Annotated in this window: 228 protein-coding genes, 1 tRNA gene and 15 pseudogenes (1 of these 244 only partly in view); 151 read left to right on the forward strand and 93 right to left on the reverse strand. The window is 61.1% G+C overall.

The window, feature by feature from the left end:
- The 3 genes and pseudogenes from B9A95_RS35410 to B9A95_RS33640 form a co-directional block, all read left to right on the forward strand.
- Nucleotides 1-84 (forward strand): annotated as a pseudogene (locus B9A95_RS35410) (IS982 family transposase) (its annotated part extends 12 nt beyond the left edge of the window); the annotation flags it as partial.
- 413 nt (nucleotides 85-497) lie between these two features.
- Entirely contained in the window at nucleotides 498-1,178 is a 681-nt protein-coding gene (locus tag B9A95_RS37095) for a competence protein CoiA (RefSeq protein ID WP_139806776.1), read from the forward strand.
- Nucleotides 1,126-1,269: a hypothetical protein gene (locus tag B9A95_RS33640; RefSeq protein ID WP_170928572.1), complete on the forward strand. Its 144-nt coding sequence runs from the start codon at nucleotides 1,126-1,128 to the stop codon at nucleotides 1,267-1,269. The genes B9A95_RS37095 and B9A95_RS33640 overlap by 53 nt, the downstream gene beginning before the upstream one ends.
- Nucleotides 1,270-2,946: 1,677 nt before the next feature.
- On the opposite strand, the gene B9A95_RS12095 is transcribed toward B9A95_RS33640, so the two are convergent.
- The 3 genes from B9A95_RS12095 to B9A95_RS33645 form a co-directional block, all read right to left on the reverse strand.
- On the reverse strand, nucleotides 2,947-3,126 hold the full coding sequence (locus tag B9A95_RS12095) for a hypothetical protein (protein WP_084047524.1): 180 nt from the start codon (nucleotides 3,124-3,126) through the stop codon (nucleotides 2,947-2,949).
- A 15-nt stretch (nucleotides 3,127-3,141) separates the two neighbouring features.
- Nucleotides 3,142-3,645, reverse strand: a complete 504-nt coding sequence (locus tag B9A95_RS12100) for a hypothetical protein (RefSeq protein WP_084047525.1) — start codon at nucleotides 3,643-3,645, stop codon at nucleotides 3,142-3,144.
- 201 nt (nucleotides 3,646-3,846) lie between these two features.
- Complete coding sequence (locus B9A95_RS33645) at nucleotides 3,847-4,008, reverse strand: hypothetical protein (RefSeq protein ID WP_170928610.1); 162 nt, start codon at nucleotides 4,006-4,008, stop codon at nucleotides 3,847-3,849.
- 601 nt (nucleotides 4,009-4,609) lie between these two features.
- Here B9A95_RS33645 and B9A95_RS12110 point away from each other — a divergent pair.
- Both B9A95_RS12110 and B9A95_RS37100 read left to right on the forward strand, forming a co-directional pair.
- Nucleotides 4,610-5,908 carry an IS701 family transposase gene (locus tag B9A95_RS12110; protein WP_084047527.1) on the forward strand — a complete coding sequence of 433 codons (1,299 nt, stop codon included), beginning with the start codon at nucleotides 4,610-4,612 and terminating at the stop codon, nucleotides 5,906-5,908.
- A 373-nt stretch (nucleotides 5,909-6,281) separates the two neighbouring features.
- The gene (locus B9A95_RS37100; RefSeq protein ID WP_425429942.1) at nucleotides 6,282-6,371 is read left to right on the forward strand and encodes a hypothetical protein; all 90 of its coding nucleotides are present in this window, start codon (nucleotides 6,282-6,284) and stop codon (nucleotides 6,369-6,371) included.
- A 172-nt stretch (nucleotides 6,372-6,543) separates the two neighbouring features.
- Here the strand turns inward: B9A95_RS37100 and B9A95_RS12120 are convergent, their stop codons facing one another.
- From B9A95_RS12120 to B9A95_RS12130, 4 genes and pseudogenes are all read right to left on the reverse strand, one after another.
- A complete protein-coding gene (locus tag B9A95_RS12120; protein WP_170928612.1) occupies nucleotides 6,544-6,909 on the reverse strand; it encodes a response regulator transcription factor in 366 nt (121 codons plus the stop codon).
- 504 nt (nucleotides 6,910-7,413) lie between these two features.
- The gene (locus tag B9A95_RS12125; protein ID WP_245808296.1) at nucleotides 7,414-8,805 is read right to left on the reverse strand and encodes a Mur ligase family protein; all 1,392 of its coding nucleotides are present in this window, start codon (nucleotides 8,803-8,805) and stop codon (nucleotides 7,414-7,416) included.
- A gap of 72 nt (nucleotides 8,806-8,877) precedes the next feature.
- A pseudogene (locus tag B9A95_RS35415) lies at nucleotides 8,878-9,312 on the reverse strand (cyanophycin synthetase family protein); the annotation flags it as partial.
- A gap of 277 nt (nucleotides 9,313-9,589) precedes the next feature.
- Complete coding sequence (locus tag B9A95_RS12130; protein ID WP_084047531.1) at nucleotides 9,590-11,767, reverse strand: family 1 glycosylhydrolase; 2,178 nt, start codon at nucleotides 11,765-11,767, stop codon at nucleotides 9,590-9,592.
- Nucleotides 11,768-12,165: 398 nt separating this feature from the next.
- Here B9A95_RS12130 and B9A95_RS12135 point away from each other — a divergent pair, with 398 nt between their 5' ends.
- Nucleotides 12,166-12,507, forward strand: a complete 342-nt coding sequence (locus tag B9A95_RS12135; protein ID WP_139806733.1) for a hypothetical protein — start codon at nucleotides 12,166-12,168, stop codon at nucleotides 12,505-12,507.
- Nucleotides 12,508-12,511: 4 nt separating this feature from the next.
- On the opposite strand, the gene B9A95_RS12140 is transcribed toward B9A95_RS12135, so the two are convergent.
- The 3 genes from B9A95_RS12140 to B9A95_RS12150 all read right to left on the reverse strand — a co-directional run bounded on the left by B9A95_RS12140 (nucleotide 12,512) and on the right by B9A95_RS12150 (nucleotide 14,589).
- Nucleotides 12,512-13,612 (reverse strand): ATP-binding protein, encoded by a 1,101-nt coding sequence (locus B9A95_RS12140; protein WP_342744588.1) that lies wholly within the window; start codon nucleotides 13,610-13,612, stop codon nucleotides 12,512-12,514.
- Between the two features lie 120 nt (nucleotides 13,613-13,732).
- Complete coding sequence (locus B9A95_RS12145) at nucleotides 13,733-14,284, reverse strand: hypothetical protein (RefSeq protein WP_084047534.1); 552 nt, start codon at nucleotides 14,282-14,284, stop codon at nucleotides 13,733-13,735.
- Nucleotides 14,285-14,397: 113 nt separating this feature from the next.
- Nucleotides 14,398-14,589, reverse strand: coding sequence for a hypothetical protein (locus tag B9A95_RS12150; protein WP_084047535.1), 192 nt, complete (start codon nucleotides 14,587-14,589; stop codon nucleotides 14,398-14,400).
- 1,349 nt (nucleotides 14,590-15,938) lie between these two features.
- On the opposite strand from B9A95_RS12150, the gene B9A95_RS12160 reads away from it, so the two are divergent.
- Nucleotides 15,939-16,397 (forward strand): hypothetical protein, encoded by a 459-nt coding sequence (locus B9A95_RS12160; protein ID WP_084047537.1) that lies wholly within the window; start codon nucleotides 15,939-15,941, stop codon nucleotides 16,395-16,397.
- A gap of 80 nt (nucleotides 16,398-16,477) precedes the next feature.
- Here the strand turns inward: B9A95_RS12160 and B9A95_RS12165 are convergent, their stop codons facing one another.
- Complete coding sequence (locus B9A95_RS12165; protein WP_084047740.1) at nucleotides 16,478-16,708, reverse strand: hypothetical protein; 231 nt, start codon at nucleotides 16,706-16,708, stop codon at nucleotides 16,478-16,480.
- Nucleotides 16,709-16,840: 132 nt separating this feature from the next.
- Between B9A95_RS12165 and B9A95_RS35420 the strand changes: the two genes are divergently transcribed.
- The 4 genes from B9A95_RS35420 to B9A95_RS32175 all read left to right on the forward strand — a co-directional run bounded on the left by B9A95_RS35420 (nucleotide 16,841) and on the right by B9A95_RS32175 (nucleotide 18,429).
- A complete protein-coding gene (locus B9A95_RS35420) occupies nucleotides 16,841-17,077 on the forward strand; it encodes an aldo-keto reductase family protein (RefSeq protein WP_245808269.1) in 237 nt (78 codons plus the stop codon).
- Nucleotides 17,028-17,342 carry an aldo/keto reductase gene (locus tag B9A95_RS35425; RefSeq protein WP_245808270.1) on the forward strand — a complete coding sequence of 105 codons (315 nt, stop codon included), beginning with the start codon at nucleotides 17,028-17,030 and terminating at the stop codon, nucleotides 17,340-17,342. Before B9A95_RS35420 ends, B9A95_RS35425 begins: the two co-directional genes overlap by 50 nt.
- A 221-nt stretch (nucleotides 17,343-17,563) precedes the next feature.
- Nucleotides 17,564-18,061, forward strand: a complete 498-nt coding sequence (locus B9A95_RS12175) for a hypothetical protein (protein ID WP_084047538.1) — start codon at nucleotides 17,564-17,566, stop codon at nucleotides 18,059-18,061.
- A 209-nt stretch (nucleotides 18,062-18,270) separates the two neighbouring features.
- A complete protein-coding gene (locus B9A95_RS32175) occupies nucleotides 18,271-18,429 on the forward strand; it encodes a hypothetical protein (RefSeq protein WP_212648315.1) in 159 nt (52 codons plus the stop codon).
- Nucleotides 18,430-18,795: 366 nt separating this feature from the next.
- Here B9A95_RS32175 and B9A95_RS12180 read toward each other — a convergent pair.
- Nucleotides 18,796-19,270: pseudogene (locus B9A95_RS12180) on the reverse strand (DDE-type integrase/transposase/recombinase).
- Between B9A95_RS12180 and B9A95_RS37105 the strand changes: the two are divergent.
- A complete protein-coding gene (locus B9A95_RS37105; RefSeq protein WP_425429947.1) occupies nucleotides 19,214-19,609 on the forward strand; it encodes a hypothetical protein in 396 nt (131 codons plus the stop codon). The pseudogene B9A95_RS12180 and the gene B9A95_RS37105 sit on opposite strands and share 57 nt — an antisense overlap.
- A 153-nt stretch (nucleotides 19,610-19,762) precedes the next feature.
- Here the strand turns inward: B9A95_RS37105 and B9A95_RS12185 are convergent, their stop codons facing one another.
- The 3 genes from B9A95_RS12185 to ptsP all read right to left on the reverse strand — a co-directional run bounded on the left by B9A95_RS12185 (nucleotide 19,763) and on the right by ptsP (nucleotide 25,129).
- Nucleotides 19,763-21,583, reverse strand: a complete 1,821-nt coding sequence (locus B9A95_RS12185) for a PTS fructose-like transporter subunit IIB (RefSeq protein ID WP_084047539.1) — start codon at nucleotides 21,581-21,583, stop codon at nucleotides 19,763-19,765.
- 82 nt (nucleotides 21,584-21,665) lie between these two features.
- A complete protein-coding gene (gene pfkB, locus B9A95_RS12190; RefSeq protein ID WP_245808271.1) occupies nucleotides 21,666-22,631 on the reverse strand; it encodes a 1-phosphofructokinase in 966 nt (321 codons plus the stop codon).
- Nucleotides 22,628-25,129 (reverse strand): phosphoenolpyruvate--protein phosphotransferase, encoded by a 2,502-nt coding sequence (gene ptsP / locus B9A95_RS12195; protein ID WP_084047540.1) that lies wholly within the window; start codon nucleotides 25,127-25,129, stop codon nucleotides 22,628-22,630. The genes pfkB and ptsP overlap by 4 nt, the downstream gene beginning before the upstream one ends.
- 207 nt (nucleotides 25,130-25,336) lie before the next feature.
- On the opposite strand from ptsP, the gene B9A95_RS12200 reads away from it, so the two are divergent.
- The 4 genes from B9A95_RS12200 (at nucleotide 25,337) to B9A95_RS12215 (ending at nucleotide 28,788) form a co-directional block, all read left to right on the forward strand.
- On the forward strand, nucleotides 25,337-26,104 hold the full coding sequence (locus B9A95_RS12200) for a DeoR/GlpR family DNA-binding transcription regulator (RefSeq protein ID WP_084047541.1): 768 nt from the start codon (nucleotides 25,337-25,339) through the stop codon (nucleotides 26,102-26,104).
- A gap of 17 nt (nucleotides 26,105-26,121) precedes the next feature.
- Nucleotides 26,122-26,271, forward strand: a complete 150-nt coding sequence (locus B9A95_RS35430) for a diguanylate cyclase domain-containing protein (RefSeq protein WP_084047542.1) — start codon at nucleotides 26,122-26,124, stop codon at nucleotides 26,269-26,271.
- 387 nt (nucleotides 26,272-26,658) lie between these two features.
- A complete protein-coding gene (locus B9A95_RS12210) occupies nucleotides 26,659-26,946 on the forward strand; it encodes a hypothetical protein (RefSeq protein WP_084047543.1) in 288 nt (95 codons plus the stop codon).
- A gap of 780 nt (nucleotides 26,947-27,726) precedes the next feature.
- Nucleotides 27,727-28,788 (forward strand): chemotaxis protein CheB, encoded by a 1,062-nt coding sequence (locus B9A95_RS12215; RefSeq protein WP_245808273.1) that lies wholly within the window; start codon nucleotides 27,727-27,729, stop codon nucleotides 28,786-28,788.
- A 12-nt stretch (nucleotides 28,789-28,800) separates the two neighbouring features.
- Here B9A95_RS12215 and B9A95_RS12220 read toward each other — a convergent pair whose 3' ends face one another.
- Nucleotides 28,801-30,099, reverse strand: a complete 1,299-nt coding sequence (locus tag B9A95_RS12220) for a sensor histidine kinase (protein ID WP_084047544.1) — start codon at nucleotides 30,097-30,099, stop codon at nucleotides 28,801-28,803.
- Between the two features lie 263 nt (nucleotides 30,100-30,362).
- Here B9A95_RS12220 and B9A95_RS12225 point away from each other — a divergent pair, with 263 nt between their 5' ends.
- From B9A95_RS12225 to B9A95_RS37115, 3 genes are all read left to right on the forward strand, one after another.
- Nucleotides 30,363-33,320, forward strand: a complete 2,958-nt coding sequence (locus B9A95_RS12225; protein WP_084047545.1) for a CheR family methyltransferase — start codon at nucleotides 30,363-30,365, stop codon at nucleotides 33,318-33,320.
- A 42-nt stretch (nucleotides 33,321-33,362) separates the two neighbouring features.
- On the forward strand, nucleotides 33,363-33,818 hold the full coding sequence (locus tag B9A95_RS37110; RefSeq protein WP_425429936.1) for an IS630 transposase-related protein: 456 nt from the start codon (nucleotides 33,363-33,365) through the stop codon (nucleotides 33,816-33,818).
- Nucleotides 33,819-33,902: 84 nt separating this feature from the next.
- Nucleotides 33,903-34,313 carry a transposase gene (locus B9A95_RS37115; RefSeq protein WP_425429943.1) on the forward strand — a complete coding sequence of 137 codons (411 nt, stop codon included), beginning with the start codon at nucleotides 33,903-33,905 and terminating at the stop codon, nucleotides 34,311-34,313.
- Nucleotides 34,314-34,881: 568 nt separating this feature from the next.
- Here B9A95_RS37115 and B9A95_RS12235 read toward each other — a convergent pair.
- A complete protein-coding gene (locus B9A95_RS12235; RefSeq protein WP_084047546.1) occupies nucleotides 34,882-35,730 on the reverse strand; it encodes an alpha/beta fold hydrolase in 849 nt (282 codons plus the stop codon).
- Nucleotides 35,731-35,759: 29 nt separating this feature from the next.
- On the opposite strand from B9A95_RS12235, the gene B9A95_RS12240 reads away from it, so the two are divergent.
- The 3 genes from B9A95_RS12240 to B9A95_RS37125 all read left to right on the forward strand — a co-directional run bounded on the left by B9A95_RS12240 (nucleotide 35,760) and on the right by B9A95_RS37125 (nucleotide 37,260).
- Complete coding sequence (locus B9A95_RS12240) at nucleotides 35,760-36,404, forward strand: helix-turn-helix domain-containing protein (RefSeq protein WP_084047547.1); 645 nt, start codon at nucleotides 35,760-35,762, stop codon at nucleotides 36,402-36,404.
- Nucleotide 36,405: 1 nt separating this feature from the next.
- Complete coding sequence (locus tag B9A95_RS37120) at nucleotides 36,406-36,879, forward strand: helix-turn-helix domain-containing protein (RefSeq protein WP_084047548.1); 474 nt, start codon at nucleotides 36,406-36,408, stop codon at nucleotides 36,877-36,879.
- 63 nt (nucleotides 36,880-36,942) lie between these two features.
- Entirely contained in the window at nucleotides 36,943-37,260 is a 318-nt protein-coding gene (locus B9A95_RS37125; RefSeq protein ID WP_425429944.1) for a hypothetical protein, read from the forward strand.
- Between the two features lie 139 nt (nucleotides 37,261-37,399).
- Here B9A95_RS37125 and B9A95_RS32185 read toward each other — a convergent pair whose 3' ends face one another.
- Nucleotides 37,400-37,603 (reverse strand): hypothetical protein, encoded by a 204-nt coding sequence (locus tag B9A95_RS32185; protein WP_139806735.1) that lies wholly within the window; start codon nucleotides 37,601-37,603, stop codon nucleotides 37,400-37,402.
- A gap of 650 nt (nucleotides 37,604-38,253) precedes the next feature.
- Nucleotides 38,254-38,400, reverse strand: a complete 147-nt coding sequence (locus B9A95_RS33650; RefSeq protein WP_170928614.1) for a hypothetical protein — start codon at nucleotides 38,398-38,400, stop codon at nucleotides 38,254-38,256.
- 165 nt (nucleotides 38,401-38,565) lie between these two features.
- On the opposite strand from B9A95_RS33650, the gene B9A95_RS12265 reads away from it, so the two are divergent.
- The 3 genes from B9A95_RS12265 (at nucleotide 38,566) to B9A95_RS12275 (ending at nucleotide 39,809) form a co-directional block, all read left to right on the forward strand.
- Nucleotides 38,566-39,021, forward strand: coding sequence for a hypothetical protein (locus B9A95_RS12265; protein ID WP_084047552.1), 456 nt, complete (start codon nucleotides 38,566-38,568; stop codon nucleotides 39,019-39,021).
- Nucleotides 39,022-39,387: 366 nt separating this feature from the next.
- A complete protein-coding gene (locus B9A95_RS33655) occupies nucleotides 39,388-39,561 on the forward strand; it encodes a hypothetical protein (protein WP_170928615.1) in 174 nt (57 codons plus the stop codon).
- Entirely contained in the window at nucleotides 39,558-39,809 is a 252-nt protein-coding gene (locus B9A95_RS12275) for a hypothetical protein (RefSeq protein WP_084047554.1), read from the forward strand. Before B9A95_RS33655 ends, B9A95_RS12275 begins: the two co-directional genes overlap by 4 nt.
- Nucleotides 39,810-39,860: 51 nt before the next feature.
- Here the strand turns inward: B9A95_RS12275 and B9A95_RS12280 are convergent, their stop codons facing one another.
- Nucleotides 39,861-40,772 (reverse strand): LysR family transcriptional regulator, encoded by a 912-nt coding sequence (locus B9A95_RS12280; RefSeq protein ID WP_084047743.1) that lies wholly within the window; start codon nucleotides 40,770-40,772, stop codon nucleotides 39,861-39,863.
- 205 nt (nucleotides 40,773-40,977) lie between these two features.
- Here B9A95_RS12280 and B9A95_RS12285 point away from each other — a divergent pair.
- From B9A95_RS12285 to B9A95_RS12300, 4 genes and pseudogenes are all read left to right on the forward strand, one after another.
- Nucleotides 40,978-41,189, forward strand: a pseudogene (locus tag B9A95_RS12285) (sulfurtransferase); the annotation flags it as partial.
- Nucleotides 41,190-41,458: 269 nt separating this feature from the next.
- The gene (locus B9A95_RS12290) at nucleotides 41,459-42,331 is read left to right on the forward strand and encodes a sulfurtransferase (protein WP_084047555.1); all 873 of its coding nucleotides are present in this window, start codon (nucleotides 41,459-41,461) and stop codon (nucleotides 42,329-42,331) included.
- Nucleotides 42,328-42,687: a hypothetical protein gene (locus B9A95_RS12295; RefSeq protein ID WP_084047556.1), complete on the forward strand. Its 360-nt coding sequence runs from the start codon at nucleotides 42,328-42,330 to the stop codon at nucleotides 42,685-42,687. Before B9A95_RS12290 ends, B9A95_RS12295 begins: the two co-directional genes overlap by 4 nt.
- 258 nt (nucleotides 42,688-42,945) lie before the next feature.
- Nucleotides 42,946-43,656: an IS6 family transposase gene (locus B9A95_RS12300; protein WP_084047557.1), complete on the forward strand. Its 711-nt coding sequence runs from the start codon at nucleotides 42,946-42,948 to the stop codon at nucleotides 43,654-43,656.
- A gap of 104 nt (nucleotides 43,657-43,760) precedes the next feature.
- Here the strand turns inward: B9A95_RS12300 and B9A95_RS12305 are convergent, their stop codons facing one another.
- Both B9A95_RS12305 and B9A95_RS37130 read right to left on the reverse strand, forming a co-directional pair.
- Nucleotides 43,761-44,285, reverse strand: a complete 525-nt coding sequence (locus B9A95_RS12305; protein WP_084047558.1) for a transposase — start codon at nucleotides 44,283-44,285, stop codon at nucleotides 43,761-43,763.
- A gap of 122 nt (nucleotides 44,286-44,407) precedes the next feature.
- Nucleotides 44,408-44,755, reverse strand: a pseudogene (locus B9A95_RS37130) (helix-turn-helix domain-containing protein); the annotation flags it as partial.
- 400 nt (nucleotides 44,756-45,155) lie between these two features.
- Between B9A95_RS37130 and B9A95_RS12315 the strand changes: the two are divergent.
- From B9A95_RS12315 to B9A95_RS33665, 7 genes are all read left to right on the forward strand, one after another.
- The gene (locus B9A95_RS12315; RefSeq protein ID WP_084047560.1) at nucleotides 45,156-45,515 is read left to right on the forward strand and encodes a hypothetical protein; all 360 of its coding nucleotides are present in this window, start codon (nucleotides 45,156-45,158) and stop codon (nucleotides 45,513-45,515) included.
- Nucleotides 45,516-45,726: 211 nt separating this feature from the next.
- Entirely contained in the window at nucleotides 45,727-46,890 is a 1,164-nt protein-coding gene (locus B9A95_RS12320; protein ID WP_170928616.1) for a DUF4388 domain-containing protein, read from the forward strand.
- A 252-nt stretch (nucleotides 46,891-47,142) separates the two neighbouring features.
- Nucleotides 47,143-47,598: a GAF domain-containing protein gene (locus B9A95_RS32195; protein ID WP_139806737.1), complete on the forward strand. Its 456-nt coding sequence runs from the start codon at nucleotides 47,143-47,145 to the stop codon at nucleotides 47,596-47,598.
- A 654-nt stretch (nucleotides 47,599-48,252) separates the two neighbouring features.
- Entirely contained in the window at nucleotides 48,253-48,606 is a 354-nt protein-coding gene (locus B9A95_RS12325) for a hypothetical protein (protein WP_139806738.1), read from the forward strand.
- Nucleotides 48,607-48,792: 186 nt separating this feature from the next.
- Nucleotides 48,793-49,152, forward strand: coding sequence for a hypothetical protein (locus B9A95_RS12330; protein WP_084047560.1), 360 nt, complete (start codon nucleotides 48,793-48,795; stop codon nucleotides 49,150-49,152).
- A gap of 240 nt (nucleotides 49,153-49,392) precedes the next feature.
- Nucleotides 49,393-50,571 carry a DUF4388 domain-containing protein gene (locus B9A95_RS12335; RefSeq protein WP_139806739.1) on the forward strand — a complete coding sequence of 393 codons (1,179 nt, stop codon included), beginning with the start codon at nucleotides 49,393-49,395 and terminating at the stop codon, nucleotides 50,569-50,571.
- A gap of 171 nt (nucleotides 50,572-50,742) precedes the next feature.
- Nucleotides 50,743-51,006, forward strand: a complete 264-nt coding sequence (locus B9A95_RS33665) for a hypothetical protein (protein ID WP_084047563.1) — start codon at nucleotides 50,743-50,745, stop codon at nucleotides 51,004-51,006.
- Between the two features lie 28 nt (nucleotides 51,007-51,034).
- Here B9A95_RS33665 and B9A95_RS32200 read toward each other — a convergent pair whose 3' ends face one another.
- Nucleotides 51,035-51,457, reverse strand: coding sequence for a hypothetical protein (locus B9A95_RS32200; RefSeq protein ID WP_139806740.1), 423 nt, complete (start codon nucleotides 51,455-51,457; stop codon nucleotides 51,035-51,037).
- 665 nt (nucleotides 51,458-52,122) lie between these two features.
- On the opposite strand from B9A95_RS32200, the gene B9A95_RS37135 reads away from it, so the two are divergent.
- Entirely contained in the window at nucleotides 52,123-52,566 is a 444-nt protein-coding gene (locus B9A95_RS37135) for a lasso peptide biosynthesis B2 protein (RefSeq protein WP_084047564.1), read from the forward strand.
- 251 nt (nucleotides 52,567-52,817) lie between these two features.
- On the opposite strand, the gene B9A95_RS12355 is transcribed toward B9A95_RS37135, so the two are convergent.
- Together B9A95_RS12355 and B9A95_RS12360 are read right to left on the reverse strand one after the other, a co-directional pair.
- A complete protein-coding gene (locus B9A95_RS12355) occupies nucleotides 52,818-54,155 on the reverse strand; it encodes a tail fiber domain-containing protein (RefSeq protein ID WP_084047565.1) in 1,338 nt (445 codons plus the stop codon).
- Between the two features lie 23 nt (nucleotides 54,156-54,178).
- Nucleotides 54,179-55,291 (reverse strand): hypothetical protein, encoded by a 1,113-nt coding sequence (locus tag B9A95_RS12360; protein WP_084047566.1) that lies wholly within the window; start codon nucleotides 55,289-55,291, stop codon nucleotides 54,179-54,181.
- A gap of 957 nt (nucleotides 55,292-56,248) precedes the next feature.
- On the opposite strand from B9A95_RS12360, the gene B9A95_RS35435 reads away from it, so the two are divergent.
- Nucleotides 56,249-56,389 (forward strand): hypothetical protein, encoded by a 141-nt coding sequence (locus B9A95_RS35435; protein WP_245808274.1) that lies wholly within the window; start codon nucleotides 56,249-56,251, stop codon nucleotides 56,387-56,389.
- 183 nt (nucleotides 56,390-56,572) lie between these two features.
- On the opposite strand, the pseudogene B9A95_RS37140 reads toward B9A95_RS35435, so the two are convergent.
- A pseudogene (locus tag B9A95_RS37140) lies at nucleotides 56,573-56,806 on the reverse strand (HNH endonuclease); the annotation flags it as partial.
- A gap of 693 nt (nucleotides 56,807-57,499) precedes the next feature.
- On the opposite strand from B9A95_RS37140, the gene B9A95_RS33670 reads away from it, so the two are divergent.
- The 8 genes from B9A95_RS33670 to B9A95_RS36265 all read left to right on the forward strand — a co-directional run bounded on the left by B9A95_RS33670 (nucleotide 57,500) and on the right by B9A95_RS36265 (nucleotide 62,881).
- Nucleotides 57,500-57,658, forward strand: a complete 159-nt coding sequence (locus B9A95_RS33670; RefSeq protein WP_170928617.1) for a hypothetical protein — start codon at nucleotides 57,500-57,502, stop codon at nucleotides 57,656-57,658.
- Nucleotides 57,645-58,235 carry an IS630 family transposase gene (locus B9A95_RS12375; protein WP_139806742.1) on the forward strand — a complete coding sequence of 197 codons (591 nt, stop codon included), beginning with the start codon at nucleotides 57,645-57,647 and terminating at the stop codon, nucleotides 58,233-58,235. The genes B9A95_RS33670 and B9A95_RS12375 overlap by 14 nt, the downstream gene beginning before the upstream one ends.
- A gap of 551 nt (nucleotides 58,236-58,786) precedes the next feature.
- Nucleotides 58,787-59,863, forward strand: coding sequence for a hypothetical protein (locus B9A95_RS12385; protein WP_084047571.1), 1,077 nt, complete (start codon nucleotides 58,787-58,789; stop codon nucleotides 59,861-59,863).
- Between the two features lie 25 nt (nucleotides 59,864-59,888).
- Nucleotides 59,889-61,280, forward strand: a complete 1,392-nt coding sequence (locus B9A95_RS12390) for a tail fiber domain-containing protein (protein WP_084047572.1) — start codon at nucleotides 59,889-59,891, stop codon at nucleotides 61,278-61,280.
- Between the two features lie 58 nt (nucleotides 61,281-61,338).
- Complete coding sequence (locus tag B9A95_RS33675; protein ID WP_170928618.1) at nucleotides 61,339-61,509, forward strand: hypothetical protein; 171 nt, start codon at nucleotides 61,339-61,341, stop codon at nucleotides 61,507-61,509.
- Between the two features lie 17 nt (nucleotides 61,510-61,526).
- Nucleotides 61,527-61,829, forward strand: coding sequence for a class I SAM-dependent methyltransferase (locus tag B9A95_RS33680; protein ID WP_170928619.1), 303 nt, complete (start codon nucleotides 61,527-61,529; stop codon nucleotides 61,827-61,829).
- A 133-nt stretch (nucleotides 61,830-61,962) separates the two neighbouring features.
- Nucleotides 61,963-62,199, forward strand: a complete 237-nt coding sequence (locus B9A95_RS12400) for a hypothetical protein (protein ID WP_084047574.1) — start codon at nucleotides 61,963-61,965, stop codon at nucleotides 62,197-62,199.
- Between the two features lie 559 nt (nucleotides 62,200-62,758).
- Complete coding sequence (locus B9A95_RS36265) at nucleotides 62,759-62,881, forward strand: hypothetical protein (RefSeq protein WP_281255854.1); 123 nt, start codon at nucleotides 62,759-62,761, stop codon at nucleotides 62,879-62,881.
- Between the two features lie 352 nt (nucleotides 62,882-63,233).
- Here the strand turns inward: B9A95_RS36265 and B9A95_RS12410 are convergent, their stop codons facing one another.
- From B9A95_RS12410 to B9A95_RS34595, 3 genes are all read right to left on the reverse strand, one after another.
- Nucleotides 63,234-64,115, reverse strand: a complete 882-nt coding sequence (locus B9A95_RS12410) for a helix-turn-helix domain-containing protein (protein WP_084047576.1) — start codon at nucleotides 64,113-64,115, stop codon at nucleotides 63,234-63,236.
- A 239-nt stretch (nucleotides 64,116-64,354) separates the two neighbouring features.
- Entirely contained in the window at nucleotides 64,355-64,867 is a 513-nt protein-coding gene (locus B9A95_RS12415; RefSeq protein WP_084047577.1) for a DinB family protein, read from the reverse strand.
- 496 nt (nucleotides 64,868-65,363) lie between these two features.
- Nucleotides 65,364-66,375, reverse strand: a protein-coding gene (locus B9A95_RS34595) for an IS630 family transposase (protein ID WP_212648316.1) whose coding sequence is annotated in 2 segments (ribosomal slippage) — nucleotides 65,364-65,903 and nucleotides 65,905-66,375 — 1,011 coding nt in all. Because the reading frame shifts where the segments join, the coding sequence is not laid out codon by codon here.
- Nucleotides 66,376-66,801: 426 nt separating this feature from the next.
- On the opposite strand from B9A95_RS34595, the gene B9A95_RS12420 reads away from it, so the two are divergent.
- Entirely contained in the window at nucleotides 66,802-67,605 is an 804-nt protein-coding gene (locus B9A95_RS12420) for a glycine-rich domain-containing protein (RefSeq protein WP_084047578.1), read from the forward strand.
- A gap of 63 nt (nucleotides 67,606-67,668) precedes the next feature.
- Here B9A95_RS12420 and B9A95_RS12425 read toward each other — a convergent pair whose 3' ends face one another.
- Nucleotides 67,669-68,106, reverse strand: a complete 438-nt coding sequence (locus B9A95_RS12425; protein WP_425429937.1) for a hypothetical protein — start codon at nucleotides 68,104-68,106, stop codon at nucleotides 67,669-67,671.
- A 979-nt stretch (nucleotides 68,107-69,085) separates the two neighbouring features.
- Here B9A95_RS12425 and B9A95_RS12430 point away from each other — a divergent pair.
- Complete coding sequence (locus B9A95_RS12430) at nucleotides 69,086-69,715, forward strand: pyridoxamine 5'-phosphate oxidase family protein (protein ID WP_084047580.1); 630 nt, start codon at nucleotides 69,086-69,088, stop codon at nucleotides 69,713-69,715.
- 65 nt (nucleotides 69,716-69,780) lie between these two features.
- Here B9A95_RS12430 and B9A95_RS12435 read toward each other — a convergent pair whose 3' ends face one another.
- A complete protein-coding gene (locus B9A95_RS12435) occupies nucleotides 69,781-70,191 on the reverse strand; it encodes a hypothetical protein (RefSeq protein ID WP_139806744.1) in 411 nt (136 codons plus the stop codon).
- Between the two features lie 212 nt (nucleotides 70,192-70,403).
- Here B9A95_RS12435 and B9A95_RS33685 point away from each other — a divergent pair, with 212 nt between their 5' ends.
- The 3 genes from B9A95_RS33685 to B9A95_RS12445 all read left to right on the forward strand — a co-directional run bounded on the left by B9A95_RS33685 (nucleotide 70,404) and on the right by B9A95_RS12445 (nucleotide 72,375).
- Complete coding sequence (locus B9A95_RS33685) at nucleotides 70,404-70,559, forward strand: hypothetical protein (RefSeq protein WP_170928620.1); 156 nt, start codon at nucleotides 70,404-70,406, stop codon at nucleotides 70,557-70,559.
- A gap of 140 nt (nucleotides 70,560-70,699) precedes the next feature.
- Nucleotides 70,700-70,912: a hypothetical protein gene (locus tag B9A95_RS12440; protein WP_084047582.1), complete on the forward strand. Its 213-nt coding sequence runs from the start codon at nucleotides 70,700-70,702 to the stop codon at nucleotides 70,910-70,912.
- A gap of 785 nt (nucleotides 70,913-71,697) precedes the next feature.
- Nucleotides 71,698-72,375, forward strand: coding sequence for a class I SAM-dependent methyltransferase (locus B9A95_RS12445; protein WP_084047745.1), 678 nt, complete (start codon nucleotides 71,698-71,700; stop codon nucleotides 72,373-72,375).
- Between the two features lie 682 nt (nucleotides 72,376-73,057).
- On the opposite strand, the gene B9A95_RS12450 is transcribed toward B9A95_RS12445, so the two are convergent.
- The 5 genes from B9A95_RS12450 to B9A95_RS12475 all read right to left on the reverse strand — a co-directional run bounded on the left by B9A95_RS12450 (nucleotide 73,058) and on the right by B9A95_RS12475 (nucleotide 76,380).
- Nucleotides 73,058-73,909 (reverse strand): IS3 family transposase, encoded by an 852-nt coding sequence (locus tag B9A95_RS12450; RefSeq protein WP_084047583.1) that lies wholly within the window; start codon nucleotides 73,907-73,909, stop codon nucleotides 73,058-73,060.
- The gene (locus tag B9A95_RS12455) at nucleotides 73,906-74,205 is read right to left on the reverse strand and encodes a transposase (RefSeq protein ID WP_084045091.1); all 300 of its coding nucleotides are present in this window, start codon (nucleotides 74,203-74,205) and stop codon (nucleotides 73,906-73,908) included. Before B9A95_RS12455 ends, B9A95_RS12450 begins: the two co-directional genes overlap by 4 nt.
- A 255-nt stretch (nucleotides 74,206-74,460) precedes the next feature.
- Complete coding sequence (locus tag B9A95_RS12460) at nucleotides 74,461-74,811, reverse strand: hypothetical protein (RefSeq protein WP_084047584.1); 351 nt, start codon at nucleotides 74,809-74,811, stop codon at nucleotides 74,461-74,463.
- Between the two features lie 684 nt (nucleotides 74,812-75,495).
- Complete coding sequence (locus B9A95_RS12470; protein ID WP_084047586.1) at nucleotides 75,496-75,987, reverse strand: LysR family transcriptional regulator substrate-binding protein; 492 nt, start codon at nucleotides 75,985-75,987, stop codon at nucleotides 75,496-75,498.
- Nucleotides 75,988-76,380: a LysR family transcriptional regulator gene (locus tag B9A95_RS12475; protein ID WP_084047587.1), complete on the reverse strand. Its 393-nt coding sequence runs from the start codon at nucleotides 76,378-76,380 to the stop codon at nucleotides 75,988-75,990. It lies immediately after the preceding gene.
- 117 nt (nucleotides 76,381-76,497) lie between these two features.
- Between B9A95_RS12475 and B9A95_RS12480 the strand changes: the two genes are divergently transcribed.
- Both B9A95_RS12480 and B9A95_RS12485 read left to right on the forward strand, forming a co-directional pair.
- The gene (locus B9A95_RS12480) at nucleotides 76,498-76,698 is read left to right on the forward strand and encodes a tautomerase family protein (RefSeq protein WP_084047588.1); all 201 of its coding nucleotides are present in this window, start codon (nucleotides 76,498-76,500) and stop codon (nucleotides 76,696-76,698) included.
- Nucleotides 76,695-77,093 carry a nuclear transport factor 2 family protein gene (locus B9A95_RS12485; protein ID WP_084047589.1) on the forward strand — a complete coding sequence of 133 codons (399 nt, stop codon included), beginning with the start codon at nucleotides 76,695-76,697 and terminating at the stop codon, nucleotides 77,091-77,093. Before B9A95_RS12480 ends, B9A95_RS12485 begins: the two co-directional genes overlap by 4 nt.
- A gap of 102 nt (nucleotides 77,094-77,195) precedes the next feature.
- On the opposite strand, the gene B9A95_RS12490 is transcribed toward B9A95_RS12485, so the two are convergent.
- Nucleotides 77,196-77,516, reverse strand: a complete 321-nt coding sequence (locus B9A95_RS12490; RefSeq protein ID WP_245808275.1) for a helix-turn-helix domain-containing protein — start codon at nucleotides 77,514-77,516, stop codon at nucleotides 77,196-77,198.
- A 167-nt stretch (nucleotides 77,517-77,683) separates the two neighbouring features.
- On the opposite strand from B9A95_RS12490, the gene B9A95_RS12495 reads away from it, so the two are divergent.
- The 6 genes and pseudogenes from B9A95_RS12495 (at nucleotide 77,684) to B9A95_RS37150 (ending at nucleotide 81,578) form a co-directional block, all read left to right on the forward strand.
- Nucleotides 77,684-77,863: a hypothetical protein gene (locus B9A95_RS12495; RefSeq protein ID WP_139806747.1), complete on the forward strand. Its 180-nt coding sequence runs from the start codon at nucleotides 77,684-77,686 to the stop codon at nucleotides 77,861-77,863.
- 306 nt (nucleotides 77,864-78,169) lie between these two features.
- Nucleotides 78,170-78,640, forward strand: coding sequence for a winged helix-turn-helix domain-containing protein (locus B9A95_RS12500; protein ID WP_170928621.1), 471 nt, complete (start codon nucleotides 78,170-78,172; stop codon nucleotides 78,638-78,640).
- An 11-nt stretch (nucleotides 78,641-78,651) separates the two neighbouring features.
- Entirely contained in the window at nucleotides 78,652-79,161 is a 510-nt protein-coding gene (locus B9A95_RS12505) for an IS630 family transposase (protein WP_084047592.1), read from the forward strand.
- 319 nt (nucleotides 79,162-79,480) lie between these two features.
- Nucleotides 79,481-80,086 (forward strand): zinc-binding dehydrogenase, encoded by a 606-nt coding sequence (locus tag B9A95_RS34600; RefSeq protein ID WP_212648317.1) that lies wholly within the window; start codon nucleotides 79,481-79,483, stop codon nucleotides 80,084-80,086.
- Nucleotides 80,087-80,425: 339 nt separating this feature from the next.
- Nucleotides 80,426-81,304, forward strand: a pseudogene (locus tag B9A95_RS37145) (IS66 family transposase); the annotation flags it as partial.
- Nucleotides 81,305-81,380: 76 nt separating this feature from the next.
- Nucleotides 81,381-81,578, forward strand: a complete 198-nt coding sequence (locus B9A95_RS37150) for an IS66 family transposase (RefSeq protein ID WP_425429945.1) — start codon at nucleotides 81,381-81,383, stop codon at nucleotides 81,576-81,578.
- Nucleotides 81,579-81,769: 191 nt separating this feature from the next.
- On the opposite strand, the gene B9A95_RS12520 is transcribed toward B9A95_RS37150, so the two are convergent.
- The gene (locus tag B9A95_RS12520) at nucleotides 81,770-82,780 is read right to left on the reverse strand and encodes an MBL fold metallo-hydrolase (protein ID WP_084047595.1); all 1,011 of its coding nucleotides are present in this window, start codon (nucleotides 82,778-82,780) and stop codon (nucleotides 81,770-81,772) included.
- Nucleotides 82,781-82,855: 75 nt separating this feature from the next.
- Between B9A95_RS12520 and B9A95_RS34605 the strand changes: the two genes are divergently transcribed.
- On the forward strand, nucleotides 82,856-83,170 hold the full coding sequence (locus B9A95_RS34605; RefSeq protein WP_212648318.1) for a hypothetical protein: 315 nt from the start codon (nucleotides 82,856-82,858) through the stop codon (nucleotides 83,168-83,170).
- Nucleotides 83,171-83,177: 7 nt separating this feature from the next.
- A pseudogene (locus B9A95_RS12525) lies at nucleotides 83,178-83,396 on the forward strand (sigma-70 family RNA polymerase sigma factor); the annotation flags it as partial.
- 235 nt (nucleotides 83,397-83,631) lie between these two features.
- Here B9A95_RS12525 and B9A95_RS32215 read toward each other — a convergent pair.
- The 4 genes from B9A95_RS32215 to B9A95_RS12540 form a co-directional block, all read right to left on the reverse strand.
- Nucleotides 83,632-84,375, reverse strand: coding sequence for a hypothetical protein (locus B9A95_RS32215; protein WP_139806748.1), 744 nt, complete (start codon nucleotides 84,373-84,375; stop codon nucleotides 83,632-83,634).
- A 599-nt stretch (nucleotides 84,376-84,974) separates the two neighbouring features.
- Nucleotides 84,975-85,595 carry a DoxX family protein gene (locus B9A95_RS12530; RefSeq protein ID WP_084047596.1) on the reverse strand — a complete coding sequence of 207 codons (621 nt, stop codon included), beginning with the start codon at nucleotides 85,593-85,595 and terminating at the stop codon, nucleotides 84,975-84,977.
- Between the two features lie 234 nt (nucleotides 85,596-85,829).
- Nucleotides 85,830-86,168: an HU family DNA-binding protein gene (locus B9A95_RS12535; protein WP_084047597.1), complete on the reverse strand. Its 339-nt coding sequence runs from the start codon at nucleotides 86,166-86,168 to the stop codon at nucleotides 85,830-85,832.
- A 113-nt stretch (nucleotides 86,169-86,281) separates the two neighbouring features.
- The gene (locus B9A95_RS12540; protein ID WP_281255855.1) at nucleotides 86,282-86,779 is read right to left on the reverse strand and encodes a type II and III secretion system protein; all 498 of its coding nucleotides are present in this window, start codon (nucleotides 86,777-86,779) and stop codon (nucleotides 86,282-86,284) included.
- A gap of 67 nt (nucleotides 86,780-86,846) precedes the next feature.
- On the opposite strand from B9A95_RS12540, the gene B9A95_RS12545 reads away from it, so the two are divergent.
- Nucleotides 86,847-87,116 (forward strand): transposase, encoded by a 270-nt coding sequence (locus tag B9A95_RS12545; protein ID WP_084047599.1) that lies wholly within the window; start codon nucleotides 86,847-86,849, stop codon nucleotides 87,114-87,116.
- Between the two features lie 20 nt (nucleotides 87,117-87,136).
- On the forward strand, nucleotides 87,137-87,991 hold the full coding sequence (locus B9A95_RS12550) for an IS3 family transposase (protein WP_084047600.1): 855 nt from the start codon (nucleotides 87,137-87,139) through the stop codon (nucleotides 87,989-87,991).
- 479 nt (nucleotides 87,992-88,470) lie between these two features.
- Here B9A95_RS12550 and B9A95_RS12555 read toward each other — a convergent pair whose 3' ends face one another.
- The gene (locus tag B9A95_RS12555) at nucleotides 88,471-90,810 is read right to left on the reverse strand and encodes an ATP-binding protein (RefSeq protein WP_084047601.1); all 2,340 of its coding nucleotides are present in this window, start codon (nucleotides 90,808-90,810) and stop codon (nucleotides 88,471-88,473) included.
- Nucleotides 90,811-91,062: 252 nt separating this feature from the next.
- Here B9A95_RS12555 and B9A95_RS36270 point away from each other — a divergent pair, with 252 nt between their 5' ends.
- The 3 genes from B9A95_RS36270 (at nucleotide 91,063) to B9A95_RS12570 (ending at nucleotide 93,145) form a co-directional block, all read left to right on the forward strand.
- The gene (locus B9A95_RS36270; protein WP_281255856.1) at nucleotides 91,063-91,194 is read left to right on the forward strand and encodes a hypothetical protein; all 132 of its coding nucleotides are present in this window, start codon (nucleotides 91,063-91,065) and stop codon (nucleotides 91,192-91,194) included.
- A 248-nt stretch (nucleotides 91,195-91,442) separates the two neighbouring features.
- Entirely contained in the window at nucleotides 91,443-92,651 is a 1,209-nt protein-coding gene (locus B9A95_RS12565) for a sensor histidine kinase (protein ID WP_084047603.1), read from the forward strand.
- Nucleotides 92,652-92,908: 257 nt separating this feature from the next.
- Nucleotides 92,909-93,145 (forward strand): hypothetical protein, encoded by a 237-nt coding sequence (locus B9A95_RS12570; RefSeq protein ID WP_084047604.1) that lies wholly within the window; start codon nucleotides 92,909-92,911, stop codon nucleotides 93,143-93,145.
- 47 nt (nucleotides 93,146-93,192) lie between these two features.
- On the opposite strand, the gene B9A95_RS12575 is transcribed toward B9A95_RS12570, so the two are convergent.
- Nucleotides 93,193-95,238: an ATP-binding protein gene (locus B9A95_RS12575; protein WP_139806749.1), complete on the reverse strand. Its 2,046-nt coding sequence runs from the start codon at nucleotides 95,236-95,238 to the stop codon at nucleotides 93,193-93,195.
- A gap of 128 nt (nucleotides 95,239-95,366) precedes the next feature.
- Here B9A95_RS12575 and B9A95_RS12580 point away from each other — a divergent pair, with 128 nt between their 5' ends.
- Nucleotides 95,367-97,424 (forward strand): ATP-binding protein, encoded by a 2,058-nt coding sequence (locus B9A95_RS12580; RefSeq protein WP_170928622.1) that lies wholly within the window; start codon nucleotides 95,367-95,369, stop codon nucleotides 97,422-97,424.
- A gap of 673 nt (nucleotides 97,425-98,097) precedes the next feature.
- Here the strand turns inward: B9A95_RS12580 and B9A95_RS12585 are convergent.
- Nucleotides 98,098-98,685 carry a hypothetical protein gene (locus B9A95_RS12585; protein WP_084047607.1) on the reverse strand — a complete coding sequence of 196 codons (588 nt, stop codon included), beginning with the start codon at nucleotides 98,683-98,685 and terminating at the stop codon, nucleotides 98,098-98,100.
- A gap of 1,438 nt (nucleotides 98,686-100,123) precedes the next feature.
- Here B9A95_RS12585 and B9A95_RS12590 point away from each other — a divergent pair.
- From B9A95_RS12590 to B9A95_RS12620, 7 genes and pseudogenes are all read left to right on the forward strand, one after another.
- Complete coding sequence (locus B9A95_RS12590) at nucleotides 100,124-101,254, forward strand: hypothetical protein (RefSeq protein WP_084047608.1); 1,131 nt, start codon at nucleotides 100,124-100,126, stop codon at nucleotides 101,252-101,254.
- A gap of 1,734 nt (nucleotides 101,255-102,988) precedes the next feature.
- Nucleotides 102,989-104,464 carry a hypothetical protein gene (locus B9A95_RS12595; RefSeq protein ID WP_139806750.1) on the forward strand — a complete coding sequence of 492 codons (1,476 nt, stop codon included), beginning with the start codon at nucleotides 102,989-102,991 and terminating at the stop codon, nucleotides 104,462-104,464.
- Nucleotides 104,465-105,330: 866 nt separating this feature from the next.
- Entirely contained in the window at nucleotides 105,331-105,897 is a 567-nt protein-coding gene (locus B9A95_RS12600) for a DUF6683 family protein (protein ID WP_139806751.1), read from the forward strand.
- Between the two features lie 717 nt (nucleotides 105,898-106,614).
- Nucleotides 106,615-107,025 (forward strand): hypothetical protein, encoded by a 411-nt coding sequence (locus tag B9A95_RS12605; RefSeq protein WP_170928623.1) that lies wholly within the window; start codon nucleotides 106,615-106,617, stop codon nucleotides 107,023-107,025.
- Nucleotides 107,026-107,435: 410 nt separating this feature from the next.
- Nucleotides 107,436-108,023 carry a hypothetical protein gene (locus tag B9A95_RS12610; RefSeq protein ID WP_084047612.1) on the forward strand — a complete coding sequence of 196 codons (588 nt, stop codon included), beginning with the start codon at nucleotides 107,436-107,438 and terminating at the stop codon, nucleotides 108,021-108,023.
- 127 nt (nucleotides 108,024-108,150) lie between these two features.
- Nucleotides 108,151-108,925: pseudogene (locus B9A95_RS12615) on the forward strand (transposase).
- 69 nt (nucleotides 108,926-108,994) lie between these two features.
- A complete protein-coding gene (locus tag B9A95_RS12620) occupies nucleotides 108,995-109,804 on the forward strand; it encodes an HAD family hydrolase (RefSeq protein ID WP_084047613.1) in 810 nt (269 codons plus the stop codon).
- A 245-nt stretch (nucleotides 109,805-110,049) separates the two neighbouring features.
- Here the strand turns inward: B9A95_RS12620 and B9A95_RS12625 are convergent, their stop codons facing one another.
- A complete protein-coding gene (locus B9A95_RS12625) occupies nucleotides 110,050-110,493 on the reverse strand; it encodes a DinB family protein (protein ID WP_084047614.1) in 444 nt (147 codons plus the stop codon).
- 100 nt (nucleotides 110,494-110,593) lie between these two features.
- Here B9A95_RS12625 and B9A95_RS12630 point away from each other — a divergent pair, with 100 nt between their 5' ends.
- Nucleotides 110,594-111,496, forward strand: coding sequence for a LysR family transcriptional regulator (locus B9A95_RS12630; RefSeq protein WP_084047615.1), 903 nt, complete (start codon nucleotides 110,594-110,596; stop codon nucleotides 111,494-111,496).
- A 241-nt stretch (nucleotides 111,497-111,737) separates the two neighbouring features.
- Here B9A95_RS12630 and B9A95_RS12635 read toward each other — a convergent pair whose 3' ends face one another.
- A complete protein-coding gene (locus B9A95_RS12635; protein WP_170928624.1) occupies nucleotides 111,738-113,804 on the reverse strand; it encodes a putative bifunctional diguanylate cyclase/phosphodiesterase in 2,067 nt (688 codons plus the stop codon).
- 369 nt (nucleotides 113,805-114,173) lie between these two features.
- Here B9A95_RS12635 and B9A95_RS12640 point away from each other — a divergent pair, with 369 nt between their 5' ends.
- From B9A95_RS12640 to B9A95_RS12665, 6 genes are all read left to right on the forward strand, one after another.
- Complete coding sequence (locus B9A95_RS12640; RefSeq protein WP_139806752.1) at nucleotides 114,174-115,109, forward strand: IS110 family RNA-guided transposase; 936 nt, start codon at nucleotides 114,174-114,176, stop codon at nucleotides 115,107-115,109.
- A gap of 481 nt (nucleotides 115,110-115,590) precedes the next feature.
- On the forward strand, nucleotides 115,591-116,919 hold the full coding sequence (locus B9A95_RS12645; protein WP_084047618.1) for an ABC transporter substrate-binding protein: 1,329 nt from the start codon (nucleotides 115,591-115,593) through the stop codon (nucleotides 116,917-116,919).
- 73 nt (nucleotides 116,920-116,992) lie between these two features.
- Nucleotides 116,993-117,754: a substrate-binding periplasmic protein gene (locus tag B9A95_RS12650; RefSeq protein WP_170928625.1), complete on the forward strand. Its 762-nt coding sequence runs from the start codon at nucleotides 116,993-116,995 to the stop codon at nucleotides 117,752-117,754.
- A 101-nt stretch (nucleotides 117,755-117,855) separates the two neighbouring features.
- Nucleotides 117,856-118,773 (forward strand): carbohydrate ABC transporter permease, encoded by a 918-nt coding sequence (locus tag B9A95_RS12655; protein ID WP_245808278.1) that lies wholly within the window; start codon nucleotides 117,856-117,858, stop codon nucleotides 118,771-118,773.
- The gene (locus B9A95_RS12660; protein WP_245808279.1) at nucleotides 118,770-119,654 is read left to right on the forward strand and encodes a carbohydrate ABC transporter permease; all 885 of its coding nucleotides are present in this window, start codon (nucleotides 118,770-118,772) and stop codon (nucleotides 119,652-119,654) included. Before B9A95_RS12655 ends, B9A95_RS12660 begins: the two co-directional genes overlap by 4 nt.
- 51 nt (nucleotides 119,655-119,705) lie before the next feature.
- On the forward strand, nucleotides 119,706-120,062 hold the full coding sequence (locus B9A95_RS12665) for a hypothetical protein (RefSeq protein ID WP_084047620.1): 357 nt from the start codon (nucleotides 119,706-119,708) through the stop codon (nucleotides 120,060-120,062).
- Nucleotides 120,063-120,141: 79 nt separating this feature from the next.
- Here the strand turns inward: B9A95_RS12665 and B9A95_RS12670 are convergent, their stop codons facing one another.
- On the reverse strand, nucleotides 120,142-121,056 hold the full coding sequence (locus B9A95_RS12670) for a carbohydrate kinase family protein (protein WP_084047621.1): 915 nt from the start codon (nucleotides 121,054-121,056) through the stop codon (nucleotides 120,142-120,144).
- 483 nt (nucleotides 121,057-121,539) lie between these two features.
- On the opposite strand from B9A95_RS12670, the gene B9A95_RS32220 reads away from it, so the two are divergent.
- Nucleotides 121,540-121,962 (forward strand): hypothetical protein, encoded by a 423-nt coding sequence (locus B9A95_RS32220; RefSeq protein ID WP_139806753.1) that lies wholly within the window; start codon nucleotides 121,540-121,542, stop codon nucleotides 121,960-121,962.
- A gap of 106 nt (nucleotides 121,963-122,068) precedes the next feature.
- Here the strand turns inward: B9A95_RS32220 and B9A95_RS12675 are convergent, their stop codons facing one another.
- Complete coding sequence (locus B9A95_RS12675; protein WP_084047622.1) at nucleotides 122,069-123,022, reverse strand: IS110 family RNA-guided transposase; 954 nt, start codon at nucleotides 123,020-123,022, stop codon at nucleotides 122,069-122,071.
- Nucleotides 123,023-123,272: 250 nt separating this feature from the next.
- Here B9A95_RS12675 and tnpC point away from each other — a divergent pair, with 250 nt between their 5' ends.
- Nucleotides 123,273-124,628, forward strand: a complete 1,356-nt coding sequence (gene tnpC, locus B9A95_RS12680) for an IS66 family transposase (RefSeq protein ID WP_084047623.1) — start codon at nucleotides 123,273-123,275, stop codon at nucleotides 124,626-124,628.
- Nucleotides 124,629-124,792: 164 nt separating this feature from the next.
- Nucleotides 124,793-125,143 carry a hypothetical protein gene (locus B9A95_RS32225; protein ID WP_139806754.1) on the forward strand — a complete coding sequence of 117 codons (351 nt, stop codon included), beginning with the start codon at nucleotides 124,793-124,795 and terminating at the stop codon, nucleotides 125,141-125,143.
- A gap of 123 nt (nucleotides 125,144-125,266) precedes the next feature.
- On the opposite strand, the gene B9A95_RS12685 is transcribed toward B9A95_RS32225, so the two are convergent.
- The 7 genes from B9A95_RS12685 to B9A95_RS12715 form a co-directional block, all read right to left on the reverse strand.
- On the reverse strand, nucleotides 125,267-125,653 hold the full coding sequence (locus B9A95_RS12685; protein WP_084047624.1) for a hypothetical protein: 387 nt from the start codon (nucleotides 125,651-125,653) through the stop codon (nucleotides 125,267-125,269).
- A gap of 33 nt (nucleotides 125,654-125,686) precedes the next feature.
- On the reverse strand, nucleotides 125,687-126,469 hold the full coding sequence (locus B9A95_RS12690) for a substrate-binding periplasmic protein (protein ID WP_084047625.1): 783 nt from the start codon (nucleotides 126,467-126,469) through the stop codon (nucleotides 125,687-125,689).
- Between the two features lie 51 nt (nucleotides 126,470-126,520).
- The gene (locus tag B9A95_RS12695) at nucleotides 126,521-127,849 is read right to left on the reverse strand and encodes an ABC transporter substrate-binding protein (RefSeq protein ID WP_084047626.1); all 1,329 of its coding nucleotides are present in this window, start codon (nucleotides 127,847-127,849) and stop codon (nucleotides 126,521-126,523) included.
- Nucleotides 127,850-128,090: 241 nt separating this feature from the next.
- Nucleotides 128,091-129,611 carry a mannitol dehydrogenase family protein gene (locus B9A95_RS12700; RefSeq protein WP_084047627.1) on the reverse strand — a complete coding sequence of 507 codons (1,521 nt, stop codon included), beginning with the start codon at nucleotides 129,609-129,611 and terminating at the stop codon, nucleotides 128,091-128,093.
- A gap of 10 nt (nucleotides 129,612-129,621) precedes the next feature.
- The gene (locus tag B9A95_RS12705; protein WP_084047628.1) at nucleotides 129,622-130,479 is read right to left on the reverse strand and encodes a carbohydrate ABC transporter permease; all 858 of its coding nucleotides are present in this window, start codon (nucleotides 130,477-130,479) and stop codon (nucleotides 129,622-129,624) included.
- Between the two features lies 1 nt (nucleotide 130,480).
- Nucleotides 130,481-131,407, reverse strand: a complete 927-nt coding sequence (locus tag B9A95_RS12710; RefSeq protein WP_084047629.1) for a carbohydrate ABC transporter permease — start codon at nucleotides 131,405-131,407, stop codon at nucleotides 130,481-130,483.
- Nucleotides 131,408-131,560: 153 nt separating this feature from the next.
- On the reverse strand, nucleotides 131,561-132,889 hold the full coding sequence (locus B9A95_RS12715; protein WP_084047630.1) for an ABC transporter substrate-binding protein: 1,329 nt from the start codon (nucleotides 132,887-132,889) through the stop codon (nucleotides 131,561-131,563).
- Between the two features lie 252 nt (nucleotides 132,890-133,141).
- On the opposite strand from B9A95_RS12715, the gene B9A95_RS12720 reads away from it, so the two are divergent.
- The 3 genes from B9A95_RS12720 to B9A95_RS12725 all read left to right on the forward strand — a co-directional run bounded on the left by B9A95_RS12720 (nucleotide 133,142) and on the right by B9A95_RS12725 (nucleotide 136,106).
- Nucleotides 133,142-134,173, forward strand: coding sequence for a LacI family DNA-binding transcriptional regulator (locus B9A95_RS12720; protein ID WP_084047631.1), 1,032 nt, complete (start codon nucleotides 133,142-133,144; stop codon nucleotides 134,171-134,173).
- 20 nt (nucleotides 134,174-134,193) lie between these two features.
- Nucleotides 134,194-134,367, forward strand: coding sequence for a hypothetical protein (locus tag B9A95_RS32230; protein WP_245808280.1), 174 nt, complete (start codon nucleotides 134,194-134,196; stop codon nucleotides 134,365-134,367).
- 545 nt (nucleotides 134,368-134,912) lie between these two features.
- A complete protein-coding gene (locus tag B9A95_RS12725; RefSeq protein ID WP_084047632.1) occupies nucleotides 134,913-136,106 on the forward strand; it encodes a macrolide family glycosyltransferase in 1,194 nt (397 codons plus the stop codon).
- A gap of 55 nt (nucleotides 136,107-136,161) precedes the next feature.
- Here B9A95_RS12725 and B9A95_RS37155 read toward each other — a convergent pair.
- The 3 genes and pseudogenes from B9A95_RS37155 to B9A95_RS12740 form a co-directional block, all read right to left on the reverse strand.
- Nucleotides 136,162-136,278: pseudogene (locus B9A95_RS37155) on the reverse strand (hypothetical protein); the annotation flags it as partial.
- 43 nt (nucleotides 136,279-136,321) lie between these two features.
- Nucleotides 136,322-136,522: a hypothetical protein gene (locus tag B9A95_RS37160; RefSeq protein ID WP_084047634.1), complete on the reverse strand. Its 201-nt coding sequence runs from the start codon at nucleotides 136,520-136,522 to the stop codon at nucleotides 136,322-136,324.
- Nucleotides 136,523-136,834: 312 nt separating this feature from the next.
- Nucleotides 136,835-138,949, reverse strand: coding sequence for an ATP-binding protein (locus B9A95_RS12740; protein WP_170928628.1), 2,115 nt, complete (start codon nucleotides 138,947-138,949; stop codon nucleotides 136,835-136,837).
- Nucleotides 138,950-139,581: 632 nt separating this feature from the next.
- On the opposite strand from B9A95_RS12740, the gene B9A95_RS35445 reads away from it, so the two are divergent.
- Complete coding sequence (locus B9A95_RS35445; protein WP_281255857.1) at nucleotides 139,582-139,830, forward strand: transposase; 249 nt, start codon at nucleotides 139,582-139,584, stop codon at nucleotides 139,828-139,830.
- 387 nt (nucleotides 139,831-140,217) lie between these two features.
- On the opposite strand, the gene B9A95_RS12750 is transcribed toward B9A95_RS35445, so the two are convergent.
- Complete coding sequence (locus tag B9A95_RS12750; protein ID WP_084047636.1) at nucleotides 140,218-140,595, reverse strand: HU family DNA-binding protein; 378 nt, start codon at nucleotides 140,593-140,595, stop codon at nucleotides 140,218-140,220.
- Nucleotides 140,596-141,062: 467 nt separating this feature from the next.
- On the opposite strand from B9A95_RS12750, the gene B9A95_RS12755 reads away from it, so the two are divergent.
- The 4 genes from B9A95_RS12755 to B9A95_RS12770 all read left to right on the forward strand — a co-directional run bounded on the left by B9A95_RS12755 (nucleotide 141,063) and on the right by B9A95_RS12770 (nucleotide 143,346).
- The gene (locus B9A95_RS12755) at nucleotides 141,063-141,764 is read left to right on the forward strand and encodes a hypothetical protein (protein WP_084047637.1); all 702 of its coding nucleotides are present in this window, start codon (nucleotides 141,063-141,065) and stop codon (nucleotides 141,762-141,764) included.
- Nucleotides 141,765-141,766: 2 nt separating this feature from the next.
- Nucleotides 141,767-142,342, forward strand: coding sequence for a GTP-binding protein (locus tag B9A95_RS12760; protein WP_139806755.1), 576 nt, complete (start codon nucleotides 141,767-141,769; stop codon nucleotides 142,340-142,342).
- Nucleotides 142,343-142,344: 2 nt separating this feature from the next.
- Nucleotides 142,345-142,722: a roadblock/LC7 domain-containing protein gene (locus tag B9A95_RS12765; RefSeq protein ID WP_084047748.1), complete on the forward strand. Its 378-nt coding sequence runs from the start codon at nucleotides 142,345-142,347 to the stop codon at nucleotides 142,720-142,722.
- Between the two features lie 150 nt (nucleotides 142,723-142,872).
- The gene (locus B9A95_RS12770; protein ID WP_084047639.1) at nucleotides 142,873-143,346 is read left to right on the forward strand and encodes a hypothetical protein; all 474 of its coding nucleotides are present in this window, start codon (nucleotides 142,873-142,875) and stop codon (nucleotides 143,344-143,346) included.
- 41 nt (nucleotides 143,347-143,387) lie between these two features.
- Here the strand turns inward: B9A95_RS12770 and B9A95_RS12775 are convergent.
- From B9A95_RS12775 to B9A95_RS12790, 3 genes and pseudogenes are all read right to left on the reverse strand, one after another.
- Nucleotides 143,388-144,167 (reverse strand): annotated as a pseudogene (locus tag B9A95_RS12775) (IS630 family transposase); the annotation flags it as partial.
- A gap of 426 nt (nucleotides 144,168-144,593) precedes the next feature.
- Nucleotides 144,594-145,271: an HD domain-containing phosphohydrolase gene (locus B9A95_RS12780; protein ID WP_084047641.1), complete on the reverse strand. Its 678-nt coding sequence runs from the start codon at nucleotides 145,269-145,271 to the stop codon at nucleotides 144,594-144,596.
- Nucleotides 145,272-145,413: 142 nt separating this feature from the next.
- On the reverse strand, nucleotides 145,414-145,866 hold the full coding sequence (locus B9A95_RS12790) for a response regulator (RefSeq protein ID WP_170928629.1): 453 nt from the start codon (nucleotides 145,864-145,866) through the stop codon (nucleotides 145,414-145,416).
- Nucleotides 145,867-146,111: 245 nt separating this feature from the next.
- On the opposite strand from B9A95_RS12790, the gene B9A95_RS12795 reads away from it, so the two are divergent.
- Nucleotides 146,112-149,303, forward strand: coding sequence for a PAS domain S-box protein (locus tag B9A95_RS12795; protein ID WP_084047643.1), 3,192 nt, complete (start codon nucleotides 146,112-146,114; stop codon nucleotides 149,301-149,303).
- A gap of 324 nt (nucleotides 149,304-149,627) precedes the next feature.
- Here B9A95_RS12795 and B9A95_RS33700 read toward each other — a convergent pair whose 3' ends face one another.
- Nucleotides 149,628-149,798, reverse strand: coding sequence for a hypothetical protein (locus B9A95_RS33700; protein ID WP_170928630.1), 171 nt, complete (start codon nucleotides 149,796-149,798; stop codon nucleotides 149,628-149,630).
- 183 nt (nucleotides 149,799-149,981) lie between these two features.
- Here B9A95_RS33700 and B9A95_RS12800 point away from each other — a divergent pair, with 183 nt between their 5' ends.
- Nucleotides 149,982-150,413 carry a hypothetical protein gene (locus tag B9A95_RS12800; protein WP_139806757.1) on the forward strand — a complete coding sequence of 144 codons (432 nt, stop codon included), beginning with the start codon at nucleotides 149,982-149,984 and terminating at the stop codon, nucleotides 150,411-150,413.
- Nucleotides 150,414-150,586: 173 nt separating this feature from the next.
- Here B9A95_RS12800 and B9A95_RS33705 read toward each other — a convergent pair.
- A tRNA-OTHER gene (locus B9A95_RS33705) sits at nucleotides 150,587-150,720 on the reverse strand.
- A gap of 260 nt (nucleotides 150,721-150,980) precedes the next feature.
- Complete coding sequence (locus B9A95_RS12805) at nucleotides 150,981-151,433, reverse strand: SRPBCC domain-containing protein (RefSeq protein WP_084047645.1); 453 nt, start codon at nucleotides 151,431-151,433, stop codon at nucleotides 150,981-150,983.
- Nucleotides 151,434-151,594: 161 nt separating this feature from the next.
- On the opposite strand from B9A95_RS12805, the gene B9A95_RS32240 reads away from it, so the two are divergent.
- Complete coding sequence (locus B9A95_RS32240; RefSeq protein ID WP_139806758.1) at nucleotides 151,595-151,981, forward strand: IS66 family transposase zinc-finger binding domain-containing protein; 387 nt, start codon at nucleotides 151,595-151,597, stop codon at nucleotides 151,979-151,981.
- Between the two features lie 89 nt (nucleotides 151,982-152,070).
- On the opposite strand, the gene B9A95_RS12815 is transcribed toward B9A95_RS32240, so the two are convergent.
- The 6 genes from B9A95_RS12815 to B9A95_RS12840 form a co-directional block, all read right to left on the reverse strand.
- Nucleotides 152,071-152,718: a DNA methyltransferase gene (locus B9A95_RS12815; RefSeq protein WP_084047647.1), complete on the reverse strand. Its 648-nt coding sequence runs from the start codon at nucleotides 152,716-152,718 to the stop codon at nucleotides 152,071-152,073.
- A 35-nt stretch (nucleotides 152,719-152,753) separates the two neighbouring features.
- Nucleotides 152,754-153,128 (reverse strand): type IIL restriction-modification enzyme MmeI, encoded by a 375-nt coding sequence (locus B9A95_RS33710; protein ID WP_170928631.1) that lies wholly within the window; start codon nucleotides 153,126-153,128, stop codon nucleotides 152,754-152,756.
- A 153-nt stretch (nucleotides 153,129-153,281) separates the two neighbouring features.
- The gene (locus tag B9A95_RS33715; protein WP_170928632.1) at nucleotides 153,282-153,512 is read right to left on the reverse strand and encodes a hypothetical protein; all 231 of its coding nucleotides are present in this window, start codon (nucleotides 153,510-153,512) and stop codon (nucleotides 153,282-153,284) included.
- Nucleotides 153,513-153,543: 31 nt separating this feature from the next.
- On the reverse strand, nucleotides 153,544-153,696 hold the full coding sequence (locus B9A95_RS34615) for a hypothetical protein (protein WP_212648319.1): 153 nt from the start codon (nucleotides 153,694-153,696) through the stop codon (nucleotides 153,544-153,546).
- Between the two features lie 245 nt (nucleotides 153,697-153,941).
- The gene (locus B9A95_RS12835; protein ID WP_170928633.1) at nucleotides 153,942-154,901 is read right to left on the reverse strand and encodes a ParB/RepB/Spo0J family partition protein; all 960 of its coding nucleotides are present in this window, start codon (nucleotides 154,899-154,901) and stop codon (nucleotides 153,942-153,944) included.
- Nucleotides 154,891-155,907, reverse strand: coding sequence for an AAA family ATPase (locus tag B9A95_RS12840; protein WP_170928634.1), 1,017 nt, complete (start codon nucleotides 155,905-155,907; stop codon nucleotides 154,891-154,893). The genes B9A95_RS12835 and B9A95_RS12840 overlap by 11 nt, the downstream gene beginning before the upstream one ends.
- 307 nt (nucleotides 155,908-156,214) lie before the next feature.
- On the opposite strand from B9A95_RS12840, the gene B9A95_RS12845 reads away from it, so the two are divergent.
- Together B9A95_RS12845 and B9A95_RS12850 are read left to right on the forward strand one after the other, a co-directional pair.
- Nucleotides 156,215-157,471 carry a hypothetical protein gene (locus B9A95_RS12845; RefSeq protein ID WP_084047652.1) on the forward strand — a complete coding sequence of 419 codons (1,257 nt, stop codon included), beginning with the start codon at nucleotides 156,215-156,217 and terminating at the stop codon, nucleotides 157,469-157,471.
- Between the two features lie 160 nt (nucleotides 157,472-157,631).
- On the forward strand, nucleotides 157,632-157,925 hold the full coding sequence (locus B9A95_RS12850; RefSeq protein ID WP_084047653.1) for a hypothetical protein: 294 nt from the start codon (nucleotides 157,632-157,634) through the stop codon (nucleotides 157,923-157,925).
- On the opposite strand, the gene B9A95_RS12855 is transcribed toward B9A95_RS12850, so the two are convergent.
- Nucleotides 157,904-158,284, reverse strand: coding sequence for a hypothetical protein (locus B9A95_RS12855; protein WP_084047654.1), 381 nt, complete (start codon nucleotides 158,282-158,284; stop codon nucleotides 157,904-157,906). The two genes, B9A95_RS12850 and B9A95_RS12855, sit on opposite strands and share 22 nt — an antisense overlap.
- A 201-nt stretch (nucleotides 158,285-158,485) precedes the next feature.
- Between B9A95_RS12855 and B9A95_RS12860 the strand changes: the two genes are divergently transcribed.
- From B9A95_RS12860 to B9A95_RS12895, 8 genes are all read left to right on the forward strand, one after another.
- Entirely contained in the window at nucleotides 158,486-158,860 is a 375-nt protein-coding gene (locus tag B9A95_RS12860; RefSeq protein WP_084047655.1) for a hypothetical protein, read from the forward strand.
- Nucleotides 158,861-158,973: 113 nt separating this feature from the next.
- Nucleotides 158,974-159,426: a DMP19 family protein gene (locus tag B9A95_RS12865; protein ID WP_170928635.1), complete on the forward strand. Its 453-nt coding sequence runs from the start codon at nucleotides 158,974-158,976 to the stop codon at nucleotides 159,424-159,426.
- Nucleotides 159,427-159,540: 114 nt separating this feature from the next.
- Entirely contained in the window at nucleotides 159,541-159,948 is a 408-nt protein-coding gene (gene tnpA / locus B9A95_RS12870) for an IS200/IS605 family transposase (protein WP_084047657.1), read from the forward strand.
- Entirely contained in the window at nucleotides 159,941-161,200 is a 1,260-nt protein-coding gene (locus tag B9A95_RS12875) for an RNA-guided endonuclease InsQ/TnpB family protein (RefSeq protein WP_084047658.1), read from the forward strand. The genes tnpA and B9A95_RS12875 overlap by 8 nt, the downstream gene beginning before the upstream one ends.
- A 130-nt stretch (nucleotides 161,201-161,330) precedes the next feature.
- Nucleotides 161,331-162,116, forward strand: coding sequence for a hypothetical protein (locus B9A95_RS12880; protein ID WP_084047659.1), 786 nt, complete (start codon nucleotides 161,331-161,333; stop codon nucleotides 162,114-162,116).
- 131 nt (nucleotides 162,117-162,247) lie between these two features.
- Nucleotides 162,248-162,598, forward strand: a complete 351-nt coding sequence (locus B9A95_RS12885; protein WP_084047660.1) for a YojF family protein — start codon at nucleotides 162,248-162,250, stop codon at nucleotides 162,596-162,598.
- 10 nt (nucleotides 162,599-162,608) lie between these two features.
- Nucleotides 162,609-163,334 (forward strand): bacillithiol biosynthesis deacetylase BshB2, encoded by a 726-nt coding sequence (gene bshB2, locus B9A95_RS12890; protein WP_084047661.1) that lies wholly within the window; start codon nucleotides 162,609-162,611, stop codon nucleotides 163,332-163,334.
- A gap of 166 nt (nucleotides 163,335-163,500) precedes the next feature.
- Nucleotides 163,501-163,743 (forward strand): hypothetical protein, encoded by a 243-nt coding sequence (locus B9A95_RS12895; RefSeq protein WP_084047662.1) that lies wholly within the window; start codon nucleotides 163,501-163,503, stop codon nucleotides 163,741-163,743.
- A gap of 296 nt (nucleotides 163,744-164,039) precedes the next feature.
- Here B9A95_RS12895 and B9A95_RS12900 read toward each other — a convergent pair whose 3' ends face one another.
- Nucleotides 164,040-166,139, reverse strand: a complete 2,100-nt coding sequence (locus B9A95_RS12900; RefSeq protein WP_084047663.1) for an RCC1 domain-containing protein — start codon at nucleotides 166,137-166,139, stop codon at nucleotides 164,040-164,042.
- Between the two features lie 145 nt (nucleotides 166,140-166,284).
- Between B9A95_RS12900 and B9A95_RS12905 the strand changes: the two genes are divergently transcribed.
- On the forward strand, nucleotides 166,285-166,584 hold the full coding sequence (locus tag B9A95_RS12905) for a hypothetical protein (protein ID WP_084047664.1): 300 nt from the start codon (nucleotides 166,285-166,287) through the stop codon (nucleotides 166,582-166,584).
- 1,248 nt (nucleotides 166,585-167,832) lie between these two features.
- Nucleotides 167,833-168,165 carry a transposase gene (locus B9A95_RS34620; RefSeq protein ID WP_212648320.1) on the forward strand — a complete coding sequence of 111 codons (333 nt, stop codon included), beginning with the start codon at nucleotides 167,833-167,835 and terminating at the stop codon, nucleotides 168,163-168,165.
- Between the two features lie 103 nt (nucleotides 168,166-168,268).
- Here the strand turns inward: B9A95_RS34620 and B9A95_RS12915 are convergent, their stop codons facing one another.
- The 4 genes from B9A95_RS12915 to B9A95_RS12930 form a co-directional block, all read right to left on the reverse strand.
- The gene (locus B9A95_RS12915) at nucleotides 168,269-169,144 is read right to left on the reverse strand and encodes a tetratricopeptide repeat protein (RefSeq protein WP_170928636.1); all 876 of its coding nucleotides are present in this window, start codon (nucleotides 169,142-169,144) and stop codon (nucleotides 168,269-168,271) included.
- A 203-nt stretch (nucleotides 169,145-169,347) separates the two neighbouring features.
- The gene (locus B9A95_RS12920; RefSeq protein ID WP_139806759.1) at nucleotides 169,348-169,701 is read right to left on the reverse strand and encodes a hypothetical protein; all 354 of its coding nucleotides are present in this window, start codon (nucleotides 169,699-169,701) and stop codon (nucleotides 169,348-169,350) included.
- Between the two features lie 224 nt (nucleotides 169,702-169,925).
- A complete protein-coding gene (locus B9A95_RS12925) occupies nucleotides 169,926-171,827 on the reverse strand; it encodes a WD40 repeat domain-containing protein (RefSeq protein ID WP_084047667.1) in 1,902 nt (633 codons plus the stop codon).
- 2 nt (nucleotides 171,828-171,829) lie between these two features.
- Nucleotides 171,830-173,851 carry a WD40 repeat domain-containing protein gene (locus B9A95_RS12930; RefSeq protein WP_084047668.1) on the reverse strand — a complete coding sequence of 674 codons (2,022 nt, stop codon included), beginning with the start codon at nucleotides 173,849-173,851 and terminating at the stop codon, nucleotides 171,830-171,832.
- Nucleotides 173,852-174,185: 334 nt separating this feature from the next.
- Here B9A95_RS12930 and B9A95_RS12935 point away from each other — a divergent pair, with 334 nt between their 5' ends.
- Entirely contained in the window at nucleotides 174,186-174,896 is a 711-nt protein-coding gene (locus B9A95_RS12935; RefSeq protein ID WP_084047669.1) for an IS630 family transposase, read from the forward strand.
- A 16-nt stretch (nucleotides 174,897-174,912) separates the two neighbouring features.
- On the opposite strand, the pseudogene B9A95_RS33720 reads toward B9A95_RS12935, so the two are convergent.
- Nucleotides 174,913-175,320 (reverse strand): annotated as a pseudogene (locus B9A95_RS33720) (transposase); the annotation flags it as partial.
- An 822-nt stretch (nucleotides 175,321-176,142) separates the two neighbouring features.
- On the opposite strand from B9A95_RS33720, the gene B9A95_RS35450 reads away from it, so the two are divergent.
- The 7 genes from B9A95_RS35450 (at nucleotide 176,143) to B9A95_RS12985 (ending at nucleotide 184,643) form a co-directional block, all read left to right on the forward strand.
- A complete protein-coding gene (locus tag B9A95_RS35450; protein ID WP_245808283.1) occupies nucleotides 176,143-177,273 on the forward strand; it encodes a multicopper oxidase domain-containing protein in 1,131 nt (376 codons plus the stop codon).
- 146 nt (nucleotides 177,274-177,419) lie between these two features.
- On the forward strand, nucleotides 177,420-177,914 hold the full coding sequence (locus B9A95_RS37165; protein WP_425429946.1) for a winged helix-turn-helix domain-containing protein: 495 nt from the start codon (nucleotides 177,420-177,422) through the stop codon (nucleotides 177,912-177,914).
- Between the two features lie 11 nt (nucleotides 177,915-177,925).
- On the forward strand, nucleotides 177,926-178,435 hold the full coding sequence (locus tag B9A95_RS12960; protein WP_084047672.1) for an IS630 family transposase: 510 nt from the start codon (nucleotides 177,926-177,928) through the stop codon (nucleotides 178,433-178,435).
- A gap of 479 nt (nucleotides 178,436-178,914) precedes the next feature.
- Nucleotides 178,915-179,409 carry a PH domain-containing protein gene (locus B9A95_RS12965; protein ID WP_084047673.1) on the forward strand — a complete coding sequence of 165 codons (495 nt, stop codon included), beginning with the start codon at nucleotides 178,915-178,917 and terminating at the stop codon, nucleotides 179,407-179,409.
- Between the two features lie 129 nt (nucleotides 179,410-179,538).
- The gene (locus tag B9A95_RS12970; protein WP_245808284.1) at nucleotides 179,539-181,104 is read left to right on the forward strand and encodes a hypothetical protein; all 1,566 of its coding nucleotides are present in this window, start codon (nucleotides 179,539-179,541) and stop codon (nucleotides 181,102-181,104) included.
- 568 nt (nucleotides 181,105-181,672) lie between these two features.
- The gene (locus B9A95_RS12975; RefSeq protein ID WP_084047674.1) at nucleotides 181,673-182,821 is read left to right on the forward strand and encodes a hypothetical protein; all 1,149 of its coding nucleotides are present in this window, start codon (nucleotides 181,673-181,675) and stop codon (nucleotides 182,819-182,821) included.
- A 1,045-nt stretch (nucleotides 182,822-183,866) separates the two neighbouring features.
- Nucleotides 183,867-184,643, forward strand: a complete 777-nt coding sequence (locus B9A95_RS12985; protein ID WP_212648321.1) for a family 43 glycosylhydrolase — start codon at nucleotides 183,867-183,869, stop codon at nucleotides 184,641-184,643.
- A gap of 245 nt (nucleotides 184,644-184,888) precedes the next feature.
- Here B9A95_RS12985 and B9A95_RS36280 read toward each other — a convergent pair whose 3' ends face one another.
- Entirely contained in the window at nucleotides 184,889-185,128 is a 240-nt protein-coding gene (locus tag B9A95_RS36280; RefSeq protein ID WP_139806763.1) for a cupin domain-containing protein, read from the reverse strand.
- A 1,076-nt stretch (nucleotides 185,129-186,204) separates the two neighbouring features.
- Between B9A95_RS36280 and B9A95_RS37170 the strand changes: the two are divergent.
- From B9A95_RS37170 to B9A95_RS13010, 3 genes and pseudogenes are all read left to right on the forward strand, one after another.
- Nucleotides 186,205-186,339: pseudogene (locus tag B9A95_RS37170) on the forward strand (CBS domain-containing protein); the annotation flags it as partial.
- Between the two features lie 87 nt (nucleotides 186,340-186,426).
- Nucleotides 186,427-186,597: a CBS domain-containing protein gene (locus tag B9A95_RS35460; protein ID WP_245808285.1), complete on the forward strand. Its 171-nt coding sequence runs from the start codon at nucleotides 186,427-186,429 to the stop codon at nucleotides 186,595-186,597.
- A gap of 205 nt (nucleotides 186,598-186,802) precedes the next feature.
- Nucleotides 186,803-188,335 carry a sensor domain-containing diguanylate cyclase gene (locus B9A95_RS13010; protein WP_084047679.1) on the forward strand — a complete coding sequence of 511 codons (1,533 nt, stop codon included), beginning with the start codon at nucleotides 186,803-186,805 and terminating at the stop codon, nucleotides 188,333-188,335.
- Between the two features lie 307 nt (nucleotides 188,336-188,642).
- Here B9A95_RS13010 and B9A95_RS13015 read toward each other — a convergent pair whose 3' ends face one another.
- From B9A95_RS13015 to B9A95_RS13030, 3 genes are all read right to left on the reverse strand, one after another.
- Nucleotides 188,643-188,855: a hypothetical protein gene (locus B9A95_RS13015; RefSeq protein WP_084047680.1), complete on the reverse strand. Its 213-nt coding sequence runs from the start codon at nucleotides 188,853-188,855 to the stop codon at nucleotides 188,643-188,645.
- Nucleotides 188,856-189,057: 202 nt separating this feature from the next.
- A complete protein-coding gene (locus tag B9A95_RS13020; protein ID WP_084047681.1) occupies nucleotides 189,058-189,831 on the reverse strand; it encodes an IS982 family transposase in 774 nt (257 codons plus the stop codon).
- Nucleotides 189,832-190,090: 259 nt separating this feature from the next.
- Nucleotides 190,091-190,315, reverse strand: a complete 225-nt coding sequence (locus B9A95_RS13030) for an antitoxin VbhA family protein (RefSeq protein WP_084047683.1) — start codon at nucleotides 190,313-190,315, stop codon at nucleotides 190,091-190,093.
- Between the two features lie 236 nt (nucleotides 190,316-190,551).
- On the opposite strand from B9A95_RS13030, the gene B9A95_RS33725 reads away from it, so the two are divergent.
- Nucleotides 190,552-190,935 carry a hypothetical protein gene (locus tag B9A95_RS33725; protein WP_170928574.1) on the forward strand — a complete coding sequence of 128 codons (384 nt, stop codon included), beginning with the start codon at nucleotides 190,552-190,554 and terminating at the stop codon, nucleotides 190,933-190,935.
- Here B9A95_RS33725 and B9A95_RS13035 read toward each other — a convergent pair.
- Nucleotides 190,935-191,218, reverse strand: a pseudogene (locus B9A95_RS13035) (IS701 family transposase); the annotation flags it as partial. The gene B9A95_RS33725 and the pseudogene B9A95_RS13035 sit on opposite strands and share 1 nt — an antisense overlap.
- 203 nt (nucleotides 191,219-191,421) lie before the next feature.
- On the opposite strand from B9A95_RS13035, the gene B9A95_RS13040 reads away from it, so the two are divergent.
- The 11 genes from B9A95_RS13040 (at nucleotide 191,422) to B9A95_RS13080 (ending at nucleotide 198,573) form a co-directional block, all read left to right on the forward strand.
- Nucleotides 191,422-192,291, forward strand: a complete 870-nt coding sequence (locus tag B9A95_RS13040) for an alpha/beta fold hydrolase (protein WP_084047684.1) — start codon at nucleotides 191,422-191,424, stop codon at nucleotides 192,289-192,291.
- A 158-nt stretch (nucleotides 192,292-192,449) separates the two neighbouring features.
- Nucleotides 192,450-193,160 (forward strand): IS6 family transposase, encoded by a 711-nt coding sequence (locus tag B9A95_RS13045; protein ID WP_084047685.1) that lies wholly within the window; start codon nucleotides 192,450-192,452, stop codon nucleotides 193,158-193,160.
- A gap of 122 nt (nucleotides 193,161-193,282) precedes the next feature.
- Entirely contained in the window at nucleotides 193,283-193,405 is a 123-nt protein-coding gene (locus B9A95_RS36285) for a hypothetical protein (protein ID WP_281255858.1), read from the forward strand.
- A gap of 898 nt (nucleotides 193,406-194,303) precedes the next feature.
- Entirely contained in the window at nucleotides 194,304-194,426 is a 123-nt protein-coding gene (locus tag B9A95_RS36290; protein ID WP_281255859.1) for a hypothetical protein, read from the forward strand.
- A gap of 73 nt (nucleotides 194,427-194,499) precedes the next feature.
- A complete protein-coding gene (locus B9A95_RS33730; protein ID WP_170928638.1) occupies nucleotides 194,500-194,649 on the forward strand; it encodes a hypothetical protein in 150 nt (49 codons plus the stop codon).
- A gap of 69 nt (nucleotides 194,650-194,718) precedes the next feature.
- The gene (locus B9A95_RS13055) at nucleotides 194,719-195,138 is read left to right on the forward strand and encodes a hypothetical protein (protein ID WP_084047687.1); all 420 of its coding nucleotides are present in this window, start codon (nucleotides 194,719-194,721) and stop codon (nucleotides 195,136-195,138) included.
- 16 nt (nucleotides 195,139-195,154) lie between these two features.
- Nucleotides 195,155-195,661 carry a hypothetical protein gene (locus tag B9A95_RS13060; RefSeq protein ID WP_084047688.1) on the forward strand — a complete coding sequence of 169 codons (507 nt, stop codon included), beginning with the start codon at nucleotides 195,155-195,157 and terminating at the stop codon, nucleotides 195,659-195,661.
- Nucleotides 195,642-196,238: a hypothetical protein gene (locus B9A95_RS13065; RefSeq protein ID WP_139806765.1), complete on the forward strand. Its 597-nt coding sequence runs from the start codon at nucleotides 195,642-195,644 to the stop codon at nucleotides 196,236-196,238. The genes B9A95_RS13060 and B9A95_RS13065 overlap by 20 nt, the downstream gene beginning before the upstream one ends.
- Entirely contained in the window at nucleotides 196,225-197,190 is a 966-nt protein-coding gene (locus tag B9A95_RS13070) for a M15 family metallopeptidase (RefSeq protein WP_084047690.1), read from the forward strand. The genes B9A95_RS13065 and B9A95_RS13070 overlap by 14 nt, the downstream gene beginning before the upstream one ends.
- 211 nt (nucleotides 197,191-197,401) lie before the next feature.
- Nucleotides 197,402-197,959 carry a hypothetical protein gene (locus B9A95_RS13075; RefSeq protein WP_084047751.1) on the forward strand — a complete coding sequence of 186 codons (558 nt, stop codon included), beginning with the start codon at nucleotides 197,402-197,404 and terminating at the stop codon, nucleotides 197,957-197,959.
- Between the two features lie 218 nt (nucleotides 197,960-198,177).
- Nucleotides 198,178-198,573 carry a response regulator gene (locus B9A95_RS13080; protein WP_084047691.1) on the forward strand — a complete coding sequence of 132 codons (396 nt, stop codon included), beginning with the start codon at nucleotides 198,178-198,180 and terminating at the stop codon, nucleotides 198,571-198,573.
- A 264-nt stretch (nucleotides 198,574-198,837) separates the two neighbouring features.
- Here B9A95_RS13080 and B9A95_RS34625 read toward each other — a convergent pair whose 3' ends face one another.
- Nucleotides 198,838-199,140, reverse strand: a complete 303-nt coding sequence (locus B9A95_RS34625) for a hypothetical protein (RefSeq protein WP_084047692.1) — start codon at nucleotides 199,138-199,140, stop codon at nucleotides 198,838-198,840.
- A gap of 348 nt (nucleotides 199,141-199,488) precedes the next feature.
- On the opposite strand from B9A95_RS34625, the gene B9A95_RS34630 reads away from it, so the two are divergent.
- The 3 genes from B9A95_RS34630 (at nucleotide 199,489) to B9A95_RS13100 (ending at nucleotide 200,846) form a co-directional block, all read left to right on the forward strand.
- Nucleotides 199,489-199,914 carry a hypothetical protein gene (locus B9A95_RS34630; RefSeq protein ID WP_212648322.1) on the forward strand — a complete coding sequence of 142 codons (426 nt, stop codon included), beginning with the start codon at nucleotides 199,489-199,491 and terminating at the stop codon, nucleotides 199,912-199,914.
- A gap of 86 nt (nucleotides 199,915-200,000) precedes the next feature.
- Nucleotides 200,001-200,267 carry a hypothetical protein gene (locus B9A95_RS13095; protein WP_139806767.1) on the forward strand — a complete coding sequence of 89 codons (267 nt, stop codon included), beginning with the start codon at nucleotides 200,001-200,003 and terminating at the stop codon, nucleotides 200,265-200,267.
- Between the two features lie 174 nt (nucleotides 200,268-200,441).
- A complete protein-coding gene (locus tag B9A95_RS13100) occupies nucleotides 200,442-200,846 on the forward strand; it encodes a hypothetical protein (RefSeq protein ID WP_084047695.1) in 405 nt (134 codons plus the stop codon).
- A gap of 68 nt (nucleotides 200,847-200,914) precedes the next feature.
- Here the strand turns inward: B9A95_RS13100 and B9A95_RS13105 are convergent, their stop codons facing one another.
- Nucleotides 200,915-201,427, reverse strand: a complete 513-nt coding sequence (locus tag B9A95_RS13105; protein WP_084047696.1) for an XRE family transcriptional regulator — start codon at nucleotides 201,425-201,427, stop codon at nucleotides 200,915-200,917.
- 322 nt (nucleotides 201,428-201,749) lie between these two features.
- Between B9A95_RS13105 and B9A95_RS13110 the strand changes: the two genes are divergently transcribed.
- From B9A95_RS13110 to B9A95_RS13140, 7 genes are all read left to right on the forward strand, one after another.
- The gene (locus B9A95_RS13110; protein ID WP_084047697.1) at nucleotides 201,750-202,817 is read left to right on the forward strand and encodes an endo-1,4-beta-xylanase; all 1,068 of its coding nucleotides are present in this window, start codon (nucleotides 201,750-201,752) and stop codon (nucleotides 202,815-202,817) included.
- Nucleotides 202,818-203,172: 355 nt separating this feature from the next.
- Nucleotides 203,173-203,307 carry a hypothetical protein gene (locus B9A95_RS36295; RefSeq protein ID WP_281255860.1) on the forward strand — a complete coding sequence of 45 codons (135 nt, stop codon included), beginning with the start codon at nucleotides 203,173-203,175 and terminating at the stop codon, nucleotides 203,305-203,307.
- Between the two features lie 60 nt (nucleotides 203,308-203,367).
- Complete coding sequence (locus B9A95_RS13120; RefSeq protein WP_084047699.1) at nucleotides 203,368-203,658, forward strand: hypothetical protein; 291 nt, start codon at nucleotides 203,368-203,370, stop codon at nucleotides 203,656-203,658.
- Nucleotides 203,659-203,731: 73 nt separating this feature from the next.
- Nucleotides 203,732-203,986 carry a hypothetical protein gene (locus B9A95_RS13125; protein WP_084047700.1) on the forward strand — a complete coding sequence of 85 codons (255 nt, stop codon included), beginning with the start codon at nucleotides 203,732-203,734 and terminating at the stop codon, nucleotides 203,984-203,986.
- A gap of 10 nt (nucleotides 203,987-203,996) precedes the next feature.
- A complete protein-coding gene (locus B9A95_RS13130; RefSeq protein ID WP_084047701.1) occupies nucleotides 203,997-204,209 on the forward strand; it encodes a hypothetical protein in 213 nt (70 codons plus the stop codon).
- Between the two features lie 447 nt (nucleotides 204,210-204,656).
- A complete protein-coding gene (locus B9A95_RS33735; RefSeq protein WP_170928639.1) occupies nucleotides 204,657-204,794 on the forward strand; it encodes a hypothetical protein in 138 nt (45 codons plus the stop codon).
- A gap of 69 nt (nucleotides 204,795-204,863) precedes the next feature.
- A complete protein-coding gene (locus B9A95_RS13140) occupies nucleotides 204,864-205,196 on the forward strand; it encodes an HU family DNA-binding protein (RefSeq protein ID WP_084047703.1) in 333 nt (110 codons plus the stop codon).
- Nucleotides 205,197-205,435: 239 nt separating this feature from the next.
- On the opposite strand, the gene B9A95_RS32260 is transcribed toward B9A95_RS13140, so the two are convergent.
- The gene (locus tag B9A95_RS32260) at nucleotides 205,436-205,756 is read right to left on the reverse strand and encodes a hypothetical protein (protein WP_139806768.1); all 321 of its coding nucleotides are present in this window, start codon (nucleotides 205,754-205,756) and stop codon (nucleotides 205,436-205,438) included.
- 262 nt (nucleotides 205,757-206,018) lie between these two features.
- Between B9A95_RS32260 and B9A95_RS35465 the strand changes: the two genes are divergently transcribed.
- The 3 genes from B9A95_RS35465 to B9A95_RS13155 all read left to right on the forward strand — a co-directional run bounded on the left by B9A95_RS35465 (nucleotide 206,019) and on the right by B9A95_RS13155 (nucleotide 207,597).
- On the forward strand, nucleotides 206,019-206,399 hold the full coding sequence (locus B9A95_RS35465; RefSeq protein ID WP_245808286.1) for a hypothetical protein: 381 nt from the start codon (nucleotides 206,019-206,021) through the stop codon (nucleotides 206,397-206,399).
- 155 nt (nucleotides 206,400-206,554) lie between these two features.
- The gene (locus B9A95_RS13150; protein WP_139806769.1) at nucleotides 206,555-207,100 is read left to right on the forward strand and encodes a hypothetical protein; all 546 of its coding nucleotides are present in this window, start codon (nucleotides 206,555-206,557) and stop codon (nucleotides 207,098-207,100) included.
- 143 nt (nucleotides 207,101-207,243) lie between these two features.
- Nucleotides 207,244-207,597 (forward strand): Imm8 family immunity protein, encoded by a 354-nt coding sequence (locus B9A95_RS13155; RefSeq protein ID WP_170928640.1) that lies wholly within the window; start codon nucleotides 207,244-207,246, stop codon nucleotides 207,595-207,597.
- A gap of 275 nt (nucleotides 207,598-207,872) precedes the next feature.
- Here B9A95_RS13155 and B9A95_RS13160 read toward each other — a convergent pair whose 3' ends face one another.
- The 3 genes from B9A95_RS13160 to B9A95_RS13170 are packed head-to-tail and all read right to left on the reverse strand — an operon-like array spanning nucleotide 207,873 to nucleotide 208,881.
- Complete coding sequence (locus B9A95_RS13160) at nucleotides 207,873-208,268, reverse strand: hypothetical protein (protein ID WP_084047706.1); 396 nt, start codon at nucleotides 208,266-208,268, stop codon at nucleotides 207,873-207,875.
- Nucleotides 208,265-208,456 (reverse strand): hypothetical protein, encoded by a 192-nt coding sequence (locus B9A95_RS13165; RefSeq protein WP_084047707.1) that lies wholly within the window; start codon nucleotides 208,454-208,456, stop codon nucleotides 208,265-208,267. The genes B9A95_RS13160 and B9A95_RS13165 overlap by 4 nt, the downstream gene beginning before the upstream one ends.
- Complete coding sequence (locus B9A95_RS13170; protein WP_084047708.1) at nucleotides 208,453-208,881, reverse strand: hypothetical protein; 429 nt, start codon at nucleotides 208,879-208,881, stop codon at nucleotides 208,453-208,455. Before B9A95_RS13170 ends, B9A95_RS13165 begins: the two co-directional genes overlap by 4 nt.
- A 38-nt stretch (nucleotides 208,882-208,919) precedes the next feature.
- On the opposite strand from B9A95_RS13170, the gene B9A95_RS13175 reads away from it, so the two are divergent.
- From B9A95_RS13175 to B9A95_RS13185, 3 genes are all read left to right on the forward strand, one after another.
- On the forward strand, nucleotides 208,920-209,189 hold the full coding sequence (locus B9A95_RS13175; protein ID WP_084047709.1) for a helix-turn-helix transcriptional regulator: 270 nt from the start codon (nucleotides 208,920-208,922) through the stop codon (nucleotides 209,187-209,189).
- 71 nt (nucleotides 209,190-209,260) lie between these two features.
- A complete protein-coding gene (locus tag B9A95_RS13180; protein ID WP_245808287.1) occupies nucleotides 209,261-209,674 on the forward strand; it encodes a hypothetical protein in 414 nt (137 codons plus the stop codon).
- 84 nt (nucleotides 209,675-209,758) lie between these two features.
- The gene (locus B9A95_RS13185; RefSeq protein ID WP_084047711.1) at nucleotides 209,759-210,469 is read left to right on the forward strand and encodes an IS6 family transposase; all 711 of its coding nucleotides are present in this window, start codon (nucleotides 209,759-209,761) and stop codon (nucleotides 210,467-210,469) included.
- Nucleotides 210,470-210,472: 3 nt separating this feature from the next.
- On the opposite strand, the gene B9A95_RS13190 is transcribed toward B9A95_RS13185, so the two are convergent.
- The gene (locus B9A95_RS13190; RefSeq protein WP_084047712.1) at nucleotides 210,473-211,069 is read right to left on the reverse strand and encodes an AcrVA2 family anti-CRISPR protein; all 597 of its coding nucleotides are present in this window, start codon (nucleotides 211,067-211,069) and stop codon (nucleotides 210,473-210,475) included.
- 202 nt (nucleotides 211,070-211,271) lie between these two features.
- On the opposite strand from B9A95_RS13190, the gene B9A95_RS13195 reads away from it, so the two are divergent.
- Complete coding sequence (locus B9A95_RS13195) at nucleotides 211,272-212,312, forward strand: HD domain-containing phosphohydrolase (RefSeq protein ID WP_245808288.1); 1,041 nt, start codon at nucleotides 211,272-211,274, stop codon at nucleotides 212,310-212,312.
- Nucleotides 212,313-212,484: 172 nt separating this feature from the next.
- On the opposite strand, the gene B9A95_RS13200 is transcribed toward B9A95_RS13195, so the two are convergent.
- On the reverse strand, nucleotides 212,485-212,988 hold the full coding sequence (locus tag B9A95_RS13200) for a hypothetical protein (protein ID WP_084047714.1): 504 nt from the start codon (nucleotides 212,986-212,988) through the stop codon (nucleotides 212,485-212,487).
- Between B9A95_RS13200 and B9A95_RS32265 the strand changes: the two are divergent.
- The 4 genes and pseudogenes from B9A95_RS32265 to B9A95_RS13215 all read left to right on the forward strand — a co-directional run.
- Nucleotides 212,961-213,149, forward strand: a pseudogene (locus B9A95_RS32265) (IS4 family transposase); the annotation flags it as partial. The gene B9A95_RS13200 and the pseudogene B9A95_RS32265 overlap by 28 nt on opposite strands.
- A gap of 28 nt (nucleotides 213,150-213,177) precedes the next feature.
- Nucleotides 213,178-213,363, forward strand: a complete 186-nt coding sequence (locus B9A95_RS32270) for a hypothetical protein (protein ID WP_139806770.1) — start codon at nucleotides 213,178-213,180, stop codon at nucleotides 213,361-213,363.
- Nucleotides 213,364-213,872: 509 nt separating this feature from the next.
- Entirely contained in the window at nucleotides 213,873-214,169 is a 297-nt protein-coding gene (locus B9A95_RS35470; protein WP_245808289.1) for a response regulator, read from the forward strand.
- Between the two features lie 222 nt (nucleotides 214,170-214,391).
- A complete protein-coding gene (locus B9A95_RS13215; protein ID WP_084047716.1) occupies nucleotides 214,392-217,622 on the forward strand; it encodes a diguanylate cyclase in 3,231 nt (1,076 codons plus the stop codon).
- A 67-nt stretch (nucleotides 217,623-217,689) separates the two neighbouring features.
- Here the strand turns inward: B9A95_RS13215 and B9A95_RS13220 are convergent.
- Nucleotides 217,690-218,041 (reverse strand): CBS domain-containing protein (locus B9A95_RS13220; protein WP_139806771.1); only part of this gene is annotated, 352 nt, incomplete at its 5' end.

Here is a 218,041-nt window from a genome sequence, read left to right on the forward strand (position 1 = left end):
ATGGAGTTCGACAGGCCGAAAGTCATTGGAGACAGGGGGTACTGCGCGCTGGGGTTGATCTTTCCACCCCAGAAAAACACCCGGTGAGTTGTCGCTGAGTCAGTCACCGTGAATAGGGGTTGCAGTAGGGCGGGGTTTAGGGTAAAGGGGTGAGGTCGCGGAATTTGAGGTTGTAGGTCAGGACGAGAAGAGCGACCTTGAGCCGGAGTCCATCATCTCGCCCTTATGTTGCTGTCCTGGGCACCTGTTTCAGTGAACGCAGCGGTAATCCTTCATAAGCACGAACGCAGTCCTTGTCCGCATGGTCCAGTCCCACCGAAATCGTCCGATCCGCCAGCAACCAGCTCACTCGGGATTGAGGACCTTCTCGCCTCTTCTGCGGTTGTTGGTGGGTTGACGCCTTGCCGTTGCGCGCCCGGTACGGGGAGCAGGAATTCGTGAGCACTGTGTTGAGTGCTGAGGCTTTCGCGGCCCTTCGGCAAGTGGAGGAGCTGCGCATGACGTGTTGTGAGGAGCGTGCGGTTCCAAAGCGCAGTTCCCGAGGTCTTCCATTTTTCGCGCATGCTCGGCGTCACGCGTGTCCTGTGGCTCCGGAGACGGAGTTTCACCTCCATGCCAAACGGCTGATTGCCGGGGCAGTGCAGAGTGCAGGATGGGAGGTGGACGTGGAGGTGCCGGGCTTGACGCCTGCAGGAGACGGTTGGCGGGCGGACGTTCTAGCGTCGTGTGGTGGGCAGCGGGTGGCGTTTGAGGTGCAGCGCAGTGGGCAGACCCTGGAGGCGATTCACGCGCGGCAGGAGCGGTACGCGCAGTCGGGGATTCGAGGAATGTGGTTTTTGCGAGGGCACGCGGCGACGTTGCGTGAGCCGCAGCCGTGGCTGTATCAGACGCCGATGTTCACGGTGCAAGAGGATTTCTTGCTACCGACGTTTGGGATGAGGAGCGCCAGAACCCGTGGATGTCCTGCGGCCGTGCCCGGAGGCGGCATTGACGTGGATGAAAGCATTGTTGGCGGCGCGTCCCGGGGTGCGAGCGGAGCTGGCCCTCGTGGGCCCGTGCGATTGTTTGCTGGCGCGTCCTGTGAAGTGGCGTCGGTTCAACGCGGGGATTGTTCCGGAAGTGCTCATGCGTCTGCCAGCTGGCCAGGAAGGGAAGCTGCACACGGTGCTGTTGAGTGACGTTGTGTCTGCTGTGGCGCTGACCAACGTGGAGGTGCCTGTGGCGCTCAATCGTCCAGGACAGTGGATGATTCCGTCCGTGTGGAGGTAGGCCTGCTGTGCCTACCAGAGGTTTGGATCATCGATCATGGCGCGCAGTCGCGCTTGATTGGCCTCGTCTTCCGGCTGGAAAGAACCGGTGGGGGGCGAGTCCCATAGGCGGGCAATCATGCTGGCCGCTTCAGCCGTGACGGGACCCGGCTCGACTTGTAGCGTTCCTGCGCCCCCGCGAGGACCTGAGTGATCCAGGAGAGGCCACCAAGGCGGCCTTCGTCCTGCTGCGTGGGGAGTCCGTATGGCGTAAGGCTCTCGGGTCCACCGGGGATGGCCAGGCTGCTGCTCTGCATGACCTGCCAAGCGTCCGTGGGGCTGGCATTCGACCTATACAGGGATGACGGGCAGGGGGTGCACATCCAGGAGGTGTTTTCGCCATGCTGATGGTCTACGTTGATGACTCAGGCGGTCCACGTCCCACCTGGGCGGCGGTCGCCGATCACCCAGACCACTCGGAGCCTCTGCGTTTCGGGGGTTTCTCCCTCCGCCAGGAAGCGAGTATGCGGCCTTGCTGTGCGCTCAGGCCACCATCCGAGTCCTGCACCCGGGAAAAGCCTGGTACCACTGCGACGTGCACATCCTGCACGCTTCCGGCGTTCAGTTCATTTCGCGGGACGATTCGTTGCACCGTCGGGCGCATCGGCTGGCCCGTCAACTCCGGACGGTTGCCCCTGAACACCTCGGGCAGTTCGTTCAGGTCACGCCGCCCGGTCAGATCAGGACGGCACGGCGCGCTGGTCAGGTTGAGCGGGTGACGCTCAGGCGTCGTGGTGACAAGGGCGTTCCCGCAGAGTACTTGTGCTGGTCGGACGGGCGATTGCTGAAGATTCCTCCGAGCGAAACGGGTGTGGAGCGGGCGTGGCGGCGCGTGGTACGGCACACGCGCCTGTGGCCGGAAGTGAAACGAGAGCGTGCCCGGAAGGAAGCGCACGCGGCGCTGTATCCCGGGGAGAGGGCGTGCAGACCTCGTGCTGGTGTTACGCCGCTTTCTCGCGTTGCCGAACGTGTTCTCCAGGCCCTGACGCTTGAGCCGAGGCCGTTCTCGATCCTGGTCGTTCTTGTGAGGTGCAGCCAGACTGCCGCCCGGAACGCCGCCGCCCAGTTCACCCAGCAAGGCCTCGCTGAGCTGGTCGTGATCGGCGGCATACAGCACATCCAACGGCCCTCGCCCAGGCCGTCCGCGTCACCTCACGCTGAGGAACAGTGAACGCGAGAAGGACCTGGAAGGCCTGACGCGAGGGGATACGCTTGGGGAGTGATGAATTGGATACAGCTGATGACTGACCTCCATCTCTCCATTGATACGGTTTCCGGATAATCCATTACGGCCCCTCCACTTCGCTCCGGTGCTTCCACTCTTATCCGTCGCCGTTTTTCCTTCTCCTTCCAGTCGGGTTAACCAGTTATTTCATAACTGCTTAACCAGAATCCTTATGACTGCCCCGCGGAACGCAGGGAGATCGACCTGACAGAGGAGACGCTGATACGGATTCCGTCTGTCTCGTTAACAAATCGGAAGAGCGGCGGTTTGCCAACTCCACGCCCAGAACCCGTTTCTCTCCTTCTCGCTCTGCTTCGCAGCTTTACACGTCCGCTCAGATTGAATCCCTTCGTGAACGATTCAATCTGAGTCCGTATGAGTCCCAGCCGGCATCCCGTGGTCATGTGGAGGTGTCTACGCTTCCCGTTGTTCGGTCGCGTCCTTTTCCTCGCTGCTTAACTGATCCCCAACAGCAGCGGCCCCACCGCTCGCACCGCTCTCATCTGTCGCTTGGATGTCCCTGGCCTCTCCGGCATCACCGTCTTGCACAGCGCTGTTCGTCGTTGTTTCCGTCTCATCCCTTTGGTCCGTCATTTCTTCTCCTTAATCTCAGGCGCTCTGCAGCGTCATCAGGGGCGACCGTCCGGCAGAGTGCAGCAGATGATCCATGTACCGCTGGGAAAAACCCTGCACAAGCATCTCGGCCACTTGCGCGGTATCCGGTCCCAAAGGATGACAGAAGGGCTCAGGGACGTTGAACCCATTCACGTGGACGCCTTGCACGATGAGTTTGCCAGCGTAGGTCACGGTCAACGGGAGCTGTACCTTGAACTCTGGGCTCTTCAAGCCGTCGAGCGGCAGACGCATCGAGATCAGCAGCACCGCAGCGCCCGCCACTTCCTGTGTGGACAGGGGACTGTCAAGCAATTGGAAGTCGACGTCCTGATACCCGCGGTGTTCCAGGGCCACTTGAATCTGAGCTTGCAGCAGGGTCAGGTACGTTTGAGCCTGGCTCTGCGCCTCCTGCTGGATGTAGAGAAGCTGAGCGAAATCGAGGGCGCAGGGTGAGGGGGCGAGCCCCCTGCGTGTATCAAATGAATTGGAGGTTGGCATGGTCATCTCAGCATGCCGAGGCAGGCAGGGCATTTGTGGCTGAGGAGACGAACGTGAGTTGACTGGTTTGAGAGGATCTTCCTTACTTGCCTTAACCCAGCTTCACGCAGTTGCTGTTTCTTTTATCGGTCGTCTGCTTGTGGCCTGGGATGGTCGTGATCCGCGCATCTGCCAGCCTTAGCGGCACGCACGAGCAAGCGGTTAATCAAGCACGACCTCGCGAGGTGGACCGTCACCCTCAAAGTCAAGTTCAGCGGCTTCGAAGTCGTCACACTCCCCGCCCCCGTGCAAGCGGCCGAGCAACTCGAATGGGTCGCTCGGTACCTGCTCACCCCTGAACTGCTGCAGGACCGAGCCGGGCATCAGTGTCGGCAGCCTCGTGAACCAAAACGGCCGGGATGTGGTTCCCACGCCCTTCGCACTGATGGAAGACGAGTCGGGCTTGACAGATCACCACCTCCTCTGGAGGGTGCGCGGGCGTCTCTCCCGATGCGAATCACCCCGCGGGGATCAAGAGGACGCGCAGGCAGGAGACCTCACGGAGGCGTGGCTGAGGGAGAATTGGGGGCAGTACCGTCTGTAAGATGGACTGGCTGTCAGGGGACTCGGTGAGCCGTTCGTTCCCACCGACCCGCAGTGGATTAACCATCTCTGGAGCCCCTTTGATGCTCACCGATCCAGAGGCCCGCCGGGAGCGCGCCTCGAAGGCTTTTGTCACAGACCACGCTGCTCCCTCCCTGGTCACTGTGCAGCAAAGAAGCACCTTGCCCGTAGGCAAGGTGCTTCTTATTCCTAGCGTTGACGATCTATTTACTCGTTGGAGCCGCCACCCTCATTGCCACCACCGTTGGAGGCCTCGCCACCCTTGCGGCCAATCTCGGCCATATGCTCGCGCTCTAGCTGTACTTCGGGGAAATTCAGGAGGAACTAGGGAGGCCAGCATCGGTGATGCTGGCCTCCTGCTATGCCACGTTCTTTGCCCCCTTGGACCCGACATTTTCCCACCTGGTTCGCACCCTTTCTGACGCACTTTCGCCACCGTGCAGGGCGCACTTGGGCACCGTTGTACGTGCGTGGACTGTGCAGCGGTGCGTCCCGGAAAAGCATGCAACCTCTGGCTGCTGTGGTGGCTCCTGGAAAAGAAGACCACCTCCAGCACTTCATCACCGACAGTCCCTGGCCAACTCGTCCCCTGGAAACGCTGCTGGCCGAGCGGGCCCAGCAAATGCTTGGAGGCAAAGACGCCGTCTTGATCATTGACGATACCTGCCTGACCAAATTTGGGACGAAATCCGTGGGGGTTGCTCGCCAGTATTCGGGACAGGTGGGCAAGATCACGTCCTGTCAGTGTCTGGTCTCCCTGACCTTAGCCCAGCACGAGGTCCCTGTTCCCCTGGCCCTCCGGCTCTTCCTGCCACAGGACTGGACCAGCGATCCGGCGCGTCTCCAGGCTGCTGGTGTTCCAATGGAACACCAGCAGCCACAGACCAAATGGGCGTTGGCACTCCAGGAACTGGACCGGGTACGCGAACACGTCACCTTCGGCATGGTCTTGGCGGACGCTGGGTATGGCGTGACGGCTCAGTTCCGCCATGCCCTCACCACGCGCGGACTGCTGTGGTCGGTGGGTGTGACTCGCACACAGACGGTCTATCCCAAGGACGTTCGCTTAATCCCTATCCCCAAGTTCTTTCGTGGCAGAAGACCCAAGCACCCCACCCCCTCCGAAGACCGGCAATCGGTGGAGGACGTCCTCAAAGGTGCTGCATGGCAGCACCTGGTGTGGCGACACGGGACCAAGGGTCCCCTCTCAGGACGCTTTGCCGCTGTGTACGTGCGTCTCGCCGATGGAGAGGAAAATGCCCAGGGCCAGCACCTTCCCGGGCAGGCGGCCTGGATCATCGGTGAACAGCGACGGGGAGAGGAACGCAAATACTACGTCTGTAATCTCCCCGAGAACACCTCTCTCTCTCGGCTGGTTGAGGTGACCAAGCGCCGCTGGGCTTGCGAGTTGACCCACCGGGAGCTGAAGGACGAAGTCGGTCTGGACCACTTTGAGGGCCGTTCCTGGCAGGGCCTCCATCACCACGCCGTGCTTTGCATGCTGGCCCTGACCTTCCTTCAATGGTTGCGATTGACCCAGCCCGATGACCTCAAAGGTGACACTGTCCCCGCTATTCGAGCGGAGGTGGCAGGGGACCTGCCCCTGCCACCTCCGTGCCAGCAATGCCGCGCCTGCACAGCTTTATTCAGCGGTCCCTGAATTTCCCCGAAGTACAGCTAGAGGGTGAAAAGATGCCCATCCAAAATAGAAGGTCTGGTTCTGTGGCGAGCGAACAAACAGGCTGAAGAAGTACGTGTGGGACGTTTATTGATGACGAGGTAGCCGCATCCCCAGTTCCGAGATTCCAGATCCAGCCTGGCAGCAGAGAGCTGGGAAGGGTGCTCGAAGTTGATCAAAGGTCTCTCCGCTGACCAGCAAGAAAACAGGCTCTGGGTCGGGTGTTTACGCAAATACCAAAATCAGGTCATTCAAGTTGGATCGTGATCTTGGCAGCTTCTAGGGCGCGCAGCTCACGGAAGTGGCTGCTCTACGCAATCAACAGGGTGCTGCGTTTGACCGTACGTATACCGCAATGCAGGTCGCGGCTTATGAGGAGGCGGTCAATCTGTTCACCGCTTACACTCAACGAAGTGAGCAGCAATCAGGTATCGGAAGGCTTTAAATTACTTAAATCTGCGATGAAAAACAATTCACTGGAAGAATGGCGCTTGAGTATGACGGAAGATGTAATTTCAATGTTTTAGTTACGATCTCACAGAAGAAGGAGACTTGTCCTGCTGAGTAGCTACTATTCGTTGCTACTCACAACGTACTTTTTCGGGTGCTCGCGCTACTTAGCTACTTACACCGCAGCCATAATCAGGGTGACACCTTATCCATTGTCTCAATCCAAAAACTTCAAGTTTCAATTGTAACCTTGACATACAATGCCGCAGGCTGACTGTCTCGATGTGAGGACATTCCAGGGCAATAACCTGCTGAATGTCCTTTAGGGAATATAGAGAGCCGGGTCTCTGCATCAGCAGGCTCAGAAGGGCGACTTCTTGCTCAGTGATGTATAACCGCGCTCCATTATGAAGAATCGTGCGCTGTGCACGATCCACGATGACATTTTGTGAACGTATAAATCGCGCTTCTCTGTGGGAGGATGGCACGACGGGCTGCTGAATTTGAGGCACGGGCACCAGTGAAGCGGTCATATCCTCAGCGTGACACCTATGGTCAGGAAGCTGATTCATGCTTTATGAAAGTTCACCAGGTATTTCTTCGGTCAACGATGATTCTGATAAAGACCTCTTCATAAAGAGGACATTTGAGCGAAATGAGACCTTGATCTACCCGAGCTCCTTCAAGTCCTTGAGAATCATTTTTCCTCACTGAGATGATAAAAAATGAAGCTGAAAGTCGTCAGCCACTGAGCCCAACGGGGGAGTCTCATCCGTTTTGTCAGGCGCTCAGCCGTCATGGTTTTGTTCCTCTCCTCAGGTGACGTGCGGTATTCCCTGACGCTGCGCTGAGCCGCGTGAAGTGATGAGGTGAAGCAGTGGCCCGTTGGCTGCGGTACGGCAGTGATGTCCTGTTGGACGCTTGGCGGAACCAACCGCCCAGGTTTCGCCATCCAGGGTGATTCCAGCAACCCAAACGGCTGGACCGTCCTTGCCTGCAGTGAGGGAAATTCACCTTCGTTGTGAGTCGTGTTCGGCTTAATCGTGAGAGGTCGCGTGATACCCGTCACCCTCAGAACGCTCCAGTGGCGTGCGGTGGCCCTGGAAGTTCAGAAGCTGCTGCCAGGTGCCTTCGACGTCCGTCGCCAGGAGGATCACCAGGTCTCCGGGATAAGCTGTGCACAGCGCGTGATGCACCGCTTGGGGTTCGTCGATGATGGTGGTGAGGTTCTGAGGAGGCAGGCCCGCTGAGCGTGCACCCACTTCAACCCAATGTGCGGCTTCAAGCGGTGGACGGCCACGCCGGTCTTGGTCCTCGCGCACCACCAGCTCGTCAAAGGTGACGGCGGCGAGTTCGCCCATACGGCGGATGTCCTCGTCGCGACGGTCCCCAGCGACACCCATCACGCCAATCACGCGGCCTTGTGGTGGACGCAGGTGCGCGACCAGATCGCGCAGGTACTCCATGCCGGACGGGTTGTGGGCGTAGTCCAGCAGGACGCGGAAGGGATGGCCGTCGTACAGGTTGAGCCGTCCGGGGCTCTGTTCGAAGGACGTCGAGAAGCTGCCCAGGGCGGCGCGAATTACCGGGAGTTCAATGTTCTGTGCCACGGCGATCGCAGCTGCGGCCAGCGCGTTTTGCACGTTGACCTGCGCGAAGCCGCCCAGGGTCGCTGGAATATCCCGCGCCCGCATGATGGGGTGCCGCTGCCCGCCCTCGTACAGCACCAGTTCGTCGCCCAGTACGGTCGGTTCACGCACCAGGGCCGTACCGCCGCCCGCGATGTGCTCCTGCAGGTCCTTCGACGCCGCGTTCCCTCCATGCATCGAAAACAGCGTCAGGTGCCCACCCGCCTTGCGGCGCATCCCCAGGGTCAGTTCGTCATCGGCATTCAGCACGCTCGTGCCGGTGTCCGCCACGACCTCCACCACGAGTGACTTCACCCAGGCGAGGTCTTCCACCGTCTCGATGCCCTTGAGTCCCAGGTGATCCGGTTGGATGTTCAGCACGGCCCCCACGTCACAACGGTCGAAGCCCAGCCCTTCCCGCAGGATGCCGCCACGCGCCGTTTCCAGCACTGCGACCTCCACGTTGGGGTCATTCAGGACCACTTTGGCGCTTTTGGGACCGGTGGTGTCGCCGCTGACGATCTGTTCACCGTTGATGTAGATGCCGTTGGAGGTGGTCAGGCCCACGCGCTTGCCCGCATGCCTGAAGATGTGCGCCACCATGCGGGAGGTGGTGCTTTTGCCGTTCGTGCCCGTAATGGAGATGATCGGCAGGGGCCGGGATGCTGCGCTGATGCAGGGCCCGTCTTGCTGCGAAGCGCTCGTATGCAGCGGTGTTGCTGGCTGAGGATTGGACTGACACGCCAGTTGGTGTAGAGCGTGCAATTCCGAGGTGAAGTCGAATGGGGCGTACAGGTCCATGGGACCGTCTCTTCCTGGACGGAGTTGGTGAAGGCCGCTCACGCTGGGCCCTTCTGGAAAGAGCAAGCTATTCACCAGGCGCAGAGCCACTATGCCAGCCAGCAGACCAACACCTTCGTCCCAGAAGGGATACAGCACCGTCCCGGACCGTAACACTCCCCGCATGGAACGAGCCTTGCTGGCGCGAACTGGGGTTCCAGCGAGCGTCTGCAGCTCAAGAGCAAGGTGCGCCATCACGTCCTCAAGAAGCGCACCATCGTGCAGCGCTTCATGACGCCCTGCATCTCCTTTCGCTGCAGGGGGCAACTGTTGAAGCAGGCATTCAATTAAGTTGGGCAACGAGCCGATGGGACGTCCCCTAAATGGCCCCAGGTCTATTTGAATGCGAATGATGGGGTCATGAGTGTAGATGTTTGGTCCGCGGTAAACCCGCTTTTCCAATACTTGGAGTGCGGAGGTGATGGACGGGTTATATAACTCACGCCCTGCAATTTGGTTCCCCGTCATCTGTTCTCCCTTAGCATTTGTCCTGTCAAAGGAGGAGTCCCCAGGTCAGTTTCAAAGTCGCCATGACCCTCAAATCTCCTCACGTTCGAGCAGGTTCTGGGCCTTGCAGCGGCATGGAGTCCTACCCAGGTCGGTGCCCGCCACTTTCAGCAGGGGTCCTTCCTGCACTGGACCCTACCCACGCTCGCACCGATCCGACGGACTGCCCCCTGCTGAGGTGCTCCGCTTACGATGGCTGTGGTAGAACAGCCCAAGGGCAAATGCTCCTCTCGTGGCTTCAGGCCAAGTCCGCGTTTCGACTCGAGAGGTAGCGGTCAAGAGCGTGGTCCAGGCTGGGCAGCAACTGCCCCTGACAGCTTTTCAGGGCAGTGTACCGGGGTCGGGGGGCCACCCAGCCCAAATCACTTCCGGAAGCGACGTGCACAGCTGATTGGGGAAGGCGCAACGCCGCACCGAGGGCATGAACCATCTCCGCCCAGGTGCTCTCGCCGCGGTTGACCAGATGCCAGATGCCGTTTTCGCCGTCAATCAGCAGGTCAAGGCTGGTGTGAATCAAGTCCGGCAGGTACGTGGGGGAGAAACGGTGATGACCGTCCACCAGGATCGGCTCGCCCGTCCGCAGTTTGCTCAGCGCTTTGCCAAGCAGGCCCTGTCCTGTTCCTGAGCCGAACACGCCTGAACTGCGCACGATGAGTGCACCGGGGAAGATGGTGCGGATCTGCCGCTCCATCTCCAGTTTGGTGCGCCCGTACGCATTGATCGGTGCGGCCGGGTCGTGTTCCTGGTAGGGCGTGTCGCCTTCACCGCTGAACACCTGATCTGATGAGAAGGTCAGCAGTTGGAGGCCCTGCTCTGTGCAGAGTTGAGCGAGGAGAGCAGCTCCGGCGGAGTGGGTCTGCCAGAATTGCCCGGACGCGCGTTCGGCTTCGTCAACCTGCCCGTAACCCGTCGTGTTCACGACCGCCCAGGGACGGTGAGCCGTCAGGACGTCACGAAGGCTGTTCTCGGCGAGAAGCACAGAAGAAGAGACGCAGCGGTGCTCCAGGCCCCGCTCCCTGCACAGTCGGGCTGTGGCCTCCCCGAGCCGCCCCTGACCAACGATAACCAGCGGCCGGGCGACCTGGGTACGCGTCGTAGCCTGTTGGGGCGTGCCGACCGGCGGATAGAAGAAGCGGTCAGGCCGTTCCCAGAAACCCGGGGATGCCAATGTGGGGTGGTCAGGAAGTTCTCCCCTGGCCCGGGCCTGCAACACTCTGGCGAGTGCGGTGGGACGCGGCGTGGACGTGCGGACATCGAAGGCCCCCGGCTCATAGTGCCCTTTGAACTCTGTGTGAAGAGTGTTCCAGTCGAAGCTCCCCAGAATGGCCCATGAGGTCAGTGCGCGGAGGTCCACGCCTTCTTCCCGGACCCGCTCGGCTGCCTGCCAGAAGCTCTCAAACCAACGTAGCTGCTCCTCGCGTGTACTGCCCAGATGCACTTCCGTTACGGCCACAGGCAGCCCGTAGCGCTCCCAAGTTTCGTGCAGGAGCGCCTCAATGCCCGCGGTGTTGTGGTACACGCGCACAGCCTCAATGTCCGCGTGTGTGGCGTTGCGGTGATGCTCTTGGTACCGCTCCCGCCGCTCATCCAGGAAGCGCTCGCTCGTCACGTAGTAATCCACACCGATCACGTCAGGTGGGCAAGGATTCACTCGAAACCACAGCAGCTCTTCGCTGGTCGCGCCGGACGAGCGCAGGTAGGTCCACAGGGGATGGGCCTCATCGACCCGGCCGCACAGCAGGTCGTACGCCAGCCAGCGGCGTTCATTCTGGAAGTCCGCCTCGTGCTGCATGGCCGGCGTGGCGTGGGCCTTGCCCAGGTCGTCGGTCTGAATCAGCTCCGCGTCCGGCTGCACCTCCCGGATGGCGCGCATGGCCAGCACCGTCCCGCGGCATTCGTTGAGCAGCATGCGGACGAACCCCTCATCCGAAGTGTGATGCGGGTACCACACGCCATACAACCCACTGAATCGGGCTGTAGTCAATGGCTCATTGACTGGAGTGTAGGCCCGCAGCCAGGGGTAGCGCTGGGCAACACGCCGGGCGTAATCGGCGAGTTTTTCTGGAAACTGCGGATCCAGCAGACTGGTGTACTGGGGACCACTGCCATGGTGAAGCAGAGTGGCGATCGGTTGTAATTCGAGTTGCTGCAGGCGCAACAGACGCTCATCGGTCCACTGCCAATTCAGGAACTCGGGGTGTTCAGGGGCGACTTGCTCCCACAGCACTGGGTAACGAATGCGGCGAGCACCCAGTTGGGCCAGTTGGTCGAGATCTTCCAATCGGCGGTCATGCCCGCATACCTCGAGTTGGTTGAGGTAGTTCTCTCGTACTCGGTTGAAGGTGCATTCCACACCGATCCACAGCTCAAGCGGACGTGAGGCCTTGCTTCCACCTTGGCGAGCGGGGTCGCTCATTGGTTCGCCTCAGCAGAAGCTCGACACCTGTTGTTCCTGAAATGTAGCGGGGACGTCAGATACGAATGCATCCTGGGATTCTGGTGCCTGACCACCTCGCCGAATCTTGGCCCCGATAAAAGGCTTTTGTAGGGTTTCTCGTGCAACTGCCAAATTTGATGAAGGTTTTAAGATGTCCTTCGTCTTGGACCAAGGCAAGATTTGGCTCAGTCGCCAGCCATAGACCTCCTATGAAAGGCACGCAATTGTGTGCAGGATGAAGGTACACCAGGCAACGACCTGATGAACTCGGACTACAACATCAAAGGGAAGCGGAAGGGGTACGCCTTCCGGTCAGACACAGCTCACCACGCTACTCACCGTCTACGTTCACCTGCCCGGAGTGCCACGGGGTGCTGATGCGCCTCAAGGAAGGCAACGTGCTGCGCTTGCGGTGCCACACTGGGCACGCCTATACGGCCATCAGTCTTCCCGGTGAAGGGCGGGCCTCGGTGGAAGCGAGTCTATGGAACGCGGCGCGCACGCTTGACGAGGACGTGATGCTGCTTGAGCACCTCGCCAAGCACCACGAGGAAGCAGGCCAGACCGAATACGCACACGCGTACCAGGAAGAGGCGAAAGAAGCCCGGGAGCGCGAGGCGCGTCCGGCAAGACGTCCTACGAAGGGAGCAGATCGGGCAGGGCAGGACCGCCTGCTCAACCTGACGCACGAGAAGGAGTTCAGGAGCAGGGGAACGTGATCCGTCAGTCCAGCACGGTGGGCTGCTTGGGCCACGCCAGAAAGAGAGTGGCGCCCTGGTCCACCCGGCCGTCTCCCCAGATCCGCCCACCAAAGCGGGTACAGAGCCGCCGAACGACCGCCAGGCCCATCCCCGCGCCCGGAAAGGCAGACTCCGGGTGCAGGCGTTTGAACACCCCGAACAACTTGTCCTTGTTCCGATTGTTGAACCCCACGCCATTGTCCTCAAAACGCAGGACAAAAGCAGAGTCGGTCTCCTCGGCCCGGATATGAATTCGGGCGACCTCACGGGTCGAGGTGAATTTCAGGGCATTCTCCAGCACCTTGAGAAACACCTGCTGCATCGTGTGGCTGTCCGCCAGTACGGTCGGCAACGGACCACAGGCCAGCTGCACGTTCCGGCCTTCCATGTGAGGCTGTAGGTCCTTCTCGACCTCAACAAAGACGCGGTTCAGGTCAAGCGGGGCCAGGCGAACACGCCCATGGCTGGCTCGGCTGTACTCCAGCAGCGCAGTGGTGAGTTCCTCCATCCGCTCGACTGAGCGGGCGATCAGCTCGATGTGCTTCACTGAAGCTTCCTGGTCTTCAGTGACGTCGCGGCGGAGCAGTTCTGCAAAGGAGGCGACGCGCCGGATGGGGGCCATCAGGTCCTCCGCGACGGCCACGGTCACCGTCTGGAGTTCGGCGCTCAGTTCAAGGATTCTGGCGGTCCGCTCCGTCACACGCGCTTCGAGCGTCTCGTTCATGCGCAGCAACTCTTCTTGCGCTGCTTTCTCGGTGGTGATGTCCGTCACGGCAATCAGGCTGCCTTCTGGTGCATACGCCTGACCTTTCAGGCGTACGGGGAAGGTGGTGCCGTCGTTGCGCTGAAGGCGGAGTTCAGCGACAAGACCCTCTTTGCTGGTTTGCAGGCGGGGGAGCAGGAGCGCCAGGGTACTGCGGGACTCGGGAGCAGTGAACTGCACCAGGCGGCGGCCCAGCAGCCGGGAGCTCTCCATTCCCAGCAGCTGGCTGGCCCGGAGGTTGGCCTGCACGATGGTGTTGCCCGCCCCCAGGGTGAAATACCCGACTGGCGCGCAGTCGTACAGTCTGCGCCCTTTCCCGATGAGTCCCTGCCCTGATGATCACGCAGGGGAGGACGTACACGAATCGCCTGCTGAGTAACACCCTTGCTTAAGGGTATTTAGGTAAGGCTGCTCCGGTCGCCGGTCCTTGGAATATGCAGGTCACTTATGTCGGTGGTCAGGTGCACTAAGGAAGCTCCGAATCACTTGATGCCCTACATATTCTGGATATGCGGCGCGTATCGCGTGATGTGCCTTCTCGGCAAACTGTGACACTGCTTCACTCAAGGTCCACCACGATGTCGTCGCAGTACGCACCTCGGGCGTATCGGTCATCGTCACCTGCACCTCGTCTCCGGTTCGTTCGAAGACGAAGCAGAAGGTCATCCAGTCGAGTTCCCAGATAAGGGTTTCATCTCTGGACAGAGCCCTCAAGCGCTCCGGAAGCCATGAGGCCAGAGTTGGGAGAGGGAGAACAAGTCCTGGCGTACCCCATAACCTTCGGATGTGAGCTTGCTCTTTCTTGACTTTCTCCGCGAGTTCAGACGTTGGGGCATAAGGGTCGGGGAGCATGTTGACGCCATTCACCACAAAGACCGTCGGGGCCTCAAAGGAGTAGGAGTACAAGTCGATGGCCAAACAATCTGGGTCATCCTTGCGCGAATCATCTGGGGGCCCAACCTGAGTGGCATCAAAGTCGAGCAGAACAGTCATGAGTCATGGTAGGACGGCCGGTGCAAGAGCGAAGATGATCTGACTGTTGTCGCCTGAGAAATTGAGGCACTTCCAGGCCCGCCCGTAGGTGGACTTTTGGCTGCCGAAAAATATCAGATTCCGGCGATGGTCACGGTCTCCGGCTGAAGATTCGCCGCACGGAACGCCACGTCACTGACGCTGGCGTGAGCCAGAGAAGCCACCTTGAAGGTTGCGAGTTGCTGCGCTTTGGGCTGAGCCGCCCCAGCGGAGCCGAGCAGGAGTGAGGCGAGGAGCAGGGGCAGCGGGACACGGGGTTGACGCATAGACTCTCCTTCAGTGGATGTTCGCGCCGTGCAGAGTAACGCTTTGCCTGGGCTCAGGATGCCGCATATGTGGAGCACGCCAGTGCCAATCAGAGCCCCAGAATGGATCTGCTGGCTTTCCCCGCAGGCCACTTGTCGGCCTGCACCCGGCCACCTTGCCCCTGGCCTCCCCCATTCGCGCCTTCGCCACGTCCTCAGAGGCGTGACTGGGCGGTAGCACCGGCCCCCATGCCGGGCGCCACCCCAAGTGGATGACGGGCCGCCGCCCCCGGCAAGTCAGCGCAGGCGCTGGCCGGAAAGAACAGGCGGCCGTCAGGGCCGCTCTGCCCTCTTCGCCGCGCCCCTTCAGTGGCGAATACAGGCGCTTGCGCCGTGAAGTGGACCGCCTTCCAGTTCCACGCCCTGCCTCTCCCACCTTCCAGACGAGGCCAGGGACTGGAATGGGGTAAGAAATCCAGCGCCATGACGTGAGGAATGGCGCGGCTTTGGATTTCTGGTTTCTCGGCGCAGGTGGCCGAGAAAACCGCATGGAGGGCCGCGCAGGGCGGCGCATTTCCTTTTGTACACAAGTACATGAGTACACAAGTGTTTAAGTAGACAAAAAGCGCCCCAAGTAGCGTAGGGCGTCCAACAGAGAATTGGAGATCAGAGCAGCAGACCGCAAGTCAGCACCACGCCGAGAAAGGCCAGGGCCAAACCAAATACTGCATTGGATGCGGCCCTCCAGATCGCTGCCCGCATAGCCTGTCCGAGCTCAAAAAACACAGCAGCCGTCGCCAACAGCAGCAGGCCGCTGATCGCTGTGCCCGCACTGTTCTGGGCTGCGACGAAAAAGAGGGCTCCCCAGGCCGATCTTGGCGGCTTGCGCGATGAGCTGCGGGCTGGACGGCAGCTGCGCCCACGCCTGCACAGCATCGGCTTACGCCTGGATAGGGTGGATGACAGTATCGCTGTAATTGGGTTGCAGTAGCAGCATAGTCCATTGTCCCCAGAATTTTGAACTTATCACCCATCACAACGGCCTTAACACGCCCCCATCAGCCGTGACGCTCACCGCACAGCGCGCGCCCTTGCTGGTCGTGACCTGGTATTCGACATTGAGCACGACACCGCTCTTAACCGAAGTGCAGCGCCAGTGAACCTGCTTCTGGCACAACGTCAGCCCCTTTCCCACCTCCCGAAAGCCCTTCTTTGCATAGGGAAAGCCCCCTGTTCCTCATCCGGAGTACAGGCACGACCACACCCGCCAAGAGTGTGCCCCCACCATCAAAACACCCACTCAAGACAAACAAAGGAAGACAAAGCTGAAGGGCGACTCCTTTCTGTCGAACATGTAGTACCCTTGCCTCGTGCCATATTCCAAATTAAGTGAACAGATTCGTCAGTTGTCCACCCCGCAGCAGAGCGACGCCTTTGTTAAGCGTTTCCGTGACGCCGTGCGCGAGGGCGAGTTCGACGCCATTGACCTTCCCGAGCGCTTCACGCTCCCGAAGAAATTCAAGCGGCGTGACAGCGACGAGACCTACGAGAAGGACATGAAGGACATGGTGTTTGAGACGTCCTCGAAGTTCGACAAGTGGTTCGAGGGCGTGGACAAGGAACTGGCGTCGGCCCCTACCCGTAGCCGTGGCAAGCCCAAGCTCACGGTGGAGAACCTCGAAGAGGGTGTCATTGACTTCAAGGCCCTCGCGGAAGAAACCCGCCGCAAGCTGCAGAACAGCTACGCGAAGGGCCAGAACCTCGGCAACTCGCGCAAGAGCAAGGCCGCAGCGCCCAAGCCCAAAGCCAAGCGCAACACCAAGAAGTAACCGCCCTCTTCTGACGTGCAAACCCCCCCGCCTGATATGCGGGGGGTTGCGCATGATGCGGGGATAGAGCCGCTTCTGGATCAGCGCTCGACCGGAGGTAAAGAGGCTTCGTTCTTGTCCTCGAGGGGGACGCACTGGTCACGCTCGTACAAGGCACTCAAACTCTCACTGTCGCGGGCCTTGTACAGGAAGAGTGCGGCGGGGAGCTGGTCACGGTGGGGCTTAAGGCCTTCAGCTTTGAGGGTAGCGGCGCTGGCGAGGTGGGGTGGGTGGGTTTGTTCGTATTTCGGAATGTCGCGTTTTTTGCCCATGTGCTGCTCCTGCATCCGTTCCAGCAGATCGGAACGGAGGTGATGAAAGGGTGATCTGGATGCGAGGATAGGCAGAGGACCAGCCACACGGCTCGCCGGTCCGTGATCTCCATGCCAGGCACCAGAAGCGAAATGTACAGCGTGCCTTCGTCCATCACCGTGACAGTGCGCGAGGGCCTGCTGCGGGCCTATGGGGTCAGCGTGGAGACGGTGTCCGAAGCCCTCACGGCCATTCGTCATCCTGGCGTCACCACCGTGCAGATGATCTTCAACGCCTTCCGGCTCAAGCCCGCCGAAGACTTTTTCGCGAGAGGCGGACGTGGGCATTATCGCCCGGGTGCCCCTGGCGAGCGGCCTGCTGACCGGTAAGCTGCGGCGTGAGACTTCCTTCGCTCCAGACGACCACCACGCCTTCAACCGCCACGGCGAGGCGCTCGACCGGGGTGAGACGTTTTCCGGGGTCGAGTACGGCACCGGCCTGGAAGCCGCCCAGCAACTCCAGGAACTGGTGCCTCCTGGCATGACCCTGGCGGGGTTCACCCTACGCTGGATTCTGATGTTCCCGCAGGTTAGCTGCGCCATATCCGGGGCCCGAATCCCGCAGCAGGCCGAGAGCAACGCCGCCGCTGGATGAGGCACGGATCAGGCGGTACAGGACGTCTATGACTGCCTGATCCGTGCCCAGGTGCATCCCCTGTGGTGATGGGCTGAGCAGAGGGCTTGACGGCGTGCAGGCCACCGCACGACCTCGCGGCCGTGTGCCCGACGCGCGCGTGCTCACAACGTACGGCAGTGATGTGGACATTTTGCGCAAATCTGCTGGACCAGCCGTAGTCCTCTTGCGACAATGCGGGCATGACAACGGTTACAGGCCGGGTGGGTGGACGCTCCCAGGGTTACGACGTGAAACTCAGCGGCGACGCAGCCGGATGGAAGGGACGCATCGGCGGCATGCATATTGGCCGTGACCTCACTCTCCGTGTGACCGGAATGCAGGTGACAGGGCGGTTGGGAGGTCGGACCATTGGCTACGACGTCAACGCCACGCTGGGCGATCACACCCTCTCCGGGCGGATCGGCGGTGAAACTCTGGGCATGGACGTTCGCCTCACATCCAGTGGCAGCAGCGTGGCTGGACGTTACGGCGGGCAGCTGAGCGGCTTCGACCTGAAGCTCACCGTGACCGAACGGGAGGTTCAGGGCCGGCTCGGGGGTGAGAAGATCGGCGCGGACGTGCGGCTCACTGGCGACGCCCCGCCTCTCGTGATGGCCCTCATCGCAACCCTGGCGTACGGTGCCCTGCTGGAAGACAGCAGCGGCAGTACGGCTGGGGTCGCGGCCGCAATTGCCTGAGGTCGTCACTTACCAATGGTCCGGACAGTTTCAAGCCGCTTTGAGGCCAAAATTGAGCGGCCTAGAGGGCAGTTTAATTCCTCAACCTCTGCCGCCGGCCCTGAAGGCTGCTGTGCACACGGCCCTGACGGCGTACCAACAGCAGGTCGAGTCTGTCCGGGGTCTCCTAGCCGCCTGCCCATTACCCCTGACGGAACGCCGTAACATTCATGCGTTTGGTTCCGAATGCCCTGCTGGCCAGCGTGGCTGGGTACTTTACAGAGCGGGCCCTTCAGCCGCCACCAGGCCTGCCGACGGTGCGGGCTTTCCAGGCCGCGCAGGGGGAGATCGCGCGGGCATGGCTGGGACGCTTGACCGGCTGGACCTGAAGAATCGTTGTCAGGAATGGTGAGGTGCGGAGTGACACTTGGTCGCCACGCCCTCTTGATCGCGGCATAAATCGGTATGAATCCCAGTGGGACGTTGTGTATGTTGGCCACTTTCCTCGCGACCCGAGGTGTGGAGGACCGGTGCGAACCTACGCCGTGATCAATAGTGGGAGTCCGTTGAGTGGGGAAGTGATAACGAAGATCACAGCGAATTCCGGTGCCTCAAGCTTCGTGCCGAGCCCAGCACCACGGGCTCCATCCATCAGGTTGTCGCCAGTCAACGGACTCCCAATAGATCAGAGGGTTGTGGCAAGTTGTCGACCTCAAAGAAGCAGAGGGGAGCCGAGCACGCAGGCGGCCTGAAGTTCAGGCCGCCTGTTGCACGACCTGCTGCCACGTCTTGAAGGCCTCTTCTTTGTGAGAACGGCGCTGGGAAGCAGGGATGGTGGAACGAGCGGAATGGTGAAGGTTCGAGACTCGGGCGTGCAGGTCGAGGAAGCCCTGCGCTCGTTGTCGTGACCTGAACCCCCACTGCTGACGTTCCTGCCGTCGTGTGGGGCGGTGGGATTGCTCGATCAGATTGTTGCAACGGGCCGTGGAGATCACCTGGACGTGTTCCACGCTGTGGAGCACGGGGAGTTCACGCAGGGCCGCACCAGAGCTCCAGAGCTTGTCGGTGTGAATGATCTCCGGCACGTCGTACTCCCTCAGCAGCCGGGAGAAGAACGATTTGGCGGCTTCCGTGTCTCGGTGTTGCTGCAACAAGACGTCCAACACGGGCTCCGTGTTCGTCGACCGCCCGCCACAGCCAGTGTTTGACACCGCCGACGTCCACGCACATTTCATCAAGGTGCCACCGGGAACCACGTCGTGGTTCCCGGTGACGGAGGCCCTGGGCGAAGAGATGGCTGAAGTTGATGCACCACGTGCGGATGGATTCACGCGTCACGCAGATGCCCCGCTCCAGCAGAAGTTCTTCGACATCGCGGGAGCTCAGGGGAAATCGGTGGTAGAGCCATACGGCGTAGCCGATGACCGCGAGGGGGAACCGGTCGCCGGGGAGCTTCTGACCGCTCAACACCGCGTCACCCTACCCCAACAACTTGCCATAACCCTCCCCAGAAATGCCCTGGGCAAGCTGGACCGCCGTGCCCTGCGTTACGGCGCGCCGGCCAGGTGAAGTAACACGCAGATGCGCTGCCCTCACCCCCTCATAAGGCGTAGACGGTCTATCTCTGACGCCTTCAAATGCCGCAGGGCGTACCAATCAACTCCGGTGTGCCCTGCTCGTGATCACCGCTGCTGTTCACTCCTCTGCTTCGCAGCCCTGCGGTCAGTCGGCCGTGAGTGTGCGCGTGCTGCCCAGTGGCAGGCCGTCCGCACCGAGGGGTTTTTTTAGGACGCCCAGCAGCAGGGTGCTAACCACCGTGCCCGCCGCAATCGCCGCGACGTACATGGGCAGGTTCGTGACGGCGTTCGGGATGAACAGCACGAAGATCCCGCCGTGCGGGGCGCGCAGCAGGCACCCGGCGGCCATGCTGATCGCCCCAGCGACCGCGCTGCCCGCCATCAGGCTGGGAATCACGCGCAGCGGATCGCGCGCGGCGAAGGGAATGGCGCCCTCCGTGATGAACGAGATGCCCAGCACGCCCGCTGCTTTTCCGGCCTCGACCTCGTCCTTCGTGAAGCGGTTCTTGAAAATCAGGGTGGCCAGGAACAGTGCCAGGGGCGGGGTCATCCCGGCGGCCATGGTCGCGGCAATCGGGCCGTACACTTTGGCGCCCAGCAGGCCGGTGCTGAAGGTGTACGCGGCCTTGTTGATCGGGCCTCCCATGTCGAAGGCCATCATGCCGCCCAGTAGCGCGCCCAGCAGCGCCGCGCTGGTGTTGCCCAGGCCCTGTAGCCACGCGGTCAGGCCGGTCAGGGCTGCCGCGACGGGCTTGCCCACCACGAACATCATCAGCAGGCCCACGCCCAGCGTACCCAACAGCGGCAGGATCAGGGTGGGTTTCAGGCCCTCCAGGGTGCGGGGCAGTTTGATGCTGCGGGTCAGCCACAGCACGAGGTACCCGGCCAGGAAGCCCGCGATGATGCCGCCCAGGAAGCCGCTGCCGGTCAGGCCTGCCAGAAAGCCGCCGATCATGCCGGGCGCCAGGCCGGGCCGGTCGGCGATGGAGAACGCGATGTACCCGGCGAGCACCGGCACGAACAGCCCAAACGCGCCGTTCGCGCCGATCTTGAACAGGGTGTTGCCGAGCGTCCCGGCGTACCTATCCTCGTAGATGAAGATGCCCTGATCCCCAAACTGGAACGAGCCGATAGCGAAGGCCAGCGCGATCAGCAGGCCGCCTGCGACTACGAACGGCAGCATGTGCGACACGCCGGTCATCAGGTGCTTGTAGAAGGCAGGAGTGCCCGCGTTCTTGGCGGCCTTCGCAGCGGCGGCGTGCGCCACGTAGTCGGGGCTGCGGGCGTCCGCGCCGCCCGCAGCCGCCACGCCGTGCACGGTCGCCTGCGCCTGTGCCGTCGTGATGACGGCCGTGCCGTCCTTGATGGCGGGCTTCGTGCTGGTCAGGTACACACGCTTGCCGGTGAAGCGAGACAGGTCCACGTTCGTGTCTGCCGCAATGACCACCAGATCCGCGCGGGCGATATCGTCCGGCGTGAGGGCGTTCCCGGCGCCGACGCTACCCTGCGTCTCGATCTTCGCGGTATAACCGAGCTTCCTCGCGCCGCTCTCCAGGCCCTCGGCGGCCATGAAGGTGTGTGCGATCCCGGTGGGGCAGGCCGTGATGCCCACGATGTGCAGTGGGCCGGTGGGCGTGCCGGTGCCAGAGGTGGTGGCCGGGGTGCCGGAGGTCGCCGCGCGGGCCAGCAGCGCGCCCGGATCGCGGATGGCGTCCTGCGTGCCCGCACGCACGACGGTCTTCCCGGCAAAGCGGGCCTCATCGACGGCCACGTCGGTCGCCAGGATCACCAGATCCGCTTGCGCGATCTGCGCGGGCGTCAGGGTACTCTCGGTACCGACGCTGCCCTGCGTTTCCACGTGCAGGCTGTGCCCGGCCTGGGCGGCGGCGCGCCGCAGCGACTCGGCGGCCATGAAGGTGTGTGCGATGCCGGTGGGGCAGGCCGTGACAGCAACAATCTGAGCCATACGTTCTCCTGAAGGGGGCCGGTGAGACTGGCCGGAGGGGGCGGGGAGTGGTGACCGAACGCGCGGCGCCCGGCGGGCGGCCTCAGTGAGTTAGGGCGTCAGCGGATTCGACCTGCACCTGCGCGGCCAGCGCGTCCAGCTCCGCGTGGGGCGGCAGGTGCGCGCCCAGCCGGGTGATGCTGCCCGCGCTGAAGGCCGTGGCGCGCCGCGCGGCGCTCTGCAGACCCAGGCCGTCCAGGTGGGCGCTGATCAGCCCGGCGACCATCGCGTCCCCGGCACCGACAGTGCTCTGCACGGTCACGCGCGGTGGGCGCGCGAACAGCGCCTCATGGGCGGTCACGAGCAGGGCCCCGCGTTCGCCCTGCGACACGGTGACCAGCTCGGCGCCGCGCCGAATCAGGTCCCGCGCGGCAGCCAGCACCTCGGCTTCCGTGGTTAGGGAGCGGCCCAGCGCGGCCTCCAGCTCATGGATGTTCGGTTTGACCAGCTGCGGCAGCACCGCGGCGTGCAGGGCGGCGTGCAGGGCCTGGCCACTGGTGTCCAGCGCCACGAAGCGCCCCTGCCCACGCAAGCGGGCCACCTCCTCGGCGTAGAAGGTGGTGGGCACGCCCGGCGGCAGGCTCCCGCACAGGGCCACCACGTTCACCCCGGGGGGTGGCGCGCGCAGCGTTGCCTGAAGGTCCGCCAGCGCGCGGGCGCTGACCGTCAGGCCCGGCAGGTTCAGGTCCGTGGTGTCGCCACGCGTCCGGTCCACGATCTTCAGGCCCACACGGGCCGCGCCGGGCACCCGCACGAACTCGTCGATGACGCCCTTCTCGCGGAACAGGGTCTCGAAGGGCGCGGCGTTGTCGCGGCCCAGCAGCCCGGTCGCGGCAACGGAGACGCCCCAGTCGGCCAGGAGGGCCGCCACGTTCACGCCCTTGCCGCCCGCGTCCTGCTGCGCCGCCTGCGCGGCGTTCACCTCGCCCCGCTGCCAGCCGCCCGCCTGGACGGTCAGGTCCAGCGCGGGGTTGGGCGTGACGGTCAGGACGCGCGGGGGGACGCTCACGCGCGGACCTCGGTGTCCAGGGCACTTAGGGTGCGGGCCAGGGCGCGCACGGACGCCGCGTCCGGCTGCGTCAGGGCGCGTTGCGCCAGGGCGCGTAGGACCGCAAGGTCGTGCCCGCGCAGCGCGGCCTTCACCGCCGGGATCTGCGGGGCGCTGACCGACAGTTCCTTCACGCCCAACCCGGTCAGGATCAACGCGCCGACCTCGTCCCCAGCGGCCCCACCGCACACGCCCACCCACTTGCCGTGCGCCTCGGCGGCCTGCACGGTCAGCGCCACCAGTTGCAGCACGGCGGGGTGCATCGCGTCGGTCTGGCGGGCCAGCTGCGGGTGCAGGCGGTCCATCGCCAGGGTGTACTGCGTCAGGTCGTTCGTGCCGACGCTGAAGAAGTCCACCTCGGGAGCGAGCTGCCCGGCCAGCAGCGCCGCTGAGGGCACCTCGATCATCACGCCTAAGGGGATGCGCGGCGCGTCCAACTCGGCCCGCACGTCGTCGAGCAGCGCGCGGGCGCGGCGGAAGTCCTCCAGAGTGCTGATCATGGGGAACATGACGTGCACGTTCGGGTGATCCTTCGCGACGCGCACAATAGCGCGCAGTTGCGGCAGGAACAGATCGGGTCGCTCGAAGCACAGGCGGATGCCGCGTAGCCCCAGGAAGGAGTTGTCCTCGCGTTCCAGGCCCAGGTACGGCACGTCCTTGTCCCCACCGATGTCCAGCGTGCGGATGATCAGGGTACGCTTACCCAGGGCCTCGGCCATAGCGCGGTACTCGCGTTCCTGTTCGGCTTCATCCGGGACGCTGTCGCGTTCCAGGAACAGGAACTCGGTGCGCATCAGGCCCACGCCCTCGGCTCCGGCGTCGAGGGCGCCGGGCGCGGCGGCGGCACGGTTGATGTTCGCCGCGACCTCCACGCGCGCGCCGTCACGGGTCGCGCCGGGCCGGTGCCGCTCGGCACGGGCGCGTTCCAGTTCGGCCCGCAGCGTCTCCTGCTGGGCGCGGGCGGCCTGCACGTCCGCCGCCGAGGGGTTCAGGTACAGCACACCCGCCTGCCCGTCCAGGATGGCCGGGGTGCCGTCCGGGATGTCCAGCAGACCATTCCCGGCCGCGACTACGGCGGGCAGGCCCAGCCCGCGCGCGATGATCGCCGTGTGGCTGGTCGGGCCGCCCTGCGCGGTCACGAAGCCCAGCAGGCTGCCCTCGCTGAAACGGGCGGTGTCGCTGGGCGTCAGGTCCGGGGCCAGCAGGATCGCGGGGGCCGCGCCCTCCAAGCGGTCCTCGCCCAGACCCAGCAGGCGGCGCAGCACGCGGCGCTGCACGTCGCCCAGGTCGACGGCGCGCGCGGCGAGGGTCGGATCGTCGAGCTTCTGGAGCTGCGCGATGCGCTCACCGCTGGCCGTCTGGTACGCCCAGGCCGCGCCGTGCCCGTCGAGGACGAGGTTCACGGCGTCCTGCACGGTGCCCTCGTCGGTGAGGAGCTCACGGTGCGCGCGGAAGATCGCGGCCCGGTCGGTGTGTCCCGCCTGGGTCTGCCGCTCAATCAGGCCGTCCAGTTCGGCGGCGGCGGCGTTCAGCGCGTCGTCGAGGGCCTGCGCCTGCGCGCCCGCCTCGCCGGGCTGGTCGGTGACGTGCAGCTCGGCCGGGCGGTACACGTGAGTCTCGCCGATGACGAGGCCGTCGCTGGCCGGGACGCCCTCGATGGTCGCCCCGACCTGCGCGGGCCGCCAGTCGGCCTCGCGGCGCACGGGCGTCGCCAGCGCGCTGAGGCTCAGGTCGTCGCCCAGCCCGGCGCGGACCGCGTCGGTCACGGCGCTCAGCGCAGCCTCACTGTCGGCCCGCACCGTCAGGACACTGCCACGTTTCAGGCCCAGGCTGAGCAGTTCCATCAGGCGCAGCGCGTCCGCACTCTGCCCGGCGTGCTCAACCCGCACGCGCGCGCCCAGTCGGCGCACGAGGTTGGCGAGCATGGTGCCCGGGCGGGCGTGCATGCCCAGCGGGTTGGGCAGCGTGACCGGTGCGCTGAAAGGCAGCCCCACGCTGCTGGCGGGCGCGGTGGTTGCTTCAGGGGTGGCCTCGCCGGTCAGGGCGCGCTGCACCAGCGCCGCATCGGTGGTCGTCGAGAGCTGCTCGACGAGCGCGTCGTCGGCGAGCACGCGGGTCAGGCGGCGCAGGATGTCGAGGTGTTCGTCGCTGGCCGCCGCGATCCCGACGACGAGACGCACGGTCTCGCCGCCCTCGCCCCAGGCGACGCCCTGCGGGAGTTGCAGCACGGCGATGCCGGTCTGGTGGATGAGGTGGCGGGTGTCAAGCGTGCCGTGCGGGATGGCGATGCCGCTGCCCAGGTAGGTGTTCGCCTGACCCTCGCGGGCGAGCATGCCGCCCAGGTAGGCGGGGTCGATGCGGCCCGCGTCGGCCAGGAGCGCAGCGACCTGTTCGATGGCGGCCTGCTTGCTGCTGGCCTGCACGCCAAGGCGGATCAGTGAGCGGGGGAGGTTGATCATGGTTGCTTCTCCTGTGGGGAGAGCGGGACGGCCACCCGCTCGCCTGCTGATTCCTGACGAATCGTGAGCAATTTTGAGCAATTTAGATCATAATTGACAAGAGGCTGACCATCAAGTGTCCACATCACCCTTGCCTGGACACGCCCATCACCACGGCAGAAACCCAACTTCACCCATCACCCACCCCACGCGCTACCATGAGTAAAGATGAATGCCCCCCTTGCGGAGGACCGCATCCAGCGCATCCTTGACCTGCTCTCCCGTCACGGCCGGATGCGCACCACCGCCCTGACCGAAGCGCTCGGCGTCAGCGGCGCCACCACCCGCCGCGACCTCGACCTGCTCGCCAGCCGCGGCCTGATCCGCAAACTCCACGGCGGCGCGGCGCTGGCCAGCCAGGACCAGCAGTACGCTGACCGGCAGCAGCTCCATCAGGATGCCAAGACCCGCCTCGCTCAGACCGCCCTGAGCCTCATCAGGCCCGGGGAGACCCTTTACCTCGACGCGGGTACCACGGCCCTGGCCGTCGCGCAGGCCCTGAAACGCACCCCCCAGCTCACCCGTACCCTGCGCGTCGTCACACACGGCATCGACGTCGCCTACGAACTCAACGGCGAATGCCCCCTGTACGTCATCGGCGGTGAACTCTACAGCAGCACCTACAGCCTGACCGGTCCCGACGCCCTGGACACCATCCGCCGCTACCGCTACGACCTCTTCCTGGTCGGCTGCACCAGCATCGACCCCACGCGGGGCCTGACCAACAGCAACCTCATCGAGGCGCAGCAGAAGACCGTAATCATGACCCAGGCTGGCCGCACCGCCCTGATCGCCGATCACAGCAAATGGGGCCCCACGGGCTTTGCCACCTTCGCCACCCTGAACCAGGTGCAGGACTGGGTCACCGACCACGCCAGTCCCGTCGCCCGCTGCGCCTTCGAGGAAGTTGGCGTGCGCGTCCACGACAACGCCTGACCGCATCCAGGCTCTGGATGCGGTCGGAGCGCCGTGGAACACCAATGGGTGTGCTCGTGGTGGATCTGGATGGCTTCAAGCTGATTAACGATTCTCTGGGTCACGCGGTGGGTCATGCCTTCCTCATTACTGCTCGCGGAGCCGGAAGACGCGCTCTCGCTCGCTGATCGGGAGAGCCGCGTGAAGGGGCCGAGGAAGGTCCGCCGCAAGGCCCGCCCCTGCCAGTGCGTACGCCGGAGCCTGGCGTTGCTGATGTGCCGGGACTGCAGGGGAACAGGACGGAAAGTGCGGCGGTGAGCACACGCCCGAATGATGCAGCCTCCGCACGCCCGTATAGCGGGCACAAGCACGGGCCAGTCAGGCATGCGGATGGCCTGTCCAAACGCGAGTACTTCGCGGGGCTGGCCTTGCAGGGCATCCTGGCGAGCACGGCATACACACAGTCGGAGTCAGGGGACGTCTCGTCTCCACTGCGTCCCGACGATGCTGCTGGCAAAGCGGTGGCCTACGCGGATGCTCTGACGCGGCCCTGAATCGGAGGCCTACCCGCGACCGTGCAGAACGCCTCTCTCCCTACCATCTTGCACGCGATCTGGACGCAAGGGCCGCTGACCACGCAACAGATCAAGGAGCTCACGGCCGAGCTGCAACTGCTGGAGCGGGTGAATGCGGTCCTCACCCTGAACCGTCCCCAGGTGATTGACCAGGACGACTCTGGGGTGGACCCGCTGTACACAGAGCTGCACGCGTGCCGGAAGTGTGGTTGCACCGACGACTGCGCATGCGACGGCGAGTGGGACCGGGTCGAAGTGGGCCTGAGCAGTGCATGCGCAGGACAGTGACGCGCTACGTCATCTCGCACGCCAAGGGGATGGCGGAGGGTGAGCGGCTGTTCGGCCCGAACGGGCGCGACCGGAAGTTCCGCTGCCCAGGCTGTGGCCTATCTCCGTCCGTTCCCATCCGGCGTCCATACCTCGCTCGTTGGCCTCAGCGGGCCTACCTGACGACCTCCATGGGCAACCAGGTGTATGCGCGCACCGGAACGTTGGCCGCCTGGATGACAGTGGAGCAGCCCGCTCGAATTTTCAGGGGCGGACCACCCACCCCAGGTGACGAAGCAGCAGTTGGACACCGGTACCGGGACTGGGCGAACGCACCGCTCCCACCTGAGAGGAGATGTGGCCCGATGGACGCGGCCCGCCCAGGGTCCTCGCAAAGAGGGTCGCCCAGGTAGAAGCGTCCGGTCAGGTCATGCTCTGCCGAGATGAGTGATACGGAATAATAATGATCTTCACTCATATGGTTACGAGAGTCATACTTATTCAAGCCCTCCCATATGTGATCTGTATCCTCATCATACATCTAGCCATATACAGGAATCACTTTGTTTCCGTATGACACCCTGGCAGATACAGAAATACGGCGCTGGCCTCGCCAACAGCGGTAAGGCCGGACCAAGGCGCAAAGCGGGAACCCACTCGAGGTGTCCAGTACTTGGGAAGCGGTGCATACAGGGCAAGAGCGAGTGACGCCCATGTTGTCCCCGCTCACATGTGTCCTCCCTGAATGCTCGTGGGGCAAAAGCGCACCCACTGGACTCTGCCTGCGTTCACGATCCCCGTATGCCACCAACACCCGTCGTCGTGATCGGGGGATCTGCTGGAGCGCTCAACCCGCTACGCGAGATTGCTTCGGGTCTTCCGCATGACTTCCCCGCTGCCGTCCTGGTCGTTATTCACATCCCCCCCGATTACCCCAGCCAACTCCCTGACATCCTCAGCCGCAGTGGCCCGCTCCCAGCCCAGCATGCCCAGCATGGCGAACCCCTGCTGCCCGGCCACATCTACGTCGCGCCGCCGGACCACCACCTGCTCGTCGGGCTGGACCACCTCCGACTGTCCCGGGGACCCAAGGAAAACCGCTCACGACCCAGCATTGATGTGCTCTTCCGCTCCGCTGCCTACGCGCACCGCGCTACCGTCATAGGTGTGCTGCTCAGCGGCATGCTCGACGACGGCACGTCCGGCCTGTGGACCATCAAGCAACTGGGGGGCCGAGCGATTGTGCAGCACCCCGAGGACGCTGAATTCGACTCCATGCCCCTCAACGCACTGCGTACTGTTCGAGTGGACTTCATGGTCCATCCCTCAAGCATTGCCCCGACGTTGCAGCGCCTGCTCAAGGAACCGGTGCCGCCTCAGGAGGAGCCAAGCATGAATGCTGAAGAACGGCAGCGCCTGGAAATGGAAATCGGCATCGCCGGCGAGGACAACGCCTTCGAAGCCGGCCTGCTCACCCACGCCTCACCGTCCACGTTCACCTGTCCGGAGTGCCACGGCGTGCTGATGCGCCTCAAGGAAGGCAACCTGGTGCGCTTCCGATGCCACACCGGGCACGCCTACACCGCCATCACGCTTCTGGGTGAATTGCGGGCCTCGGTGGAAGCGAGTCTGTGGAACGCAGCGCGCACGCTCGACGAGGACGTCATGTTGCTCGAACACCTCGCCCAACACCACGAGGAAGCGGGCCAGGCGGAACAGGCACACGCGTACCGGGAAGAGGCCCGGGAAGCCAGGGCGCGCGGGAGCCGCGTCCGGCAGGACGCCCTACGAACGGGACAGCTTGGACAGGCGCGCCTGTCCAAGCTGACGCACGGCAGAGACCCGGGACGTCAGGGGACGTGATCAGGCGCCGCTTCAGTCGAGCACGGTGGGCTGCTTGGGCCAGGCCACCAGAATGGTGGCGCCCTGGTCTACTCGGCCCTCCGCCCAGATACGGCCACCAAAGCGGGTACAGAGCCGCCGAACGACCGCCAGACCCATGCCCGTACCCGGAAAGGCAGACTCCGGGTGCAGGCGCTTGAACACCTGAAACAGCTTGTCCTTGTAGCGGTTGTTGAACCCCACGCCGTTATCCTCAAAACGCAGGACAAAGGCGAGGTCGGTCTCCTGTGCACTGACGTGAATTCGGGCGAGCTCACGGGTCGAGGTGAACTTCAGGGCGTTGTCCAGCAGCTTGAGAAACACCTCCTGCATCGTGCTGCTGTCTCCCAGCACAGTCGGCAACGGCGTGCAGGTCAGCTGTACGGTTCGGCCTTCCATGTGTGGCCGCAGGTCCTTCTCGACCTCAGCAAAGACGCGGTTCAGGTCGAGCGGCGCCATCCGGACACGCCCGTGGCTGGCCCGGCTGTACTCCAGCAACCCACTGGTGAGTTGCTCCATCCGCTCAGCGGAACGGGCGATCAGTTCGATGTGCTTCAGGGACGCTTCTTTGTCTTCCGTGCCGTTGTGGCGCAGCAGTTCTGCGAAGGAGGCGACGCGCCGAAGCGGTGCCATCAGGTCCTCCGCCACGGCCATGGCCACCGTCCGGAGTTCAGCGCTCAGCTCAAGGATTTTGGTGGTCCGTTCCGCGACGCGCGCCTCCAGCGTCTCGTTCAGCCGCAGCAGGTCCTCTTGCGCGGCCTTTTCGGTGGTGACGTCCGTCACGGCAACCAGACTGCCTTGCGGCGCGTACGCCTGACCCTCCAGGCGCACGGGAAAGGTGGTGCCATCATTGCGTTGGAGGCGCAATTCAGCGACAAGGCCTTGCTCACTGGTCCGCAGGCGGGGCAGCAGCACTGCCAGGGTGGTGCGGGAGTCCGGAGCCGTGAACTGCGTCAGACGGCGGCCCAGCAACCGGGACTTCTCCACGCCCAGGAGGCGGCTGGCCCGAAGGTTCGCTTGAATGATGGTGCCGTCCGCGTCCAGGGTGAAATACCCGACGGGTGCAAAGTCGTACAGCCCGACGTACTTCTCGTGGGCTTCACGCAACTGCACGACCGTCTGACGCAGTTCCTCGTTCTGCAACTCCAGCTCGACCTGATGCACCGACAGCTCGTGCTGGAGTGCTTCTGGCGCCGCGGACAGATGCGAGGCTGGAGAGGATGCATTTTTGAGTGCGTGCTCAGCCCGCTCTCGCAGGAGGGGGAGAGCCTGTTCGTCGTTCTGGTTGGTCATAATACCTTTCAACGAAACAGGTCCAACCACCGTTGGCAGCGCAGATCGTAAGGGGGGAAAGCGGAGCGGGGAAAGGCGGGATAAGGGAGTGTAGCAGATGACGCAAATCTGATGACCTGTGAAAGCGCCAAATGGCCCTCAACTCCCTTTCATGCACTTTAGGGTTTTATTGCAGCCATTACAGTGAATAACTCAGGCGCCTGCGCTTTCCAACAAGGCTTCCTTCACGCACGTTCTCATCCACATCCCAGACAGGAAAGCCTATGCCAGATGAACTGACGCCGCCCGCAACCCCGCCCACCTCCACCCCGCCTGCAGCCATCGTGGGAATTGGGGGCTCCGCAGGCGCGCTTGACGGCTACGAGCGGTTCTTTCTGGGGTTACCGGCCGGGAGTGGCATGGCCTTCGTGGTGGTTTCGCACCTGAGTTCAACTGGTGAAAGCCTGATGCCGGACCTGCTGCGCCGCTGCACCTCCTTGCCTGTGGTGGAGGTCGAGGACGGCATGCCTGCCCTCGCCGATCACGTGTACATCGCTCCCGGAGGGTCCAGCCTCGCCATCGAGAACGCCACTCTCTTCCTGCGTGACCTGGAAGCCGCCCAGGGGCGCACCATCAACGCCTTTTTCACCAGTCTCGCCGCCGACCAGGGGGAGCGGGCCATCGCGGTGATCCTGTCGGGCATGGGAAGCGACGGCACGCGCGGCCTGCGCGCCATCAAGGAGCATTTCGGCCGGGTGTTCGTGCAGGCCCCGGAAACGGCCGATTATCCGGCGATGCCCACAAGCGCTGTCGCCACTGGGCTGGCCGATCACGTCCTGCCGCCCGACGAACTCGCGCCACGCCTTCACCAGCTCATCACGCACGAACGCCTGCTGCAAACTGAACCGCAAGCAGTCTCTGAAGTGGACCTTCAGAAAATCCTGCTCCTGGTCAGACAGCGCACGGGGCATGATTTTAGCCGGTACAAGGCGGCCACCCTGCTGCGCCGCATCGAGCGGCGCAGCAAGAGTCTGCGGCTGGACACCCTGCCGCAGTACCTCGGGTACCTCCAGCAGCATCCGGATGAAGTGGACGCCCTGTTCGACGACCTGACCATCAACGTGACCAACTTCTTCCGGGATCCTGAAGCCTTCGACCGGCTCAAGGTCCACCTGCGAACGACACTCGCCCGTGGGGGCCGGGACAGGGAGGCCATTCGCGCCTGGATTGTAGGATGTGCCAGCGGAGAGGAAGCGTACAGCGTCGCCATGGTGCTGCACGAATTGACGCAGGAACCCGGTTGGGCAGGCCCGGTCACGGCGCACGTGTTCGCGACGGACATCGACCCACGCTCCATCGAGAAGGCCCGGTTGGGCCTGTACCCGCGTGACATTGCGCAGAGTGTCAGCCCAGAGCGGCTCAAGAGGTACTTCACCGCGGTGGAGGGGGACTACCAGGTCAGCAGCCTGATCCGGGACATGATCGTATTTGCCCGGCACAACACTTTTGGTGATCCGCCGTTCACGCGGTTGGACCTGCTGTGCTGCCGCAACATGCTGATCTACCTGAACGCGGACTTGCAAAAGCAGATCCTCTCGGTGTTTCACTACGCCCTGATGCCGGGCGGCCTCCTGTTCCTGGGAGCCAGCGAGACGCTCGGGCTCTCTGACGAGCGGTTCGATTTTCTGGACACGCGCTGGAAGCTGTACCGGCGCATGTCGGGGGCTGCCGGCCCGCTCCCAGTCGAGACGGCCTTTAGCAGTACGCCGCGTGTTCCGCTTCCGGGCCTCCAGCGGCATGACAAGCAGCGGGGACGCGCCATCACCCTGTCACAGCAGATTCAGCGCCTCTTGCTCGCTCAGTACGCTCCCGCGTGCGTTGTGGTGAATGCACAGGGGAGCATCCTGTATGTGAACGGGCGGACGAGCCGTTACCTGGAATTGCCCTCCGGCACGGTCGGCACGACCAACGTCCTCGACATGACCCGTGACGGGCTCCGCTTTGAGCTCTCGTCCACCATGCGCCGCGTTCTGCACGAAGGGCACGCCATCACTTTACGCAACGTGCAGGCGGGCGCAGGGCAGGCACCCTACCTGCTGGACGTGACGGTAGAGCCCATCTCCGCGCCCGACGTCCAGGGAGAGAAACCAGCGCTGCTGATCGTGTTTCAGGAACGTCCCCTGGACGAAACGGCCGAAATGTCTCCCCAGGAGGTGAACCAGGTCCAGGCCCTCACGGGGGAACTGCGTCACCTGCGTGAGACGTTGCAGTCGACGGTAGAGGAGAACGCCGTCTCCACCGAGGAACTGCGGACCACCAACGAGGAGTACCAGACGACCATCGAGGAACTCAAGAGCACCAACGAGGAACTGATGACCTCCAAGGAGGAGTTGCAGTCGGTCAACGAGGAGCTCATCACCACGAGCGCGGAGCATCAGGGCATCATTCACGACCTCGCGCAGGCGAACGACGATATGAAGAACCTGCTGGAAAGTGCGGGGATCGCCACGCTGTACCTCGGCAATGACTTACGCATCCGGCGCTTTACGTCCCAGATCAGCCAGGTTATGAATCTGATCCCGACGGATGTCGGACGGCAGGTCGGGGACATCAGCGTCAAGCTCCAGGACACGAATTTCGAACGTGACGTGCGGCACGTCCTGAACACGCTTATGCCCCTCGAAATGCAGGTGCGCGCCACGGACGATCACTGGTACCTGATGCGCATCAACCCGTACCGCACCTCCGACAATTTCATTGATGGGGTGGTCATCGCCTTTACCAACATTGACGCCGTGAAGTCGCTGGAAGCGAGGCTCGACCACTCCGAGGTGTACTCGGAAGCGCTGCTCAACAGCATCCTCGCGCCCATGGTGGTGTTTGACGATGACCTGCGGGTGGTGACGGCCAACCGGGCGCTGTACAACCTGCTGCGCGTTTCCCCGGAACAGGCCCGGGGGCAGCGGCTGTACGGCCTGGGCAGCCATCAGCTGGACCAGTGGGAGTTGCGCGAGAAGTTAAACAGCATGGTGCTGACGGATACGCCGCTGACCCAGTACATCATTGATCTGGATGTTCCCGGGGTGGGGGTGCAGAAGACGAAGGTGGAGGCGTGGCCGGTTCTGGATTCAGATGGAGGGAAGGCCATGCACCTGATGGTGTTGGAGGACCTCACGGCGGTCTTCCACAAGGTCGCGGACGAGGGAGAAACCTTTACAGGTGACCCGAAGGACCCGGCATAGGCGCAGGGACCGAGGCCCTAGAGCATTTGACATCATAAGAGGATGAAGAAGCGGGTCGGGGCACGCAGATACAGTGTCGATCTTCGAGAACAGATTGTCGCAGCGGCGCTGAAGGAGAAGGACCATCAGCAGGTGGCCAGAACCTTCAGCGTGGATGTACGAACCATTGCGTTGTATCTGAAGAAACACGAGGTAGGCACCTTGACGCACGTCAAGCGCCCGACTGGGCGTCGCCCACGGGTGCACAGCGAGCATGAGCAAGTCCTCCAGCAACTGGAGGAGGACTTGGACGCCACCCTCGAAGAACATGCCCGCAAGTTGGAAGCTGTGACAGGACTGAAGATCAATTATCGAACGGTGGACCGAGTCTTCCGTCGGCATGGCGTCACCTTCAAAAAAAACGCGGGTCGCGTGCGCACAGAAGGAGGAACTGCGTCAGCAGTTCCTGAACGACCTGAAGCCGTACCTGCAGACCCCTGCCCGTCTGGTCTTTCTTGACGAGAGCGGCTTCCATACGGCCATGACCCGAGGCTATGGTCGCGCGCACCACACACGGCGTGCGGTCGCTTCCGTCCCCCGCAACTGGGGACGGAACCAAACCTCGTATGCGCGCTGCAGGGGAGTGGTCCCTTTGCGCCCCTGATCCTGGACGGTGCTGTCAACGGCGTGAGTTTCGAGTGGTACGTCCGAGAAATCCTGTGCCCAGCTTTGACCCCAGGACAGGTCGTCGTACTTGACAATCTCTCGGCACATCACCGTGCACCCATTCGGACGCACATCGAAGCCCGCGGCTGTATGGTCCTGTTCCTGCCTCCTTACAGCCCTGACTTCAACCCGACCCAAGGTCTGTTCTCTAAAGTCAAAGCCCTCGTCCGTGCCCGTGAGTGGCGAGACCGGACCGCTCTGCTTCAGGGCATTTGGGACGCTCTGAACGCCGTTTCGCTACGAGACGTTTTTGGCTGGTTCACGCACGCCTTCCCCGACATCTCCTGATGTCAAATGCTCTAACGTCCTGGGACGTCCCCAGGACGTTTTTGGGTCGCCCTGTCGGGCAGCTTTGCTGAAGCCGGCACCGAAAGCGTTTGACGCGTATCACCAAGTCAAGCGTCCAATTGAACGCTCACGCTGCTAAGCTATATGGCTCAAAAGCAAAGGGAGGTTAATTCAAGAGATTATTGACGCAACCAGATTTTCAGGTACGACGATCAGTACGTTGGTTGCTGCCTACAATGCCAAACGCAAACATGTTTTTCTGGACAAACGTCAGTGAAACAAGTCTAATCCCATTTTCTCAATCCAGCCCATCAAGAGGCATGATCTTGGTCTTTTCAAAGACCACCGGCCTCCAATGCTGCTCTGGTCCTTACCCAGTGGAAATAACAGACGTCATGATCTGAAGGTGTGAGCGCTCAATAGGGCGCTTGGCGATACACAAGCTCAAGCTCTTCGGATGTAAGGAGCGGAGTCAGGGCAGCAGCTTGGCCTCGTATGAGATCCGCTGGAGACGGTGTTCATCCTGGTCTTCGGGAGCATTGTGCTCACGGTGGTGCTGGAACGCGCCTCAGCGTGTGAACCTAGACCGGGAAGGCACTGGCTGTTCGAGGACGGCTGCCGGTCCAGCCTTCAATTGCTGGGCCTGCCTCCTCAAGGGTACGAGCTCCTGCGGCAGGACCTCACCGGCCCACCACCGTTCCAGGACCTGGGCGAGCAGATCCGGACGCCGCGCAAACCAGGCATGGTCCCCGTCCGGAATCCCGTACGCCCCGCTGTCCGCAGCAGTGGCAGCCAGGGCCAGCGCCGATTCCCGTACCACCGACGCTTCCCGCAGGCCTGCCAGCACGAGCAGGGGTCGGCCGAGTTCAGCCAGACCCCTGGGAACTCGGAACTGTGCGCCTTCGGTCAGCACCTGTCGCATGGTGTTCCGGGTCAGGGCGCGGGCATCTCTCACCAACAGGGCCTGCTCTGCTGGCGACAGCTTCAGGGTCCGCCCTTGCAGGACCGCGAGCCGGGGCTGGAGTGGGACCAGCGCCGTCCCCAGCGTGATCAGCGCACGGGTGAAGGGGAGGGGCTGAGCGCAGACGCCGATCAGGGTGACGCTCTGAATGACTTCAGGGTGCGCTGCTGCCAGTTGCGCCGCCACCGCCCCGCCCAGCGAATGCCCGACGATGTGGGCGCGGCCCTCGTGGGCCCGATCACGAATGAATCCTGCAAGGTGCTCGGCTGCGCGAGTGATCTGGAAAGGCCCCAGTGAGGCGTTCTGACCCAGCCCGGGCAGGTCAGGGGCCAGGACATGCCGGCCAGGCAGGTGTGACGTCACTTCCCGCCACGTCCAGCCCGTTACACCTGCTCCATGCAGGAGGAGGGCAGTGGGTGAGGACTGGGGGCCTGTTTCGCGGGTGATGAGGGTCATGGCTCCAGTGTCGCTGTACCCTACCGGAAATGACACAGCCCGATTCCGGAAGCCTGACCGTACAGACGGCGGCAGCAGCAGATGCCCTGCTGGACTTGAGAACGGCCCGCATCCTCGCCGTCTTCTGGCAGGAGGCACGAACGGTGACGGAAGCGGCCCGCCAGCTCGGCCAGGATCCGGAGGAACTGCGTTACCGGGTGCGCCGACTGACGGCCCTGGGTTTGCTCCAGCACACTGAAACGCAGGCGCGCAAGGGCCGCCCCATGAAACGCTACCGGGTGGTGGCGCAAGCCTACTTCGTGCCGTTCGAGGTGACGCGTCACGAAACCTTAGAGGCTTACCTGGCCCAGATAGAAGGGGAGGCAGCCGCGTTCGTGCGGCGCAACCTGACGTGGGCCCTTCAGCGCAATGGGGAAGGCTGGGGCCTGCGCCTTGCCCGTGGAGAGGACGGAGAAATCCATTCCAAGCTCGCCCTGTCGCCCAACGAGGACTGGGGAATGACGGAAAGCGGCCCCGCGCTGCTGTCCTTCGTCTATCCCGCCCTCAAACTTGACTTGCGCGAGGCAAAGGCCTTTCAGCGAGACTTATTGGCCCTGTTCCGTCAATACGCGGGGAAACCAGGTGCGCAGACCTACCTGTGCCAGATGGTCCTATGCCCGGTGAACCTTCCCTAAAATGGCAACGCCTGCCGCTCTCCATGCGTTGGGCCCTCACCCTACTTCACCCCACCCGGCTGCTCAGGGGCAAGCCTTCCTGTCACTGGCCGGGAGTCTCCGCTTCGTGTTCAGCTGGGCACTCGCACGCCGGAAGGCGCACTATGCGGAAACCCAGAAGACGCTTTCCCTCCAAGACCTGCGTGCTGAACGGACGGGCCTGAAGAAGCAGGAAGAGACGGCGCGGCTCAAGGCGTCCGACAGCCCGCTTCTCCAGTCAGCCCTTCAGGACTGTGACCGGGCGGTCAAGAACTTCTTTGAGAAGCGGGGAGGTTCTCCCGGTTCGGGGCAAACACCGGGGTACCCCCGCTTTCCGCATCCCCGTGCGGGTACGGGCCGAAGGGAAGCGCCTGTACGTGCCGAAGTCTGGGTGGGTCAAGTTCCGCAAGCGGGAGGCGGATGGGCACTGGTGCGTCTCGCTGTTCGAGATGCCTGACGCGCCGCTTGCCCCATCCCCGAATCCGATATCGTGGGGATTGACCTCGGCCTGAAGGCGTTCGTGACCATAAGTGACGGGCAGCGCAAGCCTGCAGAGCGGTTCTTCCGCAAAGCTGAACGGAAGCTGCGCGGTGCGGCCAAGACGCTTTCCTGCCGCAAGCGGGGGAGCAGTCGCTCTGCGAAGGGCCGTACGAAGCTCGCCCGCGTTCACCGTCGCGTCGCCCATCAGCAAAACGACTTCGTTCGTCGAACAACTGCCCAGTTGATGGGGGTTCTCCGGGTTCTGCATCGACGGCCTGGGCGTGAAGGGGATGGCGAACACCAAGCTGTCCAAGAGCGTTCTGGATGCGTCCTTTGGGGACTTCCGCCACCAGCTTGAATACAAAGCCGTCTGGCATCGAAAGCACCTCGCCGTGGGAGACCCGGAGGCACAGAACGCTCGTGGAGCGTGTGGAAGACCGGCCAAAGCTGGCGACGGGTGCTGAAGCGGGAATCCCACTCCTTTCGGGGTGGGCGTGTCAATCCTCTGACCGTGCACCGCGCTTGATCTGCTCGGTACTCAGGGCCTGGGTTTTCAGGATGGTGCCGAAGATGGTGCGGCCCCGGAGTTCCAGTTCACGGGCCTTGCGCAGGTAAGCCTCGGCCAGGCGGATCTCCCCGGTCGCCCGGAGCTCCGTGCCCGTGTTCTCCAACAGTATGGTGGCTTCTTCCAGGGGCTGCATGGTCCGCCATAAGGGCCTTTGAAGGCAGGGGAAGTCATCCAGGCCAGCGTCGACGCTGGCCCGTACACTGGAGCCTGGCAGGTCACGGTGACGGACGATGTGACGGACGACGAGACGTTGGTCGTATACCTGGACGTGGCCACTGAGTACCTGCGGGCCCAGGGCCGGTTGCAAGTGCTGGCGGCGGCCCGCCTGGATGTTCGACGAGCCCACCCGGTTCGTTCCTGCACGTGGGTACCGTTGGCTGAAAGAGGGAGGCCACGACGTGTACCAGGCCGCGGCTCGCAAGACAGGACACCTCGAACGGCGAGGCCAGCGCTGCCTCCTCCTGGCGATCGGCACCGGCCGAGGCAAGGGCGAGAAGAACTTACTGATCCAGTTCTGGTGGGTCACTTGCCATGGGTGAGTGGTTTCCCGAGCTCGAGGATATAGAGAGGAACTTCGACCAGGACGGGTTTTCGCTCTCTCATCGTTCAGGTGTCTGAACGCCTACGCCCGTGACAAGTGACCCACCAGGACGGCAAGACCACAGACATGCAGGCGACTCGTGCAGAAAAATTTCCTCAGTCTACTGCGCTTCCCCACGGCAGGCACGCACATTTCTGGCATCCAAGCCACTGAGGTTCAGACGGGCACGGTGTGGACTTTTTTCACCGCGAGGGCCCAGGCTCAGGCACGTCGAGGACGCGGCACAGCTCGCTCAAGAACTGCCCGTCGTTCGCCCGCTCCGCCCCACCCGAGTCGGACCAGCGTTGAAGGAAGAGGTCAAAGTCAATGGGCCAATGTGAGTCTTGCACCTTGAAGCTTCCAGCGTTGTCACATTTGTGGAAATGCAGAGGCACGAACTCCTCACCCTCCGCTGCTGTTCCTTACCTCCCGACAGCACTTCGTGAGACCTCACGAGATGGGAGAGGAACTCATTCAAGGCGGCCTACCCTGGACGGACAAGGAGGGCTGTTCCAATGAAACGAGTCACAGTCACCATCCTGCTCAGTGCCTTGTTCGTCCTGCCTGCCGCTCACGCCCAGTGCGTCTCTCACCCGGCCACCTCGTTCGCAGGGCGGGTGCAGATTCCCTACCCCAAAGGCGGCGGCACGGCGTCCGTGGTACGGGTGTGCGGCCCTGAGGCAGCACGAATCACGCAGGAACTCACGGCACAGGGAAAAAAGCTGAACACGAACGTGCGCTGGGTCGAAGTCTACCGCGTGCGCCGCTGGCAATCGGCCTTCCACGACAGCATCTACCAGCTTCGGACGCAGGGCTTCAAACAGGACACCTACCGGAAGTTTCAACTGCAAGGATGGGACGACGCGGAAACGCTCGTGTACACGAACAGCGCTGGCAAGTACGTGGGCATGATCTCCAGGGGAACCTCCGCAGACGGGTCCTCATCCATCTTCGCGCTGTATGGCAACTGAAGCGCCCTTCGTCCTGGCCCTGGCTCCTGATGGTTGCAAATGCCGTCTTTGAAGGGTTTTTCCTGGAAGACGACCCGTACCCGATGCATGTCATTGACTTCGCGTGCATTCGGCGCTAACTTAGAGAAATCAAGGCGGCCTCAGGGTCGCCTTCTTCTTTGGCTTTCCCTGTGTCCTCTCCTCTGTCGTTTCCTGGTGCTGTCGCGCTTATCACCGCTCCTCATCCTCCAGCCGTGGCGTGCGCCGGAGCGTGGCGCTGCTCATGTGCCGGGATTGCCAGGGCACGGGACGGCGGAAATGAACACCCGACCCAACGACGCCGCCTTCGTACGCCCCGCCAGCGAGATCACACGAGCAGCCGGCGCCGTGCGACCAACGGACGGCCTGTCCAACCGCGAGTACTTCGCAAGCCTGGCGCTGCAAGGCCTCCTAACGGGTGCGGGCGACAACGACTTCTCGTACGACGATGCAGCTGAAGACGCTGTCACATATGCCGACGCGCTAATCGCGGCACTGAACAAGAAGGCGGGCACCTCGTGACCGTGCAGGCCGTCACCCTCGCCACCATCCTGCACGCGATCTGGACCCAGGGGCCGCTGTCCATAGAACAGATAAGGGAGATCACGCCCGAGCTGCAGTTGCTGGAGCGTGTGAACGCGATCCTCACGCTGAATCGTCACCAGGTGAGCGACCGGGACGACAGTGGGGTCGATCCCCTGTACACGGAGTTGCCTGAGCGGGAAATGGCAGCGCTTGTGCTTTTTAATGTGGCTTTTCGATGGCTGTGAAGAGCAGCCGCGGCGGCCTCACAAGAGTAATCAATCACCTGTGAAGAGAGGTTATGGGCGAGCAGAGCGCAGACGGTGCACCTGACGGGACTTCATAATTAGATCCCCCAGGCGCCGCGACGCGGGGCGCGCCAGGACGTCGGTTGGGGTCACCACCACGTACTCCACAGTAACGTTCGGTGCTTCAATCAGCACGGGACTGATGAGGCCTGCCTCCACCTCTGCCGCAGCGACGCTTGGAGGGAGAATCGTCACGCCGATCCCCCGCACCAACGCTTCCCGCACAGCCGTGAGGCTGCCGAGTTCAAACTGCACAACGGGGATGAGAGTGGCCTCTGCCAGCAGTCGCTCCGCGTGCTTGGCAACGGTGGACCCCACCATCGGCCAGAGGAACACATCCTGCCCTACAGCGAGCAGGGGTGTGGAGCCGCGCACTTCTAGGCGGTGGCCAGCAGGTACCAGCAGGCACAAATCCTCGGCACTGAACCGTTGCGCTTCCACTTCGGCGGGCAGAGAACCGACAGGCCGCACAATCAGGGCCGCGTCCAGAGTTCCGGCCGTGAGGGCGTCCAGCAAGTGCGAAGAATGACCGCTGGTAACCCTCACTTCATGTCCAGCGGCATGAGCGCTGGTCACCATGCTGACAGCGGCGGTGCCCAGCATCCAGGAGAGCCCCAACCGTAAGGGCCGCGCTCGACTGCGGCGGGACTCCAAATGCTCTGCCGCGCTAGAAAGGGTCACAGCGATTGTCCGGGCATACGTCAGAAGGTACTCGCCAGCTTCCGTGAGGGTGATTCCGTAAGCGGTGCGGTTATACAGCCGCTCTCCCACGAGGTCCTGAAGGGCCCTGAGTTGCCCACTGACGGCCGGTTGGCTGAGACGGAGGGCTTCTGCTGCACGGCTGATGTTGCCGTACTCCGCCACTACGCTGAACGTCACGAGGTAATCCGGGTTCAGCCGCATGCCCAGAGGATACGGGGCGCACACATGAAGTTATTGGAAAATCTAATAACTCCGCACCTGGCTGCTTTCTTGTTCAGCTCGTAGCCTGCACCTCCGGTAGGGCCAACCAGGACGACCTGGGCGAAAGGACACCATGACGAAGATCGCTCCCCCTGCGCACTGCCTGGGTGGCTGAGCATCTCAACGACCCCACCTCCGCCGCCTGGATAAGCTGCGGGCCCTGTATGCAGCAAAGGGCGTCACGCCGGATAAGAACATCATCGCGTACTGCCGCATTGCGGAGCGCAGCAGCCGCTCGCGTTTTGCTCTCACGCAGTTGCTGGGCTATCCACAGGTGAAGAATTACGATGGCAGTTGGGGACAGAATGGGGCAACGCCGTCGGGCTCCCCATCCAGAAAAGCTACGGGTATGAATAAAGTTTATGTCCCCCTAAAGGCCCATGCTCGTCCGTTTCTGCGGGGGAATGAGCGTTGAACTTGTTCAACGCCGTTGCAACGGACTCAGTCCCGGGAGAATGCATTGCTCCTGGGGTTCTTTTTTACGGTTATCGACCCTGGGGTGGGACAAGACGGATGACCACTGCGTTATCAGCAAGTCCGATAACTTCCCCTCCGTCTGCTTTCTTGAGGGGCGCTGAGCAAGTGGATAGCCTGGACGCGTCAGGATCACCTGATTCGAGGAACACATGACCCAGAATCCACCTACCGCTTACGCCCATCACGTGCTGGTCGATACCGCCTGGCTCGCCGCACACCACGGTGACCCGCTGGTGCGCGTGCTTGAAGCCAGCGAGGACCTCGCTCTGTATGACAGCGGGCACGCCCCGAATGCCTTGAGGCTCGACAGTCGGCGTGATCTGTGGGACCCGGTGATTCGTGACTTTCTGACTCCGGAGGCCTTTGCCGCCTTGATGGCCCGCCTGGGCATTACCCATGAGACTACGGTCGTGCTATACGGCGATAAGAGCAACTGGTGGGCCACGTATGCGTTCTGGTTCTTAAAATACAACGGGCACGCGGATGTGAAGCTCGTGAATGGCGGCCGTCAGAAGCTCGACGCGGATGGATTGGCCTTCACCATCACTGTTCCGGAGGTGACGCCAACCACGTATCCCGTCCGGGCGCGCAATGAACGCCTGCGTATCTACCGGGACGAAGTACGTCAACACATCGCAGCTGTCCACAAAGGTGAAGGCGCTCTGGTGGATGTCCGCAGCCCGGATGAATTCGCGGGGAACGTCACACACATGCCTGAGTACCCTCAAGAAGGTGTGCTGCGTGGGGGGCACATCCCCAGTGCGGTGAATCTACCCTGGGCAATCGCCGTGAAGTACGATGGCACTTTCAAGTCAGCGCAGCAGTTGCAGCGCCTATACGAGACGGCTGGCGTAACACCGGACAAAGCAGTGGTGACCTACTGCCGGATTGCAGAGCGGAGCAGTCATACGTGGTTCGTGTTGACGCAACTGCTGGGTTACCCAAATGTCACCAATTACGACGGGAGCTGGACCGAGTGGGGTAATGCGGTCGGGCTGCCGATTGAGAAGGAGCAACCATGAACGCTGTCAAACTCCTCAGCTTGTCAACAAACCGTCGTCGCTTGCGACCGTTCCTCGATCCTGGTGGATTCTTTCTGTTCTTCGGGATTTCCGGCATAGACCACAACCGCGAGGAGCGGTATCAGAAACGCTTTGAAGAGGAGTACTACCGGAACCGTACCACAGTGAAGTTATCGCAACCACTTGCACTTGGGCAGTACACTTTGGAGGGGCTTCCTGAGACCGCGAACAGCCTGCCTTGGATTGTGCAGAACGGTGGCTTTGTGACGGGCTTTCTTAGCGATGAAGGCTTGAGTGACCTGCGCAAATGGATGGAGCAGAGCGACCGCATAGTGCAGCCCGTAGCCCGCACTTGAGGTCATGATTGGGAACCGTAAAGGGTAACTACTTAAATAAATAAAAATGCCTCCACATCATGTAGGGCGTGCAAGAAGGCGAGAGGATCAAGTCAGACCGCAAATCAACGCCACGGGAAACAACCTCAGGACCATGCCGAAGAGCGCGTTAACCACGGCGACCGTGGCCACCAGAAGCAGCAGACCGCTGAGCAGGGTGCCCACGCTCGACTGAGCCGCGACTGTTCTGGCAACTTAATGCCGGTAGGCTGGTGAGTTGTGACTGACCGGAAGCCCTACCGCCACCGTTTTCCCCTGAACGTCATCGGTTACGCCCTGTGGCTCTACCACCGCTTCCCTCTCAGCCAGCGTGACGTTCAGGAACTGCTCCACGAACTTGGTATTCGGGTCAGCCACGAAACCCTGCGTCAGGGGAACATTAAATTCGCTCCCCTCCTCACGGAGGAACTGCGCCACTGGGAACCCCGGCGGGGTTCCCAGTGGCATCTGGATGAGATGTGCGTCCAGGTTGGTGGGGTGAAGCATTGGTTGTGGCGAGCGGTAGACGAGCACGGCAACGTGCTCGACCTCCTTCTTCAGGAACACCGAGATACGGAGGCGGCCAAGTCCTTTTTTGTCCGCCTGTTGAGGCAACACGACGTGCCGGAGGTCATCCACACTGACAAGCTGTGGAGTTACGGGGCGGCCCTACGAGAACTTCCTGTGCTCCAAGGTGTGGAGCACGTTCAGGTCGTGTCCACCGCCCGCTGTAACAACATTGTGGAACAGTCGCATCGCCCCACCCGGCAGCAGGAACGTGCTCAGCTCGGCTTCAAACGACGACGGCGAACGCAGGAATTCCTCGCCCTGCACGCCCGCGTCTCGAACCTTCACCGCCAGACCCGAACGACCACTCCCACTGCCCTGAGACGAAGCAACCAAACCACAGCACTGCTTCTCTGGCAAGAGGTATTGCAGCAGGCGGTTTGATTCTCAAACCCCCTGCTGAGCGACTCCGGCCCCCTTGAGGTTAAGTTGCCAGAACCCGTCCAGGACAGCTTTGGCGTGGCCCGTGAATATTCCCCGAAGTACAGTTATACGGACTCCGACTCATTCCTTAACAAAGGCCACCAGTGAAAGAGGGTGTGTTGTGAGAGAAGATCGGGCTGCGTCTCCAACCAAGCGCACTGCTGAGCGAGGGTCTCGGTGAAATCTTGTCGGGTGTCAAAGCAGCGATTGGCAACGGTGTGATCGGTCAAAGCCCAGAGCCGCTCGACAGGCTGCAATTCCGGGGAATACGGCGGTAAGGTCACCGTTTCGATCCCCTCTGGCTGTCCCTGCGGTGCAGGGACATGAAAACCTCCTCCATCCTGAACGACCAGGACATGGAGCTTCTCACCCGCTCCTACACGCTGAGCGAAGGCCGCCATCACGGCTTGATCAGCCTCCTTATTCAGAACCGGAACCAGCCAGAATCGGCTTTCCCCGCTCTCCGGGTTGACGAAAGCGTAGATGTAGAGCCACTCGTCGCGCGGGTGGACAGGACGGACCAGTGGCTGCCCGGTTGGTGCCCAGACGGTACGGAGAATGGGTTGCAATCCCAGACGATGTTCGTCCATTGCCCACAAAGAAACGCGTGAGTGGAGAAGCTCCGCACGGCGGAGCTTCTCCACTCACGCTTTGTTCTGAACGCCTCCTTGGCCTCCTCGTCTCCCTTGACGTGTCGGGGGCGTGGTTTCTGGGGCGAGAACCCAGCAGCACGCATGAATTCGTAGGTTCGGCTGAGGTAGACGTCTTTGCCGAATTCTTGCTTGATCCAGGCCTGTACCTGCTTGCCTTCCCACACGATGCCTTGCTCGAAATCCTGGTGGATCCGGGCCGCCAGACGTTGCTGTTCTTCCGGAGTGAAGAGGGTCGGGGCACCGCGGTTCGTCTGTCGCCCGTCTCGTAATGCGGCGAGGCCCAGTTCCCGATACCGCCCGAGGAGGTGGTAGGCCGTGACGCGGCTATAGCGACTCAACGACAGCACCTCCTTGAGGGGGCGCTGCTCTGCGAGCAGCGCGAAGAACTGGGCCCGGCGACGTTCCACCGCGCAGGTACTGGCTTGAAAGATGCCCCAAATTCTTCGGCGGAATGTTGGAGGGGTTGAGTAAAGGCGGACTGTTTGATCCCTCTATTGTAAATGATCTATTCGGAGTCCGTATTAGATGCTGGCCTCTTGTTCGTTTTATCTGGCGTACCAGCAGTCCTGGTGGCATTGAGGACGATCGACGGAGGCGGTGGCCGGAGTAATCCTCCGGTCCAAAGATGCATCTTTTGCATTATATTCCCGTCCCAGACGCATTTTTCAGGTGTAATGCTCAAGTAATGGGGGCCTGTCAATCTCTGTTCAAGCACCACTGCAGTCACCCTGCTCCCTTCAGAAGCAACCAAGCACCCCGTCCCTTTTCGCAGAGGCCAAGCCTGCTGCATTCCTTGAGGAGATCACCATGACGAACGTCAAAGACACGCTGGACGCCGCCCTCCGCACCATTGACGGCGCCATCGCCGCCGCCCTGGTCGACTACAGCAGTGGTATGGCCCTGGGCACGCTGGGGAGCGGTGTCAACCTGGAGATCGCCGCCGCTGGCAACACGGAAGTCGTGCGCGCCAAGATGCGCACGATGGAGATGCTCGGCATTCCGGGGTCCATCGAGGACATCCTCATCACGCTGGACAAGCAGTACCACATCCTGTTCATCCTGCCGAGCCAGAAGCTGTTCATGTACCTGGTGCTGAACAAGGACCAGGCCAACCTGGCAATGGCCCGGTACAAACTCCGTGGCCTCGCTGACAACCTTACCGTCTGAACGACCAGCGAACTGGCTTTACTCCGCCCAGTGGTGGTAAGGGAACCAGGCAGTCTGCTGGTGCACACAGGTCTATCCCTGGTGACATTTGTGCAAGCGAATCATTTCTCCCATCGTCAGGGAAGGGGAAGGCGTGCATCAGCAGGGTGAGAAGAATCAAAGTCAGCGAGCCGGAGAGAGCAAGATGCTTACGGATCCTTCCGCTTCCAACGTGGCACCGATCGTCCTGATCGTGAGCGAGAACGCCGACGCCATCGTGGCAGAACTGCCCCATTACGTCCCTGCAGGAGAGCACTGGCAGCTCGCCCCCACGGCCACTTCTGAGGACGCCCTTCGGTTGACGCTCCCTCAGGCGCCCGATCTCATCGTGCTGCAGGCGGAGGCCCCCATACCGGAGACCCATCCGCTGTTCGAGTACGCCCGGGAGGTGTGGCCGGAAACATTTTTCCTGCTGAGCACCTCCTGCACGCGGGAGGAAGTACAGCCGTTGTTCTCCCGGTATGGGGATATGCCCCTCGCCTCGCCTGACCTCACGCCGCTGTGCGCTGCGATTGCCCACGAGGTGGCCACGCTCAGCCGCGGTTCACTGCGGGGTCTTTCGCTCCCCAGTTTCCTGCAGACGATGGAGTGGGAAGCCAGGAGCCTGGCGATTCGCGTGCAGTCCGAGCAGGACTGGGGGCGGCTGCACCTCAAGCAGGGCCGGCTCGTGAATGCCTATGTTCACCGACAACAACGGTATGGGGAAGCGGCCGTGTTTGAAATTCTGACCTGGCAGGACACAGCGGTGACCATCGAGCGCTCCTACCACAACGAGCATGACGTGATCGGTCAATCTCTCGCGTCCCTGCTGATAAAGGCGAAACAGGCGGAACCGGAAGAGCTCAAGGCGGACGACCTCATCATCGAAGAGGACGCACAGGGCCAGGCACAAGAGGCCATCCCTTCCGCTCCGTCCCCCGTGCCCACAGAACTTTCCACGGAGGCCTCCTCCTCCGTGCCTTCCCAGGAGATCGATATGGCGAACGTCAAAGACACGCTGGATGCGGCCCTTAGGACGATTGATGGTGCCATCGCCGCAGCACTGGTCGATTACGGAAGTGGAATGGCCCTTGGGATGTTGGGCAGTGGCGTCAACCTGGAGGTAGCGGCCGCCGGGAATACGGAAGTGGTCCGCGCGAAAATGCGGACAATGGAAATGCTGGGTATTCAAGGTGGGATCGAGGACATCCTCATTACCCTGGACAAGCAATACCACATCCTGTACATCGTGCCGAACCAGAAACTGTTCATGTACCTGGTGCTCAGCAAGGACCAGTCCAATCTGGCGATGGCGCGATATAAGCTGCGCACCTTGACACAAGACCTGAGTGTTTGACGCTTAGGTGGGAATGGGCTCAGGCGGAAGGAGACACGGCTTCCTTCACCTCATGGATGACCAAAATTGGCCCCAATTGTTGGATCTCCTTCATCGGGAATCCCAAGGGGTTCCCAGCCCTGCATTGCTCTTGGAAATGGGTGCGGTCTCCTGACACATGTGGCCGAGTCTCCACTGCACCTCCTCGAAGACGAGAGGAGTTTAAAGGGAGCGAAGCATTCCTCCTTCGAGCAGTGAGACAGGGGCAATTGAATGAACATTCAACCTAGAGAAGGCAGTGATTCATCCGAATTAATAAGTACTGAAACGATCGCTATTGTCGATGGATTATTTGAGGTGCTGGACGTTGATTTCGGAGGACTTCTCAGGATTGAGCCAGCACACCTCCAGACGCTGTACTCACGCTCGAAGCACGGTGGCCTGGAAGGCTTTCCAGCAAACGATGATATCAACCCTTACTTGCTATGGAATGCGATGCGTCGGGGTAGACCAACGTTTGTTGACGTCTTTATTCATGGGCCTGAGTTATGGCAACCCTTGTCTAAGCTGGGCGTGACCGCTCTGGCGTTTGTGCCCTTCACACTCAGAGCGTCTACAATTTTGGCAGCTATCCTGATCAGCTTTACCCCCGGACGAGTATGGACAGACGTTGAGCGCGAATTCCTTCGTCAAACCTACACCCGTGGTGTACCAACGCATCCCAACTGAATCTACCGAGGCATCCATTAAAAGGATGCGTAGGCTCCATTCTTTCCTTCTCCGCCCTCGCCAGGAAACCGAAAAAGCCGTGCCACATATCTGCTGATCCCTGCACACGTTCATCAAGAGTGTTCTCCGTGTGCGACTCTCTTGACTTCAGCCTCAGGTATCAAAGTGCTTTTCAAGCAGATCACTCCGGCGATGAATGCTTCCATTCCTCTGGAGGATCCCATGACGAACTCAAAGACCAAGCGCGCCCGGAAGCCCAGAACGGCGGCCGCTCCCCCCTCCCCCATTCTGACTCAGGGGAGTGAACCTCCGGTGACGCCCAAGCCGACGCTGCGGCGCGGTGGCTCACCTCAGCAGGAAGAGAGCCCTGCTGTTCTCAAAGGCAAACGGAGCCGGCAACCGAAACAGGCGGCCACCTCGGTTACCCCTGAACTGAGCCCACCGGGTACAAGCGCTCTTCCTACAGAAGCCGGTTCTACAGTGCTGAAACGCAAGCGGAACCGGAAGCCTACACCAGCGGCTACTCCTCTCTCCTCCACGCCTGCCGGGAAGATGGAAGCGACGGTCGCGTCTGAACTGACTCTGAAGAGCACAAGCGCTCTCAGCCCAGCCGTGCGTTCAGTACCTGCACTTCAGGAGAAGGACCGAGCGAACGTGACAGAGGCCCTGGAGACTGCCCTTCGCACCATTGATGGTGCCCTGGCGACTGCGCTGGTGGATTACGGGAGTGGGCGAGCGCTGGGCATGCTAGGCAGCGGAATCAACCTCGAGGCCGCGGCCCTCGGAAACACAGCCGTCGTGCAAGCCAAGATGCGCACAATGGAGTTGATGGGCATTGCAGGGTCCATCGAGGACATCCTTATTACCCTGGAAACCCAATACCACATCTTGTACATCGTCCCCACGCACACCCTGTTTATGTACTTGGTCCTGGACAAGGACCAGGCCAACCTGGCACTGGCCCGCTTCAAATTGCGCAGTCTTACTCACGCACTGATGACCTCCTAGCAGCTCCCTGAATTCTTGCTCCTTTTTATCGCCCCAGACACGCTTTTTCAGGTGTAATGCTCAAGTAATGGGGTTCTGCCAATCTCTGTCCAAGCACAAGCGAAATCAGAGCGCAGTCGAGAAGCAGTTCACCCATACATCCTATTGGCAGAGGCCAAGCCTGCTGCATTCCTTGAGGAGATCACCATGACGAACGTCAAAGACACGCTGGACGCCGCCCTCCGCACCATTGACGGCGCCATCGCCGCCGCCCTGGTCGACTACAGCAGTGGTATGGCCCTGGGCACGCTGGGGAGCGGTGTCAACCTGGAAATCGCCGCCGCCGGCAACACGGAAGTCGTGCGCGCCAAGATGCGCACGATGGAGATGCTCGGCATTCCGGGGTCCATCGAGGACATCCTCATCACGCTGGACAAGCAGTACCACATCCTGTTCATCCTGCCGAGTCAGAAGCTGTTCATGTACCTGGTGCTGAACAAGGACCAGGCCAACCTGGCAATGGCCCGGTATAAACTCCGTGGCCTCGCTGACAACCTTACCGTCTGAACCAACGGTGCGTCGACTTCACTTCAGGTGGTGTTCGCCCCGACCATGCGTGGTGAGTAACGCCCCCATTCGGTCTGCTGGTGAAGAATCTATCCCTGGCGGCGAATTACTATTCTTCCAATAACCAGGGAAGGGGACAACGTGTACCAGCAGAGCGGGGTGAACCAAAATCAACGCGCCAGGGAAAGCGAGATACGTACGGATCCTTCCGCCTTCAGCGTAGTACCGGTGGTCCTGATCGTGGGTCAGCATGCTGATGCCGTTGTGGCGGAACTGCGGCACAGTGCTCCTGGAGGGGAACACTGGCACCTCACTTCCTCTGCCACACCGGAAGATGCCCTTCGACTGACGTTCGCTCCTGCGCCTGATTTGCTTGTGCTGCAGGTGGATGCGTCCATCTCCGAGACCCATCCGCTGTTCGAGTACGCCCGACTGGCCTGGCCAGAGACGTTTTTCCTCCTCAGTACCCCCTGCACCCGGGAGGAAGTGCAGCCCCTGTTCTCCCAGTATGGGGACATGCCCCTGGCCTCGCCCGAGCTGGCCTCGCTGTGTGCTGCGATTGCTCACGAGGTGGCCACGCTCAGTCACGGATCGTTGCGCGGTCTCTCGCTGCCCAGCTTCCTGCAGATGATGGAATGGGAAGCCAAGAGCCTGGCGATTCGTGTGCAGTGCGAGCAGGACTGGGGGCGGTTGCACCTCAAGCAGGGCCGGTTGGTGGACGCGTACGTCCACCAGCAACAACGGTATGGGGAAGCGGCCGCGTTCGAGATTTTGAATTGGCAAGACACTACGGTGACCATCGAGCGTTCCTACCGCAATGAGCATGACGTTATCGGTCAACCCCTCACGTCCCTGCTGATGGAAGCGATGAAGCGCAAAGACGAAGGGGCGCACGCCAAGGTGTTACGCCTGGATGACTTCATTCTTGACAAGGAGTCCAAAGAACCGCCTGTCCTGGAGTGGGACCAGGCACAAGCGGCCTTGCCCCCCACCTTGTTCCCCGCGCCTATTGTATTTCCCTCAGAGGAAAAGTCCTCCGTGACCATACCGCAGTTCAACATAGCGAATGTCAAAGACACGTTGGATACGGCCCTCGAAACCATCGATGGAGCGATCGCCGCTGCTCTGGTAGATTACGGGAGCGGGATGGCCCTCGGTATGGTGGGCAATGGTGTTCATTTGGAGATGGCCGCTGCCGGGAATACGGAGGTCATGCGGGCCTTGGTGGGGACACTGAAGATGCTGGGTATTCAAGGTGGGATTGAGGACATCCTGATAACGCTGGACAAGCAGTATCACATCCTGTACATCGTGCCGAGCCATCCACTGTTCATTTACTTGGTGCTGAGCAAGGACCAGTCCAACCTGGCGATGGCGCGGTATAAACTGCGGACATTAACACAAGACCTCAATATTTAGCGCGCGTTCCGCCTCTGGCACCTTCCCAAGACAATACGAAGGCCTCTTGCCAGGATAATGGAGCAGAGATACTTCGCCTGAAAGCGAAGAGTGTCCAAAGTGTGATTTCATAGTCCGAAAACAGCAGTCGCAGAAATCAAGCGACTCTACGGGAGCATCATTATTCGGCAAATGGACGACCATCCACAGCCGCACCTCGTGTGGCTGGACATCCGCATGTCCGACCTTGACGGCTTCTCCACGGTGAAGCAGCTGCGCGAAGAAGATGCTGTCCAGAATTTCCCGCAAAGATCACTTGCGCGGTCGACCCACAAGCGATTCAGGTGGAGTCAGCGGCTGGAGGACGTTCTTCTCGGCATCGGTGAGATCGTTTGGGGAGGTGAGGCCCGCGTCATGCGCGCACCACCTCCGCCCTATCATCCCTCCTTCCTCTAATCAGGCAAAACCCGCTCCCACACGTTTTTCAGACGCACTTTATCGCAGTTGGAAGACGCCCTGCATCCATGCAGACCGAGGATTTTTCGACCAAGCGTTGATGGCCGATTTCTCTGCCTACGGCTGGCACTGGAACATTCGCGGCAAAGGGCAGGTGTACCTCTTTGATGCTGCTGGGCATTGCCTTGGACGGTTCCGCGAGCAGTGAAGTCAACATGGTCGCTTGGCCGTGCAGCACGACGTCTACATCACAGCGCAGCGTTATGGACCCGTGAGTATCGCCGCGATCTTGCCATTTGGCCGGAAAGACCCCTGGTTCATCGTGAGCGATGAACCGTACAGCACCCAGACGTTTGCGGAACATCACCAACGCACACAGATCGAAGAGGGGTTTTTGGACCTCAAGAGTGCGGTCTTGAACCTGGAAGACACTCATCTGGGTCAAACCCATCAACTGGAGCGGTTGCTGTTTGTGATGGGGCTGGCGTACGTGATGCTGCTGAGTGAGGGGACGGCTGTGGTCGCTGCGAGAGAGCGGAGGACAGTGGATACCCATTGGCAGCGGGGGGTGAGCTATGCACAGCTGGGATGTCGTGCCGTTCGTCGGGCGTTGACGGAAAGAAGCCCTTTCCGACAGAGGCTCCGCCTCTCCCCCAACCCTGATCCTGAGCCTTCACGCCGACGAGGTTCCCCGCTTCGCTGGCACCTCATCCAAGGCTTCTCATGACTTCTGTCAGGCTCTCAGGTCAGGCAGTCAAATCAATCGCCTCAGAAAATGAATGCGGCCCTCGAGGCACAGAGAGACAGTGTCCTTGGCCCCCTTGCCAAGCTTCAACGCAGGACCAGAAGGGAAAGGCGGTTGTGCTACGCTTTTCCTCTCAAAGTGCCCAAGAGGTTCCCTGGAGATCATTATGAAACAGCAGCAAATTGTCAAAGTGGTACCGGCAGAACCCTCTCGCAGATACGAGCGTCCGACCCTGACTCCAATCGGCTCCTGGGGTCCTCAGGTGATTGCCTTATCCCTTCCTGGCGGCGCCTCTGTCCCCCGCCCATCCGGCTCCAGAGAGAGCTACTGATCTTGTAGGCGTGCTCTTCTGGCCTGCTTGGCGCCGACGGATGCGCCGCGCCATCTTGGTGTTGAGCCTGTTGCCGGACGCGGTTGCCGCCTGGCACGCCTTACGGGCTGGTGGCGACCCACGCCAACACCTGACACGCTGGACTGTAGAGCAGACCCCCTCCATGTCCGTTTCGTCGGAATGGCTCACTGACTTGCTCGCTGCTGCCTCATGGTTAACCCGACGGCTGTACCCGCGCTTGAATCAGCGCGGTACATGTCTGCCCCGTGCATACACGAGTTACCGGGCACTACGGCGGCTTGGGTATCCAGCGGTGTTTGTCAGTGGCTTGACCCGTACTGCCCAGGGCGTACAGGGACACGCCTGGATCGAAGGACCGCATGGCCCTTTGCTCGAGTACGGTGAGCTTTACAATCGTGAACGCTTTACACTGCAATTTCAGCATCCCGAAGAAACCGAAATACTGTGTATGCCCCAAGCTTGAATCTGGGGCATGGCTCGTGACGACGCGGAGGGGGAGGCAAGCCCTGACGAACCGAACCTCTCCCTATGCCGCGTATCTGGCCGATCTCACGGGTGCACTTCTCCTCACGATGAACCTTCGGTCTGTGCAGGTGGCCAGACCTTCTCCGCGACAACAGTCCGCTGCGCGGCCATCCCCCAGCTTGAGCTGGGGGATGGCCGCGGTGCACTTACTCGCGCGTATTCCACGTGTCCCCAGCCAGGCTGGGGGGCTCACTCCGCGTTCTGCTCCAGCCGCGCGAGGCGGTCGAGAACGCTCTGCATCTGGGCCTTCAGGGCCGCGTTTTCCGAGGCCAACTTCGCGTTGCCTTGTTTCAGGGCGGTGATCTCGCGGTCGCGCGCTTCGAGTTTCGCGTTGAGGCCCTGAACCGCGGCGAGGGCCACGCCGTCGGCGTCCACCGTGTTGATGGTCTTGTCCGTGGTGTTGAGGCCGAAGGCCGCGCGGAAGTCCTGCGCCATCACGCCCATGTGCCGCGGCGCGCCGGATTCTTCCTTGTAACGCCACGTCGTCACCGGCATCTTCACGACGCTTTCGAGCACCGCGCGTACGTCCACGGGCTTGAAGTCTGTCTTGGCGTTCTTGTCGCTCATGACGTTCCACGACGCGCCGCCCGCGTTGATGCTCACGCCCGCCGTCATGTTGGCGTTCGTGTACAGCCGGTAGCCTCCAGCGTAGCGGGAGTTGAACTGGTTGTTGCCACTCGGGGAGAGCCATCCTGTCGTGGAAGCGTCGGCGAGGACGAACGCCCCGTCATACTCCGTGCCCCCGCAAGAGAGCGGAGAGGTCACGGGCGCGGAGCACGTGGCGGCGCGATACCCCAGGGCAACCGCGTGGTCGCCGGCCGCGAGGACGGTGTAGCCCATCGCAGTCGATCCGTCCCCTGTCGCTTTCGCGTTGTAGCCGATTGCGGTCGCTGCGTTCTTGGCCGCTGTCGCGTTGTAGCCTATCGCGGTCGAATAGGTTGCGGTGGCCTCCGGGGCGTACCCGACGGCGAACGAGCCGAATCCGCTCGCCGTCGAGTTGTACCCGCCCGCCCACGAGTAGAAGCCGACGTTGCTGTCGTCCCACTGCGTTCCACCGGTACCGATGCTGCCCGCACGAAACGCCGCCTTGAACGGATACCACATCATGCGCTCGCCCGCACCCGTTGCGGGAATAATGCCGTAACCGAGCGCTCCGGTGGCAACGAGGCTGCCGCTGCCGCTCACACGAAAACGATCGGCCAGCGGCGAGCCTGCGCGCAAGCGCAGCAACATGTTCCCGTTGGTCGTCTCGCCCGTGGTCGAGCTGATATCGCTGTTCTCAGCACGAAGCTCGCCCGTACGAAAGCGGCCGTTCGGCAAGATGAGGCGCTCGGGGGCGCCGTCGGTCGTGAGGTTGCCCATGTTGTTCACGCCCGTAAGCAAGGCCTGGAAGTTCGAGTTGATGTCGGCCGCCTTGATTGGCGTGCCCGACGAGAACGTGAAGGGCAAGGTGGTTTGGGCGAGGACCAGGCCGCCAAGGCTGAGCAGGGCCAGCGCGACGATCGAGCGGTTGTTGCGGTTGTTCATGCAAGTCTCCTGTGGTGGGGCGCTCAGCGCCAGTAGACGGCGTCCCAATTGGATTCGTCGTATTTCGGAACTGCACACGCGGCGTCGGTCGGCGCGAAGCCTAAGTAGCGCAGCGACGTGCCGCCCGGCCCGGCGGCGGTGCGGACGCTGCACGACCAGCGGGTGCGGTCGGTGCCCACGCTCGTCGCCGGATTGGTGCCGAATACCGCGATCTGCGCGCTTGTGCTCAACTTGTTCGCGCGGGCGATGACGACCTCCGGGGCGGCCTGCTCCTCGGCCGATACCGTGACGCGTGCGTCGCTCTCGTCGGCCACGATGAAGTGCAACGTGAACGACCAAGGGTTGTCCGAGCGCGGCGTTTTCTTGGGAAACTTGAAGGCGAGCGAGAGCATTCCCTTGCAGGTGCTCGCCGTGCAGTCGCCGCTCGTCCCGGCGGAGATCGACCGGCCGCCCGCGAGGTTTCTCGCCACGAAGCCATACTCGAGCACCTCGCCGACTATCGGTGGGTTCAGGGCGGCCGCCTGGGTTTCCACGAGGTCGGCTTCGTCAGGCATGAAGATCTGGAAGTCCGCGTTTTGGTCGCTCACGCTGATGTCAAGCCCGTCATAACGCATGCCGTTCGTCGGAATCATGTTTTGAGCGAGCAGGGGGTCGGTGAGAACGTTGCCCTTGGCGTCGTAGATTGCCGAGAGGGCGGTGCCGCCGAGATCACTGCTGGGGATGTGAACGGCGTACAGGGTGAGGTTGGCGAATGCCTGCCCCGTCTTGTTCGCGATGGAGAAAATGCTCGTGACGTAGCGCATGTTCGCCTTTTCGTCGTCGAGAAAGACGACTCGCCCACGTTCGAACAAATCGGCGGCGTTTGCGATCGGCACGGCGGTGCTCGCCTGAGGTGATACACCCCCGCGCCCAGGGGTCAAGAAACGCGTGGTCGCCGAGAGCGCGCCGCCTTCGCCCGCCCCCTCCACCCGCAACTCAAGCAGGCCCACGATCTTGGCGCCCGGCTGGGAAACCGGTCCCGTCGGTGGCACAGCGGGAGGCTGGCCCTGAGGCGGTGGAGGCGGAGCGGCGCACCCTGCAAGCAGCAAAAGGGTAGCGAGCGCCGCAAATGAACGTCCCTGAAAGCGCTTCAACATCTTTGTTCCACGCCGGGCGAGACGGAAAAGGGCAGGAAGTCTCCCGCACCGAGCAACCGAGCCTCGGGAGGAGTAGGCGCACACTTTCGTGAGAGGCTCTTCATGGGACCTGGGGCGAACTCTTTCATCGAACTCCTCGAACGCAGGGGACTGAGCGGGAATGCAAGGAAATATTAACAAATCTTCAAGTTTCGTTGTGCAGATTGTCGATATACGCGCTGACTCCGCGAGGGGGAACAGAAAGTCACAGAGAAAGCAGGAGAACCGTACCAACGCCCAGGATGTGGTTCACGCTCAGCTCGATACCCGTGGAGGGCCAACGGCATCGCTGTTCCGCGTGGTACTTGTCGGCGCTCAAGATGCCGAGGATCAGGAATAACGCCCCAAGGACACCTCTTGCCCGGCTGGATTCTCGGAAGAACGTGAGTACTACAATTGCAGTTGGCGATTGGGTCCCTCAAACACGGGAATTCTCGGGAGGTGACTGGTGACAGAAAGCCCTTGAACAACAGGTTCCTGGAGCAACTGCAACTGTAGTACTAGGGTCGCCTTCTTCTTTGGCTTTCCCTGTGTCCTCTCCTCTGTCTTCTCCTGGTGCTGTCGCGCTTATCACCGCTCCTCATCCTCCAGCCATGGCGTGCGCCGGAGCGTGGCGCTGCTCGCGTGCTGGGACTGCAGGGGAACCGGGAAGAAGGTACGGCGGTGAGCACGCGCCCGAGTGATGCAGCCTTCGCACGCCCGTATAGCGAGCACAAGCACGGGCCAGTCAGGCATGCGGATGGCCTGTTCAAACGCGAGTACTTCGCGGGGCTGGCCTTGCAGGGCATCCTGGCGAGCACGGCATACACGCAGTCGGAGTCAGGGACGTCTCGTCTCCACTGCGTCCCGACGATGCTGCTGGCAAAGCGGTGGCCTACGCGGATGCTCTGATTGCGGTCCTGAATGGGGGGCGGGCGCGTGACCGTCTCGGACCAGACCCTTGCCACGCTCCTGCACGCGATCTGGATGCAGGGGCCGCTGACGATGGAGCAGATCATGGACCTCACGCCCGAGGTGACGCTGCTGGAGCGGGCGTTTCAATCCTCGGCCGCCCCGTAGGACGGCCGCAACTTCAGCACCATGCCCGTGGAAGCGGAGGCGGTCCTGAGCGACTGGAGCGAACCCAGGGCGGGGGTCACGCAGCACTTGCCCTTCCAGCGCGTAGTGGTGTCGGCCGTTCTCGAACTCCTCACGGATGCGCCGGCTCACCAGCAGCCGCCTCTCGTCTGGATCAATGGTGAGGTACCCCCGGTCATACAGCTTGTGCAGGTCGCTGCGCAGCAGGAGACCGTTGTCCACCGCGTGCGGTTCGCCCTTCGTGTAGGGCTGCACGTGCGCGGCTTCCAGGACGGGGAGCGTCTTCTCCCCCGTAATGCTGCAGCGCCTTCCGTACACTTCCGTGACCAGAGCACGGAAAGCGGCTTGCCTCAGCCGAGGTTGCACGATTCGGGGAGCTCCAAAGCGTGCGCCCGTCATGACCTCTTCCGTCGCCGGACGCCCCTCCTGCAACGCTTGCTCCTGAAGACGAGCTGACACCGCTTCGTAGACCGCTCAGCCCTCCTGATCCTTCTGGCCGTCTTGCTGATCTGGTGGGGTGGACGGCGGTTGCCGGGTGGCCTGAGCGCGTAGATCGCGTAAACAACCGGACCTTTGAGGGGCGTGGGCGGATGCAGCGCCTCCTATGCCACGCGCTGGCTCTCAGTGAGACCGTGGACCAAGGGTTTCGAGAGCCCGCCTTAACCTGAATGGGAGCCACGGTATGGAAGGTGGCGAGGGTCCCGTCCGTATGTTCTGGCCGCCCCCGGACCTTCCTTCGCCCGTGCGGTCGCTTCACGCACAGCGGTAGCCGGATGAGTTGAGGGAGTAGGGTGGGATACGCGAGGGCGAGCGTACAGCGTGGACTTGCGGGAACGGATCGTGCGCGCGGTGCAGCAAGGGACGAGCCAAGCTGCCTGACAATTCAGCGTCAGTCTGGCGTGTGTGGAGCGTTATGTGCGTCTAGCGGTCTGATTCAGAAAAACGTTGACAGTTGGGGAGAATGCCAGGAGGGCACGGGCTGGGCCATTCTCCTCTGCAGAAATGTCAAAGGACCTCTGAATCAGACCACTAGAGAGGGGCAGGGGTTGCAAGCCCGTCCTGAGCGTCCTGCTCCCTGAGGAGCACGAAGATGTGCGGGCACAGGTCCGGGCACACCCGGACCCGGACCTGACGCTGGCTGAACATGCTGCGTTATGGCGCGAGGATCATCAGGCCGCGTCCCCCAGCACGCTGATCCGCCGGTTTCAGGCGCTGGGACTGACGAGAAAAAAAGACGCTGGCCGCCAGTGAACGCGACGGGGCATGGCGGGCGCAGTTTGTCGCTGATCTGGCTGCGGTACCCCCGAGCGACCTGCTGTATTTAGACGAAAGTGGCTTTCAAACCAACATGACCCGCACGTACGCGCGTTGCCCTCGTGGGCAACGGGCCATCGACACCGTGCCTCGCAGCCGCGGCAAGAACCTCACCCTCCTGTGTGCCCTTACTTTGGCTGGACCAACCGCCCCGCTGGCCGTTGAGGGTGGAGTCAACGGCCACGTCTTCGTCGCTTACGTCAAGAGGGTGCTGGTTCCGGTGCTGCACCCTGGACATGTTGTGGTCTTGGACAATCTTGGGGCGCACTTGCGCCCCAAGGTCCGGGAGTTGATTGAGGCCACCGGAGCCCTGCTGGTCTATCTGTCGCCCTACTCCCCAAACCTTAACCCCATCGAGTTCACGTCCTCTAAGCTCAAAGCGGCCCTGAGAGCCCTCGCCACCAGGACCCGTGAGGGCGTGATAGACGCCTTGCGACTCGCTTTGGATGCCGTGACCCCCTCCGACGCACGAGGCTGTTTTCAACACGTCCTCTCCCTTCAACTTATGCGGTGACCGCCGTCAGGGCCGTGTCCATGGCAACGCGGCCCTGACGGCTCAAGCGTTGTGACCAGGCACGGTCGGCAGGAGGAGGACCCAAGTCTTTGGCCGCCGTCAAGGCCTGGGCGCCGGTTCGCCTTTGGTAGAGCGTGGTTCCCGGCGCAAGGGCGTTGAAAACGCGCGTTTCCTCCAACAGGAAAAGCATGGCTACGGCCGGCTGGACCACGGCGCTGAGGCGATACGCTGCCCCTGTCATCCGCCAATCATCCTCCCCCCGGTACGGTGAAGTATAGGCGTCCTGCTTCAGACGGGTGGAGCAGCGGCGACGTCTTTCGGTCATCTAGGGAGAACGCTCATATGTCTCATCTCATGCCCTCACTCACACGCTTTCCTGTCCTGCTCACCCTGCTGAGTTGGGTGCAGACGCGCAGGTGTTCAAGCCTCCTCGCTGCCAGCGTTGTTGGGAGATCCTGAGCATCTCCCAGCACCCGCGGTAAACACCAATGTCCGGTCCGCGCCCGAAGACTTCCTGTTTCCGCTCAAGACAACGTTCTGGAGGTTCACCCATGAAATTCAGACCTGCCTCTCTGCTCCTGACGGCCGCGCTGCTGTCCGGCTGCGGTCAGTTTCAGGCTCCCGCAGAGCCCTCCACGCCAGGGCCACCCGTTCCGGGCAAACCGACCAGTGAGGACATCGTCGGCCTCCTCGAGATCAAAATCGAAGGCATCGGAGAAGGGGCACCGGCCAAAGCCGAGGCGCGCTTCATCTCCCCGACCTCCCTCAAGCTCACCGACCAGTCCAGCACGGCCGTGACGGACACGGGCCTGAACTTCACCCGCACGCGCGTCGCCTTCGTGGATGACGAGACGCAGGGCACGCGCTACGTCACCTCCGTCTTCGACCTGAGCAACACCACCGACCGAGCCTTTGCCAACCTCACCCTCTACGCCGTCAGCATTCCCGGCACCACCCTCGGCGGCACCGCCGTGCGCAACATCTTCGACGCGCTGGGCAACGCCATTACCAGCCCCGAACGGGCGCAGGGAATGCTGCCCACCCACGGCATGCGCTTCGAGGGCCGCGGCATTCAAGTGAGCCCCACCAATGCCGACCTGCAGGTCTTTATGCCCGAGGAGGCGGCCGCCATGAAAACGCAGGCTGCGGCCCTGACGCCCCCACTGAACGGTGACGTCCTAGAGTACGGTTTCGTCGCCCGCAACCTCAGTGGTGGCCGTTCCATCGCTGCGGGCAGCGCCGGTGTGTGCTCGGTGGACGCGTGCAAGGGCACGTTCACCATCGGCTACAAGTTCCTCAAGGAGTCTCCGCGCAACGTCAACCCCTGGGCCTTCACGCTGTACTTCGTGGTGGCCGACGAGACCGATACCCGCGTGACGGTCTCCTCTGAGGACGACCCCGCTGCGGCCATCACGCGTGCCAATGCCTTAAGCCCCACGTCGCAGCTCGCCGTGTTCGGTACCAACACTGCCACGACCGTTGCCAACAGCCGCATCCGCTGGACCTGCACCCTCCGGACGGCTGGTCCCGCGGAGAGCCCCGCCAAGTACCTCGGCTTCGCTTCCGGCTCCACCACCTGCAACGGCGTTTGGACCACCTCCAACTGGAACGACTTCTACTGGCGCTGAGCGCCACCTTTCCCAGGAGATCACCATGAACACGCGCAACCGCATCCTGCTCGCTTCCTCCTTCCTTCTCGTCATGGGCGGCGTGACCGCACAGTCGGCCCTGCCGTTCACCTTCTCCACGGGCACCCCCGCCAAGGCCGACGACGTGAACGCCAACTTCGCCGCGCTCAACGCCAGGAAGCTCGAGATGGGCATGACCATCTCCGGCGATGGACCCGCAGGCAGTCAGGCGAGACTGCGGCTCGGCCTCGACGGCGCCCTCTCGCTCCGTGGCCTAACCAATGAAACGGGCAACCCACTCAACTCACTTTTCAATGTAGACAAGACCGGGGGAGTCCTGGCCACCGGGCAGATCGGCGTTGGCATCATTCCCGCGACTGGAGCGGGGTGGCGCATGATGTGGCATCCCCAGAAGGTGGCGTTTCGCGCGGGGTACGTGGACGGAGCGCAGTGGGACGAGTCCAACGTCGGGTACTACTCCTGGGCGGGGGGAGCTCTCAATACGGCGGCGGGCATCTATTCGTTTGCCATGGGCAACCAGAACACCATCGAGGCCTCGGCGCAGTGCGGAATGGCCATGGGCAGCGGCAACAAAATCTTTGGGACAAGCCCCAACATCGGAACGTGCGGCGTCGCCATGGGGCTGAACAACAAGGTCGCCGATCACGTGGGGGTCACGCTCGGGCAGAACAATACCTCCGACGGCGACCTGGCCGTCGCCATTGGGTACCGCAACGTGGCCGTCGGCGATTACTCGACGGCGATGGGCTACCGCGCAACCACCTGCGAAACCACTCCCACGGCAGGGACTTCGACCGCCCCAGATTCGTGCGCGTCCGGCACGACCGGGAAGAACGGTGCGTTTATCTACGGTGACGCTTCCACAACCGAGTATATGACCGCCAAGGCGAACAACGAGTTCGCGGTGCGCGCCGCCGGGGGCTTCCGGTTCCGCACGAACGCCACGCAGACCACGGGCTGCAATCTGCCCGCAGGCTCCGGGTCCTTCAGCTGCACTTCGGACAAGAACCAGAAGAAGAACTTCCAGGGCGTGGACGTGAGCGCGGTGCTGCGTAAAGTGCTGGAGCTGCCGGTGAAGACCTGGGTGTACAAGGACGAGGCGTCGGGCGCGCGGCACATGGGACCGACAGCGCAGGATTTCTACAAGGCGTTCAAGCTGGGAGACAGCGACAAGAGCATCGGGCACCTCGACCAGGCGGGCGTAGCGTACGCGGCGATTCAGGGCCTGAACGAGAAGGTCGAAGCCAAGGACCGCGAAGTCCAGCAGCTGCGCGAAGAAGCGCAGAACCGCCAGCGTGAAGTGGCGGCCCTCAAATCGGAGAATGCGGCCCTCAAGGGCCAGATGAACAGCATTCTTGAACGTCTGGCCAAACTCGAACACGGCGCCGCCCAGTAAGGTTTACAGATGTGGCGGGTCCCCCCTGGGCACCCGCTCCCTTCCACCGGAGGACCATATGAACGAAGTGCAGACCCCCCAGAGCACCCGGCCAAAGACCGGAGAGCGGCGCCCGTACCAGCGTCCCACCGTGACGCCCGTCGGGATGTGGGGACCGCAGGTGATTGCCTTGTCGCTGCCAGGCGGGGCCCGTTTCCCCGGAATAAGCGACAACGACCCCCAGAATTGACCTTCGCGCCGGGAGACATGGACTGGACCACCGGGCTGTTCGACCTCGAGTACGCCCGCACCGACCTGGAGCACAGAAGTGCACAGGCTCAGGCTGACGTTCAGGTCATGCGCTCCCTGCTCCGCCCCGAACCCCACCACGCGGTCCTGGACCTCGGATGCGGTTTGGGGCGGCACACGTTGGCCCTCGCGCGCGAAGGCTTCACCCAGGTCACCGGTCTGGATTTCGTTCCGGCATACCTGGAACGTTCCCGGGAGCAGGCGCAGCGGGAGCGGATAGGGGTCAAGTTCCTCCTTGGGTCACAGCCAAAGTGCGTCTGAAAAACGTGTGGGAGCGGGTTTTGCCTGATTAGAGGAAGGAGGGATGATAGGGCGGAGGTGGTGCGCGTGAGGCGCTGAGACAGCGCGCATCACGCAGGAACTCACGGCACAGGGAAAAAAGCTGAACACGAACGTGCGCTGGGTCGAAGTCTACCGCGTGCGCCGCTGGCAATCGGCCTTCCACGACAGCATCTATATGCTCCGGACGCAGGGCTTCAAACAGAACACCTACCGGAAGTTTCAACTGCAGGGGTGGGACGACGCAGAGACCCTCGTGTACACGAACAGCGCTGGCAAGTTCGTGGGCATGATCTCCAGGGGAACCTCCGCAGACGGGTCCTCATCCATCTTCGCGCTGTATGGCAACTGAAGCGCCCTTCGTCCTGGCCCTGGCTCCTGATGGTTGCAAATGCCGTCCTTGAAGGGTTTTTCCTGGAAGACGACCCGTACCCGATGCATGTCATTGACTTCGCGTGCATTCGGCGCTAACTTAGAGAAATCAAGGCGGCCTGTGGGTCGCCTTCTTCTTTGGCTTTCCGCGGATCTCTGCGCCCTCTCCCCTGTCCTTTCCTGGTGCCGTGGCGCTCGTCCCTCTTATGCTCCAGCCTACGCACGCTGGAGCGTGGCGCTGCTGAAGGTATGGGACTGCTGGGGAACCGGAAAGAAGGTGCGGCGGTGAGCATGGCCTGGCGTGTGCTCGACATGCACTCGCTCTCCTTCCAAGTCTTACTCGTTCAGGAAATGAACGGTCCTCGGGCGGTGAAAACGATTGTGGTGGGGACCGTGGAGGATGCCCTCCAACGGTACATGCGGGAGACGGTGGACGGAGCGAACGTCCGCGTGGCTCAGGTCCAGGCGGAACTGGAGGGCTTGCGGAGCACGATCCACAGATTGAGGAGGCCCGCTGTGATCTGTAGGACACGCAAGACATGGCCCTGCAGGGAGCAGAACAGACCCAGGCGGAAGTGAGTGCTGCCCGGCGTGAACTGGAGGCCGAGATTGAACGGCTCAAGAAGCTCGTGGAGTCGGAACGCTCGACGACTGTTGAATAAGACCGCCAAACTCGAAATCAGATCCATGATCTACGAAATGACCCCAGCAACCAGCGGGTCGTGATCGCGAGTTTGAACGAGGCGTGCAAGCGCCTGGAGCTGGAGGTGGCGCAGGTCTCCCCCGCAGTGTTTGATGTCCCTTACGAAGCGTACAGCCCAAGCGCGTACCTAACGGATGCAGGGGTGGCCGCACAGGTAAAGAAGCTGCACGTGGTCCGGATACAGGGGCTGACAGTGGAGCTGCTCGAAGGGTGGCGGACGGCGTATCCGACGGCGGCCGCGCAGAAGGCACACGTATTGGGCGAGTCGCATGAGCGGAACGGCGGCAGACTTCCCCCAAGGCTGGCGCACTTCACTCCGGCAGCTGGGGTAGCAGGCTGCGGGGGTCATGTCGCTGCATGGCGTCTGTCTCGCTTCCTTGGTGTCGCGCCTCGCTGATCCGAGCGAAGGCGCCAGGGGTCAGGCCGCCCAGGGCACGGAACTCGCGGGTGAGGTGCGCCTGATCGAAGAAGCCCAGGTCAGAGGCGAGGGCAGCCAGCGGGGTCTGCGGATCATAGATCAAGGCGTTGTGCGCTGTCTCGAAGCGGATGAGGCGTGACAGGGTCTTGGCACCGATGCCCACTTCCTGCACGAACTGGCGTTCCAGCGTACGGAGACTCACGTCCATCTCGCCTGCCAACTCAGCTAACCGCTGGTGACCGCCGCTGTGGTAGAGCTGCACGGCGGCCCGAACACCCAACCCCGGCGTCCACTCGCGGCCCGCCCGTCCCGCTCCCTGCTCCCCAGAGGCGAGTGCCAGCAGCCAGGCGTCGAGGAGGCCCAGCGCCGTCTCGTCGTCTCGTGCAGTCAGCGCCGCTCGGATGGACCGCGATGTGCCCGCTGCACCGCTGCCCGCCGCGCCTGCCAGCAGGTCCAGGGCCGGGTCGGGATAGCTCCAGCCGAAAAGATGCTGGGCCGCCCAGGGGTACAGTTCGGCCCGTAGCGCCCGCACTGGTCCCTCCGAGTAAAGGTGCGCTGGCGACGTAACCAATCCCTCCAGCGTGACCTGCGGAACGGGTGTGAGCAGACCGCCCTCGTCCAGCACCCATGAGCGGCCAGAGTAGAAGGTCAGGTGCGCCAGTTGTTCCGGCAAAAAAGCGTGCCGCTCGGCCTGTGGGTGGTCCTCGTCAAGCAGCCAGTAGACCTGCACCAGCGGCCTTAGGGCGGGCGGGGGGAGGACCAGGCGGCGGGCCATGCGTTCACTTTGCCAGAGGGGAAGCGGGTGTGTCCCAACTGTGCTCCGTCCGGCGGGCCGTACCTCACCTCCTCAGGATGCTGGAGGTGCACCTCAGAACGGCACACCCAGGTCACGGCTTCTTCCTGCTGAGGGCACTTCACCGGCATCGGCATTCCCCACTTCTAAACCAGAAAAATCCTGAAAGCTCATCCTGCCGAAATCATGTTGCTGGCGTCGGCAGGATGAGTGCCCGCGTTTCAAACGTGGATGCGCTGGGGTCTGTACGGAAGCTCAACGCCCCAGAAGTCTGGTGGCGTGATGCCCTGGGCGCGCAGGTACACGTAACCCTGCCCACGGTGATGGGTTTCGTTCTCCAAAACCCCGCGCGCTGCCCTCAGCCCCGTCATCGGTCCCCATGCCAATGTCTTCTTCTCAGCGTACCGGGTGGCCGGAACGGATGGCAGCTCCGAGGCAATCCGGGCGCTCAGATCATCCCAGGCCGTCAGCAACGCTTCCCGGGTGCGGAGGAAGCCGCTCCACCGAGGCTCGCCCCAAGTGTCCGTCACCAGACCGTTGAGGGTATACGCCGTGACGCCGTGAATCTCCCAGACCATGTCTCCGAAGGGGCGCATGGGTGCGGCCGCGGTGAAGGTAAAGAGCTGGTCTTCTGGAAAGGCTTCAATGACCTGACGGGTCAGGCGGCGGTGATTCAGCCACTCGTTGGTGAAGGATTGGGTCGTCTGGGTGATCTGGGATGAGTCGGGGGTCATATCAACACCCTGGTGGGGAATCCCGTCAGGAGGTGACGGCTTTCAATGTTCTGCTCGGCCTTGAAGCGATACGCCTTCTGAAGGACTGCATTCTAAATACCGCCCTTTCCGCCTTTCTTCTTGCTCGGCTTCCAGAAGAGGGTAGTTCCCCAGATGCTTGAGGCAGTGCCAATCAGACACAGCAACCAGCGCTTTGACCATCCAGAAAACGCCTCTTCATTATCTGAAGGAATGGAGAGGAGCGTGCCTAGCCCGAAGTAGCAGGTGCCAACGAATAACCCCACCGCTATCAGGCCGAGAAGTACAGCGAACACCCGTCTGTGATTCACAGCACCCACACCCCTAAAGTACCTCTCCATTCGACCACTACTACTACAGTTGCAGTTGGCGATTGGGTCTCTAAAACACGGGAATTCTCGGGAGGTGACTGGTGACAGAAAGCCCTTGAACAACAGGTTCCTGGAGCAACTGCAACTGTAGTACTATTGATACCGGCTCAGGTTTGAGACGAGCAATAGGCGTGGGTGAGCTTGGCGGGGAGTTGTGAGGCGCGAAGGCGACGCCAGGCGAAGTTCAAGCGATCTTTCAATTCGCCTTGGTCTTTGGGGCAGAAATTGCCGAGCAGGTGCCCTTTGACATAGGCCCAAAGGTGCTCGATCGGGTTGAGCTCCGGGGCATATGGGGGCAGGTACTGGATGGTGAGACGCTGTTGCTGCTCAACGAAGGCCCGGAGGGCCTTCGTATGATGAATGCGAGCGTTGTCCAAGACGACGATCAAGTCGCCTTTGATATGTCGGAGCAGATGTTCAAAGAACGCCAGCACCTGAGGCCCTCGAACGGCTCCTGGTACGGTGTGCTGCAGAAATTGACCACGGGTCGTCACTGCACCCAGGGTAGAGAGCTTGTCCCAACCGGCTTTGGCGTGAATGATGGGGGTCTGGCCACGAGGAGCCCAGGTCCGCGTGACTGTGGGTTTCAGGCTGAAGCCACTCTCGTCAACGAAGACCAGGGTTGCGCCCTGAGCGACTTTTTTTTTCCAACTCGGGTCGGACGGTCTGCACCCAAGTCTGAACGGCTTGTTCGTCACGCTCCATCGCGTGTGGATCGGGCTTCTGAGGACTAAAGCCCAGCTGATGGAGTACCTTCCTCACGTGATCGACGTGGTACCACACCCCAAATTGCACCCCGATCACCTCCCGCACGCGGGAGGTTGTCCAGCGCTCATCCTTATACCCCGCGGCCTTCGAACCCGCCTCGAGTAGGGCTTGGAGCTGCTTGAGTTGTTCAGCAGTGAGGCGACGCCGAGGACCAGTGGCCCGCGTCGCCTCCAGACTGCCTCGTTCTCGGAGTCGCTGTTTCCAGGTCCTGACCGTACTTTCCGCAACACCGACGGTCTCAGCGATGACGCGGTCGGTCACTTCAGGATCCTGGAGAAGTTGCTGCACATACAGCCGTCGTTCTTCGAGTTGCGCGCGGCTCAGCCTTGAGGGTCGCCAGACCTGCACCATGACCTCAGCCTACCACTCGTCTCCGATTCAAGCCGCTATCAATAATAGCTTCCTTACCCAGCACCCTCAAAACCTTGACCCCCTGGAAAGCGACTGCCATACGCTTCGCCACGCTGTACGGCGGCTACTACCTGGCGCTGTGGACCCAGTGGACCAACTGGGTTCCTCAGGCGTTGGGCTTGGATAGCCACAGGCACAGAACCCGCTGGAGTATATGCCGTCCTTAGCATATACGCGCTTCTGGCGGCCAATCAACGCAGCGGCTGGGTCATGCCGCGCGCCGAAAACCGCTGAACTTCTCCCGAGCGCGCGCGAGAACGTCAAACGCTGACCCAAACCTGACACAAGCGAACGACCATGGAAGTGGGCAGGACGCCCCCCTGACAAACGGACAGACGCGGTGAACCAGAACCAACGGAGGCAACGATGACCATCCACACCGGCACCACACCCGACCCCCGAATCAATCAGCACCCCATGCCCGCTGGACTGCGCGAGCGCCTGCAAGCCGAACACGGCTGGAGTGCGGAGTTCACCCAGGGCGCAGAACGCGAGTACCGGCGGTTTCTGTACCTCGCAGCCTACGGGGGGCAAAGCGTTACACCCTCCCAGACGGTAGACGAGGTGTGGCACACGCACCTGATGTTCACGCGCGATTACTGGGGACCGTTTCAAAACGTGCTTCCCGCCCCGCTCCACCACGATCCCGGCACAGGCGCACCGGGAGACGAGCAGAAATTCCAGGACCAGTACCTGCGAACCCTGGACCTGTATGAAACCGTCTTCGGAGAAACTCCCGCGCCGACCTACTGGCCGCGTTTCGGGACATACGAGCAGCCGGACTCCAGAAATGAACCGGTCAAGCGCCGCGCCGCACTGGGCCGCACGCTCCTGCCGCTGCTGCTCATCCTCGGAGGGATCACCCTCTGCATCCTGATGATCCGCGCGCTCGGGGTGACGGGAATGGCAGCGAGCGGATTCCTGGGGATGGGCGCAGCAATCTTCGCCCTCACCAGCCTCGCGCAAAGGTCACAATTGGGGACCACGCCTGGTTCAGGGGCGCGGCGCAGAGACCGTGATGACTCCAGCGGCAGCAGTTGCGGTGGATTTTCGGACAGCAGCGGCAGCGATGGAGGCAGCTGCTCAGGAGGGTCCGACGGTGGCGCAAGCAGTTGCGGCGGGAGCAGTTGCGGTGGAGGCGGTTGCGGTGGCGGGGGATGCGGATCGTAAAACACACGGGTCGGAAGGCACAGAAACCCCCCGCAAGCGATGCGGGGGGTTTCTGCTTGGGACTTACTTCTTGGTCGTGCGCTTGGCCTTGGTCGGTGGTTTTGCAGGTGCGGCCTTGCTCTTGCGGGAGTTGCCCAGATTCTGGCCCTTCTCGTAGCTGTTCTGTAACTTCCGGCGAGTCTCTTCCGCGAGGGCCTTGAAGTCGATCACGCCTTCCTCAAGATTCTCTACCGTGAGCTTCGGCTTCCCGCGACCACGTTGCGGCGCTGCGGCCAGCTCCTGGTCCACGCCCTCGAACCACTTGTCAAACTTGGCGGACGTCTCGAAGACCATGTCCTTCATGTCCTTCTCGTACGTCTCCTCGCTTCCACGACGCTTGAACTTCTTCGGAAGCGTGAACCGCTCCGGAAGGTCAATCGCATCGAACTCCCCTTCACGGACCGCATCGCGGAACCGCTTGACGAAGGCATCACTCTGTTGGGGGGTCGATAGCTTCTGCACTTGCTCACTGAGTCTAGAAAATGGCACGGAGTCAGCGTACTACATGACCCTATGAAATGTCTTCATCTTGAGGACCTTTATAATCTTGATTGCGAGAACGCATCAAAACTGACAGAGGGTGCCCTTCGATTAGGGCACCCTCTTGTCCTTACTTTTTCCGGCTGGAAGGCGGCGTACCAATCCTGTGTTTGGGGCAATTGGATTCCTTTCGGATTCGTTCCCCATTTGTTCGTGCCAGGTTGGCTATCCATCCACTCGAAGGGACCATCAGGTGCTGGCTTGTTATCTGGTTCTTGGTTCGCTTTTGGGGGCGTTGACCAATCAGCGGACGTCTGGTTTATTGATACCGGCTCAAGTTCGGGACGTCCGGTGTGCTCCTTCCCTGTAGGTGCCCTGTCCAGATGGGGCATCTCCTTGAGATCACGTCTCAAACCAAGCCCGGTATCAATAAGAAGCCTCCGCAGGTGCGACAGCGGGTAGAAGGAGCGGCTGGTATAGATGCTTTCCTACCACTACGGTGCCGAGGCTGGGGCAGTTTTCTGCGCTTGCTCACCCTTTTGTCCTCCTGCTTTGCACGCTGACCGGACGCGATGGGAGGTGCTCCGGCAAGGTCCGCCTAGGAACTCGTAGGTTGCAGTACAAGTGCATCTGAGACAGATGTCACGCTGTATAGATACATACCTGGATATCTACCTAAGTACACCGCACCTCACGTTGCGACTTTTCAGGAGGGCACCGAAAAGTCTCCACTCCCGGTGGGCTGCACTTTTTCCGCTTCTCACTCCGCTCGGTTGATCTCAAGATCAACTACGGTGTACTTAGTTATCTATCGCAGTTCTCTACTGGTCAAAGCGAAATGAGGACACTGCAGACATGGCTAGTCTGCCACCAGGCTTTCAGGCGTACAGTCACGATGTCCGTGCCCTTCCTCGGCAGGTGACGTCCACCGGAGGGCCAGGCATAACCTAAGGAGTGCACCGTGGAAAACGAGAACCCTGCCTACAGCATCGATACCGTTGAACAACTCGAGGCGTTGCTGGGGGAGATCGCGGAAGCGTCAAGGAAGAAAGAGGTCGACTTCGTCCATCCGATCTACCAGCGGTGGATTGAAGCCTCCCCTTTTGCCATTCTGGCTACGGTGGGCCCAGAGGGACTGGACGCTTCACCACGGGGTGACCCAGAAGGGTTTGTGGCTGTTGCCGATGAAAAAACGCTTCTGCTACCAGAACGTAGGGGCAATAACCGTGCGGACAGTCTGCGGAACATCCTGTTTGACCCTCACGTCGCGTTGCTCTTTTTAATTCCTGGCACAGGGGAAACTCTGCGCGTCAACGGGCGGGCCAGAATCACCACGGCGCCCGAGATGCTGGAACGCTTTGTCGTGAAAGGAGTACCTCCTCGGTGTGTCGTGGTCATTGAGGTGGATACCGTCTTCTTCCAGTGCGCCAGAGCGATTCACCGCTCTGGCCTCTGGCAACCGCCACGGACCGAGCACCTTGAGAAAGTGCCGAGTGCAGGAGCAATGCTTGCAGCGCTCACGAGCGGCGCTGTGGATGGCGAGGCCTACGATCTGGCCCTGCCAGGACGCCAACGCTCAACCCTGTACTGACCGTTGCTGGTCGTTCACCTGTGAGATGATTTAAAATCAATATCGGCATCTATCTACCTATAGAACTACCGTACGATGTCAACTGGGGAAATATTTTTATAGGTGCAGAGGATCAAGGCAGGTGATCTGCCGAATCGGCACGTCCCTTTATCCGCGCAGTTGAAGGCCAATGTGCGAGGGCGTCCGCCTGGCTCGTTCCCGTACCGCAGCTTCACGTCCATGAGCACGGTACCAGAGGTGGCGTAGAAGATGCCGATTGCAACAAGCAGCGCATACATGGACAGATTGAAAGCCCAGGCCTTGCGGCCAGGGAGCACCAGTGTCGAGATGAGGCAGCTCACCGGCAGCCAATGCGCTTGCATTCCACGGGAGAAGAACAGGCGGGACGTTCCCATGACCATGCAGAGGGTCAGGAGACCGAAGGTGATCCAGGAGGCGTTGAGAAGTCCGAACACAGTCCACCGTCTTTGGGTCATGCCGCGGGTGTAAAGCGGGAGAGAGATGTGAAAGGGAGGGCCAGGGGAAGGATGAACCTTATTGCTGCGCGAACGTTGCGGCAGGCGTAGCCGGCCTCCGCCATCTAGCGGAGTGGGGGATGCGCCACCCGGGTGATGTGGGCAGGAGGGGCGGGAGCGCACCATAGGGACAACCGAGGGGCGAGCGTGCCGACCGGTAAAAGGAGAACACCGTGAACCCCTACGTCCAGAACGACCGTGCCCAACACCTCCAGGCCGAAGCCCAGCGGCGCCGTGAAGCCAAAGCCGCCCGTGCAGAGCGCCAGGAGAGCGACCGCTTCAAGCTGACCTACCTGCTGTCCTTCATGCGTCAGGCCCGCCTCGCGTGAGACGCACTCCCGTCAACAACATCGAAGAACCCAATAGCCCCTCCTGAACTGGAGGGGCAACTCCTTTCAGGAGCGCTTGGTTCTATGCACCGACCCGCGCCGGAATCGTATGTGACTCGGCAGTTCCGTATGCTCGGAGCATGACTGCTTCCCTGGACCAAGCCGTAACGGCTGTGCTGGCTTTGCTGGCCAGCAGGACCCAGATGCGGGCTGGGGCGGGTGGTGTGAACGCGGGCCCTTTTGGCCGGATCATGGTGTCATCCTGGCAGGTGGAGGGACCTCCCCTCCACCTGATCAAGAGGGTCGTGCTTCCGGACAAACCAAAGTTGAAGTTCTTTAACTGGCAGTGCTGAAGTACCTACCGGAGGAGACGGCATTTGTTGCTCAAACTCGCCACTCCTGCGCTGGGCGTGTAGGGGTTGATATGCGGACGCTTGAGCTGACGCTGGGGGACACGAACTGACGCTCGGAAAGCCTGAAAACTTGACCCGACAAGCGCAGCCGGCCGGAGCGGCCGCCCCAAAGGCCAGCGCCATCTCGGACATGCGAACCGTCACCGCTTATGCAAGGGCGCTCCGGGAGCAGGACCTCCGTCTCCGTGCTCTTGCCGCCTGGGTCGGAGCTCATGGCTTCAAAACCTGCAAGGGCGGCTCCTGGAACGCCGTACAAGTCAAACGCGTTCTGGACAGGCAAAATCAACCACCTCAGACCCAGCTGCATGATTTGACAACCCGTGAATACCGCCCTTGATTAGAGAAATCAAGGCGGCCTCCGGGTCGCCTTCTCCTTTTGGCTTCATGCACTGTGCTGGTTCCTAACCTGGTCAGCTCTTGATGCCCGCACGCCAGCGCCCGCAGGGCGCTTTTCTTGCGTGGCGGTAACCCCGGGGGAGAGAATCTGGTATTGAGAGCGGCCAAAAGGCCCACTTGGAGGCGGGCTGGGAGTGCCTCAATAGAGCGTTTGTCAAAAAGAGGACTTCTTCTTGACCGAGCAGCGTGAGCGAGCTTGAAGGAGGATGCAGGAGAAAGGAGCCGTGAGGGGAAGGGCACCCCTCACAGCGTAATTCAGACAAATGCTCTAGACACCTCAATGGATGTGCGAACTGCCTACTTTGCCATAGCACCTAGACTTGTCAGCTATGTCGTCCCGAGAAGCTCAACCACATTCACGCGAATGGTACGCACGATTGGCTAAAGAGCTTGGCGGGTACCGTCATCCCTGGCAGCGCTCGCTCGATGGCCCAGACCCTGAACTCGTTTTCGATGCACTTCTGCTCGAATACCTGACACCTGATACTCGAGTCCTTGAAGCAGGCTGCGGCCATGGGCCAGATGCCACACGCTTCGCCCCTCAATGCGCTCGATGGGTCGGTTACGATCGACAACCCGAGCTGCTCGAACTCGCACAGAGAAATGCTCCACAGGCCGAATTCTATTTGTGGGATGGAAAAGGGCCAGCGCCGAGCGAGATGCAGGGGCCTTTCGACCTCATTGTGTCCAGACGTGGCCCCACCAGTGTCATTCACCACCTCTCAAAGGTTGCTGCCCCATCCGGTCGATTTCTGTACGTCGGGCCACGCCTGGAAGTGCCGAATGTGCCTGCGAGCTTGCATCGTGTTGGATGGACTATTGCTGGTGAATGGCGGGTCTCCATCCAGGCGTATGCACCAACGTTGGAGGACTGGCGGCTCCGCTGCGAATTCATGGGCGAAGAGACCCGACAAGACGATTGGCAGCACCACGCAACAGGTCGGGGGATGCCCTACCGGGAAGAACGGTACGTTGTTCTGGCAAAACTCGGCAACTATGACGAGTAACAATCCCGATTGCACAACTCGAACACGAGAACGCATTTCGCCTCTGGTCTAAATCCCCTTAGAGAAGAAGAGAGTCCGACGCCTTAGCACGACTAAAACATGTTGTTTGGTAGCCACGGCCTACGTCCTTTTAGGGGGCCCCGACCCTCGTTCTTCAGGGTGTTGGGCATGAATCTTATGGACTGCCCCCTGCTGCTACAAAGATCTCTACGAGTCCGGGGTATCGGCAAGGGCCACCACACTCCGGGCAACCCACCGCATCGATCTTGTATCGGACCACAGGCGGCTGGAGACCGTCGAGCCAGTAGTCATCTCTAGAGATGGCGAATGCCGGGAAGATCAACCCGCAATCAAAGCAGCGAAACCGGTCGTTGAAGTACACCCGTTGTGACGTGCTCTCGCCGCTATCGTGAAGCTCCGGGTTTGTGGGCTTGCCTTCTGGCCACCGCAGCAGCACGGGCAAGAGGTCTTGCACCTCCTTGACCTTAGCAATGGCTGGAACTCGCAGAAACGCATGCGTGGTCCGGGTGTCATGGGCACCGAATGCTACGGTGGAATCAAGGAAGTGCTGCACCCACCCCTGGTTCACCGGTATGCCATCGATGGTGGAGCGTGTTGGCAAGGCATGCCATTCCTCAGTCGAGAACTGGAGTGAACCCAATGGAGCGGACCGCAGGGCAAGTCACATCTGGGTAGCAGTGTAGCGGGCAGCGAACTCGGCAGGTGGGACGTATCCCAGGCTGGAGTGTAGTCGGCGGCGATTGTACAGGTCCGCAATAAAGAAATTGATGTGTCGCCGGGCATCGTCCAGATCGACGTACTCTTGCAGATCGACCTCCTCGGTCTTCAGGGTCTTGTAGAAACTCTCCATTTTGGCGTTGTCATAGGGATTGCCTGTCCTGGACATGCTTGGCGTGATTCCTGCGGACCGCAAGCGGTCCACGTACACTCGGCTCGCGTATTGCATGCCCTGGTCCGAGTGGTGCAGCAGACCGGGAGCAGGACAACGCGCCGAAAGCGCGTTGTTGAGCGCTGCCAACGGCAAATCCGCGTCCATGAACTTTGACATGGACCAGCCCACGACCTCACGGGTAAAACCGTCCAGCACGCAGGCCAGGTACACAAAGCCTTGCCGGACTCGCACGTAGGTCAGGTCTGCCTGCCAGACCTGATTGGGCCGTACCGGAACGGCGTCACGCAGCAGGTTGGGAAAGCGCTTCTCGCTGTGGTTGGAATCCGTCGTCGCCCGGTGGCGGCGCTTGGGACGGCACAACAACCGTCGTTCCCGCATGACACGCAACACGCGCTTGTGATTGACCGGGCGGCCCCGTCGGGCCAACTCGCGGGTGACACGCCGATATCCGTACCCGTTGAACTCCATCACCACGGCCTCAATGTCCTGGGACAACGCCTGATCGGTGTCCACCTCCTCCCGGCCCTGCTGTTCGTAGAACCACGAGCGATTGACCCAGTGCAGCTCGCACAGACGACGTACCGACACCTGGGGATACGCGAGTCGCGCATCCTCGATCATTTGATGCCGTTTTTCGAGCGGTACGTCGCCAACGACTTTTTTAGAATCGTGTTCTCCAGCGACAACTGTCCGCAAAATCGTTCCAACTCGGCGATGCGTTGTTCCAACGACTGGTCGGGTTTGGCCTGGTCGGTGAACGCTGCTTCACCTCGCGCCTCGACCTCTTTCCGCCAACGGTGAATCAAGCTGGGCGACAGGGCATGTTCTCGGCAGAGCTGGGCGGTCGTCTTGTGAGCCCCATTGATCTGGTTCACGATGTCAAGCTTGAATTCACGGCTGTGGGTGCGTCCGGGCATCTTGGCTCCTTCGGTGCTGTCAGCCTACGGGCTGACGGGGACGAAGTGCTTGGCCTCTTGGTCCGGTCCTAAGGGGTCAGTCCAAACGTATACACCATGGGGTCATTTTCACCGGGTTGGTCTTGAGCAATAGGTATCGGGAGAGTCCCGACGATCGCCTTGTCTGGCCTAACTGGGCTTATGCCAAAGGAGAAGGCGACCCGGAGGCCGCCTTTGATGTTGAGATCCTTTGGGGGTCATCTCCAGAACTTGAGCTTAGGGTCGGGTTCCAGTGGGGTCCTTGGAAGGGGCGTCGGTGAGGGTGCAAGCCACCTTCATTTTGCCCACGTAGCAGAACTTGGGTGCGGTGAAGAAGGTGGTATCAATCTCAGCGAGCATCTGTGCCTTCGTGCCACTGGGCTTTTGTGTGGGCCCACTGGGCTTTGGTGTGGGCGCGGGTGCAGGCTTCGGCGTAGGTGCAGGCTTCGGCGCAGGCGCTGGTGCGGGCTCGTTGGGGGTCATTTGCGCCTGGGGGACAAGCGCGCTGATTGCAGGAGTTGCTGCGGAAGCGGAGAAGGAGAGGGCGACACTTGCGGCGAGGGTGGCGATCAGCATTTTGGTGTTCATGGTGTTCTCCTGGGGTGGCGCAGTGGGAGGGAGGCTTTCGTTCCGCTTGGGCCGGTGCCCTTTGCTTGAGAGAACAATAGAAAAGCAACCGTGAACGACCGATGAACGAGGGTGAATCTGCAGGTGCTGAACATCCATGGGCCAGCCACCAGGAGAGCTCAGACGGTCGTCTTCTCTTCCCTGACTGGGCTGAGGAGAGGCCATCATCACGCTGAACATCCTCTCGATTTCTGGTGTTGCACCCGTCACCGGTGTTCCGTCAAGGCCCACGCCCTACGAAAGTCCGACGGAGGAGCGCCTGGCCTGGCACCTGAGCAAATTGATCGCCCCTGGAGTTGTTTTCCGGCCGCACGTCGGCATAGATCACCACCTGCCCTCTTAGCCTGAGGGATGCCGCCTGATCCCAGACCGCTGAATGCGAACCAACCAAATCATCCATCCTACGCGCAATCGCGTACATGTGCGCCTCATGCGACCCAAACTCACGCGTTAACCGCTCCAAGGGGATTTGCATTGTGGTCTCCCCCCTCATCGCCCTGATGAAAGACCAAGTCGACACGTTGCGCCAATTGGGCGTTCGTGCCGCGTACGTTTCTAGGACGGTCAACCACAGCCACCTGACACCCCTTGTCAATGGCCTCGTGCGCTCCTCCAAGTGGGACAGGTACTCGCTCTATGCTTGGTTCACGCGGTATTCCCAGTGGTCGGAACTCCTTTAAGGATGGTTTCGCGGAGAGTTTGCACAGGACGCGAAAGGAGTGTGCCGGTGGGATGGGCCAGGCCGATCTCTCGCTGCACGGCAGGCGTGACACGGATGGCCATCAAATCAGATGGGACTTGTGTCAGCAGGAGCTCGGGGACCATGCTGACCCCCAGCCCTTCGCGGATCATGGCGAACAGCGTGGCGAGGTCACGCACTTCGTAGGTCACGTTCATGGTGGCGTTCACTTCCCGAAAGGCTGCGCGGAGCACTGGTTCACAGCCAAATTTCGACAGGATGAAGGGTTCGCCGGACAGTTGGTGAAGGGGCACCTGCTTTCGGACGGCCAGGTCGTGGGTTGAAGGTACGAGCAGTTGGTACTCGTCTGCAAGGATAGGCTGGCAATCGCAGTGATCAGGATAGGGAAACTCTAAGAAGCCCAGGTCAATGGTGCCCTGTTCGAGCCAGTGGGCGATCTAATCGGGAAGTCCCTCAAAGATCAACACTTCCACCCGCGGATACTGTTCTGCCATGGCCCTGATGACGTGGGGCAGCACATGGATTGATGTGCTGGGAAAACTCCCTATGCGGACCTTCCCTGAGAGGGTGTCTGGACCGCGGGCAGCTTCTTCTCGCAGGTGCTCAGCCGTCCGTGCGAGTTTTTGAAAATGAGGGAGCAACCGCTGTCCGTCAGGTGTGAGTTGCACACCGGTACGTCCACGCTGCAGCAAGCGAAGGCTCAGGTTTTTTTCCAATGTGGCGACCGCGTGACTGACGGCAGGCTGCGTCATCTCCATTCGGTCGGCGGCCAGCGTAAAGCTGCCTTCCTGGAGAACAGCCAGCAGCACCTCGACTTGGCGCAACAGCATGCATTCATTTTATGCATACTTCCATCCCATTTATTGATTTGATTTATAAAGCGGTGTGAATTACGTTGTATAGGAGCAGTGAGCACTTGAGGTTCACGCTCCAGGAGGAGGCCCATCTTGCCGTATGTCAAAGTCGAAATCACCCGCGACGGGACCACGCAGGCGCAGAAAGAAGCCCTCATTCAGGCGATCACCGACGCTCTATCAGACATCTTGGGCAAAGACCCCGAAAAAACCTTCGTGACCATCGCAGAAATCAATCTGACCGATTGGGGTATTGGAGGACAATCCATCGCCGCCCGCCGTACCCCTTCATGACGGTACTCACGGCTGAAACGAACATCCGCATCCTCCTGCAGGCGTACTTCGACGGTCTGTACACGAGCGACGCCCAGATGCTAGAGCGCGTCTTCCATCCTCACGCCCTGTATGCCACCGCGGTTGATGGGCAACTCGTGCAGCGGAACATGCAGGATTACCTTGAGGTGATTCGGCAGCGCACGTCTCCCGCCAGCCGCCACGAGCCACGCACCGACCTCATCCTTCAGCTTGAAGTGCTGGGCCCGCACACTGCGTTTGCCAAGGTGCAGTGCTCCATCGCCGAACGGCACTTTACTGACCTGCTCTCTCTCGTTCGTGTCGACGGACACTGGCAGATCATGGCCAAAGTCTTCCACTACGAGCCTCTAGGGGTTGCCTCATGCACATCCTGATCCTCACCGCTCATCCCTCAGAAACCAGTTTCAATTCTGCCTTGGTCCAGGAAGTGCAAGCAGCGCTCCAGAGCGAACGAAGAGGCCTAAATTGACCGAGGATCAACTCCAAGAGCTATACAAACGCTCAACTGCGAACATTGTTGCGTCCAGGAAACAGCAGTGCCAAGATAAAGAGGAAGCTATTCGTGAGGCCATCCGGCGATTGAATAGCACCACGGCGCTCAGCACACCCTGCTCAATTCGACCGGTGAGGTAGGGGATGTGCGAATCGAGCTTGCTTCCCTTCTTGCGACGCGATTTGGGTTGGGGTAGGCCGGGATCTCGCAGGTACTTCTTGACGGTGTTGCGGCTCAGGTCAAGTTGACGGGCGATCCCACTGACGGTCTGACCAGCGGCCTTGAGTTCGATGATGCGTCGCACCTGTGCGCCTCCGAGCATGTAGACCTCCGATTCGCGATGAATCGTAGGCCGGAGAGGTCTCCTTCCTCGGAGTGGTCAAATTTGTCCCGCCCTTCCTGGTCATTTTTATCCATCGTCAGGATCACCTGATGTCCAGCTTGTTCCACCAGTGTGAGTTGTGCCCTGCCATGATCGCTGCATTTCCCTACCTGCTGCAGGGTGTCGGTCAACTCGACCCGCAAGACCGCGGAACCTACCTGGCTGACCTGGCCGACGCTGCTGCTCAGGCGGCTTTGAACGTCGAAGAAGTCTGGTGGAACCAACTCCCACTGGAGGTGCATGCAGGATACGACCGGGCACTCCAATAGGCCCTCAAAATCCCCCAGGAGGCCGTCGTCGCCGGAGCCCAGCAGCGCCCGAAGAGATCAGAGGAAGTCTTCGCCGCCCTGCTCAGCCTTGAAGCATTCGCGCGGAACGAGACTCGCTTGGAAACGCGTGTTTCAGGTATGTGATTAGCGCATCGCGCGGTCGTGGGCATGGCAGACCGAAGCGGTGCAAATGGTCTCCCGTTATACGGATTCCGAATAATCTGTTATACTAATAAGATCAGAACGGTCACTTTCCAACACACTGCCGACGACTTCTGGGGCATCTACCGCCGGAGTACCTGCGCTGTGGAACGACGACGTAGTCACCTCCTCGCGTTCCTAGCAGAAGGGAAAAGCTCTGCCGAAGCACTCAAAGTCACGGGCTACTCTTATCAAGGCGCAGATAAAATCATCGACGCGTACCATCAACATGGTCTAGCGGGACTCAAAGATCGGCGACAGCACAACAGTGGCGCACCGACCCTGCTGAGCGACGCCGAAGTGCTCCTCCTGGCGCGAACGATTCGGGCAGACACCGCCGCTGGCGGTGTCTGGAATGGCGCACGGGTGCAGGGTTGGGTGAAGCAGGAATTGGACAAGGACGTGCATCTGAGCCGCTGTTATGAGTTTTTAGACGCGGTGGGGTATAGCCTCCAGGTCCCTCGGCCTCGACATGTCGAGGCCAACCAGGTCACTCAGGAAGCATTCAAAAAAAAGTCCTCCCAGCCGTGGTCCAAGCAACTCGGGCGCGTACTGAAGAAACTGGAAGAACGGTAGAAGTCTGGTGCATGGATGAACACCGTGTAGGTCTCAAACCCCTGGTGGGGAAGCAGTGGTCTGAGCGAGGCAAAGCCCCGACCGTGCGTGTCCAACACCGGTATGAGTGGCTCTACGTCTGTGCGTTCGTCTGCCCACAGACGGGAGAGAGCCAGTACTGGCTATTGCCTACGGTCAATACGGCGGCCTTCCAGGCGGTGCTGGACCGCTTTGCCCTCGACACACAGGCTGGAAAGACCAGGGAGATCATCTTGGTCCTGGATGGTGCGGGGTGGCATGCCACCCCGCTGTTGAAGTGCCCACCGGGCATTGAACTCGTCTTCTTGCCGCCCTACTCCCCAGAGTTGCAACCCGCCGAACGCCTTTGGGCCCTCACAGATGCACCGCTGAAGAATCGTCACTTCGAAAACCTGGAAGCCCTGACCGCCTTGCTTGCAAAGCAGTGTCGTCGGTTAGAACAGCAGAGGGAGCAAATCCGTTCGCTCACCCTCTTCCACTGGTGGCCTCGTATAACAAATTAATCGGAATCCGTATTACAGGGGTCGGACGAGCAGACTGTGCTGGATGCGCCTCACGATAACGGCCCCCGGAACCTTCGTTTGGGAACCCGTAAACCCCCAAGTCCCGGAGGCGGGAGAAGTGTGGGTTAGGACGCAACTCAGCGCACTCAGTCTGTCGTCTGAGCTCTCCGTGATTGAACAGGGGCCCTTCCCAACGTCCCTGGGGTATCAAACCTTGGGCACTGTAGAAGCGTCCGGGCCGGGAAACACATTACAGTGCGGTCAACGGGTCGTGACCACCTTGGGGCACGCCAGTGCAGGATTACACCATGTCAGCCGAGTGTGGCCTGTTCCCGATGCGGTGCCTGATCGCGTCGCCTTGGCTGTGATTCTCGGCGAAGAGACGCACAAAGGCATTCGCCGGGTTCTCCCTGAGCGGGATGAGCAGGTTCTCGTGATAGGGGCGGGCCTTTTAGGCCTCTTGACCATCTTCAATCTGACGCGCCGAGGCGTCGCCAATGTCACCGTCGTCGAGCCGGACGCCGCACGCCGTACCCTCGCGGAGCAGTTCGGAGCCACCGCGGTTGTCCCTGGGGCCTTGCCGCATGGCACGTTTGACGTCGGGTTTGAATGCAGCGCAGCACCGACAGGCTTCATAGAGATGCTTTCACATCTTCGCCCTCGTGGACGCGCCTGTGTACTCTCGGACGGCAATTGGGGTGCGCTCGTGCTCCCACCAGCGTTCCATCGTCGCGAACTCTCCATCGTCGCTTCGAGCGACGGCGACGATTACGGGGTGTACGCAGCTTGGCTGTGGCGCAATATTGATCCGCTTCTGGGCCAGCTCTTTGAGGTGGCTACGACCCCTGATGCGCTGCCAGCAGCGTACACACATTGGCGGAATGCGGCCCGCCCGGTTTCAGGGGTCGTGCAGTGGTCACTTTAAAGTATGTGATTGGCGTCGTGGCGCGGTTGCGGGGTGACAGACCGAAGCACCGCCCGGTACTCTCAGGACATGGCGGAGGAGGTGACTCGCGAGGTACTGCTCGAGCAGAATGCCCAGCAAGCCGAGCAGATCGCGCTCCTGATCACTCAGATCAAGGTGCTGACCGAGGAGAATGCCCGCCAGAAGAAGCGCATTGAGCAACTGGAACGGCAGGTCAAGCGGTATGTCGCGCCGCACAGCCGCGAGACGCCCAAGGTAGACCCGAAGCCACCCGGACGCCGCGCCGGGCAAGGGCTCTTTAGCTTTAAGCATGCTCCAGCGCTTGACACCGTCACGCGCATGATTGATGTCGAGCCGGCGAACACGTGCGTCTTCTGTCGGACGCCGTTGGACCGAAGGGCGTACAAGACCGACCTGGCGTTCATCACCGAGCTGCCCCAAGTCAAGCCCGAGATCACGCAGTACAACGTGCCCGTCCCCACCTGCCCGAAATGTGGGCGAGATGTTCGCGGCAGACCTCCCGATCTATGCCCCACTCAACGGGGCGCCACCGCCCATCGACTGGGGCCTCGGTTGCTCGCCGCGACACAGTATCTGCACCATGGTGTAGGTCTCCCGGAGCGCAAGGTGCCGGACGTGCTGCACCAACTGTGCGGGGTGAAGATCACGCAGAGCGCCGTGAATCAAGCGACCACCCGCACAACAGCCGCGGGCACTCCCATGGCCGAGGCCTACCAGCAGATCAAAACGGCCGTTCAGGCTGCCCCTGTAGTCCATCAGGATGACACCGGCTGGCGCATCAACGGTACCCAAGCCTGGCTGCAAGTGGCCTGCACCCCGCAGCACGTCTTGTTGCAGATCCGTACGCAGCACACCCACCAGCAGCTCAAAGAGCTGCTGGGCGAGACCTTCGGGGGCACGCTGGTCGCAGATCGGTATAACGTCTACGATCACGCGACGTTCACAGATAGCCAGCACCAGAAGTGCATCCGGCATGTCATTCGCAATGTGCAAGAAGCCGTGGTGCTGCACGAAGGCCGCCGTGGACAGGACATCGTCTACGCTACTCGGTTGCGCCAGGCCTTCCAGGACGCGCACAGCCTGCATCGGCAACTCAGCCGCAAAGAGATCACCCTGGCGCAGTACCGGGGCGCTGGGTACGCCATCCACACCCGCGTCACCGGGCTGCTCGACCGCCGACCCCTTCAGAGCAAAGTCAACGAGCGGCTCCGAAAAAGGGCTGCTCAAGCACCACCAGCGCAGGAACCTCAAGAGGTTCCTGGACGACCCCAGCATCCCACCGACGAACAATGCCGCAGAGCGCGCGCTGCGGTCTGGGGTCATCGCCCGCAAAGTGTCACAGTGCAGCAAAACGCAGGAGGGAGCGGACAGCTACGCCATGATCAAGAGCGTCGTGGAAACCGCCAAACGCCACGCACAGCACCCCATGGACGTCTTGGTCAGTCTTCAAGTTCGCGCTGCACCCCGCTGACCGCCCCACGCGCTAATCACATACTGTTTCAGGAAGCGCAGTTCATCTACAGCGTCGTCGCGGTCCATGCCAGCGGCGCAGCACGGCCCGCTCTCCCTGCGTGGTCACCTGCCACTGCCGGTTCAGGCGGCCGCCCAGATCGGTCTGCACGGTAAGCCCCCAGCCCCGCTGCTGCTGTTCCGGCTTCGGCTTCATGTCTGAAACAGGGCGGCGCCGTCTTCCCGCTGCGTTTCCTTCAGCCCCCCTTGCTGCCCCAGATACTCGGCCAACGCCGCCGTCTGATCCAGCAGCAAGATGGCCTGTGCGGGGCGCAGGTTCGGGTACAGCGCGAGCAACAGGTCGTAAATGGTGACGGGCTGCTGGGCCGCCGCCTGCACGGCCGCCAGCTTGTCCTGATACCGTGCCCGCAACTCGCGGACGCGCCCACGCCAGTCGGCCATGGGGCCGCCGTGACCGCCCAGTGCGACCTCCACGCCTTCGAGCGCCTCGATGCGATTCAACGAATCCAGGTAGTGCTGCAGCCCCGCTCCCCGCTGGGAGCGCTCCGGCATCAGCGGCGGTGAGGAGTGCGGCAGCAGGTGATCGGCGCTGAGCAACAGGTCGTCCATCCGCAGGCACACCTGCGCGCCGTCGTGGCCGGGAGTATGAATGACCTGAAAGACGCCGTCCAGCAGGTCGCCGTCTTGGAGAGGCGTCTGAACCGCCACGCGGCTGGGCAGCATCAGGGTGTGGGCCCGGCGGCGCAGACGCCCGGCGTAACTGCTCTCTGTGGGAATGCCTGCCCAGCGCAGGTGGCCCTCGACCTGATCCTGCCACGCGGCGCCGCGCGACTCGGGCTGCTCCAGGGCCGAGACCGCCCAGGTGTGGGCCGCGACCGGCGCGGGGGTCAGCGCCCGCACGGCTGGCAGCCCGCCCACATGGTCGGGGTGAGGGTGCGTGACCACCAGCCGGCTGAGGGTGTCCCAGGCCCACATCTCGCCGTATTCCGAGTAGATGTGCGCCAGGCCTGCTTGCAGGTCGCCCAGGCTGTCCTCGTGCGCGCTGCCCATGTCCACCAGGGCCACGTAGCTTGGCGCCGTGGGCTCGCCCTGAACCACCAGAAAGCTATTTGCTTGAAAGTGGGGAAACGCCCGCAGGGTCACGGTGTAGACCCGCGTGCCGCCGGCAGTGACGTGGCAGGCCACAGCGGGCAGAACAGTCATGAGCCGCACTGTAAAGCGTCTGGCCGGCTCAACGCCACTGCGCTGCGGAGCGTGGTGTATTGAACTTGCGCCCAGGTGGTCGGACAGCTCTCCTCAGACCTGCACATGGCGTTCCCAGAGTTCAAAGGACCAGCGGGCTCGCGCCCCGAGCTGTCCAAGTTGGAAGTCAATTTATGTGTAAGCGCGCACTGCAAAGATGCGGCAGAACGCCGGCGGCTGTTCAGTGAACCAACTTTAGCTCTGACGTCACTGCATGGGCAGTACCAGCAGGCGCTCACGCACGAGCGCGAGGTCAGTGATGGAGGATCGGCCCCCATCCGTAATCTGGAGGAGGCCGTACGGATGCTCAACATTGCCTTAACACGCTTACCGACGCTCGCTCAAGAGTAAGAAAGCCAGCATCGCCAAGAAGTACAACAACCGCGGCATGGGACTGCTGGACCTGATTCAGGAAGGAAACACGGGCCTCATCCGTGCTGTGGAGAAGTTTGGGTACCGCAAGGGCTTCAAGTTCTCCACCTACGCCACTTGGTGGATTCGGCAGGCCATTACACGGGCGATGGCAGATCAGGCGCGGAACATCCTTATCCCCGTGCATATGGTGGAGACCATGAACAGTCATGCTATTCAAGCGCTCTCCGACCTGCACTCTGGTCTATTGATCCCGGCTCAAGTTCGGGACGCCGGGTGTGCTCATCCCTCTGAGAAGCATTGCCCAGATGGAACATCTCCTTGATACCGCGCCTCACATCAAGGCCGGTATCAATAAATACCCTTAGATCGTGGAACTCGTGCTCTTCAAGGGGATGAACTTCTCCTCTTCAGGGGAGATGTGCTCTCCAAACTTGAGTTCAACTGTTCTGGGGCAGTGCCGCCACAGCTGCTTCAAGGGCAGCCAACCCGGCGCTGGTCGTCTCACGGAGAACCTGACCATCTTTCCACTGGGTTGCGTAGCCTGCCCAAGCCAGGCGGTAGTACCTTTCGAAAAGCTCAGCGACATCCTCTAAACCGCGTGAACGCAGTTCTTCGAGGAGAACACTTCGGGGTTGTTGCCACGCCCACTCGCCGGCGCCCAATGCGCTTAACAACCTCGAGGGAGTTGGAGAGAGCCGGAAGTGGATCGCGCGGAGTGCCGCCCAGCCATACGGGCCAGGCTTGTCGAGGAAGTTGAGCCCTTGGGTTTGCGCTTCAGTGTAGACACGCAGCAACGTTTGCTGATCGACTTTGGGATCGGGCACAGCGCCTGGGTAGGGTTCGCCATGAAGGACCGTGACTGAAGATCGAGCGAAACCTTCCTGTGCCAGCAACTTATTGAGAACCATCACTTGAGGCCGGGGCCAGTGCAGGGGCGCAGGCACCCGGCGGAGGTAGCCTGCTTCGGTACGTTCTACAAAACGGAGTGCCACCTCTGTGGAAGCCCACCTTTGCACGTCAGCTTCATGATGAAACCAGATATGCAAATCCAAGTCGCTCAATTCCGGCACATAGTCGGATGGACTCCGCCAGGCTTTGCTGGCACTCCCTTTGAAATAGAGGCCACGGCAATGTCCAGGTAAAACCATGTCATCGAAAGCTTCTTGCAAGGCTGCCAGCATGGCTTGAACCTCGGCACGCAGACGTTCGGGAGGGGTAGGCCAGAGAGAAGCACACACCGATACAGTCTGTCGCATGGCCTTTGAACTTCGCATGGGCCAGATGATGGATTTCGGAATAGAACCCGCTACAAGGAGCCCGCGAGGGTCTCTGTCCGAACTGGGCTTAGAGAAGACAAAAAAAGGGTATTCTGTCGGGGTAAAATCTATAAACTTCTGTTCTTGCCAAGCCAGGAGGAGTGGGTTTTTGTCCTTAGGAGATCTGTAGGAAATCCAGCCCTACTGACCGCACTCAGTGAGGACAATGAGGAGGTGGGGTCATATTCGAGCGAGCAAGGTCGAACTGCCTTGCTCGCTCTTCGGAGGAGCAAGGGCAGTGACGTGCAGCCATGCCTCAAGCTCTTCCTACCTCTCCTGCTCGCGCTTGCTCAGCGTTACCAGCTCCCCGATCCTGAAGAGGCCGCTTATCTCGCGCTTCAAGACATCTGTACCCACTGCGACTGCTGGGAGAAATCAGGCCTTCCTGCTCATGCCTGGGTCGCAGGGATGGCCATACAGCGGTTCAAGACGTTAAATCCCCCCACTGTTCCCCCACCAAGCCTTTAAGGCTCGCGGTGAAAACGGCGGCGAAAGCGTGCATGCAAAGCCTGCATCTTTTCTGCTGACCGGGCAGCCTTGGGATCGGCGATGAGCGCTCCACCACGGGACGTCGCACCCACCACCAACGCTCCTGCAATCAGCACCAGATTCTTGATGATGTACTGACCCTCCAGATTCGGGACCAGAGGAACGCTCTTGAAAGTCTCGTGGGGGAAGAAGACCAGCGGCAAGAACGTTCCGGCCATCTGTGCGAACAGGAGGAGCAGAGTCAACCGGAGGAACCGGCCGGTGAGGAGTCCCAGGCCAATAAGGCACTCCCAGGAGGCCAGCAGAGGGAGACTCACCTGGGGCGGCACGTGACCGAAGGTCAGGACAGAAATGGTCCGGGTCGCCAGTCCTTCGGCGCTACTTAGGCCTGGGAAGAACTTTTGCACGCCAAACCAGAAGAAAATCAGGCCAAGCGAGAGCCGCAGCAGCGTAATACCATGCCTGGCCCACCAACCCAGGAGACGAGCTTCGTGAAGGTCAAGGATGTTGGCCAGATTGGCTCGTTCAGGGGATAGCGGGAGTGAAGCGGGAACACGCGCCAACGACCGTTCCTCAATTTTTGAGGTATGTCTCATATCAACCTCCGGTAGGGCCGGGGCCGATGTGGCTCACCCCAGTGCTACCTGGCTATATGCCAGAAGCGGGGGTTTGGATCAATCACGACAGGCTGTTTGAATACCTGTCTCTCTGTCCTCATTGGGTACAGGCCAGAGCAGGCTATGGGGCCCAGATCGCTCGGCCATAGGGTGGCACAGAGAGGGAAGGCCCAGAGCGTGCTGCTTGGGCCTCCCCTCGTCTTGTCCTCCAGCTCAGCCGTTGACGCTTCCCTTCAGGGTGCTGGCGACCTTGTAACTGACTTTCTTGCCGGCGGGGATCTGGATCTTCTCGCTGGTGCCCGGCTTGACGCCCGTGCGCGCTGCGGTGGCCTTGACGCTCAGGGTCCCCAGGCCGAGCAGTGTCACGTTCTGACCAGCGCGCAGCCCGCCAATCACGCTTTCCAGCATGGGTTCCACGGCCGCGTCGCTCTGCTTCTTGCTCAGGCCGGTCATTTCGGCCACCGTCTCCACGAGTTGGGCTTTACCGATCTTGCCCCCCGTGCTGGCGTTAGGAGCGGCTGCAACGGCGTTTTTCGGGCTCTTTTTCGTCATGCCTGCGTCCTGCAACGTCCAGCACGCGAAAAACAAGAGCAATTGCAAGAAACTGGGCAATTGGGCGTCAGGACGAGTGGGCGAACCGCTGCTCCTGATCTCGCCTCGAAGTATCAGTGCTGGTTTGGGGTGATTACCAGACGTGGTGTGACGACGATCACCAGATCTGTGTTGTGGATATCACTGCGTGTGGTGGTAAACAGCTTCCCTAAAATCAGGATGTCACCAAGAAACAGCACCTTTTGAGACCCTTCAACTTTTCGGGTTTCCAGAAGTTCATCAATGGCAATTGGTTCCCCGTTGCCCACCCGCACCGTTGTGATGGCCTCCCGCGTACTGAAGTTGGGGACACCCTGACTGGTCGTGCCCGTCGGCACACTCACGCTGATCGTGGGGCTGGTTTCCACTGTTCCATCTGGGGCCACCTTAGTAAGGGTCAGCCTCAAGGTGATCCCGGTCGTGATGGTCTGCACGCTGGTCCCACCACCCGTTTGTCCAGTGATAACTGGCGTGGTCTGCGTGCTGTTGATTCTCGCTTCCAGACCGTCAATGGTGGTTACGCGCGGTTGCGCCAGCACATGGGCCGCTCCACTGGTTGGAGTGCCCCCCAAAAACTGGACGGAGTGAAGTAGAGGTTCAGGCTCGCCGCCAGCCTTAGGCTGGAAAGCGAGGCTCCCTATGAAAACTCAACAGTTCAGCGAAGATCAGATCATCACACTGCTTCAGGACGCCAAAAAGGGCGAAAAGTCGGTCGAAGAGCTGTGCCGCGACCTGGGGTGCAGCACCGCGTCCTATTACGCCTGGAAGAAGAAGTACGGCGACACCACGGCTGACGAAGCCAAACGGCTTCGTCAGCTCGAGAAGGAAAACGCCCGTCTCCTGCGGATTGTGGGGCAGCAGCGCTTGGAGATGGATGCGATGAAGGAGGTGATTCAGAAAAAGCGGTAACGCCTACTGAGAAACGTGCCATGGTGCAGGAACTCGTCACGGCACGCGTCAAGCCCGAACGGGCTTGCTTCCTGGTGGGCCTGCCCAAATCGACCTGGCATTACCAACCGAAACGTCGCCAGGACAGCGAACTTCGACAGCGTCTTCGTGAACTGGCCCTCCTGCATCCACGGCGGGGCTACCGGTTCATTCACGCCCTGCTCGTCCAGGACGGCCACCACCTCAACAGGAAGAAGATCCGGCGACTCTGGCGGGAGGAAGCCCTGAGTGTCAAAACGAAGCCCAGCAGAAAAATCCGCACCGGAGCATCTGTCCCCTTGCAGGCCGAGTTCCATGACCACGTCTGGACGTACGACTTCATCTTCGACCAGACCCTGGGAGGACAAGCGCTGAAGATCCTGAGTCTCACGGACGAATTCACCCGGCAATCTCTGGCTCTGCGGGTGGCAGAGTCCTTCACGTCCGCAGACGTGAAGGACGTCCTACACAAGGTGATCCGGCAACGTGGTGCTCCAGGGTTTATCCGCAGCGACAACGGCCCGGAGTTCATTGCCCGTGATCTGGGGATTTGGCTGGCCGTTCAGGACATCGGCACCCGGTTCATTCAACCGGGAAAACCTTGGCAGAACGGGTATGCCGAGAGCTTTCACTCTCGGCTTCGAGAGGAGTGTCTAAAGAGGGAAGTATTTTACTCAGCTAAGCACGCCCAGGTGCTGCTGGAGAGCTACCGTACGTTCTACAACGCCAGGAGGCCACATTCGTCGCTGGGCTACCGCACACCCGACCAGTTTGCCCAGCAGGCCAGGGACCAGGATGACGTGCTGCTCTGTGGACAGGGCACCGCAGAGCAGCACGTCATCCCGGCCCCTGGGTAAGGTTTGAGGTCCCGTGTTGTACCCTGTTCTTGAGCCGAGTCTCTACTCGGAACCGTCCAAACTTTGGGGCCAGGCCATGGTCTTGAGGGCATTGAGCGAGATGGTCAGGCCAAGGGGGTTGCGGGCCAGAGTAGAGTTCCGAGGCTGGCCAGGCTTGGGGCCGTACCTTCGGTCAACTTGCCTCGCGGCTGTGGTTGATGAGCAGGCGGGTTGCCCCACCGAGCTGTTGGAGGGTCGTTGCTGCACGAGTGAGTCCAGGAGAGTTGTAGACGACATTGATGGCGGTGGTCTGGGAATTGCGGACCGCTACTTCCCACTTGAAGGGATACCTGATACGGACGCCCTCCGCATCACACGCCAAGATAAATTGTTGCCCTTTGAGTACCGGTGTATCTCCAATGACCGGCGTCCGCTCCGCTTTGTGGATGGCGCAGTAAGGGGGGAGTACCGCCACCACCCCTGCAGCCAGGGGGTGACGTTCAGGGCACCTTGGGCAGCGAAAAGCCGAACGTCGCTCCCTCACCCGGCGTCCCCTGTGCCCACACCCGCCCACCGTGCCGCTGCACAATCCGGCGCACGTTGGCGAGGCCCACGCCTGTTCCCTCGAACTCGTCCACCCGGTGCAGGCGTTGAAACACCCCAAACAGCTTGTCCCCGTAGCGTGGGTCGAAGCCCACCCCATTGTCCCGCACCAGCACCCTCCACTCCTCCGGATCTTCTTCCGTCCACACCTCGACTTTCGCCTCGTCTCGGGGAAGGGTGTACTTGAGGGCATTACTCAGCAGATTCGTCACGACCTGCCGCAAGGTGTCGTAATCGCCTGCCACAAGCGGCAGCGGCGACATCACCCACAGGACCGTGCGGTCCTGCATTTCCGGCTCTAATTCCACGCGAACCGCCTCCAACAGCGCTCCCAGGTCTACCGGCCCGAAGCGCAGCGGCACCCTCGCCATGCGGGACAGGTCAAGCATCGCGTCAATGAGGATGTTCATGCGTCTTGCTGCATCATCCACTACAGTTAAGTATCGCGTTGCCTTGACGTCTGCCGTATCTCCCAATGTTTTGCGCAGCAAATCGTTGAAACCGAGGATGTGACGCACCGGCGTACGTAGGTCATGCGACACGCTGTACGCAAAGGCTTCAAGTTCCTCGTTGGCCGCCGTGAGGGCTGCCGTGCGCTCGGTGAGCAAGGTGCGTTCCCGCAAGAGTTCCGCCGCTTTCTCCGTCCGGTCGAGTGCCAAGTCCAGACTTCGCCTCACCGTCTCGATGATGTTGCGGTCTGCCTGCGCCCATCCAGTACGGGAGAACAGGCCCAGGCCGAGAATGCCCCGCACACCCCGAGAGGTCTTGAGCGGCACCATCGCGGTCGCCGTCACGTGCGTCATGTCTCCAGACAGCTGATCGGTCTCAGCGTCGTAGACATGCTGGTAGTACGTCTCACCTGTCTCGAACGGAATGCGGAGGTTGCCGGTGGTGGCATGGGGGAGCCCGGCTTCATGGGCGCGCCGAAGTCCTTCACTGCCGTACTCGCCCAGCATCCGCCGCACCACCCAGCGCTCCCCCTCTCGTTCGTAGTACAGAGCAGCGTTGAGGGAAATAAGGGTATGCAACAACGCCTGCGCGCGCCCGATCAGTTCATATGGGTCGAGGTCACCCGTGAGGTCGTGCGTCCATTCTTCGAAGGCCGCCAGCGTCTGATTGCGGGCGTTCAATTCGCTGTTCTGGGCTTCCAGGTGCCGCGCCGCCTCGGTGCGCTCCAGGGCGAGGGTGAGGCTGCGGCCCAATGCGCGCATCAGGGCCCGGTCACGATCTTGCCACTGCACGCCGACGCGCAAACCTACCGTGAAGAGGCCATGCACCTCATCCATCACGACCAAGGGATAAATACACACCGGGCCAAACACGTCGGTGTTCTCAATCTGGTCGCGTTGGGAGTCCCAGCCATCGATGAATACGGGTTGCTTCGTTTGTAGTGCTTGCGCGAACGAGGGCACGTCCAACGGCAACCCGGCACGGATCATACTGATCTGCTCGGCCGTCATTTCCGTGGTCCAGGCCAGGGCCTTCCACAGACCGTCCTGCACCTCATAGTACGCACTGCTGTACTCGTTGAAGCGCGTATTCATCACCTCGAAGGCCTTGTCACACAGCGCGAGGACGTCGCTCTCGTTGCCCACGCTCTCAGTGAACGCCGCGAATACTTCCTGGGCGTGGGCTTCCTCTTCGATCTGCCGGGTGCGCTCGTGAATGCGGCGCTCCAACGTGTCGTTGAACTTCGCCCGTCCCAGGGCGACGGCACAGTGAGCCACAAGCGTTCGCAGAAAGTAGACCTCTACGTCTGTGAACTTGTGACTCTCCTTGAAGTCGAGGACGAGGACACCGAGCGGATGACCATCCAAAAACATCGGGAGCACAGCGCTCGACACTGTTGCCTTCCCACCTGTGCCCAGCTCGAATTCGGGATAGGCGGTGGTAAGGCCCCCGCCGTGCTCGAAGAAGAGAGGTTCATGGGTCTCTAGCACGGCCGTGGCAGGCGTCCGATTTGAGAGGGGACCGTCTTGCCAGATGCTCTGCGTAATCTCTTCCTGGCCGTGTTGGGTAACGACGTTCAGGCCCTCACCCTGTACGAGTAAAACAGTGCCCACCTGACTGCCCAGGGTTTGTACGGCGGGACGCAAAACGATCTCCAGAATGTCCGCTTGCGTGTGGGTCGTGGCCAGCTGCTCGGTGACGTCCGACAAGGAGGCCATCAACAGGGCAGCACGTTGCAGCAAAGCGGATTCCAGCGGTGTGGTGGGTGGCGCGTTCGTCTCTGACATGGGTTCCTTACTCGGCGCTCAGCGCCATCCGATCTTCTCAGGTCGAAGTCAGGGTAGGAATCAACCCTGACACAACCGAGCACATGAACCGCTCTGGTGACTACACCCTGAACCTTAACCGGGCCCCAAAGCCCCGGAGAACGCTCCTAAACTGCCGCCGCGTTCACCGGTGTCATACCCATTTTGGTTCCAGACCTCCTATGGGATGTGTCCCTGCTCAGCAGCTGGCCCCAGGTTGCTTAGGCGGGCCGCGTGCAACTGATTGACGGCGGCGGGAAGGAAGTGCTCTCGAACGGGCAAACCACGAAGTATGGCGGCGTGGATCTGGGCAAGGACCTGATCGAGCAGCTGCGCCTGGTCTGCCCCGCGCCGGGTGGACGGTAAAGCACCTTGAAGAGCCCCCAGCGCTAAACAGCAGGAATTACTCCCTCTCTGCCACTGGCCGCAGCCAGCGCAGAGGAAACCTTTTTGCGCTGAGACCAAGCCTGTCCTCAGTGAGAATGGATGATATGACCCATGGGGGCTCTCTCCATGAGCTAAGGTGCCCATACATTCGTTCTTCCGCTCCCATCCCCTGGTCCTGAAGTTGCCACTGGATTCCCCCATTCCGCAGGCACTTGAGGAACAGCACCATGACGCATTCAGAACAGGACTACGCCGCACTCCCCGTGGCAGTTCAGCAACGGCTCGATGCCCTTGAAGCCCAGCTCCGTGACCTCCACACCGTCGTACAGCGGAACGCTACCCTGTTCGCTGAAGCGCCCAATCCAGCCTTCCTGCTGAACTCCCAGGGCCGCATCACCGACGCCAACGCTGCCGCGAGTGGCTTACTCGGCCGCGCCCTGGACGTACTGCTCGGCAAACGACTCGATCAATTCATGTCGCCCGTCTCTCAGGGATCGTTCGGCACCCTCCTCAAGCAGGTGTCCAAAACCTCCCTCAAGCAACGCGGTGAAGCCCAACTCCTGCACCTCAATGGAGCGGTCTCCGACATGCTCGTTGACGTGATCCTCGCACAGCACCAGGGCGACTTCTTGCATTACCACGTCGTCGTCACGGACATCACCACCTACAAACAGGTGCATCAAGACCTGCTGGACGTTGAAGTCGCGCAGACGGTCGTGATCGAGAAGCAAGCTGCCACCGTGCGCTCGCTTCATCAGGAGCTGGAGCAGACGGTCACCCTCTTTGTTCAGCAACTCCACCTCCCAACTGCCCGTGCCATGAGCTTCCTGGGGCTGCTCCGCCAAACGCTGGGAGAAGTGCAGGAAGAGGTGAACCACCCCTTGGTGAATACGGAGCGGTCCGTTCAGCAGGTCATGAACCTGATGGCCTCTGTAGAGCGGTACATGCAGGCCAGGCACATGCGGATCCACCTGCAACGGGTGGACCTTCAGCGGGTCTTCCAGGAGGTGCTGAAAAACGCTCAGCCGTACATGGTGGGCCGCGTCGTACAGATCACGCACGACCCGCTTCCCACCGTGCAGGGGGACAGCCAGGCGCTCTATCTCGCGCTGGACGAGTATGTGGCGAATGCGCTGAAGTTCACGCGAGGGCAGGAGAAGGCCCGGATTCACGTCACGGTCCGAGAAGTTGAGGGGGAGTATCACCTCGGCGTGGAGGACAACGGAACGGGCTTCAATATGCGCTCGAAGGGCAAACTGTTCCGGCTGTTCGGAAGGCTGCACTCCTCGAAGTACTACGAGGGGACGGGGATTGGATTGGTGACGGTGAAGCGGGTGTGTGAGCGGTTTGGGGGCCGCGTGTGGGGGGAAGGAAAAGTGGATCAGGGGGCGACGTTCTGGTTCGCCTGGCCCAAGCAGCCCAGTGTGGTGGCCTAGCCTGCTCTTCTGCCGTTGACACGGACAACTTGCGTCAAACGTTGCCCCCTTCCTGCGCTGGCTTGAAGCTGGCAGCGGGGAGGGGCTTTCTGGAGAATCGTTAAACTGGTGCGGATGGCAGCGCGCCCAAAGGGTAAACTTCGCTCCAATGATCATCCGATTGCCGTGATGCCAGACAGTCCCCTTCGCCGGAAAGAATGGCTGGTGCTGCTTGAGGGGGTCCATCGAAATAGGCCTGGGGTCAGGGAAGCTGGCGTTTGACGGAACTGGACGACCTCTGGCAGTACTACAACGGCGAATACCTGGTTGCCTACCGACCGGGCAGGGAAGCGCTGGTGCAGGCCGCCATGGGCAGTGATTTCGACCTGCTGTCCAATTGGCGGCATGCCAAGCAGCATGGCGAAGAAGACGTCAAAGCCCGCCCCCGCAGATCCACGCTCTATCCTCGCGCCCCTACCCGTTTCTGCATGTCCTTATTCTGTCAAATGCTCTAAATCGCCGGGATGCTGGTTCGGTGGACCCAACCTCGTGTGTAGGGTGTTTACCGTGCGGGAAGCTGAGCGTGCGCAATGTCCGCGCGCGCAGCGAGTTCCAGCGCCGCGTGGGCCTGCGAAGCTTCACCGGCGTCCGTCAGGGCGTGTGCAGCGGCGCGGTAGAGGTCAGCCGCTTCCTGAAACCGCAAGGTCGCTTCTGCAGCGTGCGCGGCCCGATGAAGCCACGCGGCTGCCTGCAGGGCGGCGCCGGCGGCACGCCAGTGCCCGGCAATCACGGCGGGCGCGGCGCCATGATCTGTCAGGACGCGGGCGGCGGCGCGGTGCAGGATCTGCCGGACCGGTGCGGGCGTCGTGTTCAGGATATTTTCCTGAATGAGATCGTGGCTGAAGCGTTCCCCAGTCAGTACCTGAGCCAGCTCGAGTTCCTCCCACGCGGCGGCAGTGGCAAACAGGGGTGTATTCAGCAGTTCAGCGACCCGTTCGATGGAGATGTCCGTCCGCAAGACGGCGGCGGCGCGAACCACCTGCACGGCCGCAGGGGAGAGTCGCTGAAGTCGCTGGTGGAGGATGGTGCCGATGGTGTCCGGCATCGGTTGCGTCTGGCCCTCCGTACTGAAATTGCCGGTTTCGTACATGTGCTTGACCGCCTCAAGCACGAACTGGACGTTTCCTCCGGTGCTGTGGGTGATGATACCCGATATCTGCAGCGCCTCGGGGATGGCCAGGGTGGCCAGCAACTGCGTGATTGCCGGCTGTGACAGGGGTTCCACGTCAATTCGGACGGCGCTGCCCGAACTGACGTGCCGTTCCATGGTGCGCTGCGATTCCGGCGGAAATTCGTCGCGCCGGAAGACGATCAGGTGGTGGGGGACATTGCCCTGACCGCCGAGTGTGGCGCTCTGCGACAGAAAGAACACACCCAGGTCCATGGTGGCCGGGTCGTAGTACTGAATGTCGTCAGTGATGGTGGCCGTGAAGCCGGGGCTGGTCAACCGGATCATTTCGAGGTGTGCCTGGAAGAAGGTGAGCCGCTCCTCTTCGTCCAGCAGCGGCAATGGCGCTTCGCCTTGACGAAATTCCGGGAGGATACGCGCGAGCTCGCGCTTCACCCACGCTGGAAGGCGCACGTGGGGGGCAGCGGCCAGCCGCGCCCGGGCGTTGCGGGCCGCGCCCGAGAACGGGACGTCCTGTTCACCCGGACGGCCCTGCAGGTACAGCACAGCGCCCTTGCTGCGGGCGAAATCCTGCGCCAGCCGGGTTTTACCGGCGCCGGGCGCGCCGGACAGGTAGATGGTTTTCCCCGCAACCCAGGCGTCCTCCATCATCTGCCACGCTTCCTCACGGCCCACCAAGTGCGGTGGGCGCAGCACAGCCATCGGGATGCGGGGGTGTTCAGGCGCGCGTGGAAGGCGTCCCGCGTCAATGTCCCGGGCAAACTGCACCAGGTCCGGGTGCGGCGCCACGCCCAGTTCACGGTCCAGCAGCGCTTTGTAGCGGCGGTAGGCTTTGAGGGCCGTCGCCCGGTCGCCATCGAGGGCATGCAGGCGCATCAGCGCCCGGTACCCGTGTTCTGACAGCGGGTCGAGGTCAAGCAGCCGGCGGGCGAGCATCAGTGCGCCGGTCACGTCGCCGCGCGTGACGGCGTCATCAATGGCGTGCCGAATACCCTGCTCGCGCACGATGCTCACGCGCTCCTGGATGGCCATCAGCCACTCCATAAAGTCGGGTGCGTCGTCCAATTCCAGGCCTTCCAGTTGGCCAGTGCTGCCGGTGAGTGCGGACAGGGTGCCGTCCAGCAGGTCCTTCAGGTCGACGCTGATGTTCCCAGCCAGGCGCAGTTGCGGCTGGCGGACGATCAGCACAGCCCCCGACTGCTTTTCAAGTCGCCGGAGGGCATGAACCAGGTTGTTGCCAGCCTGACTGGCCGGCACGTCCGGCCAGAACAGCTGGGCGATCTGGTGACGGGCCGTGGGACCTTCAACAGCGAGATACGCCAGCAGCCCCGCCACGCGGCGGTCGCAGGGCACGAGGGTGCCGTCCATCCGAATCAGGCTGGGGGAGCCCAGGACGTGCAGGCGCCATGTGGGGGACACCTTCCCAGCATAGCAAGAGGGTGTTCCGGTGCCCGCAGCACGTGCTGTACACCAGGGTGTTGCCGTACCACTGGCTCCGGTTTGCGAAGGGCCAGGGGGCCCCGCGGGGGTTTGCTACGCTAAGTTTCATGGAGTCGACCCTGGCCGGCTGGCGGCTGGACCTGCTTGGACCTGGGCGTCTGGTCGCGGCGTCTACCCAGGTGATGCCGGTCGCGGCCAAGGCTCTGGTGGTGCTGGCGTACCTGGCGCTCGAAGGGGCAACTTCGCGCACCCGCCTCGCGGACCTGCTGTGGCCCGAAGTGGCAGAGGTGACGGCCCGAAACAACCTGGTGCAGTTGCTGCGACGCACCCGTCAGCAGCTGGGCGTGGAGCTGGTGCAGGGCAGCGACCCTGTGGCGTTGTCGCCGGCGCTCACGGTGGACACCCGAACGCTGTCCGAGCTGTACCTGCTTGGCGGGTATGACGAAGCGGTAATCCAGGCGGGACCACTGTTACAGTCGCTGGAGGTGCAGCCCGGTTCGGACCTGGCCGGATGGCTGCAGGCGCAGCGCGAACGGCTGGATGAGCAGCGGCTGGCGGTGCTGCGGCGTGAGGCGGTTCGGTTGGAGAACGCTGGCGACTACGCGACCGCCGCCCGGCTCGCGGACCTGCACGTGCACCTGGACCCCGTATCTGAGGAAGCGTACCGCCGCCTGATGCGCCTGCGGTACCTGCAGGGCGACCGGGACGGGGCACTGCAGGCGTTCGCCTCCTGCCAGGCGACGCTGGCGCGGGAGTTGCAGACCGAGCCGCTACCTGAGACGCTGGCGCTAGCGGCGGAAGTGGCCCAGGGCGGGCATGTCCCGCAGGTGCCGCCGCGCGCCGCACAGGGCCGGAGCTTCGCGCGGTCAGCTCGGTTGGTGGGCCGGGAGGAAGTCTGGACGCAACTGGAGGCAGCGTGGCAGGCGGGCAAGCTGATTCTCATCAGCGGTCCGCCTGGAATCGGGAAAAGCCGGCTCGCGCAGGACTTCGCTATGACCAAAGGACGGGTGGTGCGGGTGGAGGCACGGCCGGGTGACGCGGGGACGCCATTCGCGACGAATACCCGTCTGGCACGCGCGCATCTCGCGGCACAGCCGGATGTGCATCTGCCGGACTGGGTGCGCGAGACGCTGGCGCGGTACCTGCCGGAGTTGCGCGGCGCGGTTCCGCCAGCACCGGTGCGCAGTCCGGAAGAGCGGCAGGTGGTTTTCGATGCCCAGTTCGAGCTGGTGCGCTGCACCAGCTCGGAGCTGGCGGCGATTGTGGTCGATGACCTGCAGTACTTCGACCATGCCAGCCTGGCATTGGGCAACGCGCTCATTTCCAGGGCCTTCCCCTTTCACGGGGGGAGTGGGATTCCCCCGCATGTGGCGGTGTACCGTTCCGGCGAACTGGCTGCCGAGCAGGCCGAGGTGCTGGACGGGTTGGTCCGGGCTGGGCTGGCGATGCACGTGGAAGTGGGCCCGCTCACGGTCGAAGCGGTGGAAGCGATGCTGCAGGACATCGGCGTGCCGGGTGCGGCGCGCCTGGCGCCGCGGCTGGCACGCTTCACCGGCGGCAACCCGCAACTCATCCAGGAGACGCTCCAGCACCTGCTGGAACTTGGCGCGGTGCATGACCCCCCGGAGCACCTGCCGCTGCCGCCGGGCGTTCAGGAAGTGCTGCGGCGGCGGCTGGGCCGCCTGTCACCCGGAGCGCTTCAGGTGGTGCGCGCGGCAGCGGTCTTGCAAAGTGACTTCACCACGGAGCTCATTGCGGAAATGCTGGGTGCGCCCCTGTTCGATACCATTCACGCCTGGGAGGAGCTGGAGCGTGCGCAGGTGCTGCAGGGCACGCAGTTCACGCATGACTTGATGCTCGAAGCGGTCCGCGCAAGCATTCCGGAAGGCGTGTACCGCTTGTTGTGCCGCAGCGCCGCGCGCCTGCTGGAACGGCGAGACGGCCGGCCGTCTCGCATCGCCCGGCTCTGGAAGGAAGGGGGTGACTCGCGCGCCGCCATGCACTGGTTCATGCGCGCCGGAGCGGAAGCCGCCGCGAACTTCCTGTTACGTGAAGCGGCTGGATTCTACGCGCAGGCCGCCGAAGCCGCCGAAGCAGGTGGGCGAACACCCCTGGATGCGGCGCCACCGGGTGCCCCCCTGCTCAGCCGGGCGGTGGACAGCTGAACGTAGCGCCCGCGACAGCTGTGTGGGTCCCGGTTTGTCGCTGCAAATCGGTGCGGGACGGGGCGGGATCGCACCGATGCTGTTCTGCAGGCCCCACTTCCTGTACTTCGCAGGAATGAGGGGTTCGGGAATCAACCACTCGGCATCGCTTGTGTCCGTCGAGTACGTTCGCGCACGCATGAACAAGAGTAGGATTTATCAAAACCCCCGCAACCACGCTTTCCAGACACCCGCTTGGGCGGAATCGGAGAGATACTGGTAGTGGTCTGATTCAGAGGTCCTTTGACATTTCTGCAGAGGAGAATGGCCCAGCCCGTGCCCTCCTGGCATTCTCCCCCACTGTCAACGTTTTTCTAAATCAGACCAGTAGGTCTTGAGAGACGCTGTACCCCACCGGGCGACAGCCCCCACGGAGGACAGAGAAGATGCTGTCCAGAATTTCCCGCAAAGACCACTTGCGGGGTTGGTTCAGGAGGGGTCAGCGGATCGAGGACGTTGCACTCAGCATCGGTGAGGTCGTTTGGGGAGGTGACGCCCGAGTCATAGAGAAGCGTGACCGCGCCCCATCAACCTTCAGTTCGGCCCCGCAAGGCGGACAAGGACACCGCCGGAGATCTGGAATTGGTCGCGGATGCCCTGTTGAGGGCATCTGCAGGTCCGGATTAGGCTGAATTCAGGCCATGAACGTCACGTCGGGGGAACGCAGAGACCGGACCCGGGCGGCCCTGATCAGCGTGACGCCCAACAACCCCCAGGCCAGCACGGTGTGCACGTCAAACAAGTAGGGCACGGTCCACCCCAAGGTCCCCTGAAGCACCATGATGGGTATAAACGCCCCCATGAACAGCGGAACGAAGCGGGTCCAGCCGCAGAGTTGACGTGCGAACAGCGCCGCTATTCCCACGAGCAGCGTCAGCAGCATACTCAGAGGCCAGGCGATATCCGTGACCACGTAGAGGGGATGGCCGGTCGGCACACGCAGCAGGTCCATTGGCGTTTGCAAGATCGCCAGGGTCACGGTCACGCTCAGGAGATTGAGCAGCCAGCGTCCGGCCCAGCCTGTGCCAGTGGCGCGCAGGTGACGCAGGCCGAGCACGCCGCACAGCCAGCCGAGCGAGAACAGTCCATAGAGCAGCGCCCCGAGGGGGTCCGTGTGCTCATTGGCGACCTTCTGAAAGCCGTGGCGGGCGGCCTCAAGGCTCATGGCCGGCGCGGTGAGCAGGGTGATCAGGCCGAGGGTCCGCAGGGTTGTTGCAGTCATGGTACTCCTCCTATTGGACGGGCAGGGCGTCCGTCCCTTTGAACTGGAGGCACCGTAATGGGAGTGAAGTGACGGGGTCATGACGCCCCTGCCGGCCGCTCAGGAGCGTCCGAGGTGATGCGGCCACCTGGTTCCCATCTCCTGCAGGACACGACCCGACAACCCGCCTCGTCCAGCGGTAAGGTGAATGGTCACGGTGCGTTCCCTTCCGGTGACGCCAGTGTACCGACCTCGAACACCTCGGGCACCTCACGTTGGATCACCAGGTCCAGGTCGGCTGTACGGCGACCTCAACACTGAAGTTCCGGAGAAGCACCTGCAGAACGGCCAGGTACTGCTTCCAGCACACCGGCGAAGACTTCTGGGCAGCTACCGCCGGAGGAGCCGCGCCGCCGATCGACGGGGAGCGGCGGTTCTTCTTCCCCGCCGACCCTGACGGGACGTGCCCCAGCACCCAGCTGCGCTGATCAGGTACTCCCGGCGGTGGATGGACTGGCCTTCAAAGCTGACGCCATCTCCCCATACCGTCCACCTTATTCCGTGCCTGGCACTGTCAGTCGCCGGCCTGTCCCTCGTGGAGCGCCATGACGGGCAACCAGCACGGGCCAACAGCGAAGGCGCTGCGAGACTGACATCAAGGAGAAAATTGTGCTGCCCACCGCCCTGCGCAGCGTCGTGTCCCGATGTACAGCTGCGTCTGAAGACTCCCTGTTGTCGCCTGCGACGACTGGGGAACGGGCCGGTTCCCGTAACTCCCCCCCTGCCTGCCGCATCACCGGCCTGCCTCGTCCCGCAGGACCAACGTGCTGTTGTTCCACAGCGGTCACAGCCGGACACTTAAGGAACCACAGGAAGTTCCCTAAGATGAAAGGCTATTCGGTGGCCCGTGCCATGAATGTACGCCGCTTTGCTCGCCAAGCAGCCTGGTTGGACGGCGCCGTCTGCGTGTTCAGAAGGTGACCGTCTTTCCCCGCCGGGACCTGCGCCGGGGACCATCCTGGTTGGGGGGGTTATGGCGCGGACATGCACGGCGCTTGGGCCTTCACGTACCGGGAGTTGCGCAGCATCCCAAACCCGAGCGTGTGGTGTCCTGCCGGAGCTGTGCGAGTTTTCGGGGAGAATGCCGGAAGCGCACACATCCGAGTGACCGGGAAAGCCGCCCTGAGGTCCTCCACGCGCCACGACCTTGAAGACACCGTGAGACGGGGTATCCATAACCAGCTCTGGTGCTTCCAGCCTGGTGGGAGACGGCCAGGAGCACACGACGTGGCCAATTGATGACCCGTGCCACACACCTCATCGGCACGCACCGCTGCACTCCTGTGGCAGGGTATGGCGCCTGAACATGCCCAATACCTCCTCTGCCTCCTCGCCTGCCGCCGGTCATTGGTTCGCCACCAGTGCGCAGCTACGTTGCCAGCACCCAAGGAGGGTATGGATGAACACACGAAACATCATTGGTTTGGTCCTGGTAACGGCAGCACTCGTCAGCTGCAGGGGAACCACCCCAGGCTCCACGAACGGTGATCAGGACTTTACCCTGACGGCACAGCCGAGCGAACTGGGCATCGGCGCGTCACACGTCGGCACGACCAGCATTCGAATCACCCGGCCCGGCAATGCCACAGGCGCCGTGAAGCTCACGTTTGAAGGTGCTGTCGCCGGAACCGGGGCAGACCACATCAGCGGCGCCTTCGGTCCTCAGACCGGTGGTACCAGCGTCTTGACCGTAACGGTCGGCGCGCATGTCTCGGCGGGCACCTACCCGGTCACGGTCCGCGGCACGAACGGCGCCCTCACCAAGACCACGGGCATGCAGGTCAAGGTGGAGAAGTGGTTGTTGGTGGACGCTGATCGAAGTGCCAACAACGCCGCGCCGCAGGACAACAGTAAGCCGCTGTCCACGCTTGACACGACCATGCGCGCGGCCCTTGTGGGAAAAGCCTTCGACGTTTTCGTGGTCAAGGCCGGCAGGATCGCCACGGACGTGCCGGCCATCAATGGCCCGAACGCAGACACGCTGTCGAAATATTCTGGCGTGGTGTGGTACACCGGCAACCAGTGGGACCAGCCACCCACGCGGGACGACGTGAACGCCATGACCAGCTATCTGGCCGGAACGGACCACAAGCTCATCGTTCAGTCAGCGGCATTCGTGCAGAACTTGGACGGCACCGGCAACGTCTTTCAGGAAACGGACCAGAATACCGACAAGAACACGGCGCAAAAGGCATTTCTGCGTGACCAGTTCGGCATCGCTGGGTACACCTTTCAGTACCGCCGAGACGGACCCAGCGTGCAGCCCGTGGACGGAACCGTCACGCAGGGCATGGGTGCACTTCAACTGACCAACCCCGCCAGCACCGCTGCTTTCAAGCGTAGAGAGGATGCGGACGGACACCCCCTGCTCACTGTCGAGGTGAACCAGAACGTCCGCGGTGCCGTGGCCCTCGAAAAGACAGGACTGGGCAACAAGGGCAGCTCCGCCGCTGTGTATCTCGGTTTCTCGCCAGACGAAGTCGGTACCGGCGATTCGGCAGGTTTGCTCAGCCGTCTGCTGCGCGAGTGACTGAAAGCGGGTCATGTGACCGCATGGCTGTGTTTTTTCCCGGTGGTGTTGCCTTTACAGGCAGCACGGCAGTCTGAGGGCAGGGGTGGCCTGAAGTTCAGGCCACCCCTGCCAGGGTGGTTGACCAATTCTGGAAGGCTTGCTGCTGATTCTTGCTTCTGGTCATGGCGGCCACGTGCGTGCGGGCATGATGCTGTGGGTTCTCGGGGCGTGTGTGCAGACTCAGAAACGTTTGTGCACGTTCCCTCCACTTGAAGCCCTGCTGTTGTCTCTCCTGACGTCGTGCAAAATGGTGAGATTGCTTGGCAATGTGGTTGCAGCGCGAGGTGGAAGCCCTGTGCGAATGGTCCACATGATTGAGCGCCGGACGTGCTCGATTCGTGGCCCCGCGGCTTCACCGCTGATCGGTATGACGGACCTCTGGGACCGTATATTCACCCAAAAGTCGGATCAGGAAGGTCTTCGTAGCCTCGGCACAGTACTGTTGGAGGAGAAGACCGAGCGTCAAACTGTGCCCGTGAGGTCACCAGCTGCACGAACCCCGTGCTCCATTGGATGCGGCAGACGCTCGCTCAAGTCCTGCAACCTCTACCCGTGGCAACCCTGATTGCCACGGGTAGACAACTGTGCGGCGTGAGAAAGCTGGCAAGAAGGGCTGAGCGTGAAATTCCCGCTGCTCGACAACCTGCCACCTCTTTGGATGCTGCTGATTCTCGACAACCTTGTCGGGGACAAGATGCCGGAACTGCTGTGTTGGTTCACGGAGCAGGGCATCATGCCGCTGTATACCCCTGTGCCGAGGAGTTGGCTCAACATGCGGGCAGGCGTGCTCATGCGCGTCCGTTCTGCCCAAAAAGGCCGGGTCGATTCAGTGCCTCTTGGTTCGTCGTGCGTTGGCAGGTCAATGTCCAAATGGCCCTCTACAAATCATCCAGCGGTTGGAAGCGACGGCAAGGGAATGCACACCCCACTCCCAGCTGGAACAAGCACAGAAGAGAAGATTGGGAGAAGTGCGGTGGTTCGCTCGGCGTCTACACCAGGAACAAGCAGACCTGGAGGCAGCAGTTTCCTCACCCTGACTGAATGGCCCGGTGAAAGGAATCGTCGACAGGATCAAGCTGATCAAGCGGCAGATGTATGCCCGCGCCTCGTTTGAGACGCTACGAACCTGAATTCTGACCGCATCTCCAGCCCTGCAGCAACCTTGACTCAGAACCAAAGAACGGGTGTCACGTCAACCCATGCTGCACCCTTGGTGGGTGAGGTGCTGTGACCAGAGCGTGACATACCCCAGCCTCTGCGGGCTTCCTGGAGGAACCGGGATTCGCTCTGCCCAGCGGGACCCAGACTCACCGGCCAGGAGGCTGGAGCGCTGCGCGTACGTCACTGCACCGCGCAGGTCAGCGTGCTGGGTCTCAGTTCATCACCATCAAGAGGGGAGTTCCTTACGGTTGACGTCCTCGTCAAGCAGCGCGGCGGTAGCGTCGGCCGGATGTGAGTCGCAGCGCAGAGGTCAGGGATGGCGTGAGGCCTGCAACCCAGGTCCTGACACGCCAGCCAGCTCAGGACCAGCGTCCCACTGCCCCCGAACAGCAGATTGGCGGGGTCGGCACCCGGCAGAGCGACGTCGAACAACCCGCGGCCAGACCGCTGGCGCCTGCCTCTGATCAGCCCAGCGGAGTGTCATACGGCGGTCACCGCACTACGCCTACGGTGCTCGCGGAGGAATCCCTTGTGCGACACTTGCCCATGATGGCCGCGCTGATGACTGCCGCTGCCGCTGCTCCCGCCCCGCTTACCCTGTCTGGGACCGTGAATGCGCCTCCAAGCGGCACGGTCAAAGGCACGTACGTGATCGCCTGCTCCCCCAACGCCGACGGCTGCGACGAGAGCCTGACTGCCACCCAGCAGCTGACCAGTTCCGGAAAAAGCGCGCCGTTTACCCTGAAGGTCGAGAACGACGGTCCGTACACCGTACTCGCCTGGCAGGATGTCAATGCGAACGGCGCGCTGGACGCCGGGGACATGTGGACGTTCCTCAAACAGCCGGGCAGCGGCGAAGCCTGGCGCCTGAAGGCGCCGGCCAGTCACCTCGTGCTGAGCCTCGCGCCGCAGGAGAAGTCGGTGGCCACCCTGAGCCTGAGCGGCACCGTGCAGGCCCCGGCTGGCGTGAACCTGAAAGGTGTCATGGTGGTGGCCTGCGCGTATGAAGGCGACAGGTGCGGCGACGCGAGCGTGACCTACACCATCCCGGTGTCCGGTCAGACGGCCACGTTCAAGTTCAACAGCTTGAGTGCGGGCGCCTACCGCCTGATTGCCTGGAAGGATGTCAACGGCAACGGTGACATCGATAACGGCGACTTCATGGCGCGCTTTACCGATGCGTCGGGCGCCCCGGCGTCCCTGCAGGCCACGCGCACGAACATCACCCTCACGGTCACGGAAGTCGGGGCGCCCGCCCCGGTGCCGGCCACCGCCAAGCGCGTCACGCCCACCCCCACCGTCAACAAAGGACAGGTCGGTTACGTGACCGGTCAGGTGTTTGACGCACTCGGCCGGCCGGTGCGCGGCGCGTCCGTCACGGTCAACCCCGCGGTGAGCGGGTACTTCAACCAGGGCCTTGGCGCCGTCCAGACGGATGCCAAAGGCGTCTTTAAAGTCCGTCTGACGTCGGAGGTCTCATGGAAGGCCGAGGTGGCCATCAACGCCACCTGGCTGGGCGTGCCGATGTGCCTGCCGGGCGAGCCGCTGGGCAACGGCGGCTTCTTCTTGGCCGGGGACGGCGCCGTGCGGCACTTCAAGATCGACGTAAACGTCGCAGACCTGCACATCAGCCAGCAGTTCGTGGCCTCTACCAACCCATCCGAGCGGCCGCGGTACATTGGCGATCACCCCGTGAATCAGTTCAAGCTGACGCTCCAGCCACTCGGGCCGGCTATTGACGGAGGACCAGCAGCGACGTACACCACCGTCATTGGGACAGCGGCCAACGGGTATGGCGGCAGCACTGCCCTGACCCTCCTGAAGCTGCCGCTGGCACGCTATGAACTGCAGCTCGCATACGTCGAGAGTAACGGCGCGCTCACGCCTCTGGTGGTGCGCAACACCGCCAGTCCCAACGCCGGCTTTGCGGCCAGCGCCACTGTGGAGTTCGAGAAGATCTACGGATGCTCCGCGCTGAGCAACATCGAATACCAGTTTCCTCGCTAAGAAGCCTTCCATCACCGACGAGGTACCGACCCTGACGCTTGTTCGCGCAGCCCCGCCGAGTCGACGCGGCGTGCCGGTCTTCACGCCCGGTAGACGTCCGGCCCAGCGGCGCGCTGGGGTGCGTCAAGACGCCCCGGCACCTCTCCCCGGCTACCGTGTTTGTCCTGCTGCGCCAGGGCGGCAAATGCTGCGTTCTGCAACGGGTGCGCACCGCCTGGATGGACGGCCACTACAGCCTGCCCGCTGACGCTGTGGAAGCGGGGAGACGCGGTGCGCAGCGGCCGTCTGCGAGGCCGGGAAGGCAGTGGTGGGGCGCTCTTCCGTCCTGAGCAGTTGGGCCTGGTGCACAACCTGGCCTGCTGGGCCCAGGACCAGGAATGGACCGGGAATGTGTTCAACGGGACGGGGACATGCTGAATGTCACCTCGCCCTCCGGCGACCAAGTCGGCTGAGTCCTGGCTCAGCTTCTCTGGGCTGCTTGGGGGCGCTCATCTCTGCCACGGGCGAAGCTCCCAGTTGGCCATAGTCTGCGCGGGTCAAGTCTGGCCGCGCCCATGGGGCCCTCGCGGCAGGGGCAGGGGGGTCTCCCGGAACCCGGGCACCCACTTCAGGGTTCCGGGAGACCCCCGCGCCTGGTGAAGGCCCGTGTCACGACCGAATCACTGTCACCTCCGTACGGTCAGGCTACTGACAACGTTCAGTTGGAGGTCAATATGCCAGGTTTCCCCGCCACTTTGCACCACGTTCAAACCTTCGTTCTTACGGCCGCCCTCAGCCTTCTGAGCCTGGGGACGCCGGTACATGCCCTGGGCCTGCCTGGGAACAGCCCGCTGTCCTCGTTGGCCACGCAGGGTCTATTCAGGGCCATGAGCCAGCAGATCACCAGGCCCGGCGCCGCGGCCACCAGCAAACCGCAGCCTCTGGCGATCAGCGCCTTCAAACCGGCCGAAAACCGGATGCTACCGGCGCGCATGGCAGGCGCCCAGCCCGGTCTGGACGGCGCGCAGAAAAAAGAAATGGAAGCGGTGTACGTCCAGCTTCTCAACAGTTACGACAGCCTGATGGACAACAACGACGAGGCGCGGCTGAAGAACAACGTGGCCGGAGCGGTGATGTACGCCCTGATGATCAGCCATTACGTGCTCAGCGGTGAAGAGCTGAGCGCGCAGCAACAAGACGGACTGCTGGACAGCATCAACCGTGCACTGTTTAGCACTCCAGCGTTCAAGTCCATGACCGACGCCCACAAGCAGGAACTGTACGAAGCGCTGATCCTCAACGCGAACATGGCGTTGGCGCTTCAGGAGGAAGGCCCGCAGGATCAGGACCGTGAAGCGGACGCGCAGGATCTGGCGGGAACGCTGTTCACCCAGCTGATTGGTCGAGATCACAGCAAAGTTCAGTTCACGGCTACAGGTCTTCGCCTGTACTGAAGGCACGGCGGACAGGCGGACCACCGCGTCATTTCGCCGTCACTGCCTTGGGCCTACCTGGCTGGAGAGGTAACGATCCCCTCACCGTGAGCACGCGGTTGTGATTGGTGGCAGCCTCGCCAGTCTGCTCGCCATCCGCGTCCTGTCACTTCCGACGCCCGAGTTAACATTCTGGAACGGGCCCCGCGTCGCTGGGTCATCCCGCCGCAGGGGCCTGACGTACGTACGCCAGCCGTACTGCGACACGGTGGGTTTCAGGTTTGCTCGGAGCTATTTCACGGCATTGATCGGGACTCTGAACGGGCCGGCGCTCTGCGCAGCAACAGGCCCCTGCGTCAAGGCTGCCTCTCCCGCTCTCCCCCACTGGCCAACGACCCCAGTGCCTGGGCGCTGAAACCTGGGCCCAGCGCCGGACGACGCGCGACGTTTACCACGCCTGCGGAACACCTCTGAACGGCCGTGAAACGTGACGGGCAGGCTGCCGCACCTCCAAGGCCAGGCCGCGTGGGCTGGAAGAAGGCGACGCGGCCTGGCCAAGGCGCGGGCCCCCGCCGCCACCTCGAAACCTGATTCAGGTGGTCGGTCAAGCCTGCACTGTAACGCGACGTGCAGCCTGACACCGCCGGACAGCATGCAGGCGACCTGACCGGTCAGGTTGACCCAGCGCGTTCATGTCACGCCCGAGTCACCAGACCCAAGGAGAATGCCCTCATGCAAATGCGCAGCCTTCCCGTCCTTTGTGCTCTGCTTCTCTCCGCCTGCGCCGGCCACCCGGCACCAGCCCTGGACCGCGTGGAGACCTGGCAGGGAACCCTGACTCCCCTGACAGCCGCGACGCCGCAGACCTGGCGCCTGAACCTGCGCGACAACGCGGACGGCTATTCCGGAGAGGCGTACCGGCTGGAGGGCACGAACGCCACACTGGTCGGTCCGGCGCTGGTCTACCCGTACGGCGGAAAGTACTTCATCACTGTGAACCTCCAGCAAGGTCAGCACCGGCTGCTGCTCTCACGAGCAGGCAACATTCTCGCCGGCGCCTGGGAGCAGAAGGGCCGGGACGGCGGCGTGGACCTGGCTGGACACGCGCACTTCGATCTGCTCAACACGCACGAGGAAACGCCACGCTGAAGCGGCTGCACACCCGAATGTCTGGGCTGTCTGGCGCCACACATCCCACTGTGGGTGGGTCGGGGTTAGGGTTCTGCGCGGTCCGCAGCATCCCGTCTGCAGGCATCCGGTCAGCACGCCTCTGGGTCCGGGGGATCCCACCTATTTCACATGGAGCTGCGTATCTACCAACTCCAGAACCATGTGGACCACCTGCACCCCCTGGTAAGGTTCCACTCAAATGGGGGCGGTGGCAACGCCGGGCAACGCGGTTCAGGTCGCACAAGCGGCCCGCATCATCCAGACGCTGGTCAGGACGCACGTTCCCGCTGTCAGCCATTCTCTGGACCTCGCTGACGAATCAGAAAATATTCCTTCCTCAACAGCGGGCCATTGGCCCCGGTTGCCACTCACCTCTCTTGGAGGCCCATATGACGCTTAACCCCGCTCAACTGCCTGTCCCAACCAAATGCGTCACCCCGCACTTCGTGCTGCGCCGTCAACAGTTGACCGATAACCCTGTGGACTACGACGCCGTGATGGCGTCGCGGGAGGAACTCCGGATCTGGAGTGACAGCGCGTGGCCGGAAGACACCTTCACACTGGAAGAGAATGTCGAGGATCTCGCGATGCATATCGGCGAGCACGACCGCGATGAGGCCTACGGGTTCAGCATCTTCAGTGCGGACGAGGCTGAGTTTCTGGGGTCGTTGTATGTCAATCGGGTGGCGCCGTTCATCGACCACTACCGCGCGGATCCGCAGACGGTCGAGCAGTTGAATCAGGTCGACGCACGCGTGGAGTACTGGCTGCGCCGAGGGGTCGACCACGCCTTCGAAGTGGCGTTTCTGGCTGCCATTCGGGCGTGGATGTCGCAGGCGTGGTGGTTCAGTCGGGTGGCGTTCGGTTCACGGCGGGGCATGCATGAGCAGCGTGGCCGGTACGAAGCGGCAGGCCTGACCGAACTGGCGCAGCTGGTCGCGAAAGAAGGCGAGCGGCGGTTCCTCTTCCACACCTGAGCCCACGCAGCCCAACCCCGGCTTAACGCCCGTACCAGGAATGGACGACGTTTCATAAGGAGACGCCGTTTAGGGCTTGAGGCTGGGGTAGCCGAGTAGGACGGAGACGAGGAAAAATGGAGACGGTATGTGCAGATACCGTCTCCATCATAGTTTAGGTCGTCGTGCGGTGATTCGTCAGCTCCACCGTTGGGCGAAGCGGCACTTCAGCGATCTGAAGCGATTTAAGCATCAGAAGCTGACGGATGCCCTGCTCGTGGCCCTCTTGCTCGCTCGCTTCGTGTTCAAGCAGCCGTATCCCTCGATCTGGTGGAACATGTTGAGGGAAGACCGCGTCGGTCTTCCCTCCTACACCCAGGCGTACATGCGAAGCGTGCGTCTGCTGGAACGCCTCGAAGCCTTGGTCAGCCCCGCCAAACGCTGTGCAGAAGTGATCATTGACGCCATGCCGCTCCCGGTGTGTCGCCCGAAACGAGGGAAGCGGTGCAAGTTCCCGGGAGCGAAATGGGGGTTTGGGACCCAGGGCGACGTGTACGGGTACAAGCTGCATGCCTGGGTGACACCCGCAGGGGAGATCGTCCAGTACCTCCTCAAACCCGCCAATCTTCACGACACCACCGTCAGCGATGAGTTGAACCGGAGGTGGCCTGAGTTCGGCGGGCCAAAGATCATTGGGGACAAGGGCTATTGCTGCCTGGGCGACCTGTTCCCACCCAAGAAAAACACCCGCTATGACAACGGGTGGCGGCAAGACCGCCACCCAAAGCTCCGCAAACGCATTGAAACCGTCTTTTCACAATTGGTCGAAGCTCAAATTCGCTCCGTTCAGACCAAAAACACTTCCCTCTCTCCGGCTCCGCGTCGTCCTGCCCGTCCTCGCCCATAACCTCGCTCAGCCCTAAACGGCGTAAGGAGAGCTGTCCGCTAAGGGATGAACCAAAGCCGTGACAGCGCCTACATACAGTCATTTCATGCAACGCCTGTTAGCGCTTGATCTTGACGGAACGCTCCTCCGCTCCGACGGCACACTTGGCGGGCGCACACGAGTGGCTCTCCAAGAAGCGACCCAGCTCGGTTGGGTCGTCTTTCCAGTCACCGCCCGACCTTCACGCAATGCTGTGGCTCTGGCCTTGGAGGAAGATTGGCCGGAGATTGCCTGTAGCAACGGTGCTGTGACGCACCGAAGTGATGGTGAGGTGCTTCAGATCGTTCCATTTCATGTTCCCGAGGTGCGGGCCTTCGTGGAAACAGCTCGCGCGGCACTTCCCGGTATCACTTTTGGTGCGGAGTGGGGGGAATACATGACGGCGGAGCAGGCGTATGACGAACTCCGCGGGGGAGGAAATCCGATTGAAGTAGGCCGGCACCGTCCTGTTAATGACGTGCTGCTTGACTTGAAAGAGGCCAAGCCTCCACTGAAGTTGATGGCCCGCCATCCGCACTTCAATGGTCCAAACCTGGTGACTTTGCTCCAACAGGGGACGACTGAGCTGAGCATCACAGCCTCGACGATGAGTTTCGCGGAGATCACGGCAGCTGGGGTCAACAAGGTGGCGGCGGTGAAAGCTGCGTGTCAGCGTCATCAGATCAGCCAGGCTCAGGTGGTGGCCTTCGGTGATATGCCGATTGACGCGCCGCTGCTGGCCTGGGTGGGCCACGGGGTGGCTGTGGCCAACAGTCGCCCGGACGTTCTCGTGGTGGCGGACGAAGTGACTGCATCGAATGACCAAGAGGGTGTAGCGCTGGTCCTCGAACGGCTACTCTCTTTCTGTCTGCCCTAATTCGTGTTAGAGAAGACAAAAATTAGAGTCTTTACCCGGGCAAAACCCAGTAGAAACAGGCAATTTCAAGCCAACAGCACAAAGATTTTTTAGACTTATAAATATGATACTGTCATGCCATACTTCCCCATGACAACGGCAATGATGCGAATATCCTGGTTGTCACGGTATGTCCTGATGGTGTCGACCATTTTAGGCTGCTGGTCGGGAGCCCTGTTGCTGGTTGCGGCAAAATGACATGACGTTCAAGTCTGATTCAAGGCCCTGATTTGATCGATATGATGCTGCAGATGTTCGTAGTAATCCTCAGCCACGAACTGCAATGTAACACGGGGGCCATCACCAATCACGAGCATGTTTCCCAGGGTTGCTTCGGGAATAAGGTCGAGTACACGCCTGATGTGCAGGTTATACGCGAGCCAGAGGTTGATCAGCTCCAGCCAGCTGACCTGTTGATAAGCTTGACAGCGGTTCCAGTGTTCCTGATCGTAACCGGGAATATGCAGGGGATTCTCCGCCTGAGCGCGAATGAAACGCACATGGTTGTTCACAGCGCTGTCCATCAGGTGCCCGAGAATTTCTTTTGCGCTCCATTTCCCAGCGGCGGGTGAGTGGTTCACAGCAGGTTCGCTGTAGGAGCGCAGTTCAGCAGCGATAACTTCAAGGTCCAGGGGGCTTAGCAGAGGCATGCGTATCAGCGTAGAAACTCAGCTTGATCCGCACAACCGAGCCGACTCATGGTATATGGGTCAGCTATTGAGTAGCTCGATAGCTGATGTAGTCTAAGGAATGCTGGATTTCACGCGAGTGACCATCACGCAACTCCGTACATTTGTGACGGCCAGCGAGGCGGGAACACTTTCTGAGGCCGCCTTGCGCCTGAACGTCACTCAGTCCAGCGTGAGTTTTGCCATCGCCTCGTTGGAAAAGCAGCTGAACGTGAAGCTCCTCCTCCGTAACCGATACGGCGTGGAACCAACCCCTCTCGGCTCCAGGGTCGCCCTGCACGCTCGTGGGATACTCCAGATACTGGAGAACATCCGTCAGGAATGTGCTTTGGACGCCCAGAACCTCACTGGACGGCTGCAAATCGTGAGTGCACGCAGCGCGGCGCTGCGGCTTCTGCCTCCTGTGCTTCGTGAATTCCGCGCCCGTCATCCCGGCGTCCAGGTCAACCTGCTCAGCGAAGAGCACTGCACGACCCTTACCGAAATGTATGTGTTGTCCGGCGAGTGCGATGTGGGCTTCTCCAGCCTACCCGTCGCTCCACCCCTCCAGAGCTCAGTACTCCTCCGGGACGAATACCGCTTGCTGTGGGGTGCCCAGAAGCTCAGCAGGCCTCCCACCTGGGAGGAAATTGCCAGCCAGCCGTTGATGCTCGGCACGTCTGATTGTGCCCGGCGTATCTCAGCTCACTGGATGGCCTGCGGACAATCTCTGGATGCCGTAGAGCGCATCTCGGAAGACGATATATCGATTACCTTCGTTAAAAACGGGCTGGGCGTTTGCGTGCTTCCAGAACTGGCTATCACGAATTTGCCCCCCGAAGTGGTTACGTATTCGCTCCCAGAGCCGCTTTTCCGCACGTTAGGCGTGTTCTACCTGCCGACCTTTGCCGTTTCGCCCATTGGACAGGCATTTCTAGGCCTCCTCAAGGGCACAGACGCTCAGAGAGGCCGGTCGACCTTTTGAATGTTCCACCCAATGGAGAAGCGACGACTCACTCGCTGTACTGGCACACGCTGCTTCCCGCCCTGCTCATCTTTTGCCTCATGGCCAATTTATACGAGGAATCTCTGTTCCGTGGGGATTTTCAAGGATATGTTGGGAAGATTGTGCGGCCGTGGCCTGCCAAGCCATGGCCTCCACGTAGGACGCAGAAGATGCTGTTCAGAATTTCCCGCGGAGTCCACCATGGTCAGTTGAGCACTGTTTAGATTTTAGCTGTGTTGTCAAAAGGACCGGATGTTGTGCTCTCTATGGGCGGCGCAGAATCTTGCAATTGGAAAGCTGGTTGAGCAGCGGTCATAATTTCTGAGGCGAGCAGGACACCAGCGTCTGGTGCAGGTACAGGCCGGGAGAACAAGAAGCCCTGCGCGACTTCGCACCCCAGTTGAAGCAGGAGTTGTGCTTGCTCCTGGGTTTCTACGCCTTCAGCCACCACCGAAAGATGCATGCTGCGGGCCATGCCCACGATGCTGGCAATCAGATCAACACCCTCCCCATCACTTCCCAGCACATTGATAAACGACCGGTCAATTTTGATGGCGTTCGCATGGAAGCGCTGCAGGTACGCGAGGTTCGAGTAGCCCATGCCGAAATCATCAATATGCAGCTGAACTCCAAGCGCCTTGAGCGCACTCATGGTGCGGCGAAGATCGTCGGATTCCGCAGCCAGTACGCCTTCTGTCAGCTCGAGTTTCAAGTGATGTGGGGCCAGACCCGTCTCACTCAGGACGGTCGCGACATGCTCAGCAAGGTCCAGGCTCTGCAGGTGACGTCCTGAGACGTTCACACTCATGGTAAGCGGCGGTTGGCGGGGGTAATCTCGCTGCCACTGCACGGCCTGCAGGCAAGCGGTCCGAAGCACGAAGCGGTCGAGTTCAGCGATCAAGCCACTTTCTTCAGCCACTGGGATGAAAGCGGTGGGTGAGACCGCTCCATGCACCGGGTGTGTCCAGCGGAGCAGCGCTTCGAAGCCGATAAACTTGCCGTCCAGCAGCGACACAACTGGCTGGTAGTGGACGGCAAGTTCCCCTCGGGCCTGGGCACCGCGGAGGTCCAGTTCGATGTTCAGCAGCGTAGCGGCCTGCTCGAGCAGTTGTGGCGTGAAGATTTCGTAGCGGCCGCGGCCCCGCGCTTTGGCGTGGTACATGGCCAAGTCCGCGTCGCGGAGCACTTCAGCTGGAGTGCTGTGCCCGGCATCTGAGGAAATGACCCCGATGCTGACGCCGATGGTCAAGAGGTGGCCAGCGGCATGGAGTGGCTCCTTCAGGGCACTTTCGACCCGTTTCGCGACCAGCACGGCGTCTTGTACGTCAGCCAGGTTCTCGAGCAGGAAGGTAAACTCGTCTCCGCCCATCCGGGCGACGGTGTCCAGGCCACGGATACAAGTCCCTAAGCGGGCGGCAAGCGCGATGAGCAACGCGTCGCCCACGCCGTGTCCCAGGGTGTCGTTGATGACTTTGAAGCGGTCGCAATCGATGAACAACACCGCGAAATGTGCGTCTGGGTAGCGCTGCCGGCGGAGAATGGCCTGGTTGAGCCGGTCAAGGAACAACGCGCGGTTGGGAAGGCCAGTCAGAGGGTCATGAAAAGCGTCATGCATGAGCTGCTGATCGCGTTGCTGCAGGACGCGTTCCAGGGGGCGGAAAATCAGGAGACCCTCGAGCAGCAAGGTCAGCAGGGTAATGGCCAGGACGGCGATCTCCCCCCGGCGTAGGGTCTCGATGCGTTGCTCGGCATCAACCTGGTGGATACGGACTGCCGCGTCAAGCACCGTGAGCAGGTCGCCTGTGCCTTCGTCCAGCACTTCCTGCAGTGCCGGTAGATCTGGGCTGAGCTTGTTGTCGGGGGTGGTGAGGACTGTCTGCACGAGGCGGACATGGGTCTGAACGAGCACGTCCAGCGACTGAGGCAGACCGAAGTAGATCGTTTGCAACGCCGTCAAGGTTTCCCCAGATTCGTGTCCTGCTCGAACCTTGTTCAGCAGACCGCTGTGGGCTGAGAGTAAGGTCGCCAGGTCAGTCCGTAACTCCTTGCGTATGGCCTCTCGTTCAGCGCCGATCGGGGTTGTGGTGAGCCGCAGTGCGAAGAGGGTAGTGCGCTCTGCGAGCATCCGTTGCCGCCCGCTGACATTGATGACCTGGGCCGTGAAGATCTGGTCGTGAATCATGGAGTTGAGCAGCATGAACGCTGCCACACTGAGGCCCGCGACCAGACTCAACGCCAGGACGTAACTCCTTCTGGGGGTCCAACGGGCGGTGATGGGCAGTGGCATGTGAACTCCGTACATAAGGGGAGAAGTTGAGTAGCGCCAACTTAAGCCAGGCTGCATAACACCTGCCTTACAGCAGATGGCGCAGGGGTCTTGGAGTGTCCCCCAAAAGCTGGACGGAGTGAAGTAGTGGTTCAGGCTCACTGCCAGCCTTAGGCTGGAAAGCGAGGCTCCCTATGAAAACTCAAGACCTTGTATGTTCGAGATGGGGCGCAGGACGGTAGACCGATCAAGACCTCGGCCACGAGGCCGTGCAACAGCAAAGCTCGCCGTCCTGCTTCTCCCCAGTTCAGAGCCCGAACGGTTGCTTGAGGATGAGCTCGCATGAGCAAGGAAGGGCGACACTGGGATGCCCCGAGGGAGGGAACCCAAGTGGAGAGCATCTTCGTCGGTATTGATGTTTGCAAAGCTCGCCTTGATGTCGCGATTCGTCCCACTGGAGAAATTTTCGTCGAGGAGAACTCGATTCCAGGTGTGGCACGACTTGCAGATCGCCTGAATGGACTCGACCCGACCTTGGTTGTGCTGGAAGCGACGGGTGGGTTGGAGCGGGAGCTGGTCTTGGCGTTGGTGCAACGGGGTGTTCGGGTCGTCGTGGTCAATGCACGTCAGGTTCGCGACTTCGCCAAAGCAACAGGTCGACTGGCGAAAACAGATCAACTGGATGCCATGCTCTTGGCCTTGTTTGCTGAGATGGTCCGGCCTCCAGTTCGGGAGGTACCTGAGGAGCGCGTTCGTGCACTGGGAGACCTGGTCGACCGTCGACGACAAGTCGTCGACATGCTGGTCATGGAACGCAACCGACTTCACTCGGTACGAGCGGAAGCGGTGCGTGCAGATTTGCACGCACACATCACGTACTTGGAGAAACGGCGGATTGAGCTGGATCAGGAACTGAAGGCGTTGATGGAAACCGATCTGCAGTGGCGTGCTCAGCGGGATCTCCTGATGAGCGTTCCTGGCGTGGGTCCGGTGGTCACCTTGACGTTGCTTGCTCAGTTGCCTGAGCTCGGCCAAGTCTCTGGCAAACAACTGAGCGCCCTTGTCGGATTGGCGCCGTTCAATCGAGACAGCGGGAAATCTCGGGGGCGCCGCACCATCTGGGGAGGACGCGCGGAGGTGAGGACCAAACTGTATATGGCTGCGGTCACTGGGATTCGCGTCAATCCGGTGCTCCGGGAGGTCTTTCAGCGTCTGGTCGCCCAGGGAAAACCTAAAAAAGTGGCGCTCGTCGCGTGTATGCGCAAGTTGCTCGTCATCCTGAATGCCATTGTTCGTTCTCAAGTGCCGTGGCGCCCCCGTGTCTGACCCGGCGTTGTCACACCGTGCCATCCACGGGGCGCCACGGCACCCCTTGACTTCCCACACGGTTGCTGTTGCGCAGTAAGAAGGCAAGGCTCGCGAGAGGTCGTCTGAGTCGAGCAAAAGCCCTTCTTTTTAAACCAAAGCTAAGATTGATCGGTTTTGGTCGTTATAGACGGCACTTTCTCAAACCTGACCCACTACTGCGCAACAGGTCTTCAGCAGTTCAGCGTACCCCTCGTCCGCGTAAGCCAGGACAAGCAGTGGAAGCTTCTTTATCTTCGGATTTCTCGTAGTCTCACGCTTCTTAAAAATCTAAATCACGTATTTTTCACTTCTTCTCGTCCTGGTGCGCATTTTTTTACATGGAGCAGTAAGACTTACGTAATTATTAAGCAACTAGATTAAGGACACTTAAATACAGATTCAGAAGCCTCCCCGCCCTTCGCTTTCGTCCTGCCTCCGGGCCCGCTCAGAAAGGCACACCATGAAACGACTCGCTCTGCTCAGCTTTGCCCTGATCACCAGCGCTCAAGCCGCCACCACCATCACTGTGGCGAGCGTCAACAACCCCGACATGGTGACGATGCAAAAGCTCGTTCCCGAATTCACCAAGAAGTACCCCGACATTAACGTCAAGTTCGTCTTTCTTCCCGAAAACGAACTGCGCCAGAAAGTCACGCTCGACGTCGCCAGCAACGGCGGAGGCTTCGACCTCGCCACCGTCGGCGCATACGAAGTGCCGATCTGGGCGAAGAACGGCTGGCTCGAACCCCTCAACCCCCTGTTTTCCAAGAACCCCGACATCGCCCGCAGCTACGACCTGAACGATGTTCTGCCCAGCATCCGTGACGCCATGACGTACAACAAGAACTTGTACGCCGTGCCCTTCTACGCCGAGAGCAGCATGACCTTCTACAACAAGGACCTGTTCAAGAAGGCGGGCATCACCATGGCCCACAACCCCACCTGGACGCAGATCCAGTCCTACGCTTCCCGCATCCACAACCCGTCAGGCGGCGTGTACGGCATCTGTCTGCGCGGCCTGCCCGGCTGGGGCGAGAACATGGCTCTATTTACCACCATGGCCAACACCTTCGGTGGACGCTGGTACGACACCGACTGGAACGCCCAGCTCAACAGCCCCGCGTGGAAGGACGCCATGACCTTCTACGTCAACCTGATGAAGCGCTACGGCCCTCCCGGCGCAACGGGCAACGGTTTCACGGAAAACCTCACCCTGATGAGTCAGGGCAAGTGCGGCATGTGGGTGGACGCCACCGTGGCCGCCGGCTTCCTCAGCGACCCGAGCAGCAGCAAGATCGTCAAGAGCGTCGGCTTTGCCAATGCCCCCACCGGCCCCGGCACCGACCGCGGCAACCACTGGTTCTGGTCCTGGAACCTGGCGATCCCCAAGAGCACCAAGAAGGAAGACGCCGCGTTCAAGTTCCTCACCTGGGCCACCAGCAAGGACTACATCGCGCTCGTCGCCAAAACCAAGGGCACCTGGGCTGCCGTGCCCCCCGGGACCCGCGTCAGCACCTACCACAACCCCAACTACGTCCGGGCCGCAGGGGCATTCAGCAACATCGTCATGAACAGCATCCGCAGCGCGGACGTGAACAAGCCCACCCTTCAGCCCGTCCCCTACACCGGCGTTCAGTACGTCAGCATCCCGCAGTTCCAGGCCCTGGGCACCCAGGTGGGTCAATTCCTGGCCGGAGCGCTCAGCGGTGACAGCACCGTAGACGAAGCCCTCCGCCAGGCACAACAAGCGGCACAAACCGTCGCTGTCGACGGCGGGTACAAGAAGTAAATCAAGCTCCCAGGGCGTACCCACGTTGGGCACGCCCGCAAAGGAAGGACTTTCGATGCGTATTCCTCGCCAAATGACTGTTGCGGCACTGACGGGCCTGAGTGTCCTCTGCGGCAGTGTTTCCCAGGCAGCGACGTTGAGTAAGCTCCAAAGCGGCGGCACCCTGAAACTCGGCTTCGCCACCAACACCCCCGGTCTGGTCATGCAGGACGGCAGCACCATCACGGGCTTCGCCGTGGAATTCATGGACCTCGTCGCCAAGGAGATGAAGCTCAAAGACGCGACCTGGCGCAAAGACGCCACGTCCGACGCGCTGCTCAAAAACCTCAACGCCAATAACGTCGACATGATCTTCGACGTGAAACTCCCGCAGATTCTCAGTGACGGTGAGCAGATCGCTTCCCTCGTCTGCACCGGCGGTGTGATGTTCGCGCGTCCCGGTGGACCCACCAAGGAAGCAGACCTCAAAGACGCCCGCATTGCGATCTCCACCGATCACCCGTACTTCCACTACGTCCGCAACCTGCCGTTCGAGAAGAAGATCAACGCCGCGCCGAACTCCGACAAGGCCCTCCTCGACTTCCTCGGTGGGTCCGCCGATGTCCTCCTGCTCGACCGCTTCGACGCCCTGAAGATGTACGTCAAGCTCGGCCCCAAGAAGCTGCAGGTCAGCCCGCTGCTGTGGAGCCAGCCCGTGTACGTCGTCGTGAAAAACGGCTCAGACAAGGCGCTCGAAACGGCCGTCAACGCCGCCATCAAGAAGCTCCAGGCCAACGGCACCTACGAGAGGCTGAGCAAGAAGTACTTCACGCAGGACGTTCGCTGCACCTCCTGAGATCTCCATGACGGGCGCGTACCTGCACGCCCATCACGCTGAGCACAGCTGGAAGTGGCCGCCCCGCTTCCAGCTTTTTCATTGAGAAAGGAGGACCTTCCGTGACCACTGTCCCCGTACTCCACTCGCAAACCCAGAAGCAGAAAAAGAAGTTCCGGCTCAGTCCCGTCATGCTGATCTGGCCCGCGATGCTGTACCTGATCGTCACGACGCAGGTGCCGTTTTTCATGACGGTCTACTACAGCTTCTTCCGCTACAACCTCGTTGAACCTGGCAACCGCCCCTTTATTGGCCTGACGAACTACCAGCGGCTCCTGACCGACCCGAACAACCTGCGCGTGCTGCTCAATACCGGCGTGCTTGCGGGCGGCACCCTGCTGTTCACCCTGCTGCTCGGTGCATTCCTCGCGATGCTGCTCAACCGCAACGTTCCTGGACGCGCCTTGCTTCGCACCCTGCTCATCAGTTCCTTCCTGGTGATGCCGGTCGTCACGGCTGTCGTCTGGAAGAACATGCTCCTCAACCCTGTCTTCGGCTTCTTCTCCTGGGTGACCACCCGAATCGGCGGCGCACCTGTGGACTGGCTCGCGCACTACCCCATGGTCAGCCTCATCACCATGATCACCTGGGAATGGACGCCCTTCGCCATGTTGATCTTGCTCACGGGACTCCAGAGCCTCCCAGAAGACCAGCTTGAAGCCGCTCGCCTTGACGGTGCGGGGCGCTTTCAGGAATTTCGCCACATCGTGCTGCCCCACTGGACGCAGGCCATCCAGGTGGTGGTGCTGATGGAAACCATCGCGCTGCTGCAAGTCTACGGCGAGATCTACGGCTCCACGTCAGGTGGTCCTGGCCTGTCCACCACCAACCTACCGTATTTCATCTATCAGAAGGCCTTCGCGGAGTACAACATCGGCCTGGCGAGCGCAGCGGGCGTCATCACGGTGATTCTCACGAACATCCTGGCGTTTTTCCTGCTCAGAACGCTCAGCCGTTCCTACGGAAGGAAAGAAGCGTGATCAGCCTCCCAAGCAAGAAAGGACTGGCTCCCAAGAGCCCTTCCTCCTCGCACACCCGCCGCGTTTCCCCGTTCGCTCTGCTGCGGAGCGCCCTACTGCACCTGCTGACCTACGTTCTGACGGCCATCTTCGCTTTCCCACTGATCTGGATGATCCTGGCGGCCTTCAAGACCGAAGCGCAGGCGTTCGCTACGCCTCCGGTGTTTACCTTCACGCCGATCCTCGACAACTTCCAGCACGCGCTGACCTCGTACTTTCCCAGCCTGAAAAACAGCTTTATCGCAGCGGTCGGCAGCACGCTGCTCTCCTTTGTGCTCGGTCTGCCCGCCGCGTTCTCCCTCGCGGCCTACACCACCCGCCGCTCGCAAAGCGCGCTGATGTGGATGCTGTCGACCAAGATGATGCCCGCCGTCGGAATCATCGTGCCGCTGTTCCTGATCTACCGCAACCTCGGCCTGCTCGACACCCTGCCCGGCCTGGTGCTGATCTACACCACCATGAACCTGCCCCTGGTCGTGTGGATGATGCACTCGTACATGCGCGACATCCCCGCTGAGGTATACGAGGCGGCCCGCATCGACGGCGCGAACGTCTTTCAGGAGTTCTTCGGCATCACCTTGCCGCTCTCCAAGCCGGGGATCGCGGCCACAGCCCTGCTGACGGTCATCTTCGCGTGGAACGAAGTGTTCTTCGCGCTGAACCTCACGAGTTCCGACGCTGCGCCGCTGAGCGTCTTTATCGCTCAGTTCAAGACCAGCGAGGGCCTGTTCTGGGCGCAGATGAGTGCGGGAGCGACCCTCACGGTGCTTCCCGTGCTGCTCTTCGGTTGGATCGCTCAGCGCCAGCTCGTTCGCGGGCTCAGTTACGGCGCGGTCAAGTAACGCACGCCAGCTCGAATGCCAAGCAGGAGGAAAAACCCCAGGCAACGTTCCTTGATTCTGATCTCCGCCCTTCTCGGCACGTCCCTTGCCGCGCCCGCCTCTGTGACCTCCGCGCAGCAGAGCACCATCAGTGCGCAAGCCAAGGCATTTTCCGGGCAGGAGTGCACCGGTGGGTACAGCGTCAAAACCCTGAACGACGGTTCCATGAAAAAGCTCTCCGAGATCAACCTCACCTACAACGGCAGGTCTGAATCCATTCGTGCGAGCGGGGGCAAAGTCACGGTGAAATTCGAGGCCGACAAGGGCCTGCTGCGCATCTATACCGTCACCGGGGGCAAGGGATATTACTACCACGCGCAATTCCTGAAAGAGGACAAGAAGATCCTGATTCACCAGTGCACGGTCTAAAGACCCAGAAGGCTCTGGCATGTTATCTGCGGGAAGCGGGTTCTTACCAAGCGGTCGCAGGGAGGCGTCCCAGTCCTGTTCAGCCTTGAAGGGCGGCGAGGTCCGCCAGCGTCGGGGCGTAGGCTCCGGAACGGGCACAGGCCGCTGCTGCCGCCCGCAGGCCCATCTGGAGGTGGTCAGTCCACAGGTCCTCGGGGCGCGTCGCTGCGCTGACGAGCAGGCCGGCGCACAGGGCGTCGCCCGCGCCCACCGTGTCGGCCACCTGCACCTTCACGGTGGGGAGGTCCACCCGGCCTGCCGGCTGGTAGAGGGTCGCGCCCCTGGCCCCCCGGGTGATCACGATGGGGCAGCGGGCATTCAGGCCGCGCAGGGCGCGCAGGGCGTCTTCCTCGGACTGCTCGGGAAAGAAGAATTCCAGGTCCTCGTCGCTGAATTTCAGTACGTCCGACTGCCGGGCCACCCGCTCGAACACCATCCGGTAGTCGGGGTGACGGTGGGTGATTCGGGCGTTGGGATCGAAGCTGAGCTTGACCCCCACTTCCTTCGCCCGGGCGATCAAGTCCAGCAGGGTGTCGGCCAGGGGCCAACGGGCAAGGCTGATTCCGCCGACATGCAGCCAGCGGGCGGCCTGCAGCCAGCCTTGGGGTAACCGTGCCGGGTCGAAATGGAGGTCGGCACTATTTTCGCCCAAGAACCGGTAGGCAGGGGGATCGATTTGGTAAACAACGGCCAGCAGGGTGGGCTGAGGCAACCGCTGGAGGTAGCGTAAGTCCAGCCCAGCCGCCTCACTTTCCTGCCAGAGGTCGTCCCCGAAGTTGTCGCTCCCCACGGCTCCAGCAAAGGCCGTAGGTACGCCCAGACGGCCACAGGCGCGGGCCACGTTCCAGCCCGCCCCACCCGGATGTGCTTGCCAGACGTTGCCGCCTGCAGTGACAAGATCCGTCAGCGCCTCTCCGGCACTTACGATGAGAGGAAGAGAAGCGGGAGAAGTCATGCGGTGGTCGCCACAAAGAGCCGAAGTTGAGCGAGCGTGATTCGTGGACTCAAAGCGCCTCGTCCTTTCCTGCGGTTGATTCACTCGGTGGATTGCCACGAGGTACCAATCGCAATTCGAGACCAACAGCGTCAAGATAGATATGAAGATGCTGGGGTGGGACACGGCGGCGGCCCTTGATGACCTGAATGATGGTCGGCGGCTTTACACGAAGACGCCTGGCCAGTTCCGACTGCCATCCCCGGGGCTGTTTTGCCGCGGCCTCCAGAATGCACGCTTCAAGTTCAGCATAAGTCAACATACAAGGTGACTACTCAGCAATTGTGTTGGTCGTCAAGCGGTCAAGAGCCGAGAGGGGAGCTGTGGCCGTACCGGCACAAAAGGCGTGCCGGCACAGCACACAGCCCACCCTCTCGGTTGGGAAGGCGGCATATCTTGAAGAGCACTGCTCGATAATTTCTGGGAGATAGAATGGAGTGAGGAATGAAGCTAAGACTATCGGACTTCTTGACAAACGATTGTGGAATCCACAGAACAACAAGTCTTGATGAGATTAAGATTTTGTATCCTGGTAATTACACTGTGTATACACCAGAAGAGTACGGTGTGTACCAAGTGCATGACCTAAACTTATGCTTATTTATCGATTCAAAAGGGCCAACTTGGATTGAATTCAGCGTAACGGTAGATGATGGATTTCAAAAATCTGAAGTTCTGGACCTACAAGGCTTGCTTTCTTCGAATGATGCTGATTTTATAGCTTGGTGCCATGAGATGGGTATTGCGTATGAAAAAAACTTGCTAGAGTCGGATGAATATGGTGATACGTATCTTCTCAAATTTCCTAGTGGAGCAGACGTTCTAATTAGCAGAAACTCGATTCAAAGGATTGCCAAGCTCTACTAATCGCTACTCGATACGTACTTTTAAACACCCAGCGAATCTCATTAAAGTTAGTAGGCGATAGAACGAGATGCGCCTCTATGCTTGAGTATATCTCATCAAAATTCCCCTATGTAGAGGTTGATATAGACTGAATACGCCAAAGAGCCTGATCACGAACCATTGCATTCAAGTAAATGAGCAATTTGCGCATACAAGCGACGAGCGCGACCCTCTTCGGCTTACCGTTCTTCACAAGGCGGTCAAACACGGTCTTTAGAGTGGGGTTCCATCGCACTGCCGTTACCGCAGCCATATATAACACCTGACGAACTTCTGCCCTTCCACCCCAGATTCGACGATGACCTCTCGATTTCCCACTGTCCCAGTTGAGTGGGGCTACACCTGCAAGATTGGCAATCTTTTGTCGGGAAAGAGAGCCCAACTCTGGGAGTTGGGCAAGCAACGTCAATGCCACAACGGGACCAACTCCCGGGGTTGAAGTCAATACCCTGTACGTCGCTTGAAATTTTGGATTGTTCTGTATCGCTTCCTGGAGTGTCTCATTCAGCCGTTCTCGGCGCTCTTCGAGGTACTTGATCACTTCTTGGAGGTCACCCTGCACATACGGATCCTGGCTGCTGTGCAGTCGATTTCGTTCCATTGTCAAGAGTTCGACCACCTGACGACGACGTGCCAATAGCGCTTCCAAAGCTCGCTGTGCCGTATCCCCCGGTACTTGAGCCTGCGGCTGCAACGTTCGTGCAAAGGTGGCGAGGAGAACTGCATCGATCTGGTCCGTTTTCGCGTACTTCCCGAGAGCACGCGAAAAATGACGAACCTGACGTGGATTCAAGATTGCTACAGGGAATCCGGCGTCATGGATGGCCAACATCGCTGCTTGTTCCAAGCCGCCCGTCGCTTCTAAAACAACCAAGTGTGGCTGCGCTTCAGAAAGCCGGATCAGCAGCTCTGCTAGACCACGGGCGTTGTTGTCCACGGTGAAGAGTTCCCCCGTAGGAAGCACAGCCGCATCCAGACGGGCTTTTGAGACATCAATGCCTACAAATGTGTCTACTGGCATCCCCTGCACCTCCGAAGGCGTTCTGTGGGACGGATTCCAGCCACAGCCAAGCTTGCTCATTCGAACTCTCAGGTTCCAGCAATTGTTCGGCTTCGCGGTTGGAATGGGTGTGACCCGGCGATCAAAGCTGAGTAACGGTCTTCTTGACCTGCAGGTCACTAGCGATCTACCGGGTCTCAGTCCCTGGTCCAACATACAAGCAGGCCCTGAGCAACGTGACGGGATGAGGTAAGGTAAGAGCATCTCGGAAGTGACCTGCCCGAATTGCGAATGTCTCCAAGCGCGCATCCGCGAGTTGGAAGCACAGGTCGCGCGGACCAGTGAGACGTCCCATCAACCTCCCAGCCAGGACCAGGCCTGGAAGAAGAAGCCGAAGAGCGAACGCCATAGGGGCGTTCGCTCTTCTGGTGGTCAGATTGGACACCCAGGCACCACCTTGAAGATGAACCCTTCTCCCGATGAGGTCGTCGTGCTCCCCATGACGGGAAGCTGTACGTGTGGACAGCATTGGAATGAAGTCGAAGTGCACGACCTCCTCGCTCGGCAGGTCTTGGACCTGCCGGAAGTCCAGTTGCACGTGACCGAGTACCAGGCCGAAGTGAAGATGTGCCCCCGCTGTCACCAACGACAACAGGCGGCATTCCCAGTGGACGTGCGCGGTCAAGTGCAGTACGGCCCTCGGTTCCAGGGCCTGGCAGTGTATCTCAATGTCGCCCAGTTCCTCCCTTTCAAGCGGGTGGGCGACGTGCTCGAAACGCTGTGCGGTCAGCGCCCCAGTGAAGGAACACTCGCGCTGCACCTCAACCTCGCCACAGAGCGGCTGGCTGGGTTTGAGGTCAGTCTGAAAGAAGCCTTGCTCGAAGAACCCGTCCTGCATGTGGACGAGACGGGCAGCACGGTGAAGGGCAAGCTCGCCTGGGTGCACGTCATCAGCAGCAAACAGCTCACCCTCTACGGACACGACCCGCACCGCGGGTCGGCAGCCATCCAAGCAATGGGGGTCCTGCCCCGGTACCGCGGGGTGTTGATGCATGATGCCTGGCTCACGTACTTCCAACTCGCTGCCCGCCATGCGCTGTGTAACGCGCACCTGCTTCGGGAGTTACGTTTCCTCCACGAACAGCTGCACCAAGATTGGGCGGGGGAACTGCGGGCTGCACTGCAACGCGTTTACCATCAACACAAGGCAGGCACCCTCACTCCAGCGGAGAAAGCCGCGTTCCTGGTTCAGTTCGATGCACTCCTGGAAGCGGGGTTAGTCTCCAACCCCGCAGCAGAGCCGGTTCCGAAGCAACGGGGACGCGCGAAACAGTCGCCTGGACGTAACCTCGCCCTTCGATGTCAGAAGCACCGAGACAAGGTGTTACGTTTCCTCCACGAGGACGACGTTCCGTTCGACAACAATCAAGCCGAGCGAGACATTCGAATGGTCTGCGTGAAGCGCAAGATCTCCGGTGGATTTCGTTCTGCTGCGGGTGGAAAAAATTTCTGTCGCATTCGCAGTTATCTCTCGACACTTCAGAAGCAGGGCCTCTCGACTTACAAAGGCCTGATCAGCATTTTCCGGAATCAAGTCCTTCTTCCTCAGCTCTCGTTCTCACGTTGAATTTTCACCGTCTCGGACCAGTACAAGAAGGTGCCATGGGGTAAATTTTGAATTCTCTCGGATATATTAATGTTTACTGGTTAAGGGAGTTTATACTCGAGTCAATATCAAAGATTGAGGGATGGCTCTATGATCAAGATCCGTACGAATATAATATGTCCGATATGTCATTTATGACAACTTACAAATTCAACAATCGTACTAATGTACTTAATTTTATAGATAGCGGCTTAAAGCCCGCGTTTAATGCCTTAAATAAATTTCAGCAAGGTTTAATTATTGATACCCTCTCTCTCCTTATTTCGCTAAACAATAGTGATCTATGGAAGCATGTCACCTGTTTTAGCGATTCCATTCATGGCGAGTACGCACTTACGGATGACTGTGTAGATCTGTTCTCTGAATTCCTTGATGTGCTTGGAGCAGGGTTCAATGCATCCCTTTCGGTCTATACTAATTTCTCTGACTTCGTTTATGATGAAAAAGATTCTATCGAACTCTACCAATACTTCTAATTGTGGAAATCGCGTAACTGCTTAGCACGAGATCCACTCTTGTGCTAAGCAGTTACCATACAAGAAGCACACTCCTTTCGCAGCGTCTTCCCAACGTTCCTCTTCACCTTCCAAGAGAAGGCTTCAGGTGTTGCATTGGTGAATCTCAATGCTGTTCTGGCTCTTGATTAGCTCTGCCTGGTAAAAGTGCCCTTTCCCCTCAGCAGTTCTGGTATAGGCGCGCAACAACCCCTTATTCGCCTCAAACTCAACCTTCACCCGACCGTGTTCTCGACGAATTGCTTCCGTTTGGCCTGTGTACGTTACGTTGATCTCCGAGAGTTTCTGCACGCTTCCCGGCGTCGTCTTTGTCACGTTATACCCGGGCACGCATGCGTGCCCCGAGAATGCCTTCGCTTCTGCTGAAACGCTGGCCTGCACTTTGGCGCTGATCACTGCGGGTACCGCTTGAGCAAGGCCCCCTACGAATACAACGACGAGTCCCCAACTTTGCGGCTGCAATCGGACCATACGTGTTTCCTCGAGAAGGGAGCAATCAATGACTCAAGACGTGCAACGCACGTCCTGTGTGAAGTACTTTTTGCTCAACCGTTCATACGTACCGTTTGCCTGGAGTCGCTTAATTGCTGCGTTTAGCGCAGCTTCAAATTGCTTATCCGACCCATTTGCGACGACGACGGCCACCGGCTGGCTCCACAGCAGAGGACTGACCTGCAGCTTCTCGGGACCGAGCTTGGCGTACATCTTCAACGCATCGAAGCGGTCAAGGAGCAGCACGTCGGCAGAACCTCCCAGGAAGTCCAGGAGTGCCTGGTTTGAATTGGGAGCAGCGTTGATCTTCTTCTCAAAGGGCAGGTTGCGCACGTAATGGAAGTAAGGATGATCGGTAGAAATGGCAATCCGGGCGTTCTTGAGTCCTGCCTCTGTCTTGGGACCGCCAGGCCGGGAGAACATGACGCCACCGGTGCACGCCAGCGAAGCGGCCTGCTCCCCGTCAGCGAGGACCTGGGGTAAGTTCACATCAATAACCGCGTCGAGGGTTCCAGCGTTGAGGGCAGTGAGGAGGGCGTCCGTCGTGGTGGTCTTACGCCACGCCGTGCTCTTGATCTTCATTTCCTTGACCGCGAGGTTCATGAACTCCACGGCGAAGCCCGCAATTGCTCCGTTTTCCTGAGTGACCAGCCCTGGGGTGTTGGTGGTGTAACCCAGCTTAACGACACCACTTTTCTGGAGCTTGCTGAGGGTTGCAGCGTGCGACGTCCCCGTCGCGGCGAGGGTAAGGACGCTGAGGAGAAGGGAGACGGCAGAGCAGCGGGGAGTTGGCATACGTGTTGATCCTTTCGCTCAGGAGGGGCGGCTTGCGCCCATCACGATCAATTACTTTGTGTAGCCGCCTTCATCTGCGACGCGCTGCGCTGCTGCCTGCGATTGTGCCAGCGCCTGATCGATCGTCGTTTGTCCCTGGAGGACTTTGGCGAGGTACTGCCCAACCTCTGTCCCCAGTGCCTGAAACTGCGGAATGCTGACGTACTGCACGCCGGAGTACGGCACTGGGTCCTTCGTGGCCTGATTGACGTCCGCACGGCGAATGCTATTCATCACGTGATTGCTGAACGCTCCGGCGGCCTGAGCGTAACTGGGATTGCGGTACGTACTGAGGCGCGTCCCGGGCGGCACTGCAGCCCAGGTGCCTTTGGTCTTGGCAACGAGCGCGATGTAGTCCTTGCTCGTCGCCCAGGTCAGGAACTTGAACGCCGCCTCTTCTTTCCTGCTGCTCTTGGGAATGACGAGGTTCCACGACCAGAACCAATTCGCGCCACGGGGAGTTCCGGGGCCAGTGGGTGCGTTGACGAACCCCACACTCTTCACGACTTTACTGCTGGCAGGGTCACTGAGGAATCCGGCCGCCACCGTGGCGTCCACCCACATGCCGCACTTTCCCTGACTCATCAGCGCGAGATTCTCCGCAAAGCCATTGGCCGCCGCTCCAGGAGGGCCGTACTTCTTGAGCAGGTCAACGTAGAGGCTCATCGCGTTCTTCCACGCCGTACTGTTCAGCTGCGCTTTCCAGTGGGTGTCGTACCAGCGTCCGCCGAAAGTATTGACCATCGTCGTGAACAACGCCATGTTTTCCCCCCACCCAGGTAAACCACGCAAGCAGATGCCGTAGATGCCTTTGGACGGGTTGTGAAGTTTGGCCGCGAAGCCCTGAATCTGGTTCCAGGTGGGATCATTGGGCATCGTGAGTCCGGCCTTCTTGAACAGGTCCTTGTTGTAGAAGGTCATGCTGCTTTCGGCATAGAAGGGTACGGCGTACAGGCTGCCATTCACCGTGAGGGCCGTGCGGACGCTGGGGAGAATGTCGTTCAGGTCATAGGCGCGCGCGAGATCAGGATTCTTGTTGAAGAGAGGCGTCAAGGGCTTCAGCCAATTGTTCTTGGCCCAGATCGGCACCTCATACGCGCCCACCGTCGCAAGGTCAAAACCTTCGGCACCGCTGGCGATATCCAACGTGACTTTCTGTCGGAGTTCGTTTTCCGACATCGTCACGAACTTCACTCGAATATCAGGATATTTCCTTGTGAATTCAGGAGCGAGTTTTTGCATCACGACCATGTCCGGGTTGTTAACGGTAGCGATGATGATATTTGTGATGGCCTTGGCGTTGGTCAGTAGCGCGAAACTAAGAAGAGCAAGTGTTTTCATGGTATTACCCTCCTGGTCTTTCTTCCTGATGCCTTGCCGAAGTCTATGTGGGGCAAGGATTAGATGCTGTGAGGCCAGGTAAGCTTATTTCCAGATCTCTTGCCGAGTCCTTACTGACCCTCGTAAGTCGACTATGGCGTCTTATTGGAAGTCAAATGAATACCTTTTCTGCTCAGAATCCTATAGGTGCATGAGGTGTGGAGGCAGGACCTTGAGCAAGTCAAATGAATATCTTTTCTGCTCAGAATCTCAGAGGTGCATGGGACGTGGAGGCAGGACCTTGAGTAAGCTCCTTCACACCAAGCAGTGCCTCCAGCGCTCCCAGCGGTCCCAGGCGATGCAGGTTCATCCGTTGAATCAAGTACTCTGCGCGGAAGCGTACATTCAATCCCAAGTCGCCAAATACCTCTTTGACGTTCAGAAAAGAACCGGGTTGCTCTGCTTCCCGCTGCGCCGCTGTAATCAGGAGGGGGGCACGCACATCAGGAACAGGACGGTCCCCCTGCCCAGCGCCTTCCAAGTAGAGGCTCCACGACGCAATCACAAGTGCCGCGTGCCGAACCTCCCCACCGGAATCAAGTTGCTCCCGCACCACTGGCAGCAGGAACTTGGGAATGCGCTCTGAACTGTCCACAATGAGGCGCAACAGAGTGTCCTGGACCGCGTGGCTCGCGAAGCGCGCAATCAGTTCTTGCTGGTACGCGGCGAGATCAATGCCAGGGACTGGCTGCAGGGTGGGCGTTGCTTCCCGCGCCATGTACCTCAGCAGGAACTCGATAAAGAGCGGATGCCAGCACACTTCATGGACATACTCGTACCCGGCGAGCAGGCCCAGGTAGCTCATGGCCTGGTGTGAGGCGTTGAGCAGCCGCAGCTTCATCAGTTCGTAGGGCTCTACGTCCTCCACCACCTGCACGCCCACCGTCTCCAGCGGGGGCCGCCCCAGCGTGAAGCGGTCTTCCAGTACCCACTGTGTAAAGGTCTCCGCCACGACAGGCCAGCCGTCCTCCACACCGTATGTGGCCGAAAGTTCTTCCCGGACCTGATCGGTCGTTGCGGGCGTGATGCGGTCCACCATCGAGTTGGGAAAGGCCACCTCAGCCGCGATCCACTCGCCCAGTTCCGGGTCCTTCAGTCGAGCGAAGGCGGTCAGGGCATGGCGGGTCACGTGCCCGTTGCCCTGCATGTTGTCGCACGAGAGCACCGTAAAGGGCTCGAGGCCCCGTTCACGTCGGCGGCGCAACCCCTCGGTGATGAAGCCGAAGACTGTTTTCGGCACCGCCCCCGCTGCCAGATCATGCTGGAGATCCGCCCCGGAAGGATCGAACTCTCCCGTTGCATTGTTGACGCTGTAGCCGCCTTCGGTCACCGTCAGGGACACGATGCGGGTGGTGGGCGCAGCCAGCCTCTCGATCACCGCTTCGGGGGCGTCAGGGGCGAACAGGAATTCCACGATGGCTCCGATCACCCGCGCTTCCTCACGCCCGTCGGGCGCTTTGGTCAGCAGGGTGTAGAGGTGATCCTGGGCAGTGAGCACGTCGCGCATGGCCGCGTCTGAAGGCAGCACGCCCACCCCACAGATGCCCCACTCGCGGTGGTCTCCAGTGTTGAGCAGTCTGTCGATGTACATGGCCTCGTGCGAGCGGTGAAAGCCGCCAACACCGAAGTGCACGATCCCGGGCGTGAGTGTTGTCGGATCGTAGAGAGGAACCTGAACTTCAGGCGAGAGGGCAGCGAGAGTGGAGGAACTGAGTTTGACCATGGGAGTGCTCCTACTTCACGGCCCCAAAGCTCAAGCCGCGCACGAGTTGACGCTGGGCGATCCAGCCGAAGACGAGGACGGGCAGGACAACCAGAGTGGCAGCCGCACTGAGTTGGGCCCAGAACAGGCCCTGGCTGGTCTTGAACTGTCCGATAAACACGCTCAGGGGAGCAGCCTGCGAGTTGGTGAGGTTCAGGGCGAAGAACACCTCGTTCCACGCAAAGATCAGGCACAGGAGCGCGGTGGCAAAGACGCCTGGCATGGAGAGCGGTAGCGCGATATTGAAAAATTCGCGCGAGACTGAAGCGCCGTCGACCTTCGCTGCCTCGTAGATGGCGTGAGGAATCTCGGTCATGTAGGAGTGCATCATCCAGACCACCAGCGGCAGGTTCATGGTGGTGTACATCAGGATCAGGCCTGGCAGCGTGTCGAGCAGGTGCAGGTCGCGGTAGATCAGGAACAGCGGCACAATCACGCCCACGGCGGGCATGAACTTGGTGCTGAGCATCCAGCTCAGCACGCCCTGTGCGCGCTGGGTGGGATACACCGCCAGCGCGAAGGCGGCGGGCAGCCCCAGCACGAACGCCAGCAGGGTCGAGCCCAGCGCGGCGGCGAGGCTGTTGCGCAGCGCCGGGAAGTAACCGCCCAGCGCCTTCTCGAAGTTCTCCAACGTCGGTGTGAAGAAGAAGACGGGTGGGGTGGCGAACGCCTGCGCCTCGGTCTTGAAGGCCGCCAGGATCATCCAGATCAGCGGGAACAGGAAGGCGAGCGCGATCAGGTAGGTCAGCAGGGTCAGGACGCCGTTGCGAGCACGCAGGCGGGACGCCTGCGCGCGGGCCTGGTTCCCAGAATTAGAAAGTGTAGTCACGTCATTCTCCCCGACTGGAGCGGCTGCGGCTGATAAAACGCAGCAGGTACACGGCCAGAATATTGGTGAGCACCACCGTGATCACACCCGCGGCGCTCGCCAGGCCGATGTTGTACTCGGCAAAGGCCTTCTGGTAGATGAAGTACGGCAAGTTGGTGGTGGCGATGCCGGGTCCACCCGAGGTGGAACCGTAGATCTCACCGTAGACCTGCAACAGTGCGATGGTCTCCATCAAGACGACCACCTGGATGGCCTGGGACCAGTGGGGCAGCACGATGTGCCGGAACTCCTGCATCACGGAGGCACCATCGAGGCGAGCGGCTTCGAGCTGGTCATCTGGCAGGCTCTGCAGGCCGGTCAGCAGGATCAGCATGGCGAAGGGCATCCACTCCCAGGTGACCATGGCGATCACGCTGCCCATCGGGTGCTGCGCCAGAAAGTCGATGGGTTGCAGGCCCAGCTTCAGCATTCCCCAGGAGAAGAAGCCCGATACCGGGTTGAGCAGCATGTTCTTCCAGACCACCGCCGTGACGATGGGCATGACCAGAAACGAGCTGATCATCAGGGTGCGCAGCAGGGCGCGGCCGGGGAACTCGCGGTTGAGCAGCAACGCCATCGCCCCGCCGATCAGCAGGGTGAGAAGGAGGGTGCCCACCGCCAACCCAAGCGTGTTGAGGACAATGTGGAAGTTCTCGGGGTTGGTGAGGAGGTTGGCGTAGTTCTCCAGTCCGATGAAAGGACGGCTCCCGGGGTCCACCAGGTTGTAGCGGAAAAACGAGTAGTACACCGTCATGAAAAACGGCACCTGCGTGGTCAGGATCAGGTACAGCATCGCGGGCCAGATCAGGGCGGCGGGGCTCAGCCGCAACCCACGCTTCTGCGCGGGGGGCACCTGAGTGGCCGTGAGGGGTGCGGGGGCTATCGTCATCTGTTCACCTCAAACCAAATACGTTGTGAAGAAATCCAACTGAGAGATGGGAAGGGGCATGCCCCTTCCCATCTCCAGATGGACTCGTCGCTGTTCGACTTCCAAAAGCGCTCGTGTCAACAGATCATCGAGTGCCGTGCCCGGAGATGGAGCTTACTTCTGGTAGCCGCCTTCTTTGGCGGTCTTCTGGGCGGCATCCTGGGCTTGCTTCAGCGCCTGGTCGATGGAGGTCTGGCCGCTGAGCGCGCCGGCGAGATACTGGCCGACCTGGGTGCCCAGCGCCTGGAACTGCGGAATGGCGACGTACTGGATGCCGGTGTAGGGCACGGGGTCCTTGGTGGCCTTCGTGACGTCGGCGGTGTTGATCGCGCCGAGGACCAGCGAGCTGAACGCGCCCGCCGCCTTCTTGTAGTTGGCATTGCTGTACGTGCTGGTGCGGGTGCCGGGAGGCACCGAGGCCCAGGTGCCCTTGGTCTTCGCCACCAGGGCGATGTACTCCTGGCTCGTCGCCCACGTCAGGAACTTGAAGGCGGCGTCCTCCTGCTTGGTGCTTTTGGGAATGGCGAGGTTCCAGCTCCAGTACCAGTGGCTGCCGCGCGGTGTGCCAGGACCCACGGGCGCATTCGCAAAGCCCACGCTGTTGACGATCTTGCTGCTGCCCGGGTCACTCAGGAAGCCGGCGGCCACGGTGGCGTCCACCCACATGCCGCACTTGCCCTGGCTCATCAGGGTGAGGTTTTCGGTAAAGCCGTTGGACGTGGCTCCGGGGGGGCCGTACTTCTTGAGAAGATTGACGTAGAAGGTCATGGCGTTTTTCCATGCAGGCGAGTTCAGCTGCGCGTTCCAGTTCTGATCGAACCAGCGCCCCCCGAAGGTGTTCACCATGGTGGTGAAGAGCGCGGCGTTCTCGCCCCAGCCGGGCAGGCCGCGCAGGCAGATGCCGTACACGCCGCCTGAAGGGTTGTGAATTTTGCTGGCAAACGTCTGCATCTGGTTCCAGGTGGGGCTCTTCGGCATCGTCAGGCCCGCCTTCTTGAACAGGTCCTTGTTGTAGAAGGTCATGCTGCTCTCGGCGTAGAAGGGCACGGCGTAGAGGCTGCCATTCACGGTGAGGGCCGTGCGTACGCCCGGAATGATGTCGTTGACGTTGTAGCTCTTGGCGATGGCCGGGTTCTTGGCGAACAGCGGCGTCAGCGGTTCCAGCCAGCCGTTCTTGGCCCAGATCGGCACCTCGTAGGCCCCAACAGTGGCGAGATCGAAGCTGCCCGCGCCGCTCGCCACGTCCAGCGTGATCTTCTGGCGCAGCTCGTTTTCCGGCAGCGTGACCCATTTCACCGTGATATCCGGGTACTTCTTGTTGAACTCGGGGGTCAATTTCTGCATCGTCACCATGTCGGGGTTGTTGACCGTAGCGATGGTGATGGTCGACGCAGCTTGGGCGGTCGTTACGAGGGCAAAGCTGAGCAGGAAAATTCGCTTCATGGTGTTCCTCCAGAGGCGGGCAGACCACGCGTGTGGCTGCCGAAAGGGGGCAGGACGGGCTGGGACGACATACGGGAATGCCGGGTCAGATGGCCGCTGCACCTGACGCTTGAACAAATGGTCTCGTGGCCATCAGTGAACCATAAAGGTGAAGGTATGTCCATAGTCGCTAATAGTAGACTTAGTACAAAGAAATGGTCTCGGGTCCAGAGCTCTAAGGGAACCCCCGGAATTCCGACGTATCTTGGAAGGGTGTCAACTATCCAAGACGTTGCACGCCTCGCGGGCGTTTCCCCGACGACGGCCAAACGTGCCTTGCGCGAACCCGCGAAGCTCAATCCGGAAACCCTGGCCCGGGTTCAAAGGGCAATTGAGCAGCTGCACTATGAGACGGACCAGCGTGCTGGAAGCCTCCGTGGTGGGCAAAGCAGTACCGTTGGGTTAATCGTCGGGAACGTTCTGGAGCCGTTCTTTGCGCATTTTGCCCGTACTTGCGCCCGCGTTCTGGCGGAAGAAGGCTACACCCTCATTATTTCTGAGAATGAATACAGTGCCGCCCGCGAACTGGACGAATTGCGCCGGTTGTACGGGCAGCGGGTTAGCGGCATTATCCTGCGTCCAGGCTACGGCAATGAGAGCCGGGATTATTTGGCCCGATTGGCAAGCCGCGGTGTGAGCATCGTGGAGTACGACTACCTGCCGCCGCACAGTTCCTACCCAGCAGTGATGTTGGACAACGCAGGGGCGATGCGCGAAGCGGTCGTGCATCTGCACGCCTTGGGACACCGGTGTATCGCTGCCCTGGGGACCTACGATCCTGTTGTCCTATCGGAGGAACGGAGCCGAGCCTTTCCTGAAGTGATGAATTCCCTGGGACTGGTTGTGCCTCCCGAGTACCGCCGCGTTACAGCGCTAAACGAGGACACCGCGTATACATTGACCCACGAGTTGCTTGCGCTGCCCAATCCCCCAACGGCGCTGATTGCACTGACGGGGATGCAGGCCATTGGGGCATATCGGGCCATTCGTGAGCGAGGTCTGGGCATTCCTGATGACCTCAGCCTGGTGACGTTCGATAACTACACCTGGACGGCCCTGGTCGATCCGCCCATCACGGTTGTTGAGCAGCCCGTGGAGGCGATGGCGACCGCCACAGCGCAGCGTCTGATCACCCTCCTGGGAGGAACAGGGACGGGCCAGGAAACTGCTCCGCAAGTTCAGGTGTTTCCCGCCCGAATGGTTCTCCGTGGCAGCACCTCACCCCCGCGGGTTCTGGCAACTTAACGCCGGTAGGCTGGTGGGCTGTGATTGACCGGAAGCCCTACCGCTACCGTTTTCCTGCTTATGCCTTGATCCACGACTTGCTCGCGCTGCCCAATCCACCAACAGCCTTGATCGCCTTGACTGAGACGCAGACCATTGGGTCTTACCGTGCTATACGTGAACGTGGGCTGGGAAGTTGGGCCAACACGACCTGAATTTCTTGGTGCTAGGCGTCGCCCTCGGCGGTCAAGGTCCGCCGCAAAGCCCTCTGCCGGAGCGTGGCGCTGCCCCTGTGCCAGGACTGCAGGGCAACCGGAAGGTGCGGCGGTGAATACGTCTACTCTCCACAGCCTGCATATCAACACCCACACGCCGCGTGGGAAGGCCCGCCACCCCCTGCCCTCAGCTCTCCCCTACTCCGGAGCTCAATCTGAAGACCTTCAGACGCGACGGGTGGGGCCGGAAGCTGGTCTGCAGCCAACAACACGCCCTGCTGCTCGCGGGGCTCCACCAGGTCATTGCACGGCGGGGTTCCCGGATGCCGGTGCGGCCGCAGGAGTTGCGTCTCCAGCCACCCCGGATAATCCTGTGCGGGGACCTGACCATGGACATAAGTGGATGGGCGGGCGCGAGACAGAGACTGGCTGGGGTGGCTGCGCCAGCGTCATCCCCTGCTCGGCCCTGACCCACGTCGTTCCCAACCCGCCCCCACCGGCCGCTCTTTCCAGCGACCACTCGGTGATACACGTACAGTACCGGGGTGAGCACCGCCGTCGTCTTTACCCTCTCCGCCCTGGGGCACGTCCACCCCACGCTGCCCATCGTCGCCGAGCTTGTCCAACGCGGGCACCGCGCCGTGTACTACTGCGGAGAGGAGGTCCGTGAAAAGATTGAAGCCACGGGAGCGGAGTTTCGGCCCATTCCCTGGGACTTCAAATCCATTACGCGCGCACAGCAACCCCGACTCAGCGCTTATGCGCTCGAGCAGGCCCGTTGTGCCGAAGCCCTGCTTCCCCAGCTTCTGGCCGAGGTGGAGGCGCTTGCGCCCGCTTGCGTCCTCGTCGACTTCATGTGTTTCTGGGGCCGTATTGTCGCGCGGACGCTCCAGTTGCCCATGGTGAACATCAGCAGCGGCTTTGCCCTCGGTCAGGGTGTGCTGCCCCCCAGACCCGTGCTCATGGCGCTTGACCTCAGTCGTGCTCCCCTGGCGGGTGGGCGGGAGGTGGTGGCGTTGCGCCGCCTCACCCAGCGGCTCTCGAACCGCTACCGCGTGGATCCCATGCGAACCCAGTTCGACCTCCTCTCCATGGACGGCGACGACGTGCTGGTTTGTACGGCCCGGGCCTTCCAACCCCGTGCAGAGCACTTCCCTGACCGTTTCCATTTCATTGGACCGTCCTTCGCACCCCGATCAGGTGAAGGTGAACGCACCTTGCCTCCACTGGACGGGCGACCGCTGGTCTACATTTCACTCGGCACGGTGTTCAACCAGAAGCTCGACTTCTTTCGCCACTGCGTGGAGGCCTTCGCCGACGGCAAGTACCAGGTGATTCTTTCGGTTGGGCAGAGCACAGATCCGGCCGTGCTTGGGCCCTTGCCGCCACACGTCCACGCCGCTTCGTATGTGGCTCAGCTTGAGGTGCTCGCGCGAACGGCTGTTTTCGTCAGTCATGCGGGGATGAATAGCGTTTCCGAGGCGATCTTTCGGGAGGTTCCCGTGGTGGCCGTGCCGCAAGCGGCGGATCAGTTCACGATCGCTCAACGCGTGGCTGAGTTGGGGATCGGTCGGAACCTCCTGCCGTTCCAGCGCAGCGCCAAACAGTTGCGGGCAGCGGTGGATGCCCTGGTTGAGGACGCCGATACGCGGACACGCCTCCACGCACTGCGAGAGGCGTTTGAGCGGGCCGGGGGACCCACCCGTGCTGCAGAGATGATTGAAGCCCGGATGGCCTAGCGTGGTTCACCGTATCTTCGACGAACTGCACATCGTCCGGGTGAATTACGCTCGCAAATGTGCGCCGACCTGGGAGGACGAACTCCTCGGCTGGATATCCCGTCAGATCCTGAATCCGCTCGGAGATGAACGCCGTGGTCCAGTCGGAGTCGCAGGCACAGCGGTAGACCACCCCGGGTACGTTGGCGACCAGGGAGCGGAAGCGCTGTTCGCGTTCATCCGCACCGGCTAGCGCCTGCTTCTGATCGTGAATGTCGGTGCACGTGCCAATCCACTTGACGATCCCTCCCGCCGCGTTCCTGAGCGGGCGGGCGCCAACGGTAGGTGTTGTCAGCAGCACGGCGAAAGCGGTACTCGACCTCGTAGGGCTCACCCGTCTCCACCGCGTGCCTCCAGTGGGTCTGGCACTGCTGCAGGTCCTCGGGATGCTGGACAGGTTCCCCCCCCCCAGCCGTGTGTCTCCTTAAGGGTCATCCCGGTGTACTCGGACCGCTGATGATGGTAATACTCCAACTCACCATCTGGATTGACGCTCCAGATGATCTGGGGCAACACCTCGGCCAGCGCTCCGAACTGCAGTGGCGTGGAAGAACTGGAAACACCGATTTCAGATGGAGACATCCGAGATTTCCTCCTGCGTCAGGATGTGGTGGAAATAAGCAGGTCGTGCGCGAGCCAGTAAAGGGCATGGAAGGTGGTCTACTTCTGGCAGACCACCTTCCCAGGCTTCAAAGGTTGGTCTCAGACCCATCTTCTGAAAGGAGGGTCAGGGCGAAGGTGGTGCCTACCCCTTCTGTACTGGTGGCGGTCAACGTACCGCCGTGCCGCTCCACGATCCGCCGGCAGATCGCCAGCCCAATCCCGGTTCCTTCGTACTGAGCCCGGCCATGCAGGCGCTGGAACGGTTGAAAGATCCTCTCTGCATACCTGGGATCAAATCCAATGCCATTGTCCTGAATAAGCAGGCGCGCGGTCCCAGACTCAGAAGGCGACGCCGAAACGTGGACGCGGGGCGGTACCCCTTCTCGGTGGTACTTCAGGGCGTTGCCCACCAAGTTTTGAAGAAGCTGACGAATTTGGGAAGGGTCTGCTGGAATGGTCGGAAGGGAGGAAAACTCCACCTGTCCGCCTGTGCGAGTCAACCGTTCATCCAGATCCTCAATGACCAGTTCCAGAACTTTTCCAAGTGCGACCGGTTGGAAGTCCCGTTCGCTGGTTGACACGCTCGACAGGGCCAGCAGATCACGAATTAGCTGCTGCATCCGTTCCGCTGCGGCGAGCATGCGTTCCAGCGAGCGGCGCCCCCCTTCGCTCAGCCGCTCCTGATCGGATTCCTGCAAGCGACTCCCGAACGCCAGGATTTTCCGTACAGGTTCCTGAAGGTCGTGAGACGCGACCGAGGCGAACTGCTGAAGGTCATGGTTGCTGCGTTCCAGCTGCCTGGAGAGCTGTTGCAGTTCCAGGTGGGCCAGGTGCTTCTCGGTGCTGTCCTGGAACTGCACAATCAGCGTCTGTGCGGGTTCGCTTGCCCCTTCAATGGGTGAGGCGTGAATCTGCAACCACACGTCAGTGCCATCTGGACGGCTGTAACGCTGTTCCCAGTCCGTCTTGGTCGGGTCACTCGGGAGAGGATGATGGCCTGGCTCAGAAGGCCAGCCTCCTGAACCGAGGAGTTCTTCGAGCGTGAGGCCTGTCAGGTCCTCTTCACGCCGCTCCAGAATCCGGCTGGCTGCGGGATTCACGCGTTCCACCCGGCGGTCCGGCCCAACGACCACTTCGCCCAGGGGAGCGTGCCGCATCGCCTCTTTGAGTTGGGCCTCGCTCTCCTGGAGGGCCTGTGCACTCTGCGTGCGTTCCAGCGCGAGGCTGATGGTTGCCGCGGCGCGGCGGGTCAACTCCAGTTCGTCCGGCTGCCAGGGTTTCCCCGCTGCACGGATGAAGTTGAGGGTGCCGATCACGCGGCCTCCCACCTCGTGAATGGGTTCAACCAGCGCAGAGATCGGCCGGCCAGCAATCCTGACCGCTCCCGGTATGTCACCGTAGTTCCCGGTGGCCTGCACCTCTCCCGTCTCGACCGCGCGCCTCACCATGGTCATTTGCTCAATGGGTGAGCCTTCACCCGAAAGGAGCTGCAGCGCGGTGGGATGGACTTCGCCCCATGAACTCCACAGTTTCCCCCTCCCTTCGTGAATTCGGATAGCCGTGATCTGGTCGGCGTTAAGCACCGGCCCCAGTTGAGTCAGGGCAAGTTCGGCGACATCACGGGGATCACGGGCGGTTTGGAGTGCGTCGCTCAGGCCAGCCAGAAACTCTGACCGCGCAACGGAGGAGGCGAGCGCTGCGTTGGTCTCTTCCAATTGAACCTGATGATCCCTGAGTCGCCGCTCGGCCTGAATGAGAGCGGAAACCCTCGGAATCAGAGGGGGCAGCGCGAGAGCGGTCGCTACGCTGACGATAGCCGTCAGGGCGCGGATGTATCCGTCGAACCAGAACACCGGTGTGAAGCGGACCAGGACGTGCATCAGGTGGGTGAGACCGCACGCAACGATGAAGAGGCCAAAGGCCAGGACCACCCAGTCAAAGGGCAGCGCAGACCGGTTGCGGTAAACGATGTAGGCCAGCACACTGGAAATGGCAGCGTAGGAGATACCAATCAGGAGATCGGACCCGACGTGTAAGACCATCAGCGCAGCAGGCCATCCCGAATCATGCCGATCAATCTCAAATTGATGGGTGCTGAACAAATTGGCGAAGACGCCAGGCCAGAGCAGCGGCAGGCAGAAGCCCACGACCGCGATGCCCAGGGTCCGCAGCAGTGTTGAACGCTGAGAATTCGAAACCATGGAGCCTCCTTGAAACGTTGTCTTGTAGCGGCCGAACCCCATGGGCCAACGGCTCAGCGTACTTGCAACTGGCTGGACCAGGGTTCAGTCTAAGGAGCGCGCTCTTTCAAAACCCGCACAGGGCCGGCATTTCTCAGCGTTTTGTCTCACGACAATCTCCGCTTGACAAATGCCACTGTCTGCTCAAAAGGTTATGGCAACTTAACCTCGACAACTCAGCACCCTTCGATCAGACCTTGGGAGGACGGCTTCTGGCGTGGTTTGAAGTGGGGATTCACGCCAGTGGCGAGCCGCTAAAGTGCATCTGAAAAATGTGTGGGAAGGGGTTTTGCCTGATTAGAGGAAGGAGGGATGATAGGGCAGAGGTGGTGCGCGCATGACTGGGGCGTGACCTCCCAAACGATCTCACCGATGCCGAGTGGAATGTCCTCCAGCCGCTGACCCCACCTGAATCGCTTGTGGGTCGACCGCGCAAGTGGTCTTTGCAAGAAATTCTGGACAGCATCTTCTCCGTCCTCCGCGGAGGCCGTGGCCTGGCGGGGTACGGCCTCACGATCTTCCCCCCTGGCAAACGATCAACCACGCTCACAGGATGTGGAGGCTGCAAGGCGTTCGGCTGGACACTGGAGATCGTGAAGCATCCGTGGTCAGGACAGCAGAGCACCTGGGCACCCAAAGAGGCACCTCCACGTGTCGTGGAGGTGCCTAAGGGTTTTATAGTGTTGAAACGGCGTTGGGTCGTGGAGCGGACCTTTGCCTGGCTGGGAAAATCCAGACGCATGGCCAGGGACGATGAAGCGCTGCCGGAGACAGCGGAGAACCTTGTCTACGAGGTGATGATCCGCTTGATGGTCCGCCGCTTGGCCAAGGGTCCACCCTGACCTTTTTCAGACGCACTTTAGCTGTACTTCGGGGAATATTCACGGGCCATGCCAAAGCTGTCCTGGACGTGACCCAGTCCTGTAGACCTGAGCGCTCAGGGGCAAACGGTGCCGTGTTAAACCCCTGGCTCTGGGCTTCACGAGTGGGGCCGTACCCCCATTCCTCCGCCAGATTGAAGGGCAGCCACTCCTTCCCTTCTCTGGCCCACAGCACGAAGTGGTTTCAACAGTGCACGGGGCCATAAATACCGTGTCAGATAGCAAATGCATACTCCCCTGAATTTCCCCAAAGTACAGTTAGACAAGAGCAGGCTATGAGGCGTGGATCGCTCAGTCGTGGGGTTGCCCAGGGCGCGCTGCCTGGGCCTCCACTTGTCTTGTTGCTGCTCAGCCGTTGATGCTGCCCTTCAGGGTGCTGGCGACCTTGTAACTGACCTTCCTGCCGGCGGGGATCTGGATCTTCTCGCTGGTACCGGGCCGAACGCCCGTGCGCGCGGTCGTGGCCTTGACGCTCAGGGTCCCCAGGCCGGGCAGTGTCGCGTTCTGACCAGCGCGTAGGCCGCCGATCACGCTTTCCAGCATGGCTTCCACGGCCGCGTCGCTCTGCTTCTTGCTCAGGCCGGTCATTTCGGCCACCGTCTCCACGAGTTGGGCTTTACCGATCTTGCCCCCGTGCTGGCAGTAGGAGCGGCTGCGACGGCGTTTTTCGGGCTCTTTTTCGTCATGCCTGCATACGGATACCTCTGCAGACGAGGCCTCCTCCATCTTTGCGCTAGCGTACCCAGTCCCAAATGCCCTCCCGACCTTCCAGGCGCTTGATGGTATAGGGTCTTCTCCCTTATCCGGCGCGTCCTCCATCAAGCAGCCGTACCCCCTTCGGGTGTAGAGCGAGAATTTTCATAAAGCCCCGGTTCGGGGACTGATCTCTGTGACAAAGTTGTCAGACTTTTCGGCTACAAGTCTTAAACGTTTCTAGCTTACTTTGTGTGGAATATGACTATAATATGAACGTGTTTAGGCTTTTACGTATGAACCGCCATCTATTACGTATATAACGTTTCATACTTTCTTAAAAAAGACCTCTGACACACCCTTTCTCGGAGAACTTCAACATTAAACGCTTTACCAGAAAGTAAACAGCCTGTAAGTCGACGGACTGTAAAACCTTTTCCAGCGAAGACGGGAAGAACGGTTCAACACAACGCTGCTCGTCAACCCTGAAAGGACACCTTATGGCGATGTTCGGAGAACTTGAACACCACGCCCTCGCCGACCTGGTGAAAGTTCTCGCGCCCCAAACCGGCACCCTCTTCTTTCACCAGGCCTACCACGGCCGCACCCTCGAACTCACACTCATGCAAGGCCACTTGCGCGCCATGTACCTCGACGGATTTCCCGTTCACACGCAAACACAAGTTCGCGACATCTTGCAGCATCTGCACGTCCATAGACGCGGCGCGTTCGAATTTCAGCGGCGAGGCTTTCCCACTTCCGTCTCTGGTTTTTACGACTTGCCGCTCAGCAACCTGCTCCTTGACCTTGATGACGACAGCATCCCCTCTGACCAATTGCCCCACCCTGATACCCGCTTCCTGACCATCCCCGGCACGCCTTTCGTGCCCCCCTCCTTGGCCAGTGTCTGGACCCTGCTGCAGCCTTTTCTCATTCGGGGTGCCAGCGCAGCGGAGATTACATCGCAACTGGGCCTCACCCAACGCGACGTGCTGGGCATGCTTCACCGCCTGCGGGCCGTGGATCTGATCGCTCCGTACCGCGCCACCACCCTCACCCTTTCCCCTCCTGTTCCCAGCACACTTCATCAGGGAGTTCAAACGTCTCTCCTGGAGGCTGCTCCTGAGCCTTCCAGCTCTGCACCGATCGTCCAACGCCTCCTCGGCGCGCTGCGTCGCCTCACTGGAGCCTCTCGAATATGACCATGCCCGGCGATCCTGCCTTCCACGCTCCACTGAAGCTCGTTGTTTCGGGTCCGGTGGGTGCGGGCAAGACGACCTTCGTCCAGACCCTTTCGCAAACCCCGGTGGTTGCCACTGAAGCAGAGGCGAGCGAGGACATTGGCAAGCGCAACACCACCGTCGCCTTCGACTTCGGCACCTTGAATCTTGGCGGGCACGAACTTCACCTGTACGGCACGCCGGGCCAGGACCGCTTTAGCTTTATGTGGGAAGTGCTGTGCGAGGGCGCTCTTGGCCTGGTGCTGCTCGTGGCTGGAGACCGGCCGCAAGACTTTTTGGCTGCCCGCAATATCCTTGAATTCATCACCAGCCGTATCCCAGTGCCTTTTCTCGTCGGGGTAACCCACCAAGACCAGCCCCGCGTATGGCAACCCGAAGACGTAGCGCTGTACTTCGGCCTTCCCGAGCACCAGGCCGTGGGCATAAACGCTACCGATCTGCAACAGTCTCAGTTGCTCCTGACCCGCCTCCTCGAACTGACCCTCGCCTCTCCCTCTGTGCTCAACCCAGCTGCCGCCTTCGAAAGGAACCCAACATGACCATGACTGCTCCCCTCTCCAAGCAAGACCGCCTGAACGCCTCCCTCACCACCCTGCGCACCTCCATGCCCGAACTGCGTGGTGCCCTTGTCGCAACGGTCGATGGCCTCCCCATCGCCAAATCCATGAGTGACGGCACCGACGCCAACCGTGTGGCCGCCATGGCCGCCACCGCCCTGGGTCTGGGCAAGCGCATCAACGATACGCTCGGCTCGGGCGAACTGACCGACATGAGCGTGTCGGGCATGGGTGGTCAGGTGTACATCTACGCAGCGGGCAACAAGGGCGTGCTGGCCGTCGTGACGCCCCCTGGCATGAACCTGGGCCTCCTGCATATGGAAGCCCGCGACACCGCTCAGGCCGTTGCTTCCATCCTGTAAGTATTTCCCAGTCCCGCTGAGGCCTCGGTGACTTCTGATTTCCATGAGGCGGCGCCGAGCTTACCCAGCCCGCCCACAGCCGACACCCAACAACTGCACGTTCAGACGCTGAGCCAGTTGCTCGCCTCGCTCTACCCCCGGAGGACCCCCATGATCGCCACCCAACCCAACCGTACCCAACTCGGTGATTTCAGCTCTGTCGTCTGCTTTAAAGCCGTCATCGTTGGCGTCGAGGACACCCTCGGCACAGACGGAGCCGCCGTTGTTTTTACCCGCGCCGGGAAAGTGCGCGGGCACAACCTCGCCACGGAACTTGGCGTGGCGGGCAGCAACGTGCCTGTAGAAGAAATTGCGCCGCTGCTGAACGCAGCCATTGGTCAGGATGGCACCCGCTTGGCAGCCGTCATCCGCTCGTACCAGGAGGGCAGCGACATTGTGATCGAGACCCAGGACACCGTGTGCTCCGCGGGTGAGGAGCCCGGCAGTGACCGCAAGTGCACCTTTACCCTGGGGGCCGTCTGGGGCGCGCTGGAAGCGATCACGGGTGAGATGTACCTCGGCGAACAGACCGAGAGCGTGCTGCGCGGTGGCACCAGCGACAAGTTCGTCTTCAGTCCGCTCTAAGAGCGGTGAACACCCTGTTTTCAGTACGTCGCATTTAGAATTCAGATAAATTTTGCTCCGAGAACCTTGAGTCCAGTGACAAGGGCTGCTCGAAGTTCAGAGATCGAGTCAGAGCAGCGGCGTGGCATCAAAATTGCCTTGAGTTGACGCCACACGCCCTCAATGAGGTTGAGAAACGGGGCATAGGGCAGGAGGTACCGCAGGTACAGCCCCTGCTCTTCCCAGCGTGCGATCTTTTCCCTGAGCTTCGCGCCCTTGTGAAAGGGCGCGTTGTCCAGCACGACGACCGTGATCGGATCCGGGATGCACTGGGCGGCCAGGGTACCAAGGTACGCCATGACCTGTTCACCAGTACAGGTGCCTTGCCGTTCTCGGACGTCCAGGTCCTGTTGATTCCCGTGCAGGCTGTACGAACCCATGAGGTTGAGGCGTCCAGCGGATCCCCACCGTGTGGGGATCCTGAACGGCTGGCCAGATCCCCGCCTGGACCAGGTGGCACCCACAGACAACATCAGGGACAACCCCATCCGAGGTACTTCAGCGTGAGTTTGCCGTCCAGCGCCCCCTTTTAAGGTCTCCAAAGAGGCCTGATGCTCGTGTACAACCTCCGGGTCAAGGGTCTTGGCGGGGGCGTACCTCGCGCGTTTCCAGCTGTATCCCATGCGCTTCAGATGATTGGACAGTGCCCTGGGTCCGATCACCACACCGCACTGTTTGCTGAGCTCCGCGCACAACATGGTCGCGTTCCAGAAGCGCTCTTCTCGCAGTTTCTCCACGAGAAACTGCTCGGCTTGTCCCGTGATTCGTGAGGGTGGGCCGGGTGGGGGATCATCGGCTCAACCTGGTACGCCACGCTCGATGAAGCGTGTCAGATCATTGTGGATCGCTTGATGACTACGATCAAGGTGTTTGGCGAGTTGGGGAATGCTCCAGCCCTGTCGGTGAAGTCGCATAGGGACTTGCCGGTAGGCGGGTTTTAGGGTGCGTGTGCCGACTGGTCTCCAACGCACGCAGCACCACGTCATCCTCGTCTGAGATTTCGATACGTCGAGCAGGTCGTGCCATACCTAACTCTACAATCTCAATACGACCTACTTAACATCAATTCAGCAGGACATCTTCTCTTGAGGGTGTCCTGATCTCTCAGGAAGTCCGAACACTTCCAGCATTCACTCAGAGCAAAGAAGCCGACCTAAAGGTCAGCTTCTTTGTCAATTGGAACCCCGCACAGACCATTCCTGACCTCTTCAAGTCACGTCGTTGGAAGCTGCATCTGTAGTATGGATGCCGAGAAAGGTGTCGACGACGTCCGTATCAAATTGCCGTCCACGCTGAACGTACAACGCCTTCAGCGCCGCCTCGCGTGACCAGGCGTGCTTGTAGGGCCGTTCGCTCGTCAGGGCGTCATAGACGTCACACACCGCGAAAATTCGTGCCAGCAAGGGGATATCGGTCCCTGCCAGGCGGTCCGGATATCCGGTGCCGTCCCAGCGCTCGTGGTGGTGCCGAACCACATCCAGGGCTAAGGGCGGGAGCGTTGGAATCCGTGAAGCGATTTCGTGACCGTTGCGCGCGTGGGTTTGCATCAGGGCCCACTCAGCAGCATCCAAGCGGCCTGGCTTGAGGAGGACTGCGTCTGGGATGGTGAGCTTTCCGCGGTCATGCAGACTCGCGCCGTGCTTCAGTGCACTGGGCGTCACGACGCCCAGGCCCAGGGCTTCTCCAAGCTGCAGGCTGTGTTGCATGACCCGGACGGTGTGGCCAGACGTCTCCAGGTCACGGGCTTCCAGGGCGATGCCGAGACCCAGCAGGCTACCCTCCAGCGTCTCCTGGAGATTGAGGAGTTGCCACAGTCGCAGGGGGTCAGTACACGGCCCATAAGCAGGAAGCGTTTTTGAAAGTGTTTCACCATGCTTTGGAGGAATACGGAGGGGACGAGCACCGCGCTTTTACGGTAGCCCACACGGCGGCAAAGCGGGCGGGTGAGAACGAAGCACGCGACGACTCATCCCGCGCGGCGGTGAAGCCTTCACCCCTCCTGAACGACATGGATTCTTTCAGGTCTTGTTATGCGTCCGAATCCTTGCGTGAAGAGGGGAAGCCAGAGGTGCCATTGGAATGAGGTTCACGGGTTTCCCAAAAGCGGTCTATGTAGGTGATGAACGTGAGCAACTCTGAGTACGTTACGGGCTTCACCTGGTAAGACTCCGCCTCTAGAAGGTACGCGCGTCTGATATCCGCGTCGGCATCTGAGGTGGAAAGAACCACAACGGGAATGTCACGGAGACGGTCGTCCGCCTTGAGGGCCTCCAGCACGTCGAACCCTCCCAGGCGCGGAAGATTCAAGTCCAGAAGAATGAGATCTGGTGTAGGTCCAGCGTCGAAGGGTGCCTGACGGCGCATAAAGCGGAGTGCCTCTTCCCCATCGCGTACCACATGCAGGTCCACCTGCAGACCGCTCTCCTGAAAAGCAAAGTGCAGCAACGCCAAATCTGAAGGGCTGTCCTCGACCAGCAGCACCTGCGCTCGTCCAGCCCGGCTCACAAACCCGCCCTTGAAATGTCCACAGTGATGGTAAAGATACCGTGATCACCCTTCAAAACGTCCAGGAGGAGTGAAAAAGCCGGCCCCAGTCGGGTGGATCTGCGATGAAAGCACCCAGGAGCAGGGCGCCCTCACGACACCCTGCAGACCGCAATGCGGTCTGCGTTCCCCCTGGACGCTCGAGGTGAAGGGCAACCATAGAAAGTCCAGTAGCATGTTCTATGCTTTTTAATCCCGCCCAAGTTCGTGGGGCGTCTGTCGATCTGAATCAGTTGCTCAACACGATGCCGTCCATGACTTGGTGTGCCGATGCAGAAGGATTAACTACTTTTGTCAATACCGATATTCTGACATTCACTGGCCGACATGCGCAGGACTTTCTTGACTTGCGATTCACTCAAGCGGTACATCCCTCGGACCGCCTACGGCTGTTGGAGTGCTGGCAGATGGCCTGGCAGGATCAAAACAAATTCAGCTGTGAGTTCCGCTTCGAGCGGTATGACGGCACGTACCACTGGGTTCGCTCGGACGCACGTCCCCTGCTGTCGGATGATGGAACCCTCTTGGGATGGCTTGGGAACTGCACTCTCATTCACGACCTTAAGGTCGCTCAGGAGCGGACAGCCGTCCTACAAGAGTTGGGCTCGCTCTTGCAGACGGTGGGCACGACCAGTGCGGCGCTGAACATCATTCTCAACCGTGGAGTGACCAACGTAGGAGCGTGCGGCGGTGCCATCGGCATCGTTCGTCAAGCCACCAATGAGCTCCTCCTGGTGACGGAGCAAGACTGCCGGGCCGCTACGCTCGGCGTCTGGCGGGAAATCTCCTTGGCGTTGTCCACCCCTGGAACAGATACCGTCCAATCAGGGACGGCCCAATTCTTCCGGTCACGAAACGACCTCCTTAAGCAGTACACTGGCCTTCGTACCACTCTAGAAACGAACGTGCAGGCGTTGGCCGTGCTGCCTTTGCGAACGGACGATCAGACGAAGGGAGTGCTGCTCCTGGCCTTCGATCAACCCCAACGGTTCGATGATCAGGAACGGGCTTTTTTATCTGACCTGGCCCATCTTTGCGCGCAAGTGATGGAACGCACACGGCTCCTTGAAGACCTTCAGCGGAGTGAGCAACGGCACCGGACACTATTTGACGCCCTGCCCAACATTCTCTGGTCCTCAACCCAGGAAGGCCAGGTGCTGCACTTCAATGAGCACTGGCGTGACTTCACAGGTCTTCCCTCGCAACCTGTGGGATTATCCTGGACTGACGCGGTACACCCAGAAGACCGACCGAAAATCCTACAAGCACGCAACGAAGGTCTCCGGAACGGCACGGCGTACGAGGTGGAGTTCCGCTTACGCCGGCATGATGGAGCGTACCATTGGCATTTTTGCCGCGTTACGCCCCTGAGGCCTGAACAGGCCACCGAGGAGTTCCAGTGGTTGGGATACGCCGTTCACGTGCATGACCGGGTCATGGTGGAGCGGACGCTCGAACGGAGTGAGGCGCGTCTACGCTCGCTGGTGACCGCTACCACCCAGATTGTCTGGACCACCACGCCTGAAGGAGAGCTTCAGGTCCCTCAGCCCGACTGGACCTCATTTACGGGACAAGGGCCAACGGAATACGCTGGCTGGGGTTGGAACGAAGCCGTGCATCCTGAAGACCGCGAAGTCACCTACCGGGCGTGGTCGCAGGCGTTGAAGACCCACCAGATGTACGAGGTGGAGCACCGCCTTCGGCGACACGATGGGCAGTACCAATGGTTCCTCGTTCGGGCAGTGCCCGTCTTCGAAGAGACGGGAGAACTCGTGGAATGGATCGGCATTCACTCGAACGTGCATCAGCAAAAACGTATGGAACTGCACCGTGCGCAGTTGGAGCGTCTGGTGCATGAAAGTCATGACCTGATCGGCATGACGACGCTGGCGGGACGGCTCCAGTACCTCAATCCCGCAGGGCAAGCGCTGCTGGGCCTCAATGAGGAAGGCGTACAGGACACCGTTTGGTCGGACGTCCTGCCGCCAGAAGCGCACCAGTTCACGCGAAACGAGCTGGTTCCTCACGTGTTACAAGCGGGCAGCTGGGTGGGCGACATCAACCTGCGGCACATTCCGACGGGTCAGGCATTCCCGGTGAGCACCAACATGTTCACCATCTCTGATCCAAGGACCCTCACTCCAAAGCTCGTCGCCATAACGGCGCGCGACGTCCGTGAACGTCAAGCCGCTGAAGCAGCGCAACGTGAACTCAACGCCCTGCTTCGACAGCGCGTCGAGGAGCGTTCCCGGGAGGTTGAACGGTTGGACCGATTTAACCACCACCTCCTGGACTCCGCAGGAGAAGGGGTGTTCGGACTGGACCTGACAGGACGGATTACATTTGCCAATCGTGCTGCTTTAAAAATGACGGGCTTTGCGCTCGAAGACATGCTGGGGCACTTTCAGCATGACCTGCTGCACCCACCTCGGTCGGACGGAAGCTCTACGTCTGTACCTGTGCCTCTTCTTCGCGAGTCTGACCAAGAGGCCTCAGCGCGCAGTGGAGAGGCACAGTGCCAGAGTCCTGCTGAGGCGACGTTTTTGCGTAAGGATGGTTCTTCTTTCCCTGTTGAGTACACGGCTTCACCCGTCCGGGGGAATCACGGAGATAGAGAGGGTACCGTGGTGACTTTCCGGGACGTCACCCAGCGGCAGAGGTCTCAAGAGGCCCTCTTGCAGGCCAACCGGGAACTGAAGCGCTCTAATCAGGATTTGGAAGAGTTCGCATACGTGACCTCTCATGACCTGCAGGAACCGCTGCGGAGCGTCGCCAGCTTCACCGAGTTGTTGGTCCGCCGGTATGGCCAGGATGATACGCAGGCACAAGTGTACGCAAACATGATTCTCGACGGTGTACACCGTATGAAAGCAATTATTCAGGACTTGCTGACGTATTCCCGGGTCCGTGCCGAGAATCAACAACCGATGCAGGTGGACCTCGAGAAGGTCATGCAGGTGGTCACGCAGAGCATGCATGCGGCTATCGAGCATTCTGCGGCGCGAATTTCTTGGGATCCGCTGCCGACAGTGACGGGGGACTCCAGTCAATTGACCCAGATTTTCCAGAATCTTCTGAGCAATGCCCTGAAGTTTCGTTCAGGAGATCAAGTCCCTGTTGTCCACGTCGGGGTGGAGAAGGGTGCGGAGGCGTGGCTGTTCGAGGTCAGGGACAACGGCATAGGTATCGATGCGGAATACTTCGACCGGATCTTTGATGTCTTTCAACGATTGCATCGGCGTGAGCAGTACGAGGGTACGGGGATGGGCCTGGCCATCGTCAAACGGGTCGTGGACCGCCATCAAGGTCAATTGTGGGTGACGTCTACGGTGGGAGAGGGCACGACGTTTCACTTCACGCTGCCCATCGTGTAGGCACAGCCCACACATGTGCTGGATGGGCCTCCCGGTTCACCCCCGCTGGGGACTGAGAGGAGTTGCGGGCCGGATGGCGCGGCAGGAGGGCGGCGTGAAGGGACTGAGGAAGGTCCGCCGCAAAGCCCTCTGCCGGAGCGTGGCGCTGCCCCTGTGCCAGGACTGCAGGGCAACCGGGACGGAAGGTGCGGTAGCAACCGTGACCGGAACCACGTGAGCCGAGATGCCACCTCCCCGAAGTGCAACCAGCCCTTCACCGAAGCCCAGCTCTCCGACTGGCTCAAGGGCCACCGGAAGAAGCTCCATTGGCTGGTGTGGTCTTGCTCAGCGGAAGGGCGCGAGGATCAGGGCGAGCAGGACGCCACCAACCGCCCAGTGAGCGATGCCCGACAGCACCAGGGCGACGGCGGAGCTCATGGGGTCACGCAGATTCATACTGGACTGGACTGCCATAAGGCCGAAGAAAATCATGACGAGCGAGATTAGGGCGCTCATCACCCAGCAGCGGAATGATGCCGGTCAGGGTGTCCAGGACGGTCAACGGCACAAAAAACAGGGCGAAGGTGAAGGCGACTCCGGGATAGGTACCTGTCCCCTTGAAGAGGCCGTACTACGTCCGTTCCGAAGTGGAACGGGGTACCGTGGGATATGCGCCTTCCTCTGCTCTCGCCTTACCTGATGACCTGGGCCGTCTTCACAGGAGGGGCTCCAGAGCCACAGGCTCAAAGTGGGCTACGAAGCGCCGTCCTCCCTGTCACGCTTGAAGCAGCCAGAAAGGTAACAGGACCCGCAGGCGAGAAGTTGGGCTACGCCCTGTGGCACACCGTGGTGGAGATGGGATACAGGTGTGACAACATGGAAGCGTACAGTACTACCTTCCCCGCCTTGATGCGGGATCAACTGAAGTGGGATCTCAAGAATAACGGCTACACATACATCGTCGTGGAAGAGATGAACCAGCCAAGCGGAAACCAGACGGTCTGGCGTGCCCAGAAGGATGAGGCCACGGCTATTGGGCTTTTGATGGAATTTCCTCACAAGAACGAGCAAAATGCCAAAGGGACGTTGACGTTCTGTGAGGCCACCAAACTCGCTGGTCCCAGGCGCTGATCAGCCGAACTGTTGGAGAGAAGCTTGGGCGGCTTTGTCGAGTTGACCGCTTCCCTCATCATCTGGCGCAAACTCGCCCCCGTTGCTCCCCTCAAAACATCTTCCGGATAGGCTCTTAGCCGCTGATCGTCGGTCTTTCGATGAGCGAAAAGCATGCCCAGCAGAGGCGTGCTTGGAACGTAGGGGATTCGAACCCCTGGGCTTCGCCTTTCGGTTTGCCGGACGACCTCCCCTCCCGAACGCCCTGCTGCGGCAGCCCCCAGAGGATCATCGGGTCGTCCACATTCAACCACTCTGTCAACGTCCCAAGATCAGTGTAGATGGGGGTTTTGGTTCGTAACTTCGTTTAGGGCTTATCGGCCCAAACCGCGATGGAGACGGTATGGCGAGATACCGTCTCGATTTTTTACCAGTTGAGAGCTGCTGGATGGGTCATATGCGGGCCCTAAACGAGGTGGTTTCATCAAGGGGTGCGACCGCGCACAACGTCTCCAATTCAATCAGACTGGCACCGGAAACAGGGGCAAGATCACTGCTCTGCGCTCCCCAGGGCGACACTGCTGGCCTTCAGGAGGACGACAGGTCATCTTTCATTGCCCGCGCCTGGGCTTCGAACCCTGCCTGCACCCAATGCACGGGAACGAATGCGGCTGCCGGGCCGTGAAAGACCTCCTCGGTGGTGTAGGCCGTGTGACCGTTCGGGAGGCGCCTGAGCGTCTGCACCCGCTCTGAGCGCAGGAGGCCCCAGCGGGCCAAAGCACTCTCGTAACGCCAGGCGACCAGCGCCGCGCCATCGGCAGGAGGTTGCACTCGCGTGACCCGTTCGTCGGAATGGATGTACCGACCCTCACGCCAGAGCAGCCTGAAGCGCATCTGCACGCCCTCGGCAGCGCGGCTGGCTCCCGTGACATCCACCACGAAGGGATTCCAGCGCCCATAGGCGCCGAAGTCCACCAGCAGTTCAAAGACCCGTTCCAGAGGGGCCTGAACGGTAATCTCAGCGCGGGCGGCACGGGACATGAGGGCAGTATAGCGGGGGGATCGTAGGCCCTCAGAACTCCCGTGCATCCCCATCAACCCCCAGCCAGGACCTGACTTGGCGGAAGACACCCAAGAGCGAGCGCCATAGGGGCGCTTGCTCTTCTGGTGGTCAAGTCGGGCACCCAGAAACAACCTTGAAGATGAGCCCTTCCCCCGATGAGGTCGTCGTGCTGCCCCTCACGGGAAGCTGTACGTGTGGACAGCATTGGTATGAAGTCGAAGTGCGCGCCCTCCTGGCTCGGCAGGTCCAGGACCTGCCGGAAGTCCAGTTGCACGTGACCGAGTACCAGGCCGAAGTAAAAGTGTGCCCCCGCTGTCATCAACGACCACAGGCCGCGTTCCCACAGGACGTGCGTGGTCAAGTGCATTACGGCCCTCGCTTTCAGGCTTTGGCGGTCTACCAGGGTGTCGCCCAGTTCCTCCCCTTCAAACGCGTGGGCGACGTGCTTGAAACGCTGTGCGGTCAGCGCCCCGGTGAAGGAACACTCGCGCTGCACCTCAACCTCGTCGCTTCCCCGGCATGTTGATGCTGTTTATGCTGATCAGCCCTGCCCGGTACGTACCACCGCTCTTAATAGCCGCACGCGCCTTCTCGAAAAAGGAGCAGACGAGATCACTACTGACCTGAACGCAGCCGCGGTAGGTCCGGCGAAGTTGCGCCGCGTAAGGCCGTCCTGGTGTGCCCCCCCTCCTTCTTCTCACCCAGGAAGGGCGGAGTCCCAATGATGAACTCTGCGTGCGGCCAGGTTGCTTCCGTCCCGTCTGGGTTGAGCAGGGCGTCCCGATGCCCGATGTTGTCCAGGCGTTGCAGCACCGGCGTCTCCCCTTCCCCGCCATGAGCGGCTTTCCACTGGAAGAACGCAATCCAGGCGGACACACTGGCCAACTCGTGCGCAAACACCTCGATCTCGATCCCCCGAAGTTGACGAGGATACACCTGCGGTGGCATGGCGAACGGTCCCGCCCCCAGTGCCCGGACTTCCTGCTCCAAGTCCAGGAGCCGCCCCAGGGCCACGACCAGAAAATCTCCGCTGCCACAAGTGAGGGCCAAGATCGTCATCCCGCCCAGGCGCGTGTGAAAGGCCTGCACCACTTCCAAGCTCGCAGGTTTGCCTCTCCGCTTCTTGCTCAGAGCCTCTGCCTGCGTTTTCACATCCGCCCACTCTCGGCGGAAGGGCTGCAAGATCACAGGGTCTGTCACGCGGAGGATGTCGCGGACCGCCGTGTAGTGCGCGCCACGCCTGCTGCGGGTGGTGGCGTCCAAGCTGTTCTCGAATAGTGTACCGAAGATGGCAGGCTCTACCTGTGCCCAATCCAGCGTGGCGCCGAAAGCAGGGCGTCTGCGTCCTCGCGAGTGATGGAGAGAGCAAAGCCGCTGTCGAACAGTCCACCGTTGAAGTGGCGTACGTCCTCGCCCCAGAACTCGCCGCCCGTCTTCATCGCGGAGAACAGGTCCTGGAAGAAGGTCTGGGAACGCTCCGGGTGCTCGCGGGCGCGCTTGAGGAGCCGGGTCAGCAGACTGCGTGAGAGCAGGTCGGCGTCCTCACTGAACATGGAGAAGACCACGCGCATGAGGAAGTGCGCGGCTTCTGCCTGATCTACACCTTGCGCGGTGAAGGTCTGACCAAGCTGTCGGATGCGTGCCGTGGCATCCCGCGTGACTGGTTCGCGCAACTGATGAGGATCGAGCTTGCCTGGAGCGCGGAGGCCGCCAAGGCCGTCAAGTCACCATTGACGGGCGTGTCCCGCTCGATGTCATGCGGATGGATCGAGGGTTGCTGCCCGTGAAGTTCGTGCGGATCTCGACCGTGCTCAGGTCCGAGACGATCAGGAGGGGTTGCCGAGTTCACGGGCGTACAGGAAAGCCTGCTGCAGGGCCTTGCCAAGGCTCTTGCCCTGGGCCTTTTGCTCCAAGATGAAGTGCTCCCTCTTGAAGACGTCCGCGAAGCCCATCTCACCCGTGCCGGCCTTTTTCACGGGCTTCTCGAAAGCGTAATCGTCGCCGGTAAGGTCACTCCTGGGGTGGGTTCGCCCAGGAGAGGGCAGAGGTCGCGCCAATGCTCCTGGTAGGTGGCGCGCTCGGTGGGGTTCATTGTGGGGCAGTATCACGTGACGAGGGCAGGAAGGCACGCAGATCCCAGCCTGTTCGAAGCGTCCCGCCTGTCCTCACTCCGGGCAGGGTGAACTCGACGTCGAGCCAGTACTCGGCGTCCCCGATGTCCTGCCCTTCCAATTCCAGCACGGTGCGCCATGCCTCCCATGCCTCCGCCCTTGCCTCCTCGTGGCAACCGAGGTCGTCCGCGAGGGGCAATCTATCGTGCCCGTCAGGACACAGCGCCCATCCCTCCATCGTAAGTCCAGTATTCCGTTGACATATAAGATGCTTTTTGAGGAGGGTGAGCGCCTTGCGCCAAGGGGGAGAAGAACCCGTTGGTCCACTCCTCAGGACCTATCTCCGCCTATTGGAATACCGGTATTCCAAAGCTTCTACTTTGAGAGTTCCTCCAATTCGTCGAGCATTGCTGCGATGCGTGCTGCCTGTGTGGGCTCGAATTCCTTCTGCTCGAGTCGGCGGAGAACTTTTTTAAACCGGGCATGATCGACCTGAGGGGGAACCTGCGTTTTGCTTTTTTGTTTCTGGAGCCAGATTTTGAACTCCTCACGGGAACGCCAGCCGTCGGCGAGCTGGACGAATGCGAGCGCTTTGGCTTGCAATGCTGGATCAAGCCTTCCCACAGCCACAGCCAGGGAGTAAGGCATGCCCTGCCTGACTTTCTCTTGTAAAGCGGAGGAGAGCCGGTACACGGAGAGGCGGTTGATCAGGAATGACTCCCACGACATTCCCGTTACCTCTTCGACGATTTTTCCCGCTTTGAGATGTTGAGGGTCTTTCAGGTCCTGGCCTGAGCGTTTGATTCCACGCATCTCTTCCATCAGGCGCCTTACGGTGGAAACGCCTTCGCCTTGAAGGGAGAGCTCCAGGGACAACAAACGGATGACCCCTTCCGTCTGCTCGAACAGGTTGACGTCTGCGCGCTTCAGGTTTTCATCGAGGAGAGCCCGCACCGCTTGAGCGTCGTCATACTCGCGAATAATCGCAGGAATGGCGTCTCGTCCCAACCGTTTAAACGCTTCAAGTCGGCGGTGTCCAAGGACAACCTCATACGTCCCAGTTTGAACAGGCCGTACAGTGATCGGCTGGTAAAGCTCCTGCGAAGCGATGCTCTGCGCGAGTCCTTGAAGTCGCGCCTCGTCCACGTGATACCGGTACTGGAATGGACTCGGACGAACATCGCCGACGGGAATCCAGAAGGCGACGACATCCTCAGGAGTATCGAGAACGGTTGCCGGAACCCGTTCGAGGTGAGACGTCTCGACGGTGATGGGCGTAGATGACTGGCCGACATTAACCCGGCGCTCCGCGAGCTTTCCACGCTTACTGGACACGGGCCTCGACCTCCTGGAGGACGCGGCGGAGTTCCTGCGCGCTGCTGCTGTTGGGTTCAGCGAGGACCAGAGGAACGCCCAGGCGGGGCGCCTGGTTGAAGCGTTCCGCCTCGCTCACGTAGGACTCAAGCAGGAACGGCGCCAGGGAAGTTCTGCCTTTGATGGTCTCACGAATCTCGTTGTGCATGATGGTTCGCGGGTTGCCGTAATTCATGACCAGTCCTGCAACGTGCAGGTAGGGGTTGAACTCCAGATACTGTTCTACAAGGACCATCAGGCGTTCCAGGCCGTCGAGGCCCAGATCAGACTTTGCAAAGGGCGAAACGACGTAATGGGCAGCCATGAGGGCATTGCGGGTGAGCGGCCCGAGATTGGGCGGTGTATCGATCCAAATTTCATCGATCTCTACGCCCAGACCCACCAGTGCTTCCAGGGCCTCACGAAGGGCATACTCGGTGGGTTTGGTGCGGTGAAAGTTGGCGCGTTCAAGATCCGCGAGGTCATTGTGTGCGGGCACAAGCAGCAGTCTGGACAGGGCTTCGTGTTCGTCGGCACCGGGGACACGTTGAAGCAGGTCTGTCCAGAGGGTATGCCATCTGTCTCGGTGCCCTGGAGCAGTTCGGGGGAGACGTAACTCTTCGTTGAGGAGTTGCACGGTCGTCCGGTCTGGGTCCACGGGCATATTCAGAAGGGTGGCCAGATGACCTTGGGGATCAAGGTCGAGGAGCAGAACGCGTTTGCCCTCGCCGGCCCTCAACACGGCGAGGTTCGTGGCGAAGGTCGATTTGCCTGCGCCTCCCTTCGCATTGGCGACAACAAAGACACGGGGACCAGTCAAGGCACCGGTGTACTCCAGCCAGTCCCTGCCGCGCACACGCCACTGATTCCCCACCCGGTACCCGCGGAGTTCACCCACCTCCAGTTTGCGTGTCAGGGTGCGTTCACTGACGTTGAAGCCCCCCGCCAGTTCGCGAAGCGTATAGATCTTTCCGACCTCAATTTCCACCTGTACATGATGACATTTGCGCCACGTAATCACAAAGACCTGTCCGATTTGTCAAACTACCCTTGATGATGTACGCTAGGCTCATCGTGCTCATCTCACGGTGTGGGGGATCGTCACCGGCCCCCCTCCCCCTGGACATGCATGATTTCAACCCACACGACGGGCAAACAAGGTAAACGAAACCGCCCCGGACATCCGGGGCAGAATCGGAAAGCTGGCAGGCTTTGGTTACCGGAAGTTTAGCTCAGGACTTTCAGGGCGTCAATGAACGCCGAGATCGGAACGGCGCCGAGGACGCCATTTCGCCATGAGCGTCAAAACAAGCAGCATCATGCATCCCCCTCGGACCAGGATGAACCTTCTGCGGGAGGACTACCTGGCCATAGCGGACGGCGACTACTGCGCCGCTCGTCTCCTCAACGTGTTTGAACGCTGGCACAACACCAAGCTCGACCACCGCTCTCAGGCCCGGTATGCCAATGCCATCGCACGGTCGGGCGGAGAACACCCCGATCAGGACGAAGGGCTGTGGGTATACATGAGCAACGAGGAGCTGCGCCGCGAGCTCATGAACGAATACAGCGAGAAGCCAGTGACCCGCGCCCTCACCTTGCTGGAGGGCAAAGGATTTCTTCGGCGGCGCAGTAATCCTCTGCGCAAGTGGGACCGGAAGCCGCAGTACCTGTTTGTGGCAGCCGCAGTGCAGAAAGCCATCAACGCCTGGGCCGCGAGCAGGGAAGAGGGTGAAGACGCCGTTGTAGACGACCCCGCCGAAATGACGGACTCCATTCCGCAGATTGACGGAGTCGACTCCGCAGATCTGCGGAGTGCAAGCCGCACTTCTGCGGACTCCATTCCGCAGATTGACGGGGTCGACCCCGCACTTGCGCAAGATCAATTCCGCACTTCTGCGGCATCGACCCCGTCAAAAAGCGCCAGCAATACCACAGGTTTCAAACCACAGGTTTCCTCTACAGGTTTTAAACCACAGGAGGAGCACAGAGGCCTCTCCTCCTCCTTTCAGCAAGAGGAAAAAACTTTGGACGGAACTGACGTCTCGGGTGGTCGCTTCAGCGATAGGGTGTTGAGTCATTCTCCAGTCCCAAACGAGCAGGATGTTCCGCGGGGCGCGCGAGCATTGCTGGAGCGGTACCTCGGTGGCAACCTCAGCCTGGCCAATCTCTTGCTCGAAGTACCGGCGAGTGGCGTGGACCGAAGGCAGTGGCTGAAGATCCCGGAGAGTCGCATCCAGGCGATCGTCGATGAAGCCCACGCCCAGGAGACACTGGTGTTCCGCACGTACCTCATCCGGGCACTGGACGTTGAGATCGGCTCTTCGCTCTCCTTACCCGGCCGCGTCTCACCGCAGGTGGTGGAGAAGGATGATGCCCGTGAGCTGCTCAGGGTCTTGCATGAGGGAGACCTGGTCCGTTCCCGTAAGACAGGCAGCACTTTCCGTGTGGCCTCCGTGACGAGTGACGGCATAGATATTGAAGTCCCTGGGTACAGCCGTCCTGTCTCTGTAAGCGTAAGTCACATCCTTGGGTATGAGCGCGTCGATTAGGGCGACGCTTCCACCCCCTGCACCTGCCCCAGTACCGCCAGCCCCAGCACCCCGAACAGCACCACCACGCGCCACACACGAGCCGCTCGCGTCATATCTATCCCCCTCGGCGACGTTCAATCCGCCGAAAGCACAGGAACGCTCCCAGCCTCCTGGGAAGGTGGCTGAACGTTTCAGGACACGTGAACTGAAAGGGGGCTGTCCGGACGACGTCGAGCTGCTCCGGCAGGACTTGGAGGGAAACGCCCGGCGCGCTGCGGTGGCTGTCTCCTTCGCCGCCTGCCTTCCGGACTCCAAGCACGGCCGCAAAGCCCGCGCTCTGGCCACCGAGCTGCACGGCAAGGCCGTGAGCCTCGTCACCGACCTCGCGGGGTTCGAACTCGCCAGCGCGAGTCTCAGCACCTCTCTGCCCCTACGCGGGCAGTTTTGTGTCTACCGGAGATCGCACGCGTAGAAGTAGGCTTGCCCTGCTTTCCAGTACATCATCATGAAGCGGGCGCCTTTGGGACCTGAGGCAACCGCACGGAATAAATCTTTGTCGTTGAAACTTGACTGATAGTGGGCGGCAGGTTGGGTCTTTGCGACCTCATCGGTTGCCGCTTTGGCTGCTGCGTTCATGGCTCGAATATTGAGCTTGAAGGAGGCAGCTGAACCTTTGCCCTCCGACTTCACCTGGAAGTTCCCCGCACAGTGTCGTCCGGAGAACTTGAGCGCGTGGGCATCAATGCCCTTCTGGGCTGCAGCGTCGGCTGCCTGAGCCTGACAGACCGAGAACAGAAGCGGCACAAGCAGAGTGAAGGTAAATCGCTGCACACTTCAATCCTAAAAGCCTGCCCTGACAGAGACCTTGCAAGACCGTGGGCATCGTCATCGACCTCGCGGGTTCGAACTCGCCAGAGCAAATCTCGGCACTTGACCGCTCTCCGGGAAGCGGTTTTTCCTTCCCACGACCACACACTTTTCGCACGTCTTGCGCATTCCAGCCGGGCCGGGAACAGAGCAAACATGCGGCCTATGAACGACATCCAGACCGAGCGCCATGAAGCCCTTGTCCGCGCCACCCGCCCTGGCATGGTGCAGCCCCAGGCCGCCCGCCTGGCCCCATCCGGCGCCTCCAAGCGGCTGTACCGGGAGGTCAAGGCCGCGTACTCAACCACGCACAGCCTGCTGGCCGAACTCTCCTACGAGACGCACTACACGCCCAAGTTGATCTGCTACGCAGTCGACAACCACTGCCGAGCGGAGGCACTGCTTTCCCAGGGCCGCGCGCTGCCCCGCACGTTCCTCGGCGCCCGGGTCCGCAGCGCCGCCCTGGATAACGAGAGCGTCGCCCCCGAATTGCTGGAAGTCATCGCCCACACCGCCAACCGCGCGCCTGAACTCAACTGATCTTCCCTGCCCCTGGTCGTCCCTACGGAGGCGGTTTTTGTTGTCCCAGCGCTACACAAACCGAACAGAAACGACACACCAGCCCGGCCGCAAACAGAGCAAACATGCGACTCATGAACGAAGCGCACACCGCCCCTACCACTGTTCTCCTCATCGCCGAGCAGCGGTTTGACGTCCTGCTCGGTCAGGTCCTCGCCGGGTACCCGAACCGCCGCGAGTACGTCGCGTGGTTCGACGCAAAGTCGCAGCGCGACCGCCACCTGCTGGCCGTGCAGGGCCTGTACTCGCAGGTGTGCAACGGGGGCTTCGCGCAGTGGATCAACAACGGGTACGCCGAGCAGGATGCCCTCACCCTGCAGCTGGCGCGGATGCTGCCCCTCTACCCCCGCGTGCAGGAGGTCCAGGCCCTCGTGGACCGTGCCCTCGCGGTCAGAGAAGCCGACGACGGCACGCCCTACCTGTCCGACGAGGCTCACGACCAGCTCGATCCCCTGGACGACGCGTTCTTCGCCCTCAGCGACGGGTTCGCGGATGTCTTCCACAGGTACCTCCTCGTCTGGAACTGACCGAAGGGACCGCGCAAGCCCCTTCCTTCAGGTATGGGGTGAGCGGTTCGCCCCCGAAGGGGGCCTGAGTCCCTTGTTGTTGAATTATTTTCCTACCCTCCATATACTTGGTGTGTGAATGAGTTCCGCGTCCTTTACAAGTCCAGCTCCAACGTGGTCTACCGCTGTATCTATCACGTTGTCTGGACGCCCAAGTACCGACGTCCGGTCTTGGTGGAAGGAGTAGATGAACGGCTGAAAACTATTCTGGCCGAACTCGCTGTGGAGTCCGGTTGCGACCTCATGGCGCTGGAAGTCATGCCGGATCACGTTCACCTGCTCGTGCAGGTTGATCCCCAATTCGGGATTCACCGCTTCATAAAGCTCGCCAAGGGCCGGAGTAGTCGCCTGCTTCGTACCGAGTTCGGCTGGCTCAAGTCTCGCCTGCCTACCTTGTGGACGAACAGTTACTTCTGCGCCACCGTGGGCGGCGCTCCCCTGGAGATCGTCAAGCAGTACGTGGAGAGCCAGAAAAATGTCTAAGAAGCCCCGCCGCAACGTGCAGCGCTTTGTCCGCAAGGTTGCTCTGCCGAAGAGCGACCTGCTGGACAAACTGTCTCATGCGGCGGGGCAGCTCTATACACAGACCCTCGTTGCCTACTGGCGAATCCTCCGCAAGACGGGGACGGGTAAGAATGGCCGCACGCCTGTCTTCCTCTCTCCGTATGGGATGGAGAAACTGCTTCCCAGCGATCCCGACAAGTTGCTGCACTCCCATACCTGTGACGCCGTCGTGGGCAACTTCTACGCCTCGATCAAGAGCGCGAACGAGCGCAAAAAGCAGGGCTGCAAGGACGCCAAATACCCCCGGAGACGCAAGTGGTTCTACAAGATCACCTGGAAGTCGTCGGGGATTCGCCTCAAGGACGGCTACCTCACTCTTTCCACCGGGAAGGGCGTAGAGAACCTCGTCGTTCCCTGGGTGCATGATCTCCCCACGATGGTGGAGATCGGCTGGAAAAAGACGGGGGGCTACGAGCTGCGGGCCGTGTACGAGGTCGGCGCGATCCAGGCTTTGGGAGACGGCGTGGCAGCCATTGATCAGGGCGAACTCCGGACCGCCACCGTGTACGACGGCGAGAAAGCCACCATCTACTCGGGGCGGCTCGTCAAGAGCAAGTCTCGCTACCGGGCCAAGGTGATCGCCAAGTTGGATGCCAAGATTGCCAGGACCCGGAAGGGGAATGGCAAGCAGCCGAGCAGTCGTCGTCGGAAGAAGCTCATCCGTGCCAAGCGGCGTGTCACCCGCCAGATCGACCACCAGATTCGGGATATTCAGCACAAGCAAAGCAGTCACCTGGTCTCCACGCTGCACAACCAGGGCGTGCAGACAGTCGTCATCGGCGACATCAGAGACATCCGCAAGTCCATGCAGTACGGGCCCAAAGCCAACCAGCCTCTGCACAACTGGTCGTTCGGCAAGTTTCGCCAGATGATCACGTACAAGGCCGAGCGGTTGGGAATGCAGGTCACGCTGATGGATGAGGCGTACACCTCGCAAACCTGCCCCGCCTGCACGAATCGCAAGAAGCCGAGTGGCCGCTTGTACGCATGCAAATGTGGGTTTGTGTGCGACCGGGACGCCGTGGGGTCGATGAATATCAGGGCAAAGTATCTGGGAACCTTCGGGAGACCAGTAGTTGGGGTCATGAGTCCCCCCGTCAGAGGCGTGCGGTATCGCCCGCAATTCTCGCGTCACTTGGCGCTTAACACGCCAAGAACCCCCTGCCTTTAGGCATGGGGAGACTCAGCGTAATCTCCCCATCCACTACTCCTTTTGGGGCGGTTTTCTCTCTCCCAGCCACACATTTTCCAGACACAATGGACACACCACGCACGCTTGGAACAGAGCAAACATGCGACCCATGAACGAAGCCCTGATGACCGCCCTCGCCTCCGCCCTGGAAGCCCGCGTCGCGGTCGACGCTGGCCGCTTCGACGAGGCCCGCCAGCTGCTCGTGATCATGGACGAGCATCTCGATCAGGGCCAGGGAGGCAACGCTGCCCACAGCGCCCGCCGTAAGAAGATCCTGCGCCTGGAATCCGAAGTGCGCGACCTGCTGCCCGCCGCCGAGACCCCGACTGCCAAGGCTGCGCCAGTCGTCGAAGCGACCCCTACCGATGTTGAGGTGTCCGACGCTCCGGTCGTGACGCCCGTTGCCGCCTCTACGGCCGACGACGTGGCCCCTCCTGTGGCTCAGGCCTCCACGGACCCGAAGGAGGTCACGTCGCCCGCTCTGGAGCCTGTGGCCGCCAAGAAGAAGGGCGTGGCCGCGCCTCAGCATCTGCCTGCGGAGGCCTGGGCCCTCGTCGGGGAGGCCCTGCGCGCCGAAGGAGCCGACGTGGCCACGCTGGACGCCCTGGCGGCCCGCCACCGCTACATGGTGAAGGCTCGCACCGAGCGCAACACTTACGGCATGAAGGTGGCCGAGCGTCTCGCCCTGCAGGCCGAGGTCGAGGCCGCAGCCCTACGCGGCGACGTCGATGCGGCGAACAAAGCCTGGGACCGTCTGTTCGACGTCGTGACCGCCATCCGCGGCGCTGCTCAGAAGCTGCGCCGTGCCGGCACGCCGGATCCGGAAAAGGACCGTGACTACGACGCAGCCCGGGTGGACAGCTTGAAGATCAAGGCCTGGGCGCGGGGCAGGTAGGCCGCATAAGCAAGGGAGAGGTGGAGCTCTCATAGCAGTCGGTCATCCTAAATCTTTTCAGCGACGACACTTTTAAGCAGGTGCTATGGAGCGTCGTACACTGGCGTATTCGCTGGCCATCAGGAGGACGCATGGAAGCCATTGACCGAGACGCTGTACAAGCCGAGTTGTCCCGCCGAACGGGCACTCACTTGTACCTCCATCTGGAAACCAGTACCGGGGCCTATGCGGGATTGCAGGACAAAAAAATGCCTACTGTGGCGGCATTTGTACGCAACGTCCCCGTCTGCTACGAACGGGGGACCCTCACTGGCAACGGACCTTACCGGGTTGGTCTCAAGTTGCCAGACGGCTGGGTGTACGCCGAGGGCCTGACTGACTGGCAGTGTGATGATCAGGACCGCCTTCTACTGGCAGGCCATGACGACGCTGGAGCACTCCTGGTCGGGCTGCAACTGAGTTTCATGCCGTTCCACTCCTAGAGGTCTCGATATGCCGGATCAACCCATCCTGGTGGTCTTCCCTCATCCCGACGACGAGACTTTCGCTCTAGGCGGGCTTCTGGCGCGTCACGCCGCAGAAGGCACGCCTCTCACCTACTTGTGTGCAACACGGGGAGAAGCGGGACGCAACATGGGGCATCCTATTGTTGCCACCCGAGAAACCTTGCCTGAAATCCGGGAAGCTGAACTCCGGGAGGCCTGCTCGATCCTGGGCATCCGAGATGTGCGCCTGCTGGGTTTTCGGGACCGCATGCTCGAATTTGAGGCCCTGGAAGATCTCGCCCGGCCCGTCGCAGAGGCACTCCTTGAGCTGAGACCGTCGCGGGTGTACACGTACTATCCGGAACACGGCTACCACCCTGACCATGACGCCATGTCCCGCGCGGTCGTCTTGGCGATTGGGGGTCTTCCCGCCGATCAACGCCCCCTCCTTCTCGGCACCGTATTTAGCGAAGCTGCCTTGGCTGCGTTGGGTGAACCGGATGAAGTGATTCCCACAGCGGCGTATGGAGAGACTTTACGCGCGGCCCTACGAGCACACCGCACGCAGACTGCCGCAATGATGGCCGAAACCGAGCGACGGATGGCGGAAGATGAGGGGTTCCGAGCTCAGGTAGAGGAGGCGAGGAGCAAGATGGCCGCCAAGTTGTGGGTCTACCCCATGGATACAAACGGCGTGCGACGCCCACCTCAAGAATCACCAGTCTCTGCTTGACCGGAAGTTCTGCGGGCGCTGGAGGATACGTGCCCTGCAGTGGCTCACCGCGCCTTGAGCAGACGAGGAGAGTAGGTGTCGCTGATGGGCTTTCTGCCATCTGGGACACACAATCGGGACACAAACGACACACCACCCGGAGCCGCAACAGAGCCAACATCACGTCATGAACGACGCGCTCACTGCCCCTGCCCTCCGCTCCTTCGACCTCGTCCACTGGGGCGTGGAGAACAGCTTCGTCCGCGTGCAGGTCCGCGGCCCTCACGACCTGACCAACCAGCTGCTCAAAGTTACGGGCGTGACCGGCCGCCTCAGCTGGGACGAGGCGCACGAGCTTGCCTGTGCTGCGTGGGCGAGTGGGCTGCCGCAGGACCTGCGCGGGGTGTCCATGGAGGTCAGCTGGGGCTAAGACATGCCGCCCGCCCCATCTCTACCTACCCTTCAGGGTAGGTTCTTCTCCGTCCTTACAACGGTTTTCTGCACAGAATGGACACACCAGCCGGGGCCGAAGCAGAGCAAACATGGTAAATACTCAGCGCGACATCAAATCTCATCCTTGACAGCGCGGTGAGCGTCGGTGGCGTGGAGAGGACGCTTACCCTGGGCAGCGTCGGGGAAGTGGAAGGTGCCGATTTCAACATTGTGCGGCTGATATTCGGTCATATCGGCTCCTGAGGCGTACCTGTCTCATGGTCAGCATCTGTCTCAGGGCGTGGGTTGGGCCACGCCGGTCAAGCCGCTCACCAGCACGGGCATGGAACTGTTGGTCATGGTGCCGTTGCCGAGTTGCCCTTCAGTGTTGCGGCCCCAGGTCCTCACGGAGCCGTCGGTCTTGACGGCCAGGCTGTAACTGCCGCCGCTTGCCACGCTGACCGCATCCGTCAGTCCACTGACGGTCACGGGCGTGGAGCGGGCGGTCGTGGTGCCGTCGCCGAGTTGCCCAGAGCTGTTCAGGCCCCAGGTCCGCACGGTGCCGTCAGCCTTGAGGGCCAGACTGTGAGAGTACCCACCAGCCACGCTGACCACACCCGCCAGTCCGCTGACGCTCTTGGTCGTGGTGCCGTCGCTGAGTTGCCCAGCGTTGTTGGATCCCCAGGCCCGCACGGTGCCGTCAGGCTTGAGGGCCAGACTGAACTGATTGGCAGCGACCACGCTGACCACATCCGTCAATCCACCAACGGTCACGGGTGTGGAGCGGGTGGTCCGGGTGCCGTCGCCGAGTTCCCCATAGTCGTTGCGGCCCCAGGCCCACACGGTGCCGTCGGCTTTGAGGGCCAGGCTATGAGAGAAGCCGCCGGTCACGCTGACCACGTCCGTCAGCCCGCTAACGGTCACGGGCGTGGAGCTAAACGCCACCGTGCTGTTGCCGAGTTGGCCGTCGGCGTTATCGCCCCAGGCCTGCACGGTACCGTCGACCTTGAGGGCCAGGCTGTGCTGATAGCCACCGGACACGCTGATCACGTCCGTCAGTCCGCTGACGGTCACGGGCGAGGAGCTCCTGATCCGGGTGCCGTCGCCGAGTTGCCCAACGTTGTTGTATCCCCAGGTCCGCACGGAGCCATCGGCTTTGACGGCCAGGCTGTGATTGCTGCCGCTCGCCACGCCAACCACATCTGTCAATCCACTGACCAGCACGGGTGTGGAGCGGACGGTCGTGGTGCCGTCGCCGAGTTGCCCGAAGCCGTTGCCGCCCCACGCCCGCACGGTGCCATCGGCCTTGACGGCCAGACTGTGAGAGAGGCCGCCTGCAATGGCGGTATTGAATGGGTTGATCCCGGTGATGGTCTGGGTCAGCAACGGCGTGACGCTGCCCGGTACCGGGCAGCTGGTCCCGTCGTAGACGCTCAGGGTGTGATCACCCTTGGCCGTGACCTCCACCCGGAAGCGGTGGGGGAACGCCAGGGTGGAGATGTCCTGCAGCGACACGCCGCTGTCGCTACACAGCACGGCCGAAGTTGAGGTCAGGATGTCGTAATACGCTGGTAGGCTGCGCGGCGTGCTGCCGCTCGACATGGGGAATTGGGTGTAGTTGCCGAACGTCTGGGTGTCGCGGTGGTACTGCTGTACGGCCGATCTGAGTTGGGTGGTCTCGACCGCCGCGGCAAACCGCAAGGAGAAGCTGAAGGGGTCGTGGGCGGCGCCCGCCGGGTCTATTGGCAGATCCACCGCGAAGGTCACGTTGGTACTCGCTCCATTCGCCAGGCTCGGCGTTACCTGCCAGCCGTAATTCTGAATTCCCGGCGTGATGACCGTGCTGACGTCCAGGTTCGTCACGAAGGGGCTGCTGTCGGCATCGACCACCGCCTGACCGGTCGAGGGTTTGAGACTCTTGCCCTGGGTGGGCGTCAAGCTTCCGGCTTTGCTGGAAGCGTCGCTGCCGTCGAAGTACTTCAGGTTGGTAAATGGCGTGCTGCTGCCACTGGAGATGACCGGCAGGAACACAAGTTCGTTCAGGGCCTGGCCGCTGTTGTTGGTGACCCGGAACGTCGCCCGGACATGGCGGGTCTGGGCCGCATTGACCACGAAGGTCGAGACGCCGAGCTGGGTAAAGGTCAAGTCACTCGCGCCGCTGGGCCCGTCCACCAGGCGCTGGGCCTGCAACTCGGGCGTGGGGAGACGCTGTGCGGTGACGTTGAAATCCGCTGCTCCAATGCGTTGGAACGACACCTCATAGAGCTTGCCCGTCGTCTGCGGGTCAGCTGAATTGACCGTGGCACCCGGCGAGGTGAGCTGGTTTTGCTGCTGGCCGCAGGCGGCCAGCAGCAGGGTGGGAAGCAGCAACAACAAGCGTGGGGCGAGCAGCATGACGTCTCCTGCAGTCTAGGCGAGGGGTCCAACCCCGGCAGACTGGACCAGGATCTAGAAAGAAGGCGTTCGGCAGGTTACGTCCGAGATGCCCTCACCTTACCTCATCCCACCCGGCTGCTGAGTCGTCACCAAACATGCACCCATGAACGAAGCGAACACCGCCCTCGCCGCCCGCCTGCCCCTCGAAGGGCCGCTCTGGGTTGTCCTGCAGGAGGCCCTCAAGCTGCTGCCCGGCGCACCGGTCCAGATCCAGGTCAATGCCATTGGCTGGGATCTGATGAAGCCTGTCCGCCTCCTCGCTGGCGGCTGGCCCACCGACAGCCTGGAGCTGGGCGGCTTCGCAGACGGGGAGGAGGACGTCCACCCCGGCTTCGTGACCACCGATGGCCTGGGCGAGCAGCTGCGCGAGGAATGTGCTCAGCGGGCCTTCGCCGAGCGCTAGGGGAGATAGCGTATTCAGTACCTGTAAGCAAGATGTTTGCTATGCACGTTCCTTGGTCTGCGACCCCTTATAAGTCGTAGGTGCAGGGCGAGATGGAAGGCAGGAAAGCCGATTGGCTCCCCTGCTTATGGTGACCCCTCAGGAAGATTGCTGTTGTGACCCAGGATGGACCAGGAAGCTTCGAATCACCCGATGTCGTGCATATTCTGGCTGAGCGGCGCACGCCGCCTGATGTGCTTTCTCGGCGAAGCGCGACATGGCTTCACTCAAGGCCCTCCAGGACACCCTGGCCGCGCGGACCGCTGCAACTGTATCGGTGAGTGTGATCTCTACTTCGTCGCCGTCATGCTGGAAGGTCAATCCAAAACCCAGCCAGTCCAGGTTCCAGTGGAGAAATTCCCCGGCGGGAAGTGCCTGAAGCCGTCCTGGAAGCCATGCAGCGAGTGTGGGCAGAGGAAGAACAAGTCCTGGCACACCCCATAACTTCTGGATGTACGTCTGTTCACTGCTCTCCCTGCCCACTAAGTACACCGCACCTCACGTTGCGACTTTTCAGGAGGGCACCGAAAAGTCTCCACTCCCGGTGAGCTGCACATTTTCCGCTTCTCACTCCGCTCGGTTGATCTAAAGATCAACTACGGTGTACTTAAAGTGCGACTGAAAAACGTGCTGGAGCGGGTTTTACCTGATTAGAGGAAGGAGGGATGATAGGGCGGAGGTGGTGCGCGCATGACGCGGGCGTGACCTCCCAAACGACCTCACCGATGCCGGGTGGAATGTCCTCCAGCCGCTGACCCCACCTGAATCGCTTGTGGGTCGACCGCGCAAGTGGTCTTTGCAAGAAATTCTGGAGAGCATCTTCTCCGTCCTCCGCGGAGGTCGTGGCCTGGCGGGCGACGGCCTCACGATCTTTCCCCCTGGCAAACAACCGACCACGCGCACAGGATGTGGAGGCGGCAAGGCGTGTGGGAAGCGTTGCAGACCAAATTGCGTGAAGGTCGTCCGAGTGCGAGAAGGACGCCCTGAGACACCAAGTGCTGGAATGATTGACAGCCAATTGGTCATAACCACCGAGGCGGGGGGGCCATGTGGTGACGACGGCAGTCAGAAGGTCAATGGACGGAAGCGTGATCTGCTCGTGGATACGCCCTGACTCGTCATGGCGATCAAAGTGCATGAAGCGGACATCCTTCCCCCGCGCGGGCGCGGTCCTCCTCCTGCGAGGGGGCACCAAATGTTTTTCCCCGAATGAAGCACCTGTGGGCGGATGCGGGATATACCGGAAAATTGGCAGGAGAACAGGGAACGTTTCTCGGCTGGACGCTGGAGATCGTGAAGCATCCCTGGTCAGGACAGCAGAGCACCTGGGCACCGAAAGACGCACCTCCACGACGTGTGGAGGTGCCTGCGGGATTTGTGGTGCTGAAACGGCGCCGGGTCGTGGAGCGGACCTCTGCCTGGCCCTGGAAATCCAGGCGCATGGCCAGGGACGATGAAGCGCTGCCGGAGACAGCGGAGAACCCTGTCTACGAGGTGAGGATCCGCTTGATGGTCCGCCGTTTGGCCAAAGGTCCACCCTGACCTTTTTCAGACGCACTGAAACTGAAACGAAAGCGCTGGGGGTGAAGTTCCTGGACAGTCGCCTACGCGCGCCAGAGACCGGTTCCCTTGCGCCCCAGCCCGACTACGGCGCGCGGGTAACCATCCGGCGGCGCGCGGCCACCACTTGTGCGCGGACACCAGGCCTCAGGCGCTGCAGGCGGTAGAGGGTCCGCAGCCACACCCATGCCGCCACCATGAGGGCGGCTGGCAGGGCGGGCGGCACGATCAGAAAGCGCAGCGCCGGGGAGTGCTTTCCGAAGGGCCGAGGCAGGTACGTCTCGATCAGGGTTTCCAGTTGCTCCCGCCCCTGGCGGTCGGCCGGGCGGAGGCGTACAGCGGCGAAGGCCGTGGTGAAGGCAGCGTTCGCCTCGCCCTGCATCAGGGAAGCGCGGGCCAGCAGCTGCATTGCGCCGGTGTGCAGGGGTTCGTCCTCCAGCACGCGCGAGGCAAGGTCGTGCGCTTCTTGCGCCTGCTTGCGCCGCAGGGCCACTGTTGCCAGCCCGAGTTGCCCCTCCACATACCTGGGCTGGACGTGCAGCGCCGCCTGAAAGAGGGCTTCGGCCTCTCTCTCCTCGCCGACGAGCAGGAGCATTCGCCCTAGGGTGGCGTGGACGCTCGGGTCGCCTGGCTCCAGGCGCAACGCCTCGCGCAGGGCGGCGATGACAGGAGCGCTCGCCCGCCTCGCGGGAGCAAAGAGCCCGTTGTACCGCCGCCCCCGCACCTGCATGTTCCACAGGGCCACGCCGAGTGCGTAGTGCGACGCGTAGTCCTCCGGCGCGCAGACCACCGCCTTCCGGGCGGCCTCCAGGGCCTGCCCGTACTGATCGAGATCGGTGTGGGCCTGAGACAGGAGCCGCCACAGCAGGGCGTCACCGGGACTCTGCGCCAGAGCCTGATGCAACTCCGCCGCCGCTTCGTGTGGACGGCCGAGCTCCAGCAGGGCGGTGGCGCGCTCCAAAGCCCGTTCCTCGGACGTCACCGGCGGGTGCCTTTCAAGTTCAGGTCGTGGCGCAGCCGCGCCTCACGGCCGGGTGCTCGCACGGGGAGGGTTGCAATCACACTGCCTTGCGCCATGGGTGCCTCAGGGCCGAGTGTAGAGCATGCCGTCCCCAGCGGCTGCCTCCCCCTTGGAGGCGCGCTTTAGAGATGATCGGGAGGCCTTTATTTTGACACCGGAAACGGCGCAGCGGCGAACCGCCCCCAGATCCAGGCGAGGGGCTGAAGCGCGAAGACCACCTCGCTGCGCTGAAGGACGCGCCTCAGGCCCCTGGGGAGATGGACAGTTCCCACCGCGGTCCCATGGGCCTGTATCCGGTTCTGGACGAATCCAACGTGGGTCAAAGCCTCGCTGCCCTCAAACTGATGCGCCTGATGCTCCACGCCCTGGCGGTGTGCCTGCAAAACGCCCACAACAGTCCTGATGCCCAGAGCGCTGCCGACGCCTTGATCGCGGCCCTGGTCCCCGGCGCACAGACGGAAGCGGGTACGGAGCTTGAGCCAGCTGGTGGCGAACAACCTGGCCCTCACACCGCAAGAAGCCTGGGAACGCGCCGTGCGGTCCTCACAGCAGAGCAATGGGTCAGCGGAAGACACCCCACAGCAACTTCGGAATGCAAAAGGACAGCAGCGCCGTGGAGCCCGTGTGACTCCTGCCCGCTGTTACGGCCGCGAAGCAGGTCACGTCCGAGATGCCCTCACCGTACCTCATCCTGCCAGCCCGCTCGGGGGCTGCTGAGGAGTCACCTCTGTTGAAGATCGTAGAACACCACGGCCGAGTCCTGCTGCACGGCCAGGGCCTTTCCCCCGTCCACGAAATCGAGCTTGCGGGCACGGCGAAGGGCAGGTGGGGCCGGCAGTTCAAGTTTGGTGCGCAGGTCGTAAAAGTGCCACTGGTCCTCTACCTGAAGCGCCAGCACCCGCTCGTCAGGACCCAGGCAAAACGCAGAGGGAAACAGCTTGCCCTGGCCCGGCACCTTGAGGCGGGCCAGCAGCGAGGCGTTGGCGGCATGGTAGATCCGAACCTCACGTTCGGGGAAAGTCAGCAGTAGCGTGTGGTCATCGTGACTGACGAGCGTGGGGCCGCTGCCCGCAGGCCGAGCAACCCGCCAGAGGGCTGAACCATCGGCCCCATTTCCCAGCTTTCGCGCCGTGAGCAGATACGGGCTCTCGCACAGGCGCAGGGTATACGCGGGCGACGGCCAGGAGCGGCCCTTCTGCGGGCTCTGGGACCTTTCCGCAGGCTGGCCCTGGACACATTCACTGTTCGGTTCGGTGGTGCGACGCTGTTCGGTCAGGGAGACGTTGAAGGGCTGTGCCGAGGGCCCAGCCTTCAGGGCAGCGGTGAGGGAAATACGCTGGGCGGAGAAGACGGGGGGCGGCGTATTCTGCTGGCCCTGGAGGTCGGGCGGCGTAAGAACAGCACCGAACAGGTCGAGCGTTCCTGCCGCGAGGTTCAGCCGCACATTCTCCACCTGCATGGGGCGACTCAAGTGAAGCTGGACCACTTCCCGCGCGCCGCCGGGATAAAGCCACGCGGTCTGCTCATCCGTGAAGCTGATGAAGCTGCGGTCCGTCTCCGAAAAGAAGACGCTCCCCGCCGAACGCCCCAGACGGAACGACTCACCGCCCGCTGCCTGAATGTTGAGGGCGTTCGGCTCCGCACCCGCGAGGTCCCACTGCGGCGAGAAAGCGAAAAAGCCTTCCTTCACGTCCCGGCTCCGCAGCAGCTGGCCGTCTGGAAGGCGGTAGAGGCGCAGCCAGGTGCTGTCACTCAAGGTCACTGTACGGCTGTCGCTTCCCCAGGTGACCCGCGGGCCACGGAAGCCGGCTTCAAACGGCTGGGGGCGCAGCACCGCCACCTTGGTCCCGCTCTCCATGTCCCAGACGGTCAGGCGGCCCGCCGCGCTCCAGCCCAGGTAACGCCCGTCGGGACTGAAACTGAGCTGGTCCAGCCTATCGAGCGTGCTGGAGGAGGAGAGCCAGTCGGGCAGCACGGTCTGAAAGCGGAAGATGACCTTTCCAGCGGCCTCGCTGTAGACCTGTACGGGCTGATCGCCCACCTCTATCCCATTCTCGCTGCCCTCGTCGGGCCCTTTGAACGCGAGGAGGCCGTGCTCCGGCGCATACGTGTAGGTCGCCAGCAGGCGGCGATCAAAGGGAGGTTCGTCCACGTCCGTCCGCCAGAGGGTATGGGACAGGGTTTCAAGCCGGGCAGCGGGCACTTCCGGCGCGATGATCCGGCGGGGCAGGTCGGGTGCCACCCGCTTTTCCTGTCCCAGCACCTTGCCTGTCTGGGCGTCCAACCGAGTGATGAACAGGTTTACGCTTCCCTCGGCGTAAAGGACGATTTCACCGCCGTGCCACTCGGCCCAGTCAGGCCTGGCCTGCCACTCACGGCCTGCTGGAAGGCCGAACCGCCACAACAGCCGTTTTCCGGTCACGTCCCAGAGGCTGAGGCCGGAGCTGTCGATGCTGAGCAGCTCACGGCCACCGGGTGAGAACGCCAGCGGCCAGGGTTGCTGTCCCAGCGGAAAATTGACCTGAGCGCTGACCCGCGCGTGGGCCAGGTCAGGCGCACCGGCGGCCCGTGACGGAGCGGCGAGGCTCAGGGCGGCCAGCAGCGCGAGGGAAGAGAGGGGCACCCTCATTTCGGGACTCCGTAAACCCGGAGCGCGTTGTCGCGGTCACTGCTAAGGAGCTGGCGGCCATCCGGGGAGAGGGCGAGCGACTGCACCACCGCGCCCCGGGTGTCCGTTTGTCCCAGCAGTCGGCCGTTCTCGGCATTCCAGACCCGCAACGTACCCGCGGTGTCTCCACTGACCAGGGTTCCCGCGTCCAGATAGGTGACCGTGGTGGCGGCCCCTGTGTGCCCGGTCAGGCGGTGAAGTGGCCTGCCCAGAGGCGTCCAGAGACTCACGCTGCCGTCGCCCGACGCGGCGGCCACCTGCTTTCCATCCGGGGAAAAGGCCAGCCAGCGCACGAAGCCCTGATTGACCTGCTGGACCGGGGAGACCTCACCGCTGCGGACACCGTAGAAGTGCAGCGTCCCGTCGCCCCAGCCCGAAACCAGCCGCGCGCCGTCGGGCGAGAAGGCGAGGGACAGCACCCAGCCCCGCCCGCCCCCGAGGGTCCGGGTCAGTTGGCCGCTCGCCACGTCCCACAGGCCGATGGTGCTGGCCTCATACCCCACCGCCAGCTGCTGCCCATCAGGTGAAAAGGCCAGTGAGCGGTTCAGCCCGCGCGGACCGGGTTGCCACTTGCGGCCCCCGGAGTTGCGCTGCTCGGATGTGGGTTCGAGGACCTTCACGGTTTCGCCCGTATGGGCGTCAAGGAGGCGCGTCGTGTTCCAGCCGCCCACCGCGAGCCAGCGTCCGTCGGGACTGAAGGCGAAGTCGAACGCATCCCCTACAGGAACGGACAACCGCTTTGCGTGCGTCTGCGTGTCCAGCAACCAGAGTTGGTCATCTCCGAGGCTCGCGATGGTCTGGCCGTCCGGTGAGGAGCGGGCCAGCCGCGTGAAGTGTTCGGTCAGCGGCACCTGTCCCCGCGGCGTGAAGACGCTGTATCCCGCCTTCCCTCTTCCCAGCCATCGACTCGGGCGGCCCCTGGCGTCGACGCTCACCGGCGCATTCCAGGCGGTCTTCGCCTTCACTGTTTCCACGTCCAGCCCACTGGAGACGTTGGAATGAAGAAAATGCGAGAACATCTGCGTCCAGACCGAACCCCCGTCGGGCATTCCGATGACGTTCTCGCCGTCCACGAGGCCCAGCGTCTGACCGCTGCCCACGTCCACAACATGCACGTAGCTGTCGGTGACGAGCAGAACCTTCGTGCCGTCGGGCGACCACTTCACCTCCCGGACCCGGTCGAACCCCGGATCGAGGTAGGCCAGGAGCGTGCGCGCCTGAGGGTCGAGCAGCGCCAGACCGTCCGAAGTCTGCACCAGCAGGCGCGGGCTGAAGGGACTGCTGACGAACACCGGGTCACCGAATTCTTTTCTCCAGGCCCGCACTGGTCGCCCGTCCCGGCCCCTCAGGTCCCCAGCGGCCAGTGTCCAGAGCGCCTTGCCACTGGTGCTGTCATAGGCCGAGAGGTCCTCACCCAGCACGTACAGCACAGAGTTGTCAGCTGAAAAAGCCGTCCGGCCAAACTCCCAGCGTGTGCCCCCCTGCAGCCAATCCGGCTGCGCCATCCCCTCATGCCAGAACCAGATTTTGCCGTCTTCGCGGTCTGCGAAAGCCACTGCCCGCTGGCCTGTGCCCCAGGTCAGGCCGAGGGGGCCGTCCTGAACCTCGAAGGAGGCGTCCACCCTGCCGCTGTGCAGGTTGAGCAGGGAGAGGTGAGAGCTGCCCGGCTGCCGCGCCGTGTTCTCGGTCACGAGGACCCTCACGCCATCGGGCGAATCGCTGCGCCAGAAATCCTGGCGGACCGGGGCAAAGTCCTTTCCATTCAGTGGCTGAAGGACCCGGCGGGGCTGACCGGTCTCCGCGTCCCATTCGATGAGGGTGTTTCCTCCCTGCGAGAACACACTCTGTCCATCCGGCGTCAGCGTCCCCCAGGCCATTGCTCCGGGATGACCCACGAAGGTCAGGGTGTCTTGCAGGGTCAGGGGCGCGGCACAGGCCAGCGAGGAAAGCAACAGGGGAAACCAGAGCAGTCGTTTCAAGGCTGTTCCTCCAGAGAACACGTGAGAGCGCCTGGAGTCTAGGGGCTGGGTGCGGGCACTACGTCAGACTTTAGGTGGAAAGGGAGAGCCGGTGATCGAACTGCTCGAAAACCTTCCAGACAATGGCATGGACCGGTTGTTCTGGTGGTCTGATTCAGAAAAACGTTGACAGTTTGAAGGGGTAGGAGGAAGCCAGGGCCGGAGGTATCCAATGGCCCGCAGCCCACGTCCACCCCATATCGTTCTGACTCCCGAAGAGCGACAACGTCTGCTCGAACTCGTGCGTAGACGCAAAACACCTCGAAGTCTCGCGGCTCGTGCTTAACTCATCCTTTTGAGTGCAGATCAACCGTATGCGTCGTTGACCAAAGTCGGTCAGCAACTCGGCGTGTGTCGTCATACCGTCCGGACGTGGCGACAACGCTTCGTGCAGGACCGGATTGCGGGCCTGAGTGATGCCCCAAAAAGTGGAACACCTCGGAAAATCCAGGACCAAGACGTGGAGAAGCTGATTCAGTTGACGTTGGACAGTCTGCCAGAAGACGCAACCCACTGGAGTACACGGAGCATGGCTCGGGCGAGTGGAATGAGCCAGAGCGCAGTGCTGCGCATCTGGCGAGCATTTGGGTTGCGTCCTCATCTGTCCGAATCCTTCAAACTCTCGAAGGACCCGTTATTCATTGAGAAGGTACGGGACATCGTAGGTTTGTACTTGAGCCCTCCTACTCGGGTCCTGGTGCTGTGCGTAGACGAGAAGCCGCAAATACAGGCGCTGGAGCGCAACGGCACAATCTTCCCCATGCAACCCGGGGAAGTCGAGAAAAAGGCGCACGACTATGTGCGTCACGGCACCACCACCCTCTTTGCAGCAGTGGACGCGAAGGCCGGAACGGTGATTGGGAAGTGTTACCCCAGGCATCGCACAGAGGAGTTCAAGGCCTTCCTGGAGGAAGTGCACCAGAACATTCCTGAGGACTTGGACGTCCATCTGATCTTGGATAACTACATCACTCACAAGTCGAAAGTAGTCCAGCTCAGTAGCTGACAACTTCACTTTTTTACTATCCCAGCGAGGGAAAAGGTCTTATCAAGACTTCGAGGATTTCGTTGAGTTGGTGTGGGACCCAGCGCAACGTGTTGCGCAGAAGTTCTGATCCGTACCGCACCTGGCTCATGGCCCGGCGGCCATGAGCCAGAATGGGGATGGGTTTGATCTCATGGCGCCAGACCCCCACTCGCAAGCAGTTCAGCCACGCCAGAGTGACCAGCCCGAACAAGCGCTCGAGGCGCTTCTTGTCTTTCACTCCAGTGCGCTCCAGATCGAAGCCCCGCATCTTTTGCGAACTGAAGGTACATTCGATGGTCCAGCGGAGCTTATAGAGCTTCCATGTCTCCCACACGGCGAAATCTGTCGCGATGATGACCAGGTCACCTGTGGGTGACCTGGTGGCCACGACCCGCATATGTTCAAGAGGAGTGCTTCGCTGCTGCTCGGTGAGGTCAAGAACGCATTCCTGCAACGCAGGGGTACGGTCTGCATGGAGGGCCAGGAGCGAGGCATTGAAGGTCAATTCCGGATCACTGCGATTCGCACTCGGCCATCCATATCGGCACAGCACCCTCCTCAGCCATTCTGTGGCCATGAAGAATCGCCTGGTTGGGCCTGCGGCTCCCGCAGCCGCGTCCGGTGTGCCCCAAGAACCGGAAACATCGTCGGAGGGACTGGGGGAAGCCGTATCCCTCCCTCCCCAAGGTGCGGCGAGCACTTCCCCAGCCACGGCCTCGTAATCGCGCCAGCACTTCCCAGCAATATCCGTACGCAGGTCCTTCACCAAGACGGCCGCGTTCGTCGCGTCGCGGAAAGCCTCGCTGATGCGCACGGTTGCAGTCATCACCGGCACGTTCTGCTCTTTCAGACCCCGCCGCGCCTCAATCTTTTTCATGCCGCCTGGGCGGACCATGGTGATCAGGGCCATGTAGCTTCGGGGCGAGACCCCACCGGACCGCAGGATCTCGGCCGTCTGCGCCGCACCATCGAGACCATTGATGTCTGGAGTTGTGGGGAGGAGAGTGAGGTCTGCGGTGCGAGCGAACTCCAGCAGCTCGGTATTGTCAGGACCACCGTGTGTGTCCAGGACAACCACACGCTGCCTGTGCAGCGAGCCACCGGCGAACGGCGTGAATTCACCATCGAGGTTTACAAGATCCAGGCGGAGATTGCGCCTGGGGTGAAGGTGGAGCAGTGGGCCTTCGGTTTCCCAGGTCAGCAGCCCACGGTCCCCGGACCTGCCTTGGTCGTACAGCAGGGTGATCATGTCGTTATTCACTTCAAGAATACGCACGACCAGCCTCACACCCTCTACCTGCACGGCATCGATCGTCTTTCTCAGGAAATGGACGGCCTGACAGAGGTGCTGCCTGGTCAGGAGACTACATACGAGTTCGTGGCCACGGAAGCGGGGACCTTCGGGTACCACTGTCACTTTCAGACGTACTTGCACGCCGACATGGGCATGTACGGCGCAATCGTAGTCGAGCCCAGGAATTCAAAGGAGAAGCTGTGGACGAACGAGCACGCCATGATCCTCGACGAGTGGGACAGCCGCCAGAACCCTACTGCCCCCGTGCATAAGAGCGAGCCCAACTACTTCCTGGTGAATGGCAAGTCGTTCCCTCTGATTCCCGACATCGCCATTCCAGACGGTCAGACGGACCTCATGCGTATTGCCAATTTTGGCGAGGAGGTGCACAGCCTGCATATGCACGGCAACAGTTTCCTGATTCTCGACAAAGACGGCTTCTCGCTGTCTGAGCCCGTACAGCAAGATACGCTCCTGATTGGGCCTGGGGAACGCGTTGACGTTCTGGTCAAGGGACGCGATGGGGACTTTCCCTTCCATGACCACATCGTCAAGGACGTCACCAACAACGACCTCTACCCGGGGGGCATTCACGTCATGATCAAAGGTGGTCCGGCGCTGAGTGCGGCTGGAACGCCTGTACAGAACATTGGTGAGCACGCGCACAGTCACGGAGCAGGAGCTGAAGCAGCGAAGGCGCCTACAGAGAAGTACGCCGACGACAGCCCGGCACATAACCATATCTATGACCACCTTCCTGAGGGCTCACCCATCAAAGTGGTGAACATCGTCAACTTTGGCTTTGATCAAAAGGAACTGCATGTGAAGGCGGGGACCAAGGTCGCATGGGTCAACCGAGATGTGGTTGGACACAGCGTGACAGCTGGCCTACCGGGCGGCGATCCGAAAGCTCGAGCTTTTGACTCCTCGAACGAGGCGAAGGGAACGCCGACCATGATTGCCCAGGGAGAAGCGTGGACCTACACCTTTACGAAGAAGGGTACTTTCGAGTACTACTGCTTGCCCCACACCAATATGGTTGCCAAGATCGTTGTGGAGTGATGGATGATCTCTGGGGGAGTTCCTTTTACCTGTAGGCGCACAGGTGCCCGGACGCGAAGACCAACTGATACGGATTCCGAATAATCTGTTATAATAATGAGATCAGAAAGGTCACTTTCCAGCACACTGCCGACGACTTCTGGAGCATCTACCGCCGGAGTACCTGCGCGGTCGAACGACGACGCAGTCATCTCCTCGCGTTCCTAGCAGAAGGGAAAAGCGCTGCCGAAGCGCTCAAGCTCACGGGCTACTCCTATCAAGGCGCAGACAAAATCATCGACGCGTACCATCAACATGGTCTGGCAGGGCTCAAAGATCGGCGACACCACAACAGTGGCGCGCCGACCCTGCTGAGCGACGCTGAAGTGCTCCTCCTGGCACAGACGATTCGGGCAGACACCGCGGCTGGCGGTGTGTGGAATGGCGCACGGGTGCAGGGTTGGGTGAAGCAGGAATTGGACAAGGACGTGCATCTGAGCCGCTGTTACGAGTTTTTAGACGCGGTGGGATACAGCCTCCAGGTCCCCCGGCCTCGACATGTCGAGGCCGATCAGGCGACTCAGGAAGGATTCAAAAAAAAGTCCTCCCAGCCGTGGTCCAAGCAGCTGGTGCGCGTACTGAAGGCACTGGACGAGCGGTAGAAGTCTGGTGCATGGATGAACACCGTGTAGGGCTCAAGCCCCTGGTGGGGAAGCAGTGGTCTGAGCGAGGCAAAGCCCCGACCGTGCGTGTCCAACACCGGTATGAGTGGCTCTACGTCTGTGCGTTCGTCTGCCCACAGACGGGAGAGAGCCAATACTGGCTGTTGCCTACGGTCAATACGGCGGCCTTCCAGGCGGTGATGGACCGCTTTGCCCACGACACACAGACTGGAAAGACCCGGGAGATCATCTTGGTCCTCGATGGTGCGGGGTGGCATGCCACCCCGCAGGTGAAGTGCCCACCGGGCATTGAACTCGTCTTCTTGCCGCCCTACTCCCCAGAGTTGCAACCCGCCGAACGCCTTTGGGCCCTCACAGATGCACCGCTGAAGAATCGTCACTTCGAAAACCTGGAAGCCCTGACCGCCTTGCTTGCAAAGCAGTGTCGTCGGTTAGAACAGCAGAGGGAGCAAATCCGTTCGCTCACCTTCTTCCATTGGTGGCCTCGTATAACAAACTAATCGGAATTCGTATGAGGAGTTGCGAGAGAAGGGAGCAGGCGACGGGGACACCCGTTGCCTGCTCCCTGTCAGGGCCGTTCAGCAGACTGAAGTGTAGAGCACTGGGTCGAGCCTCATGACGACCGGATCCTGAGACTGAGCCAGGCCGCGGCCTTTGTTCAACAACACCAGGCGTCCACCAGCGTTTGTGAGTTCACGTACGACGTGATGACATGCCCACTGGCAATTACGCGCCGATTCTTCGAGAAAAGCCAAGCATTTCCGCCCGGATCTCTGATCACGCGTGGGTGGAGGTCGCTGGGTCAAGGTGCAATCGATGCTGGAGCCGACAGACGTCATGGCGTGCTTTGAACAGATGCAGTGGGCCACAGCTTGGATGGGTTCGGTTCGCATGTACCACCCTGAGGCGCGATTCCACCTGAGTGGGACCCTGCAGGACTATGCATCGCCTCTGCCTCTGAAGCTGTCACGATGACGGTATGAGCACCATTCCCCTCGCTCCTGCGTCCGCGCCCAGGTACATGTGGGTGGTGCTGGGCCTCTCCGCGATCGCATGTCTCATTCCAATCTTCCTCCCCACAGGCCAGCGCCACGACTTCACGCCCCTCTTCATCCTGCTTCCCCTTGTGCTCCTGCTTGCGGGCATGCTGCTCGCACCCCGCCGCCTCTCCTACCACCTTGAACCGGACGCCCTGGTGATCACGCGCCTCTCCGGGCAAACGCGGCTACCGTACGCCGGCATGACCGCCTGGCAGACTGCCGGGCATCTCGGCCTGAAGATGGGCGGCATGGGCCTACCCGGGTACTACCTGTTTCACGCCGACGGTCTCAAGGGCGTCCTCGCAGCTTCGTCGGCGACGCACGGAGGCGTCATCCTGCAAGAGGGCGGCAAGGCGCACTTCCTCACACCGGCCGATCCAGGAGCGTTCCTGACGGACTTGGTACAGCGCGGCGTACATCTGGGCCGCGTCTAATGAGCGTTGAAATTATCCCGGAAAGGGAAGATCAGCCCATCAGAGGTCTACGTGCTGAGTGCGCCTTCACCGACGCAGCATTCACCCAATGCCCAGCAACATTGAGCAAAGTGGGGAGTACGGTGGGGCATGTCTCTTTCTCGCCGCCTACTGGCCCTGCTGGGCCCCGCACTGCTGTGCCCCGCGCAGGCGCAGAGCTCCTCCGTGCAGCAGCAGGCGCAGACCCTCGCCTCGGGTTACGCCCTCTACCTGACCGCGCAAGGCTTTCGCGACTACTGCGTGCAGAACGACCCGGGTACCGCCACACGCACCCGCCAGGCCTTCACCGCCTGGGCCCAGGCGCAGGGCCTGACCGGGTTCGAGGTCCAGCTGAGCAAACTGCTCGGGGCCAAGCTCCAGGGCGAGCTGCGCACACAGCTTCAAGCCCAGGTGAGTGGCCTGACCGCCACGTTTCAAAAGCTCGGCACCCCCGCGCAGGTCTGCGGCCTGTTCCCGAACCAGCTTCAGAGTGACGCCTTTGACGTCAAAGGCAAGGCACCGGGCCTAGGCGCCATTCTTGCGGGCAAGCCCGAGGCGGGAACGGGCGCAAATACGGCGGCGGGAGCGGCCAAAGGCACTGCAACGTCAGGCTCGGCGAGCACAGCTGCCACCGGCACCGTTTACACTGTCGCGCAGTTGTCGAGCCTCGCTGGTCAGACGCTCGCCGCCCAACCCAAAGGGGCGTCCGCACGGACGAAGGAGGGAGCGGTCCTGAACAAGCTGCGCTCGCTTGGAGCGCGGGTGGCCGTGACGGGGAAAGTGGCCCCCCGCTTCGATTCGCTCGAGCAGGAAGACGAGCGCCGCGAGGTGCGCTGGGACGTGTACTGCTACAACACGCTGGTCGACGGCGCGCTCGACAACCTGCGCGGCAAGACCGTAACCGTGGTGGGCACGGTCAGCGACTTCGACGACTCCACGAACATCACCCTGAGAGACTGTCAGGTGCTGAGCCCGGCTGCCGCCGCTGGTCTGAAAAAATCCACCCTGTCCACTGCCGACGTAGGCTGGCGCTTTAAAAACCAGCCTGCCGAGAAGTTTCTCGTGGCCGCTGGACAGGGCCTGAAGGACAGTCAGATTCAGGGTGTCTACAGTGAACTCTCGTACTCCACCGGCGTGGGCGGCATGATGATCACCACCTACCCCGCCTCGCTGTTTCTGAAAGACGGCACCGTGTATAACGATCCCTACTGGGCCCCGAACAGCTTCAACTATAAGCTCTCGCGTGAGCTGGAGCCGCAGAAGTGGGGCAAGTGGACGAAACAGGGCAAGAACTTCCTGATCAAATGGGGTGACGGCAGCACCGACACCTTCGAGGTGCAAGAAACCCTGAAGCCCGCGCCCGCTGGACTCAAGCTCAGCGGCACCTACTCGTCCATCTCGGGGGGTGGCAACACCGCCCTCGGCGGCGACGTGGTGGTGGCGGTGACCAACGCGTACACCTTCACGCCCCAGGGGACTTTCAAGGGCGGGCGCTCGGCGAGCGGGTCGACCTCCAACGTCACCACACTCAGCCAAAGCAGCACCTCGGGCACCTATAGCATCAGCGGCTACGGCATCACGCTGAAGTACGGAGACGGCGGGCAAAAGCGACTCTTCTTCTTCGTACGTTCCCCGAAGCTGGTCACCATCGGCGGCTCGGACCACCTCATGGACTGAGGGCTAGGGGCGTTCGTCCCGGTCACCGGGGGTCAGCGTCATCTCCGCAGTGAACTACCTCTACCCCTCAAGCTTGACGCATCAACACGTTTACGGGTGTCCTCCCCCAGCCTCCTCGTGAAGTTCAGCAGAACTCCGTTCCCACTGTCTGCCGGTCTCGCGACCTTCACCCATCAGTCCGCAGCGTTGAACTCCAAGGGCAAGAGAGGACGACTCGCGGCCCCCAGATACGGGCGTAGGTGGGCGACCTGTGCTTCCAACTTGAGGCTGCGCGCTTCGAGACGGTCGCTATTCGGGCAGGTCACGTCCGAGATGACCTCACCCTACCTCATCCCGTTGCGCTGCTCAGGAGCTGCCTGTATGTTGGACCAGGGACTGTGACCCGGCAGATCGCGAGTGGGTCGGCAATCAAAAAGAACGTTACGCAGCTTTGATCGCCGGGTCACACCCAGTCCAAACTCGGGGACAAGCGGCGGCGTGTACTCGACCAAGTCCAGCGATTCCACAGTTGCCTTCCTCCAGAACGGGCAAACGAAGAAGTCTTCTCACGGTTTTACTTTAAGATCAGATGAAGATGTTTGCCTTTTCCTCCACCACTGCTCTGCCTCAGGCGTCTTTCCTTACGCCTCTGGGAGAAGAGGTAAGGAGCGACTGGCAGTTTAGTGCTGTCGTGCAGCCCGAAGGTTCTCCCGCTCCCATCTACGCGGGTCACAATGCCACCCTTGCCCTGATGTACGCCTCCCTGGCTGCCCTGGACGCGCAGTGGGACGCCTTCACGGTGGTGCCCACCGCGCCCCTCCTCCAGGGTCAGGCCCCTCGCCCTGCACCCCAAACCGCTCCTGAAGATCTCCACGTGGTTGCCCTTACTGCCGCAGCAGCGGCGTCCTCCCACATCTCCAGCTTGATTGACGGACGCAACCGGGTGACACGCCGTCAGCAGTTGGGGCTGAAGAACACTGTCATCTATCAAGCTGACCAGCCCTGGTTGGGCTTTCGACCCGAAGAGGTCAAGCGGACGGGAAAGCAGCAGGACCTGAGTAGCGTTCTGCTCCGAATGCGTCCGTACGTCGAGGAAGCGTACGCCCGACTTGCAGCGTGGGATCTTAAGAGCTTCCCCTATCCGGTGGTCTTCCATCCGGACCTCTTCACCCAGCCGGAATGGGCCATTCGGTGTGACCGTGGCGACCTCTGCCACCCCTTCGGGTGGATCGATGAGGGGACGAGGCAGCCCTATCCTGGACAGCAACGGGTCCATCAGGTCAAGACGAACGAAGGGCCTGTGACGCTGTACGCGACCGCCCCTGATCTGGACGGGTCTCTGGAGATGGCCCAGCGCAGGACCAAAGGCTTTCAGTGGGCCGACACATCAGCGCTCGTGTCCACCCTTCAGGGCCAAGCCAAGACGCCAAAGCCAGAAGCACCTGTACCGGCGATCACCTGTTTGAATACCTCGGCTGGACCTCAAACAGTGGTGTTAACGGGGTGCGAGACCCTCCGGGCAAGGTGGAATCAGGGGCAGACCGATACGTTGGTGTATGTGCAGGAGGACCCTCGGACGATCCTGTTCACCCCAGAGGAAGCGCGGACCTGGTCCAAGGCGAGGCGACTCCCGTACCGTTTCGCCCAGGAGGCCTGGGCAAGGCACAGGAGCCTCCGAGGGATGGGCCGCTTGCTGTATCCCGTGCCCCAACAACCCGGTATGGCGGCCTCTGTTTGAGGCGGCCGGACAAGGACCAGAGCCAGAATTCAAGCACAGCTTAAGCACTCCCAGACAGAGCCATTCGCCTTACCTTCAAAGAGACGACCATAGTCATCTGCCTGGCTTCCGAAGAGATGGAGCGCCGAGTGATTCAGGAAGAACTCGAGTGGCGAGACCGTAACGAGTAAAAGCGCCTCACACGTGCAGGCAAGATAGGGCAATTCGTTGAGCGCAAGTTTCTGGGGATCAGTGCCCAGCATGTACCGCTTACCATCTGCTTGGAGAGGATCGGTCTTGACCACTCTCCATCCCCTCCAAGAGGGCGTGTAGCTCAGCACGTCTTTGTCGCCCCTTCTCCGTGATGACGTAATACCCCCTCGCCCCAGGCCGACGGACGGCCAAACGCTCAGAAACAGCGGAAATAGCTTCGGTCGACGCACTTCTGATGTTCACACCTTCAGGGAGGAGGCTGAGCCAGTCACTCAGACGGATAGGTGTGTCCGGCAGGGTCGATATGAGGTGATCAAGAATCCGAAACGCACTCGGGGATTTTGGCAGCATATTAGAAAATTTAACGCTTCTTTATATTCAATAATATCACTGGGTAAAATGGAGCTCTGGTCACGGGGTAGTCCGTGAAGGTCTGAAAGCGCGGGAGTAGAGGGCCCGCTGCTGGGAGACGGAAAATTGCCCCTCCTGGGCCCATGGCGACCAGTGGGTCACTTGTCACAAGTGTAGGCGTTAAGACTCCTAAATGATGAGAAAGCGAAAACCTGTCGTGGTCGAAGTTCCTCTCTACATCCCTGAGCTCGGGAAACCACTCACCCATGGCTGTTTGGTAAACCTGCATAATCGCTCCCGTTCCACTGTTCTCACTCGCTGCTGGCACGACCAACAAACTGCTTTCCAGACGTATCAGGAAGTGGTACAGCAGGTGGACTGAAGTTCAGGTCACCTGCCCTTTCAAGGTTGAGTACCAATTCCACAACCTAAACAGGCGGAGTCACGTACGAATCTGCTGTCCGGTTCAGGCTGCCTGCGCCAGGCCGTCAAGCACCCACAGTTGCGCCACTGCTTCACCCGCCAGTACGTCTGCTGGCTCAAGGTGATGCACCCGGACGACACACAGAAATCGACCGTGCTGGTCGCTGACTCGCTCCTCGGCCCCTACCGGATGGTGCGCACCAATCTGCGCCCACTCGGCATGAGCGCTGGCGATTTTGACTTGGCCGTCGATCCAGTGGATGGCAAAGGCTACTACTACTTTGAGCGGGTGCACAGCGAGATGATCTGCGCGGACCTCACGGAGGACTACACCAACGTGACGGGGTACTACTCCACGCACTTCCCGCATCCTCATCCACCCTTCGTGCGTGAAGCGCCAGCCTACTTCCGCCGCGGGCCCCTGCATTACCTGTTCACGTCCGGCACCACCGGGTACTTCCCGAACGCGTCCGAAGTCGCGGTTGCCAAGACCTACCACGGCCCCTGGACGGTGCTGGGCGATCCCCACCCGGACGACGACAGTCGCACATCCTACCGGTCACAGATCTGCTCGGTATTCAACCACCCGCACAAGAAAGACCTCTACATTGCCCTGGCGGACCGCTGGCTGGGTGACCGGGACGTGGACGCCCGCAAAGCCGCCGGCATGTTTGAAACGGCGTTCGCCAGTGACCACCCCCGCGAGCACTTCGAGCGCTACGAACGGGAAACTCCCGAGATTTTCGCGGCGCCCGACACGTCGGCAGCGGGTTACGTGTGGCTGCCCGTCCGGTTTGACGGCGATATGGCGTACTTCGACTGGCACGACGAGTGGTGCATTGAAGACTACGAGTGACCGTTGGCTATGGATTGTCCTAAGCCGCGCCCCAAAGACGATCGCGAGGCTGCGGGCCTGCCGTCCAGTTTTCTGATTGGCAGGATTGAAGATGTTCAGCAGTTCCGGGTGTGCCGTGAACATGGAGGCGTAGAAGTGCTGGGTAACGCTCTCCCCATGCGCTTCGAGCGCGGGAACGGTGGCCTTGACGAGGGCAGTCTGAGCCGGGGGTCAACATCAGCGGAAACGCGGGGGTGGGGAAAGGATCAACTGAGATCGAGCAGCGTCACGGGTACCCGCGTGCCGTCCTCCAGCGCTTGGCTGGAGAAGAAGCCGTCCGTCTGGACCCGGGTGACATGGCCTGCAGGGAGTTCAAATGCCTGGTCGTCCAAGCTTAAGCCCAGGCGTCCATCCAGGACGGCAACCGCCGCCGCCTGTCCGGCATGGGTATGGAGAGGTAAGCCCTCGCCCGCTTGGTACTCGAACAGCAGGGCGGGCGGGATCAGCTGTCATGAGAAGGGTCCTCCTGCACAGGGGTTCGGAGGAAGTCTTTGGTAAGGCGGCGTCTTTCGGGGCGGAGTGATTTGGAGAGAGATGGGCGAAGCGTTCGAGGTTGGGATGCATTCGGCCTGCCAGGGCGAGCAGCGCCTCCGCTTCTGCCGAGAGCGTGTCCTTCCACAGCGCCAGCGATCAAAGTGTGGTGGGATGATGCCCAGGCCCGTATGTGCTGGGCCAGGCTGTCCCCGGTAGGCACCTGGTCCGCCCATGACCGCCCACCGGAAGCCCTCCAGCCGGGCGATATGCACTGGCCAGCCTCTGTGTGGAAAGGGACCGACCTTCCCTATGAACACGGGTCCGAGAAGCGTATCTGCCGTTGCCACCCAGTAAAAAGCCCACAGCACCCGCCGCATCCGCTTCTCGCCGACACGATCAAAGAGGCTGCCTTCTGACGTGGGCCACAGGGTCATACGCTCACCTGGCCGAACTGTGCGCGTATACCGGGAAAGGGGAGGTGATCCTCCCGTGTGATAGACTGTTGCGGTTCCAGCTCCAGTTGCGTGAGACCGTCCAGCAGGGTGCGGAAGGAAGTGCAAGTATCCAAACGGTGCCGGGGCAGGATGGTCCCTACTGAAAGACTTTGGGCCAGAACCGCTTTACACCGTACCCTGGCCACGCCAACAAGGGGCCGGCCGTACCGTTGCTCGACTTCCCGTTGATCACGGTGATAAAGCAGCTTCCCGCTCGCATCCAGGATTTGCATGTCCTTCAGGGCGACGTCCTCCTGGAGAACGCGGCTGAGTCCAAGGTGTTCGAGAATGCGCGCTGAATTGGGCGGGATAAGGAGTCCACGGCCCAGGGAAACCATGTGTGGTTAGCGCCGTGCACCGCCCCCTGGCAGGGAAAGTGAGTCCAGGCAAAGGCAAGGTGCAGCGAGAATAAAGGGTTTTCGCTCTGGCAGAATTACCCGCTGGCACTGAACGCTCAGTATCTTTTTGCCATGGGTTATCAGCCGACGCAGGTGACACCTTTAGCAGCGCTGAATGAAAGGAGGTGAAGCCACTTGACGTCTGTTCGGAAAATCATGTCGGCTTCCTTGCATACCATTGGTCCAGGTGAACCTCTACCCATTGCACTAATGAAAATGCGGCAGGGTCAATGCCGCCACCTGCCTGTACTCGAAAGCGGACGTTTGGTGGGAATGTTGAGTGACCGTGACCTGAAGGAGGCATGGCCGTCTGACGTGCCTGCGTTATCCCGCGGGGAGCTCATCCAAAACGTAGGGACGATCAAAGTCAGAGACGTCATGACCCGCGAGGTGATCACGGTCGATGAGGAAACTTCCATCTCGCAGGCGGCCGCGCATCTGTTGAGGCGCCACATCAGCGCGTTGCTCGTGGTCAACAAACACGGTCATTTGACTGGCATCGTGACTGTGAAGGATCTGCTGCGTGAACTGGTCCGGCTCACCTCCTAACAACCATCAGCTCAGTCGTTCCGCCTCTCCTCGTGAGATTCTCGCAAGTCAACGAGGCGGACGCCAACGTTCCTGGTAGGAAGCCGGGACTTCAGTCTGCGTATCTTGTGGGCGGTCAGCTTATGAGAGTGTTACGACCGCTTGCCCTGGGCTTGGTGCATACACAAGCACGAGGAATGTAAGTGGATTTTCCTACACTTGGACCATGCTTGGAGCGCCCGTTCCGCCTGACGAAGCAGCACGACTGCTGGACCTGGCGCAGTACCACATCCTCGACACAGCCCGCGAAGAGGTTTTTGACCGGGTGACCCGCCTGGCAGCCCGGTTCCTCCGCGTTCCCGTGGCCGTCGTCAACTTCGTGGATGTCGACCGTCAATGGGGGAAAGCCATGGTCGGGCTGGATGATTCAGAAGCGCCGCGCGAGTACTCCTTTTGTGCGTGGACCATCCTGGGAGACGCCCCCTTCGTCGTGCCGGACGCCTCCTCCGATCCACGGTTCATGCACAATCCCATGGTGACGGGCGAGCCGCACATCCGCATGTACGCCGGTGCTCCCCTGATCACGCCCCGCGGTCACCGCATCGGAACATTGTGCATTACGGATAACAAACCGCACCCCCTAGAGGAAGAAGACCTCCGCGCGCTTCAGGACCTCGCGGCAATGGCGGTCAATGAATTGGAATTGCGCAGTCATCTTCAGCGGATGCAATCCCAAATGAGTGCTCAAGTGGAGCAGGCGGAGGATCTTCGCCAGAGACTGGAGCATGCCAGAACACTGCAAGCGGTTCACGACCTGATGGACTTACCTCTCACCCTGGAAGAAGCGGTGCGGGAAGCGGCGACCCTGATCGGGCAGGCCATCCAGGCGGACTGGACGGGACTCATTACTTTTGAGAACGGTCAACCGCATACGCAGCGGGTGTACGGGCAGCCAGATCTTCATCCAGTGTTGTTCAACCTGGCTGAGCGCCTCAATACGGCGAAACAGAGCGTCACACACATCATGGAGGGGCTGAACACGCCGTTCTATCTGGATACCTACCGGGACCATCCTGATGCGCTCCCTGCTGTGGTTGAGGCAGGACTGCAAGCGGCGGCCTGGGTTCCTTTGGGCACCTGGGAAGGCAAGACCCTCCTGATGCTCACCCTGCGGGTCGGGCAGGAGCGGGAACTCCCCTGGCGGGGGAGTGACCGCGTGTTGTTGGAAGCCGCAGGACGAAGTGTGCGGGCGGCGTTGAATGAACGGGCGGCTCTTCAGGCCGCCGCCCAGGCTGCGAGGCAGGATGCCCTCACGAGAGCCCTCAACCGTCGAGCCTTGGATGAGGATCTGGAGCAGTTGGAAGCCTCAGGAGCGAACTACACGCTTGCCCTGATGGATTTGGACGGCTTTAAAGCGCTGAACGACACTGAGGGCCACGCGCAAGGTGACAAGGTGCTCCGTCTGTTTGCGCAAGCGCTGAAGGTTGAAGTGGGTGACCAGGGTGAGGTCTATCGACTGGGAGGCGATGAGTTTGTACTGCTCCTCCCGGAGGTGGTTGAGGAAGAGGACGTGTACGAGATGGTGGACGTCGCTGTGCCCGCTGCGCAACAGGGCGCGATCAGCCGCATTGGGGCGAGCGTTGGTGTGGCCCAGAGTTCGGCTGTGGAGCGTTCAGCAGATGTGGTGAAGTTGGCAGACGTACGGATGTACGAAGCGAAGCGCCGCCGGAAGGACGCTCAGAACCAAGTCGAAGTCTGAATACACTTCTTTTGGGGATCTGATTCTATTGGGCTGATGGAGAAGTAAGTTGGGAATAGGAATAGCTGAGCGCGGAGGTGCATGATGCATCGCCGTTCACCCACCGTCTCAATGACGTCAGTGGACGATGCCGAGGGCAAAAGGCACGAAGCCCAGCGTCTGCGCAAGATAGGGCGCGCAGAGGAAGAGTGCTTTGGTGCCGCGCGGTCGTGACAGCACCCAGGTCCAGCAATTGCTCAGCTGTGCTCGTAGAGGACGGCTCAGCTGGTGAAGATGAGGTGGGCGGAGTGGGGGAGGCCAAGGCCGGTTATGGCGTCTCGGGTTTCTGCTCGATGGGGACGCAGAGCGCGCGTTCATACAGAGCGCTGAGGCGTTCGAAGTCCTCGCCCTTGTATTTCAGGAGCGCAGCGGGAAGCTGGTCCCGGGTAGCCTTGAGGCCTTCATCAGCCAAAGCGTCGGTGGTAGCAAGGTGAGGGGGATGGGTCTGCTCGTAGGTGGGAATGTCGCGTTTCTTACCCATAATGGTGTGCTCCTGCCAGGCCCGCTGGGGCGTGCTGGAATGAGGGTGCCGTAAATAGGGAGAGTACAACACCTGAGGGGATTCTCGGCGTTGTGCGGGCCTTTGGCCTAGAGCCCAGCGCAACTTCACGACCCCGGGCTGGAATCGGGAACCCAGACGGCGGTTCAAGCCAATAATCACCTCGTTCAACGCGTTACGCCGTTTAGGGCTGAGCGAGGTTATGGGCGAGGACGGCCAGGACGACGCGGAGCCGGAGAGAGGGAAGTGTTTTGGTCTGAACGGAGCGAATTTGAGCTTCGACCAATTGTGAAAAGACGGTTTCAATGCGTTTGCGGAGCTTTGGGTGGCGGTCTTGCCGCCACCCGTTGTCATAGCGGGTGTTTTTCTTGGGTGGGAACAGGTAGCCCAGGCAGCAATAGCCCTTGTCCCCAATGATCTTTGGCCCGCCGAACTCAGGCCACCTCCGGTTCAACTCATAGCTGACGGTGGTGTCGTGAAGATTGGCGGGTTTGAGGAGGGACTGGACGATCTCCCCTGCGGGTGTCACCCAGGCATGCAGCTTGTACCCGTACACGTCGCCCTGGGTCCCAAACCCCCATTTCGCTCCCGGGAACTTGCACCGCTTGCCTCGTTTCGGGCGACACACCGGGAGCGGCATGGAGTCAATGATCACTTCTGCACAGCGTTTGGCGGGGCTGACCAAGGCTTCGAGGCGTTCCAGCAGACGCACGCTTCGCATGTACGCCTGGGTGTAGGAGGGAAGACCGACGCGGTCTTCCCTCAACATGTTCCACCAGATCGAGCGATACGGCTGCTTGAACACGAAGCGAGCGAGCAAGAGGGCCACGAGCAGGGCATCCGTCAGCTTCTGATGCTTAAATCGCTTCAGATCGCTGAAGTGCCGCTTCGCCCAACGGTGGAGCTGACGAATCACCGCACGACGACCTAAACTATGATGGAGACGGTATCTGCACATACCGTCTCCATTTTTCCTCGTCTCCGTCCTACTCGGCTACCCCAGCCTCAAGCCCTAAACGGCGTGCGTTATTTCTAGGAGCACTTTACAGTCCAATATTGCGAGTCGAATCTGCCTGCCTTTCTGAAGTCCTTGATCTCAATGGCCCGGATGGAGGCCAGTTGACACTCGGCCTGTGAAAGCGTCCCGGCATCCGTGATGCCGAGACGGTTCTTCATGACGCCTTGGTCGTCGGTGTATGGATCGAGGCCAGCCACGTTCAGCGGCGGTATTGGGCGAGGACGATTTCCCGCAGTTGTTCGGTGGTCATCGTGCCGTCGGCGTACTGATCGAGCAAGCGCAGGGTTTCGGCATCGAGGGGCAGCCCTTCCATCGCGCTGCTGTGGGCGACAGACCGGACGATCTTCCGGCGTTTTTCGGTGGCTTCATGCTCCTGCATGGCGGCCTCGCGGGCGGCGCGGATGTGTTCCTCCATCGTGGTCATGGCCTTGGCCCTCCTGACCACATTTTACTCGCCACATGCGATGCACCCCATGAAAAACGGACATTCCTGAGCGCAGGCCCTTGGCTGGGAAATCCACGCGGGTCCAGGCAGAGCGGGAAACCTCAGCCCAAGTGGAAGCGTGATGGGAAGGGCAGCCCCGCTTGATTTCCAAACAGACCGCTTGTCGGGCTGTGGTGGGTCTACGAAAGAATTGCCAGGAGCAGTACCCTCGCCGCATGATCACTCTCTTCTCGCTCCCGCTGCTGTGCCTCGTCATCCTGGGCGGGCCAGTGTGGAGTGTGGTGCTGATCGAGAAAAAGCTTGCATCCGCGGTCCGAAATGAGGTACTGCCCTTGCGGATCGCACTGGTGTCCGCTCTCCTTCCTGCCGGCATCTGGACTCTCCTCGTGGGGATGGGCAGTGTGGACACACCTCAAGCGGCGTACAAGCCGGTGCAGTGGTTCCTGCTCGGTCTGGCCTGCATTCCGACCTGGATGACTGGTTGGAGTTTATGGTGCCTGCGCCATACGCGGGGTAATGGTGGAGCTGTCCTGGCTTTTGTGGTGACGCTTCCCAGTACCGCCCTCGCTGTGATGTACTTCCACTGGGCAATGCCGTGAGGGCCGCTTCTCCGACGTGCTGCCAGGAGGAGCGTGTCCCCCACTGCGCTTGACACAACAGGTCCCAGCACGCCCCTGTGTTCCACCCATAGACGTTCAGTAGGCGACTCAGCGCACTTGCGCTGACCGTCTCAGCACGGTGGAGCGCGGTCTTCGTCCCTGGGTCGAGAAACAAACCCAGCGCAGCCTGGAGGCTGCGCTGTTGATACGGACTGGCTGGAACAGAGAGAAGCGCGTCTGCCAGAAGGAGGGCGCGCTCCCCGCCGAGCTTGAGGTCGTTCACACACCCGTTCTCGCGTCTGAGAGCGCACTTTCGCTACCGATTCAGGTGCAAAACCTGAGTCTACCCTTCGGAAAGCCTGCCGTCTCCCAATACATCTCTCTGTGCTCAGGGTTCAAAGTACGGCTCGTTTCAGTGCGGTTCACCCGATGGCTCCCGGATAAAGGGGGGCAGGAATGGTACGGTCAGCCGTGTTGGGGGTCTCTATGTTTGAGGAGTTCACGTTGGAAAGGGTTGAACTGCCCGACGCCACTTTGCGGGTGAGGCACGGTGGGTCTGGTCCGCCCGTTCTGCTGCTCCACGGCCATCCTCGTACCCACACCACCTGGTACCGGGTCGCGCCCCTCCTGGCAGAACACCACACGGTCGTCTGCCCGGATCTGCGTGGTTATGGGCAGTCCTCGAAGCCCGCAGACACTGACGATCATGGAGGCATGGCCAAGCGTGCGCTGGCGGACGACATGGTGGCGCTGATGGCCCACTTGGGCCACAGGCGCTTCGCCGTTGTGGGCCATGACCGGGGTTCCTACGTGGCCTTTCGCCTGGCGATGGACCACCCCGAGCAGGTCTCGCATCTGGCGTTCCTGGGCCTCGTTCCCATTGGAGAGGCGCTGGAACGGGCGAACGAACGCTTCGCCCGGCTGTGGTGGCATTGGTTCTTCTTTGGGCAGCCTAAGAAACCCGAGCGCGCCATCCTGGCCGACCCTGACGCCTGGTACGGGAACTCCCCGGAGAAACGGGTGCAAATGGGTGCGGAGAATTACGCCGACTACTACGCTGCCGTCCACGACCCGGCCACCGTTCACGCCATGCTGGAGGATTACCGGGCAGGCCTGGGGATTGATCGAGAGCACGATGCCGCCGACCGTGAGGCCGGGCGCTCCCTGCGCTGTCCCACGTTGGTCCTCTGGCCGCTCTTTGACGATGAGGAGGAACTGTACGCCGATATCCTCTCGATTTGGCGTCCATGGGCGGCAGATCTACGCGGCCATGGACTCAGGTCTGGGCACCACCTGGCGGAGGAGGTGCCTGAGGAACTTGCTGCGGCACTGCTGGGATTCCTGAACGGGGGATGACCGGACGCGCCTCAGCGCGTGTCCCCGCTTGCACGAGCGGCGTCCGTAGTCTTCCGCCTTGCCAGCAGAACTCAACATGACCCAGCCTGGGCCCAGGCCAGAGCGTTCGGAGAAGCCCTGAGGGTTCTGGCAACTGAACGCCGGTAGGCTGGTGGGCTGTGACTGACCGGAAGCCCTACCGCCACCGTTTTCCCCTGAGCGTCATCGGTTACGCCCTGTGGCTCTACCACCGCTTCCTCCTCAGTCAGCGTGACGTTCAGGAACTGCTCCACGAACGCGGTATTCGGGTTAGCCACGAGACTCTGCGCCAGTGGAACATTAAATTCGCTCCCCTCCTCACGGAGGAACTGCGCCACCGGGAACCCCGATGGGGTTCCCGGTGGCATCTGGATGAAAGGTGCGTCCAGATTGCTGGGGTGAAGCACTGGTTGTGGCGAGCGGTGGACGAGCACGGCAACGTGCTCGTCCTCCTTCTTCAGGAACACCGAGATACCGAGGCGGCCAAGTCTTTTTTTGTCCGCCTGTTGGGGCAACACAACGTGCCGAAGGTCATCCACACCGACAAGCTGTGGAGCTATGGGGCGGTCCTAAGAGAACTTCCCGTGCTCCACGTTGTGGAGCACATTCGGGTCGTGTCCACCGCCCGCTGTAACACCATTGTGGAACAGTCGCATCGCCCCACCCGGCAGCAGGAACGTACTCAGCTCGGCTTCAAACGACGACGGCGAACGCAGGAATTCCTCGCCCTGCACGCCCGCGTATCGAACCTTCACCGCCAGACCCGAACGACCACTCCCGCTGCCCTGAGACGAAGCAACCAAACCACAGCACTGCTTCTCTGGCAAGAGGTATTGCAGCAGGCGGTTTGAGAATCAAACCCCCTGCTGAGCGACTCCGGCCCCTTGAGGTTAAGTTGCCAGAACCGACCGGGAGAAGAGGCAGGGTGAACAAGCATGGAGAGCAGCTGAAGAACGGTGCCTACACTCTTGGCGTGAAGCGCTTGTTCCGCAAATTCCGCTGGCGGCTCGGACGGAATGATGCCTTTTGGATGACCCTCCTGACGGTCGCCGTCGTCTTGGCCACCCTGATACTCATGCAGTTGCTCATGCGCTGATCCCCACCCCGCTGTTCGGAGGCGGGAGGGTTACCGATAGCGGGCGGTCCAGGTTTGTGCGTTGCCCATGCAACTGATGCGTACTTCCCGGCCGTCTTCGAGGCACCAGATCTCGACGTATTCCGAAGGCCTGAGCCATTTTCCCGGTTCTACATAGCGGTCAACCCGGCGGGTCGCTCGGAGTGTTTCTCCGTTCACCTCCAGCTCGACGCCGGACTCGCTGTACCTGGTGACGTTCATGGCTCAGCGTGGGGCATGAATTTCAGCCCGACGTAATGTTGTGTATCTGATTTCGTTTTCAGGTTCACCACGCCATCCCCTTGTTGCTCCGCCAGCGCCCCGACCCGCTGGCGGGTCTTTCTTTGGCCGGGGAGGAGCTGCCATGAGCGACACGAACCCCCCAGCCACCCCTCCCACTCCGCCCACCGCGCCCGACGGCAAGATCAGCATGTGGTCCGGTCTGCTCGGACGGATCCGGCGACTGCTCGGACTGCAGTAAATAACTCTCTCGCTCCCAGCAGTGCTCCGGCCGCTGGCGGGGTCTTGTTTGTCGGGAGAAGGAGACACGCTACCCCAATGTTCAGCCCCAAAGGTTCGCGTGCCAAGAACTCCCCGGTCCCTTGCGAACGCTGAGACGGTATGCCACACCGGCCGCTGTTTCCCAGATTTCCACGTGTTCCTCTACAGGCCACGTCTTGTAGTTCGCTATGTGGGTATACCGATCTACGCAACGAACGAGGCGAACCTCCTGCTCGCCTTCTTCTAGAACGACTTGGTCTCCGTGGTGGAACACATTCACTTCCTAAATCTAAACGGGGTGCCTACATTGAATTGGTTTACTTATCTTTAAATATAAAGGATATATTTATGTAAAAGTAAGATTTACTAAACTAAGGCTGTGAAGCGTATTGCTTTCTGGCTCCTTCGGCGAATTGAGCAGAGCGAAGGCTTCGCCCTTTCCCTTGTGATCCTTGTCGCCCTCCTCATTACCTTGGCAATGCTGCCTTTCCTTCTGCGCTAGTCCAGCCCCATTCTCCCTCCCGCTTAGGCCCCGGCCCTGGGCGGGTCTTTCATTGGCCGGGTAGGAGTTTTCTATGAGCGACACGAACCCCCCGTCCACCCCCACTCCACCTCCCGCGCCCGACGGCAAGATCAGCATGTGGTCCGGCTTGTTCAGCGCCGGTGACGCCCGTCCGAGACGCGGCTTACTCGGACTGATCCGGCGACTGCTCGGACTGCAGTAAATAACTCTCTTGCTCCCGTCAGCGCTCCAGCCCGCTGGCGGGCTTCCTTTCGGCTGGGAAGGGAGGTTCATGAAACGGACCCTGAACGCCTTCCTGCTGAGCGTGCTCGCCCTGACCCTGGTGCTGTTCCCACTGGCCCTCGCCGACCTGCCCGCTTCGAGACCCCCACCCGTCCTCTGCCGCGTGACCGCCGCCTACCAACCCTCCGTCTGGCCGCCCTTCACGCCCCCAGAGGAACGGTTTCGCCGCATCATCATCACCCTCAGGCCCGGGTGCCCAGACGATGGCGAGGCGCGCATCCGCCTGGCCAACACGAGTGGCCGCACACTCCCTGAGCGTGGGTATTACACGCTGACGCCCGACGACCCGGTCCGGTACATCCCCAACTCGCCATCCACGGCCATTACCACGCCGGGTTGGACTGTGTACTGGTTGGCGGCGAGCGGGAAACAGTACGAAGTCACGCAAGCCCCTTTGGGGGGACGGTAGCCCATGAGGTGCACGCATGCAGACCACGACTGCCCCGCCCCCGCATTCCTCCAGTCCCCTGCTCACAGGTGTGGACTGGACGGCCTTCATCTGGGCACTGGTGTTCAGCCTCACGCTTCTCCCCTCGCGCCACCGATGGGAACTGAAGAAAGGCCAGGTGCCCACACCCTGGTGGGTCGTCATCCTGGAAACCCTGGTGGGCGGGCTGGTCGGGGGAGTGGGATTCGCCACGGCCGCTCCTGAGGTGTGGCCCGGCCTGCGTGGCCCTGGCAAGCAGGCCATGCTTGCCATCGGGGGAGCCGCCGTGGGCCCCCTGCTCGGCAAATGGATTCCAGCGGGCATCGCTGCCGCCATCGGGTTCTTCAGCGAGAAGAAGCTCGGCTTCCGCATCGAGGTCCAGCCCCGGGAACCCGACCCGCCGCAGGTCTCCCCTCCACCACAGGACCCCGCGACGCCTCCCCCCACAGCTCCCGTTCCCTCGCCGGGTGCAGGAGGTGGTGACAATGGCAACACAACGCCGTAAGACGGCCCTCCCCCTCCAGCCCCGGGTTCTCCCGCAACGTCCTCACCCCGCCCGTTGGCGCTGGTGGCATACCGTCGTGGCCATTCTCGTCGGCCTGAGCACCCTGATCGTCTTCGAGACCCCTGTGGACGTGGCGGCGCTGGCGGGGACCACTGTGCTGGACGAGCAGAACGCCCTCTACTTCCGTGCGGGCTTGACGGGCCTCGCCCTCATCGTGGCGCTGGGCATTCGGGGACACCCCTGGTGGCACACGATCATCTGCCTGCTGATCGCCTGCTTCGCTGTCGGGCAGATCGTGCGTGCGGTGTACACGCCGGAGGTCAGTGGGATTCCCCTGGCCCTGCTGTGCGCCCACCTTGCTTTTGCCGGCTACCTGTTCGCGCTGGGGATGCGCCCAAGCGTGTACGAGCGGGTGGACGATTTAGGCGAACAGTTGGAGGCTTCCCAGGCCCGTGAGGAGGAAGTGCGGCTGGCCGCCCACGAGAGCGCGATGTACGCGCGAGGCCTCGAGCACCGACTCAAGAACCTGGGCGTGCGGATCGAGCGCCGCCCGGAGGTCCCTCATGACGAGCTTTGACTTTGCTGCAGCCATCCAGGCGCGCCCCAGTGATGCGGATCTCCCCATCGCCCTGGGGCGCTTCTCTTACCGGGAAAGCCCGACGCAGCGTGGGGCCGTGATTCCAGACCCTGCCTGGGCTGGGACGCACCTGGTGCAGGTCAACCTGACCCAGTTCCCGGACTTCCCGACATCGAGCGGTAGGCGGGTGCAGCACCTGACCATGCACCGCCAGGTGGCCCCGGTGTTCATCGCCACCATGCAGCTCGCTCAGCAGCGGGGCCTCCTGAAGACCCTGCACGAGTACAACGGGTGCTACGTGGCGCGGCACATGGGCTGGACGCCCGGCAGGCCGCTCAGCGTCCACTCGTGGGCCGCAGCGGTGGACTTTGACGCGGCCACCAATGGGTATGGAGTGCCATTCGGGCGGATGCAGATCAACAAGGACTTCGTGCGCCTCATGGAGGAGTGCGGCTGGACCTGGGGTGGGCGCTGGACGAGCAGCTATGCGGACGGCATGCACTTCCAGTGGAGTGACCCTCTCCCAGGCACGGTGGTGCCCACTTGGCAGGACGCGATGGCGAAGACGGCCACCCCGCTCAAGCCGGTTTCCCCCACGCCGATCAAGCGCCGGGTGTTCGTGAACGGGCAGCCGGTGGGCGTGGGCCGGACAGTGACGGACGGGGTGGCCGTGCTGCTGAGCAAGGACGGGAGCGCCTGGCTGCAACCCGCGGATGGGCATGAGGCAGCGGTCGCGGCGACAGGAGCGGTGGACGGTAACAGTACGCGCGTGACGCTGCTGGATCAGGCGGACGTGTGGGTGCCGTTCAGTGGCCGAGCGATCTACCGGGGGCTGATGGTCAACCTGAACCCGACGACGTATGACCTGCACGTGCGGCCAGCCACGGCGGAGGAGCGAGCCAGTTCAGGCAGCTGGTCAAATTTACCCCACGTGCTGATTGGTCTTCAGTAGGGTAGCGCGGTGAAGCGACTGACCCGGAAGTACTGGAGACGGCTGGGGCAAAACGATGTGCTCTTGATGGCGCTGGTCACCATGGTGGCTGTCATCGCAACGTTGCTGGTCATGTCCTTTGTGAAGCCGTAATTCTCCTTGTCACCTTCCAATTCCATCCCTTCACCGGCCCCTGCCCCGCGCGGGGGCTGTGCCCTTTCCCGAGGTCCTTATGCCTATAGATCCCCGCATTGCCGAGATCCTCCGCCGGCGCGCTGAACAGGGCGTCACCATCACCAAGACCGAGACGCCCACCCTGCGTCCTCAGTCCGTCCCCACGCCCACTGTCAGGCCGCAGAGCACCGCCTCCGCCCCACCTCCTATCCAGATGCCGTCCCTGAATCCACCGCTACCCATCGAGACGCCCATGGATGACGGTGAGCTGGCCGCCCTACTGGATGGCGTGCTGCCTCGCATTGACACCCTGGTCCGGCAAGCGATCAACGACGTGCACAACAACGGGCGTCTCAGCATGGCCGAAGCGCTTTCCCTGGCCCCGGAAGTGCGCAACATCGTCTCGCTGGTGATCGGGCAAATGCTCCCTCAGATCAAGGGCACCTCGGCCCGCGAACTGGTAATCCTGGTGCTGGCCGTGCTGCTGCGCCAGTACATCAGCCCTTACCTGCCCGCCCTCGTACGGCCTTACTTCACGGCTCAGACGCTGCGTGTGCTGGTACGCGGCCTGGAAGCGGCGTACGTCAGCTGGATCAAGCCCCGGTTGCAGAACTGAGGCCCGGACGATTCGCACCAAACTTTGCCCTTTTTCGGCGGTGGTTCAGCCAACTGGACGAAAGGGGCAGGGGTTCTACCGCGTAACCGACTAGAAAACGCAGTGACAAAAGAGTTTGCTTTCCCAGATTAAGCTGGTATTAAGATGAGGTTCCTACCTGCTTTTCCTCGCCTGGATAGCCCTTCTCTGCTCTTTTCAACGTCTGCACAGCAGGATTAATGAGTAAGATGAGCAATATACTCTTGATCCATGATCAGCCCACTGAGGTCCTCCACTTATGCCTCATGTTCGAGGCACTTGACTTTCCAGCTGTCTTAAACGTCGTTGCGACCCCAATGGAAGCCCTAAACCTCCTGAAGCACGACGGCTGTGGGTGGAAGTCCCCTCAACCTGACCTGGTATTGGTCCACCTCGGCTTATCCAAAGGAGTGGGCGAAGGACTGTTGGACCTGCTCCTACAGAACTTCCCCCACCTCCTGATCGGCGCGGTCATACCGTATGGAATGAGCATGCAGAACACCCGAGGACAGGTACAGCTTTCTGCCCCAATCTCCCAGAAGAAGCTACAAGGCTTCCTTACGGTACTGAAAGGGCAGCAGCAGTTGGGTGCCTAAAAGACTGTATTGATGTGTTAGATTGTGCAGCAAGCTACACTCACCTGTAGCCCAGAGTGAGGTGCATCGGCACTTCACTCTACTTTTTTGGCTCTCTTTGCTGATATCACGGAAGAGCGGGGAGCCGTTGTGTTTCGGCGTTTCGGGAAGTCCGGTGACAATGCGTTCAGTCCAAAAGATTAACTTGGAATGAAGATGCTGTCCTTCTCTCCTTCCGACACACTTCCTCTTGTGTCGTTCCTCATGCCAGGCGGGGAACCGACCTTACGCAACTGGCAGTTCAGCGGCGTCTTCGGGGCCAGCTTCAGCCCAAACGCTCTGCCTACCCTCCGGGGCGGTCATCATGCCACCCTCGCGCTCATGTACGCTTCCCTTGATGCCCTTGAAGGCCACTGGGACCGTTACCGCGTCGAACCCACAGCCTCCCTGCTCCCTGGTCAGGCACTGCAGTCCCGCAAGAAGCCTCTGCCAGAAGATCTGCACGTTGCTGCCCTGATCGCTGATTTCCACCGGGTCCGCCCCGCAGCGATTTCCCCTTTGATTGACGGTCGCCACCGTGTCGCGCATCGTCACCGCCTCGGCCTGAGCCGCACCGTTGTGTATCAGGCGGATCAGCCCTGGTTGAAGTTCACCTCAGACCAAATAACGCGAACGGGGGAAGGGTTTGATCTGACGGTCATGATGGCCTGCATGCGTCCGCACGTGGAAGAGGCATATGAACGGTTGGCCACGTGGAACCTCACAGGCTTTCCTTACCCTACGGTTTTTCTCCCAGGCCTCATGGACGGAGCGGAGTGGGCCATTCGTAGCGACCGCGGACACCTATGCGATCTGTTCGGTTGGATTGAGGAGGACACGCAGGTAAGTTCGCCAGGGGGGCAGCGGGTACATCAGGTACGCACGGCAGATGGCCCAGTGACGCTCTACGCGACGGCTCCCAAACTCGATGGGGCGCTGGCGTACGCAGCGCGTGAGCGTCAGGGGTTTCAACTGGCGGATACAGCAGCGCTCACCTTGACTTTGCAGGAGCAGAACAAGACACCGAAACCGGAGGATGCTGTGCCTGCGATCACCCACCTGCACACGTCGGCAGGCTGGCAGACGGTGGTGTTGACGGGCTGTGAGACCATCCGGACGCGATTGGCGCAGGGGAAGAGGGAGACGCTGGTGTATGTGCAGGCAGATCCAAGGCCAATCACGTTCACGCCGGAGGAAGCGCGGGTGTGGTCGAGTGTGCGGCGGTTGCCTCACCGGTTTGTCCAGACGGCGTGGATAAGGCACCGGAAGTTGCGGAGCATGGGACGCCTGCTGTATCCCACGCCGAAGCAAACTTGGACTTAGGCGGCCTCCCCACCATCTCGCCCCTTCCTGCGCTGACTTCAGCCAGTTGTGGGAGGGGACATTCGAAAATCGTTAAAGTTATGCGGATGGCACTGCACCCTAAGGGAAGACTTCGGATCATTGACCATCTGATTGCCGTCATGCCGGATGAACCCATTCGCCTGAGAGACTGGCTGACCCTCTTGCCCGAGGATGTGAAGCACAACAGTGCAAGGGGTGAAGCCCGCTACCTGGTCACGGATGGCTTGACGACCCTGAGCGCGAGTATGTTAAGGGCGTACCAGATCACGGAGCAGGGCAAGCAACGACGGGCTGAGGTGCGCGCTTTACTGGGGGAAGAGGAGCTTTTATAGCTTGTCGTGTGCCTTCACCCCCACTCCTGTGCTTCGGCATGGACGGTGGGGGCTTTTTTGTTGTGGAGGCGAGAATCCAGCAGCATGCTCCCTCCCCCTCACGTAGCCTGAGGCCATGCCTGCCCGACACGCCCTGACCGCCCTCCTGCCCTGCTGGCCTCCGCCACGGCCCAGGTGTCCATCCCCGTCGCCAATGCCCACACGCCCGCCACCCTTGTGAACGCCCTGGCCGTCAAGCGGAACTGGACCGTAGAGCAGAGTGAATTCTGCAAGGCCCGCGCTGCCGCGAATGCTGCCATTGCCTACCCGAAGAAGGCGAACTCAAAGTTCAAATACATCACCACCTACGCTTTCCGAGCATCGAGCGATGCTAAGGGGGAGCGCTCGCTCCTCGACTTTTACGGCACGGACTTTCAAACACCGTTCCCCTGGCAGGACGGGCAGTGGCTTAGCCGGCAGTACAGTTACGACGCACTGCCGCAGTATGCGTTTGTGATGGAGCTGCAGGACCGACCAAAGGATCCAAACCGCTCGGGCACAGTGGCAAGCGCGTGTATGACGGTGTTCGGCATCCGCTGACCCTAAACTCTTGCCCCTTCCTGCGTTGGCTTCGGCCGGTGGCGGGGAGGAGGCTTTTTTCGTTTGGTTCAGCTCGCCCGGTCCTGCTGTCGAGGAACGAGCTTGACCTCGACGTCATACCCGAGCGCCTCGGCCAGCCGTCGGAGCGTGGACAAACTGTGCCCGTGGTACTGCGGGTCCAGCAGCCTGGCCACATTCGGCTGCTGCATCCCCGCCCGCGCCGCCGCCTCCGACTGAGTCAGCCCGCTCGCGTCCAGCACCCGCGCCACCTCCAGGCTTACCGGGTCTGCAGGCATGGGCGGTGTGCTGGAAAGCGTCCGGAACTCGCCCGGCTTGTCCGGGTCCCCGTCCTCCATGCGGAACACGTCCGCGTCCAGGTCCAGCTCGCCCGGCCAGGTGACGATCCGGCCACGGCGGCCGAGCTGCACCCCCTCGAAGAAGGCACGGTCGGCCAGGGGCGCGAACACGCCGGGATCGCCCGCCAGGAGGCCCGATACATCTGCGTGGATCGTTGCGCCGTCTGCGTAGGTGAGGTGGAGGGTCAGGCCTTCGCCGGGAGTAACTTCGGTGATCTTGTGCATGGTGCTCCTTTGCAGCTGAGGCGGTCCCTGCCCGGGGGTGCCCCAGAGAAGTGGGGTGGGGCCTTGGGAGGCCCCGGAGCGGATTAGAGGGGGGAATCGTGACTATTCAGCGACCTATAAGCAACTGGGTGGAATGAGGTAAGGTGAGGGATCTCTAACGTGGCTTGCCTGAATGGTGACTGTCTCCAAGCGCATACCCACGAGAGGGAAGGAGACTTGGAAGCCTACTTCCTCAGACATCTATCCCAGTTATCAATACCTTCTGATACTTGAACTTGGGGTTTTGAGGCAATAAACCAATTTTCGGAGCAAGAGGAAGATCATGGACTACACAAGAAAGCAAAGTTTTCTTGCACTGCCTCTGACTTTAGGAAGTCTTGCGGCCGCCATTTTACTATCCGTGCAAACGGTAGCCAGGGCATACACTGAGGAAAACTCACCTCTTCGCTTAGCCGCTGATAAAGCGGGATTTCTACTGGGGACGGCTGTAGAAGATGATCTTGTTGGTCGAGACACCCAATATGAAGAGGTGGTTGGACGCGAGTATAATATCGTCACTACTGAAAACGCTTTTAAATTTCGCTGGACCGAGCCTGAGAAGGGCAAGTTTTCCTTCAAAAGGGCAGAGAAAGTTGTTTCCCTCGCCGAGAAAAACGGACAAAAAGTCAGAGGGCATACGTTAATCTGGCACCTTTCTTTGCCATCTTGGTTGTCAGAGGGCAACTTTACTAAGGAGGAAATAAGTAGTATATTCAATGATCACATCGACAATGTAGTTGGTGGCTTTAAAGGCCGTATTTATGCATGGGATGTTGTTAATGAAGTAGTAGATGATGATGGTAAGTTAAGAAATTCAATATGGAGAAAAAATCTCGGTGATGAATACATCGCACGGGCATTTGAGAGAGCACGTGCAGCCGACCCGGATGCTAAGTTATTTTTAAACGAAAACAGCATTGAGACTTGGAACGACAAAGCAAAAGCAACATATGACTTGATAAAATCACTGAAAGCTAAAGGTGTGCCGATAGACGGGATCGGGTTTCAAACCCATGTCGACAAAAGCTTTGAGAGCAAAGTAAGCGAGTTTAAAGAAGTAATGCAGCGTTTTGCTTCGCTTGGGCTAGAGATTAACATAACAGAAATGGATGTCGATGTTGGCGACAATCCCAAGGAAGCGGATTTTCTTACTCAAGCTCGAATCTATTCTAAGGTTCTTGATTCTTGCCTTTCTATTAATACATGTAAAGCGCTGGTTGTATGGGGGGCCAATGACAAAAATTCATGGTTGCGCGACGACTCCGGACGAAAAGCCTATCCCTTACTACTGAATGACGACTACAATCCGAAGCCTGCCTATAATGACATAATCCGACGGCTTCAGAAATAAAGCCATATCGTAACTATTCAGCGCGATCACGATTGTCGCGCTGAATAGTTACGACGATTTTACCTTTGGCGTCCTCCAGTCCCGTATCCATGAGGTGTGGAGCTTGGCTGCAAGTGCAGCCCATGGGGTAGGAAACGATCCGACGTATGTAGCGAAGGACTGCTTTGATCCTTTCCCGTTCCCGCACCCTTCAAGCGCACAGCGGGTAGCAGTTGAACAGGCAGCGCAGTTTGTGGTGACAGCTCGGGAGGCCCTGATGGCGCAGGACTCGAAGGCGACACTGACGAAGATGTACAACGCAGTGACGGAATTGAGAGGGAAGGCGGATGCATCACATCCGGCCACAACCTTGCTGATGGCTCACACTCGCCTGGACGCCGCTGTAGCCACTGCGTACGGCTGGGCGTGGCCGCTCCCTGAGGACGAGGTGCTCGCGCGACTGCTGGCGCTGAATCTGGAAAGAGCGGGCACAGCAACCGTGAGTAATTAGCCCATGTCGCTTTAGGTGAAGCGACACGCACCTGACAGAGCGGAGATCTGATTCAAACCAATGGAAATGCTGATTACGGGCAATGACGGTGCTTGGAACGTAGAGACGCCAGAGGGCGTGGCGTTCATGCTTGCGACCTTTTCCCCTGAGGACTGGGAGTTTACGGAGCCAGGGGACGACGGGATGTATGCGCTGCGCGACGGAGAGGTCGTGGCTTGTGCGCCAGAAGAGGTGGAATACATCTTGGGACCTTCGCTATGTCCCCCTGGCGTCACCGTGGATTTAGAGGCTCTGGCTCGAGAAGCCATTCTTCGTGTTGCAGCGGGGAAATATCTGCGTGAAGAGGAATAACTGCTCTACAGATGTAGTAGGGCACAAGGGATGACAGGTTAGCCGGTCACGTCCGCACGTTACCCTGCTCCCCATGCGCCCCGCTGACCTGACTGCTGTGGAGATTGCTGACCAGCTGCACGCCGCGTACCAGGAGGACCGCCGCCTCGCTCCTCCAGGCCCGGACGTGGAGGAACGCCTGGCCCTCGCGGATTACCTCGGCTGCCACGAGGCGGCCCGAGTGGAGGCGTGGGAGGCCTGGCAGACCGTGCTGGAGCTGGAAGGGCATGACATTGAGGACGCCGAGTACTGGCTCGATGTCGAGTTCGCCCTGCCCTGCCCGGAGTAACCTGCCGGGCGTGACCGACGAATTCCGCCCCGGCCGCCCCCTCCCCAGTGAGGAACGCGGCACACAAGAGCGCCTGCTGTACCACATCCAGCGCGTCAGCGGCGAGTGGTGCACCATGAGCCGCGAGGAGGGCAGCTGGCAGTGGCGGCAGCTGCGCGGCGGCGGAGACGACGGGTACGGGCGCGGAAGCTGGCGCGAGATGCACGCCTGGCTGGCGAAGTAAGGGTGACTGCTCCAGATTGACAGGGCGTCCGGCGGCTTCCCACATGGCGGCGCGTACAAGGTCCTGGTCGTTCAGGCCCCACCCCCGTCAGACCCCCCCTAGCGTGCGGGCGTTTGTCCCGCCCCCCCTCGGGGCACAATAATCGGCGCAATGACGACGGACTCTCGTTCCCCCTCGGGCAGAAAACGCCCTCCTGGCGTGCTCCCACGGGTCCTGCTGGAAGAAGGCTCCTCCCGGCACGAAGCGGCGGAGCGGCAACGCCTGGACGCCATCGTCGCCCTCGATGGTGGGACGCTGACGGATCATGTCCGATGAGCGATTGACGGCTATCTGGAGCGAGACGTCTACAGTCCTGACCCTCGGAGGTACCTCGCGGACCGGCATCAGAAACTGGAGGGCCTGGTCAAGACGGCCTTCCGGCAGGAAAAGACCCAGCGCGAGCGGTTCGTGGCGATGGTGGAGCGGGTGGGTGGGCATCAGTCCCTGCATTTCCGGTGGGCGCTGTACGAGTACCTGGAGCCGCACGCGGCGAGGATTGACGCTTATCTGGAAGCGCAGGAGCAGCAGGGTGCACACGCCTCCTAACGCCACCAATTGCCCAGTTTCTTGCAATTGCTCTTGTTTTTCGCGTGCTGGACGTCGCAGGATGCAGGCATGACGAAAAAGAGCCCGAAAACAGCTGCTGCAACCGCCCTCGCCACAGGCGGCAAGATCGGTAAAGCCCAACTCGTGGAGACGGTGGCCGACAAGACCGGCCTGACCAAGAAGCAGAGCGACGCGGCCGTGGAAGCCATGCTGGAAAGCGTGATCGGCGGGCTGCGCGCTGGTCAGAACGTGACACTGCCCGGCCTGGGAACCCTGAGCGTCAAGGCCACCGCAGCGCGCACGGGCGTCAAGCCGGGCACCAGCGAGAAGATCCAGATTCCTGCAGGCAAGAAGGTCAGCTATAAGGTCGCCAGTACCCTCAAGGGCAGTATCAACGGCTGAACTGCAGGACAAGACGAGGGGAGGCCAAGCAGCACGCCCTGGGCCTCCCCTCTCTATGCAACCCTACGGTTGAGCGATCCACGCCTCGCAGATTGCTCTGGCCTAAACCGACTTAGAGCAGAATCTTGTAGAAGAGATTAAACGACCAGGAAAGCCAAGAAACTTTTACCCTGTCTGACATATCATCACCATGTCGGGAAATTAATATCTGGACTGCAAAGCTAATAGACAGTCAGGTACTAATCTATTAATTTTATACTAAATACGTTACTTCCGTAGACTACATTTTGACACTCAAATTTGAAGCCTTGCGATAAATCAGGAAATTCTCGATCTGGACTGTCAAAAGCTGCCAAGTCTATCAAAGCAGCTAGTGCCTGATTAAGTATCTGTGTGAACTTTATTACTTCCTCTCTAGCTACTTCTGATGTATCCATATCATTCGTGAGGACTTGTCTTTTCTGCGCGTCATATAATGTAGCCCTAAGATCAGACGCTTTTTGGTGAAGTATATCGGCACTTGAAAGAAGACGCTCAGGCCATTCTGTTGTGTCTGTCATGCCAAGCCCCCTTAGAAGCAGAAATGAATTATGACTCAATGTGGTGCTATGCCTCGCCCAAAAATAGCTGCTCAAGATGTCAATCTACCCGGGTAAAACCCCCTAATTTTGTCTTCCCTAAGGTCAATTAGGGCAGGGAAGCCTCTTGCTAATTCCCGCTACAGAAGGCAGTTTCATAGCAACCCAAGGCTTTCCAGTCGGAGATTATTGCTCGTCCTTGTGGTGCGAGCTGGGAAGGCAACGACAACGCTAAGCTGCCCAAGTGCCTCCCCTCGCGCGCATCATCATTGCCCTCTACGCCGTCTGTTTGAGCGGCGCTACTGTGGTCCACCTTCTGGATCTTTGGCATGGCGGTTGGCTCCCTTATCACTCGGCCCCCAAGACCATCAATCTTTACTGGTCCCTGCTCAGCGTTTTTGATCCACTGGCCGTGGTCCTTCTCTACTGGCGTCCGCGATTCGGGTTGCTGCTGACGCTCGTGATCATCATTTCAGATGTATGTATCAACAGCGTGATGCAGTACGGTGCCGGAATGGACCGAGCAGTGCCTGTAGCACTGTTTCAAAATTTGCAGGCACAAACAGCATTTCTTGGCTTTGTGCTTGGGTCGGCACCATTTCTCTTGGGGCACCTGCGTAAGTGAGCCTAACCAAATTGTTTTCACCCGGATAAAAAGCGTCTTTTTGTCTTCCCTAAGCCCAGTTAGACCAGAAAAATTTCATCTTGGAGATACTGCCTTTTAAGGCCGATCGTATAGCTGTTGTTCGACATCAGTAGGGTTAGTAACCTGTTTAACAGATGTCACATCGTGCCCATTTCGCTCTGATTGCGGACAACCAAGTGCAGTTTTGCTCTGACAAATGGGGTGCATTGGGGTTGGCCGAGATCTTGGCACTGGGACCTACACGGTTCAGAACATGGTTCGAGCGAGAGCTTGAGGTCAACCCTGACGCCGCATTGGGCGTGATCCCTGATGCTTTTGTGGTTGTCCATGCTGACTTCAGGCAAATCAAGTTGTCCGAAGAACCTGGTCTACAGCATCAAGCCGAAAACGCTATGGCTCAATTTCCAAATGTGCCTGAACTTGCCGATCAGCTCAGCCATGCGACTTCACAAGCGTTGCACGCTTTCCTGATGGTTCTTCATGAGATCTGGGAGGGCTGGGAGGTGGTCCTAGCAAGCCCACCCCAGCCGCAGTTCGACTGGGAACACCTTCGGGGTGTATCTGCAGATGAGGTCTGGAAAGCGTTTGAGGTCCTGCCTTCGCTCAGCGCTCAGGGGGAAGGGCTCCTGCCAAGCCTACGAGCCTTACTGGCCCACCAGACAGAGCTGATCTGGCTATAAGCTGCACACTTAGGCGGTTGTGCAGGACTCGGTGTTCTCCCCAGAAACTCTGCTTCTGTTGCCTAAGGGTATTTAGGGGAGAAGCTTTGTCCTCAGGCTGGAGCGCGGGCACTGAGCGGTTGCCACATCCCTATAACTACGGGGTGACCTACCAGGCGGAGATCCAGAGTTGGAACATATTCGGTGACTGGCGCGAGCCAGAAGAATACGAGCCTGCTGATCAGCAGGACTTCAACCTCATCCTCCAATTTGAAGTGGGCTTCTTGGGAGAGGTGGGGAATGAGGTGTTCTCCATCCATGTCGCTAGCCTTCGCTTCCTCCAGCGTTCACTCTTAGAAAGCAGAGTCGTCCCTCTCGTACAGTCCATCATTGTTGAGCAGTGGGACTTCTCCCAGATCCGTCGAGCAATAGAGGACCACCTCTCCAACCAGCAGTACGAGAACTGGGAGCAGCTACAGCGAAGGACACGGCTCATTGGCAGGAGTGAGTTCGACTAACCGGCAGCCAGTGAAGCACCTCTTCTCGTACCAGACTGTGGTGCCAAGCGAGGGCCAGGGCCGACCAATTGAGGCACTCTCAGGCCCGCCGTTAGGTGGGCTTTGTGGCTGCCCCTCATACCGGATTCCCGACCCTGCAGACCAATCCACGCAAGAAAAGCGCCCTCGCGGGCGCTGGCATGCAGGTGTGGAGAGCAGACTTGGTCCTCAAGGAGAGTCCAGCGGGTGGCACAGACCCTTACGCGCCCGTATTCACGCTTGCACGGGGACCAGCTTCACGACGCCACCTCGTGCGCCGCGCTGGCCAGGAGGCGAGCCACCAGCTCCCGGATCTCGGCGTTCCGCTCCTCGTTGCGTCGCCAGTACTCGCGCAGGTTCGTCCACTCGCCGTACGGGATCTCGCGGTTCAACAGGTAGCAAAGGGCGTTGGTCACCTCGAAGGCCCCCTGCCAGTCCCCTGCGGCTTCCGCCTCGCGCACGCGCGCAAGGCAATCGTCGGACTTCGCATCGCCACCGAACGGCCGCACGAGGTCCGCCACGCGCTCGACGAACCGCACCGCGAGACGACGCCCCTCCGCCGTCCGGGTAAAGCCGCGCAGCAGGCCGCACGCCCCGAGGGAATGCCCCGCCGGTGGCAGGGCCTGCAGGGCGGCCACCAGAGGGCCGGTCACGCCTCCACCTCCCCTTCGCCGTGGCAGTCGGGGCAGGTGCCCATGTGGGCGAACTGGGAAGGATCACGGTCTGGGCCAATCTGCACGATGCCCTCCCCCTCACAGGTCTCGCACTCCACCATTTCGGGGAGTGCCGGCAGCCCCAGCACTTTCCGGCACTCGACCAGCTGATTCGGGTGGCGGATCACGCCGCCACCTCCCCGGCCACGAGGCCCCACTGCCCGTAAGCGTAGTCGCGGACTAGGGCGGCATCCTCGGCGGTCAGCGCGGCCAGGCTGGTCACCTCGACGCCCAGCACCTCTGAGGCCAGCGCGTAGTGCTCGCGGAACTGCAGGCGGCCCAGCTCGAGGTGCAGCTGACGGGCGGCGGCCTTGCCGATGGTCAGGGGGCGGCGGTCGTCGTTGACCTCCTTGACGTGGCCCTCGACCTTCGCCCACTCCAGGAGCTTGAGGACTTCGGCGGCGTCGGCTTCCTGGCCGTCGATGGTGCCGGTCTCGGGGAGGAGCTTGCTCTGGGCGTCGCGGCCACCGCTGAGGGTGAGCGAGCAGCTGCCCATGCGGACGCCGGTGCTGCTGCCTTCGTAGTGACCAGCCTGGGTGGACTCGTCCTGCAAGCTTGACTTGGCATGTTATGTATACGTAATATAGAGATGTGGTTAGGCAACGCAAAGAGGACACCAAGCTGTACAACCGCCTACCCGCCCTCCGTGCTGAACGGGAGATGAGCCGCGCTGAACTGGCCACTGCCATCGGTGTCAACCCACAGTCCGTCGGTTTCATTGAACGCGGAGATTACGGCCCCAGCCTTGAACTCGCCCTCAAGATCGCCCAGGTATTCAACCTCCCTGTCGAAGCGATCTTCTCCCTCACGCCACTGTCGCCGCTGAGCGTACAGATCTACGGCGGAAAGGACACCGAATGACTGTGATAAGCCGTGCTTACACGCGTCAGCGCTCTCGAACATCTCGCCGCCAGTTGGCCATTCTCCTGGGCGTGAGCGTGCTCCTCGTTCAGTTGTTTCTCCCCAGCCTGAATGCAGAGCGCTGGACTGGCATCCTGCCCCTGCTGCTTTTGCCCATCATTGCGTATTGCCAGCATGGACTGACCTCATCTGTTTGGAGTTGGAACCGCCTGTTCAGGAAAGGGAATGACCTCGATGAGTACGAGACGCATGCTCGAAACGCGTATATTGCTCGCGCTTATGCTTTATCGGGACCGCTCCTGTGGGTGAGTTTCATCGCTTTTCTGCTTGGCGGAGGGCTCATTCGCAGCTTTCCCCTGTTGAATCCCTTCGCTGATGCCAGCGTCGCAGTCGCTATCGGAGTTTTTCTGGCTGTGTTGGTCTCTGCCTTTGATGTCCTGCCACGCATTGTCGCCGCGTTGAACGAAACTGACCCCGACGCTTGACCCCCTGCACTTTAGCCCTGCTTCGGCAGGGTTTTTCTTTCTCTCAGCGGTTCTGGCAACTGAACGCCGGTAGGCTGGTGGGCTGTGACTGACCGGAAGCCCTACCGCCACCGTTTTCCTCTGAGCGTCATCGGTTACGCCCTGTGGCTCTACCACCGCTTCCCCCTCAGCCAGCGTGACGTTCAGGAACTGCTCCACGAACGCGGTATTCGGGTGAGCCACGAGACCCTGCGCCAGTGGAACATTAAATTCGCTCCCCTCCTCACGGAGGAACTGCGCCACCGGGAACCCCGACGGGGTTCCCGGTGGCATCTGGATGAAAGGTGCGTCCAGATTGCTGGGGTGAAGCACTGGTTGTGGCGAGCGGTGGACGAGCACGGCAACGTGCTCGACCTCCTTCTTCAGGAACACCGAGATACCGAGGCGGCCAAGTCCTTTTTTGTCCGCCTGTTAGGGCAATACGACGTGCCGGAGGTCATCCACACCGACAAGCTGTGGAGCTACGGGGCGGCCCTCAGAGAACTTCCCGTGTTCCACGTTGTGGAGCACATTCGGGTCGTGTCCACCGCCCGCTGTAACAACATTGTGGAACAGTCGCATCGCCCCACCCGGCAGCAGGAACGTACTCAGCTCGGCTTCAAACGACGACGGCGAACGCAGGAATTCCTCGCCCTGCACGCCCGCGTATCGAACCTTCACCGCCATACCCGAACGACCACTCCCGCTGCCCTGAGACGAAGCAACCAAACCACAGCACTGCTTCTCTGGCAAGAGGTATTGCAGCAGGCGGTTTGAGAATCAAACCCCCTGCTGAGCGACTCCGGCCCCACTGAGGTTAAGTTGCCAGAACCCGTAGGGCCGACTGGCCTCCCCGCTCGCCAGCACCGCGACCACGGTGACGGCCACGTCACCACCTGGGGTGGGCAGACTGGACACGTACCCCCCGTGCATCCACTTCCCGTCCACCTCGCCATCCACGGTCAGGTACACGCACCACTCCGGCAGCCGGGCCAGCACGTCGTCTTGCAAGCCGTCGAGCGGCGTCTCCACGATGGCTTGCGCGAGGGCGGGATCAAATGCGTAGACCCCACGGGTGCGGCTCCACTGCGCCTGCACGATGTTCACGTGCATCTCGCGCAGCAACTCGCCCGCTTTGCGCGAGGGCAAGGCAGCCATCTGAAGGGTGAAGAACTCTATGAAGTCCAGGGGCTGCTTCACCGCGCGGGTCCACAGCTCGTGGCTGCCGATGGTCATGGCAAGCGTGCGGCGCGTGTCCTTGGCGTCCGCGTCCGGGTTATAGGGTCTGGGCTTCACCGCCGCACCTTCTTCCCAGTGCCCCAGCAGTCCCGGCACATCAGCAGCGCCACGCTCCGGCGCACGCACAGGCGTAGCCATGTGACAATCTCACTCCACCTACCAGGTAGGAACAAAAACGAAGACAATCCACAGCGCCGCAAAAGGATGGGTCAGTCACACGGCAGCTCAATTTTTAAGCCTTGCTTTAAGACCACCGTTTGAAGTTCAGAGTCTTGTAAACGCGCATATGGGAAGTTAGGAGGTACAGCAGAGGGTTGCGTGGCCCTCACGTGTGACCCAAGTGGATCACGCAGGAAGGCTTATTCACATGACTTCAGCTCTACCAATGCCTCGTCCCGATGACACCTTCGACTATCAGGCGCTCTTCGATCATGCTGGCGTTGGCCTTCTGGAGATCGCGTTCGATGGCTCCATTCGGCGCATCAACGCCAATGGAGCAGCCTTTTTTGGTCATCCCACTGAGGTCCTGGTGGGGGAGAACGTGATCAACGTCACCCATCCCGACGATGTCCCCCGCACGGTTGAAGCGCTGGAGCAGGTGATCAGCGGCGCCACTCCGTTGGTCACCGTGGAAAAGCGCTACATCCGCGCAGATGGGGAAACCGTCTGGTCGCGTTCCCGCGTGTCCCTGCTGCCCACATGCCACGGCCCAGCCACCTCGGTGGTCGCGGTCATTGCGGATATCACCGAACTCAAGCGCGCGCAACAGGACCTTGAAGCGCTCAATATCAGCCTTCAGGAGACGCTGGAGGGCGGCCTGCTGGGTCTTGGCATCGCCCTGGAAGCCCGTGACTTGGAGACGTCCGGGCACACCACTCGGGTGATGCAATACAGCTTGCAGCTTGGAAAAGCCCTCGGTCTCGACGACGTGACACTCAATGAATTGAAGCACGGAGCGGGTCTGCATGACCTTGGAAAGCTCACCATCCCAGATGCGGTCCTCCTCAAGCCGGGTCGCCTGGATGCTGCCGAATGGGCGCTGATGCAAACCCATGCGCACAACGGTCACGAAATTGCTTCGCGGATTCCAACGCTACCGCGCTTGGCCCTGGATGTAATTCGGCACCACCACGAGCGCTGGGACGGCACGGGATATCCAGACCGCCTGGCAGGGACTGATATCCCCTTACTGGCACGAATTTTTGCGGTGTGTGACGTCTATGACGCACTGACGAGCGAACGGCCTTACAAGCACGCCTGGTCACATGAGGCGGCGCTGAAGGAGTTGTACGTTCAGCGTGGGCGGCAATTCGATGCCGACGTCGTGGACGCCTTTCTCGCCATCCATGCTGCAACCACAGATTCCAATGACGTGACTTGAAGAGGGCGGGAGTGGTCTGTGCAGAATCCCTATTCAAAAAGAAGTCGACCTCAGGGTCGACTTCTCTACTCTTGAGTGCATGTTGGACGTGTTCACACTCACTGAGGGATCAGGACACCCTGAAGCGACGGTGGCCGGCTGGACTGATTTTATACCAGGGCGTCCATTACACTTACAGTGGGCTGAAGACGAACTTATCGCTGGTGCCACCGCGCAGTACGCTCTCGGTTTGTTCGCCGAGGTACATCTCACCGGTGATCGCTTCGGGCGCGCCCCACACGGCCCCCAGGGTAAAGGTGCACTTGCGGTCACTGCCAGCCGCCTCACCCGCTGAGCACACGGTGTCTTGCGTCTCGATCACAATGTCGTTGCCCGCCTGGTAGGAGCGGACGACAGCCGCCAGGCGGGTGCCATTCCGACCGATGTCCGAGTTCAGCAGCGGCGCAATCTCTTCCACAGGCACGTTGCTGCCCGCCACGCCAAGTTCCGTGGCGAGATTATGACCACGCACTTTCCCGGCGCGGGTAAACACAACAGCGGCGCCGTCAGTACCGAGGGTGTCCTCGACGCCAACGATCACGGCTTTGAAGCAGACGACGGAGCTAAACTCCCCAAGTTGGGGACGGGTGGACTGGGCAGTGGTGGTTCGCGGTTCACCTCCACCGTAACGCGACACCAATTTCCATTCTCCGCATGGTGGCACGGACGTTCCACGAAACGAACCTCACGCCACAGGACGTCTGCGACGTCCTGCTTCCCCTGCTCCCCCCTGAACAGCTCACCTTCGTTCTGGACCGGACGAGCTGGAAGCGTGGGACAACGGATCTGAATCTACTGGGACCCTTCCCCACGGAGAGCCGTCACCATGACCACCTGCACCCTTGACGTTGAAGCCGCTGCCGAGCGGATGCGCCAGCGCCGGAGCCACCTTGGCCGCATCATCCAGCAGGCCCGAATCCTCGTCGAGCATGGCCGGTCAGAAGGGCGGACCTACCTTAACCGGGTTTGCCGCGTGCAGGGCGTTCGAGGTGCAGTACCGCGCCGCGGATGACGCCCAGACGGCCACGCTGATCCCCGAACAGCAGCCCGGGGAAAGCCGATCATGCTCGAAGGCCCCCGCAAGGCCGCCGACCCGTCCTGCCCTGATGACGTTGCGCGAATGCGCCGCTCTTTACAACCAGCTCGCTAAGGCGTCATCCAAGGAGAGATCGTGACCCTCACCGCTCCCGGCCCACATCTGCCCCGATCCTCACGGCCCGCGAGCGCTCTACCGTCCCCTTGACAATGCCTCAGAACAAGGGATTGCGAGCGGCATAGGCACCATAAGGTAGAGGATAGGGATTGTGAGAGCCTACTCATATAATGTTTATATGAGCTTTATACTGTAGTTGTGTCGCTCCCTCGCCAGCATCTCCTGCTTATCGATGACAGTCTGAGCGATCAGTTGCTGGCACAAGAAGCGCTCGAACGCCTCGGCACTGAGCATCAGCTCATCTGTCTGTCAAGCGGTCAGACTGCTCTGGACTCCTTCGAAACGGCGCGCTTCGCCCGGAGGCCATCTTGCTGGACATCAACATGCCTGGTATGAACGGCCTTGAAGTCCTGAAGGCCCTGAAAAGTGACCGCCGACTTGCCTATCTCCCTGTGGTCATGCTGTCGAGTTCCAGCAACGAGGACGATGTGCAAGCCGCTTACGCGCTTCACGCCAACGCTTACCTGATGAAGCCACACCGCTTCGAAGAATTCGTCGAGCAGATGGCGGCCTTCGTCCATTACTGGGAGCAGAACCGAAGGGCTCATTTTGGTCTGTCCACGAGGCGCCATGACCCGTCAGCACTCTACAAACTGCCTTTCTAATCAACGGACCAAGAGGAAGGTCAAGACACTCCAACCCCACCTGGAGGTAATTTTTACGGGAAGTGGACGAAGTTTTTACGGGGCTCCGCGAAACCATTTGGGCCAAGAGCCACTCTCTTTGACGGAGCGCGTGGCCTGTGCGGCTCCTCCGCACGTCACACTCCTGTCAGGTGGCAGCGCGATAATGAAGGTCACTCCTTCCGGGCTGGAGGAACGCTCACGATGACGACCCACCCTTCCATGCCTCCCGAAATCACGTTGCTCGATAGCATGCCTTCTCCATGCTTCACGCTCGATGCCGCTGGGTACGTGACATCGCTGAATCAGCGAGCGGCCGACCTGGTGGGCCGCCCCAGGGAAGAGTTGGTGGGGTGTCACCTGGAGACGGAATTTCGCGATATTGTCGACGACGGCTGGACGGCGCTGTGCGAGAAGACCCTCCGTGGCAGCCACATGGTCAGGATCGAGGCGTACAACGCCTTCCTGGGCGGCTGGTTCCACATCACCCTCACGCCTGCGAACGACACCTTGATGGTCCACCTGCAGGACGTCACGGATGTTCGCCGGATGGAGCATCTTCAACAGGTGACGGCGGCGCTCATTACGCCCCAGCAGGCTCAACAGGTTATCGAGATCATGCTCACTCAGGCGGGGACCGCCATGGGCGCGTACATGACGGCACTGATGCGGGTGACTCCGGATGGTGACCATCTGGAACGGGTGGCGGAATGGGGGTATGCCCCTGAGCTGCGTGACCGCTTCAGGCGCGTTCCGCTCAGCCTGAACATTCCACCTGCCGAGGCCGCTCGACTGCACAGGCCCGTGTTTGTGAGTGGCGAGGAACTGGACCGGCAGTACCCGGAATCGGTGGAGGTCCGTGCAGAGCGCACCCGCAGCGTCGCCGCACTCCCCCTGCTGGTCGACGGACAGCTGCACGGGGTGTTGTCCCTGAGCTTCAATGGACCGCGACGCTTCGACGAGGCCGAACAGCACTTCATTCTCACCATGACACAGTTGTGCACGCAGGCCCTGGACCGGGTACAGAGCCGCGAAGCGATTGAGCGGTCCAGCGAACGGTTGGCGTTTTTGGGACAGGCCAGCGCCATCCTTGCCTCCTCACTGAAGCTGGAAGATACCCTGCAGCGGCTTGGAGCGTTGGCGGTGGAAACGCTCGCGAACTGGTGCACGGTGTTCCTGCCAGACGCGCAGGGAGAACTGCAGCTCAGGACCGCTGTTCACCGTGATCCCCAATGGGTGGCGCTGCTCTCACGCATGATGGAGCAGTACCCGCTCAGCCCGGACGCGCCGAGCGGCATCATTCAGGTCTACCGCACAGGTCAAGCTGTCCTGATGCCTGTTGTCCCTCAGGCGGCCATTGAAGCTGTGCCGGATGAGGACAAACGCGCGCAGATCCAGGCCCTTGAGTTGCGTTCCTTCATGAGCGTGCCGCTGGTGGCGCAGGGCCGGACCATCGGGGTGATGTGCCTGGCTTCGTCGCAGGCTGACCGGGCGTATACGTTGGAGGACCTGGAACTCGCGGAAGACCTCGCGCGGCGCGCAGCAGCGACCATTGAGCACGCCCGCTTATACGCGGTGGTTGTGGAGAGCGAAGCCAGAATGTCCGGCATCATCAGCACGGTCTCGGACGCGGTGATTACCACGGGGGAGGACCGGCGCATCCTCGTGTTTAACGCTGCGGCTGAAGCGATGTTCGGGCTTCCTGCACAGGAAGCGCTGGGTGAACCCATAGACCGGTTTATTCCCAGCCGCTTCCACCAGCAGCACGCCCAGCACATGCGGGAATTCGGGGAAATAGGCGTCACCTCCCGCAGCATGCACGGTGGACGCAGCGCCCTCCCGGCCCTGCGGGCCAATGGAGCGGAATTCCCGGTGGAAGCCACCATCTCCCAGGTGGTCGTCAACGGGAAACGGCTCTTCACGGCTGTCTTGCGGGATGTGAGCGAACAGCAGCAGGCCGAGCAGTCCTTGCGGGAAAGTGAGGCGCGCTTCCGCTCCACCTTCAACCAGGCAGCGGTGGGCATCGCGCACGTGGACGTGGACGGCCGCTGGCAGAACGTCAATGACCGGCTGTGCGACATCGTCGGGTACACGCGCGAGGAGCTGATGGACCTGACCTTCCAGGACATCACCCACCCAGACGATCTCAACATTGATTTGGGGTATGTGCACCGCCTCCTGGCAGGCGAACTGCGCACGTACTCCATGCACAAGCGGTACCTCCGCAAGGACCGAACGCAGGTGTGGGTCAATCTCACCGGCTCTCTCGTCCGGGACGAGCAAGGACACCCGGCGTATTTCATTGCTGTGGTGGAAGACATCTCTGACATCAAGCGGGCAGAGGTGGACCTCCGGCTGGCCCGGGATGAACTCGAAGTGCGCGTCGAGGAACGAACGGCGCAGTTGCAGGAGCTCAGTGCTCAGCTGCAGACGCAGGTGCAGGAACTCAGGCGTCACACGGAGGAAGGCCATGTCCTCAGCGAACTGGGGGAAATGCTTCAAGCCTGCTTGACGGTGGAAGAAGCGCAGCGGGTGGTGGCCAAATACGCTGCACAACTGTTCCCATCTGTGTCCGGCACCCTGTATGATTTCGGACCGTCCAAAAACGTCCTGGAGGAAGTCATCTCCTGGAATGGCGTCTCTGGCAGTGACACGGTCTTCGCTCCTGCCGACTGCTGGGGCCTGCGCCGCGGCCGCCCTTTTCGCTCTGATCCGCTGGAGCAGGGCTTGCAAGGGTTACGTTGCCGCCACGTGCAGGGATCTGGCACAGCTCTCTGTGTGCCGCTCCTGGCTCAGGGAGAAACGGTTGGCCTGCTGCACCTGTGCAGCCATGAACCCATCACGGCGCGTCAGGAACGCGTGGCGCAGACCACCGCAGAAACGATGGCGTTGGCCCTCGTGAACCTCCGCTTGCGGGAAACGTTGAGGCAACAGTCCATCCGCGACGCGCTCACCGGCCTGTTTAACCGCCGGTACCTGGAGGAGACCTTCGAGCGGGAAGTCCGCCGTGCTCAGCGGCACAAACTCCCCATGGGGCTGATCATGCTGGACGTCGACCACTTCAAGCGCTTCAACGACACGTATGGGCATGAAGGCGGCGACCTGCTCCTTCAATCGCTGGGCAGCCTGCTCAAAGCCAACGTGCGTGGCGAGGACGTGGCCTGCCGCTACGGTGGGGAGGAGTTCGCCTTGCTGCTGCCCGGAGCGGATTTGCATCAGACGGCGGCCCGTGCCGAACACATCCGTCAGGCCATTGAGGAATTGCAGATCAGCCATGTGGGGCAACCGCTTGGGAAGATCACGGCATCGATGGGCGTCGCCGCCTATCCTGTCCAGGGTGTCCAATTGGGTCACCTGTTGCGCGCTGCGGACTTCGCTCTGTATGCCGCCAAGCAGGAGGGACGCAACCGCATCAAGCTGTCCCAGCCGGGCTGAAGCTGGGAGACAGTACGCGTGGACCGTCAAGGTGGCTCCTGCGCTTCATCCCACACACCTAAGGCCTTCAGTAGGAGGTGAGCCGGACCAATTCGCGAAGCAGATCCTTGACGGTGACGATGCCCGTCAAGTGACCACGCTGATTGACCACCAGCAGCGCACTGATGTTGCGTTTGAGGAGATGCACGGCCGTCTCTTCTATGGAAGTCTCTTCATCTATTGTGATTAACGTTTGGGTCATGACGTCTTTCACCTTGATTTTCCCGACGTTTTGAACCAGTTCTCCGGATGATATTGCCGAACTGTCAGAGGGCCACGCTTCTTTCAAATCACGATCGCTCAAGATGCCCACCAGTTGACCCTCTTGGAGTACGGGGAGATGACGACATTGGCCCTGCCGCATCTTCATCAGCGCAATG

This window comes from Deinococcus hopiensis KR-140 (assembly GCF_900176165.1).
GTDB classification, from domain to species: Bacteria; Deinococcota; Deinococci; order Deinococcales; family Deinococcaceae; genus Deinococcus; species Deinococcus hopiensis.

Bases quoted from the DNA above. Each gene is read 5' to 3' on its own strand.
- B9A95_RS37095 (WP_139806776.1), top strand. From the start codon at position 498: ATGACGTGTTGTGAGGAGCGTGCGGTTCCAAAGCGCAGTTCCCGAGGT.
- B9A95_RS33640 (WP_170928572.1), top strand. From the start codon at position 1,126: ATGCGTCTGCCAGCTGGCCAGGAAGGGAAGCTGCACACGGTGCTGTTG.
- B9A95_RS12095 (WP_084047524.1), bottom strand. From the start codon at position 3,126: ATGACGGACCAAAGGGATGAGACGGAAACAACGACGAACAGCGCTGTG.
- B9A95_RS12100 (WP_084047525.1), bottom strand. From the start codon at position 3,645: ATGCCAACCTCCAATTCATTTGATACACGCAGGGGGCTCGCCCCCTCA.
- B9A95_RS33645 (WP_170928610.1), bottom strand. From the start codon at position 4,008: ATGCCCGGCTCGGTCCTGCAGCAGTTCAGGGGTGAGCAGGTACCGAGC.
- B9A95_RS12110 (WP_084047527.1), top strand. From the start codon at position 4,610: ATGCCACGTTCTTTGCCCCCTTGGACCCGACATTTTCCCACCTGGTTC.
- B9A95_RS37100 (WP_425429942.1), top strand. From the start codon at position 6,282: ATGCAGGTCGCGGCTTATGAGGAGGCGGTCAATCTGTTCACCGCTTAC.
- B9A95_RS12120 (WP_170928612.1), bottom strand. From the start codon at position 6,909: ATGACCGCTTCACTGGTGCCCGTGCCTCAAATTCAGCAGCCCGTCGTG.
- B9A95_RS12125 (WP_245808296.1), bottom strand. From the start codon at position 8,805: ATGGACCTGTACGCCCCATTCGACTTCACCTCGGAATTGCACGCTCTA.
- B9A95_RS12130 (WP_084047531.1), bottom strand. From the start codon at position 11,767: ATGAGCGACCCCGCTCGCCAAGGTGGAAGCAAGGCCTCACGTCCGCTT.
- B9A95_RS12135 (WP_139806733.1), top strand. From the start codon at position 12,166: ATGCGCCTCAAGGAAGGCAACGTGCTGCGCTTGCGGTGCCACACTGGG.
- B9A95_RS12145 (WP_084047534.1), bottom strand. From the start codon at position 14,284: ATGACTGTTCTGCTCGACTTTGATGCCACTCAGGTTGGGCCCCCAGAT.
- B9A95_RS12150 (WP_084047535.1), bottom strand. From the start codon at position 14,589: ATGCGTCAACCCCGTGTCCCGCTGCCCCTGCTCCTCGCCTCACTCCTG.
- B9A95_RS12165 (WP_084047740.1), bottom strand. From the start codon at position 16,708: ATGGGCAAAAAACGCGACATTCCGAAATACGAACAAACCCACCCACCC.
- B9A95_RS35420 (WP_245808269.1), top strand. From the start codon at position 16,841: ATGTACAGCGTGCCTTCGTCCATCACCGTGACAGTGCGCGAGGGCCTG.
- B9A95_RS12175 (WP_084047538.1), top strand. From the start codon at position 17,564: ATGACAACGGTTACAGGCCGGGTGGGTGGACGCTCCCAGGGTTACGAC.
- B9A95_RS32175 (WP_212648315.1), top strand. From the start codon at position 18,271: ATGCGTTTGGTTCCGAATGCCCTGCTGGCCAGCGTGGCTGGGTACTTT.
- B9A95_RS12185 (WP_084047539.1), bottom strand. From the start codon at position 21,583: ATGGCTCAGATTGTTGCTGTCACGGCCTGCCCCACCGGCATCGCACAC.
- ptsP (WP_084047540.1), bottom strand. From the start codon at position 25,129: ATGATCAACCTCCCCCGCTCACTGATCCGCCTTGGCGTGCAGGCCAGC.
- B9A95_RS12200 (WP_084047541.1), top strand. From the start codon at position 25,337: ATGAATGCCCCCCTTGCGGAGGACCGCATCCAGCGCATCCTTGACCTG.
- B9A95_RS35430 (WP_084047542.1), top strand. From the start codon at position 26,122: ATGCGGTCGGAGCGCCGTGGAACACCAATGGGTGTGCTCGTGGTGGAT.
- B9A95_RS12215 (WP_245808273.1), top strand. From the start codon at position 27,727: ATGCCACCAACACCCGTCGTCGTGATCGGGGGATCTGCTGGAGCGCTC.
- B9A95_RS12220 (WP_084047544.1), bottom strand. From the start codon at position 30,099: ATGACCAACCAGAACGACGAACAGGCTCTCCCCCTCCTGCGAGAGCGG.
- B9A95_RS12225 (WP_084047545.1), top strand. From the start codon at position 30,363: ATGCCAGATGAACTGACGCCGCCCGCAACCCCGCCCACCTCCACCCCG.
- B9A95_RS37110 (WP_425429936.1), top strand. From the start codon at position 33,363: ATGAAGAAGCGGGTCGGGGCACGCAGATACAGTGTCGATCTTCGAGAA.
- B9A95_RS12235 (WP_084047546.1), bottom strand. From the start codon at position 35,730: ATGACCCTCATCACCCGCGAAACAGGCCCCCAGTCCTCACCCACTGCC.
- B9A95_RS12240 (WP_084047547.1), top strand. From the start codon at position 35,760: ATGACACAGCCCGATTCCGGAAGCCTGACCGTACAGACGGCGGCAGCA.
- B9A95_RS37120 (WP_084047548.1), top strand. From the start codon at position 36,406: ATGGCAACGCCTGCCGCTCTCCATGCGTTGGGCCCTCACCCTACTTCA.
- B9A95_RS32185 (WP_139806735.1), bottom strand. From the start codon at position 37,603: ATGCAGCCCCTGGAAGAAGCCACCATACTGTTGGAGAACACGGGCACG.
- B9A95_RS12265 (WP_084047552.1), top strand. From the start codon at position 38,566: ATGAAACGAGTCACAGTCACCATCCTGCTCAGTGCCTTGTTCGTCCTG.
- B9A95_RS12280 (WP_084047743.1), bottom strand. From the start codon at position 40,772: ATGCGGCTGAACCCGGATTACCTCGTGACGTTCAGCGTAGTGGCGGAG.
- B9A95_RS12290 (WP_084047555.1), top strand. From the start codon at position 41,459: ATGACCCAGAATCCACCTACCGCTTACGCCCATCACGTGCTGGTCGAT.
- B9A95_RS12295 (WP_084047556.1), top strand. From the start codon at position 42,328: ATGAACGCTGTCAAACTCCTCAGCTTGTCAACAAACCGTCGTCGCTTG.
- B9A95_RS12305 (WP_084047558.1), bottom strand. From the start codon at position 44,285: ATGGACGAACATCGTCTGGGATTGCAACCCATTCTCCGTACCGTCTGG.
- B9A95_RS12315 (WP_084047560.1), top strand. From the start codon at position 45,156: ATGACGAACGTCAAAGACACGCTGGACGCCGCCCTCCGCACCATTGAC.
- B9A95_RS32195 (WP_139806737.1), top strand. From the start codon at position 47,143: ATGAACATTCAACCTAGAGAAGGCAGTGATTCATCCGAATTAATAAGT.
- B9A95_RS12330 (WP_084047560.1), top strand. From the start codon at position 48,793: ATGACGAACGTCAAAGACACGCTGGACGCCGCCCTCCGCACCATTGAC.
- B9A95_RS33665 (WP_084047563.1), top strand. From the start codon at position 50,743: ATGGACGACCATCCACAGCCGCACCTCGTGTGGCTGGACATCCGCATG.
- B9A95_RS32200 (WP_139806740.1), bottom strand. From the start codon at position 51,457: ATGGGTTTGACCCAGATGAGTGTCTTCCAGGTTCAAGACCGCACTCTT.
- B9A95_RS37135 (WP_084047564.1), top strand. From the start codon at position 52,123: ATGCGCCGCGCCATCTTGGTGTTGAGCCTGTTGCCGGACGCGGTTGCC.
- B9A95_RS12355 (WP_084047565.1), bottom strand. From the start codon at position 54,155: ATGAACAACCGCAACAACCGCTCGATCGTCGCGCTGGCCCTGCTCAGC.
- B9A95_RS12360 (WP_084047566.1), bottom strand. From the start codon at position 55,291: ATGTTGAAGCGCTTTCAGGGACGTTCATTTGCGGCGCTCGCTACCCTT.
- B9A95_RS12385 (WP_084047571.1), top strand. From the start codon at position 58,787: ATGAAATTCAGACCTGCCTCTCTGCTCCTGACGGCCGCGCTGCTGTCC.
- B9A95_RS12390 (WP_084047572.1), top strand. From the start codon at position 59,889: ATGAACACGCGCAACCGCATCCTGCTCGCTTCCTCCTTCCTTCTCGTC.
- B9A95_RS33675 (WP_170928618.1), top strand. From the start codon at position 61,339: ATGAACGAAGTGCAGACCCCCCAGAGCACCCGGCCAAAGACCGGAGAG.
- B9A95_RS33680 (WP_170928619.1), top strand. From the start codon at position 61,527: ATGGACTGGACCACCGGGCTGTTCGACCTCGAGTACGCCCGCACCGAC.
- B9A95_RS36265 (WP_281255854.1), top strand. From the start codon at position 62,759: ATGGCCCTGCAGGGAGCAGAACAGACCCAGGCGGAAGTGAGTGCTGCC.
- B9A95_RS12410 (WP_084047576.1), bottom strand. From the start codon at position 64,115: ATGGCCCGCCGCCTGGTCCTCCCCCCGCCCGCCCTAAGGCCGCTGGTG.
- B9A95_RS12415 (WP_084047577.1), bottom strand. From the start codon at position 64,867: ATGACCCCCGACTCATCCCAGATCACCCAGACGACCCAATCCTTCACC.
- B9A95_RS12420 (WP_084047578.1), top strand. From the start codon at position 66,802: ATGACCATCCACACCGGCACCACACCCGACCCCCGAATCAATCAGCAC.
- B9A95_RS12435 (WP_139806744.1), bottom strand. From the start codon at position 70,191: ATGACCCAAAGACGGTGGACTGTGTTCGGACTTCTCAACGCCTCCTGG.
- B9A95_RS12440 (WP_084047582.1), top strand. From the start codon at position 70,700: ATGACTGCTTCCCTGGACCAAGCCGTAACGGCTGTGCTGGCTTTGCTG.
- B9A95_RS12445 (WP_084047745.1), top strand. From the start codon at position 71,698: ATGTCGTCCCGAGAAGCTCAACCACATTCACGCGAATGGTACGCACGA.
- B9A95_RS12450 (WP_084047583.1), bottom strand. From the start codon at position 73,909: ATGATCGAGGATGCGCGACTCGCGTATCCCCAGGTGTCGGTACGTCGT.
- B9A95_RS12455 (WP_084045091.1), bottom strand. From the start codon at position 74,205: ATGCCCGGACGCACCCACAGCCGTGAATTCAAGCTTGACATCGTGAAC.
- B9A95_RS12460 (WP_084047584.1), bottom strand. From the start codon at position 74,811: ATGAACACCAAAATGCTGATCGCCACCCTCGCCGCAAGTGTCGCCCTC.
- B9A95_RS12475 (WP_084047587.1), bottom strand. From the start codon at position 76,380: ATGCTGTTGCGCCAAGTCGAGGTGCTGCTGGCTGTTCTCCAGGAAGGC.
- B9A95_RS12485 (WP_084047589.1), top strand. From the start codon at position 76,695: ATGACGGTACTCACGGCTGAAACGAACATCCGCATCCTCCTGCAGGCG.
- B9A95_RS12495 (WP_139806747.1), top strand. From the start codon at position 77,684: ATGATCGCTGCATTTCCCTACCTGCTGCAGGGTGTCGGTCAACTCGAC.
- B9A95_RS12505 (WP_084047592.1), top strand. From the start codon at position 78,652: ATGGATGAACACCGTGTAGGTCTCAAACCCCTGGTGGGGAAGCAGTGG.
- B9A95_RS12520 (WP_084047595.1), bottom strand. From the start codon at position 82,780: ATGACTGTTCTGCCCGCTGTGGCCTGCCACGTCACTGCCGGCGGCACG.
- B9A95_RS32215 (WP_139806748.1), bottom strand. From the start codon at position 84,375: ATGCTGGCAGCCTTGCAAGAAGCTTTCGATGACATGGTTTTACCTGGA.
- B9A95_RS12530 (WP_084047596.1), bottom strand. From the start codon at position 85,595: ATGAGACATACCTCAAAAATTGAGGAACGGTCGTTGGCGCGTGTTCCC.
- B9A95_RS12535 (WP_084047597.1), bottom strand. From the start codon at position 86,168: ATGACGAAAAAGAGCCCGAAAAACGCCGTTGCAGCCGCTCCTAACGCC.
- B9A95_RS12545 (WP_084047599.1), top strand. From the start codon at position 86,847: ATGAAAACTCAACAGTTCAGCGAAGATCAGATCATCACACTGCTTCAG.
- B9A95_RS12550 (WP_084047600.1), top strand. From the start codon at position 87,137: ATGGTGCAGGAACTCGTCACGGCACGCGTCAAGCCCGAACGGGCTTGC.
- B9A95_RS12555 (WP_084047601.1), bottom strand. From the start codon at position 90,810: ATGTCAGAGACGAACGCGCCACCCACCACACCGCTGGAATCCGCTTTG.
- B9A95_RS12565 (WP_084047603.1), top strand. From the start codon at position 91,443: ATGACGCATTCAGAACAGGACTACGCCGCACTCCCCGTGGCAGTTCAG.
- B9A95_RS12580 (WP_170928622.1), top strand. From the start codon at position 95,367: ATGGAGTCGACCCTGGCCGGCTGGCGGCTGGACCTGCTTGGACCTGGG.
- B9A95_RS12585 (WP_084047607.1), bottom strand. From the start codon at position 98,685: ATGACTGCAACAACCCTGCGGACCCTCGGCCTGATCACCCTGCTCACC.
- B9A95_RS12590 (WP_084047608.1), top strand. From the start codon at position 100,124: ATGAACACACGAAACATCATTGGTTTGGTCCTGGTAACGGCAGCACTC.
- B9A95_RS12600 (WP_139806751.1), top strand. From the start codon at position 105,331: ATGAGCCAGCAGATCACCAGGCCCGGCGCCGCGGCCACCAGCAAACCG.
- B9A95_RS12605 (WP_170928623.1), top strand. From the start codon at position 106,615: ATGCGCAGCCTTCCCGTCCTTTGTGCTCTGCTTCTCTCCGCCTGCGCC.
- B9A95_RS12610 (WP_084047612.1), top strand. From the start codon at position 107,436: ATGACGCTTAACCCCGCTCAACTGCCTGTCCCAACCAAATGCGTCACC.
- B9A95_RS12620 (WP_084047613.1), top strand. From the start codon at position 108,995: ATGCAACGCCTGTTAGCGCTTGATCTTGACGGAACGCTCCTCCGCTCC.
- B9A95_RS12625 (WP_084047614.1), bottom strand. From the start codon at position 110,493: ATGCCTCTGCTAAGCCCCCTGGACCTTGAAGTTATCGCTGCTGAACTG.
- B9A95_RS12630 (WP_084047615.1), top strand. From the start codon at position 110,594: ATGCTGGATTTCACGCGAGTGACCATCACGCAACTCCGTACATTTGTG.
- B9A95_RS12635 (WP_170928624.1), bottom strand. From the start codon at position 113,804: ATGCCACTGCCCATCACCGCCCGTTGGACCCCCAGAAGGAGTTACGTC.
- B9A95_RS12645 (WP_084047618.1), top strand. From the start codon at position 115,591: ATGAAACGACTCGCTCTGCTCAGCTTTGCCCTGATCACCAGCGCTCAA.
- B9A95_RS12650 (WP_170928625.1), top strand. From the start codon at position 116,993: ATGACTGTTGCGGCACTGACGGGCCTGAGTGTCCTCTGCGGCAGTGTT.
- B9A95_RS12670 (WP_084047621.1), bottom strand. From the start codon at position 121,056: ATGACTTCTCCCGCTTCTCTTCCTCTCATCGTAAGTGCCGGAGAGGCG.
- B9A95_RS32220 (WP_139806753.1), top strand. From the start codon at position 121,540: ATGAAGCTAAGACTATCGGACTTCTTGACAAACGATTGTGGAATCCAC.
- B9A95_RS12675 (WP_084047622.1), bottom strand. From the start codon at position 123,022: ATGCCAGTAGACACATTTGTAGGCATTGATGTCTCAAAAGCCCGTCTG.
- B9A95_RS32225 (WP_139806754.1), top strand. From the start codon at position 124,793: ATGTCATTTATGACAACTTACAAATTCAACAATCGTACTAATGTACTT.
- B9A95_RS12685 (WP_084047624.1), bottom strand. From the start codon at position 125,653: ATGGTCCGATTGCAGCCGCAAAGTTGGGGACTCGTCGTTGTATTCGTA.
- B9A95_RS12690 (WP_084047625.1), bottom strand. From the start codon at position 126,469: ATGCCAACTCCCCGCTGCTCTGCCGTCTCCCTTCTCCTCAGCGTCCTT.
- B9A95_RS12695 (WP_084047626.1), bottom strand. From the start codon at position 127,849: ATGAAAACACTTGCTCTTCTTAGTTTCGCGCTACTGACCAACGCCAAG.
- B9A95_RS12700 (WP_084047627.1), bottom strand. From the start codon at position 129,611: ATGGTCAAACTCAGTTCCTCCACTCTCGCTGCCCTCTCGCCTGAAGTT.
- B9A95_RS12710 (WP_084047629.1), bottom strand. From the start codon at position 131,407: ATGACGATAGCCCCCGCACCCCTCACGGCCACTCAGGTGCCCCCCGCG.
- B9A95_RS12715 (WP_084047630.1), bottom strand. From the start codon at position 132,889: ATGAAGCGAATTTTCCTGCTCAGCTTTGCCCTCGTAACGACCGCCCAA.
- B9A95_RS12740 (WP_170928628.1), bottom strand. From the start codon at position 138,949: ATGGTTTCGAATTCTCAGCGTTCAACACTGCTGCGGACCCTGGGCATC.
- B9A95_RS12750 (WP_084047636.1), bottom strand. From the start codon at position 140,595: ATGGAGGAGGCCTCGTCTGCAGAGGTATCCGTATGCAGGCATGACGAA.
- B9A95_RS12755 (WP_084047637.1), top strand. From the start codon at position 141,063: ATGGCGATGTTCGGAGAACTTGAACACCACGCCCTCGCCGACCTGGTG.
- B9A95_RS12760 (WP_139806755.1), top strand. From the start codon at position 141,767: ATGCCCGGCGATCCTGCCTTCCACGCTCCACTGAAGCTCGTTGTTTCG.
- B9A95_RS12765 (WP_084047748.1), top strand. From the start codon at position 142,345: ATGACTGCTCCCCTCTCCAAGCAAGACCGCCTGAACGCCTCCCTCACC.
- B9A95_RS12770 (WP_084047639.1), top strand. From the start codon at position 142,873: ATGATCGCCACCCAACCCAACCGTACCCAACTCGGTGATTTCAGCTCT.
- B9A95_RS12795 (WP_084047643.1), top strand. From the start codon at position 146,112: ATGCTTTTTAATCCCGCCCAAGTTCGTGGGGCGTCTGTCGATCTGAAT.
- B9A95_RS33700 (WP_170928630.1), bottom strand. From the start codon at position 149,798: ATGAGCGCCCTAATCTCGCTCGTCATGATTTTCTTCGGCCTTATGGCA.
- B9A95_RS12800 (WP_139806757.1), top strand. From the start codon at position 149,982: ATGACCTGGGCCGTCTTCACAGGAGGGGCTCCAGAGCCACAGGCTCAA.
- B9A95_RS12805 (WP_084047645.1), bottom strand. From the start codon at position 151,433: ATGTCCCGTGCCGCCCGCGCTGAGATTACCGTTCAGGCCCCTCTGGAA.
- B9A95_RS32240 (WP_139806758.1), top strand. From the start codon at position 151,595: ATGAGCCCTTCCCCCGATGAGGTCGTCGTGCTGCCCCTCACGGGAAGC.
- B9A95_RS12845 (WP_084047652.1), top strand. From the start codon at position 156,215: ATGAGCGTCAAAACAAGCAGCATCATGCATCCCCCTCGGACCAGGATG.
- B9A95_RS12860 (WP_084047655.1), top strand. From the start codon at position 158,486: ATGAACGACATCCAGACCGAGCGCCATGAAGCCCTTGTCCGCGCCACC.
- B9A95_RS12865 (WP_170928635.1), top strand. From the start codon at position 158,974: ATGAACGAAGCGCACACCGCCCCTACCACTGTTCTCCTCATCGCCGAG.
- B9A95_RS12875 (WP_084047658.1), top strand. From the start codon at position 159,941: ATGTCTAAGAAGCCCCGCCGCAACGTGCAGCGCTTTGTCCGCAAGGTT.
- B9A95_RS12880 (WP_084047659.1), top strand. From the start codon at position 161,331: ATGAACGAAGCCCTGATGACCGCCCTCGCCTCCGCCCTGGAAGCCCGC.
- B9A95_RS12885 (WP_084047660.1), top strand. From the start codon at position 162,248: ATGGAAGCCATTGACCGAGACGCTGTACAAGCCGAGTTGTCCCGCCGA.
- bshB2 (WP_084047661.1), top strand. From the start codon at position 162,609: ATGCCGGATCAACCCATCCTGGTGGTCTTCCCTCATCCCGACGACGAG.
- B9A95_RS12895 (WP_084047662.1), top strand. From the start codon at position 163,501: ATGAACGACGCGCTCACTGCCCCTGCCCTCCGCTCCTTCGACCTCGTC.
- B9A95_RS12900 (WP_084047663.1), bottom strand. From the start codon at position 166,139: ATGCTGCTCGCCCCACGCTTGTTGTTGCTGCTTCCCACCCTGCTGCTG.
- B9A95_RS12905 (WP_084047664.1), top strand. From the start codon at position 166,285: ATGAACGAAGCGAACACCGCCCTCGCCGCCCGCCTGCCCCTCGAAGGG.
- B9A95_RS34620 (WP_212648320.1), top strand. From the start codon at position 167,833: ATGAAGCACCTGTGGGCGGATGCGGGATATACCGGAAAATTGGCAGGA.
- B9A95_RS12960 (WP_084047672.1), top strand. From the start codon at position 177,926: ATGGATGAACACCGTGTAGGGCTCAAGCCCCTGGTGGGGAAGCAGTGG.
- B9A95_RS12965 (WP_084047673.1), top strand. From the start codon at position 178,915: ATGAGCACCATTCCCCTCGCTCCTGCGTCCGCGCCCAGGTACATGTGG.
- B9A95_RS12970 (WP_245808284.1), top strand. From the start codon at position 179,539: ATGTCTCTTTCTCGCCGCCTACTGGCCCTGCTGGGCCCCGCACTGCTG.
- B9A95_RS12975 (WP_084047674.1), top strand. From the start codon at position 181,673: ATGAAGATGTTTGCCTTTTCCTCCACCACTGCTCTGCCTCAGGCGTCT.
- B9A95_RS35460 (WP_245808285.1), top strand. From the start codon at position 186,427: ATGACCCGCGAGGTGATCACGGTCGATGAGGAAACTTCCATCTCGCAG.
- B9A95_RS13010 (WP_084047679.1), top strand. From the start codon at position 186,803: ATGCTTGGAGCGCCCGTTCCGCCTGACGAAGCAGCACGACTGCTGGAC.
- B9A95_RS13015 (WP_084047680.1), bottom strand. From the start codon at position 188,855: ATGGGTAAGAAACGCGACATTCCCACCTACGAGCAGACCCATCCCCCT.
- B9A95_RS13020 (WP_084047681.1), bottom strand. From the start codon at position 189,831: ATGTGCAGATACCGTCTCCATCATAGTTTAGGTCGTCGTGCGGTGATT.
- B9A95_RS13030 (WP_084047683.1), bottom strand. From the start codon at position 190,315: ATGACCACGATGGAGGAACACATCCGCGCCGCCCGCGAGGCCGCCATG.
- B9A95_RS33725 (WP_170928574.1), top strand. From the start codon at position 190,552: ATGATCACTCTCTTCTCGCTCCCGCTGCTGTGCCTCGTCATCCTGGGC.
- B9A95_RS13040 (WP_084047684.1), top strand. From the start codon at position 191,422: ATGTTTGAGGAGTTCACGTTGGAAAGGGTTGAACTGCCCGACGCCACT.
- B9A95_RS33730 (WP_170928638.1), top strand. From the start codon at position 194,500: ATGAGCGACACGAACCCCCCGTCCACCCCCACTCCACCTCCCGCGCCC.
- B9A95_RS13055 (WP_084047687.1), top strand. From the start codon at position 194,719: ATGAAACGGACCCTGAACGCCTTCCTGCTGAGCGTGCTCGCCCTGACC.
- B9A95_RS13060 (WP_084047688.1), top strand. From the start codon at position 195,155: ATGCAGACCACGACTGCCCCGCCCCCGCATTCCTCCAGTCCCCTGCTC.
- B9A95_RS13065 (WP_139806765.1), top strand. From the start codon at position 195,642: ATGGCAACACAACGCCGTAAGACGGCCCTCCCCCTCCAGCCCCGGGTT.
- B9A95_RS13070 (WP_084047690.1), top strand. From the start codon at position 196,225: ATGACGAGCTTTGACTTTGCTGCAGCCATCCAGGCGCGCCCCAGTGAT.
- B9A95_RS13075 (WP_084047751.1), top strand. From the start codon at position 197,402: ATGCCTATAGATCCCCGCATTGCCGAGATCCTCCGCCGGCGCGCTGAA.
- B9A95_RS13080 (WP_084047691.1), top strand. From the start codon at position 198,178: ATGAGTAAGATGAGCAATATACTCTTGATCCATGATCAGCCCACTGAG.
- B9A95_RS34625 (WP_084047692.1), bottom strand. From the start codon at position 199,140: ATGCGCGACACGGTGGCGACCGTCAATCAAAGGGGAAATCGCTGCGGG.
- B9A95_RS13095 (WP_139806767.1), top strand. From the start codon at position 200,001: ATGGCACTGCACCCTAAGGGAAGACTTCGGATCATTGACCATCTGATT.
- B9A95_RS13105 (WP_084047696.1), bottom strand. From the start codon at position 201,427: ATGCACAAGATCACCGAAGTTACTCCCGGCGAAGGCCTGACCCTCCAC.
- B9A95_RS13110 (WP_084047697.1), top strand. From the start codon at position 201,750: ATGGACTACACAAGAAAGCAAAGTTTTCTTGCACTGCCTCTGACTTTA.
- B9A95_RS36295 (WP_281255860.1), top strand. From the start codon at position 203,173: ATGGCTCACACTCGCCTGGACGCCGCTGTAGCCACTGCGTACGGCTGG.
- B9A95_RS13120 (WP_084047699.1), top strand. From the start codon at position 203,368: ATGGAAATGCTGATTACGGGCAATGACGGTGCTTGGAACGTAGAGACG.
- B9A95_RS13125 (WP_084047700.1), top strand. From the start codon at position 203,732: ATGCGCCCCGCTGACCTGACTGCTGTGGAGATTGCTGACCAGCTGCAC.
- B9A95_RS13140 (WP_084047703.1), top strand. From the start codon at position 204,864: ATGACGAAAAAGAGCCCGAAAACAGCTGCTGCAACCGCCCTCGCCACA.
- B9A95_RS32260 (WP_139806768.1), bottom strand. From the start codon at position 205,756: ATGACAGACACAACAGAATGGCCTGAGCGTCTTCTTTCAAGTGCCGAT.
- B9A95_RS13150 (WP_139806769.1), top strand. From the start codon at position 206,555: ATGTCACATCGTGCCCATTTCGCTCTGATTGCGGACAACCAAGTGCAG.
- B9A95_RS13190 (WP_084047712.1), bottom strand. From the start codon at position 211,069: ATGGCTACGCCTGTGCGTGCGCCGGAGCGTGGCGCTGCTGATGTGCCG.
- B9A95_RS32270 (WP_139806770.1), top strand. From the start codon at position 213,178: ATGACCACCTGCACCCTTGACGTTGAAGCCGCTGCCGAGCGGATGCGC.
- B9A95_RS13215 (WP_084047716.1), top strand. From the start codon at position 214,392: ATGACGACCCACCCTTCCATGCCTCCCGAAATCACGTTGCTCGATAGC.